The organism is Paracidovorax avenae ATCC 19860, from assembly GCF_000176855.2.
In the GTDB taxonomy this organism is placed as follows: domain Bacteria; phylum Pseudomonadota; class Gammaproteobacteria; order Burkholderiales; family Burkholderiaceae_C; genus Paracidovorax; species Paracidovorax avenae.
In genome coordinates this window covers 4421274-4646485 of the sequence record NC_015138.1, presented here as the reverse complement: position 1 = coordinate 4646485, position 225212 = coordinate 4421274, and the positions used below count along the sequence as shown (strand labels likewise).

Sequence of the window (225212 nt, the reverse complement as noted above, 5' to 3'; positions counted from 1 at the left end):
CGGTGCCGGTGCCCCTCAGGCCGCCACGGCCTCGCGCTCGTCCGCGGCGAACTCGGGCTGTCCGCGCAGGCGCTCGTACACCGGCCCGAAATCCGGCTCCGTCATCGCGAACAGCTGCTCGAAGCTGTCGATCACGAAATACGTTTGCTGGTATGTGTCGATCTTGTAGCGCGTGCGCATCGTGCGCTCCAGCTGCAGCGGCAGGCGTTGCGGCCCGGGGCTGTTCACCGAATATTCCAGCTCGCCGGAAGAACTGAGGATGCCCGCCCCGTAGGCGCGCAGCGCGCCGCGCTCGCGGATGAGGCCGAACTCGATCGTGTACCAGTACAGGCGCGACAGCATCTCGCAGGCACCCAGCCCGTGCGCCTTCAGGCCTCCCTGGCCGTAGCGCTGCACGTAGTCCGCGAACACCGGGTTGAACAGCAGCGGCACGTGCCCGAACAGGTCATGGAAGATGTCCGGCTCCACGATGTAGTCGAACTCCTCGGGCGTGCGGATCCAGTCCGTCACCGGGAACTTGCGGTTCGCCAGCAGCGTGAAGAAGGGCACTTCGGGAATCAGGCCCGGAACGCCCACGATCTCCCAGCCCGTGGCGCGCTGCAGCCGCTCGTTGATCTCGTCGAAGCGCGGGATGCGGTCGCTCGCGCCCAGCGATGGCAGGGCGGCGATGAAGGCCTCGCTCGCGCGGCCGGGCAGCAGGGCAGACTGGCGGGCGTACAGCCGCCGGTAGGTGTCGTGGTCCTGCGGTGTATAGGCCGCATAGTCCTGCGCGCAGGTGTAGTCGCTGCCGGCGCGGGCGTAGTCGCCGCGCGGGGGGCGGTCGGATTGGCCGTAAACGACGGGGGCTTGTCCCATGGCATGTCTCCTCGTTATGCAATGCACGGGAGTGCCCATGCCAGGGCGCCCCGCGCTGTCAGTCCATCTTGATCTTCGCGGCCTTGATGAGGAAGCCGTACTTCGCGTGCTCCGCGCGCACGAACTGGCCGAAGGGCTCCAGCGTCAGGTCCTCGGCGTCGATGCCCATCTTCTTGAGCTTCTGCTCGCTGGCAGGCACCTTCATCGCCGCGGTGATGGCCGCCGCATAGCGGCGGGCATCCGCGTCGGGCAGCGAGGCGGGGGCGAACAGGCCGAACCACGTCACCACGTTGAATCCCGGCACCTCGTCGTTGATGCTGCGCACGTCCGGCAGCTCGTCGTCCCGGCCCAGACTGGTCACGCCCAGGGCCTTGAGCTTGCCGGCCTTGATCAGCGGCAGCGACGAGGCAAGGTTGTCGAACACGAACGCGACCTCTCCCGACTGCAGTGCCTTGAGCGCCGGCGCGGACCCCTGGAAGGGCACGTGCGCCACGCGCGTGTTGGTGAGCGACTTGAACATCTCGGCCGCGATATGGCCGATGCTGCCGTTGCCGCCCGATCCGTAGCGCACCTGGTCGGGGTTCTTCTTGAGGTACTGCACCAGTTCCCCGGTCGTGCGGATGCCCAGCGACTTGGCATGCTCCGCGTCCATGACGAGCACGTTGGGCGTGCGCGCCACGAGCGCGATCGGCTTGAAGTCCTTCAGCGGGTCGTACGGGAAAGCCTTCTGCAGCCACGGATTCACCGCGTGCGTCGCCACCGCGCCCATCACCAGCCAATTGGCGTCCTTCGGGGCCTTGGCCACCAGCGCCACGCCCGTCGTGCCGCCAGCCCCCGGCTTGTTCTGCACCTCCACCGGGCCCAGCGTGCCGCGCACGCCTTCCGCCACGATGCGGGCGGACGCGTCCACCGGCCCGCCGGCCGGGTACGGAACAACGATGGTCAGCGGTGCCGAGGCGTTCTGGGCCTGGACGCTCCAGGCCCCTCCCGCCAGCAGGACGGCCAAAAGGTAACTGCGACGCAACATGGGTGTCTCTCTCTCCGTGCTCATTGGGAGGGCGCAGTATAGAGACGGGTGCCATGCCGATGCAGTTGGTTACGTCAATCGGCTTGCAGAAGGTTTTAGGCGTTCTTTCAAGCGCCCTGCAGCACCCCGCGGCGCATCTGGTCGAGTTCGATGCTCTCGAACAACGCCTTGAAGTTGCCGTTGCCGAAGCCGTCGTCGCCCTTGCGCTGGATGAACTCGAAGAAGATCGGGCCCAGCTGGTTCTCGCTGAAAATCTGCAGCAGGATCGCGTCCTTCTTGCCGTCGATCAGGATCTTGCGCTTGTGCAGCTCTTCCACGCTTTCGCCGTGGCCGGGAATGCGCTTGTCCACCAGCTCGTAGTAGGTGTCAATGGTGTCCAGCAGGCGCACGCCGGAGCCGCGCAGCGCGTCCACCGTGGCGTAGAGGTCGTCCGAGCCCATGGCGATGTGCTGGATGCCCTCGCCGTTGTACATGTCCAGGTATTCCTGGATCTGGCCGGCCTTTTCCTTGCCCTCTTCATTGATCGGGATGCGGATCTTGCCGCAGGGGCTGGTCATGGCCTTGCTCTTCACGCCGGTCACCTGGCCTTCGATGTCGAAGTAGCGGATCTCGCGGAAATTGAACAGGCGCTCGTAGAAGTTCGCCCATTCGATCATGCGGCCCCGGTGCACGTTGTGCGTCAGGTGGTCGATGTAGGTCAGGCCGTGGCCCCTGGGGTTGAGGGCCTCCTCGGCGGTCACGCCCGGCAGCGGCTCGAAATCGACGTCGAAGAAGCCGATGTTGCCGATGTCGCCCGGCTGCGCGCCGTTCTTGCCGCGCCAGCGGTCCACCAGATAGATCAGGCTGTCGCCGATGCCCTTGATGGCGGGGATGTTCAGCTCGCCCGGGCCGGCCTGTCCGGCATAGCCCCAGGCGCCCAGGTTCAGCGCGCGCTCGTAGGCAGCCTTGGCATCGTGCACGCGGAAGGCGATGGCGCACACGCTCGGGCCGTGCAGCCGCGCGAAGCGCTGCGCGAAGCTGTCGGGCTCGGCATTGATGATGAAGTTGATCTCGCCCTGGCGGTAGAGCGTCACGTTCTTGTGGCGGTGGCGTGCCACGGGCTTGAAGCCCATGCCCTCGAACACCCGGCCCATGGCCTGCGGATCGGGAGCGGCATATTCGATGAATTCGAAGCCGTCGGTACCCATCGGGTTCTCCCAGGCTGCGGTGTCCTGGACGGCGGGGTGGGGCAGTGGGGTGTTCATGCGTTGTCTCCGGGGTTGGCGCGTTGATCTGCGTCATGCTACTGTAGGCGCACGCAAGCTCATGTTTCTGGCGTAAACATCGCGGAGATCTCAGGCCCGTGCAGGAAAACTGCGCCGCGCCGGCGTGGGGCGCAACCTGTGGCCGATCCTGCCGGCTATGGAGCCGGCGCTCAGCCCCCGCCCGCTGTGCCGGGGCGCGTGGAACGCAGCGCCAGGGCCCCTTCCACGCGCAGCCGCTCCTCGGGCGTGAACAACTGCTCGCGCAGCTTCTGCAGCGCCGGGCCGTCGCCCTGCGTGGCCCGGGCCTGCTGGTACTGGTCCAGCCGCTGCTGCCACTGCCGCTCCTCGCCATCCAGGCGTGCCAGGGCGTCGGCAGCCGCCGCGCCGTAACGGGCGCTGCGCTCCGCATGGCGCGTCGCGTCGTCGGCCTGGCGGGCATCCAGCGCGGCCGTCTGCTCCGCCACCGCCTGCGGGGTGGCGTAGGCCTGCCGCGCAGCGCGCAATTCGGCGGGCAGCGCGTTCTCTGCGTCCTGGAGCGCCCGGGCCTTCTCCTGCGGGGAGCGATTGGTGTCCTGCAGGATCTCCAGCCGCGCGAGCGTGTGGCGGTCCAGCGCTGCTTCGCCCCCGAACAGTGCAGTGGCTTCGCCAGGCTCGAAGAAACGCTCGCGCAGCCGGTCGCGCTCCTCCATGGAGGCCCGCAGCGCCTTCGGGTCGGACAGGTCGGCGGGCGGCGCCACCGTGCCGAGCGCGGCGCGGTAATCCACATAGCGGCCGGCCAGCGCCAGGGCACGCTCACGCACCGCCTCCGGGAAATGGCGGTCCACCAGGCCCGCCAGCCGCCGCTTGAGCGTGGCCGCGTCGGTGGTCGGCCCGGCGTCCAGCGCTTCCTCCAGCAAGGTTTCGAGCGTGTCGCGCAGGCCCGCGCCCAGCAGCGGATCGGTCTGGAGCACCTCCAGCTCGGCCGCGGAGCGCGGCGCCAGGAACCGCGGATCGGGCCCGCCGGGCGGCCGGCGCGCGGATGCGGAGGCGTCCGCCGCCAGGCCGGATGCAGGGCGCGCCACAGCCTCGCCCGCACCGTCTGCCGTGGCGCGCTGCGTCCACCAGCCGGCCAGGCCCAGTGCCGCAGCCGCCAGCAGCGCGGCCGCCATCCGCCCGCGTGCCGCCGCCATCGGTCAGAGCCCCTGCTGCTTCAGCCGGTTGGCGTGCTGGCGGTAGAGCGTCACCGGGTCGGGAGAGAACAGGTCCCGCAGCCCCACCAGCTGGTTGATCTCATCCAGGTGGTTCTGGCGGTAATCCCCCAGGTGCCGGCCCAGCCGCGAGGAGCATGCGGACACCAGCCCGTCGTTCGCCTCGCCGTGCACCGGCGCCAGCAGGGCCAGGCCTGCATCGCTCGGGTCGAGCACGTTCGTGACCGGCTGCGTGCCCGTCCAGGAGTAGTAGCGCACGCCGTTCACCACGTCGGCGCCGTTCCCGCAACCGCTGGCCAGCCCCTGCGGAAAGCGGCGGTTGAAGTCCGCCGCGCCGGCCGTGGTGAGCGAGTCCAGCGCTGCCGTCGGCTTCTGCGGCAGGCCGGAGCCGCCCGATGCTGCGCTGATCACCTGCGCGAGTGCACCGGCCGCGGCGCTCGCCACCGATTCGGACACCGAGCCCGGAGGCGCCACGCCGCGCACCACATCCGCCACGCGGGAGCCCTTGTTCACCCCGCCGATCGACGTGACCGATGCCACGAGCTGTGGCGCCACGCCGGCGACGTAACGGATGGTCGGGCCGCCGTGGGAATGCCCGACCAGGTTCACCTTCGCCGCACCCGTGACCGCCAGCACCTGCTTGACCTGGGCGAGCAACTGCTCGCCGCGCACCTCGGTGCTGTTGGTGGCCGACACCTGGGCCACGAACACCTGCGCGCCATCCCTGCGCAGCGCATCGGGGATGCCGTAGAAGTAATCCACGCCCAGGGCCGAATCGAACCCGAACAGGCCGTGCACCAGCACGATGGGGTAGCGCGTCTGCGTGTAGCCGCTTTGCGCATGGACGGCCGGCGCAGTGAATGCGCAGCCCAGGGATAAGGCGAGGGCGGCGCGCGCCGCCAGCGCCCTGAAGCGGCCGAGGCCGCGAAGGGTTCCGTTCATAGTTGCTTGTCTCCGTCGTTGTAGTGATGCGCACAAAAAAGAACGACCGTTCTTTTTTGTGGATTCCATTATTCGCCGCCCATGGCCGCGTTCCACCCGGACAAACCCGGGGAGATGCCGGCGGGCCGTGCCTGCACGCGCGGGGCTTCGTAGAATCCTGTGCCATGAGCGCTTCCCACGCACTGGACCGGCTTGATCGGGCGATCCTGCGCTGCCTTCAGGACAACGGCCGCGAAACCTACGACGTCATCGGCGAGCAGGTGGGCCTGTCGCCCAGCGCGGTGCTGCGCCGCGCCAAGCGCCTGGAAGATGCCGGCGTGATCGACCGCTATGTGGCCCTGGTGCGTCCGGAGGCCGTGGGCCTGGGCCTCACGGCTTACCTCAACGTCCGGCTGGAAAAGCACACCGAAAGCCACAAGCGCAATCCCATGGACCTGTTCCGTGCCAGCGTCCAGACCTGGCCCGAGGTGGTGGAATGCTCCGCGCTCACCGGCGAGATGGACTACCTGCTGCGTGTGGTCGTGGCCGACATGGCCCACTACAGCCGCTTCATCATGGACACGCTGCTCAAGCACCCCAGCGTGCAGGACTGCAAGACCAGCTTCGTGCTCGACCGCGTGAAGAGCACGACCGCGGTGCCGGTCTGACACATTGGCGACAGGTATTTGCTATTGAATAAGTAGCAAAAAAACATTGAAGGCAGGGCATCTGGAACGGTCCTGTACCTGGAAGCTCGCAAGGCCGGCGTTTGCGTGGTTTCCAGGCCACGGCATGCCATGTGCTAGGGGAAAACCCTAAAATTCGCGCCATGCCTGCGCCTGCCACCGACACCCACCCCCCGCGACCCGCGCGGCGCGGTGCGCCGGTCGTGGTGCCCATCCGCTCGCTGGGCCCCGAGCACCGCGGTCGCATCGCCGTCCACCTGCTGCGCCTGGAGCCCGGCGACCGCTACCTGCGCTTCGGCTATGCCGCGTCGGATGAACAGGTGCTGCGCTACGTGCAGCAGCTCGACTTCGTGCGCGACGAGGTCTTCGGCATCTACAACCGCCGGCTCGAACTCATTGCCGTCGCCCACCTGGCCTACGGCGACGCGGCCGAGCACCGCAGTTGCGCCGAGTTCGGCGTCTCCGTGCTCGCCCAGGCCCGGGGCCGCGGCTTCGGCGCCCGGCTCTTCGAGCGCGCCGTCATGCATGCGCGCAACCGGGACGTGCGCATGGTGTTCATCCACGCGCTCAGCGAAAACACCGCCATGCTGCGCATCGCCCGCAAGGCCGGCGCCGTCGTGCGCCGCGACGGTTCGGAATCGGAGGCCTACCTCGAGATTGCCCCCGCGGGCCTGCAGTCACGCATGGCGCAGAAGGTGGTGCACCGGCTGGCCGAGATGGACTACCAGCTCAAGCGCCAGGCCCGGCAGTTCCGGGCATTTCTGGCGGGGATGCAGGCAGCGCGGAGTGGGACGCCGCCGGGGGCGTGATGTGGAATGGTTCGGCCTTCAAGAGGAGGCTGGATGGCGCTGACTTCCGTCAATTTGTACGTGGTATGGCGATGCAATGATCCTGATGAATGAGTCATTGCCGGGGATGTAGTATTCCTCGAGCCCGAGCCTTTGCTTCGGGTCGTAGGTTTTCAATTTCCCTGCGTGTCTGGATTATAATTTTTCTATTACGTAGACATTGTCTATGGGGCAATCAAAATACCCCCATTTACTCCAGTTGGATATCAACCAGTCTTTGTCTATTGCGTATCCCTCTTCGTTTGATGGCTGGGAGTCTTTCGGTAGGAGAGCGTAAATAAGACCTGCTTTATAACCTGTCAGGTTGAGCAAGGCATAGCATTGCTCGTCTTTTTGATTGGGCTCAATTACCATGAGATCTAGACGATCTTCATTGGGAGTGTAGCAGCGAATTATTTTGCCTCTTTCTATATTGTTGGTATATTCGAGGAGCCTGTTTCGGCTGTCCATGGTCATGACCGTCATATCTCTCTGCCAGTCTGGGGGGGTAAAATCTATTATTGGTCTAGATTAAATAATATTTCCTTGAAGTGCTCAAAATATTCATCGCTCCATCTTGAATAAATTTCTTCGTTCAGATTTTTTTATTTTATATAGATCATTTTTGTTGAAATGTGAAGTGAAGCACCTCATGGTATTCAAGATGATCCATTTCATTGATTTTGATTGAGTAATATCTCGTGAATTCGCCGCGACAAGCTTCATGTCTAGTATTAGTTCCTGAAGCAGCTTCTCATTGAAGGTGCCTAGTTCAAAGAGTTCGTGGCAGAAAGTTTCTTCTAATGCGTCATTTTGATTGTTCTTGAGGTTCTGCTTTGCGGTTTCTATATCCGGGCCCTTCTCTATTTGTTGTTTTGATGCTTTTTGATTCATTTTTCTAAGCCGGGCTTAAGTGAAAGTCATTTACTAGCGTGTTTTTTATGTTGTTCAGAACTTTTTTGTGGACGAAGTAAATTCCATCCAAATCAGAGGCATCATGATCGTTGCTTCTGAGGGTGTACCAGAAATATTGAAAATATTCGGATATGTTTTTTTTGTCGGTTTCAGTTACGTTGGGTGCGCTAATCAGATAGCGGATGGCGTCCACCTCGACATATTTTTGCAAAAAAACAATATCCGAATTTTTTCCGCTGGCATCCTTGATTTTTGGTAATGCTGGCCTTGGTTTGTTTTTCTCTATTATTTCAATCCATATTGAAGGGTCTTTTTGCGACCATAAGAATGGAGTTGAGAGAAAAAAGTCGCAGCAAAAAGAATCGTGATAATTCGCAAGTATGAATAAGCTGAAGTTAACAAAAGAGACGCGCTCCAGTTCACTTCTGAATTGAGCAAAAAATTCTATCCCGGAACGCGCTTCGTCCCAGTACGTTTTGCTTATTAACTCCGCGAGTGGTGTTATTTCTTCTTGCACGATTTAGAGCATTGTTGGTGGCAGCGGCCTGGGAGGCAGGACATGATTGCCCGAAGGCGTCGGAGAAATGGAGTAGGGCTGCAGTGTCGCGCCCTTGGTGCTGAATCCTGCATTGTTGATGGCTGAAGGAAAGCCTGCCGCCTGTGCTGGCGTTGGCTGGTAATGTCCAGAGAGATTATCAATTTCCAGAATTTTTCCGCCCTTCAAACGCATGCTGCCAGCAGCTTGGACATCTGCCCCGCCGGAAAGAGTCACATGGCGTTTCCCAAGAATGAGTTGATTGTCTTGTGTGACAACGAAGTCGAAAGTTCCACGCAGCGGTCCCTTTCCGGGAATGGTGACCAGTCCCTTATTGGAAACGGCTGTTCCAAGGATTTTTCCATCTGCTGGCGGCCCTTCATTGGGGAATTTGTTTTTGATTTTCTCGCCACACAAACCCCATGGGTCAATCCAGGCCAGGGGATTGATCGCATACCGTTGCAGATTGAGCCCACCCGCCAGCCCGATCGGATCCGGACTGATGAACCGCCCCATATCCGGGTCGTAGTACCGGAAGGTGTTGTAGTGCAGCCCCGTCTCGCGGTCCAGGTACTGGCCCTGCAGGCGCAGGTTCTGCTCCAGCGTGTCCTCGTCCCGGTGCCGCTGCTGCACCGCAGGAATGGCGCTGCCGTCGATGCGCACGGCCTCCCAGCGCTCCTCCAGCGCGCTGCCCCAGGTGCGCCAGCTCGCGCGCCAGCGCACCTCGCCGGCTTCGTCCGTCACCTCTTCCGGCAGGCCCGAGGGGTCGTTGTGGAAGTAGCTCACCTGGGCGCTGGCACGCAGGCGGGATTCGGACGGAGTCTGGGCTTGGGCATGGGCGTGTGCCGGTCCTTGGGCTGAAGCGGAAGCGGCATGCGCTGCCGCGCTGCTGCCGGGCGCGGCCATCGGGTTCAGCGCGGCGTAGCGGCTGCTTTGGCTGCCTGGAGGGCCTTGGGTGCCTGCCGGGCCTGCAGCATCCGCTCCTGCGCTGCCCACCAGCCCGCCGTGCCCGCTGCCCTCCAGCCGCTGCCCATCCGCATCGATGCGCGCCAGCGGCACGTAACTGCCCGGCTCGTACACGTAGCTCACCACCTTCGAGCCGCGCCGCTCCTCGATCAGCCGCATGCCCTCCCAGATGAACTCCGTGCGCCCGAACGCATCCTGCTTGGCGATGCGCCGGCCCAGCGCGTCGTAGCGGAACTCCACCCGCTGGCGCGTGGCCTGGGCCGTGCCCGGGTGGCGCGTGGTCTCCACCGCTACCAACTGGTCTTCATCGTCCCACTCGAAGCGCTGCACCGTGTGCCGCCCGATGCGCTTCTCGCGCAGCCGCGCGAAGCCGTCGTAGGCGAAGCGCTTGTCCTCATACACCCGCACCAGGTTGTCGCGCAGGTAGCCCGTGGAGCCCGTGCCGGAGCCTCCAGGGCCTCCATCGTTGGCCGCCATGCGCGACGCGAGGCTCGCATCCAGCAGGTTGCCCGCCGGGTCGTAGCGGAACACCTCTTCCGAGCGGCCCTGCACGCCCGCGCCCGGCTGCGCCCCGGGGCCTGCGCGCAGCGCCTGCTCCACCCGCCCCGTGGCGTCATAGCGCCAGCTTGTGCGCCCCTTGTGGCTGTGCACGCTCTCGCGCAGCTCGCCCACCGCGTCGTAGCGGTACTGCTTGAGCAGCCCCACGGCCGCCGAGGGGCCGCGCTGGGCGAGCGCCTCCACCTGCTGCTGCCACGCCCCGCGCCAGTCCTCGCCCGCCGCGTCCTGCAGCCCCAGCCCCGAGCGCGTCCAGCTGCCCGTGCGCCGTCCCAGCGCATCCAGTGCGTAGCGCGTGGACAGCGTGCCCTGCGTGCGCAGCACCTCCCGGTGCAGCGCGTCGCGCTCGATGTCGGCGATGAGCCGGTGCACCTCGCGCACCGGTTCGGGCAGCACGCCGTCCGGGCCCCCGCCCAGCACGCTGGCCTGCAGCGTTTCACCCGGCAGCGACTCCTGCAGTGCTTCCGGCGATGCCTCCTGCGCCCATTCCTCGGCCAGCCCCAGGTTGATCTGGTGCAGGTGCCCCGAGCCGTAGTGCAGGTAGTTCAGGCTGCGCCGCAGCACCGCTTGGCCCGTCTGTCCCGATCGGCCGGCGCCCACGGCCGGCAGCTGCGTGCGCGTGCGGTTGCCCAGTGCGTCGTGCTCGTGCCGCAGCGTGTGCACCTGCCCGCTCGCCGCATCCTGCGCGTGCTCGGCCACGATGCGGCCCAGCGCGTCGTATTCGAAACGCGTCGTGTGCTGCAGCTCCAGGGGGGCGTTGTCCGTTTCGGCTTCAGCGCCGGCTGGGGTTTCGGCCTGCTCCCCGGCCTGGCGCCGCCAGCGCGATGCCTCCACCAGCCGACCGCCCGCGTCGTAGCGGTAGCGCAGCACGCTGGCGCCCACCCGCTTTTGCACCAGCCGCCCCAGCGCGTCGCGCTGCAGCTCCGTGCGCCGCGGCACCTGCGCGTTTCGGGCTGCCGGGCCTTCCCGCAGCGTGCCGTCCTGCGCCTGGGTCTCCAGTTCATGGAACACGTCGTCGCCCCGCGCCGGGTGGTGCACCACCGCCACCACGTGCCCGTCCGCGTCGTATTCCAGCCCCACCCGCGTGCCGTCCAGGCGCTCTTCCTCCACCAGCCGGTCCGCATCGTCGTAGCGGAACCGGTACACGCCACCGTTTTCCGTGGCGAGTGCCGAGAGCCGGTGTGCGCCATCGTGCGCCGCGCCGATCTCCCGGCCCTGCGCGTCGCGCCGCCACAGCAGCTGCCCGCGCGCGTTGTATCCGTAGCGCGTGCCCCGCGAGAGCGCGTCCGTGTGCTCCACCAGCCGTCCGCCCGCGTCGTACTCGAACCCCTGGCTGCTGCCGTCGGGCAGCCGCAGCGAGCGCAGCAGCCCGCGCGCATCCACCACGCCCTGCGTCTGCTGGCCCAGCGCGTCGGTCACCGATTGCAGCTGGCCCCAGCCGTCCCAGCCGTAGCGCGTCGTGCGCCCCGAGCAGTCGGTGTACCGCGCCAGCAGGCCCCGCTCGTTCCACTGCAAGGTCCTGGCCCCACCCAGTGCGTCCTCGATCTGCACCACCTGGCCCTGCGCGTCGTAGGCGTAGCGCGTCACCCCCCCATCGGGCGCCGTCTCCTGCACCAGCAGGCCCTGGCGGTCGTATTCGTAGCGCCACGTGGCGCCATCCGGGCCCGTGGTGCGCAGCGGCTCGAACCACCGGCTGTCCCAGAGCGTGCGCGTGAGCCGCCCCAGCGGGTCCACCACGCCCGTCTGCATGCCGTTGTCGTCGTACTGGAAGGTGGTGCTCGCCCCCGAGGGCCGGGTGCACGACAGCAACTCGCGCCGCTCGTTCCACACGAGCCGCCACGTGGCGCCCAGCGCGTTGGTGTAGGCCGTGAGGTTGTGCCAGCGGTCCCACTGCCAGCGCTCCTCGCGCCCGAGCTGGTCGGTTGCGCTTGTCCAGCCACCGGCCTCGCTGGCGGGCCCGCTATCGAAGCCGCCATCGAAGCCATAGGCGATGGCGTAGTTCTCGCCGTCCTCCGTCCAGTGCCGCACCACCCGGCGGTCGCGCAGGGGCCGGCCATCGGGCCCGCGCGCACCGTCCTGCCGCTCGGGGCCGCTGGCCTGCGCCGCATCCTCCCAGGCGTAGTGGCACGCGAAGCCGGCCGCGTCCTCCTGGCGCACCATCAGGCCTTCGGCGTAGGCGAAGCGCCGCACGGTCGCGCGCGTGCGGTCCTGCACTTGCGTGAGCTGGCCGCCCGCGTCGTAACGGTAGGTCGCCAGCAGGCCCAGCTGCTCGCCCGGCGCGGCCTGCACGAGGTGGATCGCCACCACCCGCCGGCTGCCCGGCTCATAGTCCAGCCGCAACAACCGGCCCAGGTGGTCCGCGATGCCCGCCAGGCGCCGCTCGCCGTCGTAGCGCAACCCCACCCAGTGCCCGAACCGGTCCCGGATGCGCAGCAGTTTCAGCACATGCGTGCCCGCCTCCTGCGGCGCCGGGCCGAACTGGTAGGCCACGTGGTCGAGCTCGCCCACTTCGTAGTGGCCGCCCGCCGTGCAGCCCAGGGTGAAGCCTTCCCCGACGTTGAAGAGCGCCGTGCCCGGCTCGACATCCGGCAGCCCGATGTGCCGCCCTTGCGGGTTGACGTAGGTGATGCGCGAAGGCGGCGCACCGGCGGCCGGCCGCTCGACGTGCAGCTCGATCTCGTAGGGCACGCTCCAGCCCGCGCCGTGCAGGCTGCCCTCCCGGTGGTCGTGGCTGCTGTAGAAGCGCCGCCAGGCAATGCCCAGCGGCCCGGGCAGCACGAAGTCCGTGTCCTGGCTGCCGTCCAGCACCTTGCCGCCCGTGGCCGGGTGCACCGGGTAGCCGATCAGCGCCCGGAAGCCCCGCCCCAGCGCGTCGCCCGCCATGCCCACCACCGCCCCCAGCGCCAGGCACCCCACCTTGCCCAGGAAGTTGCCCCGGCCCATCGCCAGGCCCACCCCGATCTCCAGCGCCGTCTCCCACCACGCCCGGTCGTCGGCGATCTCCAGGTATGCCGTCTTGTTGCCCCCCACCAGCACGTCGTCCGAGCCGCTGGCGATCTGCGCCGCGCACATCATCTTGTCGCCCTTGCGTGCGGCCGGGTAGGTTTCGATGAAGACCGAGTCCGAGCCCTCGGCGATGAAGTTGGGGTTCGGCTGGCCATGGTCGCGGCACACGGCCGCATCCGCCACCGCACGCATCGCCGCGCGCCCGTTGATGCGCACCGTCGCCGCCCCGCGGATGCCCAGCGTGCCCGTGATGTCCAGCTCCCCGATGTCCTCGGTCATCTCCTGGATCTTTTTTTCCTTGTAGTCGCTCCAGCCCGTCGCTCCCCCGATGAACCCCGCCAGCAGACCGCACGCCAGGATCGCACCGCACCCCATCGTCGCCACCGACACCCCCGCCGCCAGCGCCACCACCCCCGCCACCAGCAGCGTCTCCACCATCCCCGACGCCAGCCTCAACCCCACACGCGCCAGCCTCGCCCACACCGACACGTGTCCTATCTCGTCCGCCTGCCTCGCCGCCGCCATGCCTCCCATGCTGGTGTTCTCCTGTCGTATTGCCTGTGCACAGGGGCTGCCGGCTGCCGCCGCACATGGCGCCGGCGCCGCCCCGGAAGGCGGCATGATAGGAAGCGGCAGCCCGCAGCGGCCGGGCTGCGCCGGGCGAATTTGTGTCAGGGTGTGAGGGCCGGCCCGCGGCACGCCAGCGGAGGGTGTCGCGGGCATCCGCTATCCTTGGAGGCCTGACAACCACCGCACGTCCTGCACACCGAGACCGTGTCCGACCCCCACCCCGCGCGCCCCTCCGACCGCGAAGACAAGCGCACGCTCCTGCAGCGCCTCATCGAATTCATCCATCCCGGCCCCGATTCCAAGGATGAACTGATCGCCACCCTGGCCGAGGCGGAGGACAACGACGTCATCAATGCCGATGCGCGCGTGATGCTCGAACGCGTCCTGCGCATGGCCGAGATGACGGCCAGCGACGTGATGGTGCCTGCGCCGCGCATGGACCTGATCGACATCGACCAGCCGTTCGAGGCGCTGCTGCACCAGGTGATCGACACCGCCCATTCGCGGTTCCCGGTGTACCAGGGGGAGCGCGACAACATCATCGGCATCCTCATGGCGAAGGACCTGCTCAAGCTGCAGCGGGCGCCCGAGCTGAACCTCCGGGCGCTGCTGCGCTCCGTGGTGTACGTGCCCGAGAGCAAGGGCCTGAACGACCTGCTGCGCGAGTTCCGTGCCAACCGCATCCACATGGCGGTGGTGATCGACGAGTTCGGCCGGGTGGCCGGGCTGGTCACCATCGAGGACGTGCTCGAGCAGATCGTCGGCGAGATCGAGGACGAATTCGACATTCCCGAGGACGAGGGCGACATCTTCGCCCTGGCGGACCGGACCTACCGCGTGAGCGGCGACACGCCCGTGGAGCGCGTGGCCGAGGCGTTCGACCTGCCAGCCCTCGAGGGCTCCGACCGGGACGAGGAGTTCGAGACCATCGGGGGCCTGATCGCGCACGAACTGGGCCATGCGCCCCGCCGCGGCGAATCGCTGGACCTCGGCGGCCTGCGCTTCGTGGTGCTGCACACCAAGGGCGGCGCGGTGCGCTGGTTCAAGGTGTCGCCGCAGCCCCCGGGCGCCGAACCGGACGCCGGCTGACCATGCTCCTGCAAGCCCATGGCACCGGGCGCCCGCGCGCGCCCGCGGCGCTCCTGTGGACGGCTGCCGTGCTGGCCGGGCTGGCGCAGGCGGCTTCCATCGCCTGGCCCTGGGGCGGCGAGCCGCTCTGGTGGCTGCAGATCGCCTCCCTGGCGGCTTTCGCGCGCGTCCTGCTGTCGGCACGCGGGGCAGGGCAGGGGGCCGGTCTCGGCGCCGCCTTCGCCACGGCCTGGCTCGCGGGCACCTTCTGGTGGCTGTTCATTTCCATGCACACCTACGGCGGCCTGGCGGCGCCGCTGGCGGCACTGGCGGTGCTGGCGCTGGCGGCCTTCCTGGGCAGCTACTACGCGGCCGCGTCGGCGGTGTTCGTGCATCTGCGCGAACGCCTTCCGCGCCGCAGGGGCTGGCAGGCCGCCGCCTTCGCCGCGCTCTGGCTGCTGGCCGAACTGGCGCGCGGCGTGTGGTGGACCGGCTTCCCCTGGGGCGCCGGCGGCTATGCGCACGTCGAGGGCCCCTTGCGGGTGCTTGCCCGCTGGGTGGGGGTGTATGGCATCGGCGCCATGGCCGCCTTGCTGGCGATGCTGGCCGTTCAACTGCGGGTGGCGGACCTGCGCCGTCCCCGGTGCTGGGCCGCGGCCGTGGCGCTGGCATGCGCCTGGGCGGGATTGGCCGCGCAGCGCCACTGCGCGGTGGACCGCTGCGGTGGCCAGGTGGCCGAAGCCCCCTCCCTGCTGTCCGTTGCGCTGCTGCAGGGCAATATCCCGCAGGACGAGAAATTCCAGGCCGGCAGCGGCGTGCCCATGGCGCTGCGCTGGTACGGCGACGCGTTGCGCGAAGCGGATGCCGCCCTGGTCGTGGCGCCGGAGACCGCCATCCCGTTGCTGCCCCAGCAACTGGTGCCGGGCTACCTGGAGTCCATCGCGGAGCGTTTCACCCGCAGCGGGCCGCAGGGCGGCCGGGCCGCGCTGATCGGCATCCCGCTGGGCGACCCGGAGCGTGGCTATACGAATTCCGTCATCGGTTACGCGCCGGGCCAGCCGGCGACCTACCAGTACGACAAGCACCACCTCGTGCCGTTCGGGGAGTTCGTCCCGCCGTTCTTCCGGTGGTTCACCGAACTGATGAACATCCCGCTGGGCGATTTCAACCGGGGCGGCATGGTCCAGGCACCCTTCGCCTGGGCCGGGCAGCGCCTGGCACCGAACATCTGCTACGAGGATCTGTTCGGCGAAGAGCTGGCCGCGCGCTTCGCGGACCGCGCCGGGGCCCCGACGGTGTTCGTCAACGTGAGCAACATCGCCTGGTTCGGTGATTCCGTGGCCATCGACCAGCACCTGGCGATCAGCCGCATGCGGGCGCTGGAGTTCGAGCGACCGATGGTGCGCGCCACCAACACCGGGGCCACCGCGCTGATCGACCACCGCGGCGTGGTGGCCGCGCGGCTGCCGTCGGTGCAGCGCGGCATCCTGCGCGGCGAGGTAGAGGGGCGGGACGGGCCGCCCACGCCCTTCGCCTGGTGGGCGGGGCGGGCCGGATTGTGGCCGCTGTGGCTGCTGGGCGCACTGGTGGTGGCCGCGGCCTTCGCGGCGCGCTCCCGCGGACGCTGATACCGCCGCCCCGGGTCAGCTGCCGGATGTCACCGGCTGCTCCGCCGAGGGCGCGCGCCCCAGCACCGCGTGCAGCAACCCCGGCAGCCTCGACAGCATCCGGGCCGCGTGCCGGTCCGGCGGGCGGTGCTCTGCATGGTAGGCATGCAGAGGAATGGGCGGGAGGTGGCGCAGTGGTACCGCCACCACCGTGGCCGGGTCCAGGTTGCCGGCCGTGAGGAAATCCACCACCGTCCAGCCCAGTCCGCGCCGCACCAGTTCCACCGCCAGTTGCGAGGTCTGCACCTGGATGCCCAGTTCGGTATGCACTCCCAGGTCCCGCGCCAGTTCGGCCATGGGACCGCGCATGGGGTCGTCGCCCAGCAGCTGGATCATCGGGGTGTTGGACAGGAACGAGATCGGGTCGTTGCGGCTCACGCGCACGGCCCGCTGCCATATGTCGCGGCCTACCGCGATCGAGAGCGGGCCGCTGACCAGGATGGCGCTGCACACCTGCGGGTGCGGGTGTGGATAGAAGCCCAGGGCGAAATCCACCGCCCGGGTCAGCAGCGCCTGGGCCATCTGGTCGGGGTGCAGGGTGCGAACTTCCACCTTCACGCGGGGGGACTCGCGCACGTGCAGCTCCAGCACCGTGGGCAGGAAGGTGTGCGTGACCGAGGGAATCGCGCCCAGGCGCACCTGGCCGCCCTCGGGCTGGCGCAGGTTGACGGCGGTGCGGCGCAGCTCGTCGAGTTGGCGGTGGATCTGGACCGATGCCGCGAACAAGGCCTGCGCCTCGGGCGTGGGCACCAGGGCTCCGCGGACGCGGTTGAACAGCGGATAGCCGAGCTGCAGTTCGGCATGGGCGATGGTCTTGCTCACGGCCGACGGGGTGATGCTGACGAGCCGGGCGGCGGCGCTCATGTTGCCCGTCTGCATGACGGCCTGGAAGACTTCGAGTTGCCGGAGATTCATGGGCATGGGCGCGGATCGGAGGGGGTATGAATTTCATTCATACCAAGCCGCGGATTATTCCCCACTGCCGTGTTGTGGCCTTCCTACCATACGGCACCCGTACAACGGGCTTGTAACAATTACTCAAAGGAGATGAGCGAGTCATGTTCCCGCAAATGAATATCAAGCGCCTTCTGGCTGGCGCAGCCTTCGCTGCCTGGGGCCTCGTGGCCGGTGCGCAGACGCAGTCCGCAGCGCCCATGCAGCCGGCTGCCAAGCCCAACGTCGTGGTGCTGGCCACCGGCGGAACCATCGCCGGCGCAGGCGCCACGGCCGCCAACAGCGCTTCCTATGCCGCGGCCAAGGTGCCGGTGGACAAGCTGCTGGCAGGGCTGCCGGAGCTGTCCAACGTGGCTGCCGTGAAGGGCGAGCAGGTCTTCCAGATCGCTTCCGAGAGCTTCACCAACGACCAGCTGCTGCAGTTGGGCAAGCGTGTCTCCGCGCTGTCCAAGCAGTCCGACGTGGACGGCATCGTCATCACCCACGGCACCGACACGCTGGAAGAGACCGCCTACTTCCTGAACCTGGTCGTCCACACCAACAAGCCCATCGTCGTCGTCGGCTCCATGCGCCCGGGCACCGCCCTGTCCGCGGACGGCGCCCTGAACCTGCTGGAGGCCGTCACGGTGGCCGCCAGCAAGGAGTCGGCCGGCAAGGGCGTGCTCGTCACCATGAGCGACGAGATCCAGAGCGGCCGCGACGTGACCAAGGGCGTCAACATCAAGACCCAGGCGTTCCGCAGCCAGTGGGGCCCGCTGGGCATGGTGGTGGAAGGCAAGACCTACTGGTTCCGCGCCCCCGTCAAGCGCCACACGATGCAGTCGGAGTTCAACATCGACGACATCACCACCCTGGCGCCCGTGGACATCGTCTATGGCTATGGCAACGTGCCGCGCTCGACCATCGATGCCGTGGGCAACACGGGCGTGAAGGCCCTGATCCACGCCGGCACGGGCAACGGCTCCGTGGCCGACCGCGTGGTGCCTGCCCTGCAGGAGTTGCGCGGCAAGGGCGTGCAGATCGTGCGCTCCTCGCGCGTGGCCGACGGTTTCGTGCTGCGCAACGCCGAACAGCCCGATGACAAGTACGACTGGGTCGTCGCGCACGACCTGAATCCCCAGAAGGCCCGCATCCTGGCGGCCGTGGCCCTGACCAAGCCCCAGACCAGCCAGGAACTGCAGCGCATCTTCTGGCAATACTGAGCGGCTCGGCCGCACGGTCCTGGGGCACACCTGCCTCCGGCCGGATCTCCCGAAGGGCCGCCGCGTGCGGCCCTTTTTATTGCGCGGCGTCAAGCGGGTGCGGCATTCCCGCATGGGGTCTGTCGCCCCCGCGCGGTGGGCGCGGCCGCCGCAGACTGGATAATGCGCATCCGCGGCCCTCGGCGATGCCAGGGCTGCGCACACGAAACGCGGCGCTGCGCGCCGACCTGGAGCACGACTGACAATGGCTGAATCCTTTTCCTATGAACAACTGATCGCCTCGGGCGAAGGCAGGCTGTTCACCCCTGACAGCGGACGACTCCCGCTGCCGCCCATGCTGATGTTCGACCGCATCACGCACATCGACGCCGACGGCGGCGCGCACGGGCTGGGGAGGATTCGCGCCGAACTGGACGTGCGGCCGGATCTCTGGTTCTTCGACTGCCACTTCCAGGGCGATCCGGTCATGCCGGGCTGCCTGGGCCTGGACGCGATGTGGCAGCTCATCGGTTTCTACCTGACCTGGCTGCAACTGCCGGGCCGGGGACGCGCACTGGGGGCGGGCGAGGTCAAGTTCACCGGCGAGGTGGGCCCCAACGTCAAGCTCGTCACCTACGAGATCGACATCAAGCGCGTCATCAAGCGCAAGCTGGTCATGGCGATCGGCGATGCGCGCCTCCTGGCCGACGGCCAGGAAATCTACGTGGCCTCCGACCTGCGCGTGGGCCTGTTCAAGAAGGAAGACGCCGCGGCGGCTGCGCCGGCGCGGGAGGAGGCGGGGGCATGAGCATGAGAAAGCGTGTCGTCATCACCGGCGCGGGCATCGTTTCCTGCATCGGCAACGACCTCGCCACCGTGGAGGCCTCGCTGCGCGAGAGCCGCCCGGGCATCCGTGCCATGCCGAAGTTCGCCGAGCTGGGCATGCGCAGCCAGGTGGCGGGCGTGCCCGACATCGACCTGGAAGCGCGCATCGACCGCAAGCAGCTGCGCTTCATGGGCGATGCCGCGGCCTATGCCCATGTCGCCCTGGAGGACGCCATCGCCCAGGCGGGCCTGGCACCGGACCAGGTCTCGCACCCGCGCACCGGCCTCATCATGGGTTCGGGCGGAGGCTCGCCCGAGAACCAGATCGAGTCCGCGGACATCCTGCGCTCCAAGGGCATCCGCCGCGTGGGGCCCTACCAGGTCACGCGCTGCATGAGCTCGACCGTCTCGGCCTGCCTTTCGACGAATTTCGGCATCAAGGGCATCAACTATTCGATCACGTCCGCCTGCAGCACGTCCGCGCACTGCATCGGCGCGGCGGCCCAGCAGATCGCCTGGGGCATGCAGGACGTGATGTTCGCCGGCGGCGGCGAAGAGGTCACCTGGGGCATGGGACTGCTGTTCGACGCCATGGGCGCGATGTCCAGCAAGTACAACGACACGCCCGAGAAAGCCTCCCGCGCCTACGATGCGAACCGCGACGGCTTCGTGCTGTCGGGCGGCGGCGGCGCCGTGGTGCTCGAAAGCCTGGAGCATGCCCAGGCGCGCGGCGCCACCATCCTCGGCGAGGTGATCGGCTTCGGTGCCACGTCCGACGGCGCAGACATGGTCGCGCCTTCGGGCGACGGCGCCATCGCGTGCATGCGCCAGGCCATCGAGGGCCTGGACCTGCCCATCGACTACATCAATACCCACGGCACCTCCACCCCCGTGGGCGACGTGCCGGAACTGCGCGCCATCCGCGCGGTCTTCGGCGACGCGGTGCCGCCGTTCTCCTCCACCAAGTCGCTCACCGGCCACTCGCTGGGCGCCACCGGGGTGCAGGAGGCGATCTACTGCCTGATCATGCTGCAGAAGGGCTTCATCGCCGGCTCCGCCAATGTCGAGACGCCCGACCCCGCCGTGGAAGGCATGCCCCTGGTGACCGCCACGCGCGAGGCGCCGCTGCGCACCGCGCTGTCCAACAGCTTCGGCTTCGGCGGCACCAATGCCAGCCTGGTGCTGCGGCGCTGGGACGGTCAGTAGTTCTCGTTGACGTCGCGGAACGGGCCGAACTTCGCCCGGCGGTAGGCCTGGGGCTGGCCGGGGAAATGCTCCGGTATCGCGAAGCCCTGCGGCCGCAGGGCCGGGTCCGGATAGAGGCGCAGCCGGTTCGGGCTCTGCAGGCGGGGCGTGGCGTCGTCGTTCAGGAAGGCCGCGATGTCGAGCGCCTGCCCGGGTGTGAGCCGCGGCCGATCGTAGGAGGTGCCTGAAGGCATCGACGCGCGGATGTAGCGCGCGAGCAGCGGCACCGCGAACATGTGGCCCGCGTTGTCGTACGTGTCCGTGCCGGCGATCGGCGGAAACAGGTAGCCGCCGCCCTGGGCGAAGTCCGGGCGCCGCTGGCCGGTGGCGTCCACGCCATGGCAGGCGCTGCACAGCGAGGCGAACAGCCGCGCGCCACGCTGCGGGTCGGCCGCCCGCGCGACGGGCGGCATGGGCAGCAGCCCCGTTCGCTCCATGGCGGAATGCGGCACCGTCCCCTGCGCCAGCCAGCGCAGGTAGGCCATGATGGACCGCAGTTCGGGCGTGTCCGGCCCGACCGGCACGCTGCCCGGGCCGAACATGCCGATGACGCGCTGCTCCAGCGAGATGATCTTCCCGGACTTGATGTCGAACTTCGGATAGTCGTTGACGGCATTCACGAGAGGCAGCGCATAGGGCTTGGTGCCCGGCAGGCCCGACGGGCCGGCCTGGTGGCAATGCACGCAGTTCAGGCTGTTCCAGGACAGGCGCTTCGATGCGTCCGGTGCCAGCCGGCCGACGCGCGAGGACGTGTTGCGCAGGAGGTCGATGCCCTCGCGGACCGCGTCGCCCTCCGGCCCGGCAGGGATACGGTGGGCGTCCGGCTCGCGCCAGGGCTGTGGCGGCCGGGCGGCATGGCGTGCCAGCATGGCCCGGGCCTGTTCGGTAGGAAGGGTGTCGCCCACGTGGTGCGGAGCGATATCGAAGGCGCCGGCGGCCCATGGAAGGGCTGCCAGGGCGAGGGCCAGTGCCTGCAGGCCTGTGCGTTTCACGGTCATCGTGGGGGCTGCCACGGGTGACTGCACCTCGGGGCGGGAAAGTCGTTGTGCATGGATGGGGCGAGGAAAGTGCGGGCACCGCAGCCTCCGCAGGAATTCGGGGTGGACCGAGGCAATATCTTGCAGACACCTGCATTGAATTCCGTTGTGCGGAATATATCCGCATGGCCTTGTGCTGTAAATGCCAGGCCGCCGGCATCCCGTGGGTGCGCACTGCCGTCCATGCTGGCGAAGGCGGCGCCGGCCGGGGTGGAGGCGCGGCAGCCCGGCCCCGTAGAATCCCCGGTTCCGCGCGCTGCGCGACCATCCTCCAAGACCGCGCGCCCGGGCAGACGGCTTGCAGCCGCCCGGCCGCCAGGACACACACGCATGTTGACCTTCCAGCAAATCATCCTGAAGCTGCAGTCGTACTGGGACGCCCAGGGCTGCGCGCTCCTGCAGCCCTACGACATGGAAGTGGGTGCGGGCACCTCGCACACCGCGACCTTCCTGCGCGCTTTAGGCCCGGAGCCCTGGAAGGCCGCCTACGTGCAGCCCAGCCGCCGGCCCAAGGACGGCCGCTACGGAGAGAACCCGAACCGCCTGCAGCACTACTACCAGTACCAGGTGGTGCTCAAGCCCGCGCCGGACAACATCCTGGAGCTGTACCTGGGCTCGCTCGAGGCGCTGGGCTTCGACCTGAAGAAGAACGACATCCGCTTCGTGGAAGACGACTGGGAGAACCCCACGCTCGGCGCCTGGGGCCTGGGGTGGGAGGTCTGGCTCAATGGCATGGAGGTGACGCAGTTCACCTACTTCCAGCAGGTCGGCGGCATCGACTGCAAGCCCGCGACGGGCGAGATCACCTATGGCCTGGAGCGCCTGGCCATGTACCTGCAGGGCGTGGACAACGTCTACAACCTCGCCTGGACCGATACGCTCAAGTACGGCGACGTCTATCACCAGAACGAGGTGGAGCAGTCCACCTACAACTTCGAGCATTCCGACGCCGACTTCCTCTTCACCGCCTTCGCGGCGCACGAGAAGCAGGCCCAGTACCTCATGGAGCAGCAACTGGCGCTGCCCGCCTACGAGCAGGTGCTCAAGGCCGCGCACAGCTTCAACCTGCTGGACGCGCGCGGCGCCATTTCCGTGACCGAGCGTGCCGCCTACATCGGCCGCATCCGCAACCTGGCCCGGGCCGTGGCCCGCAGCTACCTGGACAGCCGCGCGCGCCTGGGCTTCCCCATGGCGCCCCGTGCCTGGGCCGACGAAGTGCTGGCCGACATCGCCAAGGCCGGCCAGCAACAGCAGCAGAAGAAGGACGCCGCCTGAGGGCGCCGGCACCGCGGACCGAGAGACACCACCATGACCCATCCGAATCTTCTCGTTGAACTGTTCGTCGAAGAGCTGCCCCCGAAGGCCCTGCAGAAGCTCGGCGACGCCTTCGCCGGCGTGCTGCTCGCGCAACTGCAGGCCCAGGGCCTCGCCTCCGCCGCATCGCGCGTGACGGCCTATGCCTCGCCCCGGCGCCTGGCCGCCCACATCACCGAGGTCGCGCCCCAGGCGGCCGACAAGGCCGTCTCGCAGAAGCTCATGCCTGTCACGGTGGGCCTGGACGCGTCCGGCCATGCCACGCCCGCGCTGCTCAAGAAGCTCGCCGCCCTGGGCGCCGACGCGTCCGCCGTGCCCGGGCTGCGCCGTGCGCCCGACGGCAAGGCCGAGGCCCTGTTCCTGGACAGCACCGTGCGCGGCGCGACCCTGTCCGAAGGTCTGCAGAAGGCCCTGCAGGAATCCGTGGCGAAACTGCCCATCCCCAAGGTGATGCGCTACCAGCTCTCCTCGGGTTGCGAACAGCCGGGCTGGACCAGCGTGAGTTTCGTGCGCCCCGCGCACGGCCTCGTGGCGCTGCACGGCACCGAGGTGCTGCTGTCCGTCTCGGTGCTGGGCCTCACGGCCGGCAATGCCACCCACGGCCACCGCTTCGAGGCGGACGTGGACCCGGTGGTCATCCGCAGCGCCGACACCTACGCGCAGCAACTGGCCGAGGAAGGCGCCGTCATCGCCGCATTCGCCGATCGCCGCGCCGAGATTGCCCGCCAGCTGCAGGCGGCCGCCGAGCGCGTGGGCGGCGGAGTGCGGCCCATCGAGGACGATGCGCTGCTCGACGAGGTCACGGCACTGGTCGAACGGCCCAATGTGCTGGTGTGCGAGTTTGAGAAGCAGTTCCTCGACGTGCCGCAGGAATGCCTCATCCTCACGATGAAAGCCAACCAGAAATACTTCCCGCTGCTCGATGCCGAAGGCCGTCTCACGCACCGCTTCCTGGTGGTGAGCAACATCCGCCCCGACGACGCGAGCGCCGTGGTCGGCGGCAACGAGCGCGTGGTGCGCCCGCGCCTGGCCGATGCCAAATTCTTCTTCGACCAGGACCGCAAGAAGACGCTCGAATCCCGCGTGGCTTCGCTGTCCAGGGTGGTCTATCACAACCAGCTGGGCACCCAGGGCGAGCGCGTGGAGCGCGTGCGCGCCATTGCCCGGGCCATCGCCCAGCAGATCGGCGATGTGGAGCTGGCCCGCCATGCCGACCAGGCCGCGCAGCTCGCCAAGGCCGACCTCGTCACCGACATGGTGGGCGAATTCCCCGAACTGCAGGGCACCATGGGCCGCTACTACGCCCAGGCCGACGGCCTTCCCGCCGAAGTGGCCGATGCCATCGAAGACCACTACAAGCCCCGCTTCGCGGGCGACACGCTGCCGCGCGGCGATGCCGGTGTAGTGGTGGCGCTGGCCGACAAGCTCGAGACCCTGGTCGGCATGTTCGGTATCGGCAACCTGCCCACCGGCGACCGCGACCCGTTCGCGCTGCGCCGCCACGCACTGGGCGTGATCCGCATGCTGGTCGAGAAAGAGCTCCCGCTCGACCTGGAAACCCTGCTGCACAGCGCGCTGCCCGCCTTTGGCGACAAGATCCAGGACCCGACCGCGCCGCTGGCCGACTTCATCTACGACCGCCTCGCCGGCAGCCTGCGCGAGCAGGGCTACAGCGCCCAGGAAGTCGATGCCGTGCTGGCCCTGCGCCCGCAGCGCCTGGCCCTGGTGGCGAAGCAGCTCGCCGCCGTGCGCGCCTTCGCTGCGCTGCCCGAGGCCCCGGCGCTGGCCGCGGCCAACAAGCGCGTCACCAACATCCTGAAGAAGGCCGGCGACGTGGATGCGCACGTCAATCCCGACCTGCTGCGGGAGCAGGCCGAGAAGGACCTGTATGCGGCCCTGCAGCGCTTCGTGCCCGAGGCCGATGCGCTCTTCGCCGCGGGCGACTACACGGCCAGCCTGCAGACCCTGGCCGTGCTGCGAGCGCCCGTGGATGCGTTCTTCGACGACGTGATGGTCAACGCCGAGGAGCTGGACCTGCGCCTGAACCGCCAGGGCCTGCTGCAGAGCCTGCACGTGGCGATGAACCGCGTGGCCGATCTCTCCCGCCTGGCCGCGGCCTGATCCCGTATGGGCGAGCCGGCCATGCCTGTGCGCGGCGCTGCCGATGGCGCCACCCGCACCGCGTGGTGGCTGTTCGCACCGCCCGCGGCGCTCGTCGGGCTGCGCTGGCTGCTGCAATGGCACGACGACCGCTGGCCCGGGCCGGCCGTCTGGGCGCTGGCGCCGTTCGACGGCACGCGGGCGCCCGGCGCCGGCCTGGCCTTTCTCGGCATGGGGGCCGCGGCCGTGGCCGTCGCCGGGGTGCTGCTGCGCTGGATGGCCCGGCGGTGGGGCCGGCAGGCCGCACGGCGTGCCGCCATCGGCGCATGGGTGCTGGCCTGCGCCGGAGGGGCCGTGGCCCTGGCGCTGCGGCACTGGGACGCCCGGCTGCTGCAGCCCCTGCCGGATGCCAGCGTGGTCGTGGCGGGCAGCCGGCCGCAGCCGGCCAGCCTGCGCGGCCCGGGCGGAACGCAGGTCGTGCTGCGCTGGCAGCCGGAGACCGGTGGCGCCGCAGGCCCCCTGTTGCGGCAGGCCACCTTGCCCGATGACCCCGCCGCTGCCTGGAAACCGGGGCAGGCGGTGCGCCTGCGCTGGGCGCGGGGGCGGTTCGGCGGCCTCTATGCCACCGGCTGGGATGTGCCGCCGACCGGCGGCACGGTGCCCGGCGCGCCGCATCTTCCATAATCGCGCGCATGAAACTCGCCATTCTCGACCGCGACGGCACGCTCAATGCGTCCGGCGAGGAATTCATCTCCGTGCCAGAGGAATGGGTGCCCGTGCCGGGCGTGCCCGAGGCCGTGGCGCGCCTCACCCACGCGGGGTGGCGCCTGGCCGTGGCCACCAACCAGCCCGGGTTGGGGCGCGGCCTCTTCGACGTGCTGGCGCTCAATGCCATCCATGCGCGCATGCACCGGGTGCTGGCCGCCGCTGGCGGCCGCATCGAGGCGGTGTTCTACTGCCCCCACGCGCCCGACGAGGGATGTGCCTGCCGAAAGCCGGCGCCTGGGCTGATGGAGCAGATCCGCGAGCGGTACGGCGTGGAGGGCGGCGAGATCCTCGTGGTGGGCAACTGCCCGGAGCACCTGTGGGCCGGCGCCGCCATTGGCGCACGGCTCCATGCGGTGGGCGCGCCGCCCGAAGGCAGCCGACCCTGGCCGCCCGGCGTGCAACACCATGCCAGCCTGGCGGAGTTCGCGGACCAGCTCCTGGCCGCGGGCGAGCGGCCTCCACCAGCCGGCGACTGACAAGCCCCCGCGGCGTTGCGCACCGGACCGCCCCCAGCCGCCCCTCCCGCTGAATTTTTCCTTTCCTTCTTCCCATCCATCGCATGGCCTTCATCCGCTCCGTTCTCCATCTGCTCTGGATGGCCTTCACCGTGGTGCCCTACACCCTCGCCATCCTGGTGGCCCGGCTGTTCGGCGCGCCCACCCGGGTGCGCTACCGCATCGCGCGTGCCTGGCTCAAGCTCAGCACCGATGCAGCCCGCGTGATCATGGGCATCCGCACCCGCATCACCGGCATGGAGCACCTGCCGAAGGACCCGGGGCAGGGCGTGGTGCTGCTGGTCAAGCACCAGTCCACCTACGAAACCTTCCTGATGCCGGCGATCATGCCGCGCCCCCTGGCCTACGTGTTCAAGAAGGAACTGCTGCAGATCCCGTTCTTCGGCTGGTCCATCGGCAGCCTGGACATGATCCACATCGACCGCAACCAGCGTGCGCGTGCCTTCGTCAAGGTGCTGCAGCAGGGCCGGGCCCTGCTGGCTCGCGGCACATGGGTCATCATGTTCCCGGAGGGCACGCGCATCGACCGCGGCCGGAAGGGCGACTACAAGAGCGGCGGCACGCGCCTTGCCATCGAGGCCGGCGTGCCCGTGGTGCCGGTGGCCGTGACCTCGGCCAAGGTCTGGCCCCGCAAGGCCTTCGTCAAGCGGCCCGGCACGGTGGATGTCTCCATCGGCCGCCCCATTTCCTCCGTCGGGCGCAAGCCCGACGAACTGATGGCCGAGGTCGAAGCCTGGATCGAAGGCGAGATGCGGCGCCTGGATCCGGACGCCTACGGAGCCTCCGGCACGGACCGGTGATGCAGCGGCTGGTGCAGCTCGCACTGGATTTCTTCGGCGGCGATGCTGGCAGCGCTCCGCCGGTTTCGCCGCGCGGCGTTCCCTCCAATGCCGCTCCCCTGGGCGCAGGCGATCCGGCAGAAGCGGGCGGGCGCGACAACGTGCTGCGCGGGCCCATGGAGTTCCGCCACCCCGGGGCGAACCGCGAACTGCTGCTGGGCGACGTGCTGGTCGCCTACGCGCTGCAGCGTTCCCGCAGGCGCACCATCGGTTTCACCGTGGGCGCGGATGGGCTGTCCGTGCGCGCGCCTGGATGGGTTTCGCTGGCCAACGTGGATGCGTCCGTGCGGGAGAAGTCCGCCTGGATCCTGCGCAAGCTCGGCGAAGCCCAGGAGCGCCAGCGGCGCCAGGCAGATGCGCGCATCGCCTGGGGCGACGGGGCCGTGCTGCCCTACATGGGTGAGCCGATCGCCATCGTGCTCGATCCGGCGCACGGCTTCCGGGGGCAGGGCGGGGCGCTGGTGCCCGGTCCGGACGGTGCCCTGGCCCTCCATGTGGGCCTGCCCCGCGCGGCCACCCCGGAGCAGGTGCGCGACGCCGTTCAGGCATGGCTCATGCGCGACGCGCGCCGCCATTTCACGGCCCGGCTGGACCATTTCGCCCCGCTCCTGGGCGTGCAATGGCGCACGCTGCGGCTGTCGAGCGCCCACACCCGCTGGGGCAGCGCGCGCGCCGACGGCTCCATCCGGCTGAACTGGCGCCTGCTGCACTACCGGCCGGCCATCATCGACTACGTGGTCGCCCACGAACTCTCGCACCTGCGCCACATGGACCACAGCCCCCGCTTCTGGGACACGGTGGCGACCGTGGTGCCCGACTATGCGGCGCTGCGCGACCGGCTGCGCGACGATCCCGCTCCGCAGTGGGACTGAAGGCACCGCGTTGCCTCTGCCCGGCCGGCTGGCACAGAATGCGGCCATGACCACTTCCTCTCCTTCCTCTTCATCCCCCGCCGCCGAGGTCTTCCCTGCCGAAGGCTACGCGGGCGATGTCTCTCCCCGGACCGCATGGCAGTGGGTGCAGGGCGGCCGGGCCGTGCTGGTGGACGTGCGCACCGATGCGGAGCGCGACTGGGTGGGCTTCGTGCCGGGGGCCGTGGCCATTCCCTGGAAGGTCTATCCAGGCATGGCGCCCAACCCCGGCTTCGACGAAGCCCTGCGTGCCGCCGTGCCCCCGGGCGGGCAGGCCGTACTGCTGTGCCGCAGCGGCGTGCGCTCCGTGGCGGCGGCCCGCCGCGCGGCCGAGCTGGGGCTCACGGCCTACAACATCCTCGAAGGCTTCGAAGGCGATGCGGACGCCGAGGGCCACCGCAACCGCACGGGCGGCTGGCGCTTCCGCGGCCTGCCCTGGCGGCAGGGCTGACCTTTCTCAGAGCGGTCCGCGCGTTGGCGATGCCGCCTGCATGGCATCGGCCAGCGCCTCCTGCCCGCGGTCGCGCAGCGCCTGCACCGCTCCGGCGAAATCGCGGTCGTCGCGGTTCTGGCCGAGCTTGCGCTTGCCCTCCATGCGGGTGATGGCGATCTCGATGCCCACGATCTGCCGCACCATCGCATCCAGGTAGTCCGCGGGCGCATCCCCCATCTTCCAGGGGCGCTCCATGGCGGCTTCGTGTTTGCGCGTGAGCCGTGCGACCACCCCGCGCACGAATGCCTCGTCGTCACGCACGGCCATGCAGCCATGGACATGGACGGCTTCGTAGTTCCAGGTGGGCACGTGCCGATGGTGCTCGGCCTTGCCGGGATACCACTGCGGCGAGATGTACCCCTCGGCGCCGCGGAACACCACCAGTACCTCGCTCCCGTCCGCCACATCCGTCCATACCGGATTGGCGCGCGCCACATGGCCCGACAGCGTGCCGAGCGGCCCTTTGCCGGCATCGAGCAGGAACGGAAGATGGTTGGCATCCAGGCCCTGCGCACCCTGGGTGACCAGCATCCCCAGCGGATGGCTTTCGATGAGGCGGTGCTGTTCGGACGTCCGGGTTTCGGCGAAGGCGGCGGGCAGGTACATGGTCGAAAGCGAGGGCAGATGGGCGGCAGCGGCTGGAAGGAGGCGCCGGACTGCCTGCGACTGTGCCCCATCGGTGGCATGATGGAAACGGCCACTTTGGCATGATTCACGCAGACCAGTCGGGAGACCCATGACCGCTGCGCATTCCGGCCGCCGCAAGGGCCGGGACCTCCAGGCCGAACTCAAGGCGCGGATTCTCGACGGGACCTACCCCGCCGGTGCCTGCCTGCCATCCACGCGCAGCCTCGCCGCGGAGCGGGGGCTGGCGCGCAGTACCGTGTCCACGGTCTATGAGCAACTGGCGGCCGAAGGATTCATCGATTCACGACCCGGCGCCGCCAGCCGGGTGGCTCAGGGCGCGGCGCCTCTGGCTGGCGGAGGGCTCGAAGCCGGGGCGGGCGGCGCGTCCCGGGTGGATGGCGAGGTACGGCTGTCCGCGCTGGGCGAGCGTGTCCGGCAGCTGCAGCCCCCGGGCGTCTCCACGCCGGCGGTCGTGCCGGAGGATCCAGCCGTCGTCGATTTCGTCTATGGCCCGCTCGCAGGGCGCGATTTCCCCACGTCTGCCTGGGAGCGGGCCGTGCGGCAGGCCGGGCGCGAACGCCCGGAGCGGCTGGCCTACGGAGATCCCCGTGGAGACCCTGGCCTGCGCGCGGCCTTGCAGTCGCACCTGAGCCGCACCCGCGGGCTGGCCTGCCATCCCGACCAGTTGATGATCGTCAATGGTTCGCAGCAGGCGCTGGACCTGTGCGCCAGGCTGCTGGTGGATCCCGGCGACACCGTCGCGGTGGAAAACCCCGGATACCGCATGGCCCACCAGGTGTTCGAGGCCGCGGGAGCGCACCTCGCCGGGGTGGAGGTGGACGCGCAGGGCCTGCGCACCGACCGCCTTCCCTGCGGGGCGGGCGTGCGCCTGGCCTGCGTCACGCCCACCCACCAGTTCCCCCTGGGCAGTTTCCTGTCCGTGCCCCGGCGGCATGCATTGCTGGCATGGGCGCAGCGGCAGGGCGCCTGGATCGTGGAGGACGACTACGACAGCGAATACCGCCACGCGCTGCGGGCAGACGCGACGCTCCATACGCTGGACGCGCACCAATCCGTCATCTACGTGGGAACCTTCTCCAAGACGCTCTCGCCCCAGCTGCGGCTGGGCTACATGGTGCTGCCCCGCGCGCTCGCGGACGTGTTCGCAGCCGCGCGCCGGCTGGGTGACCGGCATGCGCCGTTCGGCACGCAGCGGGCTCTCGCCGCGATGATGGAAAGCGGCAGCTACGACCGCCACGTACGCCGCATCCGGCGCCTGCAGGACGCCCGGCGCACTGCGCTCCTGGAGTCCATCGGACAGTATTTCGGGGACCGTGTGGTGGTGGAGGGGGCCTCCGGTGGCCTGCATGTGGTCGTGCGGCTGCCCGGTGTGCCGTGCAGCCTGGAGCCGGACCTGGCAGCCCGGGCATTGCGCCACGGCGTGCGCATCTATCCGCTGGGCCCGTTTCACCTGCCTTCACAGGCCGATGTGCCGGACCGTCCGGCGGGCTTCGTGATGGGCTATGCCCTGCTGGAACCGGCACAGGTGCAGGAGGGCGTGCGCCGCCTGGCGGCGGCTTTTCCCGGGGTATGAGCGCGCGGCCGGACCGATGCAGCGTCCAGTCTGGCCGCGGCGCGCGTCACAGGGGCGGAATGCGCAGCTTCTGGCCCGGGTAGATCTTGTCCGGGTGCGTCAGCATGGGCTGGTTGGCTTCGAAGATGCGCGGGTACTTGTTGGCATCGCCGTAGTACTTCTTGGCGATCGCCGACAGCGTGTCGCCGCGCACCACGTCATGGTATTGCGCCTCGGGCTCCGACGCCTGCACGGCCATCTGGTTGTCCACGCTCGTCACGCCGGACACGTTGCCGCAGCACAGCGTGACCTTCTCCTTGGCGGCCTGGGTCGGCGCCTCGCCTTGCACGGTCACCTTGCCTTCCGGGCCCGCGAATGTCACCCGCACATCGCGCACGCCCAGGTTCTGGGAGGCGATGTAGGTCTCGATCGCCTTGCCGGCAGTGGCGTTGAGTTCCTCCTGGCTCGGTGCGGCGGGCGCAGCGGCCGGTGCGGCATGTGCCTCCTTGCCCCCGAACAGCTTTTCCCCGGCTTCCTTGACGAAGCTGAAAAGTCCCATGGCATTGCTCCTTTTTTCTGGATAAAGAACGGCCGGCGGGTGCCGGCCCGGAACACTTTAGCGCCTGGTGACGCGCCCGACCTGTCGGACATCGGCCCGAGCCCGGCCGTGGGTCCGGGCCGGGGTGTGCCGCACGGAACAGTCGTGTTGGTAAAACTCGTGATAATCCGCCGCATGACTTTTCTGGCCATCGACGTCGGCAACACCCGCCTGAAATGGGCGATGTATGATGCCCCCAAGCCGGGCGCCGCCGTGCTGGCCCACGGCGCCGAGTTCCTCGACCACATCGAGCGGCTCGCGGACAGCGCCTGGGCGGGGCTGCCCGCGCCCACGCGCATGCTCGGCTGCGTGGTGGCCGGCGATGCCGTGCGCCGGCGCGTCATGGAGCAGATGGAGTGGTGGGACGTGCCGTCCCACTGGGTCGTTCCTTCCGCGCAGGAAGCAGGGCTCGTCAACGGGTACGACCATCCCACGCGCCTGGGCTCGGACCGATGGGTGGCCATGATCGGCGCGCGCCACCGGCTGCTGAGGCAGGGCACTGCGCGTCCCCTGGTGGTGGTGATGGTCGGAACGGCGGTGACCGTGGAAGCCATCGATGCCGAAGGCCGCTTCCTGGGGGGGCTCATCCTTCCGGGGCACGGCATCATGCTGAGAGCCCTGGAGTCCGGCACCGCGGGGCTGCACGTTCCCACGGGCGAAGTGAAGCTGTTTCCCACCAATACCAGCGATGCGCTCACCAGTGGCGGCACCTACGCCATCGCCGGTGCCGTGGAGCGGATGGTGCAGCACGTGATCCAGCACTGCGGCGAAGAGCCGGCCTGCATGATGACCGGGGGGGCCGGCTGGAAAATGGCGCCCAGCATGACCCGTCCGTTCGATCTCATCGAGAACCTGATCTTCGAGGGACTGCTCGCCATCGCGGCGGAGCGGTTCCCCGGGTCCTAGCCTTCGGCGAGTTCCAGCCGGGCCAGTTCCACGGCCAGGCGTTCCGCCGCGTCGGCGGCTTCGGCGCCCGCCGCCTCCTCGTAGAGCTGGGCGGCCATGTCCTCGTACTGCTCCCCGTTCAGCATCAGGAGTGCATGGGCATGCTCGATGCGTCCGATCACGGAGTGGGGGTTCAGGGCAAAGGACTCCGCGAAGAGGCGCAGGCTTTCCTCGCGGCGCGCGCCGTGGGTGATGCTGCCCACCATTTCACCGACCTTGTCGATCACCTCGGCATGGAACACGGCCAGTGCCAGCCGCGCGTCGGCATGGCGTTCGCTGAGCGCGATCGTGCGGTCCAGCGCTGTCCGCACCTGGCGCGTGAGGCCCAGCGCCAGCGCCTTGGCCACGCTGATGCCCTGGCTGTAGCGCCCGAGGGCGTAGGCGTGCCAGAACCAGGCGTTCGGGTTGCCGGGCTCCGCATCGGTCTGCGCCCGCGCACGCTGCGCCGCCGCGCCGAGCAGCTCGAGCCGGCGGCTTTCGCTGGGCTCCAGGTAGATCGCGTGCACGATCGTCGCCTTGTTGGCCGCGGTGATGCCCGCCCCGCCGGCCGCCAGCCCGACCCGGGCGGCTTCCTCGAACCTGCCGCTGTGGAACAGTGTCCAGGCCTCGAGCGCCGCGGGGTCCCGGGGGACGGGCTCCGCATCGCCCCGGTGCAGCCGCTCCCATTCGCGCAGCACATCGCCGGTGGTGAAGGCGTACTCGCCGGCATAGGGGAAGGGGGTCCAGGATGGCATGGCGTGTCCTGCGTTCGTCAGGAAAAAGGGGCGTATCATGTGGCGTCGGCCGGCTCGTGGCTGTCGTCCAAAGCCTGGAGATGCAGGCGCTGGCCGTCGGCGAGGTAGGGCCCCAGCAGTCCCAGCACATGCTGGGCCCCGCGCAGCAGCATGGTCCGTGCATTGGAAGGCTCCAGCGCGTGCCGCGGATCGCGGACGTATTCGAAGCTCAGCCAGTACGTGACGGCCACCATGAGATTGTCGGCCACGGTATCGAGTTCCCTCGGCCCGAACCGCAGCGATCCTGCCTGCTCCATGCCCCGCAGCATGGCACGCACGGCGCCGGCCTTGCGCGCCAGCAACTCCCGGAAATGCGTCTCCACATGCCGGTTGCGCGACATCAGGTCGTTGAGGTCCCGGTAGAGGAAGCGGTACTGCCAGATGCGCTCGAGCACTGCATGCAGCAACAGCCGGGCATCCTCCACATCGCGCACCCCGGCGGCCGACTCCAGCAGCTCGGATAACTCCGCTTCATAGCGTGCATAGAGCGCCGTGACCAGTTCGTCCTTGGCCGGATAGTGGTAGTAGAGGTTGCCCGGGCTGATGCGCAACTCCGCCGAAATGGCCGTGGTGGACACATTGGGCTCACCGAAGCGGTTGAACAGCTCCAGCGTTGTCTCCAGGATGCGCTCCGCGGTACGCCGCGGCGCTTTTTTTGCCATCGGTGCCTCCCTTGTGCCTTCGGCGGGGGATAGTTGTTGAAGTGCTCTTGCCGGCCCGCGTGTGGCGGATCCGGTCCATGTTCCCCGCTCCTTGCCGGCCCACTCTAACCTGCCGCAGCCTCCGCGTCCTGTTGCAGTGCATCATGCGGGGTCTTGATGAAGGCCATCCTCCAGCCCGGCTGCGTTTCTCGTGCGCTTCGTTACGGCCGTTTGTAACGCGATGGGATAATCCCGCGTTCGGCCGCAAGGCGTCTTTGCTCAAACGATCCATGATTCTGGTCACCGGCGGCGCGGGTTTCATCGGCGCCAACTTCGTCCTCGACTGGCTGGCCTGCGGCGATGAGCCCCTCGTCAACCTCGACAAGCTCACCTACGCAGGCAACCTGCAGAACCTCGCGTCGCTGCAGGGCGATGCGCGCCATTTGTTCGTCCAGGGGGACATCGGCGACCGGGAGCTTCTCTCCCGGCTGCTGGCCGAGCACCGGCCGCGGGCCATCGTGAATTTCGCGGCCGAATCGCATGTGGACCGCTCGATCCACGGCCCGGAAGACTTCATCCAGACCAACGTGGTCGGCACGTTCCGCCTGCTCGAAGGCGTCCGCGAGTACTGGCAGTCCCTGCCCGGTGATGAGCGCGCCGCGTTCCGGTTCCTGCACGTCTCCACCGACGAGGTCTACGGCACCCTGGCGCCCGAGGCCCCGGCCTTCGCCGAAACCCATTCCTACGAGCCCAACAGCCCGTACTCCGCCAGCAAGGCCGCCAGCGACCACCTCGTCCGGGCCTGGCACCACACCTACGGGCTGCCGGTGCTGACCACCAACTGCAGCAACAACTACGGCCCCTTCCACTTCCCCGAGAAGCTGATCCCGCTGATGATCGTCAACGCGCTGGCCGGCAAGCCGCTGCCCGTGTATGGCGATGGCATGCAGATCCGCGACTGGCTCTACGTGCGCGACCACTGCAGCGCCATCCGCCGCGTGCTGCAGGCCGGCCGCCCCGGGGAGACCTACAACGTGGGCGGCTGGAACGAGAAGCCCAACATCGAGATCGTGAAGACCATCTGCGCCCTGCTCGACGAGCTGCGCCCGCGTGCCGATGGCGAGCGCTATGAAAGCCAGATCGCCTACGTGAAGGACCGCCCGGGCCACGACCGCCGCTATGCCATCGACGCCCGCAAGATCGAGCGTGAACTGGGATGGAAGCCCGCCGAGACCTTCGAGACCGGGATCCGCAAGACCGTGGAGTGGTACCTCGCGCATGGCGAATGGGTGGATGCCGTGACCAGCGGCGCCTACCGCGAGTGGATCGACCGCCAGTACCGCAAGCCCACCGTGCAGGACACCGCTACCGCATGAATATCCTTCTCTTCGGCAAGGGCGGGCAGGTCGGCTGGGAACTGCAGCGCAGCCTTTCCGTCCTGGGCACGGTCACGGCCCTGGATTTCGACAGTACCTCGCACTGCGGGGATTTCTCCCGGCCCCACGACATCGCCGGCACCGTGCGCGCCCTGCGGCCCGACGTCATCGTCAATGCCGCGGCCCACACCGCGGTGGACAAGGCCGAAAGCGAGCCGGACCTGGCCCGCACCCTCAACGCGACCACGCCAGGCGTGCTGGCGGAGGAGGCCGCCCGCCTGGGGGCATGGCTGGTGCACTACAGCACCGACTACGTGTTCGACGGCAGCGGCGCCCGTCCCTGGACGGAAGACGATGTTCCTGCGCCGCTGTCGGTCTATGGCCGCACCAAGCTCGAAGGCGAGCAACGGATCCAGGCGAGCGGCGCGCGGCACCTCATCCTGCGCACGAGCTGGGTCTATGGCGCCCGCGGCGGCAATTTCGCCAAGACCATGCTGCGGCTGGCACAGGAGCGCGAGCGGCTGACCGTCATCGACGACCAGTGGGGCGCACCCACGGGCGCCGACCTGCTGGCCGACGCCACGGCCCATGCGATCCGCCACCTGCAGCAGCGGCCTGCCGACGCGGGTCTCTACCACCTGGTGGCCGCAGGGGAAACCCACTGGCATGCCTATGCCTGCTACGTGCTCGAGCAGGCGCAGCGCATCCAGCCTGCGCTGAAGATCGCCGCGCGCGACGTGGTCGCCGTACCCACCAGCGCATTTCCCACGCCCGCCGTCCGGCCGCACAACTCGCGGCTCGACACGCGCAGGTTCCAGGCCACCTTCGGCCTGGCCCTGCCGCACTGGCAGGCGGGCATCGCGCGGATGCTCACGGAAATCCTCTGAGAACCCCATAAAAACTTCCCGCACACATCATGACCGCACGCAAGGGCATCATCCTGGCCGGAGGGTCGGGCACCCGCCTGCACCCCGCCACGCTCGCCATCAGCAAGCAACTGCTTCCGGTGTACGACAAGCCGATGATCTACTACCCGCTGAGCACCCTGATGCTGGCGGGCATCCGCGACATCCTCGTCATCAGCACGCCGCAGGACACTCCACGGTTCGAGCAATTGCTGGGTGATGGAAGCCAGTGGGGCATCCGCCTGAGCTATGCCGTGCAGCCCAGCCCCGACGGCCTGGCGCAGGCCTTCCTGATCGGGGAGAAATTCCTGGATGGCCAGCCCAGCGCGCTCGTGCTGGGTGACAACATCTTCCACGGCCATGATTTCGAGGATCTGCTGCGCAGCGCCATGGGGCGCGAGGAGGGCGCCAGCGTGTTCGCCTACCACGTGCAGGATCCCGAACGCTACGGAGTGGCCGAGTTCGACGCCACGGGCAAGGTGCTTTCCATCGAGGAAAAGCCCAAGGCCCCGAAGTCCAGCTATGCCGTCACCGGCCTCTACTTCTACGACCGGCACGTGGTCGAGCGCGCCGCCAGCCTGAAGCCCTCCGCGCGCGGCGAACTGGAAATCACCGACCTCAACCGCCTCTACCTCGAGCACGAAGCCCTGCACGTAGAGATCATGGGCCGCGGGTATGCCTGGCTCGATACCGGAACGCACGAAAGCCTGCTCGAGGCCGGACAGTTCATCGCGACTCTGGAGCATCGGCAGGGGCTCAAGATCGCCTGTCCGGAGGAGATCGCCTGGCGGCATCGCCTCATCGACGACGACCAGCTCGAGCGCCTCGCCAGGCCGCTCGCCAAGAGCGGCTACGGCGCCTACCTCCTCAGGCTGCTGGCCGGCTGATCGGCACCCATAACGCTTCCTGACCGCGCCATCGATCCAACGCTTGCCCATGAACGTCCTTCCCACGCGCATTCCTGACGTCGTCGTCCTCGAACCCAAGGTGTTCGGCGACGCCCGCGGTTTCTTCTTCGAGAGTTTCAACCAGCGCGCCTTCGACGAAGCCACCGGCAGCCGCCACGCCTTCGTGCAGGACAACCACAGCCGCAGTGCGCGCGGCGTCCTGCGCGGCCTGCATTACCAGATCCGCCAGCCCCAGGGGAAACTCGTGCGTGTCGTGCGCGGCACCGTCTTCGACGTCGCCGTGGACCTGCGCAGGAGTTCGCCCACCTTCGGGCAATGGGTCGGCGAGGAACTGAGCGAAGAGAACCAGCGCCAGATGTGGGTGCCCCCGGGCTTCGCCCACGGATTCGTCGTGCTCAGCGAGAGCGCGGACTTCCTCTACAAGACCACCGACTACTACGCGCCCGAGCACGAGCGCTGCATCGCCTGGAACGACCCCGGGATCGGCATCGACTGGCGTTTTGCCGGGGAGCCCAGCCTGTCCGCCAAGGACGCCAAAGGCACATCCCTGCGCGAGGCGGAAGTCTTTCCCTGAAGCTTCCGTGCCCGCCCGCTCACGGTCGGGCCGTGGGAGCGAGGGCCCCGCGCACGGCCTCGTAAAGCCGGTCCGAGGCGAACTGCTTGTTGTCCGGGTCGAAGGAAAAGATGTTGTGCCCGCGCGGCACCAGTTCGCCATTCCAGCGCGGCTCCAGGAAGAAGGACAGGAACTCCGCCCCGTGGGCCGCATGGGCCTGCAGGACGCGCCGCATCTCCGTGGCATCCATGGCCTTGAGCGGATGGAATTCGGTGACGCCGTAATGGGCCGTGCCGCTGGCGGCGAGCCAGTCGAAATACGGCCGGCCGTACGTCGGCTCCCCGTACAGGCTCACCCCCAGGCGGATGCCGGTCCGCGCAGGATGCAGCGAGTCCTGGATCGCGAACTTGTTGGCATCCCAGCCGGGATTGGTGAACGGGATGATCTGGTGGGTATAGCGCGGCACGTCCGACAGGCATGACTGCTTCACGATTCCGTCGAAGTAGCGCAGGTAGTCCACGACCTGGCGGGCGCGGAATGCATGCCAGAGCGGGACCAGCGGGTTGTAGTAGTACGACGATGCCTGCGCGGGGAAGTCGATGCTTGCCTGCACCCGTGCGTCCGGCGGCGGGACCGCGGGCGGCAGGGCGTGCTGCGGCATCGGCTTCGGCGTGGACTGCGAGCGGTCCATGATGGCGATCTCGCGCGTTCCCAGGTGCGTCAGCTGGCCAGGGCGGGCTTCCAGGAATATGTCCAGTCGGTGCATGCCGGGCGGGATCCGCCGGAAGTCCAGGTCCAGGCGCCAGCCGGTGTTCGCGTCGCCGAATTCCGGCTTGGCCGCGAGCACGTCCTGCCGTCCCCAATGCACGGTGGTCTGCCCCACCAGTTCTCCATTGCGGTACACATGTATGCGGGCGGGATGCTCCGGCGTGCTGCCAGGCACATACGCCCAGCCGGCCACCGGCAGCGTGCCCTGGGCGAATCCGTCGATGTGTTCCGTGAAGCGGCGCAGGGGCTCCGACCGGATGTCGCGCGACGGGGGAACCACCTCGTCGAACGAGGCGTAGTCGGCGCCGACCACCCGGTTGAATTGCGCGATGCTCCTGAATTCGGCGCGCAGGTAGCGGCGGAAGCCCTCGACGGAAGCCGGGCTGTAATCGGTGATCCGGTAGCTGCCGCCGAATCCCATCCCGGCCTGAAAATTCGGAAACAAATGGTGCAGCTCGCCCAGGAGCGTGATGCCGCGGATTTTCGCGCGGTCTTTCTCGGGAAGCCGGCACGCCGCATCCACCACGGCCCGGACCGCCTCGACCCTGCGCTCGGTCAGCGCATTGCGCGTGGTCGCGAAGGACCAGTTGAAGACCTTCGAATCGTAGTAGTCGTCCATGCCCAGCGGGCCGTCGCGCGTCTGCCCCATGTTCGAAGGATCGGCCGCCAGGACCGGCTCGATGGGGGCCTCGGAAGAGAAGTGCGTCGAGAACAGATACAGGATGGCCGGACGGGGGGTGTCCCGGAGGGTCCGCACCAGGCGGTCCACGATCGCCTGGTCGATCTGCCAGCCACCACCCTGCGCTGGCTGGAACAGCTTGAGCAGGGGTACCGGCAGCGTATAGCCCAGGTCCACGGGGCCGGCCGCTTGCGGCGCGGGTTGCAATGTCCGCAAAGTGGATTCCACCAGCGCAGCCGCCGAGCCCTCCGCGCTGCGACACTGGTCCTGCATCTCGGCGAACCGGCCGGACAGGGGCGGGGAGCCCCAGATGCATGGCTCCAGCACTCCGATCATCGGCGCCAGCAGCATGCGCGCCGCATGCGGCGATGGCGCCTCGGGTTGCATGCGGTGCAGGAGGCGGACCCCCGCTGCCCCGGCCAGGAGCACGGCGGCGGCGGATGCGGCCATCGCGGCGCGCGGCAGGATCGATCGGGACGGTCGGGGCGGGTGCTGGGGCTGCATGCGTTCAGGGTGTGGGCGCGTGGCCTGCGACTGTAAGCCACCGCGGCAGGAGGCGCGCGGCATGCCCGACCCGGCCGGCTACACTTGAGGGCTTCGATCCCGGTTGCCCTGCCTTGCCGGGATCTGCCCCGCATCGAGGGCGTCTTCCTCACGTTCATGACCACCACCATCCTTCCCGACCGTACAGAGCCGACCGTCGATGCCATCGCCGTGCAGCGCCCCCTGCTGGGCGAGTTGCTGGTGCAGTCGGGCAAGCTGAGTGCGCGGGATCTCGAACGCGCCCTTTCGGCGCAGCAGGAAATGGGCGGGCTGCTGGGCCGCGTACTCGTGCGGCTCGGCCTGGTGTCCGAAATCGATGTGATCCAGGCGCTGTCGCGCCAGCTGGACATTCCACTCATCGCCGCCAACGACTTCCCGTCCATGATGCCGGAAGTGGAAGGCCTGCTGCCGGAATTCCTGCACGCGAACAGCGTGTACCCGCTGTCGGTCGAAGACGGTCGCCTGCACGTGGCCATGGCCGTGCCGCAGGATGCCTTCGTCGTGAAGGCGCTGCACCTGGCGACCGGCCTGGCCGTGGTGCCGCGCCTGGCGCTCGAAAGCGATATCGAGAAGGCGCTGGCCGAACCGGTGGAGCAGGCGGACGAAGAGGCGGGCGACGACGGGTTCGGCGATGGTGCCGATGGCGGCGATTTCGTCGAGCACCTCAAGGATCTCGCCAGCGAGGCTCCCGTCATCCGCCTGGTCAATGCCATCATCGGCCGCGTCATCGACCTGCGCGCTTCGGACATCCACCTGGAGCCCTTCGACGACGGCCTGCACGTGCGCTACCGGGTGGATGGCGTCATCCAGCTCGGCGAACTGGTGCCCCCGCGCCTGAGCGCCGCGGTCAGCTCGCGCGTCAAGCTGCTGGCCCATCTCGACATCGCCGAGCGGCGCCTGCCCCAGGACGGGCGCATCAAGACGCGCGTCAAGGGCCGCGAGCTCGACCTGCGCGTTTCCACCGTGCCCACCGTGCACGGGGAAAGCGTGGTCATGCGGGTGCTGGACCGTGCAAGCGTGCGCCTGCAACTGGAGACCATGGGTTTCGAGAAGGACACGCTAGAGCGCTTCAACATGCTGCTGGCCAAGCCGCACGGCATCCTGCTGGTCACCGGGCCCACGGGCTCCGGCAAGACCACCACGCTGTATGCGGCCCTGTCCAAGATCGACGCGGAATCCAACAAGATCATCACCGTGGAAGACCCGGTGGAATACCAGCTGGAAGGCATCAACCAGATCCAGGTCCATCCGCAGATCAACCTGACCTTCGCCAACGCGCTGCGCTCCATCCTGCGCCAGGATCCTGACATCATCATGATCGGCGAAATGCGGGACGGCGAAACCGCGCAGATCGCCGTGCAGTCCGCTCTCACGGGCCACCTGGTGCTCTCCACCCTGCACACGAACACGGCAGCGGGCGCGGTCATCCGGATGAAGGACATGGGCGTGGAGGGGTACCTGATCACCTCCTCCGTCAACGGCGTGCTGGCCCAGCGGCTGGTGCGCTCGCTCTGCAGCCACTGCAAGGAGCCCTATGAGCCCGGCGACGAGGTGCGGCGCAGCACCGGCCTGGGGCGGTTCAGCAGCTTCGGCCAGGCGATCTACCGCGCCGTCGGCTGCGAGCACTGCCGCGGCTCGGGCTACCGCGGGCGTACGGGCATCCACGAACTCTTCGTGCTCGACGAGCCCATGCGCCGCGCGATCATCGACGGCAAGGATGCCAATGCCCTCAACGCGCTTGCGGCGCAGGGCGGCATGCTCAACCTCTACGAGGACGGCCTGCGCAAGGTCGCTGCCGGCGTGACCTCGCTGGACGAGCTGAGCCGCGTGACGCAGGACCAGGGCGATGCCTGATTACGCCTGGCGCGCCGTCGCCGCATCCGGCAAGGTCGTCGAGGGCCGGCAGACCGCGCCGAGCGAGGCGCAGGTTCTCAAGCAATTGCGCGAGCAGGGTCTCACGCCTCTGGGCATCAGCGATGCCGCCGGGGCGCCTCCGGTCGCTGCGGCCTCCACGCGCGGCGCGGTCAAAGGCGTCGCCGCAACCGCTGCTGCCGCGGGCGTGGTCCCTGCGCCCCGCGGGCGCGGCAGCAAGGGCCCCGTCAAGCAGGCGGACGTGCTCGCGCTCACGTCGGAACTCTCCATCATGCTGCGCGCCGGCCTGGCGCTCGACAACGCGCTGCGCGTGCTCATCGACATGAGCCACAAGCCCAGCATGGCCGTCCTGCTGCAGGGCGTGCTCGATGCGGTCAAGGGCGGCACGCCCCTCAGCCGCGCACTTTCGCAGCACCGGGACCTGTTCGGCGACTTCTACATCAACATGATCCGCTCGGGCGAAGCGAGCGGCCAGATGTCCGCCGTGCTCGAACGACTCGTCGCCCACATGGAGCGCCAGCGCGCCCTGCGGGACAGCGTCATCTCGGCCACCATCTATCCGGCCATCCTGTTGGGCGTGGCCGTGCTGTCGCTGATCGCCATGCTGGGCTTCGTCGTGCCGCAGTTCGAGAAGCTTTTCACCGACATGGGCGACGCTCTTCCCTTGCCAACCCAGCTGGTGATGGCCCTGGGCCATGCATTCACCCGCTACGGTCTCCTGATCGGCATCGCGGTGCTGGGGCTCGGACTGCTCGTGCGCCGCTGGGTCACTTCTCCAGCCGGCCGGATGTGGTGGCAGTCTCGCCTGCTGAAGATGCCCCTCATGGGGCCGCTGGCCCTGAAGTACCAGCTGACGCTGTTCTCCCGTTCCCTGGGCACGCTGCTCGGCAACGGTGTGCCGATGCTCACGGCCCTGCACATCGCCACCGAGACGGTGAACAACGCCGTGCTCCAGCAGGCGCTCTCGAAGGTGGCGCCCATCGTGAAGGAGGGAGGCAAGGTGGTGCAGGCCATCACCGCCACCGGCATCTTCGAGCCCATCGCGATCAACCTGATACGGGTGGGTGAGGAGACGGGACGCGTCGGCCAGATGATGCTCGAGCTGTCCAACATATTGAACCGCGAGGTCGAAACCGGTATCAAACGCCTTCTCACCCTGGTCGAGCCCGTGCTCATCCTGGTGCTCGGCGTGCTGATCGCCGCCATCATCGTGTCCATCCTTCTCGGGATCCTGTCCATCAATGACCTCGCCGTATAATTTTCGTTTGTCCAAGGAGTCCTCTTCCATGGCGCACATCCTTGACCGCCGCTCCTGTGGCTCGCCCATGCAACGCAAATCATCCCGCGGCTTCACCCTGATCGAACTGCTGGTCGTGCTGGCCATCCTGACGCTGCTCGCCGGCCTGGTTGGCCCGCGCGTGCTGGGCCAGCTCGGAGGCGCCAAGGCCAAGACGGCCGCCGTGCAGATCGCCGACCTGGACAAGTCGCTGGAACTCTTCAAGCTCGACGTCGGCCGCTATCCCACCACGGAAGAAGGCCTGAATGCCCTGGTCACGCGCCCTGGCTCCGTGAACGGTTGGGCTGGTCCCTACCTCAAGGGCGGCGTACCCACGGACCCGTGGGGCCACCCGTACCGCTACGCCAGTCCCGGTCCCAACGGCGGCATCGAGATCCTCTCGCTGGGCGCGGACGGCGCGCCGGGCGGAGAAGGCGAAGCGGCCGACATCCGCAACAAGCCCTGACGTTTCCGGCTTCCTGCCGTTTGGCCATGCGGCGCGAGCGCGGCTTCACGCTGGTTGAGTTGCTGGTCGTGTTCGCCATCATGGCGCTCGTGGTGGGCCTCACGCCGTTCGCCTTCGAACGCCTGCGCGAAGCTTCGTCCTACCGCGACGCGGTCCGCACCATGTCCAGCCAGATGCGTTCCGCCCGCTTCCAGGCGATGGCCGAAGGCCGCGAGGTGCGCTTTTCGGTCGATCTCCGCAACCGCCTCTACGGAGTGGGCGCCGCCATGAGGCCCTTGCCCGAGCCGCTGCAGCTGCGTGCCATCGTGGCCAACTCCGAGCTGGATCCGCAAAACCGGGCATCCATCCGCTTCCTACCCAGCGGAGGTGCCACGGGCGGCAGCATCGAGATCCTCCGGGCGCCCGGTGTGGGCACGCGCCTGCGGGTGGACTGGCTTTCCGGCCGGGTGACGCAAGAGGCGCTGACCCGATGACCGGGCCCAGGCGCCGTGGCCAGCAGGGTCTCACCCTGCTGGAGTTGCTGGTGGCGTTCGCCATCATGGCGCTTGCCATGGGCATGCTCTATCGCGCCATGGGCGGCTCGGCCCGCAGCGTCGCGGACGTGGACCGCTACCAGCGTGCCGTGGTCCTGGCCCAGTCGCTCCTGGCCCTGCGCGATGCCGTGCCGGAGCAGGGCTGGAACCAGTCCGGCGAATCGGCCGGATACCAGTGGCGCATCGCCAGCGCACCCTATCCCACCGACGTCAAGGGGCCGAACATCCCTCCTTTGCACGAGGTGAGTATCCTCATCTCCTGGTCGGACGGTACCCGCACCCGTACGTTTGAACTCAGCACCCTGCGCCCGCAACGCAGGCTGCCCGAACCGGGGCGCGGCTGATGGAACGGATCTGCCGACGCCGCGAGCGGGGCCGGGGGTTCACTCTCGTGGAACTGCTCGTCGTCATCTCCCTGCTGTCGCTGGTCATGCTGGCCATGGCCTCCGCCCTGCGCACCACGGCGCAGACGGAAGAGCGCGTGGACGCCCGCCTGCGCAAGGTGGACGACCTGCGGACCACCGATGGTTTCCTGCGCTCGGTGCTCGGGCGGGTATCCCTGCGCAAGCGTCCGGGGATCACCAACCTCAATGAAAGCCCGTACTATTTCTTCGGCGGGCCGCAGGAAATGGCATGGGTCGGTGTCATGCCCGCCCGCTATGGCGTGGGAGGGCGTTTCTTCTTGCGTTTGGGGCTGGAGGATGGACCTGCCGGCCAGTCGCTGGTGCTCCGATACCTTCCCTTCGTGGATTCGCCCGTCTTGCCCGATTGGGGGCGGGCCGAGAGCTATGTGCTGGTGCCTGCCATCTCCGGATTCGAACTCCGCTACGAGGATGCGTCGCCGGAGCCGCCACAGTGGGGCGCTCCCTGGACGATCGCCGACCGCCTTCCCCAGCGTGTGTCGGTGCTGATCCGCACCGCCACCGATGCGTGGCCTGAGATCGTGGTACCCATGCGGACGCTGCCCGGCAGCGACCCTTCCATTGGTGGCGCGGTGTTCGGAGGCAGCCGGTGAACCGTGCGCTCCGCTACCGTTCCCGGCGACCTTCCGGCGGCATGGCCCTGATCGCGGTGCTGTGGATCGTCGCGTCCCTCAGCATCATTGTTACCGGAGTTACGCGGACCATTCGCGAAGAGGCCCGCATGATGGCGCTGGCCCGGCAGAACGTCCAGGCACAGGCCCTGGGCGATGCGGCCATCCAGCTGGCCCTGCAGGCCATCGTCGCCAACAACGCGCCCATCAATCGCATGCTGCAGTCGGAAATCCGGTACGGAGGCGTCGCGATGCAGGTGCGGGCCATGCCGCTGAACGGGCTCATCGACATCAACGGTGCTCCGGTGCCTCTGCTGGCCAGGATGTATGCCATCGCGGGTGGGGTGCCTGCCGGGCAGGCGGATGCACTGGCGCAGGCCACCGTGCAAGTCCGCGAGCAGCGCGCCCCATCAGGGCTGCAGGAGCGCTTCGAGGCCGAGGAAGACCTGCTCAAGGTCCCCGGGATCGACTATGGCCTCTATGCTAGACTTTTTCCCCTCGTCACTGCTGACCTGCGAGGCCGTGGGCTGGTGAACCCCTTGGCTGCTCCCGTCGAAGTCCTGACGGTGCTGGCCGGCGGAAACGCAGCCGCAGCCAGTACCATCGCCGCCAAGCGCGACGCGGGTGAGCCGGGGGTGGACACGAGTGCGCTCGACAGCGCTTTCCTCGATAGTTCCTCGGTCCGGCGAATCCGCATGGAGGCCCGGGTTCCCATGCCGGACGGCACATGGCTGCGCGTGTCGCGCAGCGTCGATCTGACCGCACGCGCCCGTGATGGAGCTCCGTGGTATTCCTTCCGCACCGGCTCCAGCGTGGAGCCGGTAGTCCGCAATCCCTGAAAAGCGATGCCCTCTTTTTCTTCTGAAGCCCGTTTTCTGGGAGTCGATCTGCGCGTGCTGTGGCGTGACATCCGCCAGCCCTGGTCGCACATGCACGACTGGCCTGTTTTCGCATGGCTCACTCCCGAGGCGCCGGTGCGTGTCATCCATCCCGATGGCCGGCAGTCCGTCTGGACGGGGCAGGGGCGCTCCAGCGATCGCACGGGTACTGCCAAGCCGCCCTTTACTGCACTGGAGTTGCCTGAGGATCTGGTGCTGCGCCGCTCGCTGGCCCTGCCCCCGATGACGGCCACCGACGTGGCCCATGCATCTTCGCTGGAAGCCCGCTCCATCAGCCCGTTCCCTGCAGGCGATCTGGCCTGGGGCCACTGCGCCCACTGGCTACCTGCCGGGAACGTGCGTGTGGACCTGGTGCTCGTGTCTCGCAGGCAGATTGCGCAGTACATGGCGGACCGGACCGATGTGCTGGCCGGCGCGGAGCCGGAGGTTTGGGTGCGTGCCGCGGATGGAGAGCCCATCGTGCTGGAGGGCTATGGCGAGGGGTTGCGCAAGGCCCATGCAATGCGTTGGCGGCGAACCGGTCTTGCACTGCTGGGCACGATCGGATTGCTGCTGCTGCTCATCGCCGTCACGCCCAGCCTCCAGTTGAGGGAGCGTGCACTCGAAGCTGCCCAGTCGTATGGCGAAGTCGCGCAGCGGGTGGCTCCCGTCGTTCAGCAGCGTGAAGCGCTCATGCAGTCCGCCGAGAAGCTGAACCAGTTGTCCGAACTGGTTTCCAGCCGGATCGAACCCTTGAAGGTGCTCGACCGGTTGACCCAGCTTTTGCCGGACGATACCGCTCTCCAGAGCTTCCGGCTGCAGGGTGCCAAAGTCACGATCGTCGGCATGACGGCCAATGCGTCTGCCCTCATGCAGATCCTGGGCAATGAGGCAGGTTTCAAGGAAGTCCGGGCGCCCTCCGCGGCGACCCGGATGGGCAACTCGGGCAAGGAGTCCTTCGCGATCGAATTCATGCTCGATCCGCAAGTGTTCGGTGCGCCGACCAGCACGCCCGCCAGAGCCGCCGCGTCTTCCTCCGCGGCCCTCCTGCCTGCAGCAGTGCCCGCGTCCGCTCCGGGTTCTGCCGCTTCCATGCCTTTGCAGGCCACCCCGGCTGCCAGTGTCTCCGGCACCGCGCCGGCGGCGGCAGCTCCGCCAGTGGGTGCGTCGGCGCCCCAGGCCAGCTTTGGCGGCGTGGCGACCTTCGGCGGTACCGTGCCCCGGCCGGCAGCGGCGCCTGCGCCGGGCGCCTCTTCTCCTACCGCTGCAGCGACGCGCAACAAACCATGAAACGCATGCCTTCCCGAGAGCGGCTGATGCTGGCCGCCACCCTGCTGCTTGCCCTCGTACCCCTGGTATTGATCGGCTGGTACGTTGCACAGCGCCACATGGATGCGCAAGAGCGGCTGGATGCGCTGGAGCCCCGCCATGCACGCCTGCTGGGCCTGGAGGCCCAGAAGGCTGAAATTGCCGCCGCCCTCGAGAAGGCGGGCGAGGCGCGTGCGCAATACATCTATCCCGCCGGCCAGGACGCGAGCCTGACCGGCAATGCAGCCCAGCAGAAGGTACGGGACATCTTCGGTGCTGCAGGGCTCCAGGTGAGCAGCAGCCAGGTCCTTCCGGCGAAGGAGGACAAGGGCTTCGATCGCATTCCTCTGAACGTGCGAGCCGAGGGAGACCTGCTTTCCGTCCAGAGTGCACTGGCGGTGCTCAACAGCCAGTTGCCCCTGGTTCTCATCGACGACCTCGAAATCCAGGTGAATGCGGGATTCGGCAACGTGGATCCGAAGAACGCGCCGCGGTTGTCCGTTGCGTTCGGCCTGAGCGTACTGAGGGAGCGGTCATGAAGCGCTACTCCCTGCACCTGCTGCTCTGCGTGAATGCCATCCTGGCGCTGGTGCTCCTGTGGATGTGGATCTCTCCGGACGGAACATTGCGCAATGTCCGCTGGCAGCCCCCGGAACCGCGCAAGTCGGACGTCGCAGGCCTGCTGCCCGTGCTGCCTGCCGTCGGCACGGCCGATACCCGCGCCTTCATTGCCATGCTGGAAAGGCCGCTCTTTTCGGCCACCCGTCGTCCGCCGCCACCGCCTCCTCCTCCGTCGGCCAGCGAGCCTCCCCAAGACAACCTTTCCTCGGCTCGCCTGTCGGGCGTTTATTCAGGAGGCGGTGAGGGCGGCGTCATCATCCTGGTGGCGGGCAAGCAGCGGCGCCTGCGCATGAACGACAACATCGACGGCTGGGTACTGAAATCCATCCAAGATCGTGTGGTTTCCTTCAGCCGTGGTGGCGAGACGCGCACGCTGCTGTTGCCCAGGGCTGCCGTGACGGTGTATTCCGGTGCGCCACTTCCTTCCCCGGCCTCCAACGCCGGCCAACCGCCGGCGACGCCTCCTTCCGCGGGCAATCCGCCCCGCCGCGCCGTCTGGGGCGGCACCCGGGCTCCCTGAATTCCAGCGCAGGTGCGCTTTCCCATCTTCTGGGTACGTAAGTCATGATTTCTTATCGATACGCTCTGACCTCCATCGCCATGGCCGTATGCCAGCTGGCGACCGCACAGACCTCCGTGCCCGGTGGCGCGCCTGCCACCAACGTCGTGACCGATCCGGCCGGTGTGCCTGCAACTGTCGGATCGAGTGTCTCCGCCGATGGTGCGGCCTCCGGCAAGCCGGGCAGTGCCTCTGCCACAAGCGAGGACCAGGGCAGCCAGCCCCGCATCATGAAGGGCACCGACAAGGTGCTGGCCGATCCCAAGCCCGTTCCTGCCTTGACCGGGGCGCCCATGACCTTCAGCTTCGAGGAAGCCCCGGTGGCGGAGGTGGTCCGCACGATGCTGGGTGACATCGCGAAGGCGAATTACGTCCTGCACCCTCCGCTGAACGGCACGGTCACGCTGTCCACCCGCAATCCCATTCCTCCCGACCAGGCCATGTTCCTGCTGGAAAGCGCATTGCAGGCCAACGGCCTGGCGATGATCCGGGACGCCCGCGGTACCTACCACGTCGGCCGTCCGGATGCCCTGCGCGCCATCGGCGGAACGCTGCGCCAGTTCCGCAGCGGCGAGCCCCTGCCGCCCGGCAATGGGGCCGTCGTCATCCCGCTGCAGTACATCGGCGCGGCCGAGATGGCCGCCATCCTGCGGCCCATGGTGACGCCCGACGCGATCATCCGGGTGGACAACCTGCGCAACCTGCTGGTGATGTCGGGAACGCGCACCCAGGCGGAGGCCTGGATGGACCTGGTGAATACTTTCGACGTGGACCTGCTCAAGGGCATGTCCGTCGGTGTCTTCCCGCTCAAGTACGCCTCGGTGAAGGAGGTCGAAGCCGCGCTGCGCGTGGTGAGTGGCGGCGGTAGCGCGCCCGGGGCTGTTCCTGGCACGCCCGCAGGTGCTGCCGCGGCGGCAACCGCCGCTGCTGGTGCGAACCAGGCCAATGCCGCTCCCGTGACGCTGGGTGAGGGCAATCCATTGTTCGGCGCGCTGCGCATCATGCCGATCGAGCGCATCAACAGCATACTCGTGGTCACGCCCCGCGCAGCCTACCTGGAAGAGGCCCGCCGCTGGATCGAGAAGCTCGACCAGCCCAGCGACAATGGTGCGGAGCCGCAACTGTTCATCTACCACGTGCAGAACGGCAACGCGAAGCACCTGGCAGGCGTGCTGAGCGGCATCTTCGGCGGCCAGTCCGGAGGCAGCGTCGCGAACAGCGGGGTGGCGCCCGGTCTCGGGGGCATGTCGTCCAATTCGTATAACTCCTCGGGCTTTGGCAATTCGTCCTTCAACAATGGCTTCGGCTCGTCAGGGTTCGGCAACTCGTCCCTCGGCGGAGGCTTCGGCAGCAGCGGAGGCTTCGGCAGCAGCGGCGGTTTCGGTGGTGGCTTCAGCAGCGGTAGCGGCTTCGGGTCGTTCCAGGGTAACCGCGGCAACCAGAACCAGGCGGGCGCCCAGCAGGGCGCGGTCAGCGCTAACCTCGGCGGAGTCCGCCTGATGGCCGACGAGCTCAACAATTCGGTGCTGGTCTGGGGAACGAAGTCCAACTACATGAAAATCGAGGCGACTTTGAAGCGGCTCGACCTGCCTCCGACGCAGGTGCTGATCGAGGCATCCATCGTGGAAGTCACCCTGGACGACTCGCTCCAGTATGGCTTGCAATGGGCCTTCAGCAACAGTGGACCCTCGAACCTCAACGGGGCCGGCCAGTTGCTGACCAACGCTCCTGGCAGTAATTCGTCCATCGGTGCTTCCATACCCACGCCGACCACCTCCGGTTTCTCGTACGCGCTGTCCAATTCACTGGGCAATGTCCGGGTGGTGCTCAATGCACTGGCTACCAAGCGGCTGCTGAAAGTGATCTCCAGTCCGTCGTTGATGGTGCTGGACAACCATACGGCCATGATGAGCGTAGGCAACCAGCAGCCGGTGAAGACGGGAACGCTGACCAGTGCTATCAGTGGAGGCACTTCCGTGGCCGACACGATCCAGTATCGGGACACCGGGGTGAGCCTGGCGGTGACTCCTTCGGTCAATGCCGGCAACCTGGTCACCATGCAGATCGACCAAGCCGTGACGGATGCCGTGGCGGACAATTCGGGTAACGTTTCCCTGCAGCCTGTGTTCCAGCAGCGCCAGATCACGAGCAAGGTGGCCGTGCGCTCGGGTGAAGCCATCGTGCTGGGTGGCCTGATTCGCGATACCAACAATTCGTCCAAATCCGGCATTCCACTGCTTCAGGACATTCCCGTTGTCGGAAGCCTTTTCAGCAACAACGGCAAGACGGGTACTCGTACGGAACTGCTGGTGGTGATCACGCCCAAAGTGGTGCGGACCGACATCGACATCCGCGAGGTCAGCGATGAACTGCGCGACCGCCTGAAGGGGTTGCAGATCATCGAGTTGAAGGAGAACGGACGCACCCCTGCGCCGTCGGGTACGTCTACAACGATCCAGCCATTGCCTCCGCAGTGATGGATTCACTTATCATTTTTTCCTATGAACTTTAAAACTCTCATTCTCAAGTCGGGTTCGGCATGCGTGGTCGCGGGTGCGATGGCGTTGGCGGGGTGCGCGGCCCTGGCGCCTGCCACCCCCGAGCAGGCGGTGAAGGAGCGGGCTGAGGCCTATTGGAAGGCCCGCATGGCAGGGCAGTACGAGAAGACCTATGCGCTGACGCCTCCTTCCTACAGGGCGGCCGTCACCAAGGAGCAGTTCGCGCGGCAGTTCGGCAATGCTGCCTCGGTCACTGCGGCCGAGGTCACGAACGTGGAGTGCCAGCCGGAAAAGTGCGTCGCGAAGATCAAGCTCACCGCCAAGCCGATGATCATCGGCGTCAAGCTCAACAGCATCGATACCTATCTCGATGAAACCTGGGTGCAGGAGGATGGACAATGGTGGAGGTTCCAGGACCTCTGATACGTCTGCAGGCCTGGAGGCATCCATGGAGGTGACGGCCTGTTGACTGAGCATCCAGGCAACAACGCCCGGTCGCGAATGCGCCGGGCGTTGTTGCATTCTGGCGGGCGCATTACGGGGGTGGAGTGCCTGGAGACCGTTTGAGTGCCCCTGATGTGGTCGGGGCGTCGCGACTGCCCTGATCGCTCCAGCGAAATGTGTGTGAATTTGGGTTTTTTTGCTTGGGAATGCAGGGTTCTTTTGGTATTGTTCGCCCCCAAGGTTTGTAGAGGTCGGAGAGGCAGACCCGCTGGGCATCCGCAAGGGTGCTTTGCGCAGGCTCTTCCGCGTCTGCAAGCCCTACCCCAAAGAATGGCCGGGCTCACCACCTGCCGTGCTCGGGTGGGCCTCGTGCGGTGCGTCTCCAGGTACTGTTGCATTTCATCAACAGGCGAAGGATTGGCAGAGGTTCCGCAGTACAGGCCGTGAATGCGCTGTGCTACTATTCTTTGGCGTAATCAATCGTGGTAGTTGCGCTTACCAACTTTTTAACTGGAGTTCTCGATATGAAGAAAAATGTTCTGGCCCTGAGCATTGCTGCCATGATTGGTGGCCTGGGCTTCGCTGGCGCCGCATCCGCTGATGTGGTCGTCGGCCAGGCTCCGCTGACGGCAACGACCGCTACGACGCTGTCGTTCGCCGAAGGCGGCGTGGGCCATGCACTGCTGGTGCCTTACTTCAACGCGCAAAACGGCAACATGACCGTTCTGCACGTGGTGAACACCGACACCTCCCGCGGCAAGGCCGTGAAGGTCCGTTTCCGTGGCGCCCTGAACTCCGACGACATTCTGGACTTCCAAGTCTTCATGTCGCCTGGCGACGTGTGGACGGCTGCTGTGACGGCTGGCTCCGATGGCGTGGCTCAACTGCAGACGGCTGACGGCACCTGCACGCTGCCCGCTCTGACGAAGAACGTTCCCCAGCGCTTCGTGACCGACCGCCTGAACACGGGCCTCGTGGCTGCCGACCTGGCCAACCAGACCCGTGAAGGCTATGTTGAAATCTTCAACATGGCTGACATTCCGGCAACGATCCCCGGCTCGACGACGGTCAACCCCCTGTACACGGCCATCAAGCACGTGAACGGCGTGGCGCCTTGCACGTCTTCCGTCCTGAACGGCACGCTGCAGAACTTCACGACCCCTGCCGCCGTGGCTGCTGCTGGTTTCGACACGCCTACCACCGGCCTGGTCGGTGACTGGTACATCATCAACGTGGCGCAAACCACGACGTTCGCTGGCGGCGCTACGGCCATCCGTGCTGAAAACGGTGGTCTGCCTGCCGTCGGTAACTTCGTGCACTTCCCGCAGAACGCGAACACTAACGGCTCGCCGGATTCCTACACGGCCGACCCGCTGTTCCGTACCCTGAACGTGCTCAACGCTGCCGGCGCTGCCCCGGGCAACCTGCCGAAGATCGCTGCTGCGAACTACGACCTGCCCGACATGTCCACGCCTTACACCGTGACGGGTGCAAACAGCACCACGGCTGTGTCTCCGCTGGTGCAAGCCACGAACCTGACGAACGCCCTGGCTGTGACCTCCATCACCAACCAGTACGCTACGGATGCTTCCATCTCCGCCAAGACGGACTGGCTGTTCTCCATGCCCACCCGTCGGTACAACGTGGCTGCGAACTACGCTGCGGCTAACCAAAGCCCCGCCGACACCACCAATATCCGCCTGTTCACTGACCTGAGCGGTAACGGTAACCTGACCGACGAGCGCTTCAACCCCGGTAACACCTCGCTGCAAGCTGTGGGCGGTGCGATCTGCGTGAACTCCACCGGCCAAGCTTTCTACGACCGCGAAGAAAGCACGCAAACTGCCGGCGCCGTGTTCTCGCCTGGTTCCGTGGCACAAACCCGCTTCTGCGGCGAAACCAGCGTGCTGAGCTTCTCTTCGGGTTCCGTGCTGGGTGCGTCGGTTGCAGCCCAACAGCTGACGACCGGTGCTTACACGAACGGCTGGAGCCGCGTGGACGTGACGAACAACAACCGTGGTCTGCCGATCATCGGTGCTTCGTTCATCAAGCTCACCAACCCGCTGGCATCGGCTGGCACGTCTGGTACCTACGGTATCACGTGGCCCCACCGCTTCACGTTCCCGGCTGCACAGTAATTCACTGCTGCTACGGCACTTTTCACAGCAATGTGATCCAAAAAAAGGCGGGGGTCTCCCCCGCCTTTTTTCATTTCTCACTGATGGTTGACTCATACATGAAACGTTCCGCTTTCCGCCTCTGCGCCGGTGCCCTGCTCTCCGCAATGATGTTGTCCGCCCATGCCCAGGAAACCGTGCTGATCCAGGGCCCGCATATCGCGATCGACAGCAGCGATATGCGAGCCGATGCATTGCGCATGCCTCCGGAAATGCGCGATACCGTGTTGTCCCGTCCGCAGACAGTGACCCAGATTGCTTCCAACCTCTATGCACGCCGTGCCATGGCGCAACGCGCCGAAGCCGCGGGGCTGGAGAAGGATCCGGAAGTAGCCGCCGCCTTGCGCGTGGCTCGGGACAAGGTGCTGTCCGACGCCTATCTGGCCAAGGTGGACAAGGACAACATGCCCTCGGATGCAGTTGCCGAGGGGTTGGCCCGCAACATCTACAAGGCCAAGCCGGAGCGTTTCAAGGTGCCCGAGCAAGTGCAGGTGCGGCACATTCTGATTGCAGGCACTGGGGCGGATTCCCGGGCGCAGATCGAGAAGATCGAGCAGGAACTCAAGGGCGGCGCAGACTTCGCGCAGTTGGCCAAGGAGCGTTCTGCAGACAAGGGCAGCGCCGCAAAGGGCGGTGACCTGGGCTTCTTCGAAGCAGGAAAGATGGTGCCAGAGTTCGACAAGGCTGCGTTCGCACTGACCAAGCCGGGCCAGTTGAGCGGCATCGTGGAGAGCAAGTTCGGCTACCACATCCTGCAACTGGAAGGTCGGCATGCTGCGAGAACGCGCAGCTTCGATGAGGTGCGCAGCGAACTGATGCAGGAAGTCCGTGCGAACGTGCAGCAGGAAGCGCGCGTCGCCGACGCGCAGGCTTTGCAGCAGGAAGCAAAAATCAACAAGGAAGCCATCGAAGCTTTTGCAGCTGGCTACAACCCGCAACCGGTGAAGACGGCGCCGTAACGCGTAAGCTCTGCGGGTGTGATCGAGGCACAGGCTTTCAGGGCCTGTGCCGTTATTTGGCGGGTAGCGCCCCGCCTTTGATGGTTTTTTCATGCAGACTTTGCGGAACGAGTGGCGTGCCGTCTGGAGCGCCCGCTCCCTGGTATGGGTGTTGACCCGGCGCGAGGTGGCGGCGCGCCACGCAGGCACGGCCGTTGGCATCCTGTGGCCTTACCTGCAGCCCTTGCTGACTGTCGCGGCCTATTACCTCGTTTTCGATGTCGTGTTCTCCATGCGGCTTGGCAATGGAGCCCCCACGCATGCCGTAGGCACGTTCCTGGTCGTGGGCGCGCTGCCATGGATGGCGTTCTGCGATGCCGTGTCCCGCGGCATGAACAGCTTGATCGAGGCGGGGGGAACCTTGCAGAAGAACCCGTTGCCGCCCGTGCTCTTCACGACGCGGGCCGTGCTGGCCAGCGGCGTGATCTTCGGGCCGCTGCTTTTGCTGGTGGCCTTGGTCTATACCCCTCTGCATGGAGTGCGTCCGGCCCTGCTGGCGATGGTGCCGTTGCTGGCGCTGCAATTGCTCCTCTGCCTGCTCATCGGGTACCTGCTTGCGATTCTTGCCGCAGCCCTGCGCGACACGGTGCAGATCGTGGGCTTTCTTCTTTCCGTGGGGATCTACCTCACGCCGATCCTTTTCCCCCTGACCATGTTCCCGGAGAACTGGCGCTGGGTGCTGTGGCTCAATCCCATGACGGCCCTGGTCATCGGGTACCAGCAGGTGCTGCTGCTGGGGGACTGGCCTCCTTCCAGCGTATGGCTGGCCGGTGGGGCGTGGCTGCTGGTCGTCGCCATGGCATTGAACGTCGTTGTCCGGCGCAGCCGTGACCAACTGGTGGATTGGCTATGACCGCGCTGCAACCCTTGTCCGAGACGGTCCTCCAGGTGAAAAACCTGGGCAAGGAGTACCGCATCTACGCGTCTCCCCGCCAGCGGCTCAGGTCGCTCATTACCGGCCGCTCCCACCATCGCAGCCACTGGGCCCTGAAGGACGTGTCTTTCGAATTGCGCCGCGGCCAGTGCATCGGGGTGATCGGTGACAACGGTGCCGGCAAGAGTTCGCTGCTGAAACTGCTTGCCGGAACGCTTCAGCCATCGAGCGGCTCGATCGAGCGGGTGGGACGGGTGACGGCCATTCTGGAGCTTGGAGCCGGCTTCCATCCGGATTTCAGCGGGCGGGACAATCTGTACTTCGGCGGCAGCCTGATCGGTATCGACCGGGAGACGATGCAGCGCCTGGAGCCTGAGATTGTCGAGTTCAGCGAGCTCGGGCATGCGCTGGACCGGCCCGTGAAGACCTATTCCTCCGGCATGGCGGTGCGTCTGGCTTTTGCCCTGGTCACCGCGGTGCAGCCCGACGTGCTCATCATCGACGAGGCACTGGCGGTGGGGGACCAGCATTTCCAGAAAAAGTGCGTGGACCGGATCATGGCTTTCCGGGATGCGGGCTGCACCATCCTGTTCTGTTCCCATAGCCCCTATCACATACGCCATCTGTGCGATGTGGCCTTGTGGCTGAAGGATGGGTGCGTGGAGCAGTTCGGGCCGACGGAGCCTGTGCTGGCGGCCTACGATCTGCATACCCGTTTGCGCGACGGCGCATCCCAGGGGGAGGTTCCTCACGTTGCCGGCGCACTGCCTCCGGCAGACCTGGTTGCAGGGGGGGGCGCTGCCGTGGAAGGCCCTGACCGGAATCGTGTCGCTGTGGGGGATGCCGGCAGTGCCTGCATTGTTTCCGTGGACGTCCAGGACCTTGCCGAGCCGGAGGGGGACCGTCCCGGCACGCTGCAGAGCAAGGATCTGGTGGTCTCCATCGTAGTGCGTGGCCGCGGGGACGAGCGTCCGAACATCGGATTCATGATCGAGCAATCACGCGGAGTGGGCATTACTTCGCTCGGGACCCATGAAGAAGGAGCGGAGCCGGTACGGCTCGAGGACGGCTCGTGGCGTTCGGTCCTGACATTCCCCGAGCTGCCTCTGCACACGGGTGATTACGTGATCAGCGTCTATCTCTTCGACGAGACGGGGCTGGTCGTTTATGACGAATGGTTTCAGTTCCTGCATTTCCATTTTTCCTTTCCGAAGCCCATGCCAGGCCTGGTCCGCCTGCCGCACCGCTGGGAATGAATCGGTGATGACGCGTTGGGGCCGTGCCTGGTCGCGGTGTAAGAGGGAAAGCCGGGATCTGCTGGAAGTGGTGGTGCTGCCCGGTCTGGCGGCCGTGCTGCCATGGACCGTGTGCTTCCGCCTGTTCCGCCGCATGGCGCACTGGCGATGGCTCTACCGTGACGCCTGCGAGGCGGCGCTGGAGCAGGCCAGTTCGCGTGGGTGGGTACACGGCCTTGCCGAAGAATGGCTTGCGGAACGCAGGTTGGTGACCTTGCTGGACCACGCGGACCATTATCTCTTCCGGACACGGTCTGCGGCCTGGATGCGGCGCCATGTCGAAGTGGACGGTGCATGGAGCGGTGCCGGAAAGGCGGGGCTCTTGTTCACTTTCCACTGGGGCGCCGGTATGTGGGCGCTCTGCCACGCATCCACGGCAGGAATGCGGGGCAACATGGTGCTGGCGGCACCCGGCGGGCGGGATTTCGTCGGGCGATGGGTGTTCGGGCGGTATGTGCGTGCCCGCATGCGTTCGGTGGAGATGGCACTGCATCGCCCGGTGGTCTTCGTGCCTGGGGGCATGGAGGGCGTGCGGCAGGCGCTTCGGCGTGACGAGCAGGTGGTGGTGGTCATCGATGTGCCGGAAGACCAGGTCAACGTCACGCGGACCGCGACCATCCTGGGGCAACCTGTCAGCGTGCCTGCCGTTCTGCCGCAGATGGCGGTGGACCGTTCATTGCCGGCCACGGTGTTCTACATGGGTATCGATTTGCAATCGGGCCGCAGGACACTGCGGATCGCGCCGCTCGGCACGTTCAGTGATCCCCAGGAGTTGACCGACAGGGTGTTTGATCATTTTGACGGGCTGCTCAGGCAGCGGCCTGCTGCATGGCATTTATGGACGGAGGCGCCGCGTTTTTTCCGGGCGCGTGCCGATGTCAGGCGCAATCCAATGGAGGAGAAGGCGGTGAACCCATGAACTGGATGAGTCGGTGGCAGGAACGCCTTTGGGGAGTGGCTGCCTGGGATGAGGGGCGGATTTCGGACGAATGGTTCCGCGCGCACTTCGGCTATGCTGCCGACGTCGTCAACGACTGGGTCGGCGGAGCACTGGATCTGCGCACGTCCCGGCTGCTGAATTTCGGATGCGGAGACGGCATCACGGACCTGGCGCTGGTGCTCAAGCATGGCGCCACGGGCATCCATGGCGTGGATATCCGCCAGGAATACCGGAAGCTGCCGCGTATCGCTCGCGAGCAACTGGGGATGTCGCGCATTCCCTCGGCGCTGACATTCGAAACCATCCAGCCCGGTGCACCGCTGGCAGGCCGGCAGGCCCCCGTGGACGGGATCATGAGCTGGTCCACCTTCGAGCATGTCGATCGCGGCCAGCTGCTGCCGATCCTGAAGGACCTGCATGCCTGCCTTCGGCCAGGGGGATTCTTCTTCATCCAGATCGAGCCGCTGTTCTATTCCCCGTATGGATCGCATCTGCGCCGCTATGACGAGGTGCCATGGCACCATCTGCTGGTGAGCGAAGAGGCGCTGTGGGAGATCATTCGCGCACACGAAGGGCCCATCGATGCCGCGGAGACCGATTTCGGTTTTGCGGATTTCGGTCCGGAAGGCTACAAGCGCTTCGTCTTCAATGAGTACCGGGCCTTGAACCGTCTCACGGCGGACGAACTGGTCGGCCTGACGGCGGAGGCCGGTTTCCACGTGGTCCGGCAGGAACGCCGGAGCCTGCAGATGGAGATTCCGGAGGAGTTGCGCGGCAGGTATTCGCCGGAGTGGCTGCTCAACAACGAAATCTTCCTGCTGCTGGGGCGCTGAGGCCTGCCAGCCCGTGGCGGTGGGTGGCGCCAGGCCGGGCGGGCCTGGCTCGCCTCGGCCTGCCGTTCAGTTCATGCCTGCAGCCAGTTTTTCACGCGGCGCTGCCAATGGGATGGGATGCGCCGCGCCACGCCGCGCAGGACCGGCAGCGAGCGAAGGTACACGACTGCCGAGAGCAGGCCCGATTTCGCGGCCGCGGCAGGGGTCGCCTGGGGCTGGAGGCGCTGCAGTTCTTCCAGGGAAAGCGGTTGCGACGGCTCCATGGGCCTGATGCCGGACAGGTAATCGGTTTCATAACGGAAGCCGGCCTGCGCCGCCTGGCCGTCCATGCCGTCGGGCAGGGGCACGGGCTGCGGCAAGGCAGGCGCTTCGCCGGTCGCGAAGTGCATGCTGCGGATCTCGTCGAACCATGCCAGCCATTGGGAAGCCGTGGCATCCCAGGGACACACCCAGCTCCAGGGCCGGCCGACGACCCGCTCGTGGAATGCGCCGATGTCCGGAACGGCCACGGGCAGTCCCGCGAGGAGTGCGGCACTGAGCGTGTAGCTGTAGGTTTCGGGCCACTGGGCCGGGAACCACACGATGTCCGGCTGCAGCCACTGCAGCAGTTGCGGAAGGTCTTTTTCGGCGTATTCACCGTGCACGGTGAGGTGCGCCCGGGGCTGGGTCTGCAGGCTGCGGTAGCCGTAGCCGATGAGATGGAAATCCACGGGCGCATTGCGGCGAGCGGCTTCGATGGCGACGGCCTCCAGAAGGTCCGCACCCTTGATGGCACTGAGCGCGCCGATGACCGCCACCTTCAGCCTGCGGCCTTCCGGCAGCGGGCGGGGCGCTGGTACCGGCAGGGCTGAGGCCTCGGGCATGTCGGTATGCGGCACGGCAAGCACCCGCGCATTGGGTGCGAACGCCGCGATGCGGCGAGCCGTGTCCTGGCTCGGGGCGAGCACGTGGCGCGCGGCTTCCAGCAGGCGGGCGTTGGCCTGGCGCCACTGGGCCACGGTGCCTCCCATCGGTGCCTGCATGTCTGCCGGGCAGCACTGGCACTGGCCCGGCCCTGTCTCTCCCACATACCGGTGGCCGGTGCCGGTCATGGAAATGTGGGTGCAGTAACTGTAATAGTCGTGCGCCGTGAAGTCGTAGGCAACGCCGAGCAGGTGGGGCAGATTGCGCACTTCCTGGCCATGGCCCAGCAGGTGGTGGTAATGCACGTGGCTCACCCCCAGGCGGCGCAGCACGTCGAGCAGTTCGTCGTACTGGTCGTTCAGCCGGAATGCCAGTTCGAATCCTTCTTCCTCCCCTGCCATGCGCAGCTTGACGCTGTGGCCATGTGCGGGCGTCAGCGTGAGGAACAGCGCCTGTCCGTCCAGGTGGTGTGCCAGTTCGCGGACATGGCGCACCGTGCCGCCCGCACGATCGTGAAGCACCGCCAGCACCAGCGGCTTGCCGGCCTCCGTGATGCGTGCCGCATCGAGCGCCAGCCGGTAGGGGGCCGCGGGGTCGGCACGCACGAAGGCATGCACGTCGCGGTCGTAGTTCGGGTGCAGGCGGCGCAGGATTTCCATGGCGGCCAGTTCGCGGGGACTCTTGCTGTCGCCGAAGCTCACGCCGCCGGTGTGCAGCACGAAGGTGTCCAGCAGGTGCAGGTTGCGCCAGCCGGCAGCCTGGGCACGCTGGCAGAAATCGTTCTCTTCGCCGTAGCCCTTGCCGAAATGTTCGGTGTCGAAAAGGCCGACCTGCTGGAGGCAGTCCCGCCGGATGTACATGCAGAACCCCACGCCCGTCGGCACATCCACCACGGCTCCTGGATTCGTCCTGGCGCACAGGGCGTCCAGGCGCGCCGTGTCATAGCCCGCGGGGAGGTCATTGTCCTTGCAGAAGCGCGGGTAGCTGCAGATCGTCGCGTTGTTGGAGAACGGCGTGACGGACGCGACTTTCGCGTCCGCGTAGGCAGCTTGGCGGATGCGGTCGAGCCAGTCGTTGGCGACCTCCGTGTCGCTGTTGAGCAGCAGTACGTCGTTGCTGCCACTCAGCGCCATGCCGCGGTTGACCGTACCCACGAAACCGAGGTTTTCCTCGTTCTCGAGCAGCAGGATGCGGTCGTCCCCGGCCGCACGTTCGCGCAGCCAGGCAGTGACTTCGGGCTCGGGGCTGCAGTCGTTGATGACTACGAGGCGATAGGGCGTGCGGCAGTTGCTGGCGAGGACCGATTCCACGCACAGCCGTGTGTCGGCCAGTCCGCGGTAGACCGGCACGATGACATCGACAGGATGCGCGGGAGGCGCGACGGGAATGGGGTTGTGGCGGACTGGTTCCACGGCGCGCGGCGCCCGGCCCAGGATTTTGTCGAGGCGCATCTTGGCGTGGACGATGGGGCGCGTGGCGCGGAACACGGTGGAGTTTTCGATGGAATGCAGGTGGCTGGAGAGCGAATTGAAGTCCCGGCGCGCACATCCCAGTTCGTGCTGCAGCCGCGTGATGTCGCGCAGGGACTGGGAAGCCTGCTGCTGCAGTTCGTTGCGTTGCTGCAGTACCTTGGTGTGCGCCTGCTGGAGGGCGCTGCGTTCCGATTCCAGGGTCTGGTTCCAGCCTTCCATTGCCTGGCGCTCTTCCGCCCAGATGTTGCGCGCAGCTTCCAGCTCGGCATTCATCCTGACCTGCGTGGCATGGTGCTCGTCCCGCAACTGGGCAATCTGGTCCTGCAATGGGCGGACCGCACCCGAAAGCGCCAGATAGTCGGCAGACATGGGCCAGCCGAGCTCCACTTCCAGGAAGGCGTTGCCCGGGAGCGCGCTCGCGGTAGCCAGCGCTTCCGGCGGAACCGGCAACTGCATCCATGGGTCGTCCCCGGTCAGCAGCACCAGGCTGGCTGCCGCTGCGGCAGGCAGTGTCTGGAGGTTCCAGGCCATCTGTTGCTGCGGCTGTTTCTCCATCGCGGCGCGCGAGGCGGTGTCGGCCTGCCACGCCCAGGCGGGGCTGCCGTCCGGCGCGCGCAGCGTGATCCCGTGCAAATGCAGGAAGCCGGGTCGGTCAGCCGGGTCGAGGCGCAACTGGGTGATGGGCTCGCTCGAGGACGGAAGGTCGAAGCGCAGGGTCTGGTGGTGCTCGCCGATCGTTCCACGGGCGGTGAGCTTCTGGTCCTCGGCGAATCCGTGGCGGGTGCCCCAATAGAGCTGGGCGGTGAAAAGCGCCCGCGCCGGCTCCATGTCGTGGTCCGTACCTGCCGCGTCGTTGGTCACCGATTCCGCTGCCGGGCGGGCCCTCGCGATGAACTGGTAGGCCATGGCGTCCGGCGTGGCGAGCAGGTGCCGGGCCACTGCGGGTGGCAGCTTGTCGAATGCGGCGTCGAACTCGGATTCCGGTACTTCCCGACGGATGGTGTCGATGTCTTCCAGGCCCCAGGCTTGTTCCCCCAGGAACCTTGCGAGCGATATCCGGGTGAAGAAGCGCAGGTGAGTGCGGTCCAGCAGGCCTTCTTCCCGGTAGCGGAACTCGCCCTGCAGCAACTCTGCCACGAGGCCGCAGTAGCCGGCATTGGGCACGGAAATCAGCACGCGCCCCTCAGGCGCCAGAAGGTGTCGGCATTGCTGCAACACCTGCTCCGGACGTCGCAGGTGTTCCAGTACGTCGGCACAGACGATATAGTCATAGCGCTGGCCGGTAAAAACGGTAACGAGGTCGCATGTTTCGAGATCATCGACCACGACGCGGCGGTAGTGCGGACGTGCGTGGCCGGCTTCGGCCTCGCTCCAGGTCACGCCGTCGCTCACGGCATTGCGGGTTTGCGCAAGGTACTGGCCCAGTGCGCCGCTGCCGCACCCCAGGTCCAGCACCGTTGCGCCGGGGTGGATCTGCTCTGCCAGCACCGAAAGGGAGGTGCGCTCGTCGGGGCGGATGCTGCGGAGATAGACGTGCAAATCCTCGATTGTTTGGGTCATCCCGGGATTATGACGGCCCCCTGATGGGCTGTTGCCCCGGGCCGCGTGAGTAGTCTCCTACAGGGCTGTCGGTCCGGGGAGACGACAATACGCAGTTCATGACAACACTATCCCCTCCTGGCGGCTTGGCTGTATCGGTCGTCAGCCATGGCCACGGCCCCCTTTTGCACGCCATGCTGCACGGCATGGCCCGCTGGTGCGCAGGGAGCGTGACGCGGGTCGTGTTGACTCTCAACATACCGGAGCCATCCCCGCCCACCCCGCCGGGACGCACGGACTGGCCGTTCGCGCTGGATATCCGCCGCAACGCCCGGCCCCTGGGTTTCGGCGCCAATCACAACATGGCATTGAGCGGCGCCATGGAGCCATTCGTGGGCGTGATCAATCCCGATGTCGCCTTTCTCGACGCCGATCCGTTCGAGCGGTTGCGCCAGGCCGCATCCGAGCCGGGCGTCGGTTGCGCCTATCCGGAGCAGGTGGACCTGTGCGGAAAGCTGCAGGATTCCGAACGGGAGTTGCCGACGCCGGGTGCCCTCTGGCGCCGGCGAATCCTCCGGCAGCCCGATCGCCGCACGGACTGGGTGAACGCCGCGTTCCTCGTGTTTCCTGCTGCCGCATGGAAGGGGGTGGGCGGATTCGACGAACGCTATTTCATGTACTGCGAAGACGTGGATCTCTGCCTGCGCCTGCGCCTGAAGGGCTGGCGGCTGGCCAGGGCACCGGTGCGCGTGGGCCATGTCGGCCAACGCGCCAGCCGGCGCCGCATGGCCCATCTGGGATGGCATGTCCGCAGCCTTCTGCGGCTGTGGACATCGCCTGTGTATCACCAGGCGCGATCTTTGTTGCGTGCGGATACCGCCGAAGCGCGTAGGATCGGCGCCCCATGATCTGGTTGTCTCTGGTCAGCTTCCTGGCGACGGCCCTCGCTGCCGCCTGTATCGTCCGTTGGGGGCGAGACCACGCCGCGAACTACGGCGAAGCCATGCCGCAGCGCTTCCACCTGGGTGACGTGCCCCGCCTGGGAGGCGCAGCGCTGCTGGTCGGGATGGCCATCAGCTGGTCGCTGGGGGCCTTGCAGTCGATCTTGTGGGGGGATCCGGGCTCTCTGCGCCTCGGCTCCTGGGTCGGCTGGTGGATGGCCAGCCTGCTGCCGGCGGCCATCGGCGGCATGGCGGAGGACATGACTCAGCGCCTGCCCGTGCGCTACAGGCTGCTGCTCACCGCGCTCTCCGGCGGGATCGCATTGATGGTGCTCAACATGAACGTGCCCAGGCTGGGATTGCCCTGGCTGGATGCGCACCTGGTGGAGATTCCGTGGCTGGGCATGTGCATCGTGGTGCTGGCGGTCGCGGGCCTGCCGCATGCCTTCAACATCATCGACGGCTACAACGGCTTGGCTGGCATGGTGGCGCTGATCATCTGCCTCGCGCTGGCGCATGTGAGCCTGCAGGTGGGCGACCGCGCCCTGGCTTCCCTGCTGATCTGCACCGCGGCGGCCACCGTGGGCTTCCTGGTCTGGAATTACCCGCGGGGCATGCTGTTCGCGGGCGACAGTGGTGCCTACATCTGGGGGGTGATGATCGCGCTCAGCAGCATCGCGCTGGTGCAGCGCAATCGCGACGTCTCTCCCTGGTTTCCCATGCTGCTGCTGATGTATCCCGTGTGGGAGACGCTGTTTTCCAGCTACCGCAAGCTGGCGCGGGGCGTGTCGCCGGGGGTGGCCGATGCACTGCATTTCCACCAGCTCATCTACCGGCGCATCGTGCGCGGGGTGTTCCACGACGATGAGTCGCGGCGGGTGCTCATGCGCAACAACCGCACGTCGCCCTATCTCTGGGGCTTCACGATGCTCACCGTGGTGCCGGCCGTTCTGTTCTGGAGCAACACGCCGGTCCTGATGGTGTTCTGCGGGCTGTTCGGGCTGACCTATGTGACGGCCTACTTGGCCATCGTGCGGTTCAAGGTGCCCGTCTGGCTGAGGCACTGAAGCGGCCTGCACCGGGCATGGCCCCCGGTGCGCCGCAAGGCGCGGCGGAGCGGGCACAATGCGCACTTCTCCACTGGCTGCTGCCCTGTTTTTACACGTCGAGCATTCCATGACCGATCTGCAATCCATCGCCCCCCGGGACAAGGCCGAGATCCTGGCTCAGGCGCTGCCCTACATCCGCAAGTTCCACGGCAAGACCATCGTCATCAAGTACGGCGGCAATGCCATGACCGATCCGGCGCTGCAGGCCGACTTCGCGGAAGACGTGGTCCTGCTCAAGCTCGTCGGCATGAATCCGGTGGTGGTGCATGGCGGCGGTCCCCAGATCGAGACGGCGCTCAAGCGCCTGGGCAAGCAGGGCCAGTTCATCCAGGGCATGCGGGTGACCGATGCCGAGACCATGGAGGTGGTCGAATGGGTGCTGGCCGGTGAAGTGCAGCAGGACATCGTGGGCCTGATCAACCAGGCCGGAGGCAAGGCCGTGGGCCTGACGGGCCGCGACGGCGGCCTGATCCGGGCCCGCAAGCTGAAGATGCTGGACAAGGACGATCCCAGCAAGGAGCACGACATCGGGCAGGTGGGAGACATCGTGTCCATCGATCCCAGCGTGGTCAAGGCCCTGCAGGACGACGCCTTCATCCCGGTGATCAGCCCGCTCGGTTTCGGCGAGGAAAACGAGAGCTACAACATCAACGCCGATGTGGTCGCCAGCAAGCTGGCCACCGTGCTCAAGGCCGAGAAGCTGATGATGCTCACCAACATCCCCGGCGTGCTGAACAAGGCCGGCGAGCTCATCACCGAGCTCACGGCCCGCGAGATCGACGAACTCGTGGTGGACGGCACGATTTCCGGAGGCATGCTGCCCAAGATCGCGGGCGCCATCGATGCGGCCAAGAGCGGCGTCAATGCGGTGCACATCGTGGATGGCCGCGTTCCCCACGCGATGCTGCTGGAGATCCTGACCGAGCAGGCCTACGGCACCATGATCCGCAGCCACTGAGCGCGGCGGGCGGCCTGCTCTCCTGCCATGCGCCTGTTGCTCGTCGAGGACGACGTGATGCTGGCCAGCGGCATCAAGCTGGGCCTGACCGATGCGGGCTACGCGGTGGACTGGGTGGGCAGCGGGGAGCGGGCGGAAGAGGTGCTGCGCGGCGAGTCTTTCGATGCCGCCATCATCGATATCGGGCTGCCGGGCATGGACGGCCTGGAGCTGACGCGCCGCCTGCGCGAGCCGGAGATGGCCAGCCCGTCGATGCCGGTGCTCATCCTCACGGCCCGCGATGCCCTGCACGACCGGGTCCAGGGCCTGGACCTCGGGGCGGACGATTACATGGTCAAGCCCTATGAACTGCCCGAACTGCTCGCACGCCTGCGCGCGCTGCTGCGCCGCTCGCATGCGGCCACCACCGCGGTGCTGAGCTTCGGGCCGCTGGAGCTGGACACGGCAGGCCGGCACGCGAGCCTGCGCTTCCCGGCCGCCGATGGCGGATTGGCCGTGCGCCAGCCCATCGAGCTCGGACCACGGGAGTGGACGGTGCTGGAATACCTGCTGATCCACGCGCCCAAGCCGGCCAGCAAGGAAAAGCTGGTCCAGGCGCTGACCGGCTGGGACAAGGAGATCACCCCCAATGCCGTGGAGGTGTATGTGTCCCGCCTGCGGAGCAAGCTGGAGCCCGGCGGCGTGGCGCTGCGGTCCATCCGGGGCTTCGGCTACCGGCTGGAGTTGCTGGCGCGCGGGCAGGGTTGACGGCCGCGTCCGGCACGATGACGTCGGTCCTGCGCAACCGCCTGCTGTTCTTTCTGGTGCTGCCGCTGTGTGTGCTCGCGTTGGCGGGCGCATGGCTCGACTACCGTTCCGCGGACGCTGCCGCCAGCCGGCACGACCAGCGCCTCGTGCGGTTGCTGCCAGCGCTCGCCGATTCGCTGGCCGGGCCGTCCCGGCGGGACGGGGAACCCCCCGTGCTGCTGCTGGCGCCTCCGGTCGAGGAGTTCCTCCGCCAGAACGCCGGTTATGCAGGCTACAGCGTGCAGGACCTGTCGGGGCGCATCCTGCTCGGCGACCACTGGGTGTACAGCGCCGTGCCGCTCACGCATGAGCCGGAGTTCCACAGCGTGGAGCACGACAGCGTGGTCTATCGCGTCGCCGTGCAGCGGACCCGTACCGGGGCGGGGGAACTGGTGGTTTCGCTGGCCGACGGGTCCGACCCGCGCCAGCAGTGGGGACAGCAGATGCTGCTGAGGGTTCTGCTGCCCAATCTCGTGCTGGTCGCGGCAGCAGGGCTGGCGATCCATTGGGCGGTCCGCCAGGCATTCAAGCCACTGGTGGATCTGGCCGAGGCCGTCGAGCACCGTTCGCCGCGCGACCTGAGTCCCATCCCGGAAGAGGCCTCGCCTGCCGAAGTGCGCCCGCTGGTACGGTCGCTCAATCGCCTTTTCGTCCTGGTGAATGCGCAGACGGAGGGCCAGCGCCGTTTCGTCGCAGATGCGGCCCACCAGTTGCGGACACCGCTGGCGGGCCTGCAGGCGCAGGTGGAGGCATGGGCGCTGGCTGCCCGGGGGGCGGACCATGGCCGGGTCGGGGGGGATGGCCCCGTCCAGGAGGGCATTGTTCTGGACGTGCAGGACATTGAGGCGCTGCGCCGGGCGGCGCGCCGCACTTCCAAACTGGTGCATCAGTTGCTGGCCCTGTCCCGGGCCGATGCGGGCAGCGTGGATGCCCAGCCCAAGCAGCGGGTGGACCTCAAGGCGCTGTGCGAAAGCCTGCTGGAGGATTTTCTGGATGTGGCCACCGCCCGCGGGCTGGACCTGGGGCTGGAGGTGGAGCCGGCCCAGGTATCCGGCCATGGGTGGCTGCTGCGCGAGTTGCTTTCCAATCTCGTGGACAACGCCATCCGGTACACGCCGGAGGGCGGCAGCGTCACCTTGCGCTGCGGTATGCGGGCTGGCGGCAGCGGGCCGTGCTGCGCGGTGCTGGAGGTGGAGGACGACGGCCCCGGCATTGCGGAATCCGAGCGCGGCAAGGTACTGCAGCGGTTCTATCGGGTGCCGGGTGCCGTGGGTGAGGGCACCGGCCTGGGGCTGGCGATCGCCGATGAGATCGCCCGCGGGCACGGGGGCACGCTGCAGTTGCGGACGGGCCGCCTGGGCCGCGGGCTGCGGGCCAGCGTGGCCATTCCGGCAGAGACGGATCCGGGCGCGGGCTAGCGGTCATCGTGCGGCAGGGGTGGTATGCGAGAATCAATTGCATACATTTGCGGCCATGGCTGAATCCTTTCCCCTCACATCCAACGACGGCACGGAGCCCGAGGCTGCGCCACCGCCGCCCACTGCCCGCCGGCGGCCCAGGCCGGGCGAGCGGCGGGAGCAGATCCTGCAGACCCTGGCGGCCATGCTGGAGCAGCCTGGCGGCGAGCGGATCACGACGGCCGCCCTGGCTGCGCGGCTGGAGGTGAGCGAGGCGGCCCTGTACCGGCACTTCGCCAGCAAGGCGCAGATGTTCGAAGGCCTCATCGATTTCATCGAGCAATCGGTGTTCGCGCTCGTCGCCCAGATCGTGGATCGCGACATGCCGGAGGCATCCCGGGTGGACGGAGCGCGCCGCGCTGCCCGCGTGGTGGCCATGGTCCTGCAGTTCGGCGAGCGCAACCCCGGCATGGTGCGCGTGATGGTGGGGGATGCCCTCGTCTTCGAGAACGAGCGGCTGCAGCAGCGCATGGGCCAGTTCTTCGACCGGATCGAATCGACGCTGCGCCAGTGCCTGCGGGGCGCTGCCGAAGCGGCCGGATCCGCCACCCCGACGGTCGATGCGCAGGTCCGCGCCGCGGCGCTGTGCGACCTTGTGCGCGGCAGGCTGCAGCGCTATGCGCGCAGCGGGCTGCGCCGCCCGCCGACCGAGCACCTCGACGCGACACTCGCGTTGCTGCTGCACTGAGCGTCAGGCCCGCAGATGCGGGTCTCGGTGTTTACCCTTAATTGCTTGCGGCCGCCGGGCCGGGGCTGGCTGCCGCCATCCTTTTGCTGCAAAATAGCACGATCGTTCGTTTTATTTCGTGCTGCCGTGCCGTCCACCGTCTCCCCCAAAACCCAGCGCCCTGCCGCCACGCGGGAGGGCCGCGCGCTGCAGAAAGGCCAGCAGACCAAGGCGGCCATCGTCGATGCGGCGCTGGGGCTGGCCACGCACATCGGGCTGGAGGGCTTGTCCATCGGCGCCCTCGCCGACGTGACGGGCATGAGCAAATCGGGGGTCTTCGCACACTTCGGCTCGCGCGAGGAGCTGCAGATATCCGTTGTCCGCGAGTACCACGTGCGGTTCGAGCACGAGGTGTTCTACCCCGCCATGTCGGCGCCCCGCGGGCTGCCCCGCCTGCGCGCCCTGTTCGACAACTGGATGAAGCGCACCTCCATCGAGATCGACTCGGGCTGCATCTACATCAGCGGGGCCGTCGAGTTCGACGACCGGACGGGGCCGGTGCGCGATGCGCTCGCGAATTCGGTCCTTACCTGGCACGCCGCCATGAAGCGGGCGATCGACCAGTGCAAGGAACTGGGCGAGGTGGGCGCCGACGTGGAGTCCGAGCAGATGCTGTTCGAGATACACGGCCTCATCCTCGCGCTGCACTACGAGGCGCGTTTCCTGCAGACGCCCGGCTCCCTGGGCCGGGCCACGGCCGGCTTCGACAACATCCTCGCCCGCTATGCCGCCAGGCCGGCGGGTTGAACGTTTTTCCGTCTTTTTCCGCCTACGCATTCCACCCATCCAACGCACCGAACAAGGAGTCCCTTCATGCCGACCTATACGCCCCCCCTGCGCGACATGCAATTCGTCCTCCACGAGGTTTTCCGGGTCACGGAGGAGTTCAAGGCGATCCCGCGCCATGCGGAGGTGGATGCCGACACCGTGAATGCCGTGCTGGAAGAAGCCGGCAAGTTCGCCGCGGGCGTGGCGTTCCCGCTCAACATGAGCGGTGACGAGGAGGGCTGCACGCTGGACAAGGCCACGCACGAAGTGGCCACGCCCAAGGGCTTCAAGGATGCCTACGCGCAGTATGTGGAAGGCGGCTGGGCGGCATTGTCGTGCGATCCGGAATACGGAGGCCAGGGCCTGCCGTTCGTCGTGAACCAGTGCCTCTATGAAATGCTCAACAGCGCCAACCAGGCCTGGACCATGTACCCGGGGCTGTCGCACGGCGCCTACGAGGCGCTGCATGCGCACGGCACCGAAGAGCAGAAGAAGCTCTACCTGCCCAAGCTCACCAGCGGCGAGTGGACCGGCACGATGTGCCTGACCGAGCCCCACTGCGGCACCGACCTGGGCCTGCTGCGCACCAAGGCCGAGCCCGTGGCCGGCGCGCCCGAGGGCACGTACAAGATCACCGGCAACAAGATCTTCATCAGCGCCGGCGAACATGATTTCACCGAGAACATCGTGCACCTGGTGCTCGCCCGCCTGCCGGATGCGCCGAAGGGCAGCAAGGGCATCAGCCTGTTCGTGGTGCCCAAGTACCAGGTGAACGCCGACGGCTCGATCGGGGAGCGCAACCCGATCTACTGCACGGGCCTGGAGCACAAGATGGGCATCCATGGCAATGCCACCGCCCAGATCTCCATCGACGGCGCCATCGGCACGCTGGTGGGGCAGCCGCACAAGGGCCTGCAGGCCATGTTCGTGATGATGAACGCCGCACGCCTGGGCGTGGGCAACCAGTCGCTGGGCCTGACGGAGGTGGCCTTCCAGAACGCGCTGGCCTATGCCAAGGACCGCATCCAGATGCGCAGCCTGTCGGGCACCAAGGCCAAGGACAAGGAGGCCGATCCGATCATCGTGCACCCTGACGTGCGCAAGATGCTGCTGACGGCCAAGGCCTACGCCGAAGGTGCCCGCGCGCTGCAGATCTACTGCACGCTGCTGCTGGACAAGGCGCACAGCCATCCCGACGAGAAGGTGCGCAAGGATAGCGACGAGCTCGTCGCGCTGCTCACGCCTATCGTGAAGGCCTTCATCACCGACAACGGCCACATCGCCACCAACGCGTGCATGCAGGTCTTCGGCGGCCATGGCTTCATCAAGGAGTGGGGCATGGAGCAGTTCGTGCGCGACAACCGCATCAACATGATCTACGAAGGCACGAACACCGTGCAGTCGCTGGACCTGCTGGGCCGCAAGATCCTGGGCAACAACGGCGCCACGCTGAAGAAGTTCGGCAAGCTCGTGGGCAAGCTGGTCGAGGAAGAGGGCGTGAACGAGAAGATGGCCGAGTTCATCAACCCCATCGCCTACCTCGGCGACCAGATGACCAAATTCACCACCGAGATCGGCTTCAAGGGCTTCCAGAACCCCGACGAGGTGGGCGCCGCCGCGGTGGACTACCTGCGCGTGGCGGGACACCTGGTGTTCGGCTACATGTTCGCCCGCATGGCCCAGGTGGCACTGCGAGAGATCGCTGCCGGCAATACCGACCCGTTCTACCAGGCCAAGCTGCAGACGGCACGTTTCTACTTCGCCAAGCTGTTCCCCGAGACGGCGACCCTGATGCGCACCGCGCGCACCGGTGCCAAACCGCTGATGGACACGGACGCCGCCCTGGCCTGACCCCCGTCGCCACGGCCTTCATTTCAACCAGACCACAGGGATGCCGCTATGAGAACCACTTTGTTGGCTATTGCCTTGGCAGCCGCCGCGCTGCCGTCCTGGGCCCAGATGTCTCCGGTGGGGACGTGGCGCAGCATCGATGACAAGACTGGCGAGGCGAAGGCCGAGATCCGTATCACCGAGGCGGATGGTGCGCTGTCGGGCCGCATCGAGAAGTCGCTGAAGAAAGACACCAAGCCCGACGCCACCTGCCTCGAGTGCAGCGATGACCGCAAGGGCCAGCCCATCGCCGGCCTGGAGATCATCCGCGGCGGCAAGAAGGCCGAAGGCAAGGACCTGTGGGAAGGGGGCAGGATCCTCGACCCCGAGAACGGCAAGGAATACCGCGCCAGCTTCACGCCCATCGACGGCGGCGCGAAGCTGGAGGTGCGCGGCTACCTGGGGCCGTTCTGGCGCACCCAAGTCTGGCAGCGCGTGCAGTAACCCATTCGACAAGAAACCACCATGTCCCGATTCCAAGTGAAGAAAGTCGCCGTGCTCGGCGCGGGCGTGATGGGCGCGCAGATCGCCGCCCACCTCGCCAACGTGAAGGTGCCCGTGGTGCTGTTCGACCTGCCTGCCAAGGAAGGCCCGAAGAACGGCATCGTCACCAAGGCCATCGAGGGCCTGAAGAAGCTCAAGCCTTCGCCGCTGGGCGTGGCGGACGATGCCGCGCTGATCGGCCAGGCCAACTACGAAGAGCATCTGGAGCAACTGCGCGGCTGCGACCTCATCATCGAGGCGATCGCCGAGCGCATGGACTGGAAGCTCGACCTCTACAGGAAGATCGCGCCCTTCGTCGCGCCGAGCGCCATCGTGGCGTCGAACACCTCGGGCCTGTCGATCACGAAGCTCTCCGAGGCGCTGCCCGATGCGATCAAGCCGCGCTTCTGCGGCATCCACTTCTTCAACCCTCCGCGCTACATGACGCTCGTGGAGCTGATCGACACGCCCACCACCCGGCCTGAAGTGCTGGATCAGCTCGAGGCCTTCGTCACGAGCGGCCTGGGCAAGGGCGTGGTGCGCGCGCACGACACGCCCAACTTCATCGCCAACCGCGTCGGCATCGCCGGCATGCTGGCGACGATGAAGGAGGTGGAGAACTTCGGCCTCACCTACGACGTGGTGGACGACCTCACGGGCAAGAAGCTGGGGCGCGCCTCCAGCGGCACCTTCCGCACCGCCGATGTGGTGGGCCTGGACACGATGGCCCACGTCATCAAGACGCTGCAGGACAACCTGAGCGAGGAGACTGACCCCTTCTACGGCAGCTTCGGCACGCCCGAGGTGCTGAACAAACTCATCGAGATGAAGCACCTGGGCCAGAAGTCCAAGGCCGGCTTCTACAAGAAGGTGGGCCGCGACATCCTGCGCTTCGACCTGGCCGAAGGCGACTACGTGCCCGGCGGCCAGAAGGCCGACGAGGTGTACGGCCGCATGCTGAAGAAGCCCGCCGCCGAGCGCCTGAAGCTGCTGCGCAACGCCGAGGGCGCGCAGGGGCGCTTCCTCTGGGCCATCCTGCGCAACAGCTTCCACTACGCTGCCGTGCACCTGGCCACCATCGCGGACAACGCGCGCGACGTGGACCAGGCCATGCGCTGGGGCTTCGGCATGAAGCAGGGCCCCTTCGAACTCTGGCAGGAAGCCGGCTGGCTCGATGTGGCGAAGATGATCCAGGAGGACATCGACGCGGGCAAGGCGCTGTCCAAGGCGCCGCTGCCCGAGTGGGTGTTCAAGGGCCCGGTGGCCGAGGCAGGCGGCGTGCACACCGCCGAAGGCTCGTGGAGCGCATCGAAGCAGAAGTTCGTGCCGCGCCGCCAGCTGCCGGTCTATGAGCGCCAGCACTTCCCCGAGCCGCTGCTGGGCGAGAAGAACCTGACCGACTGGCGCACGGCGGGCACCACGGTGGCTGAGTCCGACGCGCTGCGCACCTGGACTCTGGATGGCAAGGTACTCATCGCCAGCATCAAGAGCAAGATGCATGCGATCAGCCCCGACGTGATGGAAGGGCTGATGGAAGCCATCGACACCGCCGAGCGCGACTACGACGGCCTGGTGATCTGGTCCGGCGACGCACCCTTCAGCGTGGGTGCCGACCTGCAGGCCACCATGCCGGCTTTCGTCGTGGCCGGCATCTCGGCGATTGAAGGCGTGGAGCAGGAGTTGCAGAACCTGATGCTGCGCCTGCGCTACGCCCAGGTGCCGGTGGTATCCGCCATCCACGGCATGGCGCTGGGCGGCGGCTGCGAGCTGGCCGTCTATTCGTCGCGCCGGGTGGCTCACATGGAGAGCTACATCGGCCTCGTCGAAGTGGGCGTGGGCCTGGTGCCGGGCGCGGGCGGCCTGACCTACATCGCGCGCCGCGCGGCCGAGAACGCCGCGGCTTCCACGGGCAAGGACCTGCTGCCCTTCCTCACGGAAGGCTTCACCGCCGCCGCCATGGCCAAGGTGGGCACCAGCGCGCTGGAGTCGCGCAAGCTCGGCTACCTGCTGGACAGCGACATCGTCGTGCCGCACAAGGACGAGGTGCTGTTCGTGGCGCTGAACGAGGCGAAGGCCATGGCCGCCAGCGGCTGGCGCGCGCCGAACAGGCGCCTCTTCCCGGTGGCCGGACGCAGCGGCATCGCTACGATCCGTGGCTCGCTGGTGAACATGCGCGACGGTGGCTTCATCAGCGACCATGACCAGCACATCGCCACGCTGATCGCCGAAATTGTCTGTGGCGGCGACGTGGATGCGGGCACGCTGGTGAGCGAGGAGTACCTGATGGCGCTGGAGCGCAAGGCGTTCTGCGCGTTGATCCAGCATCCGAAGACGCAGGAGCGCATCCTGGGCATGCTGAGCACCGGCAAGCCGGTGCGCAATTGACCGCTAGCATGGCCGCCCCCCCTGCCGCATCCGCGGACTCCCGTGCGCCCAACCGCCTGCAACTGCAGCTGGAACAGGTGGATGAGTTCCCGAGGTTCCTGCGCCCGTGGGTGCGCAACCTGGTGCTGCGCCGCGCCGTGCCGTTCACGAAAACGGCACGCGTGGAGTTCATCGAGATGTCGCCCCACCGCGTGGAAGTGCGCCTGCGCAACGAACCCCGCGTGCGCAACCACATCGGCGGCATCCATGCCTCGGCGATGAACCTGCTGGCCGAGACGGCCACCGGCATGGCCGTGGGGCTGAACGTGCGCGACGACTGCATTCCACTCGCCAAGGACATGAAGATGGCCTTCCGCCAGCGCGCCAACGGTGCACTGCGCGCGGTGGCGGTGCTCACCGACGCGCAGCGGCAAGCGATGCAGGACGCCGACAAGGGCGAGTTGCAGGTGCCGGTGACGGTGACGGACGAATCCGGCGCCGAGCCGGTGCAATGCGAATTCACGTGGGCCTGGGTTCCCTCCAGCCGCCCCGCCAGATAAATGATTGACTGACCGATCGACGGATCGATTGAAGGAGCCTTCTCCATGGCAAAACAAATGCAGGACGCCTACATCGTCGCCGCCACGCGTACGCCCATCGGCAAGTCGCACCGCGGCTACTTCCGCAACACCCGCCCCGACGACCTGCTGGCCACGACGCTGAAGGCCGCGCTGGCCCAGGTGCCGGGGCTGGACCCGGCCGCCATCGAGGACATCATCTGCGGCTGCGCGATTCCCGAGGGCGCGCAGGGCCTGAACGTGGCACGTATCGGTGCAGTGCTGGCGGGCCTGCCCACCAGCGTGGGCGGCATCACCGTCAACCGCTTCTGCGCCTCGGGCCTCTCGGCCGTGCAGATGGCGGCCGACCGCATCCGCGTGGGCGAGGCCGAGGTGATGATCGCCGCCGGTGTCGAGAGCATGAGCATGGTGCCGATGATGGGCAACACGCCATCCCTTTCGCCCAGCATCTTCGCGAAGGACGGCGACGTGGGCATCGCCTACGGCATGGGCCTGACGGCCGAGAAGGTCGCCCAGCAGTGGAAGGTGTCGCGCGAGGACCAGGACGCCTTTGCTCTGCAGTCGCACCAGCGGGCGCTGGCCGCGCAGCAGGCGGGCGAATTCACGGACGAGATCACGCCCATCGAAGTGACGGACCGCACCGCGGACCTGGAGTCTGGCGAGATCATCGCGAAGACCCGCACGGTGACGCTGGACGAGGGTGCCCGGCCCGACACCAGCCTGGAGGGCCTGGCCAGGCTCAAGACGGTGTTCGCCGCACGCGGCTCGGTCACGGCCGGCAACAGCTCGCAGACCAGCGACGGCGCGGGCGCACTGATCCTCGCGAGCGAATCGGCCGTGAAGCGCTTCGGTCTCACCCCGCTGGCGCGTTTCGTCAGCTTCGCCAGCAAGGGCGTGCCGCCGAGCATCATGGGCATCGGTCCGATCGAGGCCATTCCCGCCGCGCTGCGCTACGCCGGCCTGAATCACCAGGACATCGACTGGTTCGAGCTGAACGAGGCTTTCGCCGCGCAGTCGCTCGCCGTGCTGCGCCAGCTGGGCCTGGACCCGGCCAAGGTGAACCCCATGGGAGGCGCCATCGCGCTGGGCCATCCGCTGGGTGCTACGGGCGCCATCCGCTCGGCCACGGTCGTGCATGCGCTGCGCCGCAAGAACCTGAAGTACGGCATGGTCACGATGTGCGTGGGCATGGGGCAGGGCGCCGCCGGCATCTTCGAAAGGGTGTGATACATCCCCCTGAGTGGCTGCGCGCGGGAAGGGGGGCAACGCCAGTGGCCGGGCGAAGCCCGTTCCACGGCGTCTGCTGGCAGGAGCCGTTGGCGCTCTGTCTTGTCCAGTCACCGGTACGACGGCCAACCGTTTGCAACCACGGCACACTCGCTTCCCATGAACCCTGCACTCCATCCCCTGGACGACGCGCTGGCGCTCACGGAGGCCGGGCCCGGCCGCTACACGGCGCGCACGTCGCCCGCCTACTGGAACATGGTCGGGCCGTTCGGCGGCATCACGGCCGCAGTGCTGCTGCAGGCCGTGATGCAGCATCCGGAGCGGCTGGGCGATCCGCTGTCGCTTACCGTGAACTATGCGGGCGCCATCGGCGAGGGTGAGTTCACGGTGCAGGCCGTGCCCGTGCGCACCAACCGTTCCACGCAGCACTGGACGCTGTCGGTGCTGCAGCCCGGGGCCGACGGCGGGCCGGTGGTGACCACCACCGCCACGGTCGTCACCGCGGTGCGGCGCGAGACCTGGAGCCTGCCCGACACCCCCATGCCCGAGGTGGCGGGCCCCGAGGGCCTGGAGCGCGTGCTGCGCGGCATGCCCGTGAAGTGGCTCGATCGCTACGACCTGCGGCCGGTGGCCGGCGCCCTGCCGTCACGGTGGGACGGCGGCGGCGACAGCAGCCTGAGCCAGCTGTGGATGCGCGACGAGCCCGCCCGGCCGCTCGATTTCTGTGCGCTCGCCGCGCTGGCCGATGTATTCTTTCCCCGCGTGTGGCTGCGCCGAGCGCGCCAGGTGCCGGCCGGGACCGTGTCGCTCACCGTGTACTTCCACGCGAGCCGCGAGCAACTGACGGACACGGGAAGCGGCTACCTGCTCGGGCAGGCGCGTGCCCAGGAGTTCCGCAACGGCTTTTTCGACCAGACGGTGCAGCTCTGGAACCAGGGCGGCACCATGCTCGCGAGCAGCCACCAGATCGTCTATTACAAAGAATGAAGCGCAGGAGCATCCGATGAGCGAACCCCAGGACATCCTCACACATACCGAAGCCGGTGTGATGACCATCACCTTCAACCGGGTGGAGAAGAAGAACTCCATCACGCGGGTCATGTACGCCGCGCTGGCGGATGCCTTCGATGCCGCAGCCGAGGATGCCGCCGTGCGCGTGGTGGTGCTGCAGGGCGATGTGGCCATCTTCAGTGCAGGCAACGACATCGGGGATTTCCTCAACAGCCCTCCATCCACGCAGGAATCCCCGGTGTTCCGGTTCCTGCGGGCGATCGCCACGTTCCCGAAGCCGGTGGTGGCGGCCGTGTGCGGCCCGGCGGTGGGCATCGGCACCACCATGCTGCTGCACTGCGACCTGGTCTATGCGGGGGACAACGCGGCGTTTTCCATGCCGTTCGTGAACCTGGGCCTGTGTCCCGAGGCCGGCTCCAGCCTGCTGGTGCCCCGCATGATGGGATACCACCGCGCCGCCGAAGCGCTGTTGCTGGGCGAGCCCTTCATGGCCGAGGCCGCTCTCGAGGTGGGCCTGGTGAACCGCGTCGTTCCTCCGACGGAATGCAACATGGTGGCCCAGACGCAGGCGCGCAAGCTCGCGGCCAAGCCGCTGTCATCCCTGATCGAGACCAAGCGCCTCATGAAGAGGGACCAGACGGCGCCCCTGCTCGAGCGGATTGCCGAGGAGGGAGCCGTTTTCGGCCGCATGCTGCAGGAACCGGCGGCCCGCGAAGCCTTCACGGCGTTCATGCAGAAGCGCCGGCCCGACTTCAGCGCCAGCTGACCACGGTGGGGCGCCCGCTCCGGCGGACGCTGGTGTATTCCCGGGGCAACGATACCTGCCGAAGTCGGCTGGTCGGCGCTACATTCGGCAACATCTCCTTGGACGGATGCTGCCGGCATGACTCGTACGTTCCGTACTTCTTCCGCTAACTCCCTGGCCCTTGATCGCCGTACATGGCTTTGCCGAGGCCTCGTGGCAGGAACCTCGGCCGTGGCGTGGGTGGCGGCATGGTCCCAGGCCCCGGGAGGGCCCCTGGAAGGGGGCGCGCTGAGGCTGGTGGTGCCGTATCCGCCCGGGGGCTCTTCCGACCGCGCGGCCCGGCTGCTGGCTGATGCCCTCGTGCCCCGCCTCGGCGTGCCGGTGGCCGTGGACAACCGCGCTGGCGCCGGAGGCCGGCTCGCATTGCAGCAACTGCACCGCGAGAATACCGGCCAGAACGTGGCGGTGCTCGCCAATCCGGCCACCATGCTGGTCGCTCCGCTGGTCTTCAAGGACAACGGCTACGATCCTGCCAAGGACTATGTGGCGCTCGCGCAGATCACCCGCTATGCGTTCGGCGTGGCCGTAGGGACGGGCGTTCCGGTGCGCGATTTCTCCCACCTGCATGCCTGGATGCTGGCCCACCGCGACAAGCTGTCCGCCGGTATCCCGGCCACCGGCAGCCTGCCCCATTTCTTCGCGCTCATGCTGGCCGAGCAGCTCGGCCTGACGCTGCCCGTGGTGGGCTACGGAGGCTCCGGCCCGCTGCTCGACGACCTGATGGATGGCCATGTTCCGATGGCCATCGATACGCTGGACGCGCTGGAGCCACTGCACCAGGCGGGCAAGCTGCGCATACTGGCGATGTCCGACGACCAGCGCGCGCCGACGCTGCCCACCGTGCCCACCTTCAAGGAGGCCGGCCTCGCGTTGTCCGCCCAGGGCTGGAATGCGCTCTACGCGCCCGCATGGCTGCCGGCGACGCGCGCACGGCGGATTGCCGATGCGGTTTTCCAGGCCATGGGGGACAAGGCCGTACAGGCGCGGTTCATCGGCGCGGACATGGTGCCCGTGGCCCTGTCCCGCGAGCAGACGTTGCAGATGCTCGCGGCCTACAGGGCGCAGTGGGTGCCCGTGGTGCGCCGATCGGGCCTCCAGCGCTGAGCCGGGCGGCGCGAGCACGCCGGCTGCAGTCCGACGCATGGGAGCGATTCCTGCCTACGCAGCGGCGCGGTGCTGTATGACGCTGCAAGCCCTGCAAGTGCATGCAACGATCGAAGGGTTTGGTTACCGTTCTTGCGTAACGCGTGGATTTTTGCCGGGGGAGGCCTCCTAGCATCGGACAGACTTTTTCCAAGGAGATCTGATGGCCGTGCAAAACCCCTTCTTCGGCAAGCGTGAAACCGAGTCCTTCCAGCCCCGCCCACCCTCTTCGGTGCTCGGCGGTTCCGGCAGCGCGGTGAACAGTGCCGCATCCGCAGCCACCACCGCCCAGCCCGCGGCCCAGAAGCCCGCGGCCAGCGTGCCCTCGGAAGGCGCGGGCAGCAAGCTCACCGTCGGCCCGAACATCAAGCTCAAGGGCGTGGAGATCACCGACTGCGACACGCTCGTCGTCGAGGGAACGGTAGAGGCCACCATGGATTCCCGGGTGATCCAGATCGCGGAGCAGGGTGCCTTCCGGGGTTCGGCCGAGATCGACATTGCCGAAATCCACGGGGAGTTCGACGGCACGCTCACCGTCCGGCAGAAGCTCGTCATCTACAGCACCGGCAAGGTCAACGGCAAGATCCGCTACGGCAAGGTGGTGATCGAGGAGGGCGGCCAGCTGGCGGGCGAGATCGAAGCCGGCACGGTGGGCTCGGTGCGGTCCCAGAATCACGCCGCGGCGAATGTTTCCCGCAGCGAGGCCCAGCAGCTGGCAGCCTGAGCCTTCTCGCAGCGGCTCCCGGCCAAGGGCCGCCGCCGCCCGCATGGGGCACCGCCGCTGCGGGGCACGGCCCGCAGCATGGCGCGTCCCGGCAGTTCAGCGGGCTCCGGTCGCGGCATCCGCTGCGGTGCCGGCATCGCCTGCCTCTTCTCCCGCAGGCCGCGGCACGGGCCGCGGCTTGCCTGACGCATCGATGGCGACGTAGGTGAGCCGCGCCTCCGTCACCTTCACGTAGCGGCCCTGCGCCGCGAAGCGCTCGGCATACACCTCCACCTCCACGGTTACCGACGTGCGGCCGATCCGCGTGATGGAGGAAAAGAACGAGAGGATGTCTCCCACCCGCACGGGCTGCTTGAAGACGAACTCGTTGACCGCCACGGTCGCCATGCGCCCTTGCACGTGGCGCGCGGGCAGCACGGAGCCCGCCAGGTCCACCTGGGCCATCACCCATCCGCCGAAGATATCCCCGTTGGCATTGCAATCCGCGGGCATGGGGATCACTTTCAGCACCAGCTCCTTGTCGGTGGGCAGGGCGCTTTGCGGGGGCAGGGTGGAGGTCATGGGCACAATCCGGGTAAGAACAAACAACGACCGGGATTGTCCCCCATGCGCCCCCACGGCGACCCATCCACTGCCTCCCCCCCTCCTGCGGCCGCTCCCGCAGCCGCCCGCAGCGACCGCGCCACGATCGCCCGCCTGATCCCCTACCTGCTGCACTACCGCTGGCGGGTGATGGCCGCGCTCGTGTTCGTCATCGGCGCCAAACTCGCGAACGTCGGCGTGCCGCTGCTGCTCAAGCGCATCGTGGACGCCATGGCTCCCGTGCCGGGTTCCGCCGCCGCGCTGGTGGTGGTTCCCGCAGGGCTGCTGGCGGCCTACGGGCTGCTGCGGCTGAGCACCTCGGTCTTCACCGAGCTGCGCGAACTCGTCTTTGCCAAGGCCACGCAGGGCGCTGCGCGCCGCATCGCGTTGCAGACCTTCGAGCACCTGCACGCGCTCAGCCTGCGCTTCCACCTGGAGCGGCAGACCGGGGGGATGACGCGCGACATCGAGCGCGGGGTGCGGGGCATCGAATCGCTGATCTCCTTCACGCTCTTCAATATCGGGGCCACGCTGATCGAGGTGTTCCTGGTCCTGGCGGTGCTCGGGGGAAAGTTCGATCCGGCCTTTGCCTGGATCACGCTGGCCGCGCTGGCCTGCTACATCCTGTTCACCGTGATGCTCACCGAGTGGCGCACGCGCTTTCGCCGCGAGGCGAACGCCTTCGACTCCGCGGCCCACACCAAGGCCGTGGATTCGCTGCTGAACTATGAGACCGTCAAGTACTTCAACAACGAGCCTTTCGAAGTGCGCCGCTACGACGAGAGCCTGGAGCAACTGCGGCACGCGCGCCTGAAGAGCCAGACGTCGCTGTCGCTGCTCAACGCGGGGCAGCAGCTCATCATCGCCACGGCCCTGGTCGCCATGCTGTGGCGCGCTGCGCAGGGCGTGGCCGACGGACGCATGACGCTGGGGGACCTGGTGATGGTGAACGCCTTCATGATCCAGCTCTACGTTCCCCTCAACTTCCTGGGCGTGATCTACCGCGAGATCAAGCAGAGCCTGACCGATCTGGACAAGATGTTCACGCTCATGGACCGGGAGCAGGAAGTGCGGGACGCGCCGCAGGCGCTGCCGCTGTCACTGGGCGGCTCTGCGCCGTCGGTGCGGTTCGAAGGCGTGCATTTCGCCTATGAGCCTGCGCGCACCATTCTGCATGGGGTCGATTTCGAGATCCCTCCCGGCCGCACGGTGGCGGTGGTCGGGCCCTCGGGATCGGGCAAGTCCACGCTCGCACGGCTGCTGTTCCGGTTCTACGACGTGCAGGCCGGGCGCATCACGATCGACGGGCAGGACATCCGGGAGGTCACGCAGGACAGCCTGCGGCGCGCCGTGGGGGCCGTGCCGCAGGACACGGTGCTGTTCAACGAAACCATCGCCTACAACATCGCCTACGGCAGGCCGGGGGCCTCGCAGGCGGAGATCGAGGCCGCGGCGCGCGCCGCACGCATCCACGATTTCATCGCGGGGCTGCCGGCGGGCTACGGCACGCAGGTGGGCGAGCGGGGGCTGAAGCTGTCCGGGGGCGAAAAGCAGCGCGTGGCCATTGCCCGTACGCTGCTCAAGAACCCGCCCATCCTCGTGTTCGACGAGGCCACCTCTGCGCTCGATACGGCCAACGAGCGGGCGATACAGGCCGAACTGCGCAGCGCCGCCCAGGGCAAGACGGTGCTGCTTGTCGCCCACCGCCTCTCGACCGTGGTGGATGCGCACGAGATCCTGGTCATGGATGCGGGCCGGATCGTCGAGCGCGGCACGCATATGCAACTGCTGGCGCTCGGGGGACGCTACGCGGACATGTGGCGCCAGCAGTCGCGCGAAGAGTGACGCCTTCCGGGAAGCGCTACTTCTTCGCCACCGCCTTTTCCGCCGCGTTCACGAGGTCCGCGCCGATCTGCCCCTTCCACTTGTCAAAGACCGGGCGGGTGGCCTGCACGAAGGCCTGCCGCTCCTCCGGCGTGAGCTGCGTGACGGTGACACCGTGGCCGGCGATCTCCTTGAGCAGGGGCTTGTCGGCCTCGACCATGCCCTTGCGCGCGATGGCGATCTGTTCCTTCCCGGCGTCGATGGCGGCCTGGCGAACGATCTCGCGGTCCGCGGATGTCCAGGAGTTCCAGATGTCCTTGTTCACCACGAAGATGAGCGGGTCGTTCATGTAGCCCCACATGGTGACGTACTTCTGCGCCACGGTGTAGAGCTTGGCCGCCATGTACACCGACACGGGATTCTCCTGCCCGTCCACGGCACCGCTCGCCATGGCGGGCTGCGCGTCGGCCCAGCTCATCTGGGTGGGATTGGCGCCCAGCGCGGTGAAGGTGTCGAGAAACAGCGGGGATCCGACCACGCGGATCTTCAGTCCCTTGAGGTCGGCGGGCGACTTGATGGGGCGCTTGGAGTTGGAGATCTCGCGGTAGCCGTTCTCGCCCCAGGCAAGCGGCACCACGCCGGCCTTGTCGAGCGTCTGGAACAGGCTCTTGCCGACCTCGCCCTGCGTGACTGCGTCCACCGAGGCGTAGTCGGGGAAGAGGAAGGGCAGGGAGAAGAGGTTGAGCGCCTTGACCTGCGGCGACCAGTTGATGGTGGAGCCCACGGCCATGTCGATCACGCCCTGGCGCAGCGCGCTGAACTCGCGGGTCTGGTCGCCCTGGATGAGAGAGACGCCCGGATAGAGCTTGATGTTGATGCGGCCCTGCGTGCGCTCGCGCACCTTGTTCGCCCAGATCTCGCCACCCTTGCCCCATGGGAAGGCGGTGCCCAGTACCAGCGACATGCGGTATTCGCTCTTGTAGTTCTGCGCGGCGGCCGGTGCCGCGCTGAACGCGAGGGCGGCTGCGGCGGCCACGGCAGTGGCGAGGAAGGTGCGCAGTTGCATGGATCGTCTCCTGTGGGTCGTTGGTTTCAAAAGAGGGAAAAGCGCGCGCCTCAGTAGCCCAGGCGCGCCGGCAGCCAGAGGGCCAGTTGCGGGAAGGCGATGACGGCCACCATCACGAGGAACATGGCCAGCAGCATGGGGCCCACCCAGCGGACGGTGGACTCCATGCGCACGCCCGCGATGCGGCACGACACCATGAGATTCACGGCCAGCGGCGGCGTGAACTGGCCGAGCGCCACCTTGAGTGTGAGGATCACGCCGAACCACACCGGATCCCACTGGTAGTGCTGCATGATGGGCAGCAGCAGCGGCACGAAGATCAGGAAGATCGAGATGCCGTCCAGGAACATGCCCACGGTGATCAGCAGCAGGATCAGCAGTGCGAGCACGCCGTACTCGCCCAATCCTGAATGCACGATGGCGTTGGCGATCGGATCGATCACACCGAGCGTGGAGAGCGAGAACGCGAAGATGCCCGCAAGCGACACCACCAGCAGGATCACGGCAGAGAGCTCGCCTGCCTCGCGCAGGATGGGGTACAGGTCCCGGAACCGGATGGTGCGGTGGATGCACATGCCCACGAAGAGGCCGTAGAACACGGCCACCACGGCGGCTTCGGTAGGCGTGAACCAGCCGGCGCGCATGCCGCCCAGGATCAGCACCGGCGCGGCCAGGCCCCAGGAGGCCTCGCGCAGGCTCTTCCAGAAGGGCGGGCGGGGCATCGAGGCTTCCAGCGCGCCCATCTTGTGGCGGCGCGCAAGCCACACGGCGGGCACGATCAACGCGATGCCGGCCAGCACGCCGGGCACCATGCCGGCCGCGAACAGTGCGGGCACCGAGGCGCCCGGCACCAGTACCGAATAGATGATGAAGGCGACCGACGGCGGGATCAGGATGTCGGTGGCCGCGGCCGCGCCGACCACGCTGGCCGAGAACGAGCCGGGGTAGCCCGCGCGCGACATGGCGGCGATCATCACCCCGCCCACGGCGGCCGCGTTGGCGGGGCCCGAGCCGGAAATGCCGCCCAGGAACATGGCCACGGCGATGGCCACCAGCGGCAGCATGCCCGGGCCGCGCCCGACGATGGCCACCGCGAAATTCACGAGCCGCAGCGCCACCCCGGAGCGGTCGAAGATCGAGCCGACCAGCACGAACATGGGAATCGCGAGCAGCGGGTACTTGCCGAGCCCGGCATAGAAGTTCTGCGGCACCGCCAGCAGCCCGAACCAGGGCGTCCCGGCATTCGCGATCGCGATGGCGGCCGTGCCGGCCAGGCCGAGCGCGGCGCCGATCGGCACGCCGACGGCCATCATGCCCAGGAAGACAGCGAAAAGAAGCGCCGCGATCATGGCCGATCACCCGTGGCACCGGCTGCCGCGCCCTGGCGGCGGAAGAGGCCGATGGCGCGCAGCGTGATCAGTGCCGACAGCAGCGGCAGCCAGATGGAGTACCACCACTGCGGCACCCCGATGCCCGGCGATGTCTCGCCGAATCGCCAGTCGTCCCATGTCACCCGGGCGCTGAGCACGGCGATGACCGCGAACAGGACGGCGACCGAGAGGGCTCCGAAACGGGCGAGGCGCCGCCGGCGCGCCGCGGAGCCGCCTTCGGCGAAGTATTCGATGCGGATGTGCAGGTCCCGCGCCACCGCGGCCGAGCCCGCCACCAGCGCCAGCACGATCATCAGGAAGACGGAAATCTCCTCGGTCCATGCGAAGGAGGAATTGGTGAAATAGCGTACGAGCACGTTGGCGAACGTGATGAGCGCGAGCAGGGCCATGATGGCCACGGTCAGGCAGTCTTCGAAGCGCAGGGAGCGCTCGGTGGCGGCGGGCGTGGACGCAGGAGATGCGGCGGAAGCGTCTGCTTCTGCGCCGGGGGGCAGGGAGGCTGGCATGGGAGTCGGCGGACGGACGGGGGACGGCTGCGGTCCGGTGTCCGCGGCGTGGTGGGCCCCGGGCTGGACGGTCTTTGGCGCCGGGTGGGCGCAGGGGAGCATTGTGCAACCGGATGTGTGCGAAGCCGCTGCAGGATTTCCCGAAGTAGGCTCGACCTTGAGGGCGCTGCGGAGCCGATAATGGCGCCCCATGGAAACCAAGTGGCTCGAGGACTTTGTCAGCCTCGCGGAGACACGCAGCTTCAGCCGGTCGGCGCAGCTGCGGCACGTAACCCAGCCCGCATTCTCGCGGCGCATCCAGGCCCTGGAGGCCTGGGCAGGAACCGATCTGGTGGATCGCAGTTCCTACCCCACCCGGCTCACTCCGGCGGGCAAGACCCTGTACGAGGAGGCGCTGGACATGCTGCAGTCGCTGCAGAACACCCGCGCGATGCTGAGGGCGCACACCAGCGCCGACAAGGACATGGTCGAGTTCGCCGTGCCCCACACCCTGGCCTTCACCTTCTTCCCTGCCTGGCTTTCCGGGCTGCGCGACCGGTTCGGGCCGGTGAAGAGCCGGCTGATCGCCCTGAACGTGCACGACGCGGTGCTGCGGCTGGTGGAAGGGGGCTGCGACCTGCTGATCGCCTACCACCACCCCTCGCAGCCGCTGCAGCTGGATTCCGACCGGTACGAGATGCTCACGCTGGGGCAGGAGATCCTGTCCCCGTATGCCCGGGCGGACGCCGATGGCCGGCCGCTCTACGCGCTGCCCGGCGAGCCGGGCCATCCGCTGCCCTATCTGGGCTATGCGCCCGGGGCCTACCTGGGCCGGGTGACGGAACTCATCCTCAAGCAGTCCGGCATCCCCATCCACCTGGACCGCGTGTACGAGACCGACATGGCCGAAGGCCTGAAGGCCATGGCGCTGGAAGGTCACGGCGTGGCCTTCCTGCCCCACAGCGCGGTGAAGAAGGAACTGCGCTCGCGCCGGCTGGCGAGCGCGGTGCGCGAGGGCGTGCCGGACATGCAGATGGCGATGGAAGTGCGGGCCTACCGGCAGAAGTCCTCGGGCAAGGAGCGCGCCAAGGGAACGGTGGAGTCCCTGTGGGCCTACCTGCAGGCCCATGGCACCGACAAGCCGTTGTAGAGCATGTGCTGGCTTGGTTATGTCTTGATTGCATGATGTAATCCCGCAATCGGCATTGGAAAGCGGTGGGGACAGGACTTACAGTCCCGACCGGCTCCAGGCTGCAGTTACTGAACTGCAGTCAAAAGAGATGCCCGGCTGGCGCGGTTTTTGCGTCGGTTCGTATTCCATGCCGAGACAAACCATGAATCCTGTTCGCCCGTGGCACACCCTCCTGGGGGTGGCCTCACTCTGCTGTGCCGTGGCCTCCCATGCGGGAGTCCTGGACCGCATCGCTTCGGGCGGCAAGCTGGTCGTGGCCTACCGTGACGCGGCTTCTCCCTTCGCCTTCAAGGATGCTGGCGGGCGCCCCGCCGGCTATGCCGTGGAGCTGTGCCAGCGCATTGCGGATGCCGTGCGCCGCAAGACCGGCCGCAAGGACATGGAGGTCGCCTACCTCCCGGTGGACCTCGATAACCGGATGGAAGCCATCACCCAGGGGCGCGCCGACCTCGAATGCGGCTCCACCACGAACAACGCCGAGCGCCGGCAGATCGTCGCGTTCACCATTCCCCACTTCATCACGGGCACCCGCCTGCTGGTCAAGGCGTCGAGCCCGATCGACCGCATCGAGGACATGGGCGGCCACAAGCTGGTTTCCACCCGCGGCACGACCGCGCTGCGGGCCGTGCAGCAGCTCAACCGCGAGCGTGCCCTGCAGATCAACGTGATCGAGGCACCGGACGACCAGCGGGCCGTGGACATGGTGGAAAAGGGCGAGGCCGACGCCTTCGCGATGGACGACGTCCTGCTCTACGCATTCGCCGCGGGCCGCCCGGATCCGAAGGCGCTGAAGGTGGTCGGCAAGTTCGTCACGGCCGAAGCGCTGGCGATCATGCTGCCCAAGGGCGATCCGGAGTTCAAGAAGGTGGTGGACGACGAGATGCGCCGGCTCATCACCACCCGCGAGATCCATCCCATCTACGACAAGTGGTTCCTCCAGCCCGTCCCTCCCACGAACCGGGCATTGAACTTGCCTGTCAGCTATCTGCTGCGTGAGTTCTGGAAATACCCCTCGGACCAGGTTCCGTTCTGACGCGTGCCCCGGCACGCGTGTTTCCCCCATTCGGGATATTCCCTGCAACGGCGAGTGCCTTGCATGCGTCTATCTAGAATGCCTCTTCCCTTGTATCCATAAGCTAAGGAGATCGTGATGAAGAAACAATTGTTGGCAGTTGCTGTGATGGCGCTCGCTGCGGGCGGCGCGTTCGCGCAGTCGAACGACACGCTGGCCAAGATCAAGGCCTCCGGCACCATCACCGAAGGCGTGCGCGAGTCTTCCGGTCTCTCCTACACCCTGGGCGATGGCAAGTACACCGGCTTCCATTACGACGTGTGCGCACGCGTGATCGCCGACGTGCAGAAGCAGCTCGGCCTGGCCAAGCTGGAAACCAAGTACCAGCCCGTGACCTCGCAGAACCGCATCCCGCTGGTGCAGAACGGCACGGTGGACATCGAGTGCGGCTCGACCACCAACAACCAGGCGCGCCAGAAGGATGTGGCCTTCGCGGTCACCACCTACGTCGAGGAAGTGCGCATCGCCGTCAAGGCCAATTCGGGCATTTCCGGCATCAAGGACCTGAACGGCAAGACCATCGCCACCACGACGGGCACCACCTCGGTGCAGACCCTGCGCAAGAACAAGCGCGCCGACGGCCTGACGTTCAAGGAAGTGTTCGGCAAGGACCACTCCGACAGCTTCCTGCTGCTGGAGTCGGGCCGTGCCGACGCCTTCATCATGGACGGCTCCATCCTGGCCTCCAACATCGCCAAGTCCAAGGCTCCCAACGACTTCAAGATCGTCGGCGAAACGCTGAGCGTGGAACCCATCGCGATCATGATCCGCAAGGATGATCCGGCCTTCAAGAAGGCCGTGGACGACAGCCTGAAGGGCATGATGAAGTCGGGCGAGATGGCCAAGCTCTACGACAAGTGGTTCATGCAGCCCATCCCGCCGAACAACGTGAAGATCGGCCTGCCGGCGAGCGAAGCCACCAAGGCCGCATGGGCGAACCCCAACGACAAGCCCATGGAAGAGTACACGCTGAAGGATTGATGCGTACGGACGTGTCCGACCCCGCAAACGCCCACCTTGCCGGTGGGCGTTTGTTTGTCGCCCCGCAAGGGTGGGCGGACCGCCGCAGGATTTCAGGACGTAAGACGATTTGAGAAGGAATTCCCATGGGATCGAATTGGGATTGGCAGGTCTTCCTGCAGGACCCGGGGGGCGAATACCCGACCTACCTCCAGTGGATGCTCTCGGCCTGGGGCTGGACCGTGTCGGTGGCCCTGCTGGCTCTGGTGATCGCGCTGGTCGCGGGGTCGGTCATCGGGACGATCCGCACGCTGCCGGACAACAAGTTTCTGGTCGGCTTCGGCAATGCATGGGTGGAGCTGTTCCGCAACATCCCGCTGCTGGTGCAGATCTTCCTGTGGTACCACGTGGTGCCCGCCATCTTTCCGGTGATGAAGAGCGTTTCCGGCTTCATCCTCGTGGTGCTGGCGCTGGGATTCTTCACATCCGCACGGATCGCCGAGCAGGTGCGCTCGGGCATCCAGGCCCTGCCGCGCGGCCAGCGCTACGCGGGCATGGCGCTGGGCTTCACCACGGCGCAGTACTACCGCTACGTGCTGCTGCCCATGGCATTCCGCATCATCATTCCACCGCTTACCAGCGAGACGATGAACATCTTCAAGAACTCGTCGGTGGCCTTCGCGGTGTCGGTGACCGAGCTGACCATGTTCGCCATGCAGGCACAGGAGGAAACTTCGCGCGGCATCGAAATCTACCTGGCGGTGACGGGCCTGTACGTGATCTCGGCATTCGCCATCAACCGCATCATGGCCTTCATCGAAAAGCGTGCGCGTGTCCCGGGCTTCATCGTCGCGGGCGGCACGGGGGGAGGCCACTGACATGATGAATCTCGACTTTTCCTTCTACAGCTGGGACATCATCAGCAAGTTCGTCCTCAAGGGCTTCTATTTCAGCATCGTGCTGACCGTGGTGGCCACGATCGGCGGCGTGCTGTTCGGGACGCTGCTGGCGCTGATGCGTCTGTCGGGCAAGAAATGGCTCGACGTGCCGGCCACCATCTACGTCAACGGCATGCGCAGCATCCCGCTGGTGATGGTGATCCTGTGGTTCTTCCTGCTGGTGCCGTTCCTCGTGGGCCGGCCCATCGGGGCCGAGATGTCGGCCGTGATCACGTTCATCGCCTTCGAGGCCGCGTACTTCAGCGAGATCATGCGGGCCGGCATCCAGTCCATCCCGCGCGGCCAGGTGTTCGCGGGCCAGGCGCTGGGCATGACCTACGGGCAGAACATGAAGCTCGTGATCCTGCCGCAGGCGTTCCGCAACATGCTGCCGGTGCTGCTGACCCAGACCATCATCCTGTTCCAGGATACGTCGCTCGTGTACGCCATCGGCGCCTACGACATGCTCAAGGGCTTCGAGACCGCGGGCAAGAACTACGGTCGCCCGATCGAGGCCTACCTGCTGGCCGCGGTCGTGTACTTCATCATGTGCTTCGCGCTCTCGTCGGCGGTGAAGCGCCTGCACCGCAAGATCGCCATCATCCGCTGACCCCGTGCGGCAAGTGAGTGAGGAATAAAGCAAATGATTGAACTCAAGAACGTTTCCAAGTGGTACGGCAGCTTCCAGGTGCTGAACGACTGCTCCACCACCATCCGCAAGGGCGAAGTGGTGGTCGTGTGCGGCCCGTCGGGCTCGGGCAAATCCACGCTGATCAAGACGATCAACGCACTGGAGCCCATCCAGAAGGGCGAGATCTACGTCAACGGCGTGGCCATCCACGACCCGAAGACCAACCTGCCCAAGCTGCGCAGCCAGGTCGGGATGGTGTTCCAGCACTTCGAGCTGTTCCCGCACCTGTCGGTGACGGAGAACCTCACGATCGCGCAGATCAAGGTGCTCGGCCGCCGCGCCGACGAGGCGAAGCAGCGTGGCCTCAAGATGCTCGACCGCGTGGGCCTGTCGGCGCACAAGGACAAGTTCCCGGGCCAGCTGTCTGGCGGCCAGCAGCAGCGCGTGGCCATCGCGCGCGCGCTGTCGATGGACCCCATCGTGATGCTGTTCGACGAGCCCACCTCGGCCCTCGACCCCGAAATGGTCGGCGAGGTGCTGGACGTGATGGTGAGCCTGGCCAACGAAGGCATGACCATGATGTGCGTGACCCATGAAATGGGCTTCGCGCGCAAGGTCGGCCACCGCGTGATCTTCATGGACGTGGGCGGCAAGATCCTGGAGGACTGCACGAAGGAGGATTTCTTCGGCAATCCCGATGCGCGGCAGCCCCGCACGAAGGACTTCCTCAACAAGATCCTTCAGCATTGATGCGTGCGCGGCGAAGGCCGCGCTGCGCACCGCGGGCGGGGAAGTATTCCTGCCCGCGGCCCAAGGCGCCCTCCGGGCGCCTTTTTGCTTTGGTGGGGCCTGCGGGGGTGATCGCCCGGGCCCGGGCGCGGCGAACAGCCCTGCTTGCCCTCTGCCGCCGGTCACGGGATGATGGAGATCCTGGAGTGCCTCCTGCCGATCCCCATCCCGTTCCTGCCCACGACCCCCGGCCCCCGGCCATGACGCCCCGAGATCCATCGTCCTCCGATGCCCCCGCCCCTCCTGCCGGTGGGGCTGCCGATGGCGTCGCAGCCTCCGGTCAGGTGGTGTTCTGGCACCGCGACGCTCCACCCCAGCCGGCCTTCGGCGCGCCCTGCAATGGCTGCGGGTTGTGCTGCCTGGCGGAGCCGTGCCCGCTGGGCATGGTGGTTTCACGCCGCCGCAGCGGGCCGTGCGCGGCATTGCGCTGGATCCCGGCCGATATTCCGGGCAGCCCCGGCCGCTATGTCTGCGGCATGGTGGCGGATCCAGCCGCAGTCACCGGCTGGCGCCGTGCCTGGGCGCTGCGCTGGATGGCCCGGCTGGCGCGGCGTTGGATCGCGGCCGGGCAGGGATGCGACGCCCCGCCGCTGCACGTGGCCCCCGTGCCCGCACATCGGACGGAACGCGACCGTTGAACCGGCCTCGGGCGTGCTCCAGGGCATTGAGGGCGGGCCGTGGCATGACGCGCGGGTGACAGTGCCTCAGGGTTTGCGGTGTTGGCGCGGCGGGCCGGCCGCGCTGCAATGTCCTGATCCACCTTTCTTTCCGTTTTTCTTGAGGAGTTTCCGTACATGCAGCGACGTCGTTGGATCCAGTGGGGTGCCGCAGCAGCCCTCGCGCCCGCCCTGTCGGCACGGGCCCAGGGCTTTCCCGCACGCCCCGTCAAGCTGGTCGTCGCCTTCCCCGCGGGCGGCCCCACCGACATCACGATGCGTGTGCTTGCGGAGAATGCGTCCAAGGTGCTGGGCCAGCCGGTCATCATCGACAACAAGCCCGGTGCCGGGGGCACGCTGCCCGCCCAGATGCTGCAGTCCTCGCCGGCCGATGGCTACACGGTCGCGCAGATCCCGCTCGGGGTCTTCCGCATGCCCTACACCACGAAGATCAACTGGGACCCCGTCAAGGACATCAGCTATGTGATCAACGTGACGGGCTATGCGTTCGGCGTGGTCGTTCCGGCCGATTCCCCCTTCAAGACCTGGGCGGATTTCGTGGCCTATGCCAAGGCGAATCCCGGCAAGCTCAGCTACGGCTCCACCGGTGCGCTGACGAGCCCGCACCTGACCATGGAGCGGGTGGCGCAGCAACTGGGGCTGCAACTGTTGCACGTGCCCTACAAGGGCAGTGCGGACCTCATGCAGGGCATCCTGGGCGGGCAACTGATGGCCGCTGCAGACTCCACGGGCTTCGCGCCGCAGGTGGAGGCCGGCAAGCTGCGGGTGCTCAACACCTGGGGTGCGGAGCGTCTGGCCAAGTTCCCGGATGCGCCCACGCTGAAGGAGCTGGGCATCGACATCGTGCAGAACTCCCCCTTCGGCATCGGCGCTCCGAAGGGAACGCCCCCGGACGTGGTCCGCCGGCTGCACGATGCCTTCAAGGCCGCCATGGACCAGGAAAACTACCGCAGCGCCCTGGCGCGCTACGACATGGTGCCCATCTACATGGACACGGCGGCGTACCGCCAGTTCGCGCAGGACACCTACTCGCGGGAGAAGGCCATCATCGAGCGGCTGGGGCTGGCCAAGCCTGCATGATCCGCCGCGGCCCCGGTACGGGCCGGTCGGCAAGTGCTCAGGCAGGCGAGCGGCCGGGCTGCAGGATCGCGCGCACCACTTCGGCGAAGCCGGCGCCGCGCTCCGCGCGCGTGACGTACCGCGGCCGGTGCACCAGCTGCGGCACGAAACGGGCGACATTGGCCACGCCCACGCTGTGGTGGAAGGCCTCGAACATCTTCTGGTCGTTGGTGGAGTCGCCCACGTACACCCAGCGGCCGATCTCCTCGTCCAGCGGGCGCCCGAAGAGTTCACGCACGATCCAGCGTGCGCCCGCGAGCTTGTCGTGGTCGCCGTACCAGCCGTTGATGTGGATGCTGCTCACCGTGGCATGCATGCCTTCGGCGCGCATGCGCTGCACGACGGCGTCGATGGCGGCCTGGGGCAGGTGGGTGAATTCGCTGTGGTCGATGGCGATGTCGCACTCCCGCCCCGCGGAGTCCGTGGCGCGGCGGGCGCCGGGCACTTCGCCCTCGATCCGCTCCAGCACCTGCTGCATGCGCGCGTATTGCACAGCGCGCGTGGCCGCATCCTGCTGGTAGAGCTTGCGCAATACTGGCGTGCCAGGACCGCCTGCCAGCACCATGGCTACCGCTCCGTTCTCTGCCACGATCGCATGGACCGGCCAGGAGAGGGCGAAGGGCTCGCTCCAGCCTGCAGGGCGGCCGGTGACCGGAATGACCGCGAGCCCGGCATCCCGCAGTGCCTGCAGCGCGTCCAGCGCGTCGGCGGTGATGGCGCCGTCGGTGGTCAGCGTGTCGTCGATGTCGGTGAAGACGCCGAGCAGGTCTCGGGGGGGCTGCCAGAGGGACAGGGGCAGAAGGTCTGCAGCAGCAGGGGCGGGCACGTCGAAGGAGGACATCTGCAGGGCGCCCTCCGCGGGCGCCGGGCCCACGGAAGACATGCGTATCACGGAGCCTCCGGGCGGCGGGCGATGCCCGGATCGAATTCGTCGGACAGTTGCGGGCTCAGCGGTTCCGTCGGCACGCTGCTCACGTCGTGGTGCAGGAAGGCCACGAGGAACTGGATGCCCACCATGACGGGAAGCGCGGCCAGCATGACGGTGCCACTGGTGGCCGGCTGGTCTCCCATGGCGCTGTGGATCCATTGCCGTGCGCCGAAAATGCTGCCCCAGGCCAGCAGCAGCAGGCCGAAGATGCTGTAGATCGATCCCGCGTTGAAGTCGCGCACGAAATAGCTGTAGCCATAGCGGCGCAGGAAACGGGATGCGTGCTTCTTCAGGAATTCCGGCAGGACCTTGCCGATCTTCAGGTTGGATTCCTCATCCGCATACACGGAGTCCATCGGCACGTCGCGCACGACGGCACGCAGGGTGTTGAGGCGGAACAGCATGTCCGTCTCGAAGAAGTAGCGCCGCTCGAGCTTGTCGAGCGGCAATTCGCGGAGCACGCTGGTGTGCACGGCGGTGTACCCGTTGGTCGGGTCCATGAGGGTCCAGTACCCGCAGCTCAGCTTGGTCATGAACGACAGCACGGCGTTGCCGAAGAGCCGCACCGGGGGCATGCCGCGCACCGATTCCGGCCGGAAGAAGCGGTTGCCCTTGGTGTAGTCGGCACGGCCCGCCAGGATCGGGCGCACGAAGTGCGGCAACAGCGCCGGATCCATCTGCCCGTCGCCGTCGATCTTCACCACGATGTCCATGCCGTCGGCGATCGCCTGGTGGTAGGCCGTCACGACCGCTCCGCCGACACCGCGGTTTTCCGGATTGAAGAGCACCTGTACGCGGGGATCGGTGCAGTTCGCCTCGATGAAGGCGCCGCTTCCGTCGGGGCAGGCATCGTCCACTGCGTAGATGCGCTCCACGGATGCCGGTATCGCGCTGATCACCCCCAGCACATGCTGGGTGACCTTGTAGCAGGGAATCGCCACCGCGATGGACATCATGCTGCGGGCCGGCATCATGCCCCGGCCCTCCCGGCCACGGCGATGCCCACGAGAATCAGCGCGCCGCCGATGAAGGTCTGCAGGTGCAGCGGCTCTCCCAGGAAAAGCCAGCCCATGGTCGGAACGATGAGGAAGGCAAGGCCCATGAAGGGATAGGCCAGATGCAGGGGCGCGCTGCGCAGCACCCAGATCCAGAGCAGCGTCGTGAGGCCGTACAGCGCCAGGGCCACGATGAGCCAGCCGTTGAACAGCCAATCCGTGATCGCGGGTTGCGGCGGCAGCAGCATGGCGGCCTTCTTGAACAGAAGTTGCCCGACGGAGATGCCGAGGACGCACAGAAGCGTCAGGGAGGTCAGTAACAGCGACATAGAACGGTGGGGTTGAAGGAAGATGTCCGCACGAGGCGGTCGTCCGGGCGCTTCAATGCGCTGCGCCCCTGCCGCGGTGGGCCAGCAATATGGGCAGGAGCGGCATGGCGATCATGAAGAACGGAAGGATGTACCGGTACTCGCCGGCAATGGAGAAGATGAAAATGGCCCCCAGCTGCACGACCATAGGGGTGGCTGCCAGCAGCAGGGCGGCGTCCCGCTGCAGCGCTCCCCGGATGAATGCGCAGAACACCAGGAAGATGCCCAGGAAGGGCGTCCAGAGGAGCCAGCGGTATTTGAAGCTGAACTCGAAGATCTTGTCCGCGATCTTCTCTGCGCCGGTCCACTGGAAGAGCCGGTAGGTCGATTGGGTGTTCAGCTGGCGCAGGATGACTTCTGCATACTTCGGCCCCGGGAAGCCTCCCATGGCGAAGGCGGACACGAAGAAGATGTTCACCCGGCTGCCGAGGAACTTCGGCATGTTGTGCCACAGGTTGTATTTGAAGAACTGCTTCACGACCGCTTTGCTGTCTGCATCCGTCAGGCTCGAGACCCTGGGGCCCTTGGGAAAGAATTGAAGCGGATCCCAGTAGTCCGGGTCGTAGTGGCTCAGGTAGACGTCCAGGGAGTTGTACTTCTTCAGCAGTTCGACCGTTTCCGGCATGACCCTCGGCTGTGCAGTCCAGAGGTTCATCGGGCGGGGCTGCAGGAAGTTGACGGTCTCGTAGATCGCCAGCGGATAGAGCACGCCATGGCCTCTGCTCTTGTGTGCATGCGATGCTGCCACCAGCAATCCGCACCACACGATCAGGATGGCGCCGAGCCAGCGGCGGCCGGCTTTGTCCACCATCAAGGCCAGCAGGGCCGCCGGCAGCAGGAAGATGATGCCGTTCGGCCTGGCGAATGCAGCGAACGGCAGGGTCAGCGCGATCATCGCCACGGAAGCGCGGCTCAGGCCACGGCGCCGGGCGCTCAGCCATATTTCAAAGGTCAGTCCCGCCACGGCGACGGAGTAGATGCCGTCCGGATACAGCGTTTCGATGAAATAGACGGTGTGCGGGGCCAGCGCGATGAACACGAGCAGGAAGATCGTCGTCTTCCGAAAGCCCTGCGTCCAGGACCAGGAGAGAATGCGCGAGAAGACGATTGCGCAGATCATCATGAGCACCGCGATCGGCACTTCCACCCTGTGGGCGGGTTCATAGAAGATCTTGACGAAGTAGTACCAGAAGACGGGTTTGCCGGACCGGTTCGTGACCGGATCCTGGACTTCCAGCAAGACCCCCAGGCTGTCTTCGCCCAGTACCCCCGGCCAGAACACCATCAGCCACAGGACGTAGACGGTCGTCAATATGGCCAGGCAGACCACGAACGGGCGCCAGTCCGAGGTCGAGCGCCAGTCGGATGTCGAGCCGTTGGTCGCGCCCCTGGTGAGCGGCATGGTGTATGTGTTAGGCATTGGTCTGCAGTGCAAGTCCCGCGTGTTCACGCAGCGGATGGAAATGGATCTTCGGGAACCGTTCCTGCGCCAGCCGGACGTCGTAGGGGCTGGTGCACAGGTAGGCCAGGGTGTCGGCCGCATCGTGGGCCATGCGCATCGGGTAGGCGTCCGTGAAGGACCGCAATTCCGCCGGCGTGTCCGCAGTGATCCAGCGCGCGCCCGTGTACTGGCAGTTTTCCAGGCGCACGTCGCAGTCGTATTCGGTCTTGAGGCGGTGCTGCACCACCTCGAACTGCAGCTGGCCGACGGCGCCCAGCAGCATGTTGCCGCCCGCATCGGGCTTGAAGACCTGGATGGCACCTTCCTCGCCCAGCTGGGCCAGGCCCTGCTGCAGTTGCTTGGTGCGCAGCGGGTTCTTCAGCACCACCGTCATGAACATCTCGGGCGCGAAGAAGGGCAGGCCGGTGAACTGCAGGCTGGCGCCATCGGTGATGGTGTCGCCCAGCTGCACGCCGCCGTGCGTCGTGAAGCCGATGATGTCGCCCGCATAGGCCTCTTCCACGGCTTCGCGCCGCTGGCTCATGAAGGTCACCACGCTGGTGGGGCGCAACTCCTTGGCGGTGCGCTGCACCTTGAGCTTCATGCCCGGGGTGTACCTGCCGGAGGCCACGCGCACGAACGCGATGCGGTCGCGGTGGTTGGCGTCCATGTTGGCCTGCACCTTGAACACCACGCCGGAAAAGCTCTGCTCCTCGGGCATCACCGTTTTCTCGACGGGTTGCCTGTTGACCACGAGGCTGCTGGTGCGCGGACGCGGGGCGGGCGCCAGGTCCACGAGGGCATCGAGCACTTCCATCACCCCGAAATTGTTCACGCCGGAGCCGAAGAACACGGGCGTCTGCCTGCCGGCGAGGAAGGCCTCGTGGTCCCAGGCCGGGGACGCGCCCACGGCCAGTTCCATGCTTTCGATCGCCTCGTCGAAAGTGGACCCGAAGCGCGCGCGCAGGGTGTCCGCGTCGCTGAGAGGAATGGTCTCGAAATCCTGCGGCCGGCGCTCGCTGCCGGACTCGAACACCGTCATGGCCTGCGTGCGCAGGTTGATGATGCCGCCGAAGCTCTTGCCCTGTCCCACCGGCCAGGTCATGGGCACGCAGGGCATTCCGAGCTCGCGCTCGACCTCGTCGAGGATGTCCAGGGGCTCGCGCACCTCGCGGTCCATCTTGTTGACGAAGGTGATGATGGGAGTGTCGCGCTGCCGGCAGACCTCGATCAGCCGCCGCGTCTGCGATTCGACGCCGTTCGCCGCGTCGATCACCATGAGCGCGGAATCCACGGCGGTGAGCACGCGGTAGGTGTCTTCCGAGAAGTCCTTGTGGCCGGGCGTGTCCAGCAGGTTCACCACGTGGTCGCGGTAGGCCATCTGCATGACCGACGAGGCCACCGAGATGCCGCGCTGCTTCTCGATTTCCATCCAGTCCGACGTGGCGTGGCGGCTCGCCTTGCGGCCTTTCACGGCACCCGCGATCTGGATCGCACCCGAGAAAAGCAGCAGCTTTTCCGTGAGCGTGGTCTTGCCAGCGTCAGGGTGGGAAATGATGGCGAACGTGCGGCGGCGCCGGGTTTCGGAAGCGTAGGACACAGTGTTTCTGGTGAAGGCGCGGCGCGGCGCGGCGTAGGGTCGAATGACGGGCGCTGCGGCTGTGCGCCAATGCACCGCCGCAAGGGGAAGGCAGCCGGGGGAAGTGGCGATATTCTAGCGGCGCCCCTTGAGCCGGGCTGCGCCCGGCATGCCGGGCCGCCGTCGCGCCGCCGGCCCCTTCAGGCGGGACCCGGGAGCCGTGCTCCCATCCTTGGAGAAAATCGCTTGAAACGCAAGGCGGGCGATTCCACCCAATGCCATGAAGCGTATCCGGCCACTGCCGCCAGGGCGATCGACAGCAGCAGGCTTGGAATGAAAGGCATGTCCGGGAAGACGGCATACACCGACTGCTGCACCGGGCAGCCGTAAAGATAGATGCCGTATGACGGATCGCCGCCGCGCTGCAGGAATGCCAGGGAGGGGACGTTCAACGAGCCCAGGAAAATCAGCAGCGGCGGCAGCAGCAGCAGTCCGGCCGAATGCTCCAGGTGCAGGCCGAAGAAGAGCAGCGCGGCCAGGGGGGCGAGCACGAGGAGGAGCCTGCCGGCGCAGGCATGGAATTCCTGGCGGAAGACGGCGATGAGTGCGCCGTAGGTGAAATAGGCCGGGTATTCGAACCAGTGCCGCATCTCGCCGGTCAGGTCCGCGTTACGGGCCGTGAGAAAAAAGGCGATGTAGGCCAGGCCCGCAACGCATGCAATCGCACGCGACCTGAACACACCCAGCAACCCCACGCCTGCCAGTACGAGGTAGCACAGGCTTTCCATCGGGATGGTCCACAAGGGGCCGTTCATCAGATGCTTGAGCGGGTTGTTTTCAAAGACACCGGGCAGGTTGGGGTAGTCCTTGATCAGCAGCAGGTTGCGGAAATAGCCCAGCGTTTCCGGGTGGACCAGGAAATCCGCAGCAGGCAGCGAAGTGAAGACGACACCGAAGAGGAACACGTTGCTGAGCACCGCGACCAGCACCCCGGGCCAGATCCGCAGGAATCGCTTGAAGAGAAACGGCATGACCTGCGGCTGCCGCAGCCAGCTCTGGGTGACCAGATAGCCGCTGATCGTGAAGAAGGTCATCACCGCCACCCCGCCGACCATGTTGGAGTGCAGCCAGGAGGGTGGGGACGTGCGCGTGATATGGAAGTGATGGCTGAAGATCACGGCGCTCGCCGCGGCGATGCGCAGCAGGTCGAACAGGTTGCTCCTGTGCGGTGTGGACATGGGCGCTGGTTCCTTTGTCGGCCCTTTCCGGGGCATATCGTTGGCGATGAGGGAGCGGCGAGCCGCCCGGGCCCGATCTCCTTATAATCCTGGTCTTCCGAGGAGCGTTGCAGCGTCCTACATCCCGGTGCCCGGGTATTGCAGGGACGCGAGGCTCGGATCATCATTTTGCAACGACGCTCGCCCACGCTTTTGTGCGGTGAGTGATCCATTCCCCCGGCATTGCGTGGTTTCCACCTTCTTCAACGGAGAAAAACCATGAGCGCAGTTCTCAAGCCCCAGGCCGACCTGGCCATCGCCGACATTTCCCTGGCCGACTGGGGCCGCAAGGAAATCAAGATCGCCGAGACCGAAATGCCCGGCCTGATGGCCATCCGCGAGGAATTCGCGGCCGCGCAGCCCCTGAAGGGCGCGCGCATCACCGGTTCGCTGCACATGACCATCCAGACGGCCGTGCTGATCGAGACGCTGAAGGCCCTGGGTGCCGACGTGCGCTGGGCTTCGTGCAACATCTTCTCCACGCAGGACCACGCCGCTGCCGCCATCGCCGCGGGCGGCACGCCGGTGTTCGCCATCAAGGGCGAGTCGCTGGAAGACTACTGGGACTACACCCACCGCATCTTCGATTTCGGCGCCAAGGGCACGCCGGGCGAAGGCCCGAACATGATCCTGGACGACGGCGGCGACGCCACGCTGCTGATGCACCTGGGCCAGCGCGCCGAGAAGGACCTGTCCGTCGTGGCCAACCCCACTAGTGAAGAGGAGCGCATCCTGTTCGCCGCCATCAAGGCCAAGATCGGCCAGGACCCGACCTGGTACACCCGCAAGTCGGCCGAGATCATCGGCGTGACGGAAGAGACGACGACCGGCGTGCACCGCCTGAACGAGATGTCCGCCAAGGGCACGCTGCTGTTCCGCGCGATCAACGTGAACGACTCGGTCACGAAATCGAAGTTCGACAACCTCTACGGCTGCCGCGAGTCGCTGGTGGACGGCATCAAGCGCGCCACCGACGTGATGATCGCCGGCAAGGTGGCCCTGGTGGCCGGCTACGGTGACGTGGGCAAGGGCTGTGCCCAGGCCCTGGCCGCCCTGCGCGCCCAGGTGTGGGTGACCGAGATCGACCCGATCAACGCCCTGCAGGCCGCGATGGAAGGCTACAAGGTCGTGACCATGGAGTACGCCGCCGACAAGGCCGACATCTTCGTGACCACCACCGGCAACAAGGACGTGATCCGCCACGAGCACATGGTGGCCATGAAGAACGAGGCCATCGTCTGCAACATCGGCCACTTCGACAACGAGATCGACGTCGCATCGATCGAGAAGTACCAGTGGGAAGAGGTCAAGCCCCAGGTGGACCATGTGATCTTCCCGGACGGCAAGCGCATCACGCTGCTGGCCAAGGGCCGCCTGGTGAACCTGGGCTGCGCCACGGGCCACCCCAGCTTCGTGATGTCCTCCTCCTTCGCCAACCAGACCATCGCGCAGATCGAACTGTTCACCAAGCCCGACGCCTACCAGGCCGGCAAGGTGTACGTGCTGCCCAAGGTGCTGGACGAGAAGGTTGCACGCCTGCACCTGAAGAAGGTCGGCGCCCAGCTCACCGAGCTGACCGACGCGCAGGCTGCCTACATCGGCGTGAAGAAGGAAGGCCCGTACAAGGCCGATACGTACCGGTACTGAGCACCCCCCTGAGGCGCTGCGCGCCTTCCCCCCTCTCTGGCGGCGCTTCGCGCCTGGGAGGGGGAACGCAGCCGGTGCGGCGGGGCGGCCCTTGCACGGCTGCTGCTGGCCTGGGGGCGTGCGGGTGCCCTGGTGGTGGGCTGACCGCGGGGGTGTGCCGCGACGCTGCCATACGTGTGCCGTGCGGGAGGGCGCAGCGGTGATGCCGGCACGATCCCGTCAGCGCCCTGCAATCGATTGGAATGTGGTGGGTCGCGTGTGCGGCCCGCTTCTGTTGGAGAGGAAGGCGCATGCGCGCGGATGTGTTTTTGGTGGAGCGCGGCCATGCCGCTACCCGGTCGCAGGCCCAGCGGTTGATCGCGGCCGGTGTGCAGTGGCGGCTGGCGGCCAGCCTGCCGTGGACGAAGGTGGCGAAGAACGGCGACGACATTCCGGCGATCGCCGAGGTCGAGTTGCTGGACGGCGCGGAGGCGCGGTACCTGTCGCGCGGCGGCCTGAAGCTGGAGGGCGCGCTGCGCACCACCGGCCTGCAGGTGGCCGGGCTGCGCTGCCTCGACGTGGGGCAGAGCACCGGCGGCTTCACCGACTGCCTGCTGCAGCACGGTGCGGCGCAGGTGATCGGCGTGGACGTGGGCCATGGCCAGTTGCACGAGCGGCTGCGGGACGACCCGCGCGTGGTGGGGGTGGAGGGGCTGAATGCCCGTTCCGTGACCGCCGAATCGCTGCGGGATGCGTGCGAAGAAGCCCTGTCCGAGCGCGTGGAGCGCGATCCGGAAGACAACGAAACCCAGCCCGAGGCGCCCTATGCCTGGATGCGCAACGGCGGCCAGGTGGACGACGAATACGACGACAGCGACGACGCCAAGGAGCACGAGGTGGAGGCCTTCAAGGCCGAGCGCGAGGCCCGGGCGCGCGCACGTGCCGAGGGTGCGCTGCCCACCGTTCTGCGCCGCCGTGCGGGGCGCGAGGACGTGGACATCACGCCTGAATTCGACCTCGTCACCGGCGATGTGTCCTTCATCTCGCTCACGCTGATCCTGCCGGCGGTGGTGCCGCTGCTGAAGGCGGGCGGCGAGTTGCTGATGCTGGTCAAGCCGCAGTTCGAGCTGCAGCCGGGGCAGGTGGGCAAGGGCGGCATCGTGCGCGACCCGGCCCTGTATGCCCAGGTGGAGCAGCGCCTGCGCGACTGCTGTGCCGCGCTGGCCCTGGACGTGGCCGGCTGGCACGACAGCCCGATCGACGGCGGTGATGGCAACCGCGAATTCTTCATCCACGCAAGGAGGAAGGCATGAGCCTTTCCACGCACAGGGCGGCCCTTCCGGTCAGCTTCGAGTTCTTTCCTCCCAAGACGCCCGAGGGCGCGGACAAGCTGCGCGCCGTGCGCCAGCAACTCTATGCCCGCCGTCCCGAGTTCTGCTCCGTCACCTACGGCGCGGGAGGCTCCACCCAGGAAGGCACCTTCGGCACGGTGCGCGAAATCCTCTCCGAAGGCGTGCAGGCGGCCTCGCATTTCTCGTGCATCGGAGCGACCCGCGAGGGCGTGCGCGAGCAGCTCGCCCAGCTCAAGGCCATGGGCGTGTCCCGGCTGGTGGCGCTGCGCGGCGACCTGCCCAGCGGCTACGGCGCCGGCGGCGAGTTCCATTACGCCAGCGACCTCGTGGCCTTCATCCGCGCCGAGGCGGGCGACGATTTCCACATCGAGGTGGCTGCCTATCCGGAAGTCCACCCGCAGGCCCGCTCCCCCGAGGCCGACCTGCAGGCGTTCGCCACCAAGGTGCGTGCCGGGGCGCATTCGGCCATCACGCAGTACTTCTTCAATGCCGACGCCTACTGGCGCTTCGTGGACGACGTGCGCGCCCTGGGGCTCGACGTGCCGGTGGTGCCGGGCATCATGCCCATCATGGGATCGACCCAGCTCATGCGCTTTTCCGACGCGTGCGGCGCGGAAATCCCCCGCTGGATCCGGCTGCGGCTGCAGGGCTTCGGCGATGACTCGGCCAGCATCCGCGCCTTCGGGCTGGACGTGGTGACCGAACTGTGCGAGCGCCTGCGTGCCGGCGGGGTGCCTGCGCTGCACTTCTACACCATGAACCAGAGCGCCGCGACGCTGGAGATCTGCCGGCGCCTGGGCCTCTGATCTTTCGCCGGAGGCCGGGGGCGTACTCGGCCGTGTTGGGTAATATGGCGCCTCCCCGCGCGACCCTGACATGACGCCCGCTCTCGCTTCCCCCCTGATGGCAGCCCTGCTGTGGGCCCTGCTGCCCCTTTCTGCCTCGGCCCAGTTGCGCTATAGCTGCCGCGACAGCATGGGCAATGTCTTCTCTCTCTCTCGGCCCTGCCCGGCGGGTACGGTGACCACCGCCGCCGCGGCCGGGCCCCTGGAGCCCGCCGTGGCCCCCGGGCCGTCATCGCGGTACGAGCCGCCGTCGCCTCCGCCGCTGCGCACTTTCCCGGAGGCGAACGAGTACCGGAAGTACATGAGCGCCCAGTGCCGCACGCTCCAGGACGCGGTGCGCTCGGGGCCTGCGCGCGGCCTGCAGTCCGATGTGCTGCACGGCCTGCGCCGGGAATACGAAAGAGACTGCAGGGAAGAGGAGCAGGAGGCATCCGCGCGGTTCTACCGCGAACAGCGTGAAGTCCGCCAGCAGCGCCGCGAGGAACTCCGGCAGGCCGAAGCGGCCGAACTGGCGGCCCGTGCGGAAACCACCCGGCGGGCCGAGCAGTGCGCCGAGTCGCGCCGCATCCTGGCGGCGAAGCGGGCGCGCACCGATCTCACCGATGGCGAACAGAAGGACTTGAAGCGTTTTGAAGAGGTTTTTGCATCGCGCTGCCAGCGCTGACTGGTGCCGCCCCGCAGGCCGGCTGGCCATATCGGGGCTGTGCGCCCTGGTGGCCGCCTGCGCGGTCGCGCCCGCTCCGGGGGACTCCTCCGCTCCTGCCGCGCCCGTGCCCGCTCCGGCCCCTTCCGCGCAGGACAAGGCCACCGCGGAGCGGCCTGCCAGGCCGGCGAAGCGTCCTTCCCGGAGCCCGGCTCCGGCGCCCGCGCCTGCCCAGGACGCCGTTGCCCCGGAGCGCGTGCCGGCCGACAGGCCCCGTGAACCGCAGGTGCCGGAAGACGAACGTTCTTCTGGAACGGGGCTCGACCTGAACGGCGAACTGGCCGGCTTCGGCGAGGAGGGCATGGCCTCGTGGTACGGCGCCCGTTTCCACAGCCGCCGTACCGCCAGCGGCGAGCGGTTCGACATGAACGACTTCACGGCAGCGCACCGCACGCTGCCCTTCGGCACGCGCGTCTGCGTCCGCAGCCTGGTGACGGGGCGCTCGGTGCAGGTGCGCATCAACGACCGGGGGCCACACTCGCCCGGCCGCATCGTCGATCTGAGCCGTGCGGCCGCGCAATCCCTCGGCCTGCTGGGGCTGGGCATCAAGCCGGTGGCGATCAGCCTGGCGCCCGCGGATCCGGACGCGCCGTGTCCCGGCTCCCGGGACGACCCGGTGGCACCGTGACCGGTCTCAGCCGCCCGATTCGAGGCTGTGGGCGGCGTGCTGCGGGTCCTGGGCCAGCAACTGCGCCATCTGGGGCAGGGCAGGCTGCAGCGCCGCCTTGAGCGTGTAGGGCGGGTTCACGACGAACATGCCGCTCGCGGGCAGGCCGGGGCGCCGCTGCGTTCCGTCCGCGTCCGAGGTCATCCTGCTGGATTTCACGGTCAGGGTGGCATGCAGCCAGGGCTTGCCCGCGCGGGTGGCGAGCGTCTTCATCCGCCGCGGCAGGTCGTGGGCCTCGGGCCGCGGAATGATGGGGTACCAGATGGCATAGGTGCCCGTGGCGAAGCGCTTGAGCGCTTCGGCCACCATGTCCAGCGCTTTGCCATAGTCGCTCTTGATTTCATAGCTGGGATCGCAGAGCACGAAACCCCGCCGGGAAGGCGGGGGCAGGAACTTGCGGATGCCCTCGAAGCCGTCTTCGTGCAGTACCGCCACCTGCCGCCCGGCGTCGAGCTGAGCGACGTTGCCCGCGAGGGAGCGCATGTCCGTGGGATGCAGTTCGAACAGCTTCAGCCGGTCCTGCGGGCGCAGCAGCCGGTGGGCGATGAAGGGCGAGCCCGGATAGACTTTCGCCGCCGGGCCGGTATTGAACTCCTGGACCAGGTCCACGTAGGCCTGGAGTGCCGGGGCGAGCTTGGTGCCCTGGGGCAGCGCCGTGGGCAGGAGGCGGAGAATGCCGTCGGCCGCCTCGCCGCTCGTGGCCGCGTAATCGCCGTCCAGCCGGAAGAGGCCCGCGCCGGCATGGGTATCCAGCACGGCGAGCGCGGCGTCCTTCTGGGTGAGGTGTTGCAGGGTGGCGATCAATACCGTGTGCTTGAGCACGTCGGCATGGTTGCCTGCATGGAAGGCGTGGCGATAGCTGAACATAGGCCCCGATGGTAACCAGCCCCGCCTGCGTCCGCCGAGGCGGCGGGGCCTGGTGGCGAGGCGGTTTCCGGGGCCGGGAACGCGCTTTGTTGCCCGTCAGCCGTCCGGTTGCTGCATGATGGCGGCCATCGGCCGCTCCGGCAGACACCGCCGTACCGTGCCGGCCCCCAGGATTTTTGCTTTTTCCCCTATGTCCGCTCCCACCCTCGTCACCGAACCCCAGAGCGAAGCCCACCACGTGGACGCCTTGCCCGCGGGATCCCGCCTCGGAGAATTCGAGGTGGTCTCGCTGCTGGGCGTCGGGGGCTTCGGCATGGTCTACAAGGCGTTCGACCATTCGCTGCTCCGGTTCGTGGCCATCAAGGAGTACATGCCCACGGCGCTGGCCGCCCGTGCGCAGGGGCAGTCGCTCTGGGTGCGCTCCTCCTCGCACGAACAGTCGTTCCAGGCGGGGCTCGCGTCCTTCGTGGCCGAGGCCCGGCTGCTCGCGCAGTTCGACCATCCCTCGCTGGTGAAGGTCTTCCGCTTCTGGGAGGCCAACCAGACCGCCTACATGGTGATGCCGCTGTACGAGGGAATGACGCTCAAGCAGGCGCGCGCCCACATGCGCACGCCGCCGCCCGAGGCCTGGCTGCGCAAGGTGCTCTGGTCCGTGCTGGGGGCGCTGCGGGTGCTGCACGAAGGCCAGACCCTGCACCGCGACATCTCGCCCGACAACATCTTCCTGCAGGACTCGGGGCTGCCGGTGCTGCTGGACCTCGGCGCGGCCCGGCATGCCATCACCGACCATTCCCACCGGCTCACGGCGGTGCTCAAGGTCAACTACGCGCCGATCGAGCAGTACAACGACGAGGGCAACGACCTGCGCCAGGGGCCCTGGAGCGATCTGTATTCCGTGGGGGCCGTCGTGCACGGCTGCCTGTGCAACGACACGCCTCTGCCTGCGACCCTGCGCGCGATCCGCGACCGGATGGTGCCGTTCTCCCGTGTCGCGAAGACCGTGAAGCGCCAGTTCGGCGTCGAGTATTCGCCGCCCTTCGTCGCCGCGATCTCGCAGGCGCTCGCGCTGCAGCCGCAGGACCGGCCGCAGAGCATCGACGAGTTCCTGCGCACCCTCGAGATGGCGGCCCCCCCGGAAGGCATGGAGCAATTCGACTTCCGCGCCGAACTCGGCGACATCTGGGTCGAGCCGGCCGATCGCCGCGCCGCGGGGGTGGCCGTGCCGATGATCGACATCACGTCCGTGCCGGCACCGATGTCGGGCCTGCCGGTGCCCGAACCCATGGCCGCGCCCGTGCTCGTTCCCGACACGGCCGCTGTCACCACGGTGCTGCGCCGCAGTCCTGCCCCGGCTGCCGGGCCGGAGCGCGCGCCACGTGCGGCGGCCGCGGCGGTTGCTGGAGGCGATACAGTCTTCCTCGACAGCACCGCCGATGCCGGAGACTCCTGGTTCGGACCCGCGGGCGCGCACGGGCCGGGCGGCGCGGCGATGCCCGGGCCGGCAGGCGCGGCCGTGGCTGCGCCTGCTGCGAGCCGGAAGCCACGCATGTGGGCCCTGGCGGCAGTGGCCGTGGTGGCGCTGGGCGCGTCGGCGGCCGGCGGTGCGTGGTGGGCCGCGCGTTCGGCCGACGGCCAGCCGGCGGCGGCTGCCACCGTGGCGGCTTCGACGACCGTGCCGAGGACGCCCGAAGAGGAAATCATCACGGAAACGGTGGAGCCTCCGCCCGCGGCGGTCGCTGCGGTTCCGGCGGCGTCCTCCGCCCCGGCAGCGCCGGAGCCCGCGCAGCATGGGGCGTCCCAGGCGGGCCCCCGGCCCGCGACGGCCTCGGTACCGGCTGCGGCCGCGTCTTCCGCGCGCAACCGCCCGCCCGTCCGCAAGGCCGCGGAGCCCGCCGTGGTGGCCGCACCCGCCGCGCCCGCCGCGTCCCTGGCGGTGGCCGTGCCCGCGGCGCCTCCGAAGCCCGCGCCGCGCGTGATCGGCCCGGACGAGGCGTGCGCGGACGCCGGCTTCCTGGCGCGGCCGATGTGCATCCACCAGGAATGCCAGCGTCCCGCGGTGGCGAACCACCCGCTGTGCGTGGAGAACCGGCGCCGCCTGGAGGCAGAGGAGCGCCGCCGGCTGATGCAGCCCCAGTGAGCCGTACGGCGCCCGGGCCCGGCTGCGCTGCTGCACGGGATTCAGGGGATTTGCGGTACCGCCCGGGTATTTCGTATAATGGCGGGCTTCGCAGCGAATTCCCAGGTCCCGCGGCGAGGTGCAAGACACCACCTAAGAGGCTTCCGTACAGAGAAGCACCGACCGTGGAAAAGGACCGCCAAACCCTCTTACATGCAAGAGAAACTCATGTCCACTTTCAGCGCAAAGCCCGCTGAGGTCGTGCACGAGTGGTTTGTGATTGACGCGACCGACAAGGTCCTCGGACGAGTAGCCAGCGAAGTTGCTCTCCGTCTGCGCGGCAAACACAAGGCCATTTACACGCCTCACGTCGATACCGGCGATTTCATCGTCATCATCAACGCCTCCAAGCTCAAGGTCACCGGCACCAAGTCCCTGGACAAGGTGTACTACCGCCACTCCGGCTATCCCGGTGGCATCACGGCGACGAACTTCCGCGACCTGCAGGCCAAGCACCCCGGCCGCGCACTCGAGAAGGCCGTCAAGGGCATGCTGCCCAAGGGCCCCCTGGGCTACGCCATGATCAAGAAGCTCAAGGTCTACGGCGGCGCGGAACATCCGCACACCGCTCAGCAGCCCAAGGCGCTGGAAATCTAAGGAGCCGACATGATTGGTGAATGGAACAATGGCACCGGCCGTCGCAAGTCCAGCGTCGCCCGCGTGTTTCTGAAGAAGGGTTCCGGCAAGATCACTGTGAATGGCAAAGACATTCAGCAGTATTTCGGCCGCGAAACCTCCATCATGATCGCCAAGCAGCCGCTCGTGCTGACCAACCATGTCGAGACCTTCGACATCCAGGTCAACGTGCACGGCGGCGGTGAGTCCGGCCAGGCCGGCGCCACCCGCCACGGCATCACCCGCGCCCTGATCGACTACGACGCAGCGCTGAAGCCCGCACTGAGCCAGGCCGGCTTCGTGACGCGCGACGCCCGTGAAGTCGAGCGTAAGAAGGTCGGTCTGCACTCCGCACGCCGCGCCAAGCAGTTCTCGAAGCGTTAATCCGCTTTTCGCTGCACCCGGCCGGACGTTCTCCCAGAAGGAGTGCTTCCGCCACGAAAAACCGCCATCATTGGCGGTTTTTTACTTTGGGCGAACGCTTTTTGAAGGAGGGTTGACGCATGCGACTCAAGCTGCTGCGGCGCAGGCTGACCGTGAGCGCTCCGCGCGTGGCGATCCGCAACGCCATGCCCTGGCCCCTGCGCTGGATCCTGCTGGCCGTGTTCTTCGGCCTGTGCGGGGCCATCGCCCTGTGGGCCTTCGAGTTCGGCAAGAGCATCGCCGGGCTGGATTCGCGCTCGCGGGACGAACTGGTGCGGCTGCGCGAGGAGGTGTCGCGGCTGCGCGAGGAGACCCGTGCGCGCGACGAGGCCACCAGCGCCGAGGGCTCCCTGCTCACCGCCGAGCGCGCGGCGCTGGAGCGCGTGATGGCGCGCATGCGGCAGCTGGAAGCCGACAACCGCACGCTGCGTGACGACCTCGGGTTCTTCGAGAAGCTCATCCCCGCAGGCAGGGCCGATGGCGTGAGCATCCGGGGCCTGCAGGCCGAGGCCATGGGCGCGGGCCAGCTGCGCTGGCAGGTGCTGGTGATCCAGCCCGTGCGCAATGCGCCCGCCTTCAAGGGACGCCTGGAACTGCTGGTGGAGGGGGTGCGGGATGGCAAGCCCTGGACGCAGCCGCTGCCCGGTGGCTCCCAGGCGCTGCAGTTCGAGCATTACCGCCGCGTGGAGGGGGTGTCCGAAATTCCATCCGGTGCCGTGGTAAAAACCGTGACCGCGCGGGTCCTGGAGGGCAGTGCGGTCCGGGCCGCCCACCAGTTCTCGATGCAGTGACCGCCGGCGCGCGGCCGTCCCGCCAAGGAGGTTTCACCATGTTTTCCCGCAAGAAGCAGCCCCCCATCAAGAGCCTCATCGCCCATGGCACCCGCATCAACGGCGAGGTCGTGTTCGCCGAAGGCCTGCGCATCGACGGCGAGGTGGCGGGCGACGTGCGCGCGCAGGATGGCGAGCACGCCACCATCCTGGTGGTGTCGGAATCGGCCCGCGTGGAAGGGGCCGTCCATGCCGCCCACGTGATCATCAACGGCACGGTGGTCGGGCCGGTGCATGCGGCCGAGCTGCTCGAGCTGCAGCCCAAGGCGCGCATCACCGGCAACGTGCACTACAAGGCGCTGGAAATGCACCAGGGCGCCACCATCTCCGGGCAGATGAGCCCGACCACGGTGCTCATCGAGGAAAAGCCCACACTCAAATTGGCGTCAAAAGCGGGCTGAGCGTCGCGAAAACGCCATTGCAGTACCATCGGAGACCATTCCTCCCCTCAGCCGGAGACACCCCATGAGCGCAGTAGCCGAGAACATCCAGACCGAAATGCCCGCCCCCATCGTCTTCACCGACAGCGCAGCCGCCAAGGTGGCCGACCTGATCGCCGAAGAGGGCAACCCCGACCTGAAGCTGCGTGTCTTCGTGCAGGGTGGCGGCTGCTCGGGCTTCCAGTACGGCTTCACGTTCGACGAGATCACGAACGAGGACGACACCACCATGACGAAGAATGGGGTCTCGCTGCTGATCGATGCCATGAGCTACCAGTACCTCGTGGGCGCCGAGATCGACTACAAGGAAGACCTGCAGGGCGCCCAGTTCGTCATCAAGAACCCGAACGCCACCACCACCTGCGGATGCGGATCGAGCTTCTCGGTCTGATTCCATCCCGGTGACAGCAAGCCGCCCCAGGGCGGCTTTTTTGTTCCTGCCTGTTCTCTCCCGCCAGACGCCTGCCCCCCATGTCCCCCAGCGCCGCATCCGAACCGTCCCTGCCGCCAGGCCCTTCACCAGACCGCCGCATCCTGCTGTGGATCGTGGCGGTGGGTTTCTTCATGCAGACGCTGGACGCGACCATCGTCAACACGGCCCTGCCGGCGATGGCGGCGAGCCTCGGCGAGAGCCCGTTGCGGATGCAGTCGGTGATCGTCGCGTATTCGCTGACCATGGCCATGCTGATCCCGGCCTCGGGCTGGCTCGCGGACCGGTTCGGCACCCGCACGGTGTTCCTGTTCGCCATTGCCGTCTTCTCGCTCGGCTCGCTGGCCTGCGCGGCATCGCGCCACCTGGGGGAACTGGTGGCGTCGCGCGTGCTGCAGGGGCTCGGCGGCGCACTGTTGCTGCCCGTGGGGCGCCTGGCGGTGCTGCGCACGTTTCCCCGCGGGGAGTTCCTGGAGGCGATGAGCTTCGTCGCCATTCCCGGGCTCATCGGGCCACTGCTGGGGCCCACGCTGGGCGGCTGGCTGGTGCAGAGCGCGTCGTGGCACTGGGTGTTCCTCATCAACCTGCCGGTGGGCCTGATCGGCCTGCTGGCTGCAGCCCGGTTCATGCCCGTGCTGCGGGCGGAGCGGCCCGATCCCTTCGACATGGCGGGCTATGTGCTGCTGGCCTTCGGCATGGTGTCCATCTCGCTGTCCATCGAGGCAGCGGGCGTGGTGGGGCGTGGTGGGGCGGCGGCGCTGGGCGTGGGCGGCCTGGTGGCGCTGGTCGTGTACTGGCTGCATGCCGCGCGGCACGAGCGGCCGCTTTATTCGCCGCACCTGTTCCGTGTGCGGACGCTGTCGGTCGGGCTGCTGGGCAACCTGTTCTGCCGGCTCGGCAGCGGGGCCATGCCGTTCCTGATTCCGGTGTCGCTGCAGCTGCTGCTGGGCTACTCGCCCATGCACGCCGGCATGATGATGCTGCCCGCAGCCCTCGCGGGCATGGCCATCAAGCGGGTGGCGACGCCCTTGATCCGCCGGTGCGGCTACCGGAACATCCTGGTCGCCAACACCGCGCTGCTGGGGGTGCTGATGGCCAGCTTCGCCCTGCGCGAGCCCGGCTGGCCGCTGGCGTGGCAGGTGCTGCAGCTGGCGGCCTTCGGTGCCGTGAACTCGCTGCAGTTCTCGGCGATGAACACCATCACCCTCAAGGACCTGGACGGCGCCAGTGCCAGCAGCGGCAACGGCCTGCTGTCGATGGTGCAGATGCTGGCGATGAGCCTGGGCGTGGCGGTGGCGGGTGCCGTTCTTTCGGAATGGAGCCAGGCGTACGGCGGCGCCGAGGTGCCCGGCGCGGTGCTGCACGCCTTCCAGTCCACTTTCCTGACGGTGGGCTTCATCACCGTCGTTTCGGCGGCCGTGTTCTGGCAACTGCCACGGGAGGCGCGCACACCGCCCCGCGAGGGACCCGAGGTGTCGGGCCAGGGTTGAAGGCAGGAGCCTGAGCGGGAGGCTCAGGCGGGGTAGAGGGCGCCGAGCACGCGCGGGCCGGTGGCCCCCGTCACCTGGGGCAGGTTGCCGGGCAGGCGGTGCAGGGCGCGGTGGGCCAGCCAGGCGAAGGCGGCGGCTTCGACCTGCTGTGGCGGCAGGCCGAAGGCGTCCGTCGTCTGCACCTCGACCCCGGGCAGCAGTGCGGCCAGCCGGCGCATCAACAAGCCGTTGCGGGCGCCGCCGCCGCACACGGCGAGCAGCCGTCCGCCCCGGCCATGGCTTTCCATGGCCATCGCGCAGGCGCGGGCCGTCAGTTCGGTGAGCGTGGCCTGCACATCCGGGGGCGCCAGGGGGGGCAGATCCTGGAGGTGGGACTGCAGCCAGGCCGCGTTGAACAGGTCGCGGCCCGTGCTCTTGGGCGGCGGCTGGTGCAGGTAGGGTTCCGACAGCAGGCGTTCCAGCAATGCAGGCTGTACGCTGCCCTGTGCGGCCCAGGCGCCGCCGGCATCGTAGGGCTGGCCGGTGTGGAGGCCGCACCAGTGGTCCATCAGCGCGTTGCCCGGTCCGCAGTCGAAACCCAGGACCCCGCCCTGCGCGCCGAGGACGCTGAGGTTGGCGATGCCGCCGATGTTCAGCACGCACACGGTGGTGCCCGGCCGGCCGAACACGGCCTGATGGAAGGCCGGCACCAGCGGCGCGCCCTGGCCGCCCGCGGCCACGTCGCGGCTGCGGAAATCGGCCACCACGGCGATGCCGGTGCGCTCGGCGAGCAGGGCCGGGCTGTTGAGCTGCAGGGTGTAGCCGGTGCCGTCGAAGAGACCAGGGCGGTGCCGCACGGTCTGGCCATGCGCGCCGATGGCCTGCACATCGGCCGGACCGAGTCGTGCGGCCTGCAGCAGTCCCTGGACCACCTCGGCATAGATGCCCGCCAGCGCATTGGCCGCCAGGGCGGCGCGGTGCAACTCGTCCGCGCCGCTGGCGTTGAGCGCCAGCAGCTCGGCCTTGAGCGCATCGGGCAGCGGCGCCGACGCAAACCCCGCGACCCGCAGCGGCATTCCCTCCTCGAATTCGACCAGCGCCCCATCCACCCCGTCGAGCGAAGTGCCCGACATGAGTCCGATATAGCGTTCAGTCGTCGTGGGAGATGTCATGGGGCTGGCCGGGATAGACGGGAAACTTGACGCGGCTTTCACGCCGGCGCGGCCTGAGACCAGCAGACGCCACGGAACCGGCTTTGCCGGGCCGTCGGCGTCGTCCCCCTTCCCGGCGAAGCCGAGAGAAGGGGGAAGCGGCGCAGCCGCTCGGGGGGATGCACCCTGCTATTGCGCGCTGGCCTGCTGCACCTGCGCAGCCGAGGCCAGTTGCACGCGCATGTTCGAGGCCAGGCGGTCGAACGCGGCGCGCGAGGCGGCCGAGACGGGCTGGGCCGCCGCGCTCTGCTGCGCGAGCACCATCGGATCCTGGTGCTGGCCGTTCACGCGCGACTCGAAGTGGAGGTGGGGCCCGGTCGCCCAGCCCGTCGCGCCGACGGCACCGATGGTCTGGCCCTGCTCCACGGCCTGGCCCTTGCGCACGTCGATGCGGCTCAGGTGTGCATACACCGTCACGTGCTGGTTGTTGTGCTTGATGTAGATGACGTTCCCGTAGCCGTTCTGCACGCCGGCGAAGTCCACCGTGCCGTCGCCGACGGTGCGCACGGCCGTGCCGGTGGGCGCGGCGAAATCCGTGCCCAGGTGGGCGCGCCACTTCTGCAGGATGGGATGGAAGCGCATCTTGAAGCCGCTGGTCACGCGCGAGAACTCCACCGGCGAGGCGAGGTAGGCGCGGCGCATGCTCTCGCCTTCCAGCGTGTAGTACGAGCCCTTGGCCGCACCCGGCTCCTGGAACCAGACGGCATCGTAGGTCTTGCCGTTGTTGTGGAACTCGGCGCTGAGCACGCGCCCGCTGCGCAGCGGTTCGCCGTCGGCCTCGAGCGTCTCGTAGACCACCGAGAAGCGGTCTTCCTTGCGCAGCGCCCGGTGGAAGTCGATGTTGCTGGAGAAGACTTCCGCCAGCTGGATGGCCACGCCGTCCGGGATGTTGGAGGCATCGGTGGCCGCGAAGAGCGAACTGCGGATGATGCCGCCGGCCAGGCGGTTGCCCACGGTGAGGGGCGCCGTCTCGATGCGCGAGGCGAACGTGTTGCCCTGGCGCTCGACCACGAGGCGGCGGAAGTTGCCGCTGTCGTCCTGTACCCAGCGCGCCGTGAGCTTGACGAGCCGGTGGTCCTCGGTGGTTTCGGCGGAGACCGAACGGCCGCCGCGGCCCAGCAGGGTCTGGCGCACCTGGCCGTCGCTGCGCAGGAACGCGGCGGCCTCGGGGTCGGCCACGCCCAGGCGCTGCAGGATGGCCTCGGCCGTGTCGCTGCTGCGGGTCTGGTCGGTGCGGTAGAGGGAGTAGCTGGGAATGTCCACCAGCGCGGACAGTGGCCGGTCGCCCGCGAGGGACTCGACCGGATACTCGACGGTGGTGCGGGGCAGGTCGCCCGGATCGGGAGCGAACGACGCCACGGCGAAGGCGCCACCTCCGCCGGTGAGCAGGACGGCCGCGACCGCGGCGGTGATGCGTTTGGGATGGGTCTGGGCAAAGCGCGAGAGCCGATCCAGCAATGCAAGGCCGGCGGATGTCAAGCCGTTGTTCAAGAGTCTGTACCCCAGGGTGAAGCGCATGCGGGCCCATGAAGGCGGCATGCGAGGAATGTCCGTGGTTGCAGCGGCAGTCACCGGGCCGGAAGGCGTAACCGGCGGGCGCACTAGAATTCGCCGCTGCAAAGGTGGCAGGAAGTATAGCCACCGACCTACCCGCCGAACCCGATAAAACCCTTATGAATCAATCCGCTGTTACAACATTCCCGGTCACCGATGGTGTAGGACGGGCGCTGGAGGTGTCGTTGCGCGGGACCGACGAACTGCTGCCCCGGGAGGAGTGGACGCGCAAGCTCGCGCGCTCCGAGGCGACGGGTGTCCCGCTGCGCATCAAGCTGGGCCTGGACCCCACGGCGCCGGACATCCACATCGGCCACACGGTGGTGCTCAACAAGATGCGCCAGCTGCAGGACCTGGGGCACCAGGTGATCTTCCTGATCGGCGACTTCACCACGCTGATCGGCGACCCCTCCGGCCGCAACACCACGCGCCCGCCGCTCACCCCCGAGCAGATCAAGATCAACGCCGAGACCTACTACACCCAGGCCGCCAAGGTGCTGGACCCGGCGCGCACCGAGATCCGCTACAACAGCGAATGGAGCGAGCCCCTGGGCGCCGCGGGCATGATCCAGCTGGCCGCCAAGTACACGGTGGCACGGATGATGGAGCGCAACGACTTCCACCAGCGCTTCACCGACGGCAGCTCGATCAGCCTGCACGAATTCCTCTACCCGCTGCTGCAAGGCTATGACTCCGTCGCGCTCAAGAGCGACCTGGAGCTGGGCGGCACCGACCAGAAGTTCAACCTGCTGATGGGGCGCCACCTGCAGCAGGAGTACGGGCAGGAGCCGCAGTGCATCCTGACGATGCCGCTGCTGGTGGGGCTGGACGGCGTGGACAAGATGTCCAAGTCCAAGAACAACTACATCGGCATCACCGAAGACGCCAACACCATGTTCGCCAAGGTGCTGTCCATCTCGGACGACCTGATGTGGGACTGGTACACGCTGCTGTCGTTCAAGTCGCTGGCGGAGATCGCCGCGCTGCGCCAGGAGGTCGAGGGCGGGCGCAATCCCAAGGACGCCAAGGTGATGCTGGCCAGGGAAATCACCACGCGCTTCCACAGCGCCGCCGCGGCCGATGCGGCCGAGGCCGATTTCGCCAACCGCAGCAAGGGCGGCGTGCCGGACGAGATCCCCGAGGTGTCGCTGGGTGGCGCGCCCCTGGGCATCGGGGCGCTGCTCAAGCAGGCCAACCTCGCCCCCTCGACCAGCGAGGCCAACCGCCTGATCGACGGCGGCGGCGTGCGGGTGGATGGCGCCGTGGTCAGCGACAGGGGCCTGAAGCTGGACGCAGGTACCTACGTCCTGCAGGTGGGGAAGCGCAAGTTCGCCCGGGTTGCGCTGGGCGCCTGAGCACGGAAGGGGCGGGGGCCGTTCAGTCCACGGCGATCGCGCTGGCGGCAGCGATGCGCCGTTGCTGCCACACGCGCAGCAGTTCGGCCGAATCCATCACCAGGCCCAGGTGCAGCGACACCATGGCCAGCGCGGCGCCCTCCAGGTGGTCGTCGGTGCCGCGCACCAGGTCGCGCAGCACGACCACGCGGTAGTTGTGGTTGTTGGCATCGAAGGCGGTATTCAGCACGCAGCAGTCCGTGAACCCCCCATCGAGCACCACCGTCGTGATGCGCTGGTTGCGCAGCAGGAAGTCCAGGTCCGTGGGGTAGAAGGCCGAGAGGCGGCGCTTGTTCTCCACGCGCAGGTCGCCGGGCTCCACGCGGGTGACCCATTCGGTCCAGCGGCTGCCTTCGAGTGCATGCGCGCCGGCATTGGGAATGTCGCCCACGTGGAGCGGAAAGGTGCGGCGCCAGGCGGCGGGAATGCCGTGCAGGTCGTCCTCGCCGCCGGGCCGCAGCACCGACTTGACGTGCACGATGCGCACGCCGGATGCGCGGGCCTGGTCGTGGAAGGCATCGATGGGTGCCACCACGTCGCGGGCCCTCGGGGCGGGGCAGGGGCAGTCCGGGCCGTCTTCCAGGTGCCCCCGGTGCATGTCGATGGAAACCACCGCGGTGGTCGCCGGATCCAGGTAGTCGGCGAAATGCCCGCCGTCCAGCTCGCGCTCTTTGCCGTAGATCCAGGCTTTCATCGTCGTTCCTCTCTCACGTAAGGCTCTCCGAGGGCTCCGGGCTCGCCGTCGATGCGGCTGCGGCCGAGCGCCACCCAGACCATCACGGCCAGCGTGACGGCGTAGGGGGTCATCAGCACGAAGTACTGCGGCAGGCGCACGCCCGCGGCCGCCAGCTGCGGTATCAAGGCCTCGATGCAGCCGAACAGCAGTGCGCCGCCCAGCGCTTTCCAGGGCGACCAGCGCGCGAAGATCACCAGGCCCACCGCGATCCAGCCGCGCCCGCCGGTCATGCCGGCGATCCAGAGCTTGGTCGAGAGCAGGGACAGGTAGGCGCCTGCCAGGCCCACCAGGGCCGCGCCCGCCACCACCGCCGCGAAGCGGTAGGCCGCGACCGGAATGCCGGCCGCATCGGCGGCCTGGGGGTTCTCGCCCACGGCGCGCAGGCGCAGGCCCGAGGTGGTGTGCTGCAGGTAGTACACCGCGGCCCAGAAGACCAGCGGCGTGAGGTAGGCCACCGCGTTCTGCGACAGCAGCCGGCCCAGCACGGGCAACTGCGCGAGCGGGCCCAGGGGAACGGGGCCTGCGGAGGTCACCGGCTGGTTGGTCCAGCCCATCAGCGTGCCCACGAGGCTGGTGAGGCCCTGGCAGAAGAACACCAGCGCCAGGCCGGCGATGACCTGGTTGATGCGCAGCCACACCACCATCACCGCGAACAGCACCGACACCAGGGCCGCCGCCATCATGGCCAGCACCAGCGAAACGCCCGTGGCCCCGAACGCGAGCTGCGCTCCGATCGCGGAGAGCGCGCCGACCAGCATCAGGCCCTCCGCTCCCAGCGAGAGCACGCCCGCGCGTTCCGCGATGATCAGGCCCAGTGCGGCCAGGGCATAGGGCACCGCGAAATCGGGGATGCTGCCGATCCAGTGCGTGAACAGGTCCATGGCGGATTCCCGGCGGTCAGGACGATGCCACGCGGCGCAGCCGGTGGCGGATGAAGAAATCGGACGACGCCACGCTGACCACGATGATGGCCTGGATCAGCTGCACCATCGAGAACGGGATCTGGTAGAAGACCTGCAGGTTGCGCCCCGCCACGAAGAGCGTGGCCACGAGCACGGCGACGACGGCGGCGGCCACGGGATGGTTGCGTGCCAGGAACGCGATCAGGATGCCCGAGAAGCCGTAGCCCTGGTAGAAGGACTGGGTGAGCCGTCCCTCCTGCCCGGCCGCCACCAGGAAGCCGCCCAGCCCGGCCAGCGCGCCCGATCCGAGCACCGTGCCGAGGATGACGGTGCGCACCGGAACCCCCACGGCCTGCGCCATGCGGGGATTCGCATCGACGAAGCGCAGGTACAGGCCCGCGCGGCTGGCCTGCACGAACCACCATGCCAGCGCCATCGCCAGCAGCGACAGCAGGACGGCCACGCCCGAGGGCCCGAGGAATTCGGGCAGGCGTTCGAAGCTGCGGAACTGCGGCGAGTAGGGAAAGGAGTCCTTAGGATCCTTCCATGCGCCGTACACCAGGTGCAGCAGGAAATTGCCGGCGATGTAGTTGAGCATGAGCGTGGAGATGATCTCGTTGACCCTGAGGCGCAGCTTGAGCAGCGCGGGCCCTGCGGCCCAGAGCAGGCCGCCGGCGAGTGCGGCCAGGGCCATGAGCGGCAGGCGCAGCGCGGGCGGGCCGATGTCGTACAGCGAGAGGGAGGTCGCGGCGATCGCGCCCCAGACCATCTGCCCCTCGAGCCCCAGGTTCCAGAACCGCGCCCGGAAGGCGATCGATGCGGCCAGGCCGATCATGATCATCGGGGCCGCCTGGAACAGCACGGCCTGCAGGCTCTGCAGGTCGAACAGCGTGCTCACGATGAACTCGTTGAACAGCTCGCGCGCGGGAACGCCGGCGGCCACCAGGATCAGCCCGGACAGGGCCAGTCCGGCGAACACGGCCATCGCCAGGACCAGGGCCTGCCTCGGCAGCGGCATCTGCTGGCGGATCTCGAGCGTGTAGCGGCGGCTCGCCAGCGGTTGCGGGCGCCCGGCGGCAGGAGGGGAGAGTGCGACTTCAGTCATGGTGCACCATGGCCCGGCCGATGGCCTGGCGGTCCGCGGCGGGATCGAATTCGGCCACGATGCGTCCGCCGGCCATCACGCCGATGCGGTCGGACAGGGACATCACCTCGTCCAGGTCTTCGCTGATGAGCAGCACCGCGGCGCCGGCATCGCGCGCCGCCCGCAGCCGCTCGTGCACCTGGGCGGCCGCACGCACGTCCAGGCCCCGGCTGGGGCTGTGCGCCAGGATGAAGCGGGGCTGCTTGCTGAACTCGCGCGCGATCACCAGCTTCTGCGCATTGCCTCCCGAGAGCAGTGCGGCCTTCTGCGAGAGGGAGCGCACCCCCTGCACGTCGAAGGCGGCGACCGCTTCGCGGGCCTCCTGGTCGATCGTGCCGCGGCGCACCCACCAGGGCGTGCCGTACCGTCCGTTGTGGACCTGGCCGATGGCGAAGTTCTCCGCGATCGAGAGGCCGCCTGCCAGCGCGTGGCTGTAGCGGTCGGCCGGGATGCAGGCCAGCCCCGCGGCCCGGCGTGCCGTGGCTGTCTTCTTGCGCAGGTCGCCGAACCCGGCGAGGGCGATGTCGCCCGAGGTCTCGATGGGCAGGCCCATGATGGCGCCGGCCAGTTCGCCCTGGCCATTGCCCCCCACGCCGGCAATGCCGTAGATCTCGCCCGCATGCACATCCAGCGTCACGCCGGCGAGTGCCTGCCGGCCGCCCCGCACAGGCGTGGAGAGGGCGCGCAGCGACAGGCACGCCGCACCCGGGGCGCTGCGCGTGCGGGCCTCGCGCGGGGGCGCTGCGCCCACCGTCATGCGCACGAGTTCCTCGGCCGAGGTGGTGCGCGGATCCACGGTGGCCACCGTCCGCCCGCCGCGCATGACGGTCACGCGGTCGGCGTAGGCCTTCACGTCGGCCATGCGGTGCGTGACCAGCACCACCGCGCAGCCCTGCGATGCCAGCTCGCGCATGGTGCCCAGCAGGCGCGCGGCCTCCTGGTCGGTGAGCACGGCGGTGGGCTCGTCCAGGATCAGGATGCGCGCGCCCGCCAGCAGCACTTTGAGGATCTCCACGCGCTGCTGTTCGGCGATGGACAGGCTGTCCACGCGCTGGCGGGGATCGATGTCGAAGCCCAGTGCCCCGGCCTGGATGCGGATGCGTTCTTCCAGCGCGGCCAGCTGCTGCCGGTGGCCGAGTTCCTCGGCAGGCAGTCCGAGGAGAATGTTCTGCGCCGCGGTGAAGGGGCGCACGAGCTTGAAGTGCTGGTGCACCATGCCGATGCGGTGCCGCGCCGCGTCCCGCGGGCCGGCCAGCCGCACGGCGTTGTCGTCCACCAGCATATCGCCCTGCTCGGGGGCATAGAGCCCGGCGGCGATGTTCATCAGCGAGGACTTGCCCGCGCCGTTTTCGCCCAGCAGGGCATGCACTTCTCCCCAGCGTGCATGGAAGTGCGCGTCGTCCAGTGCGACGAAGCCGTCGAAACTCTTGCGGATGCTCCGCAGCTCGAGTGCGCTGGCCATGGTCACTTCTGCGTGACCACGCCCTTGACGAACCAGTCCATCTTCCAGAGATCGGCATCCGGCAGCACTGCGCCCGCGGCGACGCGCTCCTTGCCGTCGCGGTCCTTCAGGGGGCCCGCGAAGATCTGCTTGCCCTTGAGCAGGGCGTCGCGCTCGGCCAGGATCACCTTGACCTTGTCGGGCGGCACCGCCGGGCCGAATCCGGCGATGTCGGTGCCGCCGCCGCTCATCGGGATGAAGGCGCCATAGGGCGCGGGCTTCCAGCCGCCGGCGATGATCTTCCGGATCTCGGGGATCAGGAACTTGTCCCACACCCACACGGAGGAGCACAGCGTGGCCTTGGGCGCGAACTGCCGCAGGTCGCGGTGGTGGCCCGTTCCGTGGACGCCGCGCTCCTGGGCGACGATCTGGGGCGTGGGGCTGTCCACGTGCTGTCCGATCACGTCGGCCCCCTGGTCGATGAGCGCCGAGGCCGCGGCGCGCTCCTTCACGGGATCGTTCCAGCTCCCGGTGTAGATCACGTTGACCGTGGCGTTCGGGTTCATCTTCTGCGCGCCCAGCGCGTAGGCGTTGATGGTCCAGTTCACCACGCCGAAGGGGTTGGCCGCCACGAAGCCGAGCTTGCCCGTCTTGCTGGCCGCGCCGGCGGCCATGCCGCACAGGTACTGGCTTTCATAGGTGCGGCCGTAGAAGGACTCGAGGTTGGGCCCGTTGGTGGTGCCCGAGGCATTGAGGAAGGCCACGTCCGGGTGCCTGGCGGCCAGGTCCTTGAACGAGTCGGAGTGGCCGAATGCGGTGCCGATCACGATGTTGGCGCCGCGCGATATGAAGCGCTCGGCGGCCGGCTTGATCACCGAGGCGTCCTCGGAGATGTTCTCGACGAACTGCACTTTCAGCCCGAGCGCGGCTTCGATCTTCACGCGGGCTTCGTCGAGGGCCTGCGTCCAGCCGCCGTCGTTCCTGGGGCCGTAATACAGCATCGCGATCACCGGCTTGCCCTTGAGGGTGAAGCCTCCATCCGGCTGCTGTGCCTGGGCTGCGGTGGCGGCAGCAATCGCGGTGCAGGCGATCGCGGCCAGGGCGGAGAAGCGCGTCAGGGAGCGTGGCATTCGGGACCTTTCTTGCGAAGGCGGTGGGGCGTGGGGGGCGGGCCTGGAAGCTGTGGCGGCGCGGGCCGTCACAGCATGAAATTGATGCGGAACACATTGCCCTCGGGATCGAGCAGGACGGCCTGGTACCAGTGGTAGTAGGTCTCGTAGGGCGGCTTGACCAGCGTCGCGCCTGCCGCGACGGCGACGGGCACCGTGCGGTCCACGGCGTCGCGGCTATCGACATCGATGTTGAGCAGGAACTTCACGCCCCGCGTGTCCGAATGGTCGGACAGCCCCAGCAGACCGTAGGCATCCAGCGCATTGAAGCCCAGGCTGCTGCGCCCGGTATCCAGCCCGCGGAAGATGGGCGAGCGGATCGCTTCGATTTCTGGAAAGCCGAACACGTGCTGGTAGAAGCCGCTGAGGGCGACCACGTCCCGCGCGAAGACGTTGACATAGGAAAGGTGCGCCATGCCGGGTGCCCGCGCCATCAGGCCGCGGCCTTGGTGCCGCCGAACGTGGTCTGCTTGACGAACTTGGACGTGAGGTGGTCGCCGGACGTGACGGGGGCGTGGCGTGGCTTCTCGCCCGGGCCGAGGCAGCTGGGCAGGCACTCGATCATGGCGTCGTAGTTCGGCTGGTGGAAGAACACGAGCGATTGGCGCCGCGTATTGCGCAGCGCGTCGTCGAACGGCGGATTGGCGACCCGGTGCAGGGTGGAAATCCACGTGTCGTTGGTCCACTGCATCATCAGGTCGGCGATGTTGATCACGAAGCTGCCTTCCACCATCGGCACATCGACCCACTGGCCTGCCTTGTTGAACACCTGCAGTCCCGGGCCGTCGGGGCGCACGATGGTCAGGCTGCCGTAGTCGCTGTGGGCGCCGGCACGCATCTGTCCGGGCAGGGGCGCTTCCTTCTGGGGCGGATAGCTCAGCACCCGGAACATGCTGATGTGCCGGTCGATCTTGTCGTCGAAGAAGTCCTCGGGCAGGCGCAGCGCCGTGGCGAAGATGCACATCAGCGTGCGCGCCAGGCCGCTCATGGCATCGAAGTACGCGGTGTAGGCCTCGCGGAAGCCCGGCACGTCGGGCCACGGGTTGGGTTCGAAGTGCGCGCCCGCGGCCGGTCCCCGGTGGTAGTCGTCCTGGGGAACGTCCGTGGGGCCGATCGAGAACGATTCTTTGAGGTCGCCGGGAGCGGCTTCCTCGAGGCTGTAGGACAGCCCTTCCTCGCCCACGGCGCTGTAGCCCCGCACGGCATCCTCGCGAGGGCGGTCCACGCGGCGCTTGGTCTCCAGGGGCAGTGCGAAGAATTCGCGCGATGCGTGCGATACCCGTTCGATGAGTTCCGCCGGGATCTGGTGGTTCGTGACGACCAGGAAGCCGATGTCGCGGCAGGCGCCGTCCACCTGGGCAGCGAGGCGCAGCCTGTCCTCTCGCGAGCCGTCGAACCAGGGTTGCAGGTCGATCACGGGAACGTCCAGGGCAGGCATGGCTATCTCCGGCAGGAGGGTGGCAATGGCCGAGTTCAAAGCAATCGCCATGCCACTGGCCTCTGCAGAGAGCAGGCCTGCCCCGGCGCTTCGCGGCGAGCGCGGAGGGCGCGCTGTTCGGGTGCGCGGCGCCACCAGCTTGGCGCACGGGCCATGCCGGATGCACTGCCATGGCACATCTGCGTGCCGCGCCGCGCGCTGGCGGTGCGGCGGCCGCAAGCAGGCCGTGTCAGCCCAGGTCGTCGTTCAGGTCCGGATCGGGGACTTCGCCCACGGCTTCGCGGGTGAGCTGCGCCTCGCGCAGCAGCCAGGAGCAGAACGCCTTGATCTCGGGACGCTGCCCGCTGCGCGGCCCTACCAGCATCCAGTACACCAGCGGCGAATCGAGCCGGTAGCCGGGCAGCACCTCGACGAGGTCGCCGGACGCGAGGCTGTCCGCGATGAGCGGCATCCGCGCGAGCGCAAGGCCCTGGCCGGTGAGTGCGGCCTGCACGATCTGGTGGGCGTAGTTGAAGTAGAGCCAGCGCTTGGGCTGCAGCTTGGACTGGCCGTTCTGCTCGAACCAGCGCCGCCACGTCAGCCATTCCAGGTAGGCCGTGCGGTGGGCGTCGCCGGCCTCGATCAGCGTGAACTGGGCGACGTCCGCGGGCTTGCGGATGGGCGGGCCGCTCTTGAGCAGCCACGGGCTGGCCACCACGGCAAGCTGCTCCCCGAACAGCCGTTGCGCGCCCTGCAGTTGCGAGCCCGGCACGGCGTAGCGCAGTGCGAGATCGACATCCGCGGTTTCCAGGTCCACGGACACGTCGCTCGCATCGATGCGGATGTCGATGTCAGGGTTGTCGCGCTGGAATTCCTCCATGCGCGGAATCAGCCACATGGATGCGAAGCTGGCCCAGGTCGTGATCGCGACGCTCTTGCGCCCGGCCGTCTGCCGCACGAGCCGCACGCTGGCATCGAGCCGCTCCAGCGCAGGCGCCACGGCGCGCTGCAGCTGCGCCCCCGCGCTGGTGAGCTCCACCGCGCGCGTGTGCCGCAGGAAGAGCGGCACGCCTACTTCGTCTTCCAGCGCCTGGATCTGGCGGCTCACCGCCGATTGCGTGAGGGACAGCTCTTCGGCGGCGGCGCGGAAATTCAGGTGGCGGGCCACGGCGAGGAAGGCGCGCCAGTGGCCGACTGCCACGGGCCGCGTGCGCAGATGTGCGACAGGGGCGGGAAGGGTCATGGTGTTTGCAATGCGGGGGCGTCGGCCTGGATTGATGATCCAGTGGCATGAAATTATGGCCGCGTTTTCATTGGACCGGAATGGCCGCTGCAAAAGAAACTCCTTGCCAGGCAACAGCTTGAATGCAATGGGGAACCGGCCATGGATGTATCCAACTTTCCAGATTCGCAACAATGGTGCGCTCCCGCGGGTGCGTGGAGGCTGGCCTGCGGCCAGGCCATGGGGCTGCGGCCACGGCGTCCCGGGACGCTGGAAATCGTCCAGGGCGGTGTCTGGCTGACGGTATCGGGCCGCGCGGCCAGCGAAGAGGATGTTTTCCTGCGCAGGGGCGACACGCTCCGGATCGCGGCGGGGCAGCACGCCGTGCTGGAACCCTGGCCGGCTCCGGGCAGGACGGGCGGCGTGTCGTTTCTGTGGACGGAGGAAGGCTCGCAGGGCGTACCGGTGGCATCGGCCTGGAGTGCCGTGGCCTGCGCCCTGGGTGACATGTTCCGTGCCCAGGCGGCCCTGGGGCGCGCGCTGCTGGCACTGGGCCGGGCCGTGGGGCATGCGGCCATCGGCCGTCGGCCGGAGGGCCGGGGCAGTGCGCAGATGCCCTCCGCCATGGCGCTGCGGGGCCGCCATTGATGCGTTGGGCGCATTGAAACGGCCGTGTTTGCGCATTGATGCGAAAAGCTCATGGTTCCCCTCGGCGCATTTCATTGGACGATCCCAGGGGTCCAGAGGAAAAATCAGGAAAAAACCAGGGTTTACCAGGAGAAAGCAATGTCTGCTTCACATGTTCTGAATTTTCAACAATCCACCTCCCGTGACCGTTCCTCCGGCCTCGATGTCTATCGACTGGCCCCGGGCCAGGCCCACAGCCTGCGCCCGCGCGTGCCGATGGCGCTGCGCATCGCATCGGGCCGGGCGTGGGTGACCATCGACGACGGCGCGCCGGGCGAGTCCGACCCGGCCGCGGGCGATATCGTCCTGCACGCCGGCCAGACGCTCTGGATCGCCGCCGGCCAGCATGCCGTCATCGAACCGCTGGGCAAGGACGTGGTGCAGTACCGCTTCGACATCTCGCGCGTGGTGAAGAGCGAAGCGGCCGGCCAGGGCGTGGTGTCCGCCCGCACCCCGGCCTGCGCCTGAGCACGGCCTGCGGAGGCAGGCCCGGCGACCATGCCGGGCCCGGGCGCCAGTCGGCGCTCACAGTTCCAGATCGATGGCCAGCGCCTCGAAGGCCGCCATGGCCTCGTTGCCCGCCAGCGACTCCATGCGGGGCAGCGCATCCTCGTCTTCCAGCGTACTGAAGGCGAGGCTGAACCGCTGGAACCGGCGCTGCATCAGGGGGGCCTGGTGCAGCACTTCCATCGCGGTATGGCGCACATCGGCGCGGATGCGCTCCAGCAGGGAGGCCAGGGTGGCCGGGGGACCTTCCAGTTGCTGGCAGAAACGCTGGCCGTCGAACACCAGCAGGCCCGTGATGCCGTCCCGGACATTGGACAACCGGGCCTTGGCGGCGATGGTGGCCACGATGCCAACGGGCTGGCCGGGGGCCAGCGTGCTGACATAGAGCACTTCCAGGAGCGGTGCAGTCAGCGGAGGAGGGAAAAGCGTCATGGACTTTCCACTCTAGAGAACACGGCGGCAGGCCGCAATGTCAAAAGACATAGCCTGCAGGCACGCCGATTGCCTAGAATCGCCGCCGCGTTCGTGTTCCGCACCCTTTTCCATTTCCTCCGCAGGCGCTGGCAGTATGAGTACCGATGTCGTTTCCGCTGGGCCTTTACCGGAGGTCCCGCGCCATTGCGGCGCCTGCCGGCTGCGCCAGCGTACCCAGGCTTTCACCCCGGCGACGGGCGAAGAATTGTCCTTCATCGAGTCCTACCGCTGCGGCGTGGAGATGGTGAAGGCGGGCGGCACGCTGATTCGCGAACGCCAGTCCGGCGGGCGGCTCTATACGCTCTACAGCGGATGGGCCTTCCGCTACAAGACCCTGTCGGACGGACGCCGGCAGATCCTGAATTTCCTGCTTCCGGGCGACCTGGTCGGGCTGCAGCAGGAGTTTTCCGACGCCGCGCTGCATGGCGTGGAAGCCGTGACGGACTGCGCCTTCTGCGCGTTCGATGCCGATGGCCTGTGGACGATGTTCCGCGAACACGCACGACTGGCCTACGGGGTCACGTGGCTGGCGGCACGCGGCGAGGGCATGGTGGACGACAACCTGCTCACGGCCGGCCGGCGCTCCGCGATCGAGCGGGTGGCGGTGCTGCTGGTGCACCTGTACCGCCGCCTGGACCGCCTGGGCCTGGCGGAGGGCGGGGCCGTGGATTTCCCGATCAACCAGCAGCACATCGCGGATGCGCTGGGGTTGTCGCTGGTGCACACCAACAAGACGCTGCGGCGCCTGTCCGAAATGGGCATGCACGAAATCTCGGGGGGCCGCCTGCGGCTGCTCAATCCGCGGGCGCTGGCGCGCATCGCGGAATACTACGACGCCATTCCCCGGCCCGTGCCCCTGCTGTGACCGCCCCCGGGGGGGGCTGGCGGGCCGCCGCGGGGCGGGGGGGGCAGCGGGGCGGATAATCGGCCATCCCCATCCCATCCCCATCCATATTCCATGAGCGCACTGGACGTCATCATCATGGCCGCGGGCAAAGGCACGCGCATGAAAAGCCGCATTCCCAAGGTCCTGCAGCGCCTCGCGGGGCGACCCCTGCTGGGGCACGTGCTCGACCAGGCGCGCGGCCTGCAGGCGCGGCGCGCCGTCGTCGTGACGGGCCATGGCGCGGCCGAGGTGGAACCTTTCATCGACCGCGCGGCGGACGGGCTGGATGTGCGCTGCGTGCGGCAGGAGCCGCAGCTGGGCACCGGCCACGCCGTGCAGCAGGCGGTGCCTGCGCTGCAGGGCGACGGGACGGTGGTCGTGCTGTCCGGCGACGTGCCGCTCACCCGCGCGGACACCCTGCGCGCGCTGGTGGCGGCGGGCGGGGGCGGGCAACTGGCCCTGCTCACCGTGACCCTGCCGGATCCGTCGGGCTACGGGCGCATCGTGCGTGGCGATGACGGCGCGGTGCGCGGCATCGTCGAGCACAAGGACGCCACCGAAGCGCAGCGCGCCATCGACGAGGTGTACAGCGGCATCATGGCCGTGCCCGCAGGGCTGCTGGCCGGCTGGCTGGCGCGGCTGACCAACGACAACGCCCAGGGCGAGTACTACCTGACCGACATCGTGGCCATGGCCGTGGCCGACGGCGTGCCCGTGGTGGCGCACCGCATCGCCGACGCGCTGCAGGTGGCCGGCGTGAACAGCCCGCTGCAGCTGGCCGAGCTGGAGCGCGCCCACCAGCTTGCACAGGCGCGCGCGCTGATGGAGCAGGGCGTGCGCCTGGCCGATCCCGCACGCTTCGACCTGCGCGATGACCCGCGCACCGGCGCGCGTGGCGAACTGGTCTGCGGGCAGGATGTTGAAATCGACGTGAACTGCATCTTTTCCGGCCGCGTGGAACTGGGCGAGGGTGTGCGCATCGGCGCGCACTGCTGCATCGCCAATGCGCGCATCGCCGCGGGCGCGGTGGTCCACCCCTATACCCACATCGACGGCGAGCAGCCCGCGGGCGTGCAGGTGGGCGAGGGCGCGCTGGTCGGGCCGTTCGCGCGGCTGCGGCCCGGCGCGCAACTGGGGCGCGAAGTGCACATCGGCAACTTCGTGGAAGTGAAGAATTCGAGCCTGGCCGACGGTGCCAAGGCCAACCACCTCGCCTACCTGGGCGACGCCACGGTGGGCGAGCGCGTGAACTATGGCGCCGGCAGCATCACCGCCAACTACGACGGCGCGAACAAGCACCGCACGGTGATCGAGGCCGATGCGCACATCGGCAGCAACTGCGTGCTGGTGGCGCCCGTGACCATCGGCGCGGGCGGTACCGTGGGCGGCGGCTCGACCATCACCAGGAACACGCCGCCGGGCGTGCTCAGCGTCTCGCGCGGACGGCAGGTGAGCATCGAGCACTGGAAGCGGCCCGTGAAGGGCCCGCGGGCTCCGGGTTGACGGGCGCCGCCGCGATGGGCGAAGCCGGTTCCACCGACCCCGGTGCGGAGCGCGACCGGCTGCAGGCCGAACTGCAGGCGCTGCGGCAGGAGCAGGAGGCCTTCCTGCGTGCGGTGTCGCACGACCTGCGCGCGCCGCTGCGCCACATACTGGCCTACGGGCGGCTGGTGCGCGAACTGGTGGAAGAAAGCAACGCCGATCCGGAGGCGCTGCAGTTCCTGGACACCATGGCCCATTCCGGCCTGCAACTGGGCGAGATGATCGACGGCCTGATCCAGCTGGGGCGTGCGGGGCTCGCACCCGTGCAGCCGCAGGCCGTCGCGGTGGGCGAGGCCCTGCGTGCCGCGGCCGAGGCTGCGCTGGCAGCGGCTGCGGGGCCCGGTGCTTCTTCCGCATGGCCGGCCACCGTGCAGTGGCAGTGGCCGGACTGCGGCGGCATGGCGGTGCGGGCCGATGCGGCGCTGCTGCACGAGGTACTGCTGGCGGTGCTGGACAACGCGCTCAAGTTCTCGCGGCCCGTGGCGCAGCCCTGCATCGCGCTGCAGGCGCAGCCGCTGCCGGACGGCCGGGTGGAAATCGGCGTGCGCGACAACGGTGTTGGATTCGTGCCGGGGCGCGCGCAGCAGCTGTTCGGCGTGTTCCAGCGGCTGCATCCGGTGAGCCAGTTTCCGGGCCTGGGCCTCGGGCTGGCGCGGGCGAAGCGCTTCGTGGAGCGCATGGATGGCGAGATCGGCATCGATGCCGTGCCTGCGCCGCCGGGCGGGTCCGCCGAGGGGCAGGGGTGCCGCGTGCGCATCGTGCTGCCTGCGGCCGGTGCCTGAAGCGCCGCGGTTCAGCCCTTGCGCCCGAGCGCCACGATCGCGGCCAGGACCACGGCGCCGCCGGCCAGTTGCAGGGGCTGCAGCGTCTGGTCCAGGATCCACCACCCGAGCAGCAGCGTGGCCACGGGCTCGGCGTTCATCACGGGGGCGTTGCGCGCCATGTCCAGGCGGGGCAGGCTGACGAACATGGCCGTGAAGGCCGTGCCGTAGAGCACCACCAGCGCCGCGAGGCCCCACCAGCCCGGCGCGGCGTCGGGCCAGCGCATGCCGCCCGGCACCAGGCCGCTGGCACCGGCCGCCACCATCAGCGCGAACACGCTGCCCACGGTCATCAGGCTGCGCCACATGCCGGGCATTGCCTTGAGACGGTGGTCGGTGATCCACAGTGCGAGCGCGAACACGCAGGCGGCCGTGAAGGCGAAGGCGATGCCGGTCATCCATGCGCCGCCATCGTCCCGGCCCAGCTCCGCCATGCGCGCGGGCACGTCCAGCGCCAGCAGCAGCCCGCCCAGGGCCACGGCCATGACCACCGCCGCGCGGCGCGTGGGGCGCGGGCCGCCCAATCCCCAGGTGAGCAGCGCGAGCAGCACCGGGCAAACGTTCGACACCAGCAGGGCCAGCGCCACGGGGATGCGCGCGACGGCGGAGTACAGGCACAGGCTCTGCGTGGCTACCAGCGCGCCCAGCAGCAACTGCCAGCGCAGCATGCCGGGCGGCATGGAGAGCGCGGGGCGCTGCCATGCCACGAGCGCGGCCAGCACCAGCGCGGTGGCGCCGCTGCGGCACAGCACTGCCAGCAGCAGGCCGGTGCCATGGTCGAAGGCCAGGCGCGCCGCCACGTGGTTGGCGGCGAAAGTGCAACTGATCAATGCGATCAGGCCGATGGCGAGGCGGCGGGGCAGCGGGGCGGGAGAGGTCATTGCGGACTTCTGCATGGCCTCAACCCGGCCTGCGCTGCGTGGACGCAGGCGGGCCTTCGGCGGCGCCCTTGCGGCAGGGCAGGCGCGGCTCGAACTTGCTGCGCTTGATGCTGAAGAAGGCCTTCACGTTGCGCACGTTGCCGTCGCTGGTGAAGAGCCGCTGCGCGAGCGCCAGGTAGCCCGGCATGTCGGGCGCATGCACCACCAGGATGAAATCCGGCCCGGGCGAGACCCGGTAGCACTGCTGCACGGCCGCGTCTTCGGTGGCGCGGGCCTCGAAGGCTTCCATGCGCTCCGCATCCTGCCGGTCCAGCACCACCTCCACGATGGCCGTGAGGCCGTGCCCGAGGTGGCGGGCCAGCACGTCCGGCTGCACGAGCGCCACCTCGCGCTCGATCAGTCCGGCTTCGTGCAGCCGCTTCACACGGCGCAGGCAGGTGGGGGGAGACACATGCACCAGTGCCGCCAAGGCCTGGTTGCTCAGCGAGGCATCGCGCTGCAGGGCTTCGAGCAGCTGCAGGTCCGTGTCATCAGGGAATTTTTCTTCCATGATTGTTGATTTTATGAAAGAAAATTCAGAATTGCATTTTGTTGGAAATTTTCATTCATAAGGCGTGTAAAGAATGATCAGAAATTTCTTTTCACTCTGCCTAATATCGCGGCAGCTCCGGCCTGCAAGCCGGTTCGCCTCCCCCTCGTTTCGCCTATCGTTCCTCAGGAGTTCAGGCCATGTGCGGTATCGTCGGCGCGGTTTCCACGCGCAACATCGTTCCCATCCTCGTCCAGGGCCTGCAGCGCCTGGAGTACCGGGGCTATGACTCGTGCGGCGTCGCCATCCACGACGCGAGCCTGGACGCCACCCGCACGGGCGGCCTGCGGCGCGCGCGCAGCACGGCGCGCGTGGCGGAGCTGCTGGAGCAGGTGCGCACCGAGCACGTGGAAGGCGCCACCGGCATCGCCCACACGCGCTGGGCCACGCACGGCGCGCCGGCCGTGCACAACGCGCATCCCCATTTCAGCCACGGCTCCGGCCCGGACGAGCCGCTGCGCCTGGGCCGCGTGGCGCTGGTGCACAACGGCATCATCGAGAACCACGAGGCCCTGCGTGCATCGCTGCAGGCCCGCGGCTACGTGTTCACCAGCCAGACGGACACCGAGGTGATCGCCCACCTCGTGGACAGCCACTACAGCGGTGACCTGTTCCAGGCCGTGCGCGCCGCGGTGGCCGAACTGCATGGCGCCTATGCCATCGCCGTGATCCACAAGGACGAGCCCCACCGCGTCGTGGGTGCGCGCGCCGGCTCCCCGCTGATCCTGGGCGTGGGGGAGGGCGAGCACTTCCTGGCGAGCGACGCCATGGCCCTGGCCGGTGTCACCGACCAGATCGTGTACCTGGAAGAAGGCGACCTGGTGGACCTGCAACTGGGCCGCTACTGGATCGCCGGCAAGGACGGCCAGCCCCTGGACACCGCGAGCCGCCCCGTGCGCACCGTGCTCGCCCACAGCGGCGCCGCCGAACTGGGCCCGTACCGCCACTACATGCAGAAGGAAATCTTCGAGCAGCCGCGCGCCATCGGCGACACGCTGGAAGGCGTGCGCGGCGTGGCGCCCGAGCTGTTCGACGGCGCCGACGGCACCGCCGCCTGGCGCGTGTTCAAGGAAGTGGATTCCGTCCTGATCCTGGCCTGCGGCACCAGCTACTACAGCGGCTGCACCGCCAAGTACTGGCTCGAATCCATCGCCGGCATTCCCACGCAGGTGGAGGTGGCGAGCGAGTACCGCTACCGCACCAGCGTGCCCAACCCGCGCGCCCTGGTGGTGACCATCAGCCAGTCCGGCGAGACCGCCGACACCCTGGCCGCGCTGCGCCATGCCCAGGGCCTGGGCATGCAGCACACGCTGACCATCTGCAACGTGTCCACCAGCGCCATGGTGCGCGAATGCAAGCTGGCCTACATCACCCGCGCGGGCGTGGAGATCGGCGTGGCCTCCACCAAGGCCTTCACCACCCAGCTCGCGGGCCTGTTCCTGCTCACGCTGGCACTGGCGCAGGCGCGAGGCCGCCTGAACGAAGAGCAGGAGGCCCGCCACCTGCAGGCCATGCGCCACCTGCCCGTGGCGCTGCAGGGCGTGCTCGCGCTCGAACCCCAGATCATCAGCTGGGCCGAGGACTTCGCGAAGATGGAGAACGCCCTGTTCCTGGGCCGCGGCGTGCACTACCCCATCGCCCTGGAAGGCGCGCTCAAGCTCAAGGAAATCAGCTACATCCACGCCGAGGCCTACCCGGCCGGCGAGCTCAAGCACGGCCCCCTGGCCCTGGTAACGAGCAGCATGCCCGTGGTCACCGTCGCGCCCAACGACGAACTGCTGGAAAAGCTCAAGAGCAACCTGCAGGAAGTGCGTGCCCGCGGCGGCGTGCTCTACGTGCTGGCCGACGCGAAGACCAACATCGAGACCTCCGAAGGCATGCACGTGATCCGCATGCCCGAGAACTACGGCGCGCTCAGCCCGATCCTGCACGTGGTGCCGCTGCAGCTGCTGGCCTACCACACGGCCTGCGCGCGCGGGACGGACGTGGACAAGCCGCGGAACCTGGCGAAGAGCGTGACGGTGGAGTGAGCAGGCACCTGCTACCGGCTGGAAAAACCGGCAGCGCCCCGTTGGCTGCTCCCGGCATGGAAAGAACGGCGACGCGAAGCTTCAGGGCCAGCCGTCATCGTTTCACGACTGCGGCGAGATGGTCGAGGGCGCCCAGTTGCTTCAGCCAGACGGACAGCTGGTTGTAGCAATGGAACGCCTCCACCTTGCCGTCCCGGAGGCGGAACACGTCGCAGCAGGGTACGTCGAAGGTGCGGCCCGTTGCCGGCAGGACGCCTTCACTGGTCATGAAATCACCTTGGTGCGTGCCTTGCAGCTTGAGTTCGACGATCACCGCGTCGCCTGCCGTATAGAACCGCAGCAGTTCGCGGTGCATGTCGGGGAAGGCTGCCGAGATGGCATGGATCAGCTGGGCCACATCCCGACCGTACAGCCGCATTCCGGAGGATTCGTCCTGAAAGAAGCCGTCGGCATGGAACAGGTCGGCGAATTTTTCTGCGTCGCGGCCAGTGCCTTCCGCCAGCGCATAGAGTTGCCTGATGATGTCTTCGTTGGTTGCCATATGGATGTCGTACAGGAGGTTGCTACGGCATGCCGGCCCGGGATGTCTCGGCATTCCCGCGCCCGGATGCGTCGGTGAGCGAATGACGTGAGGGGAATTTTGCATTTCTCACCCCTTCGGTTTGTGAGAGCGATTCACAAGAAGGTGCCCGAAAAAAGCGGTGCCTTCGCCAGATTCCGAATGCTTGCCGTGGTGGCCCGGTCCGCAGGCCACCTACCGGATGAGGGGGCTCTCCGCTGCGTCACGCCCCCAGCAGCTTCTCCAGCGCCTCCACCCGGTGCCGCCGCGGGACCGTGATGGCATAGAAGCTCTCGGTCAGTTCGCTCGACTGGCCGGCGATCACCAGCAGCCCGCTTTTCAGCTCGTCCTGCACCACCACCTCGGACAGCAGTGACAGCCAGCCGCTGTCGCGGGCGATCAGGCGCAGCAGGGCCATGTCGTCCACTTCGGCGCGCAGGCGCGGCGCCACGCCGGCCGAAGCGCACAGCGCATCGAAGGGCCCGCGCACGGCATGGCGGGGGCCGGGCAGGGCGATGTCCATGCCATGCAGGTCCTGCGGCACACGCAGGCCTCCGGCCGGCCAGCGGTGGGCCGGGCCCACGATCGAGATGGCCTGGCTGGCCAGGAAGCGGCAGTGCAGCGGCCGGCCCGGATCGGCCGGCACGCTCTGGTTGGTCAGCACGACATCCAACTGGTGCTCGAGCAGCCTTTGCAGCAGGTCGTCCAGCAGGCCCGATTCGAGGGTCAGCACCACGTCGGGGTCGGCCAGCAGGGGGCGCAGCAGGTTCTCCTGGTAGTTGCGCGACATGGTGGCGACCGCGCCCACGCGCAGCCGGGTCATCCCCTGGCTGCGGCCCTGCAGCCGCCCCAGCAGCTCCTGGCCCAGGCCGAAGATGTCCTCGGCATACGACAGCACCACCTGCCCCGCCTCGGTCAGCACCATGCGCCGGTTCTCGCGCGTGAAGAGCTGCTCGCCCAGCCGCTCTTCCAACTGGCGGATCTGCGCGGAGAGCGCCGACTGCGAGGCATGCACCTCCTCGGCCGCCCGCGTCAGGTGGCCCAGCTTGGCCACCCGCCAGAAGTAGAAGAGGTGGTGAAAGTTGAGCTGCTCCAGGCGCATTGTTCTGTTTAAAAGATCAATATGTTTCTTTTAATGAATTTTACAGAACATGTGCGGATGGCCACCATGGCGATCCATGCAATACCTCGACTTTTTCCTCTCCACCGCCGCGCTGCTGCCCGCGGCGCTGATGCTGTGCGCCGCGGCCGGGCTGTCGCTTCACCGGGGTGCGGTGCGCCCTGCCTGGGTTGCGCTGCATGCGGCGTCTGCACTGGGCTTGGTGGCCGCGGTGGCCGGCTTGATCTCCGGAGCCTCTGCACCGCTCGCCCCCTGGCTGCGCCCGACGCTGCCGGGCATTGCCGTCGCGGTGCTGGTGCAGGCGCTGGGCGGGGTGGTGGGCGTGTTCTCGGCCCGCTACCTGGACGGCGAGCCGCGCCAGGTCCGCTACGCCGCTGCCCTGGCCGCGGTACTGGGTGGCGTGCAGGTGCTGCTGCTGGCCGACCACTGGGCCGTGCTGATAGCCGCCTGGGCCGGCATCGGCCTGGCGCTGGAGCGGCTGCTGTGCTTCTACGCCGACCGCCCGTTCGCACTGCTGGCCGCGCACAAGAAGCGGGTGGCTGACCGGGCGGCCGATGGGCTGCTGGTCGCTGCCGCGGCGCTGAGCTGGCATGCGGTGGGCAGCGGCTCGCTGAGTGACTTGGCGGCCCATGTGCAGGCCGCGGGCCTGTCCGTCCCGCTGCAGGTGGCCGCCGTGCTGCTGGTGGCCGCCGTCGTGCTGCGCACCGCGCTGATGCCGGTGCACGGCTGGCTGATCCAGGTGATGGAGGCGCCCACGCCGGTGTCGGCACTGCTGCATGCGGGTGTCGTGAACCTGGGGGGCGTGGTGCTGATCCGCTGCGCGCCGCTGCTGGAACACGCCATGCCGGCGCGCACCATCCTCGTCGCGCTGGGCCTGCTGACGGCCCTGGGCGCCGGCCTGGTGATGCTGACCCGCATCAGCATCAAGGTGCGGCTGGCCTGGAGCACCGTGGCGCAGATGGGCTTCATGCTGGTGGAGTGCGGCCTGGGCCTCTACACCCTCGCTGCGCTGCACCTGCTGGGCCATTCCATCTACAAGGCGCATGCCTTCCTGGCCGCGTCCGACGTGGTGCGGCAGACCCGGGCGCGTGCGCTGCGGCCGCCGCAGTTGCCGGCCCGCGCCAGCCTGCTGACCGCACCGCTGCTGGCCGGTGCGGTCGTGGCGGCGGTGGGCGGCGGCTGGCCGCTGTGGTGGACGGGCGTGATGGCGCTGGCCTGGGCGCCGCTGCTGTGGGCATCGGGGCCGCGGCAGTTGCTTACCGGCCTGGCCGCCACGGCGGTGCTGACGGCCGTGGCCCGCGCGGCCCACGCGCTGCCGCTGGGCCTGCACGACGCGCCGCAGGGCGCACTGGGATGCCTGGCGCTGGCCGGCATGGCCGCGCTCTACGCCGTGCTCGTCGCGCTGCAGATGCACCCGCAGGCACTGCTCACCGCGCGCCGCTGGAGCTACGCCGGCTTCTATCTCGACGAGTTCTACACCCGCTGGAGCCTGCGCCTGTGGCCGCGCCGCTGGACGCCCACGCCGGCCACACCGCCTGCATCCCGCCCCGCCACGATCTGACAGAGAAAGAAAAAGACCATGCACGCCGACACCCTCGAACACGACGCCCTGGCCCGGGCCGCGGCGCCCACCCGCATCCAGGCCGCCTGCGCCCGGGCCTGCAGCGCGATCGCCCCCGCCTGGCCGCTGGACCGCGCCATCGCCGTCAACCCGCACTGGCAGCGCACGGGCCAGCCGCTGCGCCGCGTCGCCGCGCGCATGGCGCTGCTGGGCGGCATCCAGGTGTTCCCGCCGCGCGAGCGCCAGGCAGAGGCCTGGTACGGTGGCCGTATCTCTCCGGAGGATCTGGCCCTGGCGTTGCAGCAGCTGCCGGATGCGCTGGGTCTGGGCGCAGATGATTGCGTCGCCGCGCTGGACCGCTCCGACGGGCTGCAGCCCCTGCCGCTGCTGATCGACGTGCTGGACAACGATCCCGCCCGCGATGCGCGCCTGACCTGGCGCCAGGCCATCACCCACCAGGTCAGCCAGACCTGTGCCGCTTTCTTCGACCGGGCCCAGGCCGACTGGCAGCCCGAGCGCGGGCCGGGTCTCTACGCCTTCTGGCGCGACACGCTGACGCATGACCACGGCATCGGCACGCTGATGGGGCTGCCCGGCCTGCACCGCGGCCTGCAGGCCCTGCCGGCGACGCGCGAGGACGCCGAGGCCTGGGCGATGCACCACCTGCAACTGCCCGATGGCGCCTGGGCCGACTACCTGGAGGCGGTGCTGCTCACCGTCAACGGCTGGGCCTCGTGGTGCGCGTACCTGGCCTGGCAGGCGCCCGAAGGTGCGCCGGAGCGCGGGCACCTGCGCGACCTGCTGGCCATCCGGCTGGCATGGGGCGCCGTGCTGCTGGAGTGCAAGGACGACGCCGCCGCGCGCCAGGCCTTCGCCGCACTCCAGGCCGAGTGGCGCCGCGCTCCCGAGCGGCTGCGGCAGGCCGAGCAGGCGCTGGTCGTCGACGAGGCCTGGCAGCTCGCGCTGGAGCTGGGCTACCAGCGCGAACTGGCCGGGCGGCTGGCCCGGGCGCCCGGGTTCCGGCCTGCCGAGCCGGAGGCGCAGGCCGTGTTCTGCATCGACGTGCGCAGCGAACCGCTGCGCCGCGCGCTGGAAGCCACCGCACCGACGCTGCAGACGCTGGGCTTCGCGGGGTTTTTCGGGGTGCCGGCGGCTTACACGCCGCTGGGCACCACGGCGCGCCGGCCCCAGCTGCCGGGTCTGCTGCCGCCTGCGATGGAGGTGACCGACCAGCTGCCCGACCCCGGCGCCGCCGTCACCGCCCGCCACCGCCGCCTGGCCTGGGCGGCGCAGTGGGAATCCACCACGCGCTGGCCCGGCGCGGCCTTCTCCTTTGTCGAGGCGCTGGGGGCCGGCTACCTCGGCAAGCTGGGCGGCTGGCTGTGGCCGCGCGAGCAGGCCCGCGACAGCGGCGACCAGGAGGGCCTGCCGGCGCGCTACCGCCCCGTCTGCCGGCCCATGCTGAGCGGCCTGTCGCTGCAGGAGCGCGCTGCGCTTGCCGCGCGTGTGCTCAAGGGTCTTGGCCTGGCTCGCGGCGCTGCACCGCTGGTGATGCTGGTGGGCCATGGCAGCCAGTCGGCCAACAACGCCCAGGCCGCCGCGCTGGACTGCGGCGCCTGCTGCGGCCAGACCGGCGAGGTCAATGCGCGTGCCCTGGCGCTGCTGCTGAACGATGCCGGGGTGCGCGCCGCGCTGCCGGGGCTGGGCATCGCGCTGCCCGAGGCCACGCGCTTCGTCGCCGCGCTGCACAACACGACGACCGACGAGATCGAGGGCTTCGACCTCGACCTGTTGCCGCCCGAGGCGCGTGCGCGCTGGGAGCGCTGGCAGCCGGTGTTCGCCACCGCGGGCGACCGCGTGCGCCGCGAACGCGCCCCCTCGCTGGCCATGGATCCGCATGCCGCGGCCGGCGAGCTGCTGTCCGCGCTGCGCCGCCGCGCCAACGACGGCGCCCAGACCCGGCCCGAATGGGGCCTGGCCGGCAATGCCGCCTTCGTCATCGCGCCGCGCTCGCGAACCTGGGGAACGGACCTGGGCGGACGTGCCTTCCTGCACGACTACGACCCGGCCCAGGACGCCGACGGCAGCCTGCTGGAACAGCTGATGACGGCGCCCATGCTCGTCACGCACTGGATCAACTGGCAGTACCACGCCTCCACCTGCGACCCCGGGCGCCTGGGCAGTGGCAACAAGCTGCTGCACAACGTGGTGGGCGGGCACATCGGCGTGTTCGAGGGCAACGGCGGCGACCTGCGCATCGGCCTGTCGCGCCAGTCGCTGCACGACGGGCAGCGCTGGGTGCACGAGCCGCTGCGGCTGACGGTGGTCATCGACGCGCCCGCGGCGGCCATCGAGTCGGTCATCGCCCGGCATGCGGTGTTGCAGCAGTTGCTGGGCAACGGGTGGCTGCACCTGTGGCGCTTCGGGGAGGCGGGGCTGGAGCGGCGCGAGGGAGGCGACTGGTTCGCCGTGGGCATGGGGCCGTCCGGGGCGTGAGCCGGGATTGCCGAGCGCGGCAGGCGGCGGCGGATGACACGCCATGGGACGGCTCCGGTGGACAATGGCGCCCATCCATGCTCACCATCCACGCCGACACCTCGCACGTCATCCAGCTCGCGGTGGGGCCTGCCTTCATGCTGGCCGCCATCGGCAGCACGCTGACCGTGCTCACCAACCGCCTGGCCCGCATCAATGACCGCACCATCAAGCGCCGGGACGACCAGGAGCATGCGCCCACCGAGGCCAGCCCGGCGCTGCAGCAGGAGCTGCAGGCGCTCAACCGCCGCGCGAAGGTGGTGAATGCCGCCATCACGGTCGCTGCGGCCTGCGCGATCCTGGTGTGCTTCCTGATCGTATCGCTGTTCGTGGGCAACGAACTGGGCATCGCGTTCGACCGGCCGGTGGCCGGCCTGTTCGTGCTGGCCATGCTGGGGCTGGTGGCCACCTATACGCTCATGCTGGTGGAGATCTACCTGGCGCAGCACAGCATCAACCCGACCTGACGATGCAGGTCCCTCATTCCCGGGAGCCCGGATGTCCAGGCTGATGACTTTCCTCTCCGTGGCCGGCGTGCTGGCCGCGCTGTACTTCGCCTACCGGTACGGCGCCTTCTGACCGGCAGGCAGTGCGTCAGGCCGCGTGCGCGCGCAGCCAGGCGACGATATCGGCGGTCACTTCGTCGCGGTTGGTTTCGTTCAGGAGTTCATGGCGGCCGGCCGGGTAGAGCTTCACGGTCACGTCGGCGATGCCCGCGTCCCGGTAGCGCTGGCCCAGGATCTTCAGCCGCTCGCCGCCGCCAGCGAGCGGATCCGCGTCGCCGGACGCGATGAGGATGGGCAGGTCGCCGCGAATGCCTGCCAGACGGGCCGGATCGGCGAGACTTGAGGCCGGCGCCATCAAGGCCGGGAACACGTCGGGGGGAACGTCCCATCCGCACCAGGGGTTGGCGACATAGGCATCCACCTCGGCGGCATCGCGCGACAGCCATTCGTAACCCGTGCGGTGCGCGAAGCCCGCATTCAGCGCCGCCAGGCCTGCGGGGGCGCCCGGCGGCGGATTCGCCAGGTCGGCGGCGAACAGGTCCAGCGCGGTCGATCCGGACAGGACCACGCCGGACCACGTCGCTGAATGGTCGAGGAGGGCTGCCTGCGCGGCGAAGGAGCCCATCGAGTGGGCGAAGAGGAAGAGCGGAAGCTGCCCGTGCCGGGCCCGCAGCAGGGCGCCGAACTGGGCCACGTCGGCGATCAGGCCGCCAAAGCCCGCCTTGCCGAAATCGCCCATGCGCCCATCCGCGGTGCGCCCGTGGCCGCGGTGGTCTACCGCGTGGACCAGGAACCCGGCAGCGTTCAGCGCCCTGGCGAAGCGGTCGTAGCGCTCGCCGTGCTCGGCGAGCCCGTGGGCGATCTGCACCACGCCCGTGGGTGTGCCGGGCACGTCGGCCCAGGTGTACGTCGCGACGGGGGTGCCGTCCGCATCGGAAGGGAAGGATGAGGGGGTCGTGCTCATCGTTTCATTCTCACATGGCGGTGGCCTGCCTTGCAGTCGCCAGCGCGATCTGCGGTCCGGCGCCATACCCGTGGGCCGCGAGGCCTGTACCGGTGTCCAGCCGGAAGACGCCGGCCATCCCGGCCAGTGCCACGGCGTCGTCCTTCATGGCCGATGCGGCAGCGGCGGCTTCCTCGACCAGGGCGGCATTCTTCTGCGTCACGCCGTCGATCGACTGGATGGAGGCGCTCACCTGGAGCATGCCCGTGGCCTGTTGCTCGGTGGATGCGCCGATGTCGGCGATGAGGCGCGCCACGGTCTCGACGCTGCCGACGACCTGGCCGATGGTGCCGCCGGCCTCCTGTACCAACGCAGTGCCCAGCGCGACCTTGTCCACGGAGTCCGTGATGAGGGCCTTGATCTCGCGCGAGGCGCCGGCCGAGCGCTGGGCGAGGTTGCGCACCTCCGCCGCGACGACGGCGAACCCCCGGCCCTGTTCCCCTGCGCGCGCCGCCTCGACGGCAGCGTTGAGTGCCAGGATGTTCGTCTGGAAGGCGATGCCGTCGATGACACCGATGATGCTGGCGATGCGCTGCGAGGCGCCGTGGATCGCCTCCATGGTTTCGATGACACGGGACACGGCCTGCCCGCTGCGGGCTGCGATGCCGCTCGCGGAGGCTGCCGCGCGGGTGGCCTCGCGGGCGCTGTCGGCATTGCGCTGGATGGTGGCGGAGATCTGTTCGGCTGCCGCGGCCGTCTCCTCCACCGAGGCAGCCTGCCGCTCCGTGCGGACCGACAGGTCCGAATTGCCGGAGGCGATTTCGGAGGACGCCTGGGAGATGCCGCGGGCGCTCGACTGGATGCCGGCGATCAACCGGCGCAGGTTGGCGTTCATCTGGCCCAGCGAGGACACGAGCCGGCCGACCTCGTCCCGGGATGTCGGCTCGATCGTGCCGGTGAGGTCGCCCCGTGCCACGCGCTCGGCCACGCCGAGGGCCTGGTTCAGGGGCCGGACGATGGAGCGGGTGAGCAGTCCGGCCACGAGGACTGCGAACACCATGGCAGCGGCTTCCAGCGCGAGCAGCAGCCGCATGCTGCGCCGTGTGGTGCTTTCGATGCCGGCCTGTATCGCGTCGATCTGCGCGCGCTGGACCGCCACCAGTTCCTGCATCAGCGCCTGGAAGGTCCGGGAAATGGGCAGGTACTCCTCCTGCAGCAGGCGCAGGGCTTCGTCGGCGCGGCCCCGGACCTTCAGTTCGTTCACGCGGTCCCGCGACTGCAGGTAGCGCACGCGCTGGAGATCGATCTTCTCGAAGAGCGCACGTTCCTCCGGCGTTTCCAGCAGGGAGCGGATTTTTTCCTGCAGGTCCCCCGAGCGCCTGGGGCCGTCGGTGGCGAGGAAGGCGGCCAGCGCGGGATCGCTGCTGCGTGCGATGGCCGTCGTGCGCATGATGCCGGAGTCGATGGCGCGGTACCAGTCGCTGCAGAGGCGCTCCTTCATGAGGGGTTTCTGCATCATGGCGGCCGAGGCGTCGCTCAGGGTCTTGAGGTTCCACAGCGAGATTCCCACGATGAGGCAGGACAGGGCGATGACGGTCGCGAAACCCAGTCGAAGGCGGCTGCCGATATTGAAGCGTGCAAACATGTGTCGATCCTCTGGAAAGGGGCGCGGGCCTAGCGCCGCAGTTTTCCGTGCTGGCCCACCACGGCGATGTCCACGTAGCTGGAGCCGGAGTGGCTGGTGGGAGAGAACGCGATGGCGAAGCCCCCGAGATCGGTGTCCCCGAGGTTTTCCAGCGCACGGCGCAGCCGTGCAGGCGTGGGATCCGGGCCGGCGCGGGCCAGGCCTTCCACGAGCACCCGGGCGGCGATGCAGCCTTCGACCATGTCGGCGTTCAGCGGTGGTGCAGCGTCGCCGCGCTGGCGCAGGCTATCCTGCAGGTCGCGCACCAGGCGCGAGGTCCTGCGGGCCGGGTCCGGCACGACCTGGGCGATGCCCAGGCCATGGGCCTGCGGGGCGCCGATGCGCCGCACGACGGCCTCCGCGTCGGCCACGGACAGCGCGATGACGAAAGCCGGGCTTCCGGCCTGCCGCATACGCCGGTAGAACTCCGCGGTGGCGTCGCTGGTGGCCACGGCGATGACCGCATCGGGAGCGGCCCGGGAGAGCACGGAGACCGCTTCCTGCACATCGGTGGTGCCGTACGCATAGTCCGCCGAGCCGGCGAGGCGCAGCCCGTGGGCCTGGATTTCCTCACGGGCCCGGGCCATGCCTTCCGCTCCGAAGGCGCTGCGCTCATGGAAGACGGCGACGGACCGCCTGCCCACGGTGGCGAGATGGTCGCAGATGCGCTTCATTTCCCGGGCGTAGCTGGCGCGCGTGTGGAAGATCCACGGGTTGACGGACTGGTGGAGCGAAGCCGCCCCGGTACGCGCTCCCACCAGGGGGATGCCGGCCTTGCCGAGCACATCCGCCCGGACCAGGGCCTCCAGCGGAGCCGTGCCGCTGATGCCCACCAGCGCCGTGGGGCGGTATTCCTCGATGGCTTCGCGGGTCCGGCGGACCGTGTCGGGGCCGTCGGGGCCCCGGTCTTTCAGGACGAGCCGCAGCCGCGCTCCCAGTACGCCGCCGCGGGCATTCACTTCGTCGAGGCAGATCCGCACTCCCGCCTGGATCTGGCTGGCCGTGGAGTGCGGGTCCCTGAACTGGCCGACGCCCGCGACGACGATGTCGTTCGGCCCCGCGCCGGCCGCGGAGGCCGGCATCGCCGGGAGCGCGGCCATCGCCAGGATCGCCGCTGCGTGGATGAAAGGGTTTGCCATGCTGACCTGCCCGGAGCACCGTTGTCAGAAGTTGTGCTGGATGCCGATGCCCAGGGCACGCACCACGTCGTTGGGGGCGCGGTTGTTCGGGTCGGTCCGGTCGAGGAAGGCATACAGGCTGGTGCGCTTGCTCAGGTTGTGCAGGTAGCCCACCTGGAACCGGCGCAGCTGCGCATCGCGGTCCGTCTGCACGTCTTTGGTCATGTAGTTGCCGACGATCTTTCCGCTGCCCACGTCCCAGGAGGCGCCGACGTAGCGGACATCGGTCTTGCTGCGGGACGTGGGGCCGCCCTGGGTGTTGTCCCGGTTGAACAGCACCCATGCGCGGACGGCGCCGAAATCGTAGGAGGCGACGGCCATCCATTTGTCCTTGACGTCGTTCACCGCCGCTCCGCCGCGCTTGCGGTTCTGCCCGTAGCCCAGGCCCAGGCCCAGCGGGCCGCTGCCCTCGCCATAGCTGAGCGATACATCGGCCTGCCGGTAGTCGCTTTCGAAGCGCACGGGGCCGCTGGCGGTTTCCGCGAGGCCGTCGCCATTGAGGTAATAGCCGGCGCGGAAGACGAAGTTGTTGACGATCGGACTGGCGTAGCCGATGGCGTTCGATTCGCGCGTGCGGGCGTTGAGGATCGATGTGCCGACGGCGGTGGCCCCCGCATCGTGGATGACGAACTCGGTGTGCCGCGTGACCAGCGCGTAGAGCGGCGTCCGGGTGGGAGCCGCGGAGTCGAGGCGCCCCATAGCGACCGTGCCGAAAGAGCCGCCCAGGCCCACGTAGGAGTTGCGGAAGGCGGGGGAGGAGAGGCCTCCCGTATCCGAGGAGACCCCCAGTTCCAGGCCGAAGAGCGCCTTCAGCCCGTCGCCGAGGTCTTCCGAACCGCGCAGGCCCAGGCGCGACGCGTTGCTGGTCATCTGGGTCGTTGAGGTCGGGCCGGTCTTGACGCTGTCGATGCTGGTGTCGATCCTGCCGTAGATCGTCACTGCCGATTGCGCTCCTGCCGTGAGTGGAAGCGCTGCGCAGGCGGCCAGGGCCGCCAGGTATGCCGAGGTTCGTTTCATGAGGTGTCGCTCCTGTGGGGTGGAAAAATGGGTGGGGAAATGGGCGCAGGCGGTCCCTGCCGCCCGCGCTCCGGGCGCGGGCGGTCAATTGCTGGAAAGGGAAGGGGAAGGGGCGGTGTGCTCAGCCGCTCGGCGGGGTCGGCGCGAGCAGCGGCTCCAGGGCCTGCGGATCCGCCACGTACAGCGTCACGCTGGAAGGGTGGGACGGCGACAGGTGCAGGGTGTTGAGGGCCACGCGCTTTTCGCGGGCTTCGGCGGCGGATTCACCGCTGTTGGGATTGACGTCGTACTTGGGGAAGTTGCTGCTGGCGATGTCGAGCCGGATGCGGTGCCCCTTGCGGAAGAGGTTGCCGGTGGCGAACGGCTCGATGGTGATCCCATACACCTTGTGCGGCTCGAGCGGGCTGGGCCGTTCCCAGGACGCGTGGAAACGGCAGCGGAAGATGCCGTCCGTGAGGTTCAGGGCATAGCCTTCGGGGTAGTCGGCATTGGCCGGGTGCACGTCGATCAGCTTCGCGGTGAAGTCGGTGTCGGGGCAGTCGGACGAGATGAACAGCCGCACGGTCACCGGTCCGATGACGGCGAGGTCCTGTTCCAGCGGCGGGGTCTGGAACACCACCACGTCATCGCGCGAGGCCAGTGGCAGGCCCGGCTCCTGCACGCCGAAGAAGCGAGGATCCTCGCGCTGGTCGAAACCGCCGCCCGAGAACACGGGCTGGCCTGAAGTCAGTGATCCTCCGATGGTGGGCACGGGCCGGCGCGGGTCCGACTGGTAGCGCACGCATGCTCCCTCCGTGGTGGGCGGCTCCCGGTCGAGGCGGCCGTCGGCATGCAGGTAGTAGGCGGTGGCCTGCGCCTGCGGCACCGGCCAGGCGTCCGCGCGCACCCAGGCGCCGCCGTGATCGATGCGGCCGTGGGCATCGCGCCTTCCGCTGCCGCCGCCCATCAGGAAGAGCCGCGCGGCCGGGTCCTGGCGGCCCTCCTGCGGCAGGTCCTGCAGCCAGTGCTGGAACCATTGCAGGCGGAACGCCAGCCAGTCGGTGGCGACGTTGCCGTCCAGGGCGGCACGCGGGCCGAATTCCGCGTCGCCGCTGTGCGTGGTGTTGCGGTCCCCGTGCAGCCAGGGGCCGAGGATCAGATGCACCGGTGACCGGCGGCCGGTGGCGAGGCCCGCATGGTTTTCCAGCGTGGTGCGCACGTAGGCGTCGTACCAGCTGGACATGAGCACCACGGGGATGTCCGGGATGGCGTCGTAGTAGCCCTTGGCATAGATGCCCAGGCGGCGCCAGGAGGCATCGAAGGTGTCCGCGCGCCATTGCTCGAACAGGTAGTCCTCGTACTCGGGCACGGCGGACAGCGGCGAGTGTCCCGGCCGCCAGGGCATGCGGGCGAACCACTGGCGGATGTCCTGGGCCTCCAGCGCTGCGCGCACCACCGGGTCCTGCTGCGCGGCCGGGCTCAGCTTGGCCTGCTTGAAGGCCCATGTGGCCTGCTTGAGCTCGAAGGCCCCGGACTGCCGGATGCCGCACTGGTAGCCGTCGGAGAACCCGCCCGAATCCAGCACCATGCAGGCCAGGCCCGGCGGATTCATGCAGGCGAGCGCCATCTGCGTGTGGGCGGCATAGGACAGGCCCATGGTCCCGACCCTGCCGTTGCACCAGGGCTGCGCCAGGATCCAGGCGAGCGTGTCGAAGCCGTCCGGGCCTTCGGCGAGGTACTTGGTGAACTGGCCTTCGGAGGCGTAGCGGCCGCGGCAGTCCTGGTAGACCACGGCGAACCCGTGGCCGGCGAAGTAGCGGGCCACTTCGGGGCGGGGAACGCCGGTGCGGTCGCCGATCTTCTCCGCGCGGGAGATGCCCGACTTGTCGTAGGGTGTGCGCTCCAGGATGACGGGCAGCGGCGCATCGATGCCGGGACGGTATCCGGCGGGCAGGTGCACGTCCGTGGCCAGGCGGACTCCGTCGCGCATGGGCACCATCCGGTCCTGCAGAACGTCGGCGGGGCGCACGGGGGCCGCCGTGGTGTCGGGCTGGTTCATGGGGTTTCCTGGATGTAGGGCATGGAGGTGCGCTCGGCCTTGTTGGCGCGGATGGAGATGCCGTCGCGCGCGGCCCAGAAGACCACGGGGAAATACAGCGGCACGATGCCCACGTCGTTGAAGCCGGCTTCGGCGGCCTCGCGCAGCAGCGCGTCCCGCCGGCCCGGATCGAATTCGACGGCGGCCTGGGCCAGCAGGCGGTCCAGGGCAGGGTTGGAATAGCGCGACCGGTTGAAGGCGCCGGTGCCCGCTGCCTTGTCGTAGCTCGCCAGCACGTTCAAGAGCCCGTTGGCCGAGTCGCCGGTGGTGTTGCCGTAGGAAAAGACGAAGGCGCTGTACTGCTGCCTGGCGCTGGCCCCGGCATACACGTTGTAGGGCTGGGTGACCACGCCATTGATGCGCAGTCCGCCGCGCGCCATCATCTGGGCCAGGGCCTGGGCGAGGTCGCTGTCGCTGGCGAACCGATCGTTGGATGAATGGATGGTGAGCCCGAACCCCTGCGGATAGCCCGCCTCGGCCAGCAAGGCCCGCGCACCGGGCAGGTCGTAGGCGGGCGCCGGCAGCGCGGGCGTGTACCCGCCCAGGCCCTCGGGCACCATCTGGCCGGCAGGCACGCCGGCGCCGCTGAGCAGGCGCGCGGTGATCGGCTCGCGCATGAACATCTTCGAGATGGCCCGCCGAACGCGCACGTCCTTGAGTGGATTGGCGTCCATCGGGCGGCCGTGCGCGTCGGTGACGTAGGGGCTGGCATCGCGTGCGGAATCCAGCGCCAGGTAGATCAGGCGCGCCGACGGCGAGCTGAAGAGGCTGATCCCGGGCCGGCTCCGGAGGCTCTTCGCGTCGGTAGGAGGTACGCTGTCGATCAGGTCCACGGAGCCCGAAAGCAGGGCCGAGATGCGTGCCGCATCGTTGGAGATGTAGCGGATCAGCACGCGGTCGAAATCCGGACGCCGGCCCCAGTAGTGCGCATTGCGCTCGAGTTCCAGGCTGTCGCCGGGCTGCCAGCGCTTGAAGCGATAGGGACCGGTGCCGACCGTGGCCGCGCCGGAATTAAAATCCTCCGAGCGCTTTCCCTGGGCCGCATGGCGCGAGACGATGTAGACCAGGCCGATCTGCTCCATCAGGTCGGGCGTGGGGGCCTTGGTGCGGATGCGCAGCGTGAGCGCGTCCACGGCCTGGATGCTGGCGATGGAGCGCACGGCACCGGTAAAGGGCGCCGGGCTGTTGGGCACCCGGGGAGCGCGTTCCAGCGAGAAGACCACGTCATCGGCGGTGAAGGGTGTGCCATCGTGGAACTGCACGCCGGGCCGCAGCCGGATTTCCCAGAGCGTGGGTTCCAGCACGCGCCAGGAGACCGCCAGGCCGGGGCGGGACTGCATGTTCTCGTCGCTGGAGACCAGGCGCTCGAAGATGTTCTCGGCCGCGGCCTGGTTGTTGCCGGTGCGGGAGAACAGCGGGTCCATGGACGAGGGTTCGCTCGAATGTCCGATGGTCAGCAGCGGCCGCGCGAAGGCGGCGGGCACCGGCAGCAGGGCCAGTGCCAGGGCGGCGGCCAGCGTGCGGCGCGTCAGGAAGAAGAGGGATCGCATGGTCGGCGGGCTCAGGCAGTTGCGCTCGGTGTCGCGGGGTCGAGCAGGTGGCAGGCGGCCTGGAGGCCGTCGCCCGTCGCCCGCAGCAGCGGCTGATCGGTGCGGCAGCGCGGCATGGCGTGCGTGCAGCGCGGATGGAAGTGGCAGCCCGGGGGCGGTGCCAGCGGCGACGGGATCTCGCCCGTGATGGCATGGAAGCTCCGCTTGCGATGGGACAGCCGCGGCACCTCGGCCAGCAGGGCCTGGGTGTAGGGATGGCGGGGTGCCCGGAACACTTCGGCGGTGGGGCCCGATTCGACGATGCGGCCCAGGTACATGATCACGGTGCGGTCGCTGATGCGCTGCACCACGCCCAGGTCGTGGCTGATGAACAGGTAGGTCAGCCCCAGGTCCTCGCGCAGGTCCATGAACAGGTTCAGGATCTGGGCCTGGATCGAGACGTCCAGCGCCGCGATCGATTCATCGCAGATCAGGAAGCGGGGACGCACGGCCAGTGCACGGCCGATGCCCACGCGCTGGCGCTGTCCGCCGGAGAACTGGTGCGGGAAGCGGTGGCGGAAGTCCGGATTGAGCCCGACCCGCTTCATGACATCGACCACGTAATCGTCGCCGTCGCGGCGATCCACGAGGCCGTGGGCCAGGGGGGCCTCGCCGATGATGTCGCGCACCCGCTTGCGTGGATTGAGCGAGGACATCGGGTCCTGGAAGATCATCTGGGTGGCCAGGCGCTGCGCGCGCGCCTCGCGGCCGGCCAGCTGCGAGAGGTCGCCGGCCGGCGTGCGGACCGTGCCGGACGTAGGCGGCAGGATGCCGGCCAGCACCCGGCCCAGGGTGGACTTGCCGCAGCCGGATTCCCCGACCAGGCCCACGACCTCGCCCTGGTGGATGGTCAGATCGACGCGGTCCACCGCATGCACGGTCTGCGTGGCGACGCGTGCGCCCAGCAGTCCGGCCAGGCGCTCGGCGTAGTCGGGGCGCTTGACGAACAGGCGCGATACCTGTTCGGCCTGCATCAGGATCGGCGTGTTCACAGTGGGGCTCCTGTCTGGGGATGGAAGCAGCGGTGGCTGCGGGCGCCGGCCGTCTCCAGGGGCGGCTGCTCCGCGCGGCAGCGCTCCGAGGCGTGCCCGCAGCGCGGGTTGAAGGCGCAGCCCGGCGGCAGGGCGAAGGGCGAGGGCGCCATGCCGGGGATCTGGTAGAGCCGCCGGCCGGCGCGGGCATTGCTCGGCACCGAGCCGATCAGGCCGACGGTGTAGGGATGGCGCGGATGGTCCAGGATGTCCGCGGTGGCGCCGGACTCGACGATGCGCCCGGCATACATCACGCAGACGCGGTCGGCCAGGCCGGCCACCACCGCCAGGTCGTGGCTGACCCACACCATGGCGGTGCCGGTCTCGGCGCACAGCTTCTGCATCTCCGCGAGGATCTGGGCCTGGATGGTCACGTCCAGGGCCGTGGTGGGCTCGTCGGCGATGATCAGGTCCGGCTTGTGCAGCATGGCGATGGCGATCGCCACGCGCTGCCGCATGCCGCCGGACAGCTGGTGGGGGTAGGCCTTCATGCGCTCGGCGGGCGAGGGGATGCCCACCGCGGCCAGCGTGTCGCGCGCCCGGTCCCAGGCCGCCTTGCGGCTGCAGCGCTCATGGCCCAGCACGGTCTCGACCATCTGGCTCTCGATGCGGAAGACCGGGTTGAGGGTCATCATCGGATCCTGGAAGACCATCGCGATGCGGTTGCCGCGCAACTGCCGCAGTTCCTCCTTCGACAGCGTCGCCAGGTCGGTTCCCTTGAACAGGATCTGGCCGCCATCGATGCGGCCCGGAGGATCGATCAGGCCCAGGACCGAAAAGCCGGTGATGGATTTTCCCGAGCCCGATTCGCCGACCAGGCCGAGGATCTCCCCGGGGTGTACGTCGAAGCTCACGTCGTCCACGGCGCGCACGAGTCCGGCGCGCGTGTGGAACCAGGTGCGCAGGTTGCGCACGGAAAGCGTGGGGGTGTGGGTGGGTGGCATCGGGTTTCTCACTTCTGCAGGCGCGGATTGAGGGCTTCGCGCACCCGGTCGCCCACGATGTTCATGGTGAAGACGACGGCCAGCAGCAGCACGCCGGGGAACACGCTGATCCAGTACAGGCCCGCGAGCATCTGCTGGTAGCCGTTGGCGATCAGCAGGCCCAGCGAGGGCTCGGTCACCGGCAGGCCGATGCCCAGGAAGCTCAGCGTGGCTTCGGCGGCGATGGCGTTGGCGGTCTGGATCATCGCGATGACGATGATGGGCGGAATGCAGTTCGGCAGCAGCTGCGAGAACAGCGCGCGCCGGTGGCTCAGGCCCAGGCACAGCGCGGCTTCCATGTATTCCTTGCGGCGTTCGACCACGGCGGTGGCGCGCACCGCCCGTGCGAAGTAGGCCCACTGCACCACCACCAGCGCGAGGACCACCTTGTCCACGCCCTGGCCGAGGATGGCCAGCATCATCAGCGCCACCAGGATGGTGGGGAAGCCGAGCATCAGGTCCACCAGCCGCATGACCAGTGCATCGGTGCGGCCGCCGAAGTAGGCCGCCGCCAGGCCCAGTACGGTGCCCACGGCCATGGCGAAGAGGCCGCTGAGCACGCCGACGCCGAGGCTGGTGCGCAGGCCGTACATCATGGCCGACAGCATGTCGCGGCCCTGGGCGTCGGTGCCGGCCCAGTAGATGTCGCCATAGACGCCGCGGCTGCCGGGCGGCAACCGGCCGTCGAGGATGGTGATGGCGGAGAGGTCGTACGGGTTCTGCGGCGCGATCCAGGGCGCGAGCAGGGCCGCGAGGACCAGCAGCAGGAACACGGCCGCGGCCGCGGTGGCGGGGCGGCTGTCCAGCACGCCGTGCAGCGCCTGGCCGAGCGTGGTGTCGCGGCCCGGCAGCCACTTCTTGGGGGCAGGGGAGATCATTCGGAAGCTCCCACGCGCACACGGGGATCGAGGACGGAGTAGAGGATGTCCACCAGCAGGTTCAGCACGATGAACATGGCGACGACGATCAGCAGGTAGGCCACGACCACCGGCCGGTCCAGCTTCATGATGCTGTCGATGATGAGCTTGCCCACGCCGGGCCAGGCGAAGATGGTCTCGGTGACCGTGGCGAACGCGATGAGCGAGCCGAACTCCATGCCCACGACCGTGACGATCGGGATCATGATGTTCTTGAGCACGTGCACGTAGATCACGCGCGATTCGCGCAGTCCCTTGGCCCGCGCGAACTTCACGTAGTCCAGCGGCATGGTCTCGCGCACGCCGCTGCGTGTCAGGCGCACGATGAGCGCGGTCTTGAAGAGCGCGAGGTTGAGGGCCGGCAGGATCAGGTGGCGGATGCCGTCCCACGATGCCAGGCTGGTGTGCACGCCCAGGATCTCGCCCGTGGGGCCGCGCCCGGTGGAGGGCAGCCAGCCCAGCGTGACCGAGAAGATCAGCACCAGCATGATCCCCTGCCAGAAATTCGGCAGGCTGAAGCCCAGGATGGAACCGGCCATGATGCCGCGGTCCAGCGCCGAATCGGGCTTCAGGCCGGCCACCAGGCCCAGCGGAAGGCCCACCGCCAGGGCCAGCAGCAGTGCCACGAAGGCGAGCTCCAGCGTGGCCGGCAGGCGCTGCAGGATCAGCTGGATGGCCGGCTGGTTGAAGACGAAGGAGTTGCCCAGGTCGCCCTGCAGCGCCTTGCCCACGAACTTGAGGTACTGCTGGTGCAGCGGGAGATCCAGGCCCAGCGACTGGACGGCCTGGTCGATCTCGGCCTGCGAGGCATCGCCGGGAACCAGGATCTCGATCGGATCGCCGATCGCATAGACGCCGGCGAAGACGATCAGCGAGGTGAGCACCAGCACCACGAGGCTCTGGCACAGCCTGCGGATGATGAACGCGGTCATGGCGCGCCGCGGTGGTCTGGGATGTGTATGGCGCGCATCTTGCTCTCCTTGCCGGTGCGGGGCCGGCGTTGCGGGTGGGTGGGGGCCGTCGGGAATTCGCCGGATGGGCAGGGCCCGGACGAAGCGAATAATCCCGGGATGGCGCGCAGCAGGCAACGTTATGCGCAGCCGGTATCTGGCTATGCGGTTCTCCGCAGAATGCGTGTTAACCCTGATCGATCCGCCTGGCTGCGTTGCAGGACGACCTATGAATTTCAAACAGCTCGAGGCGTTCATCGCCTTCATGAACACCGGTTCGACCATCGAGGCGGCGCAGCGCCTGGGCACGTCGCAGCCGGCCGTCAGCCGCCTGCTCAGCCAGTTCGAGGACGACCTGGGCGTGCCGCTGTTCCTGCGCCGCAAGGGCAGGCTGCACCCCACCCACGAGGCGGAAGTGCTGCTGCCCGACGTGCAGAACATGCTGTCGGGGGCTGCTTCCCTGCACCGGCACGTGAACCAGCTGAGGCTGGGAGGGCGCCGGCGCGCGCTGCTGCGGGTGCAGGTGCCCGGCACGGTGGCGCAGACCGTGATGTCCGGCGTGGCCGAGTCCTTCCTGGACGACCACCCCGGGGTGGCGCTGGAGGTGCTGGCCGGCACCTACGAGAGCGGCGAGGTCGCCCTGCTGGGGCGCGAGGTGGACCTGGCGCTGGTGCGGTCGCCGCCGCTGAACACGGGGCTGGCCATGGTGAGCGAACTGGTCACCGAGGCGGTCTGCGTCATGCCCGCGGGGCATCCGCTGCAGTCCCTGGAGACGGTGGGCAGCGCCGACCTGGTGGATGTGGACCTGGTGCTGCTCGGGCGCCAGCGCTCGCTGCGCCAGCAGATCGACCAGGCCTTCCGCCAGGGACGGATGCTGCCGCAGATACGCGCCGAAGTGCATTCCGTCGAGATGGCCTGCCGGTTCGTTGCCCAGGGGCTGGGCGTTTCCATCGTCAACGGGCTGTTCGCGCACCTGTGTCGGGACATGGGCGTGGTCTGCCGGCCCTTCCGCCCACTCATCGACTACCGCCTCGGCATGGCGACACTTGCCGGGCAGGCTCCGGAGCCGCTCGCGCTGGAAATGGCCGACCGCATCATGGGCGCCATGGCGCATCGCGCGGGGCCTGCCGCCTTCACGGTGGTGGATGGCGAACGTGCGGGCGCGCGCCTGCCCGCGGGCGCTGCCGCCTGAGAGACGGGGCGGGAAGAAGCGGCGGCCCGCCTACCGGAAGCCGCCCTTGCGCACCTCCGGCCCCTCCGTCAACCGCCGCAGCGCGCGCTCGCACTCCGTCAGCAGCGGCTCGCGCCGTGCCGCCAGCCAGCCGACCGCGAACCAGGCCTTGGGGTGCTTTGCCGCAAGCTGGCGGTACCGCGCTTGCGCCACCTGCTCGTCGTTGAGGCGGCCCAGCGCGTCCTGCGCGGGCTCCAGGTCGCGCAGGAAATCCTTGCCACTGCCCTTGAGCGCCGGCGCGAGGAACTCGGCCAGGTAGCGCAGGCGCTTGATGCGCTTGCGCACGCCGTGGCGGCGTTCGGCCGGCAGGCTGGCGAACGAGGCCGCATCTTCGGCGATGCCGCGGTGCAGCTTGCGCAGGGCCTTGCGCAGCGCGCGCCGGGTGGCGTCCGCGTCCAGCCCGCGCTCCTCGGCGCCAAGTGCCTGCGGCGGTCGGCCCGGCGTGGCCGCGAACCCCATCAGCGCGATCAGGGTGGACTGGAAAGCGGCATCGGCCACGATGTGCTGCGGGGATTCGGATGGCGCGCCGCCGGTGTCCACGGCGGGCGCCCCGGCCTGGCGCAGCGCCTCGCCGATCTGCTCCAGCACGTGTCCGCCGTCCCGCAGGTCGCCCAGGCGACGGAAGGCGGCGCGCAGCGGCCCCTGCCACGCAGGATCGAAGCGGCCGGGCGCCACGCGGTCGAGTTCGCGCAGGGCGGTGCGCAGGCGCCGCAGGCCCACCCGCAGCTGGTGGATGTGCCTTTCATCGGCGTGGCCGTGCGCGATCTCGCTCGCGTTGGCCAGGGCCTGCTCCAGGCAGTGGGCGACGACGGTCCGCTGCAGGTCCTGCCCTGACGGGAGGTGCCCCTTCGGTGCGCGCACCGCGCCAGCCTTGACTGCGGGCCCGGCGGCCTGCCCGGCCCGCAGGCGCTCGCCCCGCTCGGCCTTGGAGAGGGTGCTCAGCACCAGGCCATGCGTGCGGGCCCACTGGGTGGCGGCCGCCACGAGGGCGGGCACGGAGCCCTGCTTCAGCTCCAGTTCCAGCTCGCAGAGGGGTTCGGACACCTCGTCCGCACTGCCGCGGCGGGCCACCACGCGGCCGACATCCAGCGCCACTTCCATCGCGCCGCCGGGCAGGGGGATGTCGCGCGCCACGCGCTCGAATTCGGTGCCGTAGGTGGCAACGGGCGCGTCCCGGGCGCCCGCCAGCACCTTGGCGAGCTGCTTGCCCGCGGCAGAGCCGGCGTGCAGTGCGGGATCGGGGCGGGGAATGCCGGCCGGCTCGGCGGGGCGCGGCACGGGCGCGTTGTGCTCCCCGCGCGCCAGCGGCCCGTCGCCCAGCGTTTTCACGGTCTGTACCCAGGTCCCGCCTTCGTTGCGCACGCGCCATGCGATGCCGTGGCGGGCGAGGTCGCCCCCGGGCGTGTCGAAGTAATGCGCTTCCATGCGGCGTGCGGTGAAGGGACCTTGCTGCAACGCGGCCTCCACGCCTTCGAGGCGGTGCGCGGGGATCAGGAACTTGAATTCGATTTCCATGGGAGTCTCCTGAAAACGTGCGGATGTCCGCCGAGGGCGGGGACGCGGGATTGTCGGACCTGCGCCCGGGCCTCGCCGATCCCGTTCCGGTCAGGCCGGGCGTGTGCCGTCCGTGCAATGCGCCGGCAACGGCCCGGCCGCCGCGGGCGAGGCGGGCGGGGCGGGGGCCGCGGCCTGGCGAGCGCCTTCGGCCTGGCGCCATTCCCGCGGCCCCAGGCCGCAGTGTGCCTTGAAGGCCCGGGAGAGCGCCGCTTCGCTGCCATAACCCACATCCACGGCGATGGCCTTCAACTGCCGCCCCTGCAGCAGGGCCTGCTGCGCCAGCCGGATACGCCAGCCCTGCAGATACTGCCCCGGCGTGCATCCCATGGCCTGGCGGAACGTGCCGGCGAACGCCGTGCGCGACATGCCCGCCATCGCTGCGAGGGCATCCAGCGGCCATTCCTGCGCAGGCCGGTCGTGCAGGGCCACGATCGCCTTGCGCAGGCGGGGGTGCGATAGCCCGGCGAGCAATCCGCCTTCGATCTGCCGTGTTTCCATGAGATGCCTCAGCACCTGGATCAGCACCACGCCGAACAGCCGGTCGATCAGCGCGCTGCGGCCGCAGTTGTTGCCGAACGCTTCGGAGAAGAGCAGCGACAGCACGTCGCCCGCACCGTCGATGGCCTGGAGTGGCAGGCAGATTTCGTCCGGCAGGGCGCGCACGAGCGGGTTCGCCGGCCCGCCCTCGAAGTCCAGTTCGGCGCAGACCAGCTGGGCGCCGGGTTCCGCGCCGGCGATGAATTGCCGGGGCAGGGGGCGCGGATAGAGCAGGAGGCTGGGCACCTCCACCTGCAGCGGAGGGCGCCCCGGCCGTACCACCTCGACAGGCCCGGAGCGGACCAGGTGCATCTGGCCGCCTCCGTCCGGTGCCAGGACGTGCGTGACGCCGCACAGGGCGCCCGCGTGGAACATGCGCGTGCGCACCGGGAAATGGTGGAGCAGCGCTTCGAGCCGGTCGGTACAGGAAGCAGTCATCCGTACTTTGTATCAAGTTTTCTGGATTTTCTGTTGCCTATCGTGCAATGCGCGGGCCTAAAGTGGACTACGCCATCGGTTTCATCCCATCCACCCCGTTGCCAGGAGATGCCATGCCGCCCGATCCCATTCTCTACAGATCCCATGCCACCCTGGCCCATGGCGCAGTCCTGGGCGCGGCCTCGCTCGGGGATGTGTTGATAGCTATGCCCCCGGCCTGCCTGGCCGAACCGCCGTTCGTGCGGGGTTACTCGGACTGCTTCCTCGGCGCATTGCAGTTCGTCGCCGCGCAGGAGCGGCTGCGCCTGCCGGACGCCACCGTGGTCACCGAGACGGTGGCCGTCGGCGCCACGGCATCGGGCCTGGGCATCCAGGTCGAACTCGCGGTCAGCGTGCCCGGCATGGCCTGGGGCCAGGCCCGCGAACTGATCGACAAGGCCCACACCGTCTGCCCGTATTCCAGGGCCATGCGCCACACCTTGGATGTGCGCCTGACCCTGGCCTGAATGTCCCGTCCCCCTTTCCACTCACCCACCACAGAGGATCCCGCCATGCCCTTCACCCGCCGACTCGTCGCCACCGCCGCCCTGGCGCTCACATCCACCCTGTCTTTCGCCGCTGGCAGCCCCGGCATGGAACGCCACACCCAGGCCTTCCTGGACGCCCTCGCCCAGGGCGGCGGCCAGCCGCTGGAGACCCTCTCGCCCGCCGATGCCCGGCAAGTGCTGGTCAACGCCCAGAAAGGCGCGAAGCTGCCGCCCGCCGACGTGAGCGAGAAAACCATCACCGTGGATGGCAAGCCGCTGGTGCTGAACATCGTGCGGCCCGCGGGTGCGCGCGGCGTGCTGCCTGCCTTCGTGTTCGTGCACGGCGGCGGCTGGATCCTGGGCGACTTTCCCACGCACGAGCGCTTCGTGCGCGACCTGGTGGCGGGCTCGGGGGCAGTGGCCGTGTTCGTGAACTACACCCCCTCGCCCGAGGCGCGCTACCCCGTGGCCATCCAGGAAATCTACGGCGCCACGCAATGGGTGGCCGAGCATGGCGCGGAGATCGGCGTGGACGGCAAGCGGCTGGCCATCGCGGGCAACAGCGTGGGCGGCAACATGGCGACCGTGGTCGCGCTGATGGCCAGGGAGCGGGGCACGCCCGCGCTGCGGTCGCAGGTACTGTTCTGGCCGGTGACGAACGCGAGCTTCGAGAATGCTTCCTACGACCAATACGCCGAAGGCCACTTCCTGACGAAGGGCATGATGCAGTGGTTCTGGAATGCCTACACCACCGATCCGGCGCAGCGCCAGGACATTCACGCCTCACCGCTGCGGGCCACGCCGGAGCAACTGAAGGGCCTGCCGCCCGCGCTGGTGCAGACGGCCGAGAAGGACGTGCTGCGCGACGAGGGCGAGGCCTATGCGCGCAAGCTGGACGCCGCGGGCGTGCCGGTGGTCTCCGTGCGCTACAACGGCATGATCCACGACTTCGGGCTGCTCAACGCGCTGGCGGACGTGCCGGCCACGCGCGCGGCACTGCACCAGGCCAGCGAGGAACTCAAGGCACGCCTGCGCTGAGCGCCCGGCGGGAGGTTGCCAATCCGGCAGAAAGCGAAGGGGCTTTGCCCATGGTGGCCCCTGCCTGCCTACACTCTGCCCATGACCGCCCTTCCGTCCCGCGCCATGACCGTGCCGCTGCAAGCAGCGGCGCGAGCGCGGACGGCTGCACGGCGCGGACGCCGTCCGCTCACGCCTGCACATTCCTGAGCCCGGCGGCCCCCTTCTTCCTCCCCTTCCTTTCAGCGCAACCTTCCACCGCCGGGCCTGTCTTCCGCGCGCCTGCGGCTGCCTGCCTGATTGCTCCTGCGGCGGCCGCTCCCATCCCGATGGAGTGTTTCCGCATGCTGATGCCTTTGCCCCACCCCGAGCGCGTGCTCACCGATCTCGATTTCGCGCGGCTTTCGAAACTCGCCGCGCGGCAGTTGCCGCCTGCGTCGCTCGCGGACCTGCTGGCGACGGCGGACGTCACGGGCTCCCGTGCCGTGGATGCGGACGTGGTCACCATGAACTCGCGCGTGGAACTGGAAGGCAGCGGCACGGACGGGGCGGATGGCGCCCGGCAGGTGCTGACGCTGTGCTATCCGCAGGATGCCGACGCGGCGGCAGGCCGCGTGTCCGTGCTGTCGCCGGTGGGTTGCAGCCTGCTGGGCCTGCGGGTGGGCGATGTGGCCGCGTGGCGCACGCCGCAGGGCGAGGACTGCCGGGCCACGGTGGCGGCCATCCTGCACCAGCCCGAGGCCGCGGGCGACTACCTCACCTGAACACGCGCGGCCTCAGGCGGACCAGGCGAACACCAGCAGGGCGATGAACACGGTTTCGCCCAGCAGCATCGCGACGGGCCGCCAGCCCAGCTTCATCAGGTCGGCGAAGTGGGTCTTGATGCCCGATGCACCGATGGCGGCCACCAGCAGCCAGCGGGAGGCGTCGTTCGCGGCCGCGGCGGTCCGGCTGCCGATCACGCCCAGTGACGTGAGGGCCACGAAGAACAGGAACCACAGCAGGAACGGGGGAACGGCCGGGATGCGCGAGCCCACCGGCGCGCCCGACCGGCCGCGGTAGAGCAGGGCGATGACGGCCACGATGGGCACCAGCATCGCGATGCGGAACAGCTTCACGATGGTGGCGGTCTCCCCGGCCTGGGGGCCGAGGATCAGCCCGGCGGCCACCACCTGGGCGATGTCGTGGATGGTGCCGCCCAGGAAGATGCCGGCCACCCGGGGCGAGGCATGCATGGCGTTGAGCAGCAGTGGATACACCACCATGGCGATGGTGGACAGCAGCGTGACGCCCACCACGGCGAGCAGGGTGAAGCGCTCGTTCTCTTTCGTGGGGGGCAGGGCGGCCGCCACCGCGAGCGCGGCCGAGGCGCCGCAGATGCCGACGGAGCAGCCGGAGATCACGCCCTCTTCGCGCGGGCGCTGCATGACGGCGGCCAGGAACACCCCGAACAGAATCGTCGCCACCACCGAGCAGGCAATGCCGATGCCCGTGGCGGCTCCCAGGCTGGCTACCTGGTCCACCGTGATGCGAGCGCCGAGCAGTGCGACGCCGCAGCGCAGCCCCGTGCGGGCGCAGACTGCCACCCCCGCCGCCACGCGTGGTACCCCTGCCAGGAAGTTGCAGGCCAGCCCGATGAGCAATGCGTAGAGCAATTGCGGGCCGCCCTGGTGCTCCGCGATGAACGTGGCGGCGAGCGCGATGACCGCGCAGACGAGCAGGCCCGGCCACAGCGCGGCGGCCCGCGCCGCCGCGGGGCCGAGCCCGGACCACCGCCAGCGCGGGAAGAAACCGGAGGGGGAGGGCGTGCCATATGTCTTCATGGCGTATGAGCATATGTTTTTCGCATAAGGTGAAAAACAGATAATTCAGTTCATCATGAGCCAAAAATCAGGTCAATCGCCGGATCGTCTGCGCCTGACGCTGCGGCACCTGGAAGTGTTCCTGGCGACCGCGCACGACGGCTCCACGCGGGCCGCCGCGGAGCGCATCGCCCGGTCGCAATCGGCCGCCAGCAGCGCGCTGGTGGAGCTGGAGTCGCTGCTGGGCGCGGCGTTGTTCGACCGCGTGGGGCGTCGCCTGGTGCTCAACGAACACGGCCGCGCCTTCCTGCCCCGGGCCGCGTCCCTGGTGGAATCCGCCGGCGAACTGGAGCACCTCTTCCAGGGCCAGCATGCCGCCCCCCTGCGGGTGGCCGCCAGCATGACCATCGGCGAGCACATCCTGCCGCCCCTGCTGGCCCGCTGGAAGGTGTCGCACCCCCAGAGCGCGGTGCAGCTGCAGATCGCGAACACCACCGGCGTGCTGGCCGCCGTGGCGGCCTTCGACGCCGACATCGGCTTCATCGAGGGGCCGCAGACGCATGCCGACCTGGTGGTGCGCGAATGGATGGCCGACGAGATGGTGATCGTGGCGGCGCCGGGCCACCCTCTCGCGCACAAGCCGCCGGCCACCCGGGCCGCCCTGCGCGGCGCCCGCTGGGCCCTGCGCGAGCGCGGCTCCGGCACCCGCGAGGCCGCCGACCGCTGGCTGCTGGCGCAACTGGGGCAGGTGCGGATCGATTTCGAGCTGGGCACGCCCGAAGCGGTCAAGGCCCTGGTGGCCGCGGGGGATGCCCTGGCGCTGCTGCCGCGCCACAGCGTCGCCTCGGCCCTGGCGCGGGGCGAACTGGTGGAACTGCCGACCTCGCTGCCCCGCGCGACCCGCAGGCTGGCGGTGGTGACGCACCGGGAGCGGACGCTGGGGGCGGGGGGCGAGGCGTTTTTGCGGTATTGCTTTGATGCAGGCGCTTCAAAAAGTGGTGATGCGTAGCTCCCCGGCGCCGGTGGTTTTCCTACCTTGCTCCAGGTCCCTGAAACGTCTTCGTGCTGTACAACTCCCGCGGCAACCGCTTGAGCACCGGCAACCCCGTCGCCCCATCCTTCCCCTGCTTCTCGATGTAGCTGAAAAACACATCCGCATCCAGCACCCCGATATCCAGCCGCCGCGCCGCAGGCACGGCCGCCAGCGTCTTGTACCCATCGCCACCGGTGGCATTGAAGCTCAGCACGAACAGCTTGTACGTCTTCGTGGCATTCAGTGGCTCCCACGCGCCCGAGGCGGCATTGCGCACTTCGATGCCGGAGACTCGCTGGCCCGCCGCGGCGGCGGCGTTCACGTCGAAGCGCAAGCCGCCGGTGTAGGGGTACGGGCCGGTGGAGCCGCCGGTGCCGAAGACGGCTTCCATGCCGTCCTCCAGCATGGCTTTCACTTCCGTGCCGGTCACGTCGAGGCGGAAGAGCATGTTGCCGAAGGGCAGGACCTGGATGCCCTGGGCGGCCGAGACGGTGCCCTGCAGGGGGATGCGCACGCCGCCGCCGCTTTGCAGCGAGATGTCGGCGCCGCCGTAGCGGGCGTTGGCCACGTCGAGGTAGGCCTGGGCGACGAGTTGCTGGATGTCGCCGCCGCGCGCGCTCACGCTGCCTTCGGCGTTGCAGGCGGCGCTGGAGCGGCTGTAGTCGGTGGAGCCGGCGCCACCGGGCACGCGGCGGGAGCACAGTTCCTCGGGCGCCACGGCGACCTGGGTGCGGTTGAAGACGGCCACGCGGTCCTTGAAGGGCTGCAGGGTGGCGGTGGCCGCGGTGGAGGGCTGCGTCACGCGCAGGAAGCCGGTGGCGGCCACGCTGGCCTGCAGGGCTTTCGATTCCGCATCCGTCGGGGCCTTGCCGCCGATGGTGAAGTTGTCGCCGATGAGCACGTGCGGTGTGCCGGCGCACTGGGTGACGTTGCCGTCGGCGTCGAAGCTCACCTTCAGCTCGCCCACCACCTGGGCGTATTCCCAGGCCTGCACGATGCAGACGGTGCGGCCGTCCTTGTCGGTGGTGCGCGTCGGGTAGGCGCCGCCGGGCGTGCCCACGCCGGTGGCCTTGAGCGCGTCCGGGCCGAGCAGGGTGTGCGAATCGGCGCCCACCACCACGTCCACGCCCGAGAGCTTCGGCACGATCTGGCGGTCGGCGTCGTAGCCGATGTGGCTCATGAGCACGATCTTGTTGATGCCCTGGCCGCGCAGGCGGTCGATCTCGCGCTGGGCGGCGGTGGCTTCGTCCTCGAAGGTGGTGTCCGGATCGGGGCTGGAAGAGGCCTTGGTCTTGCCGGCGACGGTGAGGCCGACGATGCCGATCTTCTGGCCGGCGCGTTCCACGACGGTGGAGGCCTGAACGGCGCCCGGTGCCTTGGCGGCGTTGAGCGCGGAGCCGGCGCCGAAGCGCACGTTGGCGCTCAGCGCGGGCGTCTGGCAGGGGCCCTTGTGCAGCAGGTCGAGGAAGTTCTTCAGACCGGTGTCGCCCTTGTCGAACTCGTGGTTGCCGAGCGTGAAGGCATCGAAGCAGACGGTGTTCATCATTGCCGCATCGGCCTCGCCGTCGGCGCCCGCGCGGTTGAAGTACAGCGTGCCGGTGAGGGCGTCGCCCGCGTGCAGCTTGAGCACGTTGGCCGAGCGCCTGGAGAGTTCGTCCATGGCGGCGGTGACGCGCGGAAAGCCGCCTGCGTCCACGGCCACGGTGGCGGGCGTGGAGCCGCCCGTGGAGAGCTGAAGGGTCCGGGATCTGGACTCCAGCGTGGAGTGGTGGTCGTTGATGTGCAGGATGGTGAGCTCCATCGGCTCGCCCTGGAAGACTCCGCTACCCGATCCGCCTCCGCCGCAGGCCGCCATCAGGACCGCCACGGCCACCGCCGCGCTCCGCGCCAGGATACGGTGCCCCAGGATGCGGCGCAGCGCTTGCTGCTTGTGTTTCCCCACGTTGGCCATCATGGCGTTCTCCTTACTGCTTGTGACAAAGCCCGCATGCTTGCGGCGCGGCGTGACAGAACGATGAATGGGGGAGGGCGGAGAAAGCGATTGGGGGCACACTCCGGATCTGTTGCGATCCCTTCCTTCCTGTCCATCCATGGCCGCGCCTGCTCCCGTTCTTTCTCCCGTCGTTCCGGACCCCGGCTTTCCCGCCATCCTCTGCACGGTGGACGTGGTGCTGCTGACGCTGAAGGGCGGGGTGCTGCACGCCGTGCTGCTGCGGCGGGCCGACGGGCCGCACGCGGGCGGATGGGCGCTGCCGGGCGGCTTCATCCATGCGCAGGAGGACGCCACGGCGTGGGATGCGGCGGCCCGCGTGTTGCGCGAGAAGACGGGCATCGCCAGCCCCTACCTGGAGCAGCTGGCGACCTATTCCGGGGCGCGGCGCGATCCGCGCGGCTGGTCCGTCTCCATCGTCTATTGCGCGCTGGTGCCTGCGGAGCTGTTGCCGGAAGACAGCGAGCGGCTGCAGGTGGCACCCGTGGGCGCGCTGCCGGTGCTGGCCTTCGACCATGCGGACATGGTGGCCCTGGCGGTGTCGCGGGTGCGGTCCAAGAGCCAGTACTCGTCGCTGCCGGTGTATTTCTGCGGGGAGCGCATGACGCTGCCGCAGCTGCAGGCGGTGTACGAGGCGGTGCTGGGCGAGCCTGTGAACAAGGTGAGCTTTCGCCGCAAGATCGAGGAACTGGGCATGCTGGAGCCAATAGACGGGCTGATGGAGTCCGGCGCGGCGCACCGGCCGGCGCAGGTGTACCGGCTGCGGGAGGCCTTCCGCCGGTCCCTGTCCGTGGTGCCGCGGGGCCTGAATAGCTAGAGCCTGTCCAAGGTTTGCCCCCGGTGGCACGGGGGCACGCCGGCCTTCCTAGAATGCAGGCACGATGTCCGCCGGCATGTCCCCGTCCCCTTCCTCCGCGATGCCCTTCCCCGTGCCGGTGCGCACGGAGTGCCCGCCCGGCGCCTGCAATTGCGACCTGCAGGCGATGCTGGCGGCGCCGGATGCGGACCGCCGGGTGCTGCGTCTCACGCGCGACGAAGAGAAGCGCCTGGTGCAGCGCCTGGAGACCATCGAGAGCCTGGCGGACCTGCGCCGCATCGAGGGCCGGCTGGAAGAGCAACTGGGCATCCGGCTGAGCATCTCGCAGGGAGCGAACGAGGTGCGCACGCTGCGCGGCATCGCGATCCTGGTGCACGAGCAGCGCGGACTGTGCCGCAAGACGCGGCAGGCGATCGCCGCGGCCATCCGCCGGGGGATGGAGCGGCGGCCGGAGATCGCCTTCGCGCTGCTGGACGAGGGCGGGCTGTTCGGCTGAGGCTGGGCGGGGCGTGCCCGGTGGCGCGGCCTTGTACCACGGCGTGCAATTCCCCGTGCGAGCGCGGCTTGGCGGCCGCTTCTACACTCGGCCGTTCCTGAATCCTCAACCCCTACAACCAGGACCGACCCATGGAATTGCTCGATGTGCTGCAGTGGCGCTATGCCACGAAGAAGATGGACCCCGCCCGCGCCGTGCCGCAGGACAAGGTGGACCGCATCGTGGAGGCGGCCCGACTGGCGCCCACCTCCAGCGGCCTGCAACCCTTCGAGGTCATCGTGGTGACGAACCCCGACGTGCGCGCCCGCATCCGCGAGGTGGCGTGGAACCAGGCCCAGGTGACGGACGGCTCGCACCTGCTGGTGTTCGCGGCCTGGGACGACTACACGGCCGAGCGCATCAACGCGATGTTCGACTACACCAACGAGGTGCGGGGCTTCCGCAACGAAGGCTGGGAGAACTACCGCAACATGCTGCTGGGCTCGTACCCGCAGCGCGGCGCGGAGGTGAACTTCCAGCACGCCGCACGGCAGGCCTACATCGGCTTCGGCGCGGCGCTGATCGCCGCTGCCGCCGAGCAGGTGGACAGCACGCCGATGGAGGGCTTCCAGCCCGAGGCGGTGGACGAGATCCTGGGCCTGCGTGCGCGCGGGCTGCGCAGCGTCACCCTCCTGCCGCTGGGCTACCGCCAGCCCGAGGGTGACTGGCTGGTGAACCTGGAGAAGGTGCGCCGTCCGCGCGAGCAGTTCGTGACGGAAGTGCGCTGAACGGCGTGCGCGCCGTCAGAACAGGCGGCGCGCCAGCGCGATCAGTGCCAGCACCAGCCCGGCGAGCGCCGCCACGGCGCGCAGTGCGCGCTCGCGGTGCTCGCGCCAGTGCGCGTTCAATCCCATCTCGTGCAGCACCTGGGGCACGCGGCCATGCACGAGGTCGTGCACCAGGCCTTCCAGCACGTTGATGCGGTCGGCCAGCAGGAGCAGCAGCCAGTGGCGCACGTCGCTCTCGCTCAGGCGGAAGGCCAGCCGGCGCAGCATGCCGCTGGCGCCCGAGGGCGGTACGGTGGTGCCGAAGACCGGCGTGAGCCCTGGGCGTTCGATGGAATGCAGCACCTCCACCGTGGGAATCTGGGCCGCGGGCTTGTCCCAGGGCACGTCGATGCGCGGCGGGGTGCGCTCGCGCGGCACGGCGGGGCGGTCTTCGCGGCGCAGGTCGGCGCCCCAGCCGGGGATGTTCGCGGCATCGGCGCGGGCGCGCGGGCCCGGCGGGGTGGCATCGATGTGGATGGTGGCGGTGGCCATGGGGAAATCCTTTCTTTCCGTGCGTTGCGGGCGGGGGCGGCGGATCAGGCGGCAGGGGGCACGATCACCGGCTTGATGCAGCCGTCCAGCTTGCTGGAGAAGGTGTGGTACGCCTCGGCGATGTCTTCCAGCGCGAAGCGGTGGGTGATGATCTCGCGGGGCTTCAGGCGCCCGGCCTGGATGTGCTCGATGAGGCGGGGCAGGTGGCGCTTCACGCTGGCCTGGTTCATGCGCAGGGTCAGGCCCTTGTTCACGGCGTTGCCGATGGGCACGGCGTTGAAGGTGGGGCCGTACACGCCGACGATCGACACATTGCCGCCCTTGCGCACGGAATTGATGCACCAGTGCAGTACCGTGGCCGCGCCGCCCTGCAGCTTCAACCGCACGCCCGTGAGGGATTGCGCAAACGAGCCCGCGGCCTCGCAGCCCACGGCATCGATGCACACATCGGGCCCGAGGCCGTCGGTCATGTGCTTGAGGTGCACGGCCATGTCGCGCACGCTCTTGAAGTCCACCGTCTCGCAGGGGGCGTACTGGCGCACGAAGTCGAGCCGGTATTCGACGTGGTCCACTACGATCACGCGCCCTGCGCCGAGCAGCCAGGCGCTGCGCGCCGCGAAGATGCCCACGGGCCCGGCGCCGAACACCACGACGGTGTCGCCCTCCTGGATGTCGCCCATCTCCGCGGCCTGGTAGCCGGTGGGCAGGGCATCGGTGAGCAGCACGGCATCGTCCAGGTCGAGGTCGGAGGGGATGACCTGCGGGCCCACGTCGGCCAGCGGCACGCGCACGTACTCGGCCTGGCCGCCGTCATAACCGCCGGTGGTGTGCGAATAGCCGTAGATGCCGCCCACGGCCGTGGCCTCGGGGTTGGTGTTGTGGCAGTTGCCGTACAGCTCCTTCTGGCAGAAGTAGCAGGAGCCGCAGAAGATGTTGAAGGGCACCAGCACGTGGTCGCCGGGTTTCAGGTTGCGCACCGAAGGGCCCACGGCCTCGACCACGCCGGTGAATTCGTGGCCGAAGGTCGTGCCCACGCGCGTGTCGGGCACGAGGCCGTGGTAGAGGTGCAGGTCCGAGCCGCAGATGCATGCGCGCGTGACGCGCACGATGGCATCGTTGGGGTGTTCGATGTCGGGTTCGGCCTTGTGCGATGCGCGCACGCGGTAGGGGCCGCGGTAGTTCATTGCCAGCATGGAGGGTTCTGCCTTTCGCGAAGTCGGGGCGCGAAAAGCAAAACGCCCGCGCTCCGGTGCATCTTCCGGAGCGCCTGCGCGGCGGTAATGTAGGACGGGCGCACGCTTACGAAATCGTGCCATCGCGCACGCGCGCAGTCACCGGGGCGGGTGCATGGGCTCCGCACCGCCTGCCAGGTCGTCGGGCGTATCCACGTCGCGCAGGATGCCCCGGTCATCCACCGCGACAGTACGTGCCGCATCCCAGGCGATGCGGTGCGCGGCTGCCTGCGCGCCGCCGGCCTGTGCCAGGGATGCGAAATACCGCCGTGGAATGCCGCGCGGATTGCCTGGGCGGCCCTGCCATAGCGGCAGGACTGGCACACCAGGGTGCTGCAGCAGCGCGTCGCGCAGCGCCGCGAGCGTGTCGTCGCGCACCCAGGGCATGTCCGCCAGGCCCACCACCACGGCCTGCAGGCGGGGCTGTGCCAGCGCCCAGTGCATGGCCGCCGCGAGCGAGGTGCCCTGGCCTTCGCCGCAGCGCTCGTTCGGCACGGCGTCGAGCCCGAGGCGCGCGCAGAGCTCCAGGCCGAAGTCATCCTGGGGGGGCACGACCACGGAGGTCCGCGCGAAGACGCGCGCGAAAGACCCGGCCACGGCGGCGAGCAATGGCGTGCCATCCGGCAGCAGGGCGCGGCGCTTGTCGCTGCCGAAACGCGACGCTGCACCCGCCGCCAGGATGATGCCGGCCACCGCGGGTGCTGCCCGTGCATCTGGATGATCGGCGGAAACGACGGAGGCCGGTCGCAGGCCGGATGGAGGCACGGAAGACATGGCTGCAGCATACGGCGCTGCGCGGCCCTGCGCCACCCGGGCGGTTGACGCGGCCCGGCGAAGCGGTTCCGACGAGGCCCGCGCCGCAGGCGTTCGGTTCGCCTGGGGCCGCTCCAGGCCGACCATGGGCGCGCGATCTTCCTACAGGGTCCGCCGCACCTGCCGACGACACTGTTCCGTCCACCGGCCGTGAAGGAAGCGAGATGTCATCCAGCCACCCCATGTCGGTCGCCCGCGCCAGCGGTCCGGCCGACTCCGCCGTGTCGATCCACGCCGTACGCCTGCACGTGAACGGTACGCCACAGCACCTCGATATTCCCTGCTGGGTCACGCTGCTCGACACGCTGCGCGACCTGCTCCAGCTCACCGGCACCAAGAAGGGTTGCGACCACGGGCAGTGCGGTGCCTGCACGGTGCTGGTGGATGGGCAGCGCATCAACAGCTGCCTGACGCTGGCCGTGATGCACGACGGCGCGCACATCACCACCGTCGAAGGCCTGGCGGGCCTGCGGGACTGTGCCGATGCCGGTACTGCCTCCGCCGGTGCGCCGCGGGGCGGCGATGCGCTGCACCCGCTGCAGCAGGCCTTCATCGACCACGACGCGTTCCAGTGCGGCTACTGCACGCCGGGGCAGCTTTGCTCCGCCGTGGGCCTGCTGGGCGAAGGCGGCGTGCGCACGGCCGACGACATCCGCGAGCGCATGAGTGGCAACCTGTGCCGCTGCGGCGCGTATCCGCAGATTGTGCAGGCCGTCGCTGAGGTGGCGGGCGTGCCGCTGCGTGGGCCCATGCGGCCGTCCTCGCAGCCGTCGCAGCACATGCACCAGGCCCAGCCGGCGCAGGCCGGGGAGGGCGCGGCATGAGGGGCTTCGACTACGTGCCGGCGCTGGACGCCGAGATGGCGCTCGCCACTATGCCGCAGGGCATGCACCATGCGAGCGAGCGTGTGCTGCCCGCGAAGTTCATCGCCGGCGGCACCAACCTCATCGACCTGATGAAGGAGAGCGTGATGCGGCCGCGCCGCCTCGTGGACGTGGGCCGCCTGCCGTTCGCCGGCATCGAGGAGGCCGAGGGCGGCGGCGTGCGCCTGGGGGCGATGGCCCGCAACGCCGCCACCGCGAAGCATCCGCTGGTGCGCGAGCGCTATCCGCTGTTGGCGGCCGCCATCCTGGCCGGAGCCTCGCCGCAGATCCGCAACATGGCCACCAACGGCGGCAACTTGCTGCAGCGCACGCGGTGCCACTACTTCTACGACGTGGCCGTGCCGTGCAACAAGCGCGAGCCGGGCACGGGCTGCCCGGCACGCGACGGGCTGGCGCGGCAATTGGCCATCCTGGGCACGAGCGACCAGTGCATCGCCACGCACCCCTCAGACATGTGCGTGGCCCTGGCGGCGCTGGAGGCCGTGGTGCACGTGCGCTCCCCGCGCGGCGAGCGCACGATTGCCTTCGCGGACTTCCACCGGCTGCCCGGCAGCGAGCCCGACCGCGACACGGTGCTGGCGAGCGACGAACTCATCACCCACATCGCGCTGCCGGCGCAGGGTTTCGCGCAGCATGGCGCCTACCTGAAGGTGCGCGACCGTGCTTCATACGCGTTCGCGCTGGTGTCGATCGCGGCGGGGCTGGACCTGGGCGGGGACGGCCGCATCCGCACGGCCCGCGTCGCCGTGGGCGGCGTAGCCCACAAGCCCTGGCGTGTGCCGGAGGCCGAGGAAGCCCTGGCGGGCCGCGAGCCCACGGCCGAGGCGTTCGCGCAGGCCGCCGAGCGTGTGCTGCAGGGTGCGCGCGGCCACGGCGCGCCCGGTGGCCCGGGCGAAAACCGCTTCAAGATCGAACTGGCCCGGCGGGCCATCGTGCGCGCGCTGGAGATGGCGCGCGACGGCGAACTCACCAACACCGGCGAACTCGGCGCCGGCCACGACCAGGACGCGCAACCATGAACGCACCGATGCCGAACGACGCGGCGAGCCGCGCACAGGCGGGGCAGCAGCCCCGCGCCGATGCCGGCACCGGGCCGGTGAAACTGGGCATGCCCGTCTCGCGCGTGGACGGGCGCCTGAAGGTGACGGGCCAGGTGCGCTATGCGGCCGAGCACCATGCGGAGGGCATGGCCTATGGTGTGGTGGTCAACAGCAGCATCGCCCGGGGCCGCATCCTGCGCATGCGTCTCGAGCGTGCCCGCGCGGTGCCGGGCGTGCTGGACATCATCACGCACGAGAACCGCCCGAAGGTCCGCTCGATGGACCTGTTCTACAAGGACATGACGGCGCCCGGCGGATCGCCCTTCAAGCCGCTGCTGGACGACGTGGTGCGCTACAGCGGCCAGCCCGTCGCGCTGGTGGTGGCCTGCACGTTCGAGGCGGCGCGCTGCGCGGCGTCGCTGGTGGAGATCGACTACGAGGTGGAGCGCCACGAGACGCACCTGCTGCGCCATCTGGGCCGTGCGCGCGATCCCAGCCGCATGAAGGCCGGCTATTCACCGCCGCCGAAGCCGCGCGGCGATGCCGACGGCGCCTTCGAGCGCGCGCCCGTGAAGATCGAGGCCGAGTACTACAGCGGCGTGGAGCACCACAACCCGATGGAGATGCACGCCTCCACCGTGCTGCGCGCGGAGGATGGCCACCTCACCATCTACGACAAGACGCAGAGCCCGCAGAACAGCCGCTGGCTGGTCTCGCGCGTGTTCGGCCTGGGCGAGGACGAGGTCACGGTGCGCAACCCGTTCGTGGGCGGCGCTTTCGGATCGGGGCTGCGCCCGCAGTACCAGCTCGTGCTCGCGGTGATGGCGGCGCTGCACCTGCAGTGCTCGGTGCGCGTGGTGCTCACGCGCCAGCAGATGTTCACCTTCGGCCACCGGCCCGAGACCTGGCAGCGCCTGAAGCTCGCGGCCGACCGCGACGGCACGCTGCGCGCGATCGTGCACGAGGCCGTGGCCGAGACGTCGCGCATGGAGGACTACGTAGAGGTGGTGGTGAACTGGTCCGGCCAGCTCTACCGCTGCGACAACGTGCGGCTGGGCTACCGGCTGGTGCCGCTCGACCAGTACACGCCGCTGGACATGCGCGCGCCGGGCGCCGCGCACGGCGTGCACGCGCTCGAAGTGGCCATGGACGAGCTGGCCTACGAACTGCGCATGGACCCGCTCGCGCTGCGGTTGAAGAACTACGCCGACCGCGACGCATCGAAGGATCTGCCGTTCTCCACCAAGGAGCTGCGCGCCTGCTACGGCCTGGGCGCGGCGCGCTTCGGCTGGGACGGCCGGCCGGTCGAACCGCGCTCGATGCGCGAGGGCCGCGAACTCGTGGGCTGGGGCATGGCCACCGGCACCTGGGATGCGATGCAGATGTTCGCCAAGGTGCGCGCGGTGCTGCATGCCGACGGCCGCCTGGAGGTGAGCAGTGCGGCGTCGGACATCGGCACCGGCACGTACACGGTGATGTCGATGATCGCGGCCGAGGCGATGGGCCTGCCGCTCGAGCGCGTCACTTTCCGCCTGGGCGACTCCACGCTGCCTGTGGCGCCGATCGAGGGCGGTTCCTCCCACGTGGCCACCGTCGGCTCTGCGGTGGAGGGCGCCTGCGAGAAGCTGCGCCGCCTGCTGTGGGCGCTGGCGCAGCGCACTCGCGGCTCGGGCTTCGAGCGCACGCTGCTGCGCGACGTGGAGTTCGTGGACGGCCGGCTGCGCCGCCGCGGCGCGCCCGCGGAAGACCGCGGCATGGCCTTCACCGACATCCTCGCCGCGCAGGGGCGCTCGCAGGTGGAGGCCCGCTACCTGCTGCTGCCCAACGTGCTCAAGCAGAAGAACTACGTGCGCGCCACGCATTCAGCCGTGTTCTGCGAGGTGAAGGTGGACGAGGAACTGGGCACCGTGCGCGTGACCCGCGTGGTGAGTGCGATCGCGGCGGGCCGTATCCTGAGCGCCAGGACGGCGCACAGCCAGATCACCGGCGGAGTGGTCTGGGGCATCAGCCAGGCGCTGCACGAGGAAACGCAGACCGACCATGCGCTGGGCCGGTTCATGAACCACAACTACGCCGAATACCACGTCGCATCCAACGCCGACACGCCGCCGATCGACGTGATCTTCGTGCAGGAGGACGACCGCATCGTGAGCCGCCTGGGCGCCAAGGGCGTGGGCGAGATCGGCATCGTGGGCGTGGCCGCGGCCGTGTGCAACGCGATCTTCCATGCCACCGGCCGGCGCGTGCGCTCCACGCCGATGACGCCCGACAAGGTGATGCGGCCCGCGCCCGACGTGCCGCCCAAGCCCATGGAACACGTGCCCGCCGCGGTAGCGGCGCAGGCGATGGATGCACCGCTGTGATGCACGACACCGATCCCGAATTGCGCGTGGCCCGCGCGTTGCACGGCTGGCGCGCCGCCGGCCGCCACGCCGTGCTCGCCACCGTGCTGCGCACCTGGGGCTCGTCGCCCCGGCCTGTGGGCTCCTGGATGGCGCTGCGCGACGACGGCCTGATCGAAGGCTCGGTCTCCGGCGGCTGCATCGAAGACGACCTGCTGCGGCGCTGCCTGCCGGGTGCCGCGCAGTGGGCCGGGCGACCGCCCGAGCGCGTGCGCTACGGGCTCACTGCCGACGAGGCGCACCGCTTCGGCCTGCCGTGCGGCGGCACGCTGGAGCTGCTGCTCGAATACGACCCCGAACCGCTCTGGCTGCAGCGCCTCGTGCAGTGGCTGCAGGAGCGCCGCGTGGTGTGGCGGCACCTGCGCTGCGCGGACGGCGCGGTGACGCTCTCCACCGAAAACCTCGCCGCGCCCGTGCAGGGCGCGCCCTCCCTGCTCGACCATGGCGACACGCTGGCGCAGCGCCTCGGGCCCTCGCACCGCATGCTGCTGATCGGTGCGGGAGCCCTCACCGAATGCCTGGCCTCCATGGCCATGCCCTGCGGATTCGCGGTAGCCGTATGCGACCCGCGCGAGGAGCACCGGCTGGGCTGGAACCTGCCCGGCGCGAAACTCGTCGATGGCATGCCCGACGATGCCGTGCTGGCGATGGGCATGGATGCGCGCACCTGCGTGATCGCGCTCACCCACGATCCGAAGCTGGACGATCTCGCGCTGCTGGAAGCCCTTCAGGGCGACGCCTTCTACGTTGGGGCCATTGGTTCCGCCGCCACCACGGCAGCGCGGAGGCAGCGGCTGCGCGAGCATTTCGGGATCGGCGAGGATGCGCTTGCGCGCCTGCGCGGGCCGATCGGCCTCGCGATCGGCAGCCGCACGCCGCCGGAGATCGCCGTGAGCGTGCTGGCCGAGGTGATCGCCGCGAAGAACGGCGCCATGCTGCCGGATGCGTCGCGCATGACCGAAGCGGCGCTCATCCATGGCGATCCCGCCCTGGGCGCGGCCTGCGGCTGGACACTCCACGGTGGCGCAGCGGCCGCCTGACGCGTGCGCGGCGCATGCGCCGATGGGACCGTAGGAGCGGGCCGACCGGGAGGGGGGCCACGCACCGATGGAGTGCAGCCCCAGGGTGGGGAACCATGGGGCATATGCCATCCGGTACCCCATCATCATGAGAACCTCCACGCTGATCGCCCCCGCTCCCGACGCTGCAGACGACGACCGTCCCGCTCCCCGACGAACACCCGCGCACGCGCCCGTGCGTGCCCCGGAAGGGCCCTACCAGTCATTGCATACCGCGCTGCACCGCACGGCTCCCACGCCAGAGGCCAGGCGCCAGGGCGCCGCACTGCTGCGCGACACGCTGGCGCGCGCGGACCTGCCGCCGGCCACGCTGCCCGAACGACCCGATGACCTGCACGACTGGATGGCCGCGAGCCACGCCGCCGTGTCGGCGCAATATGGCGAATACCTTGCCGCACGGCGCGCGGGCGAAGGCCGGCGGTATTTCCGCAACCGGGCCCATGCGCTGCACTTCCTGCGGGCCGTGGCACCGACCAAGCTGGTGGATGGCAGCTGGCTCTACGGCGTGCTGCGCCACGCGCGCAACCCACGCATGGCCGAACTGGTGCGCACCTACCTGGAAGAACTCGGCGATGGCGCACCCGACAAGAACCACGTGCTGCTCTACCGCCAGCTGCTGTCGCGCTACGGTCTCTCGCAGGGCCCGGCGCTGCCCGATGCGCTCCATGAGCAGGGCGCGGTGCAGCTCGCGCTGGCCTGGAACGCGGAAGAGTTCCTGCCTGAAGTCATCGGCTTCAACCTGGGCTACGAGCAGTTGCCGCTGCACCTGCTGATCACCTCGTACGAGCTCAACGAATTGGGCATCGATCCGTACTACTTCCAGCTGCACGTCACGGTGGACAACGCCGACACGGGGCACGCCCGCCAGGCCTGCGATGCCGTGCTGGCGCTGCTGCCGCGCCATGGCGACCCAGAGGCCTTCTGGCAGCGGGTCCGCCAGGGCACCCGCCTGGGCGATGCGGGCCTCGGCACCACCCGCGTGATCGCGGACTTCGACATCCGCGCCGAAGTGGTGCGCATCTTCCAGGCCAAGTGCGGCGCCGGCCAGGGCATGCATTCGGACTACTGCAAGGTGGCCGGCCGCAGCGTGAACGACTGGCTGTCGGCGCCCGAAGGCATGGACGCCTTCCTGGACGCGCTCGTGCAGGCCCACTGGATCCAACCCGGCCGCCCCGTGGCGGAAAGCCGCTTCTGGGGCCTGCTGCAGGGGCCGCGTGCGGAGATGTTCGGCGTGTTCTCGCCCTATGAGCTGCAGGTGATCCACGACTGGATCCGCGGCGACGAGGCGAGCGCCGATGGCCAGGCATTCTTCGAACCCGCTGCCGCCAACGAGACGCGACGCCGCCCCACCTTCCGCGCCCTGCAGCGCGCCCGGCGCGCCGATGCCGGCGCAGCGGGCGCGGCCGATGTGCTCGACCCGGACCTGGTTGCCTTCAAGGAGCGCCTCGGCACGCTGGATGCCGATGCGCAGTTCGATGCCCTGGTGGATGCGATGTCGCCGTCGGAGCACTGGACGCCGGTGGGGCTGTATGCCACGCGCCGCTTCGTCGCGTCACATCCCTGAACCGACCGGCCCGGCCCGGCCTGTGCGGGCCGGATGCCGGAGCCACGTAGAAAAGCCGCCACGCGAGAGCATGGCGGCTTTTTCCATGGGCGTTGGCGGTTCAGGCGCTGCGCAGTGCCAGTGCCGGCTCCGCATTCGCCACGGCCACCGCGGCATCGTTGGCCGCGGGCCGGCGCCGGCGCGCCTTGCGCACGTACTCCGGATGGAAGCAGCGCTCGCTGCCGTCCGAGAAGGCCACGGTGATCGATTCCGACGCGATCGCGCTGACCGTGCCCTCCCCGTAGCGTTTCACGCGCACCGGCATGCCGAGTTCGAACGCAGGACGGGCAGGTGCCGCAGCACGCCCGGCGACCACGGCAGCTCCGGCCGGCGGCACGACGATGGCGGGCGCTGCCGATGGTTTTTCCGAGGACTTCTCTCGTATCGCCGCCCCCGTGGCAGACGACGCTGCGGCATTCGCGATGGCCTGCTGTGCATCGAGCGCGGCGATCCGCCGGCAGTTGTCGCAGGTGCCGCAGCGCTGCGCCGGTCGCGCATGCCCGAAGTAATCCAGCAGCAGTTCCCACCGGCAGCCGCCCGTCTGCGCATAGAACACCATGCGCTCGAGGCCGTCCTGGTCCTGCGTGCGCTTTTGTGCGTAGTCTTCGAGCAACGCGATCAGCGCCTCGCTGTCCATGCCCGCGCGGCGCAGCGAGAGGCGGCCGTCGGCCTTCTGCGTGACGATGCGGCGGCGGCGCAGCAGGCCCAGCGCCACCTGCAGCTTGGGGCGCGGCCGGTCCAGCGATTGCTGCAGCAGGTCCAGCGTCCAGCCGTCGTGCGCACCCGGCGGGGGTGACTGCAGCGCGGAGTAGAGCGCATCGAGGTCGTCGGGCGTCGGATAGCGGCCGGCGAGGAAGAATTGCTGCACCGCCTTGTCCTTGCGCAGGAAGAGCAGCGTGCATTCGGCCGGCTGCCCGTCCCGCCCGGCCCGGCCGGATTCCTGGTAGTACGCATCCAGCCCGCCGGGCATCTGGTAGTGCACCACGAAGCGCACGTCCTGCTTGTCGATGCCCAGGCCGAAGGCGTTGGTGGCCACCATCACCCGCAGGTCGCCCGCCATGAAACGGTCCTGCGCCTCGCCGCGCTCGGCGGCCGGCATGCGGCCGTGGTAGAGGCCCGCGGATTCGCCCGCGCCGGCCAGCAGCGCATGCACTTCCTCCGCGGCCTTCACCGTGGCGGTATAGACGATGCCGGAGCCTTCGGTACCCTTCACGGTGCGCAGCAGGCAGTCGCGCTTTTCCTTCTCGTCGGCGAGCTGCTCGGCGCGATAGTGCAGGTTGGGGCGGTAGGTGCCGGTATCGACCACGCCCGCGGCCGGAATGCCCAGTTGCCGGCGGATGTCCTGTGCCACGGGGCCTGCGGCGGTCGCGGTGAGCGCGAGCACCGTCGGGCGGCCCAGGCGCGGCACGGCATGGGCGATGTCGAGGAAGGCGGGACGGAAGTCGTGGCCCCATTGCGAGATGCAGTGCGCCTCGTCCACGGCCAGCAGGCCCACGGGCCCGCCGGCTTCGAGCAGCGCCTGGAAGCCGGCGTCCGCCAGGCGTTCGGGCGTGGTGAGCACGATGCGCGCGCTGCCGTCGGCCACGGCCGCCTCGGCCGCGCGCGTTTCCTCGGCGTCCAGCGCGCTGTGCAACTGCACGGCCGGCACGCCGCGCTCGCGCAGCGCATCGCACTGGTCGCGCATGAGCGCGATCAGCGGCGACACCACCACCGTGCGGCCCGCGAGCAGCAGCGCGGGCAACTGATAGCACAGCGACTTGCCGGCACCCGTGGGCATGATGGCCAGCGTGTTCTCGCCGCGCAGCACGCGGTCGATCACATCGCGCTGGCCCGGACGCAGGGCGCGCAGGCCGAAGGATTGCTTCAGGGCCGCCTGGATGCGGGCCTGGCTGGGAGGCCGCTGAAGAGCGGCCTGGGCGGTGGAGGAGGGCATGGCGGCGATCCGGTCGTTGCAGGGCCGTGCACCGGACGCCACGATGGCGTGCCGGCACGTGTACCTATGCTCGGGCCCGGGCCCGCTGCGGCGCGTGGGACGCCGCTTACCGCCCGTGTCATCCGGAAGCGTGCGCTGCCGTGACCGTTGCCGCCGCCATTCCCTCTTCCACGGCCAGGGCACCATCCTGCAGCCGCAGCGTCCGGGTGCCGATGGCCTGCGCGAGCGCATCGTCGTGGGTGACCAGCAGCAGGCAGGCGCCGGTCTCCTCCACCGCCTCGGTGAGCAGCGCCAGCGTGTCGCGCTGCGTGAGCGGATCCAGGCGCGAGGTCGGCTCGTCGGCGAAGAGCAGCGCGGGCCGGGCCAGCAGCACGCGCGCGAGCGCGATGCGCTGCAGTTCGCCGCCCGACACTTCGCCGGGGCGCCGCCGCAGCAACGCGGGGTCGAGCCCCAGGCGCTGCAGGCGCTCCTCCAGTGCCGTCCACGGCTGCGCATGGCGGCGTGCCACGTCGTGCAGGGAGGTGCCCAGGTCCGCCTGCGGTGCGAACGCACCCGCGGGATCCTGGTAGAGCTTCTGCAGGGCGGTCGGCGCGAGCGAGGGCGCACGCCGCACGGCGCCAGCGTCCGCGCGCACCAGGCCCAGGAGCACGTTGCCCAGGGTGCTCTTGCCGGATCCGCTGTCGCCACGCACCACGGTGCGCTCGCCGCGGCGCAGCGCCAGGTCCACGCCCTGGAAGAGCGGCCGGCCGCCGTACGCCTTGGTCAGCCCCGTGGCCTGCAGCACCACGTCGCCCACGGTGGGCATTGCGCGGCGTGGCCACGCGGACGGGTCCGCGTCCAGCAGCCGGCGGGTGAATGCATGCCGCGGCGTCGCCAGCACCTCCCGCGCGGGGCCCCCTTCCACGGCCTGGCCGCCCTGCAGCACCATGACGGCGCCGTCCAGCTGGCGCGCGAGGTCCAGGTCGTGCGTGATGACCACGGCGCAGCCGCCCTCCCGCAAAAGGGCCTGCAGGCCCTCCACCGCGTGCCGGCGCCATGCCGCATCGAGTCCCTTGGTGGGCTCGTCCGCCAGCAGGATGCGCGCCCCGCCCGCGAGCGCGATCGCCGCGGCGGCGCGCTGCGCCATGCCGCCCGAGAGCTGCCATGCGTGCTGGCGGGCTGCGGCGCCCAGGCCGGCGGCCTGCAGTTGCGCCTCCGCCGCCGCCTGCGCGCGGTCGGGCGGCAATCCACGCACCAGCGCATGCACTTCGGCAAGTTGCGGCGCTACGGGCATGGTCGGACTGAGCGCCTGCGCAGGCTCCTGCGGCAGCAGCGCGAGCGTGCGTCCCCAGAGCGGCCGGCGCGCGGGCCCGTCGGCGGCCCGGCTGGCATGGCCTGCGATGGCGACGCTGCCGCTGGCGCGCAGGGCCGGCGGCAGCTGGCCCATCACCGCCTGGGCCAGCAGGGATTTGCCGGCACCGCTTTCGCCGACGAGGCACAGCGCCTCGCCCGGATGCAGCCTGAACGAAATGCCCTGCAGCAGCGCGAGCGGTCCCGCATGCACGCTGAGGTCGTCCACCTGCAGGAGTGCGTTGGCCGCGCTCATGCCGGCTCCCCGGTGCGCACGACGAGCGCCATGCCCAGCACCAGCCAGGCCAGCAGTCCAACGGGAGCTGCGATCAACCAGGGGGCTTCTTCGTAGTGCGGCAGTGCCTCGGTCATCATCAGGCCCAGCTCGGCGGTCGGCGGCTGGATGCCCACGCCGATGAAGCCCAGCGCCGCAAGCGCCAGCACGGCCTGGGCAGCGGTGAAGGGCAGCAGCGTGCCCAGCACCGGCGCGAGCGCCGGCAGCACGTGGCGGCGCAGCAGGTAGAACGGACCGAAGCCGAGCAGCCGCGAGGCCTGCACCGCATCGCCGGCCAGCACCGGCCGGCTCGCGGCGCGGCTGACGCGGAAATACTCCACCCCCATCGAGAGCGACAGGCCCAGGTAGAGTGCCCAGTGCTGCCCTGGCGCGAGGGCGGCGAAAAGCAGCACCAGCAGCAGGCCTGGCACGGCCAGCACGGCGTCGGCGAGCAGCACCAGCCATCGGTCGAGCACGCCGCCGCGCCAGCTCGCCGCCACGCCCAGCAGCACCCCGGGAAGCGCCGCGCTCGCCGACGCTGCCAGCGCCAGCCCCAGGGAGAGCTGCGCCGCATGGGCGAGCCGGGCCAGCGTGCTGCGGCCGAACAGGTCCGTGCCCAGCCAGTGCGTGCGGCCGGGCGGCAGCAGGCTGTCGGCGAGCGACTGGCGCGCGGGATCGGTTCCGACCAGCGCGGGGCCCAGCGCCGCGAAGGCTGCGAGCAGACCGAGGATCACGAACCCCCAGCGGCGACCGGCGCGGGCGGGGAAATGTCCCGGCGCATGGGCGGCGGCACTGAAGGCGCCGTGCGGGGAAGAGGAATGCGACGGCACGGCGGTCATGCGCGGACCTCGGTGGAGCGCCGGGGATCGATCGCCACGCAGGCCGCATCCACCAGCAGGTTGAAGAAGACGAACAGCAGGCCCATGCACAGGGCCGCGCCCTGGATCATCGGCACGTCGCGCCCGAAGACGGCATGCACCAGCGCATGCCCGATGCCGGGCCACGCGAAGAGCGTTTCCACGACCACGGCCCCCTCGACCAGGAACACGCCCTGCACGCCGAGGTAGGCCATGACCGGCAGCGCGGCCTGCGGCAGCCCGTGGCGCCACAGCGCCTGCCCGTCGGTGAGGCCTTTGGAGCGCGCGAACGCCAGCGACGGCGATGCGGCGGCCTGCCGCATGGCGGCGCCGGACACCCGCGCCAGCCCCGCTGCGAGCACCAGGCCGAGCGTCAGCGCGGGCAGCAGCAGGCTGGCCGCATGGTCGTCGCCTGCCACGGGCAGCATGCCCAGGTGCACGGCCATCGCCAGCATGAGCAGCACGGCCAGCAGGAAGGGCGGCGTGGCCCGCAGCAGAACCGCCAGCGCGGCCATGGCGCGGTCGATGCGGCCGCCCGGGTGCAGGCCCGTCCAGATGCCGGCCGGCAGCCCCAGCGCCATGCCGGTGAGCAGTGCCGCGAGCGACAGTTCGACCGTGGCGGCCAGTGGGTGCGCGATCTCCCGCCACACCGGGTCGCCGCTGACATAGGAGGTGCCCAGGTCCAGCCGGGCGATGTCGCCCCACCAGGCCAGCAGCGCCTGCCAGACGGGCCGGTCCAGGCCCAGTTCGCCGCGCACCGCCGCGGCTGCGGCGTTCGAAACCAGGTCGTAGCCGTAGCGGCCGGCGGCGATGCGCGTGGCCATGTCGCCGGGCAGCAGGCGCGCCATCGCGAAGCACAGCGTGCCGACGATGAGCGCGAGCGCCACGGCCTGCAGCACCCGGCGCAGCAGCATGCGGGCCCAGATGCGTTCGGCGGTGGCGGTGCCGGTGGAGGATGTAGAGGAGGAGGTCATGGGAGACGTGCGGGTGGTCATGCGCGCCACTCCATCGCGGTGAGCCGGTAGGAGCGTTCCAGCGGATCCAGCCGGACCGGGCCGACGCGCGCGCTCACGGCCACGGTCTGCCGGTACCACGCCACCGGGATCACCGGCAGCGCGTCCTGCAGCGTCCGCACCACCTGCCGGCGCAGTGCCGCGGCGGGCTCCGCCGCGATGCCCCCGGCCTGCAATCGGGCCAGGGCGTCAGCCACGCCCGCGTCGGACCAGCCCATGGCGCCCCAGTCGCCGCCACTGCGCCCGAAGTCCTGTGCCAGCGTGCTGGTGGGATCGGGCGTGGTGGCGTAGTTGCGGGCGATCAGCGCAAGCTGCAGGCTGCCGTCGTGGTGGCCGAGGGGGATGTCGCCGGAGTTGCCCACGTCCACGCGCACCGCGATGCCGGCCTCGCGCCACTGGGCCTGCAGTGCGGTGGCGATCAGCGGCAGCTCGGGCCGGTCGGGGAAGGTGCGCAGCGCCAGCCGCAGCGGTTGCCCCTGCGCGTCGCGCAGACCGTCCGCGCCGCGGCGCCAGCCCGCCGCGGCCAGCAGCCGGGCTGCGGCCTCGAAATCGCAGGCGAGCGGCTCCAGTTCCTCCGCATGCCACGCCCCGAGCGTGGGCGGAAAGAGCTGAGTGGCCGCGAGCACGGGGTCGCGCAGCAGCGCGCGGGCGATGCCGGCCCGGTCGATGCACAGGCTGAGCGCCCGGCGCACGCGCACGTCCCGCAGTGCCGGCAACCCTGCGTTGACCTTGATCGCCACCGAGCGCGGCAGCGTCACCGATTCCACCCGCACGGTTCCACCGGCCGCGGCCCGGCGCCGCAGGCGCACGGTGCTGGCCGGGTCGAGCCCGTAGGCGAGATCCGCCTGGCCGGACTCGGCCATCAGGGCCCGTGTCTCGGAGCGCCCGGCCGAGAGATAGGCCACGCGCGCGATGGCGGGGCGCGCGCCACCGTGGCCGTCGAACGCCGCGGCCTCGACCCGCTGCGGCGCGGCGAGCGTGGTGACGCGGTAGGGCCCGCTGCCGACGATGGATTGCACCGTGCCGTCCGCGCCATAGCTCGCGGGTGCGAGCACCAGCGTGCTGCTGTGCGCCAGCAGTGCGGGCAGCGCGGCGTGCGGTGCGGCCAGGCGCACGCGCACGGTGGCTTCGTCCTCGGCCTCGACGGCCTGGATCGGGGCGCCACTCAGCAGCGACGGCGGCCGGCGCGCGGCCTCCAGGCAGCGGACCACCGCCGCGGCCCGCACCGGGGTGCCGTCGTGGAAGCGCGCACCGCGGCGCAGCACGAAGCGCCAGACGAGGCCGTCGACCGAGGCACTGAAACCTTCCGCCAGGCCGGGCAGCAGCGTGCCGTCGTCGTCGGCTTCCACCAGCGTCTCGGCGATCTGAAGGCGCGTGAACACGTAGCCACTGACCGCCGGGGCCAGGCCGGCGATCTCCCAGGGACCGACGATCTGCAGGCGTGCGGTTTCGCCGGCGGCCCGGGCCTGCAGGGCCGGTGCCAGCGCGCCCGCGGCGCCGGCCGCCAGCATCCGCAGGGTGCCGCGCCGCGTGGCACGAAGGGGGGCGGGATTCTTCATGGAGTGAAGCATGTCAGAACCGGGCCTGCAGGCCCACCGCCACGGTGCGCCCGCTGCCGGGTGTCACCCACAGCCGGCTCACCGATGTGGCGTAGTAGGTCTTGTCGAACACGTTGTCCACGTCCAGAGTGAGCCGCACCGTGGGCGTGAGGCGCCAGTACGCGACGATTTTCGCCGTGGTGTAGGCGGGCAGTTCGAAGGCGGGCGTGCCGGCCTGGGCTTCGGCCTGGGTGCGGGCCGCGCCCAGCCGCCTGCCCACGTGCGTGACGCCGCCGCCCACGCCGTAGCGCTGGCCGCTGGCGAGCGCGTCCTCGTACACCGCCAGCAGGCTGCCATTCACGCGCGGCACGTTGATGAGGCTGCCCCCGACCTCGAGCAGGTTGTCGCGCACCACGTCCACATCGTTCAGCACCAGGCTCGCGTTCAGTCGCCAGTGCGTGCTGAGCTGCCCCGCCAGGTCGAACTCCAGGCCGCGGCTGCGCACCTTGCCCGCCGTCACCTGGAAGCTGCTGTCCACCGGATCGGTGGTCAGCATGTTGCGCTTGGTGATGTCGAAGAGTGCGGCCGTGGCGCCCAGGCGCTGGTCCGCGCTCTCCCACTTCACGCCGAGTTCCAGTGCGCGGCCCTTCTCGGGTTCCAGCGCCAGGCCGCCGCGGCCCACGGCGGACGTGAAGCCGCTGTTCGGGCGGAACGACGTGCCCGCATTGGCGTACACCGTCCACTGCGCATCCGGCAGCCAGCTCACGCCCACGCGCGGGGAGACGGCCGTCGGGTCCTGCCCGTCGGTGGTGCCGGTGCGGTGGTTGTCGTAGGTCTGCCGGTAGCGGTCGAAGCGCGCGCCGGCCAGCACTCGCCATTGCGGCGCGATCTGGATCGCGTCCTGCACGTAGAGCGCCGTGTTGCGCTGGCGTTCGGTGAAGTCGGTGTTCGGGCCGGGCGTGGGCCGGGGCTGGCCGTACACCGGCCGGAAGATGTCGATCGCGTAGGGCGCGGCGGCCGTGGGGTTGATGCGCAGCATGCGCGCGTCCAGCGTGTAGCGGTAGCTCTCCACGCCCAGCAGCAGCTCGTGCGGCGTGCCGCCCCACTGCAGGTTGCCGATCAGCTCGCCCTGCAGGGCCGTGTCGTCGGACGAGAAATCGCGGTAGCGGCGCTGGCGGCGCAGCGTGCCGTCGGCTTGCAATGCCGAGGCCTCGGTGGAGAAGCCGTCCAGCCCGGTGGTGCGATAGGAGAGCGCGAAACGGCTGCGCCACCGGGCGTTCCATTCGTGCAGCAGCGACAGCTGGTGGGTGGTGTTGCGCACTGTCACGTCGCCGTCGCCCGGCTCGCCCAGGAAGCGGCTGCGCGGCACGTCGCCGAGCCGGTTGCCGACCGCCACCACGCCCCGGTCCAGCGGCGCGCGGTGCCGCAGGTATTCGCCGCTGTAGTCCAGCACGGTGCTGCCGCCGAGCTTCCAGGTGAAGGCCGGGGCCACCACCTGGCGCTGCGCGCTGACGAAGTCGCGGAAGCTGTCCCTGTCTTCCACCGCCACGTTGAGCCGGTAGGCCAGGTTCTCGCCGAGCGGGCCGGTGCTGTCGAGCGCGCCGCGGCGATACGCATGGCTGCCCGCATAGGCTTCCACCGCGTTGGCCGGCTTCCATTGCGGGCGCTTGGTGACGATGTTGAGGGTGCCGCCGGGTTCGCTGCTGCCGTAGAGCGCGGCGGCTGGCCCTTTGAGGAACTCGATGCGCTCCACGCCGGCCATGTCGCGCGGCGCATTGAAGCCCCGGTTGCCGGAAAAGCCGTTGAGCAGGGTGGCCGAGCCGGTGTTCTCGTTGCCGGGCAGGCCGCGGATGGCGACGTTGTCCCACAGGCCCCCGAAGTTGTTCTGGCGCGAGACCCCGCCCACGTAGTCGAGCACCTCGTCCAGGCGCGTGGCCCCGAGGTCGTCGATGGCCTGCCGGGTGATGACGCGCACGGACTGCGGCAGCTCGCGCAGCGGCAGGTCGGTCTTGGCGCCTGCCGCTTCCTGGGCCTGGTAGGTGCCGGAATCGGTGCGGCCGACGACATCGACGGTGGACAACTGGGCGTCGCCGGAAGGGGACGGGGTGGTGCCGGATTGCGCGCGTGCGCCGCCGGCCACGAGGGCTGCAGCGGCCATGGCCAGGGGCAGGGCCTTGAAAGAGGGATGACGGAAAAGGGAAGTCATGGAATCGAAGGGTGCAAAAGGGGACCGCAGCCCATGCCGGCATGCCGGGGTGCCATGCGGTAGCGCGCGGCACGGGGCATCCGCGTGTCCGTGGAGACGCGGTCCCGGGTCGGGAGGCTCAGAGGAAAAGGAAGGCGCGACCGGTGCAGGCCGCGGCGCGCTCAGGCCGGCCCTGCGGAGGGCACGGGCGCGATGGCGGCCCCTGCCGGTGGGCCGCGCGCCAGGAAAGGCTGGATGGTGCGGCGCCCGCGTGCCGTTTCGGCATGGGCTGGTGGGCTGGCGGGGGCGGCAGGCCCTTCCAGCCAGGACTGCTGCGCCGGCTGCGGTGCAGTGGCCTGCAGGTGGGCGAAGCCCAGGCAGACCGCGCATACCCCGTGCTGCGGTGTCGTGTCTTCGGATGGCGCTTCGGGCGCAGCGGCGGCGGACGGGCTTTCTTCCTCCCCCGCCGCGCCCACCGCCGCCACCGCGGCAGGCACTGCGGGCTGCAGGGCTTGCCGCAGGTGCGCCGCCTCATGCCACGACCAGCCCAGGCAGGCATTCAGCCACAGGGCCAGCAGCAGGAAGGGCGTGAAGCGGTGCAGTCGCATGGGAGTTTCCGGAGCGCGGGATGATAGCCGCGAGCCCGGCCGTGCGGCCTTTGTACTTGCCGGCCTGCCATGCAAGTCCGTGTTTTGCTGCGTCCTACGATGCACATACTGTGTAACACATCAGAGGTGCAATGATGTCTGATGCAACCTTCACCTTCAGGGTGGACGAGGCCCTGAAAACCGAGTTTCCTCTGCCGCGAAAGCCCATGATCGGACCGGCGCGCAGTTGCTGCGCGACTTCATGCGGGGCTACGTGAAGCAACAACAGGAAGCGGCGGAGTACGACGCATGGCTGCGCGGCAAGGTGCAGCGGTCGAAGGCCTCGGCCGACGCCGGCAATCTGGTGCCGGCCGCCGAAGTCGAAGCCCGGTTCGCGGCGCGCCGCGCTGCAACACGTCGCCGGCTTGACGGGTCGAACTGATGGAGCTGTTCTGGACGACAGAGGCCATACAGGACCTGGACCGCGACGTAGGGCGCGTGCTGAACGTTGTCCATGTCGCGCGACAATGGCCGCCAGCCCCGAAGAGAATTTGAGCAGTCCCCCGAGGCCGCGTCAGGCGGCGGGCGCCACGCAGACCCGGTCGCGCCCTTCCCCCTTGGCCTGGTAGAGGGCCTTGTCGGCCCGTTCGAGGATGGACGCCAGCGGCTCGCCCCCTCCATGGCAGAAGGCCAGGCCGATACTGACCGTCAGGTGGCCCACGCCGGGAAAGGGCGTATGGCCCACGGCCAGGCGGATCTTTTCCGCCACGAGCCGGCCTTCCTCGCGGTCGCGGGGTTCGGGCATCAGCACGACGAATTCCTCGCCACCGAACCGGGCGACGAAATCCGTGGAGCGCATGCAGCCGGTGATGACGCCCGCCAGGTGCCGCAGCACCGCGTCGCCCGTCTGGTGGCCGTGTGTGTCGTTGACGCGCTTGAAATGGTCTGCATCCACGATCATCAGCGCGAACCGGTGGCCGAGTTCGCGGCACCGCGCCGAATACGCCTGCAGCGCTTCGTCGAACCGGCGGCGGTTGTAGAGTCCGGTGAGCGGATCGCGCACCGCCAGGTTCTCGAGTTCCTGGTTGGCCTGGTGCAGGGCCAGCGTGCGTTCGCGGACCTGGTTCTCCAGGGAGGTATTGAGGCGCGACAGCTCCTGCTCGCGCTCCAGCAGCGAGGCCGTCATGGACTGGAAGGAGCGGTTCAGCTGGGCGACTTCGAGGGTGTCGGTGCCGTCGGGGTAGCGGGGCTCCCCCTCGCGGCGCTCGATGGCCCGCGCCGCGCGCGCCAGCAGTTCCAGCGGCCGGCTGAACCGTGCCGCGAGCCGGTAGGCCACCAGGCCGCAGAGCAGTGCGGCGGCCAGCCCCAGCAAGGCGAGCTGCCGGCCCAGCGCGCGTGCCGGCGCCAGCGCTTCATCCGCGGGCTGCCGCACGACGATGCGCCAGCCGAGGTCCGCGCCCGCCACGGACGGCAGCGCGACCGTGCTGCTCAGGTACTCCGTCCCGTCGGCCCACGTGAGGCGCTCGTAGCGCGCGGACGGTCCGGCCCGGTCCGGCAGGCGGGTCTGGCCTGCGAGCCGGAAGGGGTAGAGCACATTGCCCGAGCGGTCGGCGATGAGCACCTCGATGCCGTGCCCCGCTGCGCGGTCCACGGCCACTGCCTCCACGGTCTCGGTCACCCAGTACCAGTGGGCATGGGCGCCGATCACGCCGCGCAGCGTGCCATTGGCGTCCACGATGGGCGCGGCGAAATCGATGAAGCGCAGCGGCTGGTCCAGGCGCCGCTCCGGCAGGCGCTTGGCCAGCAGCACGGCGTCGTGCACGTCGCCCACGAAAAGATGGGTGCTGGCCTCGCGGAACCAGGGGCGCTGGTCCACCTTCTCTCCGACGAGGATGCCGCCCGTGGCCTGCAGCACCTGGCCTTCCGGGGAGCTGATGCCGATCCATGCGTACTCGCTGTGCGCGTCCTTGCGCTGGTCGAGCGCCCGGCGCATGGCATCGCCGCCCAGGTCGCCCTGGGTGAACAGCGGCAGCTTGCGCAGCAGGTCGATCTCGAGCGCGCGCTCGCGCAGGTTGGTGGCGAGCAGGTCGGTGGCCGAGCGGGCCGTGGTGTGCAGCAGGTCCCCCGCGAAGCGCGCGAGATCCCGCGTGGCGATGCGTCCCAGGTAGAAGCCCACGCCCAGCACGCTCGCGAGCGTGAGCGCACCGAACCAGAGGGTGAGTTGTCCCCGCAGGCTGGGGGGGCGCAGGGATGGCCGGGACGGCTTGGCAATCGGATGCATGGCGCATTGTCGGTCCGCCCGGCAGGCGCGGCGGCCGCCGCCCTGCGGAATTTCCCGAAGACGCGCATTCACTACAATGCCGCCCCTTTTGCGGCCCGCGCGAATCCCCACCATGCCCATCATCGTCAACGAAGAACTCAAGGCCTACATCGATCCGCTCACGCCCGAGGAGCATGCCGCCCTGGAGCGCAGCCTGCTCGCCGAAGGCTGCCGCGATGCGCTCGTGCTCTGGGGCGACGTGCTCGTGGATGGCCACAACCGCTATGGCATCTGCCAGAAGCACGGACTGCCGTTCAACACTGTCCAGCACCCGCATTTCCGCTCCATGGAGGATGTGCACCTCTGGATGATCGACCAGCACCTGGGGCGCCGCAGCGTCTCGGACTTCCAGCGTGGCGTGCTGGCACTGCGCAAGCGGGAGATCCTGGCGCAACGCGTGGCGGCCACCGCCCCTGCCGCGGCGCAGGACCCCGAAGCGGCAGAGGCCCCGGACGGCTCCGCGCCGTGGGAAGGGCCGGCCGATGCCGCATCCGCCGCACCGCAGGACGCCGTGGCGGCGGTACCGGAGGCCGAGCCGCTGAAGAGCCGCGAAGCCATCGCCCGGGCGGCACGGCTGAGCAGCAGCCAGGTGGTGATGATCGAGAAGATCCAGAAGCAGGCGGCGCCCGAACTGGTGGCTGCCGTGCGCTCGGGCGCCATCTCCATCAACACCGCGGCCGCCGTGGCGACCTTGCCGGAGGAAGAGCAGCGCGCGGCAGCGGTGGCGGGCAAGGATGAGCTGCGCCAGGCCGCGAAGCGCGCGCGCGACGCACGGCGCAAGCCGCGTGCGGAAATTCCGCAGGACGGATCCGCGCCGGAGGGCTCGGCCGGGGGGAGCGAGCCCTCCGTGCCCCAGGACGACATCGAGGCCCTGCGCCGCCGCGTGGCGGAGCTTTCGGCCGAGAACGAGGCCCTGCGCGGGGAAGTGGCTCGACTGCAGGCACTGGTGGGAGCGTAAGGCGCCGCGCGGGACGGTTGCTCCTTCTTTTGCAGGATATGGCCTACGTGCGCGGCGGTGCCCGCACCCTATGATCCGGTGCTCCCCGCACCGCACCCCCATGCCCTCCCAACCCATCCCGAACGACAAGATCCGCCACAGCATGCCGCTGCGGATGCTGCTGGGCTTCGTGCTCGCGGCCCTGGCGACCACCGTCATCGCCGTCTTCACCTACCAGTCGCAGCAGGACCGTGGCGAGGCGGTGCGGCGCATCAATGCCGCCGTCGAGTCGATCGTGCAGATCCAGTACGTGCTGTCGATCCTCAAGGACGCAGAAACCGGCCAGCGCGGCTACCTGCTGGCCGGCGAGCCCCGCTACCTCGGCCCCTACGAGACCGCCGAGGCTTCGCTCACGACCGAACTGGAGCGGCTGCGCGGGCTGGTGGGCGATTCGCCGCGGCAACTGCGCCGCTTCGAGCAGCTCGCACCCCTCGCGCGCCAGAAGATGTCCGAACTGCACGAGACCATCCAGCTGCGCCTTTCCGGCCAGGCGGACGCTGCACTGGCCGTGGTGCGCACGGACCGTGGCCGGGCCACCATGGACGCCATCCGCTCGCTGGTGCGCGAGATGATCGCCGCCGAGCGCGAAGAGCTGGAAGAACGCCGCGCGATGTGGGAAGACTCGGCCCGCTTCGCGGCGTACTTCACCTGGGGCAGCTCGCTGCTGCTGCTGGTGTTCATCCTGGGCGTGGCCGCCATGACGGCCGCGGACCACCGCACCAAGGCCCGCGAGGCCTGGGTGCGCAGCGGCCTGATGGGCCTGTCCGACGAAATCCGGGGCGACCTGCGGCTGGACGAGCTCGGTCCGCGCGTGCTGGCCTACCTGGCGCGCCGGCTGGGCGCGCGCGTGGGTGCGGCCTATGTTTCCGATGGGCACGGCACGTTCCGCCGCTTCGGCGCGTACGCGCTCTCCGGCTCCGGCCCCGAGCGCATCGCCACGGGCGAGGGGCTGGTGGGGCAGGTGGCCCAGACGCTGCAGCCGGTGCATGCGCGGCATGTTCCCGCTTCGCACCTGGAGGTGCAGTCCGGCGTGGGGCACAGCACGCCCGCGGAACTCGTGGTGCTGCCGGCCGTGCACAACGGCGTGGTGCAGGCCGTCATCGAGCTGGGCTTTTTCCGGCCCGTGCAGCCCATCGACATGGACATGCTCTCGCGCGCCTCCGAGCAGCTCGCCATCGCCGTACGTTCCGCCATCGACCGTACCCAGCTCGAGGCCCTGCTGGACGAGACGCAGCGGCAGGCGGAAGAGCTGCAGGCCCAGCAGGAAGAGCTGCGCGTGAGCAACGAGGAGCTGGAGCAGCAGAGCCGCGTCCTGCAGGAGTCGCAGGCGCAGATGGAGGCCCAGCAGACCGAGCTCGAGCAGAGCAATGCCCAGCTGGAGGAGCAGACCCAGCAGCTGGAATACCAGAAGCAGCAACTGCTGCGCGCGCAGGATGCGCTGTCCGACAAGGCCCGCGACCTGGAGCAGGCGAGCCAGTACAAGAGCGAGTTCCTGGCCAACATGAGCCACGAGCTGCGCACGCCGCTCAACTCCAGCCTGATCCTTGCCAAGCTGCTGGCCGACAACAAGGGCGGCAACCTCACGGATGAGCAGGTGCGCTATGCCGAGACCATCCACGGCGCCGGCAATGACCTGCTCACGCTCATCAACGACATCCTCGATCTCGCGAAGATCGAGGCCGGCCAGGCCACGGTGGACATCGAGCCCGTGAACGTGGCGCGCGCGGTGCAGTCCATCGTGGAGCCGCTGCGGCCGCTGGCCCGCGAGAAGAACCTGGCGTTCAGCGCCGTGGTCGAGCCGGGCGTGCCGGACGTGCTGCGCACCGATGCCCAGCGGCTGGGCCAGATCCTGAAGAACCTGCTGTCCAACGCGATCAAGTTCACCGAGCGCGGCGAGGTCGCGCTGCGCGTGGCGGCCCAGCCCGACGGCCGGGTGGCGTTCTCGGTGCGCGACACGGGCATCGGCATCCCCGATCACCAGCAGAAGCTGATCTTCGAGGCGTTCCGCCAGGCCGACGGCAGCACCCACCGCAAGTACGGCGGAACGGGGCTGGGGCTGTCGATCTCGCGCGATCTCGCGCAATTGCTGGGCGGCAGCGTCTCGGTGCAGAGCACCTCGGGCCAGGGCAGCGTGTTCACGCTGGTGCTGCCGTTGCAGCCCCCGGAGGGCGCCCAGGCGGCCGGGCAGGCCGCGGCCCCCGTGCCGCCGCAGCGCGCGGTGGCCACGGCCAGCGCCACGCCCGTCTCCGCCCTGCCGGCGGAAGTGGCCGAGCAGCCGGCCCTGGCCCCCATGCCGGCCCCGCCGCGGCGCCCGGCATCGGCGGTGGCCGACGACCGCGATGCCCTGCAGGCCGGCAAGCGCACCATTCTGGTCGTGGAGGACGACACGCGCTTCGCACGCATCCTCTACGACCTGGCCCACGAGATGGGTTTCCAGTGCATCGTCACGCACAGCGGCGGCGAGGGCCTGGCGGCCGCCACCGACTACATGCCCAGCGCCGTGGTGCTGGACATGAACCTGCCCGATTTCTCGGGGCTGGGCGTGCTCGACCAGCTCAAGCGCAACCCCGCGACGCGGCACATCCCGGTGCACGTCGTGTCGGTGGCCGACTATTCGCAGGAGGCCCTGGGCCTGGGCGCCATGGGCTACGCGCTCAAGCCGGTCAAGCGCGACGAACTCGTGCAGGCGCTGCAGCGCATGGAGGCCAAGTTCACCCAGGCGCTGCGCCGCGTGCTGGTGGTGGAGGACGACGACCGCCAGCGCGAGAGCATGCGCCACCTGCTGGCCAACGGCGACGTGGAGATCGTCGGCGCGGAAACCGCGCAGCGCGCACTGCAGCTGCTGCGCGAGAGCACCTTCGACTGCATGGTCATGGACCTGAACCTGCCGGACCTGAGCGGCTACGAACTGCTCGAGCAGATGGCCGGGCAGGAGGAAGTCGCCTTCCCGCCGGTGATCGTCTATACGGGACGGTCGCTCTCGCGCGACGAGGAGCAGCGGCTGCGGCGCTTTTCGAAGTCGATCATCATCAAGGACGCCCGTTCGCCCGAGCGCCTGCTCGACGAGGTCACCCTGTTCCTGCACCAGGTGGAATCCAGCCTGCCGGCGGAGCGCCAGCAGATGCTGCGCCTGGCGCGCGACCGCGAGGCGACCTTCGAGGGACGCAGCATCCTGGTGGTGGAAGACGACGTGCGCAACATCTTCGCGCTCTCCAGCGTGCTCGAGCCGACCGGCGCGAAGGTGCAGATCGCGCGCAACGGCCGGGAAGCGCTGGAGGCGCTGGAGCGCTCCCAGTCCGGCGATGCGCCCCAGGTGGACCTGGTGCTGATGGACATCATGATGCCCGAGATGGACGGGTTCACCGCCATGCGCGAGATCCGCAAGCGCCAGGAGTGGCGGCGCCTGCCCATCATCGCCCTCACGGCCAAGGCCATGAAGGACGACCAGGAGAAATGCCTCGCGGCCGGTGCCAACGACTACATCGCCAAGCCGCTGGATGTCGAGAAGCTGCTGTCCCTGGTGCGCGTGTGGATGCCCAAGTGAACCCCGAAGACGAAGCCCGGGCGGCGCTGCGCCGCAAGACCTTCGACATCGAGCAGCACCTGCTCGTGGAGGCCATCTACCGCCGCTACCACTACGACTTCCGCGGCTACGCGCAGGCGTCGCTCAAGCGCCGCCTGCAGGCAGCGCTCACGCGTTTTTCCTGCCGCACGCTCTCGCAGCTGCAGGACCTGGTGCTGCACGATCCGGAGGTGTTCCCGGCCATGCTCGAGTACCTCACCGTGCAGGTGAGCGAGATGTTCCGCGACCCCACCTATTTCCGCGCGCTGCGCGAGACGGTGGTGCCGGTGCTGCGCACGTACCCCTCGCTCAAGATCTGGGTGGCCGGCTGCAGCACCGGGGAAGAGGTGTATTCGCTCGCCATCCTGCTGCGCGAGGAGGGCCTGCTGGAGCGCACGCTGATCTACGCCACCGACATCAACGCCAATGCCCTGCAGAAGGCCGAGGCCGGCGTGTACGCGATCGACCGCGTGCCGTCGTTCACCGAGAACCATGCCCGCTCCGGCGGCAAGGGATCGCTGTCGGAGCACTACACGGCCGCCTATGGCCGCGTGGTGTTCGACAAGAGCCTGCGCCGGCACATCGTGTTTTCCGACCACAGCCTGGCCACCGACAGCGTGTTCGCCGAGGTGCATCTCGTCTCCTGCCGCAACGTGCTCATCTACTTCGACCGCGAACTGCAGGACCGGGCGCTGGGCCTCTTCAGCGAGGCGCTGTGCCGCAAGGGTTTCCTCGGCCTGGGCTCGAAGGAATCGCTGCGCTTCTCCTCGCACGCGCAGGCGTTCGACGAACTGGTCCCGCCCGAGCGCATCTACCAGAAGCGGGGGGGCGCATGATCCGTCCCACCGCCGCCCCGCAGGTGCCTGCCCGGCCGTTCGAGGCGATCGTCATCGGCGGCTCCGCCGGCAGCATCGAGGCGCTGTCCGTGCTGCTGCCCGCGCTCGGGCCCGCGCAGCGCGCCGCGGTATTCGTGGTGCTGCACCTGCCGCGCGACCGGCGCAGCCTGCTGTGCGAGATCTTCCAGCCGCGCTGCGCACTGCCGCTGCGCGAGGCGCAGGACAAGGAGCCGGTGGAAGCGGGCACCGTCTATTTCGCGCCGCCCGACTACCACCTGCTCATCGACGCCGGGCCGTCGCTGGCCCTGTCGGTCGATGATCCCGTGCACTTCTCGCGCCCGTCCATCGACGTTCTTTTCGAGTCCGCCGCGGACGCCTATGCCGGGCGGCTGCTGGCCATCCTGCTCTCCGGCGCCAACCACGACGGGGCCCAGGGCATCGCGGCCGTGCAGGCCGCGGGCGGCACGACCATCGTGCAAGATCCCGAAAGCGCTCCCATGAGTTCCATGCCCGAAGCGGCGCTGCAGCTGTGTACGCCGGCCCATGTCCTTTCGCCGCAGCGCATCGCCGACTGGCTGGCCGCACTGCCGCCAGGAGGGCGCGCATGATCGCGCCGCCGCGCATGCCCCCCGCCGCGCCCGCGCCGCAGCGCCACGCCGTCCCGGTGAAGTGCCTGCTGGTGGACGACGTGCCGGAGAACCTGATCGCGCTCGAGGCCCTGCTGCGCCGCGACGACGTGCACATCCTGAAGGCGGCCTCGGGCCCCGAGGCACTGGAGCTGCTGCTGGCCCACACCGACGTGGCGCTGGCGATGCTCGACGTGCAGATGCCCGAGATGAACGGCTTCGAGCTGGCCGAGCTGATCCGGGGCAGCGAGCGCACGCGCCACATCCCGCTCATCTTCATGACGGCGGGTTCGCGGGACCAGAACTGGCAGTTCAAGGGCTACGAGAACGGCGCCGTCGATTTCCTCTACAAGCCCATCGATCCGCACATGCTGGTCAACAAGGCCAACGTATTCTTCGAGCTGCACCGGCAGAAGGTGGCGCTGGCCTGCGAACTGCAGGACCGCACCCACGCGCTCAAGCTCAGCGAGATGTTCATGGCCGTGCTCAGCCACGACCTGCGCGGCCCGCTGAGCGCGATCCTCGCCAGCGCTGCCGTGCTGCGCAAGACGCAGGAGCCCGACAAGGTGCTGGCCATGGCCGACAAGGTGCAGACCAGTGCCCAGCGCATGGGCCGCATGATCGAGGACCTGCTGGACGTGACGCGGGCGCGCCAGTTCGGCGGGCTGCCGGTGCGGGCGGCGCCGGCTGATCTTGGCGAACTCGTGCAGCGCACGGCGGCCGAGTGGCGCACCAGCCATCCGGAGCGCGTGATCGAGGTGCTGCAGGAAGGAGACCTCGGCGGCCAGTGGGATGCCGAACGGCTGTGCCAGGTCGTGTCGAACCTGCTGGGCAATGCCATCCACCACGGCGACCCGCAGCAGCCCGTCCAGGCCTCGCTGGACGGCAGCGCGCCGCACAGTGTCGTGATGACGGTCCGCAACGGCGGAGAGATCCCCCAGGCGCTGATCCCGCAACTCTTCGACCCATTCCGCGGGCGAGAGCGCGAGCCCGGCCGCCACCAGGGGCTGGGGCTGGGCCTCTACATCGTCCACCAGATCGTGCAAGGGCACGGAGGCACGATCAGCGTTTGCTCGCGCGATGGGCGCACCATCTTCCGCGTCGAGCTGCCGCGCGAGGCGCCGCCCTGCGCGCTGTCCGGGATGGATTGACGGCCAGGACGGTCGAGGCCGGGGGAGTCGCGACCCCGCGCATGGCGGCGGCCCCAGCTGCGGCTGCACGCAGGGCGCCCCGCCGGCGGCCCCGGGCTCAGGCCGTGCCGGGCCTCAGCGCGCTGCGGATCGATTCCATCAGCGCTTCCAGGTCTTCCAGTTCGAAGGGCTTGAGCAGTGCCCGCACGTTCGGGCCGAGGGTATCCAGCCCGTGGCCGAACTGGTAGCCCGAGCACAGCACGATCCAGCGCTGGGGATCGACCTGCAGCAGCTTGCGGCAGAGGTCCGTGCCGGACATGCCCGGCAGGCTCACGTCGGTCACCACGATGTCGAAGGGCTGCGGCCCGTCCAGCTTCAGGGCTTCTTCCGCCGTGGCGCAGGACGTGACTTCGCGGTCGTCGCCTTCCAGCAGCATGCCGATGGTTTCGCGGAGTTCGGCGTTGTCTTCCACGTACAGGATACGCAGGGGGGTCATGGAGTGGTCTGTCCCTTGCAAGGGTTCGAGGGTGGAAGGTCGGAGGGAGTCGGTGGCGTGAGCCGGCGCGGGGAACTGGATCATGCCAGCATCCGCACCTTGGGCTCACGCTCCCACTGGCGTGTCGCCGCCGCCTTGATGAAGGCGGAGACATCGTCCGGAGCCAGCACGCCGGCGTCCGGCTCGATGCCGGCGGCCGCCAGGATGGGCTGGGAGCCCTTGCAGGCAGCGATCGCCTTGAGGTGGCCGTAGGCGTCGCGGAACCAGTCCACCGCCGCGGCCTGGCGGGCGAGCTGCGCGCCGGCCTGGGGCGCGAGCACGGAGGCCACTGCATCGAACACCACCGACGGCGTGCCTGCGAGCTGGCCGTCGGCCGGCAGCCGCGAGCCGTCGGACAGCACCGCGCCGCCGACCTTGGGCGCCACGATCTTCACCTGCGCGCCGGCCTTCTCGGCCGCCTTGCGCAGCGCGGCGATCGGCTCCGGCGCCGATCCGTCGGCCACCAGGATGCCGATGCAGCGGCCCTGCAGCGTGGGCTTCATGCGGTCGATGATGCGCAGCGCGGGCGACAGCGGCAGGTCCTGCGCGGGCGCCGCGGCCGGGAAGGGCGCGGGCAGGTCGGGCAGGCCGAGGCCGTCCGCGACGCGCTGGGCCAGGCCCTCGTCCACGTTCAGCAGCTGGGCGACGACGGCGACGCGCACGCGCTCGGTCTCCACCTTCGACAGCTCGAACACCAGCGCGGAGGCCATGTGCGCCTGCTCGATGGCGCTCTGGCTGCGGTAGAACAGGCGGGCCTGGCTGTAGTGGTCGGCGAAGCTTTCGGGCCGCAGGCGGCCCTTGGCGCCATCATCGCCGGCCAGGCGCTCGGCGAAATGCCGGAACCCCTGGGCCACGGAGGCGCGCGGCGTGTCCTGCTGCAGGCTGCTCGGCTCATAGGCCACGCGGCCCTTGGGCACCTGCATCTGCATGTGGCCGTCGCGCTGCATGTTGTGGAACGGGCACTTGGGCGCGTTGATCGGGATCTGCACGAAGTTCGGGCTGCCCAGGCGGGAGAGCTGCGTGTCCAGGTACGAGAAGAGGCGTCCCTGCAGCAGCGGGTCGTTCGAGAAGTCGATGCCCGGCGGCACGTTGGCGGGGCAGAAGGCCACCTGCTCGGTCTCGGCGAAGAAGTTGTCGGGCCAGCGGTTCAGGGTCATCCGGCCGATGGTCTTCAGGGGCACCAGTTCTTCCGGCACCAGCTTGGTCGGGTCGAGGTGGTCGAACGGAAAGCGCGCGGCCTCTTCCTCGGTGAAGAGCTGCACGGCCAGGTCCCATTCGGGGAAGTCGCCTGCCTGGATCGCCTCGAACAGGTCGCGCCGGTGGAAGTCATTGTCGGCGCTCTGCAGCTTCACCGCCTCGTCCCACACGGTGGACTGGATGCCCAGGCGCGGGCGCCAGTGGAACTTCACGAACGTGCTCTCGCCCTTCGCGTTCAGCAGGCGGAAGGAGTGCACGCCGAAGCCTTCGATCGTGCGCAGGCTGCGCGGGATGGTGCGGTCGCTCATCGCCCACATGATCATGTGCAGGCTCTCGGGCATGAGCGAGATGAAGTCCCAGAACGTGTCGTGCGCGCTGGCTGCCTGCGGGAAGGCGCGGTCGGGCTCCATCTTCACGGCGTGGACGAGGTCAGGGAACTTCATCGCGTCCTGGATGAAGAACACGGGAATGTTGTTACCCACCAGGTCCCAGTTGCCTTCGTCGGTGTAGAACTTCACGGCGAAGCCGCGCACGTCGCGCGGCGTGTCCACCGAGCCCGCGCCGCCCGCCACCGTGGAGAAGCGGCAGAACACGGGCGTCTGCCTGCCGACCTCGGTGAGGATGCGCGCGGTGGTGTACTTGTCCAGGCTTTCCGTGAGCTCGAACACGCCGTGCGCTGCACTGCCGCGCGCATGCACGATGCGCTCGGGAATGCGCTCGTGGTCGAAATGCGTGATCTTCTCGCGCAGGATGAAATCCTCGAGCAGCGTGGGCCCCCGCGGTGTGGGGCGCAGCGAGTTCTGGTTGTCCGCGACGGGAATGCCCTGCTGCGTGGTGAGTACCGGATGGCCGCCGCCGGCCTGCTGCTGCAGTTCCCCGCCCTGGCCGCGCGCGGTGTCGCCGGGGGCCGCTGCGGGGGCGGCTTTCGCCTTCCGGGGCGCTTTCGTGCCGGCGGGGTCGCTCGGGGAGGGTGTGTTCTTGGGCATGGGGCGTTCCTTGTGGGAAGGTGGGCCGCGGGGGGCGGAAGACGGCATCTTTTTCCGCCATGGGGTACGGGGCTGTAGGACAACCGCGCTTTGGCCTGGGGGGCTCTGGCGCAGCGACGCGCCTTCTTCCGACACGCTGCCGGCCGTCGGCTCCCGATACTGGTCGCAGGCGCCGAAACGATGGTGGCCGCGTCGCATGCCATGCGAATGCGCTGTGTCGTCCGTCGTGCGTCCCGATGTCCCCTTTTTCCCCGAGAAAACACATGATCCGAATCAAGCTCCAGGTGGAACTGGAGTACTGCGTTGCAGACGGTCCCGGCGCGGACTTCGTCTTCAACATCCATGCCGCGCAGACGGGGGGCCAGAAGGTTCTGGACGAGACCCTGGAGATCAGCCAGCCGGATGCCGTCCCGCTGCTGCACACCGATCCCGCCACCGGCACGCGTTGCATGCGCCTGCATGCGGGGCCCGGTCCGCTGACCGTGGCCTACGCAGCCACGGTGGACATGCACCACCATGCCGCCGATCCGGCGCACATCCCCGAAGTGCCCGTGCGCGACCTGCCGCCCGAGGCCGTGGGGTACATCCTGCCCAGCCGCTACTGCCAGTCCGACCGGCTCGTCACGCTGGCCATGCGCGAGTTCGGCCACCTGTGGCAGGGCTACAGCCGCGTGCAGGCCATCTGCGACTGGGTGCGTGGCCATGTCGCCTTCCGCTCCAACACCTCCAACTCCACCACGTCGGCCATCGACACCTTCGTGGAGCGGGTGGGCGTATGCCGCGATTTCGCGCACCTGATGATCGCGCTGTGCCGGGCCCTGAACATTCCCGCACGCATCGCGACCGGCACCGACTACGGTGCTGACCCGGCGCTGGGACCGCCCGATTTCCATGCCTATGTGGAAGTCTTCCTGGGCGACCGCTGGTATGTGTTCGATCCCTCCGGCACTGCCATCCCCATGGGCATGGTGCGGCTGGCCACCGGCCGCGATGCCGCCGACGTGGCCTTTGCCACGATCTTCGGCAGCGTGCAGTCGTCCGCCCCCAAGATCCGTGCCTGGGCAGTGCAGGACCCGGCCCGCGGCTTCGAGCTGCCCCACCATTCCTCGCTGGCACTGTCCACCGACTTCCCTGACGGCCACGGCGAACCACGCGCTCCGGCACGCCAGGGCCGCAGGGGGCATGTGGGCGCGCGGCGTACCTCCGCGCTGGAGGCGGCCGGCGCCTGAGGCGTTTACCCTGGGCGCCGCCGCCGGGGTGACAGGGTTCGCGCACGCAATGGCCGCTTCGCGTGCCGGGCACCCCGTGGCCGGCCGGGCCGCTTCAATGCATCCCATGGGATGTCCGCATCCCGTCCGCAGGGCCGGGCGCTGCGCTCCGTGCCCGCCTTCGACCACCGCATTGCGCTGCCTGTCCGCTGGCCGGCGCCTGCTCCGATGCCTTCCACCCCGCCTGCCACATCGCCGCGATCGTCCCGCCGCCACGCCGCGCCTTCCCACCCCGAGCCTGTCGATGCGCGGGAGCAGGAGGCTGGGCCGCGGCGGCTCACCCATGCGGGCCCGCTGCTGCCGCGCGCCCATTCCCTGCCCGCGCACGCGGGACTGCCCGGAAACGCCGGCCGTCCTCCACGCGCCGCCGGTGCGTCTTCCTCCGGTGTCGCACCCCGTGCGGATTCTTCGCCGCAGCCTGCGGCGCCGGAGGGCCTGCGGGACTCCAGGGGACCGGTCCCCGCCCTGCAGCCCCTGTGGCGCAGCATGGTGCGCCAGGCAGCGCGGTTGACCGAGGAGATGCGCGCCCATCCCGTATGGACCGCCGTCGTCCTGGACACCCTGCGGCAACCGGAACTGGTCGTTGCCATGGCCGCGCAGCTGGCCACGGCCGCACAGTGGTTTTCCGCCGGTGCGGCCGCGCTGCCACGGCAGTTGGCGGAACGCGGCGACCAGGAAACGGCCTGGCGCATCGCGCAGGCCCTGGTGCAGCTCGATGGCCCGCAATTGGCCGAGGACCTGATCGGCGAAGCGGTGTACGGCACGCTCCGGCATCTGCCGGATCGCCAACTGGCGGGCCTGCAACTGCTCGCCGGTCTCGGCATGCTGCTGGCCTACTGGCAGAGGATGGCTCGCCAGCGCGATGCCCTGGCCGCGGCGCAGGCGCAGGCGCAGCCACCGGCGCAGGCTCGCACGCCGGGGCCGGCCGCGGGCGCCCTCCGGCGATCCATGAGCGGGAACCGCGCCGCGCTGTCGCACAGCGTGGCAGGCGCGGTGACGCAGGCCGCCCAGGGCGTGATGGACGGCGAATATGCGGCGGGCGTGGCCCAGTGGATGGCGGACGAGGCCCGCCGGGCGGCCAGCCGCTGGTTCGGACGCAGCCGGAGTTTCAGCTAGCCTTTGCCATTCAGCCCGCTTTGCGGAAGGTGAGGTTCACCCGCTCCGCACCCCATTCGGGGTGCAGGCCATCCTTCACCGGCTGCACGCCGTGGAAGCGCAGGCGGTCCGGCCCGCCCCACACCACCACGTCGCCATGCTGCAGCGGCACGCGCGCCACCGGGCCGGTGCGCGCGAAGCCGCCCCACAGGAACACCGCGGGGAGCCCGAGCGACACCGACACGATGGGCGCCTGCAGGTCGTGCTCGTCCCGGTCCTGGTGCAGCGACAGGCGCGCGCCGGGGGCGTAGCGGTTGACCAGGCAGCTGTCGGGCTCGAAATCCGGGAACCCGGCGTACTCGGCTGCCTCCCGGGCCAGGCGCCGGAAGGTGTCCGGCATGGCAGGCCAGGCCGTGCCGGAGCCGGGGTCGAGCGGGGCATAGCGGTAGCCGCGGCGGTCGCTCACCCAGCCCAGGCGGCCGCAGGACGTGGTGGCGACCGACATCGACCGCCCGCCCGGTGTTTCCATGTGCCGCCAGGCAGCGGAGCGGGCCACGGCCCGCACTCCTTCGCGCAGCACCGGCGCCACCGGCAGCGCGAACCCGCGCAGCAGCGCCGCGCCCGGTCCCAGCGGGATGGCAGGGGCTCCGGCGGTGTCGCCGTCGAAGAGGTCGGGTGTCGTGGCGGCTGATCCGGGCATGGCACAGGCCACATGGCGCCTTTGCCGCAGTTCTGCAAGGGCTCTCGCGTCCTGCCATGCTCCCGTGCATCCCACGTTTTCCCCAAGGAGATCCCTCCATGTCCGCCGTGCCCCCGACATCTTCCTCCGCCACCCCGCTGCGCATCGATTTCGTCTCCGACATCTCCTGCCCCTGGTGCGCCATCGGCCTGCAGTCGCTCGGCCGGGCGCTGGACGCGCTCCAGGGCTCCGTCCAGGCAGAGCTGCATTTCCAGCCGTTCGAGCTCAATCCGCAGATGCCGGCCGGCGGGCAGGACATCGGCGAACACCTGGCAGAGAAGTACGGGGCCTCCCCCGAGCAGACCGCGCAGACGCAGCGCGCCATTGCGGAGCGGGGCGCGGCGCTCGGCTTCGAGTTCCGCATGGACCGCCGCAGCCGCATCTACAACACCTTCGATGCGCACCAGCTGCTGCACTGGGCGCACGAGACGGCTGGCCCGCAGGCCCAGGAGGCGCTCAAGCGGGCGCTTTTCCATGCCTACTTCACGGAAGGCCGCGACCCCGGCGACCGGGCACTGCTCGTGCAACTGGCCGCCGGCACGGGCCTGGACGCGGCGCGCGCGCAGCAGGTGCTGGAGTCCGGCGAGTATGCCGACGCGGTGCGCGAGCGCGAAGCCTTCTACCAGCAGCACGGCATCCATTCCGTGCCGGCCGTCATCGTGAACGGGCGGCACCTGATCCAGGGCGGCCAGCCGCCGGAGGTGTTCGAGCAGGCCCTGCGGCAGATCGCCGCGCAGGGGTGAGCCCGACGGCCCCGCGCTAGAACTTCCACCATTTCTTGCTCTTTTTCGCCGGCCTCTCGTGCATGCGGGATGCCGCGGGGGCGGCTTCTGCGGCCCGGGCTGCACTGGCGTTGGCGATCGTGTCGGCGATAAGGCCACGGTCCGTCTCGATGCCGCTCAGGTCCATGGTGTGCGGCTGGCCGAACGTGCCGTTGACCACGCTGTGGGCCAGTATGTCCATGGCCTGCAGCACATGGTCGCCACAGGAGTGCCCGTCCCGCTGGCGCGCGATGGGCCTGCCACGGACAGGTGTGTATACATCCATTGCCCGTGCTGCGTCTCTGGCCAGCTCGTACTGCTTGGTATCGACCGCTTGCGCAGCGTCCTGGGGGCGGACCAGGGAGTCGTAGTGAAAGGCATCGCCATTGCGCTGGTCGATGACGAGCAGCGACCAGTGGGAGTTCGGGTCGTTCACCGGCAGGAAGATGATGGGGCCGCCCCTGGCCATGATCTGGTGCATGGCGTTCTGCCGCTGCGAGCGGTCTCCCTGGATCAGCTGGCCCACCAGCAGCGGGTTGGCGAAATTGAGCAGTTCCGCGTTGGGCTGGCCTTCCAACCGTTCCGCAATCGTGCCCATATAGGCGATCAAGTGCTCGTCCCCCAGCCACTCCGTCTCGGAAGGGCCCGATGGCCGGGCTGCCGGGGTGGATGGCTCCTGCGGCGACGGCAGGGCATCCACGTCGATCCGTTCGGGGCTGGTCGCTGGCGTGACGCCGTAATAGCCATCGCCGAGCCATGGCTGTGTAACCTCTGACGGTGTATTGAGGTCGAAATCACGGGCCGAATATGCGCCTTCATTCAGCGATGAAAGATCGAAGGTGGAGGTGGAAATCTGCGGGTACTGGGGTGTGGCGGGTTCCGGATGATAGCCCCTGCGCTGCAATTCGCCGGAGAATCCTGAGAAAATCGATTCACCGGGTGGAACATAGTGCTGCCCATAGTAGGGTGCCTGGTATGGCACCAAATCGCTGAAAGTGGGGGTGGCTGGCGGATACTGGGGTGTGGCGGGGGCTTGGGGGTACTTGCGCTGCAATTCATCGGAAAAACCCGAGAAAAAGGAGTCACTGGGCGGAAGATAGTGCTGTCCGTAATAAGGGTGTTGATAGGGGGCCAAGCCAGGATACGGATTTTCAGATGGATAGGGGGAGATTTCCGGTGCAGGCGCTTCGTATGCAGACGGCGAAGCGTTCTGGAACCGGAGCTTGAAATTGGCGCGGATCGCTGCCTGTATGTGTGGCTCGGCGTTTGAGATGACCAACTCTCCAGTTTCAGTCAGGTCGCCATTGAGCCGGTCGAATAATTTCTCAAGACTTTCTTGGGTGAGGAACTTGCCGCAAACTTCCTCTGCAGATTTCCGGGGGTCGCTGAATCTTTGCGATATTTCCAGGAGTATATGGGGATTGTTTTTTATGGTCGCGAGGATTCCGTTCAATTTCTTGCGGCGGTTGGGTTTGCTGGCTTGCGGGGGGGGCTCTTTGCGGATTGAGGGGGTGTAAGCCTGGGATTTGGCACGGTTTTCAAACGCACGGTCGATGCGTTCTTTTTCACGGGGTGTGAGGTGTTTGATGAATTCTGAGGATTTTTTGGTGTATCCATCCCCTTTGATGTATGAATTGATGTTGGGGATGGTGTCGCTGAGGGATTTCATTGCCTCCCCGGCCTCGAACCGGTCAATGATTTCCAGAAAATCCTCTATGATTTTTCTGAAAAACTCCCTTTCGCTTTTCAGCGTTGCTCCCAGTTTTTCTTCTTGTATGGCTGCTTGGTGTTGGGTTTTTTCCCGGATTTTTTCATTGGAGAATGCGTCTTCAAGGTATTCAATCGCCAAATCACGGTCCTTGCCTGAGTAAAGGGTTTCTATCCGTTTTGTTGCCTGGTTTTTCAGATGGTGGCGCTCTGCGGAATTCAGATGCGCCACCACTGTTGTAGAGGTGTGATCGGTGATTCCGTAAGGGGTAAGATATTTGCCAATGCCCGGAAATTTCTGCTGAAGTGTTTGCCAGTTCTCGCCGTTGCCGTAGTGGGGCAAGGCTTCGAATAAAATGGGATGATTTTCCAGTCTTGTCGATTGGGGCGCGGGAGCACGCATCCGATGCACCGAACTTTGAATAGGGCTGTGAGCGATTTCCAGGGAAGGAAGAGCGTCGCGCAACGGGTGCATGTGAAAGCGCTGGGTGCGATCTCCATCATTCCTTGGGGATGGGGGCGACGCATTCGGCTCATCCATGGCCGCCGTCATGCGGCGATAGCTGTTGATGTCGAAATTGAAAAAATTATCCATTTTTATGTGTATGGATCACGATATCTCCTGGACGCCCTGAAATGTCCTGTGGCATGCAGGCATTCGTTATATGGGTTTGACAGAAAATATTTTGTGATCTCTGGCAGGCTATAAAGGGGCGAAAATATATCCCCATGGAGCACATCTGTTTTTGCGAAAGCGAAATACTCGCAGCACAAGCGAAAGTGGTGGGGGAGAAGCCCTGTGGGCAGGCACTCCGGCACGGGAAGGGGATACAGAGGGCGAGGCTCTGTTCGCGGGAGTGGCTACCCAGGCCATCTTCCGAGGGCGAAGGACATCCGGTGCGTCACTGCCTGCCCCGGGGAGCGCGCCTTTCGTCTTTCTTAAGACTGGCCTAAGTCAAGCAGGGCACATTAGAGGTTCGGCAGCCGCTGTCTCTTCTCCCTCCCTCCTTACTCAGGCTGCTGTTTACCCGCTTCGGCGGGTATTTTTTTGCCCGCGCGGCCATGAAAAAGCCCCGGCGGGTGCCGGGGTTGGGCTGCGGGGGAAGGGCGGTGCCGCGCCCTTCTTCTCTTTACTTGCGCAGCGGTATCGGCGTGGCCCGGTTCACCGGCACGGCCGTCACCGCGTTCTGCGGCGACCCTTCGATGAGCTTGTCGGAGTAGGTGAGATACACCAGCGTGTTGCGCTGCGCATCCACCATGCGCACGATGCGCAGCCGCTTGAAGAGGATGGACATGCGCTCGCTGAACACCTCTTCCTGGGCCTTGAGCGGCTGCGGGAAGGCAATGGGGCCGACCTGGCGGCAGGCGATGGAGGCCTCCGCCCTGTCTTCCGCCAGGCCCAGCGTGCCCTTGATGCCGCCCTTGCGCGCGCGCGAGACGTAGCAGGTCACGCCCTGCACGGCGGGGTCGTCGTAGGCTTCCACGAGGATGTCGTGGTCGCGGCCGATCCACTGGAAGGCCGTATCGACGGAGCCGATCTTCTGCCCGTCCGCGGCGGCGACCAGCGCCGTGCCGGCGAGGGCGCAGGCCAGCGCGGGCCGGGCGAGCCGGCGCAGGACAGCGTGCGCGGCGCTCATGCTCCGGCTCCGCCGCCCTCGGCGCAGCGCCGGGCAAGGTGGGCGAGCGCTTCTTCCACTTGGTCCACCAGCACCAGGCACAGGTCGCCCGGCTGCAGCCGCGCGAGCGCGGCATCGATGGCCGCGAACTCGCCGCGGATCTCGTCGATGTACTTCGTGCGGGAGGCGTTGGCCAGGCCCTCGCGCAGCAGCGCCATCACCTCGCCGTCGGCCCGGCCCCGCTGGGCGGCGTCCTGGTAGAGGATGACATCGTCGAAGGCTGCGCCCAGGATCTCGGTCTGCCCGCGGATGTCCTCGTCGCGCCGGTCGCCCGCGCCGCTGATCACCACGCTGCGGCGGTTGCCGGGCAGGGCGTCCACGGCCGACACCAGGGCGCGCATGGCGTCGGGGTTGTGGCCGTAGTCGGCGATCACGGTCGCGCCGCGGAAGTCCATGACATTGAAGCGGCCGGGGGCGTTGTCGCTGTCGTTGACGAAGCCGGCCAGGCCGCGGCGGATGGTGTCCCACGGCAGGCCGATGCCCCAGGCCGCGGCGATGGAGGCCATCGCGTTCTCGACCTGGAAGCCGATCGCGCCATTGCGCGTGAGCGGGATGTCGCGCAGTGCGATCTGCTCCCTCCAGGAATCCTCGGCCGCCACGATGTGGTCGCCGTCCACGTACACCACGCGCTGCCCCCGGGCGCGGTGCGTGGCCATGACCGGATGGTGGCGGTCCAGCGCGAAGAAGATGACCTTGCCCGGGCTGCTCGGCGCCATGGCGGCCACGTGCGGGTCGGCGGCGTTGAGCACGGCATAGCCGTCCGCGGCCACGTTCTGCACGACCACGCGCTTGAGGATGGCCACATCCTGCACGGTATGGATGAAATTCATGCCCAGGTGGTCGCCTTCCCCCACGTTGGTGACCACGGCCACCTGGCAGCGGTCGAAGCCCAGGCCCTCGCGCAGCAGGCCGCCGCGCGCGCATTCGAGAACCGCAGCGTCGGTTTCGGGGTGGGCGAGCGCATTGCGCGCGCTCCTGGGGCCCGAGCAATCGCCGCTGTCGATCTGCCGGCCGTTCACGTACACGCCGTCCGTGTTGGTCATCGCGGTGCGCCAGCCATGGGCCGTGAACAGGTGCGCGATCAGCCGCGTGGTAGTGGTCTTGCCGTTGGTGCCGGTCACCGCCACCAGCGGCACGCGGCCGTTCTCTCCGGGCGGGAACAGGGCATCGACCATGGGCACGCTCACGTTGCGCGGGCGGCCGAAGGACGGCGCCAGGTGCATGCGCAGGCCGGGAGCGGCGTTGACTTCGACGATGCCCCCGTTCTGCTCTTCCAGCGGGCGCAGCATGGTCTCGCACACCACGTCCACGCCGCAGATGTGCAGGCCGATGGTCTGCGCGGCCTCCACGGCGCGTGCGGCGACTTCGGGGTGCACGTCGTCCGTCACGTCGGTGGCGCTGCCGCCCGTGGACAGGTTGGCGTTGTTGCGCAGCACCACGCGCTGGCCCTGGGCCGGCACGGACTCGGGCGTGAGTCCTTCCGAGGCGATGCGGGCGATGGCGATGTCGTCCAGGCGCACCTTGGTCAGCGCCGTGCCGTGACCGCTGCCGCGGCGCGGATCCTGGTTGACGATCTCCACCAGCTCGCGGATGGTGTGGTGGCCGTCGCCCAGCACCTGCGGCGGCTCGCGCCGGGCGGCGGCCACCAGCTGGTTGCCCACCACCAGCAGGCGGAAGTCGTGGCCGGGCAGGAAGCGCTCGACCATCACCTCGTCGCTGAAGGCCTGCGCGGTGGCATAGGCAGCTTCCAGCTGGGCGCGGGTGGTGATGTTCACCGTCACTCCCTTGCCCTGGTTGCCGTCCTGGGGCTTGACGACCACGGGCAGGCCGACTTCCTCGGCCACTTTCCAGGCGTCTTCCAGGTCGGCCACGGGCCGGCCCAGCGGCACGGGCACGCCGGCCGCGTGCAGCAGGCGCTTCGTGAGGTCCTTGTCCTGCGCGATGGATTCGGCCACGGCGCTGGTCATGTCCAGTTCCGCGGCCTGGATGCGCCGGGCCCGGGAGCCCCAGCCCAGTTGCACCAGCGACCCGCTGGTCAGCCGGCGGAAAGGAATGCCCCGGGCCACGGCGGCGTCCACGATGGAGCCGGTGGAGGGGCCGATGCGCTCGTCCTCGTCCAGGTCGCGCAACTGGCCCACGGCGGCATCCGCGTCGAAGGGAGTGTCGGCCAGTGCGGCCTGCACCAGCCGGTCGGCCAGTTCCATGGCCAGGCGGCCGACGGCTTCCTCGGTGTACTCGACGACCACCTGGTAGGTGCCTTCTTCCACGGTGGCATGCGTGCGGCTGAACGTGATGGGGCAGCCGGCCAGGGACTGCAGCGAGTGCGCGGCGGCCTCGACGACCTCGGCCAGCGAGACCGGCACCTCTGCGCCTTCGGGACGCAGCGTGCCGATGCGGGGGAAGCGCGCCCGCAGGCGGTCTTCCAGGCCGGGCAGCCGGGTGATGTCGCGCTCGGCGGCGTCGCAGTGGACGACGGCCTCCATGGCGGTGCTGCGGGTCCAGACGTTGGGGCCGCGCAGGGCGCGGATTCGGGAGATCTGCATGGAAGTAGTGCTCTCGGGGGCGAATCAGTGCGTGTACTCGAAGGTCTTGATGCCGGCGGCGATCAGGTCGGGCGTGATGTCCAGGGCCCAGGCCGTGGCGACCGATGCCAGCAGGGCCGCGGTGTCGGGCTGTACGCCGCCGGCCAGCCCCAGGCTGGCCAGCGTGCCCAGCACCCGTTCCTTCGTCCCGGTGGCCAGCACCACGTTGCCGCCCTGCACGAACACGGCGCGGCCGTCCCCGTCGGCGCGGTGCGCAGCCACCACGGGGTTGTCGGCATTCAGCGCGTAGAACAGCACCTCTCCGTCGCACAGGCGGGCGAGATCGGCCACCTGGGCGTCATCGGCATTGAGCACGCCGGCGCCTTCGTCGAGCACCAGGTCGATCTGCGTGCGCATCACCCGGGTCATCTGCGCGGGCTCGAGCACGTCGTGGTCGGAGAGCTGTTCCCAGCCCTGCATGTCGGTGACCACGCCGACCAGGCAGCGGTCGTAGGCCAGGCCCTCTTCCAGGATGGAGCGGGCCGTGGTCTGCACCACCGCGGCCTCGGCCAGGCGGTTGGTCAGCAGGCGGTGGGCGCCGGCCCAGTTCGCCGTGTCGGTCTTCTGCGTACGGCGGTTGGCCAGGAACATGCCTTCGCTGCTGGCCACGCCGGTGAGCTTGCCCGACAGCTGCAGCAGCCAGCCCACGAGGCGGGCGATGAAGGCGTTGCCCTGCGTGCCGGCGATGCCCACCAGCGGGATGCGCCCCGCGCCCGTGCCTTCTTCGGTGCGCGGGAACAGGTGGTCCACGATGGCCATGCCCACGGGGCGGGGCGTGCCGCTGGTGGGCTTGAGGTGCATCAACAGGCCGGGGCCGGCGTTCACCTCGAGGATGGCGCCGCCCTGTTCCTTCATGGGGCGGGAGACGTCCTGCAGGATCATGTCCATGCCCGCGATGTCCAGGCCCACGATCCGGGCGGCCAGCTGGGCGTAATAGGCGACGTCGGGGTGCACCTCGTCCGTGCAGTCGATGGCCATGTTGCCGTTGCGCTGCAGCAGGATGTTCTGGCCCTGCGCGGGCACGGTCTCGGGCGTGACGCCCTGGCGCTGCAGCTCCAGCTGCACCGCCGGAGCCTCCAGCTTGATCCAGTCGAGCGGGTACTCCTGCTCGGGGCCGCGGCGCGGATCCTGGTTGACCACGTCCACCAGCTCGCGCAGGGTGGAGCGGCCGTTGCCCGAGACGCTCACCATCTCGCCGCGGCAGGCCGCCACCACCTTGCCGCCCACCACCAGCAGGCGGTGCTCGGTGCCCTCGATGAAGCGCTCGACGATCACCGCCGAGCCCTCGGGCTCGGCCAGGGCGAAGGCGGCCTTGATCTCGTCCTCGCCGTACAGCTCCAGCGTCACGCCGCGCGCGTGGTTGCCGTCGGACGGCTTGACGGTGACGGGAAACCCGATGTCCTGCGCCACGTCCCAGGCTTCCTGGGCGTTGGCGACCACGCGGCCTTCGGGCACCGGCACGCCGCAGGTGGCCAGCAGCCGCTTGGTGAAGTCCTTGTCCTGGGCGATGCCCTCGGCGATGGCGCTGGTCTGGTCGGTCTCGGCCGTCCAGATGCGGCGCTGCGCCGCGCCGTAGCCCAATTGCACCAGGTTGCCGTCGTTCAGGCGTATGTGGGGAATGCGGCGCTCGCCGGCCGCATCGACGATGCTGCCGGTGCTGGGGCCGAGGTAGCTGTCGTTGATGCTGGTCTTGATGGCCTGGATGGCGGGCTTGACGTCGAACGGCCGGTCGTTGATGGCCGCCATCAGCAACTGGTGGCCCCAGGAGAGGGCGGTGCGCGCCACATCCTCCTCGGGGCAGCGGAAGACCATGCGGTACACCCCGCGCCGGGAAACCTCGCGGGTCTGGCCGAACTCGGCCGGCATGCCCGCCAGGTTGAGCAGCTCGATCACGACGTGCTCCAGCACGTGGCCCATCCAGGTGCCGCCTTCCAGGCGCTGGATGAACCCGCCGCGCTCTCCCACGCCGCAGTGGTGCTCGATCAGGGCCGGCAGCCAGGTGGTCAGGCGTTCGTTGAGGCCGGGGATCTTGTCCGATGGCCAGTCTTCCAGTTCGCCCAGGTCCAGCCAGACCTCGAGGATGGGACGGTAGGTCCAGACGCTGGGGCCGCGCAGGTAGGTGATGCGCAGCAGTTGGATGTCATTGAAAGTCGCCATGGAGTGCAGCGTAAAGGAATCTGCGGCCGCGGGGGACCGGGAATGCGAAGGAAGCCTGTTGCGATTGTGCGCTGAAGTCATGGGGGGGAGCGTGCGCGCTGTCAGCGCAGGGGGGCGGGCGCGCGTTACATGGCGATGCCGCTGCCGCCCCCGGGCCATCGGAGAGAAAATGCATCCCAGCACACAGGCCCGGCGCTCGGCCCGGCCTGGTGTGAGTACCCACCAACATGCAACATCACCATCCTGCGGACGCCTCGGGTGTCTTGACGGGCCCCGTGTGGGCCGAAATGCGAGCCAGGCTCGCGCCCACAGAAAACGTGCTGACCACACTGGAGGTTGACCTGAGCGCCGCGCTGCGCTTCGCCCCCGGCCTGCTGATGCTGACCACGCAGCGCCTGCTGGTGCAGGAGCCGGGCGGCGGCGTGGGCGAATGGCCCCTCGCGCCCGGACTGTCGGTGCGCCTGATCGAGCATGGCGGTGTCGGCACGCTGGAGCTGCACGACGATGCGCGGCGCCTGGCGCTGTGGCGCTTCACGCTGGGGCACCATCCCCAGGCGCTGCTGCTGCAGCAGAAGTTCGAGCAGCAGGTGGGCCATCTCTCTGCCCCCGGGGGCCGGCCGCCGCAGTCCGAGCCGGACGACGAGGCGCACTGCGAGGCCTGCGGCGCGGTGCTGCCGCCCGATGCGGAGGAGTGCCCCGCGTGCGCCCGCCAGCAGGCGCCCCAGACATCCACCTGGGTGCTGCTGCGGCTCTGGCGCTTCGCGCACCCCTACCGGCACCAGCTGCTGCTGGGCTTCCTGCTGACGCTGGCTTCCACGGGCGCCACCCTGGTCGCGCCCTACCTGACGATCCCCATCGTGGACAAGATCCTGATCCCCTTCCAGAACGGGCAGCGGATCGACGCGGGCCTCGTGGGCTTCTATCTCGGGGGGCTGCTGCTGTCGGCCCTGGTGGCCTGGAGCCTGGGCTGGGCGCGCACCTTCGTGCTGGCCAAGGTGTCCGAGCGCATCGGCTCCGACCTGCGCACCACCACCTACAAGCACCTGCTGACGCTCTCGCTCGACTACTACGGCAGCAAGCGCACCGGCGACCTGATGGCACGCATCGGCGCGGAGACGGACCGCATCAACCTCTTCCTGTCGCTCAACGCGCTCGACTTCGCCACCGACGTGCTGATGATCGCGATGACCTCGGTCATCCTGTTCTCCATCAATCCCTGGCTGGCGCTGGTCACCCTGGTGCCGCTGCCCTTCATCGCCTGGATGATCCACCTGGTGCGCGACCGCCTGCGCACGGGCTTCGAGAAAATCGACCGCGTCTGGTCCGAAGTGACCAACGTGCTGGCCGACACCATCCCGGGCATCCGCGTGGTCAAGGCCTTCGCCCAGGAAAAGCGCGAGTCCGACCGTTTCGCCCAGGCCAACCTCGTCAACCTGCAGGCCAACGACCGCGTGAACAAGACCTGGTCGCTGTTCACGCCCACGGTGACGCTGCTGACCGAGATCGGCCTGCTGATCGTGTGGGGCTTCGGCATCTGGCTGGTGGCCGGCGGCCAGATCACCGTCGGTATCCTCACGGCCTTCATCGCCTACATCGGCCGTTTCTATAGCCGGCTCGACTCGATGAGCCGCATCGTGTCGGTCACGCAGAAGGCGGCCGCCGGCGCCAAGCGCATCTTCGACATTCTGGACCATGTCAGCAGCGTGCCCGACCCGGTGAATCCCGCCCAGCTGCAGCACGTGCAGGGCCGCATCACGCTGGACAACGTCAACTTCCGCTACGGCAGCCGTTCCGTCATCAGGAACCTCGACCTGCAGATACGCCCGGGCGAGATGATCGGCCTCGTGGGCCACAGCGGCTCGGGCAAGAGCACCCTGGTCAACCTCATCAGCCGCTTCTACGACGTCTCCGAGGGATCCATCCAGGTGGACGGGGTGGACGTGCGCCGCCTGCGCGTGGCCGATTACCGCCGCCACATCGGCCTGGTGCTGCAGGAGCCCTTCCTGTTCTTCGGCACGATCGCCGAGAACATCGCCTACGGCAAGCCCCATGCCTCGCGCGAGGAGATCGTCGCGGCGGCCCGCGCGGCCCATGCCCACGAGTTCATCCTGCGCCTGCCGCACGGCTACGACTCGCTGGTGGGCGAGCGGGGGCAGGGCCTGTCGGGTGGCGAACGCCAGCGCATCAGCATCGCGCGCGCCCTGCTCATCGACCCGCGCATCCTCATCCTGGACGAGGCGACCTCGGCCGTCGATACCGAGACCGAGGAAGAGATCCAGAAAGCCCTGGACAACCTCGTGCAGGGCCGCACCACCATCGCCATCGCCCACCGGCTCTCCACGCTGCGCAAGGCCGACCGCCTCGTGGTGATGGACCGCGGCGAGATCGTCGAGGTCGGACCGCACGACGAGCTCATGGAAAAGCAGGGTGCCTACTGGCGCCTCTACGAAGCCCAGGCGCGCCGCGTCGAGGAAGACGCGCAGGCCCCGGGCCTCGTGGAGGTGGACAGCGCGATGCTCCACTCGGCCCACCCCGCGGGAACGCCATGATGGCGGCCACCGCATCCCACCCATCTCCCAGTTCCGCCACGATGAACGCTTCCCACGCTTTACCCGCCTTCGGCCTGCAGCGCGACGCCCATGGCCGGCTGGTGCTCACGCTGGCCGACGGCACTGTGCACGAGGCCGTCACTCCGGTGCGGGCCTTCCCCATCGCCGCGCCGGACGAGGGCCTGTCGCTGGTGGGCCAGGACGGCCACGAGGCCCTCTGGATCGACCGGCTCGACCGCGTGGATGCGGCCGCCCGCGGCCTCATCGAGGAAGAGCTGGCGGTACGTGAGTTCATGCCCACTATCACGCGGATCACGGCCGTCTCGAGCTTTTCCACCCCGAGCACCTGGGATGTGGAAACCGACCGGGGCAGGGCCCAACTGATCCTGAAGGGCGAGGAAGACATCCGGCGCCTGGGCAGCCGCAACGCGCTGCTGATCGCCGCGGCCGACGGCGTGCAGTTCCGCGTGCCCGACGTGGCCGCGCTGGACAAGGCTTCGCGGCGCCTGCTGGAACGCTTCCTGTAGCCGGTGGAGGCCGCTGGCAGGTGGCAAAACTAGGGGAAAACCCTTAAATTACGCCGAAAGGTGAAAAAAGGCCTTAATCCCCCCTTTTTTTTGCCGTTATGGATGTACGAGACGGGGTTAGCTCCCCCCGGACGTTTCTCGCCAACCAACGGAAGCCTGCCATGCAAATGCCACCTGTCGATCGATCGCCGCTCTGGCGTCCTCAGGGCGCTGATTTGTATTCCACCGGCGCTTCGGGCGCGGTGCCGGTCAGGCCCGTCAATGGCGTGACCCCGGTGGAGTCCACCGACCGCCTGGGCGAGGGCACCTCCATCCGCGAGCCCGACAAGCCTTCGGACAAGGACCCGTCCAACCGCGACTGGACCGAGGTCAAGAAGAAAGAGAAGGAAGAGGCCGAGAAGGCCAAGGACCCGCCGCCCGAGCCCATCTACAAGCAGTTGCTGGAGTTCATCCAGTCGATGTGGCGCGCGAGCGGCTCGGCCGTGGAAATGGCGCAGGAACTGAACAAGGGCAGCCTGCAGGACCGCCTGTCCCAGGAGGCCAAGAACCAGCCGCTGACCTACGCCGACCCCAAGGTCAAGCGCACGGGCAATTCCTGATCCGGGGGGCGGCGGTGCTGGCAGGCCTACTTCCGGGCCGCAGGCGCGGACGCCGCCGGAGCCGGTGAACCGGTGGCAGATGCGGCAGTTGCCGCAGCCGCGGCGGCCTTCGCCCGGTCGCGCTCCGCGCGGTACTTCACCGTATAGGCGCGCACCTCGTCCAGGGTCACGTAGCCGTCGTGGTTGGTGTCGGCATCGTCGAAGGCGGCTGCCAGGCGGGGAATGATCGCCACCTCCTTGCGGCTGAGCTTACCATCGCCGTTGAAATCCAGCATGTGGAACTCGCGGATCGCCTTGATTTCGCCCTTGCTGAGCGGCTGGCTGGCCGTGGACTGGGCCGGTTCGGCCGCTGCGGCGGATGCGTGCGGGGCCTTGGCGGTGGCCTTCGATGGTGCGTCGGCGGCGGAGGCGGGAGCGGCGGCGAGGGTCGCCGCCACGCCCAGCGCCAGGGCGGCCAGGGGATGGTGCAGTCGGTTTCGGAGTCGCATCATGGTGGGAGCACGGCATCCGCCCGAGGTTCCTCGCGCACGAGGTTGGTGATGCCGGCGCTCACGTGCCCGGCCGGCACGTGCCGCGCCGCGGAGGCCACGTGGCTGCGCTGGTCGTCGAAGAAGAAGTCCGGCTCGAATTCCCGCAGGAAGGGGCCTTTTTCCAGCCCGCCCAGGAACATCGCCTCGTCCACGGTGATGCCCCAGTCCAGCAGCGTGCGCACGGCGCGCTCGTGGGCCGGTGCGCTGCGCGCCGTCACCAGCGCGGTGCGGATGCGCATGGTCTCCGAGGCATCGGCCTGCTGCTGCAGCTGGTGCAGCGCGGCCAGCAGTGGCTTGAACGGGCCGCCGGCCAGCGGCAGCGCCGCCTTGCTCACCTCGTGCTCGTGGAAGGCCGGCAGGCCGCCCTGCTGGTAGATGCGCTCGGCCTCGTCGGAGAACAGCACCGCGTCGCCGTCGAAGGCGATGCGCACCTCGTGCGGGTAGCGGTCACCCGCGGGCGTGGAGTCGGTCATCACGCGTGCCGCGGGGAAGCCCATGTTCAGCGCCTGCTGCACGTCCTTCTCGTTGGCCGAGAGGAACAGGTGCGCGCCCAGCGGCCGCAGGTAGGCGAACGGGTCGCGCCCGCGCGTGAACACCCCGCGCTCGATGTGCATGCCCGAGGCGTGCGCCGAGGCGAACACGCGCATGCCGCTGGCCGGGTCGTTGCGCGACAGCACCACCACCTCCACGCGCTGCGCCTGGGCGGTGTTGAAGCCGAGCAGCTTGCGCACCAGCGGGAAGGCGATGCCCGCGCGCGCGGGCTGCTGCACCAGCTCCAGCTGGCGGCGCATGTAGGCGGCCTCGTCGCCGGCCTCGAACAGGCGGTTCTCTTCCTCGAAATCGAACAGCGCGCGGGAAGAAATGGCGACGACGAGCTTGTCGTCCAGTGTCAGGGCCATGGCGGGGCTATTTCACGAACTGGTTGAGCTGGATGATGGGCATGAGCACCGCCAGCACGATGAGCATCACGATCACGCCCATCGCCACGATGAGCAGGGGCTCCAGGATGGTGGCCAGCTGCATCGCGCGGCGCTGCACCTCGGCCGACAGCTGCGCGGCCGCGCGCTGCAGCATCAGCGGCAACTGCCCCGTCTGCTCGCCCAGCCGGGCGAACATCGACACCAGGCCGGGGAACCGTTTTTTCTGCGCCAGCGCGGAGGCCAGGGGCGCGCCCTCGCGCACCAGCACCAGTGCATCGAGCGCGTCCGCGCGCATGGCGGTGTTGCCCAGTGTCTCGGCGGCGGCCTGCAGGGCCTTCAGGATGGGCACGCCCGCGCCGGCCAGCATCGACAGCGTGCCCGTGAAGCGCGCCGCGTTGTAGCCGCGCGAGAGCCGGCCCACTACCGGCAGGCCCAGCCAAGCGGCATCGAAGCGTTCGCGCACGCGGGGCTGCGCCAGCGCGGAGCGGGCGGCCAGCGCCAGCACCATCAGCACCCCCAGGGCTGCCCAGCCGTAGCTGCGCACCGCGTCGGAGAGGGCCATCATCGCCACCGTGAGGAAGGGCAGGGCGCGCTTGCTGCCCGCGAACACCGCGGCCACCTGCGGCACGACGTAGCCCACGAGGAACAGCACGATCACGATGGCGATCACCGTCACGATCGCCGGGTAGAGGGAGGCGCCGATGAGCTTGGCCTTGAGCGCCTGCCGCTCCTCGAGGTCGTCCGCCAGGCGCTCCAGCACCAGGCCCAGGTGGCCGCTGGATTCGCCGGCGCCGATCACCGCGCAATAGATGGAAGAGAATTCCCGCGGGTGCGCCGTGAGCGCCCGCGCGAAGGTGGAGCCGGCATTCACCTCGGCCCGCAGCGTGGCCACCAGGTGGCGCTGCCGGTCGTCGTCCGACTCGTCGGCCAGCGCCGTGAGCGCCCGCTCCAGCGGCAGCCCCGAAGACACGAGCCCTGCGAGCTGGCGCGTCCATACCGCCAGGCCCGTGGCGCCGAATACCGGCCGCGTGAACAGCCGCTGCCCGAGCGAGACGCTGCCGTCCCCGCCTGCGCCCTGGCCGGTGGCGAGTGCCTCCACGGCCAGCGGCACCAGGGCCTGGGCGCGCAGCAGGCTGCGTGCCGCCTTGGCGTTGTCGGCTTCGAGGGTGCCTTTGCGGGTCTGCCCCTGGGCATCGAGGGCTTCGAAAGAAAACGCGGGCATGCGGACAGGAAATTCGGGGAGGGCGGTCGGACCGGAAGCGGTGCGCCAGCGGCGCGACGGACGGAGATGGTAGCCGCTGCCGGCGACAGGCCCGCGCCCCGGTGTGTCAGGCCGTGTGCGCGGCCTCCACCGCGGCGTTCGCCTGCGCGGTGATCTCCAGCGAGCGCAGCCGCAGCGCCGGGTCGTACACATCGCTCACCAGCATGAACTCGTCGGCGCGCGTGGCCTCGGCCAGCGCCCGCAGGCCGGCCCGCACCGTCGCCGGCCCGCCGACCACGCCCGCCGCCAGGAAGTCGCCGATCGCCGCGCGCTCCTGCGGCGACAACTGGGCCGCGTAATCCCGCACCGGCGGCTGCAGCAGGCCGCGCCGGCCGGTCAGGATGCCCAGCACCCGCTGGTAGGTGCTGCTGGCGAGGTAATCGGCCTCTTCGTCGGTATCGGCCGCGATCACCGGCACGCCGATCGCCACGTAAGGCTTCTGCAGCGTGGCGGAGGGGCGGAACAGCCGGCGGTACAGGTCCAGCGCCTGGTGCAGCAGCCGTGGCGCGAAATGCGAGGCGAAGGCGTACGGCAGCCCCCGCTCGGCCGCGAGCTGCGCTGAGAACAGGCTGGAGCCCAGCAGCCAGATGGGCACCTCGGTGCCCGCCCCGGGCACGGCCGTGATGCGCTGGCCCGGCTGGGCGGGGGCCAGCAGGCGCTGCAGCTCGGCCACGTCGCGCGGGAAGTCTTCTTCGGTCTCGACGCGGTCGCGGCGCAGCGCGCGCATCGTCGGCCCGTCGGTGCCGGGCGCGCGGCCCAGGCCCAGGTCGATGCGGCCGGGGTACAGCTCGGCCAGCGTGCCGAAGGCCTCGGCCACCACCAGCGGCGCATGGTTGGGCAGCATGATGCCGCCCGAGCCCACGCGGATCGAGCGTGTGCCGCCCGCGATGTGGCCCACCAGCACGGCCGTGGCGGAACTGGCGATGCCCGGCATGTTGTGGTGCTCCGCCAGCCAGTAGCGCCGGAAACCCAGCGACTCCGCATGCTGCGCGGTGCGCAGCGCCAGGGCCAGCGCATCGGCCACGCTGCCGCCCTCGCGCACCGCCACCAGGTCCAGCATCGAGAGTGCGGGGCGATGGCCGCCCCCGGGAGCGGCGGAAGACGGGGCCGTGGAGGAAGGGGTCGAAAGCGTCGTGGTCGTCATGCGGACCATTGTGCGGCGGCCCCCAAAACCGCTGTGGCCATGCGGGCAACCAGGAGGCAGGAATCTGAAAATTGATTGAATCTATCGTTTGTAACAAATCGATTACTTCAATTAAAATACGCGCCACCATGGGATTCTTCAGCCGACTGTTCCCGCCCCGCGCCGACGGCCGTCCCGTGCCCGATGACTGGACCTCGCTGCCCGACAGCCAGGCCAGCGAACTGGTGCTGATGGGCGACGAGGCCGCCAAGCTGCTGGCCGAGATCGACATCGACGCCGCCATCGCGGCCCAGGAGCGCTGGGTGCCCTGGCTGGAGCAGGTGCTGCTGCGCGGCGCGCGCGACGAACGCCTGCGCCCCGAGGCCATCCGCGACGACACCCGCTCCGAACTCGGCCAGTGGCTGCGCGGCCCCGGCCGCATCGCCCTGGGGCATTTCCCGGCCTTCGACATGATGGCCCGCCGCCACCGCTACTTCCACCAGCAGGCCGCCGACGTGGTGCTGCACGCCGAAGCCGGCGACGAGCGCCAGGCCCGGCAGGCCTTCAAGAGCTGCCACCATGCCTCGCGGCAGGTGGTGATGCTGCTGCAGGAACTGAAGCGGGGCCTGGCCCGGGCGGCGCGCTAGCGGCTAGCGGAGGGGCGCCAGGCGGTGCCTGCTCACAGGTCCACCTTGACGGTGGCCTTGACCGTGCGCGGCGCGCCGGTGGCCAGGCGGGTGCCGGCCGCGGCCCAGTACTGCTTGCCCCCCGCGTTCTCCACGTTCAGCTGCAGCAGCGTGCGCTTGCCGAGCAGCGAGGTGGCGTAGCCCACGCCGGCGGAATAGATCGTGTAGCCGCCCAGGAAGGCCTGGTTCAGGTCGTTGACCGGGCGGCGGCCCGTGAAGTACGCGCCCCCGTTCACGTTCAGGCCGGGCACCGCGGCGATGTCGTAGGACAGGAAGGCGCTGGCCGTCTTCCTGGCGGTGTTCTCCGGCAGCTTGCCGTCGTAGGCCGGGCCGATGTCCTCGAACTTCGCGTCGATCAGCTGCGCCGAGACCTGCCACGCGAGCTGGCGCGTCAGCCGGCCCTGCGCGGAGGCTTCGATGCCCTGGTACCTCTGCCGGCCGTCCGCGGTGAAGAGGTTGCCGGTATTGGTGTAGTAGCCCGGGCGGTCGATGTCGAACACCGCGGTGGACAGCAGCGTCCCGCCGACGCTCCATCGCAGGCCCAGTTCCTTCTGCTTGCTCACGCCGGGGGGCAGGCGGGTGCCCACGTTGGCCGAGCCGGTGGGCGCCGTCTCGCCTTCCTCCAGCCCCTGCGAATACGAGCCGTACACCGAGAGATCCGGACTGAACTTGTGGATCACCGCCGCCATCGGGCTGGTCTTGGTGGCCGCATAGTTGAGCGCGCCCTGGTTGCTGCCGTAGTCGGTGTAGCGCACGCCGGCGATCACCTGCCAGCGCGGCGACAGCTCGATGCGGTCCACTGCATAGATGCCCTTTTCCTCCGTTTCGTAGCCGGCCGTGGTCGGCGACGAAGGTGCCGCGCCGTAGGTCACGCTGGTGATCGGGACCGGGTCGTAGAGATTCTGCGTGGCGCTGTAGTTGCGCTGGTAGATCGGGTCCTGCGTCTTGTTCGTCCGCGCGGCGCCCAGCGTGAGTTCGTTCCGGTAGCCGGCGACGCTGAAGGTGCCGAACGCCTCGGCCCGCAGCATGTCGGACTCCACCACCTGGCGCTGCATGTTGCCGCGGATCGTGCCGGCGCCGGTGGCGGCGTTGTTCAGCGTGAAGATCGACAGGCGGCGGTCACGGTCCGTTCTGGAGCGGCCGGCTTCCAGCGTCAGCGCCCAGTCGTCGCCCAGCGAATAGTCCGCGCGCACCTGGGCATTCGTCGTCTCGGCATCGAACACCGCCATGTTGGGCGCGATGAGGGCACGGGCATCCGGCACGCGCGGCAGCGTGATCCGGCCGTTGACGGCCGCGGGCAGCGCGATGCCCGCCTGCTCCACGAGCTTCCTGCGGTCGTATTCGAAGTCGGCCCGCAGCGACAGGCGGCTGTCCACGCGCCAGTCGAACGCCGCCGACAGGAAGCGCCGGCTGCCGTCGTCGGCGCCGCGCATGGAGTTGCCCAGCGTGCCCCCGGCGGCATTGATGCGCAGGCCGTATTGCTGCGCATCGCCGAACCGGCGGCCCACGTCCGCCGTGCCCAGCACCGTGCCGTAGTTGTCGAACACCGTGCCGAGCGTCGCCACGGGCGTGGCGCCCGCGCGCTTGGTCACGAAATTCACCACCCCCGACGGCGCGGTGAAGCCGTAGTAGATGGCCGACGTGCCCTTGAGCACTTCCACCCGCTCCTTGTCCTCCATCGGCACCTGCGAGAAATTCATGATCGGCAGCGAGCCGTTCAGCCGGTAGTTGGTGCGGTTCTCCACCGTGATGCCGCGGATCACCAACTGGTCCCAACTGTCGCCGCCGTTCTGCTGGCGCGTCACGCCCGCGGTGTTGCGCACCGCGTCGTACAGTCCGCCGGCCGCCTGCCGGTCCAGCACCTCGCGCGTGATCACGTTCACCGTGGCCGGCACATCCATGATGGACGCCCCGCGGAACGTGCCTGCCTCCACGGTGTTGGGAACGAAGCCGTTGGACCGCTCGTCGCGGACGGTCAACGTGTCGAGCGGCTTGTCGGAAGACCCCTTGTCAGTGCCCTGGGCGTGGAGGGTGGGCGCGCAGGCGAGCATGGCCGCGGCGGCCAGCGAAGACGGCAGGAACTTCATGAAAAATCGCTATGGCAGAAATTAGAAGATACATATGATAACAATTCTCATTTGTGTAAATCTGATTCCTGCCCTGATGAATTCCTCGGCCTGCACGCCGCCACTGTTCAGCGCCGCTGGCGCATCGGCATGCGGTCGATCTCCGCGAAGACGGCCTGCAGATCCACCTCCGGGCCTTCCTTCATCTTCACGCCGCCATCCTTGCCCACGAGGATGAACGTGGCCGGCCCCATCGCGTCCAGGTCCAGCGCCTTCAGCAGCGCCGCAGTGCGCGCGGCCCCCAGCGCCTGCCCATTGCGGCGCCCCTGGCCGGCCACCACGGTGAACAGCACCATGTCGCGCTCGCGGAAACCTTCGCGCAGGGCCGGTTCCTGCAGGGCGGCGCGCACCTTGGCGAGGAGGGGGACGTTTTCCTGAGGGACGACCACCACGACGGGGCGGGTTTGCCAGCGCTCGGCGATGAGGGGGTTGGCGTTGCCCTCTGGATTGTCGTTCTGGCTGCCGCTGCCGCTGGCCCAGGCGGTGCGGAGCGTGGCTGCCAAGCCCAGGGCGAGGACGGCAGCGCGGTAGAGGGTGCGGCGGTGCAGTGGCATGGGGGCAGTGTCAGCGGAGGAGGGCTGGGTGGATGTCGGACTGAGGCGATAGGCGGGAGCGTGGGATTCCAGTATGGGTTTCCAACTCCTGTGCCGCTGATGTCGAGTTTCAATCCAGGCGCCCACGCGGGGCGCGACTCTGCCCGAGGCCGGCCAAGGCAGCCAAAAGAAAGTTTCAACCCATGCGCCCACGCGGGGCGCGACCGGTGGAAGGCAGCTCTGAGCAGGACGCCGAAAGAGTTTCAATCCACGCGCCCACGCGGGGCGCGACGCCTTGGCCTTGTCGCCGACCTTGGCCTCGATGTCGTTTCAACCCACGCGCCCACGCGGGGCGCGACGAGGCCATCGAGCAAGCCACCGGCGCCAAGCGAGGTTTCAACCCACGCGCCCACGCGGGGCGCGACCTACTAGCTCGGTAGAGGCCGTGCGCCAGTAGTTGTTTCAACCCACGCGCCCACGCGGGGCGCGACACACCGCCGAGAGCGATCGCGTCCATCATGGCCGAGTTTCAACCCACGCGCCCACGCGGGGCGCGACCCAGCCAAGCCCCAGGGCTTCCCGTCCGCACGGCGGTTTCAACCCACGCGCCCACGCGGGGCGCGACCCTTCGCTACGGGCGCTTCCAAACCTTCGAGCTGGTTTCAACCCACGCGCCCACGCGGGGCGCGACTCCAGATCGAGGTGACGCGCTTGACGGCCGAAGCGTTTCAACCCACGCGCCCACGCGGGGCGCGACCGGCTTTCGCGGCTGCGTCGCAGCCCGATGTCACGGTTTCAACCCACGCGCCCACGCGGGGCGCGACGCGGCGGCCGTTTCAGGTTGCTGGCAGTGGCTGGGGTTTCAACCCACGCGCCCACGCGGGGCGCGACTAGTCGTCCTTGTGCGCGGGGCCGATGTCGGGGGCGTTTCAACCCACGCGCCCACGCGGGGCGCGACGGCATGCTCGACCCGTAGGCATAGGCCTCGGAATTGTTTCAACCCACGCGCCCACGCGGGGCGCGACCCCTTGGGACTGCATCAGCGACCAGCCCCACACCATGTTTCAACCCACGCGCCCACGCGGGGCGCGACCAGCATGCCGGCAGTGGTGGCCGCCATCCTGGCGATGTTTCAACCCACGCGCCCACGCGGGGCGCGACGCGGGGGGTTGCCAGGCTCCGTACCTTTAGGTACGGTTTCAACCCACGCGCCCACGCGCCCACGCGGGGCGCGACGGTCATGGCGCTTGGGTTGCAGGCGGATCCCATCGGGTTTCAACCCACGCGCCCACGCGGGGCGCGACGCCGGCGTACCCCGGCAATTCAAGGTGCAAAAATGTTTCAACCCACGCGCCCACGCGGGGCGCGACTACCGCCAGGTCCGGTACTCGCTCGTCGTCAACGGGTTTCAACCCACGCGCCCACGCGGGGCGCGACCGTCGAGTCTCTACACGTTCCCCCCTTGTGGAGGTTTCAACCCACGCGCCCACGCGGGGCGCGACAGAGCAAACCATGGCCCGCGGGGCCGAGGAGAACGTTTCAACCCACGCGCCCACGCGGGGCGCGACGCAGCTTTTCCTCGCGCAGGAAGCGCTCCAGGAAGTTTCAACCCACGCGCCCACGCGGAGCGCGACCAGTGAGGACGGATGGATCACCGCACGGATCTGGTTTCAACCCACGCGCCCACGCGGGGCGCGACCGGTATTTCTTCGCAGCGCCCACTCGCGATCAGGTGTTTCAACCCACGCGCCCACGCGGGGCGCGACACACGCCTGGGGCGCTGGGCTGGTGGTCGTGGATGTTTCAACCCACGCGCCCACGCGGGGCGCGACTCGCATTCCGAAGATTAACCGCCTCGTATAAGGAGTTTCAACCCACGCGCCCACGCGGGGCGCGACGCAGGCCCAGGGCGGCGGTGATGGTGATGACCAGTTTCAACCCACGCGCCCACGCGGGGCGCGACCTTTTGCAGCACCGGCCCATGACGCGCCAATGGTGTTTCAACCCACGCGCCCACGCGGGGCGCGACCTGGTGGGGCGCGAGGACGGCGGCCGGCAGACCAAGTTTCAACCCACGCGCCCACGCGGGGCGCGACCCGGGTACTGGCAGTTTCGGCCCATCGTGGAATGGTTTCAACCCACGCGCCCACGCGGGGCGCGACGGCCTCCGGATTCAGCGCCATGAGGTACACGGCATCGTTTCAACCCACGCGCCCACGCGGGGCGCGACGGGCCGCACGGGCCTGGGCGGTGCGGCACCGTGACGGTTTCAACCCACGCGCCCACGCGGGGCGCGACGGGCAGGTCGGGGTTGTCCAGGTCAATGAAGGCGCGTTTCAACCCACGCGCCCACGCGGGGCGCGACCCAGCAGGCGCAGCAGCTTCTGGCCAAGATCGAAGCGTTTCAACCCACGCGCCCACGCGGGGCGCGACCCTCCCCGGCAGCGCGCAGCGCCGCCACCTCCTGCCGTTTCAACCCACGCGCCCACGCGGGGCGCGACCTGCGCTCCCTCCACTGGGCGCGGCTGCGCCACGTCGTTTCAACCCACGCGCCCACGCGGGGCGCGACCAGCGAAGACGGATGGGTCACTGCGCGGGTCTGGGTTTCAACCCACGCGCCCACGCGGGGCGCGACGATTTCAAAGGTCATGGGTTGCTTTCAGTGGATTGTTTCAACCCACGCGCCCACGCGGGGCGCGACCGCTGGCCGGCGTGCTCAAGCTCAACGACGGAATGTTTCAACCCACGCGCCCACGCGGGGCGCGACTGCGCGAGATCAAGGGACGCGTGGACGATCTCCAGTTTCAACCCACGCGCCCACGCGGGGCGCGACAGCTTCGCCGGGTTGGATGCGGACGGAATCAGCAAGTTTCAACCCACGCGCCCACGCGGGGCGCGACCTACCGACGCGCGGGCGCAGTACCGGAAGCTGGTGGTTTCAACCCACGCGCCCACGCGGGGCGCGACACGGCCGGCGCCAGCTCTGCGCACGGCACCACCACGGTTTCAACCCACGCGCCCACGCGGGGCGCGACCCTCGGTGCCGCTGTCGTTCATCACAGCGCGCAGGTTTCAACCCACGCGCCCACGCGGGGCGCGACTGGGAGGCGGCGACGGGCATATGGACATCGCCACGGTTTCAACCCACGCGCCCACGCGGGGCGCGACCGCACGTCTTTTCGAACTGCGGCAGGTTCGGCGCGTTTCAACCCACGCGCCCACGCGGGGCGCGACCCTTGCCGAGGATGGGGACGCCTGCGCCACTGGGCGTTTCAACCCACGCGCCCACGCGGGGCGCGACCCTTGCCGAGGATGGGGACGCCTGCGCCACTGGGCGTTTCAACCCACGCGCCCACGCGGGGCGCGACGGCTACTGCATTTCGCTGGCGATCAAGAGCGTATCGTTTCAACCCACGCGCCCACGCGGGGCGCGACGCCGCATGGCCCGCCAGCTCGGGCAACTGGTGAGGTTTCAACCCACGCGCCCACGCGGGGCGCGACTCAAGGGCCGATTTGGCAAGCGACAAACACTGCTCGTTTCAACCCACGCGCCCACGCGGGGCGCGACGACGGCGTCTTTATAACCCCGCGCCATTCCTCCACTTTTCCGCCAACGCGCGCGAACCTGCCCATAGAGCAGGGCTTTCGCCGGGCAAAGCCGCTCACGGTCCCACAATCCCCTTGCACATCAATCACTTGCCACGCTGCGAACCTCCCCTGGGCGCAGGCAGTCGCTTCCGGTTCGCGCCGGATGGTTGCAGGAATGAAGAGGAGGGGGAACGAGAGGCGCTACAGCACCAGCGGCCCGTTCAAATCCAGTACCGGCTTGGCGCCCACGTGCTCCACCTTGCGCTGCCAGTCATTGCCCAGGTAGTAGAACCGCAGGCTGTCCTGCGCGGGGTCGATGGTCTGCTGCAGCCGGGCCTTCAGGGCGGTCCACTGGGCGGCATCCACTTCGATCTCGAACACCGAGAACTGCACGCGCTGGCCAAAATCCAGGCAGGCCTTGGCGATGTGGCGCAGCCGGCGGGCGCCGGCCTTGTCCTGGGAGCGGACATCGTAGCTGACGAGGACCATCATGGTGCGAGGTGTCCTGATGGTGCGTGGTGGCGGGCTGCGGAGCGCATGGCTGTCATTTCCACAGGAAGGGCGGATAGGCGTCTAGGTCACCGCGCAGGTGCCGGGCCAGCAACTGGGCCTGGATGAAAGGGAACAGGCCGATGGCCGCCTTCTCTTCCAGGAAGACATGGCGCAGTTCTTCGCGCTTGCGCTCCTGGTAGGCGGTGAGCACGGTCTTGCGCGATTCCTCGCGCAGCAGCACGGCGCCGTTGTCCAGGGTCTGGAAGTCGCGCTCGCCGATCTGCCGCAGGTTGATGAGCGACAGGGCCAGGCGGTGGGCCATCAGCGGGCGGAACTCCTCCAGCAGGTCCAGCGCCAGGCTGGGCCGGCCCGGGCGGTCGCGGTGCAGGAAGCCGACGGCGGGGTCCAGCCCCACGCTTTCCAGCGCGGAGCGGCAGTCGTGGGTGACCAGGGTGTACAGGAACGACAGCAGTGCGTTGACGGCATCCATCGGCGGCCTGCGGCTGCGGCCCGTGAAGCGCATGGCCGGCTCCTGCACGCGCACCAGGTGGTCGAACACGCTGAAATACGACTGCGCCGCCTCGCCTTCGTAGCCGCGCAGCAGGTCCACCGGTTGCTCGGGCGACAGCTGCCGCGCGATGCGCTCCAGGCGGGTGTGGGCGTGCTGCAGCGCGGCCTCGTGTTCGCCCGCCAGCTTGCCGCCGTGGTCGCGCAGTGCCCGCCCCAGCACGGCGCGCTGGTTGTGCAGCTTGCCCTGCAGCAGGTTGCAGACGATGGCGGAGCACCGGGCCGGGTCGTCGCTGGCGCGGTACTGCTGCCGACGCAGCAGCACGTTGCCGGAGATGGGGCCTTCCACACGGGCCAGGAACTTGCCGTTCGGCGTCAGAAAGCAGGTGGTGATGCCCTGCTCCGCACAGTAGCCCAGCAGGGGCGGCGACACCAGCACGCGGCCGAAGCACACCAGGCTTTCCAGCATGTGGACGGGCAGGCGGGCGCGCACCTGCTGCTCCACCTCCATCACGATGTTGGCGCCGTCCTTGTGCAGCCATGCGCCTTCGGTGGTGACGTAGAGCGTGTTCAGTTGCCGCCGCATGCTTGGGCCCCTCCGCCGTCTTCGTGGTCGTCGTTGATGCCTTCGTCGCGATCGACCTTCAACTGGCGCGCCAGCCAGGCATTGACGCTGGTGCGGCGCTGCAGCAGCCGGGGGCCGCACAGGTCGATGAGCGAGCAGGCGTCGCAACGCCGGGGGCTGTAGTCGGCCGTCGGGGTGATGCCGGCATCCAGCATGGCCCGCGTGGCCGCGATGGTGTCTTGCGTCAGGCGGCGCAGTTCGGCGTCGAAGGCCACGTCGGTGCGGCGGCGGGTGGCGCCGTAGAACAGCGCGCCGTGCGGCACGGCCTGGTCCAGCATGTCTTCCAGGCACAGCGCCTGGGCGCACAGCTGCACCTCGTCGGCCCGGTGGGCTTTGGGCCGGCCGCGCTTGTATTCCACGGGGAAAGCCTGCTCGCCGTGGGGCGTTTCATGGAACTCCACTACGTCGGCAATGCCGCTGATGTGCAGCCCGGCATGCACCAGGGGCAGGGCGGTGGCGGTGCGCACGCCGCGGCGGCGTTCGCCGCGCGGCTTGTCTGCCTGCTCGTGCAGCAGCCGGCCTTCCGCGGTGTGGCGGCTTTCCGCCCAGAGCTGCTCGACGTGGATCAGCGCGCACTGGCGCGGGCAGTACAGGTAGTGCTGCAGGGCGGACAGCGGGATGAATTCGTCCGATTCCATCGCTGCTGCCTCTGCCGCCGCTCCGTGGCCTCAGATCAGCTCGCGGACGGTGACGCCCTGGGGCACTGCGGCGTGGTCCACCTCCACCCGGTAATCGGCAAAGCGCCGTGGGGCGGCGTCGGCATCGGGCCGGGCGCGCGCGACCTTCACCGCATCGAACAGCACGTGCGCCGGGGCGTTGCCCATGGCGCTTTCGTGCTCGAAGACGATGAGCTTGCGTGCCGCCATCTCGCCGCGTGCGGCGGAGCGGTCGTGCTCGAACATGTTGATGAGTGCGCGCCAGAACAACTCCAGGTCGGCATCGGAAAACCCCGTGCGCTCGGCCAGTTTGGCGGAGACGAAGCCGTGCGCGCGATAGAGGCCGTAGGGAATGATGTGCTTGCGGCCCATGGTGCGGTTGTCTCCGCTTTGCGCTTCGGCCTCTTTCTCGGTGGTGACGGCCATGCGGGTGATGGAGATTTCCAGCGGCACCACCGGGTCGATGGAGGTGGCGAAGGCCATCTGCACGGGGCCGCGCACCTGGCCGGCGTTCACGCCCGTGGTCATGACTGCGCCGAAGGTGCGGACGTCGAAGAAGTTGGCGCACATCCAGGCCGTGATCTCGCGCGCCTTGGCTTCTTCCTTGGGCAGTTTCTTGAACTGCTCCTTGGCGTCGGGCGGAATGCCGAGCGCTTCCCAGGCCTTTTGGTGCTGCTGGTTCAGCACGGCCTTCTCCTGCATGTAGATGGCGTGGCCGGGCGTGTCTTCCTTGTCCAGGGTCACGAAGTTGCGGATCTTGCGCTTGAGGCACACATCCGTCACCAGCCCGCGGTTGGTTTCCGGGTCCAGTCGCGGCAGGTTGCCCGCGTCCGGGTCACCGTTGGGATTGCCATTGGTGATGTCGAACAGGTAGACGAACTCGTAGCGGTGGGCGATGGCGGTCATGCGGGGGCTCCCTCGGTGGTGTCTGCGTTGGAATCGTGGTCGTTGCTGTCCTGTGCGGCGCTGCCGTCGCCCTTCACGAACCGGGTTTGCGACTGGTGGTAGTAGCCGATGGCGAAGCGGCCCTGGTCTTCGATGCGCAGGCTGCGGGGGAAATGCTCCGGCAATCCATCGACGATCTCGCGGATGTCCTTTTCCAGGTTGACGGCCAGGCCCGGCTTCTCCTTGCGCAGCTTGCCCAGGTGGTTCTGCGTGTTGCGCAGCAGCACCGGGAACACGGACGCGGGCGTGGCCGACGCAGCGCCGTAGTAGCGGTCGCGGATGGTGGCGTTGACCTGGCCGCCGAGCGCGCTGCGCTGCACGGCCTCCAGCACGGCGAAAAGGCGCCCGAGCCGGTAGCCGGGATTGAGGGATGCGGTATCGAGACTCACGGGAACCTCCTCTGTGTCGTTGTTCGTTGCGTTGCTTGCGGCAAGACGCCGGGTACGCGCCAGGACGGCCTTGCAGATCGCCACACGCACGTCCGAAAGATCGCCATCGGTGCGCATGCGCATCAGCGTATTGGCCAGCAGGCTGCCGGGATAGCGGTGGCCCTGCAGGATGGAGCGCATCAGTTCGCCGGCCAGTTGCGGTGGCACGTCTTCGGCTTTGGCGCGGCCTTCCCGCGAAGGGGCCGTAGCCAGCACCAGGCGCCACAGCGATGGCATGACTTTCCATCGTGCAGGCTTGATGCTCAGGTCGCGTGCATGCCATGCCACGTTCTGCGCCAGCGCCCCCAGCGTGTTCACCGTCCAGAATCGGATGGAGAGGCGCGACGCATTGGGTGCGAGGCCCAGCACGTAGATGCGCGTGGTTTCGCTGAGGCGCGGATCGATCTCCGTCAGTGGCCGGCCCTGGACTAGTTTTTCGAGTGCGATGCGCAGCGCCCCGGAATCCTGGGCGTCCGTGGGTGATTCGTCCAATTCCCAGGTGCTGGCCAGAAGGAGTTCGGCGGCCTGCGCCGCGTCCTCGCTGGCGGCCTCGGCCCAGAACACCACTGTGGCGTCACCCACCTGGAGCCGTTGGCGGTTGTGCTCACCGCGGCGCAGGAGGTGGTTGAGCACCGTGGTGTATGCGAACGCCGCCTGTTCGGAGATAGGGGCGTTCTCTCCCTGGCTTTTTCCATAGGACGTGAAGGACTCGAGGTTGAACGACACGAGCGAAGCGCCCGAGCTTTGCGCACCGTTCACTCCCTTGATCGCCGGATGCAACCGCGCCACGGGCATGCGTTCGCCGGTCACGAGGCAATGCGCCAGCGTGGATGCACTGTCGTCGTCAACCGACAGCAGCCGTGCGCGTGCGGCCTGCGCTGCGGGGCGTTCATGCAGGTGGGCCGCTTCGCCATCCAGCCGGAAGACGACATTCGCGTCCAGCATCTCTTCCTTGAATGGCTCGGTCCGAAAGTGATCAGGGTTCCAACCGGAAAGAAAGGCGCTGAGCGCTTTGAGTCCTGCGTCGTCCGTGCCCGCCAAGCTTTGCTGGTGCAGCGCCTTGAAGGCTTCATGTTCCTTGTCCGCACGCTTGCTGGTGGCGCTGACGCCCAGCACATAGCTGGTCTTGTCCCAGAGGAAGTTGGACTTGATGCCCACCGTGCGCTTTTCCGGCTGTGGCACGTTCATCACGCGCGGCACGGGCTTCTTGCCCGACGGGTCGCGGATGTCGTTCACCTGCACCACGCGGCCATCCGGCGCCAGCAGGATTTCGTAGCTGATCTTCTCGGGGCTGTAGCCAAAAGGGGAGAGCCCTTTTTCGCCACGCGCCAGCAGGCGCTGGTAGTAGGTGGCCAGTGCCTGCAGGATCATGACTTCACCCCTTCGCTCTGCCAGGGCGGCACCTCGATCACGCCGCCCACCATCTGCGCCCGGAAGAAGCGCGGCGCCATGCCGCGGTCGAAGTCGATGTCGTGCAGCGTCCAGCCCAGGTCGCGCGGCGCGATCAGGCTTTCATGCACGGGCGGGATCGGAGCGCCATCCTCCAGCAGTTCGAAGCTGGCCGGAAACTCCCGCACGCCCATGCAGGGCTGCTGGAAGCATTGCCCCTTGCGCGCACGGCGGTTGAAGATGTCCAGGTGCTTGCCCACCGAATCGTCGGGGCCGGCCTTGGCTGTCAGGTCGAAGTGCGCCTCGATCACGTAGGCCACGTCGCGCAGGATGGTCGCGGCCCGCTGCTGCCGGTCTTCATCGACATAGGTCGCCAAGCCGTCGGGCGTACCGGCCTTCATGGCCTTGGTCACGCTGGCCGGCGAGATCTTGCCGCCC

At 68.8% G+C, this 225212-nt stretch carries 196 protein-coding genes, 1 pseudogene, 2 CRISPR repeat arrays and 1 riboswitch (1 of these 200 only partly in view); of the genes and pseudogenes, 111 read left to right on the top strand and 86 right to left on the bottom strand.

The window, feature by feature from the left end:
* Positions 1–15: 15 nt before the first annotated feature.
* From phhA to ACAV_RS20135, 5 genes are all read right to left on the bottom strand, one after another.
* A complete protein-coding gene (gene phhA / locus ACAV_RS20155; protein WP_013596427.1) occupies positions 16–855 on the bottom strand; it encodes a phenylalanine 4-monooxygenase in 840 nt (279 codons plus the stop codon).
* Positions 856–913: 58 nt separating this feature from the next.
* Entirely contained in the window at positions 914–1882 is a 969-nt protein-coding gene (locus ACAV_RS20150; RefSeq protein WP_013596426.1) for a Bug family tripartite tricarboxylate transporter substrate binding protein, read from the bottom strand.
* Positions 1883–1989: 107 nt separating this feature from the next.
* A complete protein-coding gene (gene hppD / locus ACAV_RS20145; RefSeq protein WP_013596425.1) occupies positions 1990–3126 on the bottom strand; it encodes a 4-hydroxyphenylpyruvate dioxygenase in 1137 nt (378 codons plus the stop codon).
* A gap of 170 nt (positions 3127–3296) precedes the next feature.
* Positions 3297–4295, bottom strand: a complete 999-nt coding sequence (locus ACAV_RS20140) for a lipase chaperone family protein (RefSeq protein WP_013596424.1) — start codon at positions 4293–4295, stop codon at positions 3297–3299.
* Positions 4296–4298: 3 nt separating this feature from the next.
* Positions 4299–5255 carry an esterase/lipase family protein gene (locus ACAV_RS20135; protein WP_013596423.1) on the bottom strand — a complete coding sequence of 319 codons (957 nt, stop codon included), beginning with the start codon at positions 5253–5255 and terminating at the stop codon, positions 4299–4301.
* Between the two features lie 164 nt (positions 5256–5419).
* Here ACAV_RS20135 and ACAV_RS20130 point away from each other — a divergent pair, with 164 nt between their 5' ends.
* Together ACAV_RS20130 and ACAV_RS20125 are read left to right on the top strand one after the other, a co-directional pair.
* On the top strand, positions 5420–5902 hold the full coding sequence (locus ACAV_RS20130; protein WP_013596422.1) for an Lrp/AsnC family transcriptional regulator: 483 nt from the start codon (positions 5420–5422) through the stop codon (positions 5900–5902).
* A gap of 161 nt (positions 5903–6063) precedes the next feature.
* Positions 6064–6729 (top strand): GNAT family N-acetyltransferase, encoded by a 666-nt coding sequence (locus tag ACAV_RS20125; protein ID WP_013596421.1) that lies wholly within the window; start codon positions 6064–6066, stop codon positions 6727–6729.
* Between the two features lie 174 nt (positions 6730–6903).
* On the opposite strand, the gene imm45 is transcribed toward ACAV_RS20125, so the two are convergent.
* The 3 genes from imm45 to ACAV_RS20120 all read right to left on the bottom strand — a co-directional run bounded on the left by imm45 (position 6904) and on the right by ACAV_RS20120 (position 13258).
* On the bottom strand, positions 6904–7233 hold the full coding sequence (gene imm45, locus ACAV_RS24760) for an Imm45 family immunity protein (RefSeq protein ID WP_157768797.1): 330 nt from the start codon (positions 7231–7233) through the stop codon (positions 6904–6906).
* Positions 7234–7645: 412 nt separating this feature from the next.
* Complete coding sequence (locus ACAV_RS24755; protein WP_157768796.1) at positions 7646–8179, bottom strand: hypothetical protein; 534 nt, start codon at positions 8177–8179, stop codon at positions 7646–7648.
* A gap of 3 nt (positions 8180–8182) precedes the next feature.
* Positions 8183–13258, bottom strand: coding sequence for an RHS repeat-associated core domain-containing protein (locus tag ACAV_RS20120; RefSeq protein WP_013596420.1), 5076 nt, complete (start codon positions 13256–13258; stop codon positions 8183–8185).
* A gap of 240 nt (positions 13259–13498) precedes the next feature.
* On the opposite strand from ACAV_RS20120, the gene ACAV_RS20115 reads away from it, so the two are divergent.
* Both ACAV_RS20115 and lnt read left to right on the top strand, forming a co-directional pair.
* Positions 13499–14383 (top strand): CorC family transporter, encoded by an 885-nt coding sequence (locus tag ACAV_RS20115; protein ID WP_013596419.1) that lies wholly within the window; start codon positions 13499–13501, stop codon positions 14381–14383.
* A gap of 2 nt (positions 14384–14385) precedes the next feature.
* A complete protein-coding gene (lnt, locus tag ACAV_RS20110; RefSeq protein WP_013596418.1) occupies positions 14386–15990 on the top strand; it encodes an apolipoprotein N-acyltransferase in 1605 nt (534 codons plus the stop codon).
* A gap of 15 nt (positions 15991–16005) precedes the next feature.
* Here lnt and ACAV_RS20105 read toward each other — a convergent pair whose 3' ends face one another.
* Entirely contained in the window at positions 16006–16944 is a 939-nt protein-coding gene (locus ACAV_RS20105; RefSeq protein WP_041829384.1) for a LysR family transcriptional regulator, read from the bottom strand.
* 143 nt (positions 16945–17087) lie between these two features.
* On the opposite strand from ACAV_RS20105, the gene ACAV_RS20100 reads away from it, so the two are divergent.
* From ACAV_RS20100 to fabB, 3 genes are all read left to right on the top strand, one after another.
* On the top strand, positions 17088–18185 hold the full coding sequence (locus tag ACAV_RS20100) for a type II asparaginase (RefSeq protein WP_013596416.1): 1098 nt from the start codon (positions 17088–17090) through the stop codon (positions 18183–18185).
* Between the two features lie 244 nt (positions 18186–18429).
* The gene (gene fabA / locus ACAV_RS20095) at positions 18430–18972 is read left to right on the top strand and encodes a 3-hydroxyacyl-[acyl-carrier-protein] dehydratase FabA (protein WP_013596415.1); all 543 of its coding nucleotides are present in this window, start codon (positions 18430–18432) and stop codon (positions 18970–18972) included.
* Positions 18969–20195, top strand: a complete 1227-nt coding sequence (fabB, locus tag ACAV_RS20090) for a beta-ketoacyl-ACP synthase I (RefSeq protein WP_013596414.1) — start codon at positions 18969–18971, stop codon at positions 20193–20195. Before fabA ends, fabB begins: the two co-directional genes overlap by 4 nt.
* Here the strand turns inward: fabB and ACAV_RS20085 are convergent.
* Positions 20189–21232: a c-type cytochrome gene (locus ACAV_RS20085; protein WP_013596413.1), complete on the bottom strand. Its 1044-nt coding sequence runs from the start codon at positions 21230–21232 to the stop codon at positions 20189–20191. The genes fabB and ACAV_RS20085 overlap by 7 nt on opposite strands.
* Positions 21233–21601: 369 nt before the next feature.
* Between ACAV_RS20085 and glyQ the strand changes: the two genes are divergently transcribed.
* The 7 genes from glyQ (at position 21602) to ACAV_RS20050 (ending at position 28169) form a co-directional block, all read left to right on the top strand.
* Entirely contained in the window at positions 21602–22546 is a 945-nt protein-coding gene (gene glyQ, locus ACAV_RS20080; RefSeq protein ID WP_013596412.1) for a glycine--tRNA ligase subunit alpha, read from the top strand.
* Positions 22547–22579: 33 nt separating this feature from the next.
* The gene (gene glyS, locus ACAV_RS20075; protein ID WP_013596411.1) at positions 22580–24706 is read left to right on the top strand and encodes a glycine--tRNA ligase subunit beta; all 2127 of its coding nucleotides are present in this window, start codon (positions 22580–22582) and stop codon (positions 24704–24706) included.
* Positions 24707–24727: 21 nt separating this feature from the next.
* Positions 24728–25369, top strand: a complete 642-nt coding sequence (locus ACAV_RS20070; RefSeq protein WP_013596410.1) for a hypothetical protein — start codon at positions 24728–24730, stop codon at positions 25367–25369.
* Between the two features lie 8 nt (positions 25370–25377).
* Entirely contained in the window at positions 25378–25929 is a 552-nt protein-coding gene (locus ACAV_RS20065) for a D-glycero-alpha-D-manno-heptose-1,7-bisphosphate 7-phosphatase (RefSeq protein WP_013596409.1), read from the top strand.
* Between the two features lie 83 nt (positions 25930–26012).
* The gene (locus tag ACAV_RS20060) at positions 26013–26768 is read left to right on the top strand and encodes a lysophospholipid acyltransferase family protein (RefSeq protein ID WP_013596408.1); all 756 of its coding nucleotides are present in this window, start codon (positions 26013–26015) and stop codon (positions 26766–26768) included.
* Complete coding sequence (locus ACAV_RS20055; protein WP_013596407.1) at positions 26768–27679, top strand: M48 family metallopeptidase; 912 nt, start codon at positions 26768–26770, stop codon at positions 27677–27679. The genes ACAV_RS20060 and ACAV_RS20055 overlap by 1 nt, the downstream gene beginning before the upstream one ends.
* Before the next feature lie 46 nt (positions 27680–27725).
* A complete protein-coding gene (locus ACAV_RS20050) occupies positions 27726–28169 on the top strand; it encodes a rhodanese-like domain-containing protein (protein WP_049791153.1) in 444 nt (147 codons plus the stop codon).
* Between the two features lie 6 nt (positions 28170–28175).
* Here ACAV_RS20050 and ACAV_RS20045 read toward each other — a convergent pair whose 3' ends face one another.
* Positions 28176–28817 carry an FMN-binding negative transcriptional regulator gene (locus ACAV_RS20045; RefSeq protein ID WP_013596405.1) on the bottom strand — a complete coding sequence of 214 codons (642 nt, stop codon included), beginning with the start codon at positions 28815–28817 and terminating at the stop codon, positions 28176–28178.
* Positions 28818–28947: 130 nt separating this feature from the next.
* Between ACAV_RS20045 and pdxR the strand changes: the two genes are divergently transcribed.
* The gene (pdxR, locus tag ACAV_RS20040; protein ID WP_013596404.1) at positions 28948–30432 is read left to right on the top strand and encodes a MocR-like pyridoxine biosynthesis transcription factor PdxR; all 1485 of its coding nucleotides are present in this window, start codon (positions 28948–28950) and stop codon (positions 30430–30432) included.
* A gap of 46 nt (positions 30433–30478) precedes the next feature.
* Here the strand turns inward: pdxR and lysM are convergent, their stop codons facing one another.
* Entirely contained in the window at positions 30479–30970 is a 492-nt protein-coding gene (gene lysM / locus ACAV_RS20035) for a peptidoglycan-binding protein LysM (protein WP_013596403.1), read from the bottom strand.
* Positions 30971–31144: 174 nt separating this feature from the next.
* Here lysM and ACAV_RS20030 point away from each other — a divergent pair, with 174 nt between their 5' ends.
* Positions 31145–31915 (top strand): type III pantothenate kinase, encoded by a 771-nt coding sequence (locus ACAV_RS20030; RefSeq protein WP_013596402.1) that lies wholly within the window; start codon positions 31145–31147, stop codon positions 31913–31915.
* On the opposite strand, the gene ACAV_RS20025 is transcribed toward ACAV_RS20030, so the two are convergent.
* Together ACAV_RS20025 and ACAV_RS20020 are read right to left on the bottom strand one after the other, a co-directional pair.
* Positions 31912–32688, bottom strand: a complete 777-nt coding sequence (locus tag ACAV_RS20025; RefSeq protein ID WP_013596401.1) for a hypothetical protein — start codon at positions 32686–32688, stop codon at positions 31912–31914. The genes ACAV_RS20030 and ACAV_RS20025 overlap by 4 nt on opposite strands.
* 35 nt (positions 32689–32723) lie before the next feature.
* Positions 32724–33389: a TetR/AcrR family transcriptional regulator gene (locus ACAV_RS20020; protein ID WP_013596400.1), complete on the bottom strand. Its 666-nt coding sequence runs from the start codon at positions 33387–33389 to the stop codon at positions 32724–32726.
* 269 nt (positions 33390–33658) lie between these two features.
* Here ACAV_RS20020 and rfbB point away from each other — a divergent pair, with 269 nt between their 5' ends.
* From rfbB to rfbC, 4 genes are read left to right on the top strand one after another with little or no spacing between them, the layout of a single operon-like run.
* Positions 33659–34744 (top strand): dTDP-glucose 4,6-dehydratase, encoded by a 1086-nt coding sequence (gene rfbB, locus ACAV_RS20015; RefSeq protein ID WP_013596399.1) that lies wholly within the window; start codon positions 33659–33661, stop codon positions 34742–34744.
* On the top strand, positions 34741–35631 hold the full coding sequence (gene rfbD / locus ACAV_RS20010; RefSeq protein WP_013596398.1) for a dTDP-4-dehydrorhamnose reductase: 891 nt from the start codon (positions 34741–34743) through the stop codon (positions 35629–35631). Before rfbB ends, rfbD begins: the two co-directional genes overlap by 4 nt.
* 29 nt (positions 35632–35660) lie before the next feature.
* Positions 35661–36536 carry a glucose-1-phosphate thymidylyltransferase RfbA gene (gene rfbA, locus ACAV_RS20005; protein WP_013596397.1) on the top strand — a complete coding sequence of 292 codons (876 nt, stop codon included), beginning with the start codon at positions 35661–35663 and terminating at the stop codon, positions 36534–36536.
* A 49-nt stretch (positions 36537–36585) separates the two neighbouring features.
* Complete coding sequence (rfbC, locus tag ACAV_RS20000; protein ID WP_013596396.1) at positions 36586–37131, top strand: dTDP-4-dehydrorhamnose 3,5-epimerase; 546 nt, start codon at positions 36586–36588, stop codon at positions 37129–37131.
* 19 nt (positions 37132–37150) lie between these two features.
* Here rfbC and ACAV_RS19995 read toward each other — a convergent pair whose 3' ends face one another.
* Positions 37151–39061, bottom strand: a complete 1911-nt coding sequence (locus ACAV_RS19995) for a hypothetical protein (RefSeq protein WP_244875492.1) — start codon at positions 39059–39061, stop codon at positions 37151–37153.
* A gap of 156 nt (positions 39062–39217) precedes the next feature.
* Here ACAV_RS19995 and gspE point away from each other — a divergent pair, with 156 nt between their 5' ends.
* From gspE to ACAV_RS19905, 18 genes are all read left to right on the top strand, one after another.
* A complete protein-coding gene (gspE, locus tag ACAV_RS19990) occupies positions 39218–40954 on the top strand; it encodes a type II secretion system ATPase GspE (protein WP_013596394.1) in 1737 nt (578 codons plus the stop codon).
* The gene (locus tag ACAV_RS19985; RefSeq protein WP_013596393.1) at positions 40947–42230 is read left to right on the top strand and encodes a type II secretion system F family protein; all 1284 of its coding nucleotides are present in this window, start codon (positions 40947–40949) and stop codon (positions 42228–42230) included. Before gspE ends, ACAV_RS19985 begins: the two co-directional genes overlap by 8 nt.
* A 28-nt stretch (positions 42231–42258) precedes the next feature.
* A complete protein-coding gene (gspG, locus tag ACAV_RS19980) occupies positions 42259–42714 on the top strand; it encodes a type II secretion system major pseudopilin GspG (RefSeq protein ID WP_013596392.1) in 456 nt (151 codons plus the stop codon).
* Positions 42715–42740: 26 nt separating this feature from the next.
* Positions 42741–43187, top strand: a complete 447-nt coding sequence (locus ACAV_RS19975; protein ID WP_013596391.1) for a type II secretion system protein — start codon at positions 42741–42743, stop codon at positions 43185–43187.
* Complete coding sequence (locus tag ACAV_RS19970) at positions 43184–43591, top strand: PulJ/GspJ family protein (RefSeq protein WP_013596390.1); 408 nt, start codon at positions 43184–43186, stop codon at positions 43589–43591. The genes ACAV_RS19975 and ACAV_RS19970 overlap by 4 nt, the downstream gene beginning before the upstream one ends.
* On the top strand, positions 43591–44262 hold the full coding sequence (locus ACAV_RS19965; protein ID WP_013596389.1) for a prepilin-type N-terminal cleavage/methylation domain-containing protein: 672 nt from the start codon (positions 43591–43593) through the stop codon (positions 44260–44262). Before ACAV_RS19970 ends, ACAV_RS19965 begins: the two co-directional genes overlap by 1 nt.
* Before the next feature lie 41 nt (positions 44263–44303).
* On the top strand, positions 44304–45119 hold the full coding sequence (locus ACAV_RS19960) for a general secretion pathway protein GspK (protein ID WP_049791151.1): 816 nt from the start codon (positions 44304–44306) through the stop codon (positions 45117–45119).
* Positions 45120–45125: 6 nt separating this feature from the next.
* Positions 45126–46448 carry a PilN domain-containing protein gene (locus ACAV_RS19955; protein ID WP_244875491.1) on the top strand — a complete coding sequence of 441 codons (1323 nt, stop codon included), beginning with the start codon at positions 45126–45128 and terminating at the stop codon, positions 46446–46448.
* 26 nt (positions 46449–46474) lie between these two features.
* Positions 46475–47005 carry a type II secretion system protein GspM gene (gene gspM, locus ACAV_RS19950; RefSeq protein WP_244875490.1) on the top strand — a complete coding sequence of 177 codons (531 nt, stop codon included), beginning with the start codon at positions 46475–46477 and terminating at the stop codon, positions 47003–47005.
* Positions 47002–47607 carry a type II secretion system protein N gene (locus ACAV_RS19945; protein WP_013596385.1) on the top strand — a complete coding sequence of 202 codons (606 nt, stop codon included), beginning with the start codon at positions 47002–47004 and terminating at the stop codon, positions 47605–47607. The genes gspM and ACAV_RS19945 overlap by 4 nt, the downstream gene beginning before the upstream one ends.
* A gap of 44 nt (positions 47608–47651) precedes the next feature.
* Positions 47652–50123 (top strand): type II secretion system secretin GspD, encoded by a 2472-nt coding sequence (gspD, locus tag ACAV_RS19940; protein ID WP_013596384.1) that lies wholly within the window; start codon positions 47652–47654, stop codon positions 50121–50123.
* A 24-nt stretch (positions 50124–50147) separates the two neighbouring features.
* Positions 50148–50567, top strand: coding sequence for a hypothetical protein (locus tag ACAV_RS19935; protein WP_013596383.1), 420 nt, complete (start codon positions 50148–50150; stop codon positions 50565–50567).
* Between the two features lie 545 nt (positions 50568–51112).
* Entirely contained in the window at positions 51113–52726 is a 1614-nt protein-coding gene (locus ACAV_RS19930; RefSeq protein ID WP_013596382.1) for a hypothetical protein, read from the top strand.
* A gap of 98 nt (positions 52727–52824) precedes the next feature.
* Entirely contained in the window at positions 52825–53724 is a 900-nt protein-coding gene (locus ACAV_RS19925) for a peptidylprolyl isomerase (protein WP_013596381.1), read from the top strand.
* 91 nt (positions 53725–53815) lie between these two features.
* Complete coding sequence (locus ACAV_RS19920) at positions 53816–54616, top strand: ABC transporter permease (protein WP_013596380.1); 801 nt, start codon at positions 53816–53818, stop codon at positions 54614–54616.
* Positions 54613–55893 (top strand): ABC transporter ATP-binding protein, encoded by a 1281-nt coding sequence (locus tag ACAV_RS19915; RefSeq protein ID WP_013596379.1) that lies wholly within the window; start codon positions 54613–54615, stop codon positions 55891–55893. The genes ACAV_RS19920 and ACAV_RS19915 overlap by 4 nt, the downstream gene beginning before the upstream one ends.
* Positions 55894–55900: 7 nt before the next feature.
* Positions 55901–56851: a hypothetical protein gene (locus ACAV_RS19910; protein ID WP_013596378.1), complete on the top strand. Its 951-nt coding sequence runs from the start codon at positions 55901–55903 to the stop codon at positions 56849–56851.
* Positions 56848–57705 carry a class I SAM-dependent methyltransferase gene (locus tag ACAV_RS19905; RefSeq protein ID WP_013596377.1) on the top strand — a complete coding sequence of 286 codons (858 nt, stop codon included), beginning with the start codon at positions 56848–56850 and terminating at the stop codon, positions 57703–57705. The genes ACAV_RS19910 and ACAV_RS19905 overlap by 4 nt, the downstream gene beginning before the upstream one ends.
* Positions 57706–57776: 71 nt before the next feature.
* On the opposite strand, the gene ACAV_RS19900 is transcribed toward ACAV_RS19905, so the two are convergent.
* A complete protein-coding gene (locus tag ACAV_RS19900) occupies positions 57777–61640 on the bottom strand; it encodes a methyltransferase domain-containing protein (protein ID WP_013596376.1) in 3864 nt (1287 codons plus the stop codon).
* Positions 61641–61813: 173 nt separating this feature from the next.
* Here ACAV_RS19900 and ACAV_RS19895 point away from each other — a divergent pair, with 173 nt between their 5' ends.
* From ACAV_RS19895 to ACAV_RS19820, 16 genes are all read left to right on the top strand, one after another.
* Positions 61814–62527, top strand: coding sequence for a glycosyltransferase family protein (locus ACAV_RS19895; RefSeq protein WP_013596375.1), 714 nt, complete (start codon positions 61814–61816; stop codon positions 62525–62527).
* Complete coding sequence (locus ACAV_RS19890; RefSeq protein ID WP_013596374.1) at positions 62524–63627, top strand: MraY family glycosyltransferase; 1104 nt, start codon at positions 62524–62526, stop codon at positions 63625–63627. The genes ACAV_RS19895 and ACAV_RS19890 overlap by 4 nt, the downstream gene beginning before the upstream one ends.
* 109 nt (positions 63628–63736) lie before the next feature.
* Positions 63737–64627, top strand: coding sequence for an acetylglutamate kinase (gene argB / locus ACAV_RS19885; protein ID WP_013596373.1), 891 nt, complete (start codon positions 63737–63739; stop codon positions 64625–64627).
* Between the two features lie 27 nt (positions 64628–64654).
* Positions 64655–65374, top strand: coding sequence for a response regulator (locus ACAV_RS19880; protein ID WP_013596372.1), 720 nt, complete (start codon positions 64655–64657; stop codon positions 65372–65374).
* A gap of 17 nt (positions 65375–65391) precedes the next feature.
* A complete protein-coding gene (locus ACAV_RS19875; RefSeq protein ID WP_013596371.1) occupies positions 65392–66831 on the top strand; it encodes a sensor histidine kinase in 1440 nt (479 codons plus the stop codon).
* Between the two features lie 55 nt (positions 66832–66886).
* Positions 66887–67558 (top strand): nucleoid occlusion factor SlmA, encoded by a 672-nt coding sequence (gene slmA / locus ACAV_RS19870; RefSeq protein ID WP_013596370.1) that lies wholly within the window; start codon positions 66887–66889, stop codon positions 67556–67558.
* A gap of 126 nt (positions 67559–67684) precedes the next feature.
* The gene (locus ACAV_RS19865; protein WP_041828829.1) at positions 67685–68344 is read left to right on the top strand and encodes a TetR/AcrR family transcriptional regulator; all 660 of its coding nucleotides are present in this window, start codon (positions 67685–67687) and stop codon (positions 68342–68344) included.
* Between the two features lie 66 nt (positions 68345–68410).
* Positions 68411–70216: an acyl-CoA dehydrogenase C-terminal domain-containing protein gene (locus ACAV_RS19860; RefSeq protein WP_013596368.1), complete on the top strand. Its 1806-nt coding sequence runs from the start codon at positions 68411–68413 to the stop codon at positions 70214–70216.
* Between the two features lie 48 nt (positions 70217–70264).
* Complete coding sequence (locus ACAV_RS19855) at positions 70265–70699, top strand: DUF2147 domain-containing protein (protein WP_013596367.1); 435 nt, start codon at positions 70265–70267, stop codon at positions 70697–70699.
* Positions 70700–70720: 21 nt separating this feature from the next.
* Positions 70721–73123 carry a 3-hydroxyacyl-CoA dehydrogenase/enoyl-CoA hydratase family protein gene (locus tag ACAV_RS19850; protein WP_013596366.1) on the top strand — a complete coding sequence of 801 codons (2403 nt, stop codon included), beginning with the start codon at positions 70721–70723 and terminating at the stop codon, positions 73121–73123.
* Between the two features lie 8 nt (positions 73124–73131).
* On the top strand, positions 73132–73662 hold the full coding sequence (locus ACAV_RS19845) for a DUF4442 domain-containing protein (RefSeq protein ID WP_013596365.1): 531 nt from the start codon (positions 73132–73134) through the stop codon (positions 73660–73662).
* A gap of 45 nt (positions 73663–73707) precedes the next feature.
* Positions 73708–74907: an acetyl-CoA C-acyltransferase gene (locus tag ACAV_RS19840; protein ID WP_013596364.1), complete on the top strand. Its 1200-nt coding sequence runs from the start codon at positions 73708–73710 to the stop codon at positions 74905–74907.
* A gap of 159 nt (positions 74908–75066) precedes the next feature.
* Positions 75067–75894: an acyl-CoA thioesterase gene (locus ACAV_RS19835; RefSeq protein ID WP_013596363.1), complete on the top strand. Its 828-nt coding sequence runs from the start codon at positions 75067–75069 to the stop codon at positions 75892–75894.
* Positions 75895–75910: 16 nt separating this feature from the next.
* Positions 75911–76684 carry an enoyl-CoA hydratase gene (locus tag ACAV_RS19830; protein ID WP_013596362.1) on the top strand — a complete coding sequence of 258 codons (774 nt, stop codon included), beginning with the start codon at positions 75911–75913 and terminating at the stop codon, positions 76682–76684.
* 210 nt (positions 76685–76894) lie between these two features.
* The gene (locus ACAV_RS19825; RefSeq protein WP_013596361.1) at positions 76895–77827 is read left to right on the top strand and encodes a tripartite tricarboxylate transporter substrate-binding protein; all 933 of its coding nucleotides are present in this window, start codon (positions 76895–76897) and stop codon (positions 77825–77827) included.
* Between the two features lie 202 nt (positions 77828–78029).
* Positions 78030–78590 (top strand): bactofilin family protein, encoded by a 561-nt coding sequence (locus tag ACAV_RS19820; RefSeq protein WP_013596360.1) that lies wholly within the window; start codon positions 78030–78032, stop codon positions 78588–78590.
* 96 nt (positions 78591–78686) lie between these two features.
* Here the strand turns inward: ACAV_RS19820 and ACAV_RS19815 are convergent, their stop codons facing one another.
* Entirely contained in the window at positions 78687–79151 is a 465-nt protein-coding gene (locus ACAV_RS19815) for an acyl-CoA thioesterase (protein WP_013596359.1), read from the bottom strand.
* A gap of 45 nt (positions 79152–79196) precedes the next feature.
* Here ACAV_RS19815 and ACAV_RS19810 point away from each other — a divergent pair, with 45 nt between their 5' ends.
* Entirely contained in the window at positions 79197–81017 is a 1821-nt protein-coding gene (locus tag ACAV_RS19810) for an ABCB family ABC transporter ATP-binding protein/permease (RefSeq protein WP_013596358.1), read from the top strand.
* A 16-nt stretch (positions 81018–81033) separates the two neighbouring features.
* Here ACAV_RS19810 and ACAV_RS19805 read toward each other — a convergent pair whose 3' ends face one another.
* The 3 genes from ACAV_RS19805 to ACAV_RS19795 are packed head-to-tail and all read right to left on the bottom strand — an operon-like array spanning position 81034 to position 83959.
* Positions 81034–82062, bottom strand: coding sequence for a DctP family TRAP transporter solute-binding subunit (locus ACAV_RS19805; RefSeq protein ID WP_013596357.1), 1029 nt, complete (start codon positions 82060–82062; stop codon positions 81034–81036).
* 50 nt (positions 82063–82112) lie between these two features.
* Positions 82113–83411: a TRAP transporter large permease gene (locus ACAV_RS19800; protein WP_013596356.1), complete on the bottom strand. Its 1299-nt coding sequence runs from the start codon at positions 83409–83411 to the stop codon at positions 82113–82115.
* Complete coding sequence (locus ACAV_RS19795; RefSeq protein WP_013596355.1) at positions 83408–83959, bottom strand: TRAP transporter small permease; 552 nt, start codon at positions 83957–83959, stop codon at positions 83408–83410. The genes ACAV_RS19800 and ACAV_RS19795 overlap by 4 nt, the downstream gene beginning before the upstream one ends.
* Positions 83960–84149: 190 nt before the next feature.
* Between ACAV_RS19795 and ACAV_RS19790 the strand changes: the two genes are divergently transcribed.
* From ACAV_RS19790 to ACAV_RS19755, 8 genes are all read left to right on the top strand, one after another.
* Positions 84150–85088 carry a LysR substrate-binding domain-containing protein gene (locus ACAV_RS19790; protein ID WP_013596354.1) on the top strand — a complete coding sequence of 313 codons (939 nt, stop codon included), beginning with the start codon at positions 84150–84152 and terminating at the stop codon, positions 85086–85088.
* A gap of 184 nt (positions 85089–85272) precedes the next feature.
* Positions 85273–86163 carry an amino acid ABC transporter substrate-binding protein gene (locus ACAV_RS19785; RefSeq protein ID WP_013596353.1) on the top strand — a complete coding sequence of 297 codons (891 nt, stop codon included), beginning with the start codon at positions 85273–85275 and terminating at the stop codon, positions 86161–86163.
* Between the two features lie 117 nt (positions 86164–86280).
* On the top strand, positions 86281–87183 hold the full coding sequence (locus ACAV_RS19780) for an amino acid ABC transporter substrate-binding protein (RefSeq protein WP_013596352.1): 903 nt from the start codon (positions 86281–86283) through the stop codon (positions 87181–87183).
* 125 nt (positions 87184–87308) lie between these two features.
* Positions 87309–88040: an amino acid ABC transporter permease gene (locus ACAV_RS19775; protein WP_013596351.1), complete on the top strand. Its 732-nt coding sequence runs from the start codon at positions 87309–87311 to the stop codon at positions 88038–88040.
* Between the two features lies 1 nt (position 88041).
* A complete protein-coding gene (locus tag ACAV_RS19770; protein WP_013596350.1) occupies positions 88042–88710 on the top strand; it encodes an amino acid ABC transporter permease in 669 nt (222 codons plus the stop codon).
* 33 nt (positions 88711–88743) lie between these two features.
* Complete coding sequence (locus tag ACAV_RS19765; RefSeq protein ID WP_013596349.1) at positions 88744–89481, top strand: amino acid ABC transporter ATP-binding protein; 738 nt, start codon at positions 88744–88746, stop codon at positions 89479–89481.
* Between the two features lie 239 nt (positions 89482–89720).
* Positions 89721–90158, top strand: a complete 438-nt coding sequence (locus tag ACAV_RS19760) for a hypothetical protein (protein ID WP_353611303.1) — start codon at positions 89721–89723, stop codon at positions 90156–90158.
* 156 nt (positions 90159–90314) lie between these two features.
* Positions 90315–91277, top strand: a complete 963-nt coding sequence (locus ACAV_RS19755) for a tripartite tricarboxylate transporter substrate binding protein (RefSeq protein WP_013596347.1) — start codon at positions 90315–90317, stop codon at positions 91275–91277.
* A gap of 37 nt (positions 91278–91314) precedes the next feature.
* Here the strand turns inward: ACAV_RS19755 and ACAV_RS19750 are convergent, their stop codons facing one another.
* The 6 genes from ACAV_RS19750 to ACAV_RS19725 form a co-directional block, all read right to left on the bottom strand.
* The gene (locus ACAV_RS19750) at positions 91315–92157 is read right to left on the bottom strand and encodes an HAD-IIB family hydrolase (protein WP_049791277.1); all 843 of its coding nucleotides are present in this window, start codon (positions 92155–92157) and stop codon (positions 91315–91317) included.
* A gap of 47 nt (positions 92158–92204) precedes the next feature.
* Positions 92205–93218: a glycosyltransferase family 2 protein gene (locus ACAV_RS19745; protein ID WP_013596345.1), complete on the bottom strand. Its 1014-nt coding sequence runs from the start codon at positions 93216–93218 to the stop codon at positions 92205–92207.
* The gene (locus ACAV_RS19740) at positions 93215–93568 is read right to left on the bottom strand and encodes a DMT family transporter (protein WP_013596344.1); all 354 of its coding nucleotides are present in this window, start codon (positions 93566–93568) and stop codon (positions 93215–93217) included. The genes ACAV_RS19745 and ACAV_RS19740 overlap by 4 nt, the downstream gene beginning before the upstream one ends.
* A gap of 52 nt (positions 93569–93620) precedes the next feature.
* The gene (locus tag ACAV_RS19735) at positions 93621–95009 is read right to left on the bottom strand and encodes a hypothetical protein (protein ID WP_013596343.1); all 1389 of its coding nucleotides are present in this window, start codon (positions 95007–95009) and stop codon (positions 93621–93623) included.
* 10 nt (positions 95010–95019) lie between these two features.
* The gene (locus ACAV_RS19730) at positions 95020–96648 is read right to left on the bottom strand and encodes a peptide chain release factor 3 (RefSeq protein ID WP_013596342.1); all 1629 of its coding nucleotides are present in this window, start codon (positions 96646–96648) and stop codon (positions 95020–95022) included.
* A 179-nt stretch (positions 96649–96827) separates the two neighbouring features.
* On the bottom strand, positions 96828–97865 hold the full coding sequence (locus tag ACAV_RS19725; RefSeq protein WP_013596341.1) for an acyltransferase family protein: 1038 nt from the start codon (positions 97863–97865) through the stop codon (positions 96828–96830).
* 93 nt (positions 97866–97958) lie between these two features.
* Positions 97959–98054, top strand: a riboswitch (S-adenosyl-L-homocysteine riboswitch).
* 69 nt (positions 98055–98123) lie between these two features.
* Between ACAV_RS19725 and ahcY the strand changes: the two genes are divergently transcribed.
* The 5 genes from ahcY (at position 98124) to ACAV_RS19700 (ending at position 103058) form a co-directional block, all read left to right on the top strand.
* Positions 98124–99551: an adenosylhomocysteinase gene (gene ahcY, locus ACAV_RS19720; RefSeq protein WP_013596340.1), complete on the top strand. Its 1428-nt coding sequence runs from the start codon at positions 98124–98126 to the stop codon at positions 99549–99551.
* A 290-nt stretch (positions 99552–99841) separates the two neighbouring features.
* Positions 99842–100843: a TlyA family RNA methyltransferase gene (locus ACAV_RS19715; protein ID WP_013596339.1), complete on the top strand. Its 1002-nt coding sequence runs from the start codon at positions 99842–99844 to the stop codon at positions 100841–100843.
* On the top strand, positions 100840–101688 hold the full coding sequence (gene metF / locus ACAV_RS19710; RefSeq protein WP_013596338.1) for a methylenetetrahydrofolate reductase [NAD(P)H]: 849 nt from the start codon (positions 100840–100842) through the stop codon (positions 101686–101688). Before ACAV_RS19715 ends, metF begins: the two co-directional genes overlap by 4 nt.
* Before the next feature lie 70 nt (positions 101689–101758).
* Positions 101759–102391, top strand: coding sequence for a hypothetical protein (locus ACAV_RS19705; protein WP_013596337.1), 633 nt, complete (start codon positions 101759–101761; stop codon positions 102389–102391).
* A gap of 106 nt (positions 102392–102497) precedes the next feature.
* Positions 102498–103058, top strand: coding sequence for a septal ring lytic transglycosylase RlpA family protein (locus ACAV_RS19700; RefSeq protein ID WP_225981675.1), 561 nt, complete (start codon positions 102498–102500; stop codon positions 103056–103058).
* Positions 103059–103064: 6 nt separating this feature from the next.
* On the opposite strand, the gene ACAV_RS19695 is transcribed toward ACAV_RS19700, so the two are convergent.
* Positions 103065–103964, bottom strand: coding sequence for a 23S rRNA (adenine(2030)-N(6))-methyltransferase RlmJ (locus ACAV_RS19695; RefSeq protein ID WP_013596335.1), 900 nt, complete (start codon positions 103962–103964; stop codon positions 103065–103067).
* Positions 103965–104154: 190 nt separating this feature from the next.
* Between ACAV_RS19695 and ACAV_RS19690 the strand changes: the two genes are divergently transcribed.
* The 7 genes from ACAV_RS19690 (at position 104155) to mdtD (ending at position 110368) form a co-directional block, all read left to right on the top strand.
* The gene (locus ACAV_RS19690; protein ID WP_013596334.1) at positions 104155–106101 is read left to right on the top strand and encodes a serine/threonine protein kinase; all 1947 of its coding nucleotides are present in this window, start codon (positions 104155–104157) and stop codon (positions 106099–106101) included.
* A gap of 207 nt (positions 106102–106308) precedes the next feature.
* Positions 106309–106737: a 50S ribosomal protein L13 gene (gene rplM / locus ACAV_RS19685; protein ID WP_011797080.1), complete on the top strand. Its 429-nt coding sequence runs from the start codon at positions 106309–106311 to the stop codon at positions 106735–106737.
* A 9-nt stretch (positions 106738–106746) separates the two neighbouring features.
* The gene (rpsI, locus tag ACAV_RS19680) at positions 106747–107139 is read left to right on the top strand and encodes a 30S ribosomal protein S9 (protein WP_013596333.1); all 393 of its coding nucleotides are present in this window, start codon (positions 106747–106749) and stop codon (positions 107137–107139) included.
* Positions 107140–107258: 119 nt separating this feature from the next.
* Positions 107259–107969, top strand: coding sequence for a DUF6776 family protein (locus tag ACAV_RS19675; protein ID WP_013596332.1), 711 nt, complete (start codon positions 107259–107261; stop codon positions 107967–107969).
* A 38-nt stretch (positions 107970–108007) separates the two neighbouring features.
* A complete protein-coding gene (locus ACAV_RS19670; protein WP_013596331.1) occupies positions 108008–108409 on the top strand; it encodes a bactofilin family protein in 402 nt (133 codons plus the stop codon).
* Positions 108410–108473: 64 nt separating this feature from the next.
* Positions 108474–108839, top strand: coding sequence for an iron-sulfur cluster insertion protein ErpA (erpA, locus tag ACAV_RS19665; protein ID WP_011797076.1), 366 nt, complete (start codon positions 108474–108476; stop codon positions 108837–108839).
* Between the two features lie 80 nt (positions 108840–108919).
* Positions 108920–110368, top strand: coding sequence for a multidrug transporter subunit MdtD (gene mdtD / locus ACAV_RS19660; protein ID WP_013596330.1), 1449 nt, complete (start codon positions 108920–108922; stop codon positions 110366–110368).
* Between the two features lie 23 nt (positions 110369–110391).
* Here the strand turns inward: mdtD and ACAV_RS19655 are convergent, their stop codons facing one another.
* Both ACAV_RS19655 and ACAV_RS19650 read right to left on the bottom strand, forming a co-directional pair.
* Entirely contained in the window at positions 110392–111519 is a 1128-nt protein-coding gene (locus ACAV_RS19655; RefSeq protein WP_013596329.1) for an anhydro-N-acetylmuramic acid kinase, read from the bottom strand.
* A gap of 168 nt (positions 111520–111687) precedes the next feature.
* On the bottom strand, positions 111688–113049 hold the full coding sequence (locus tag ACAV_RS19650) for a M23 family metallopeptidase (RefSeq protein WP_041829380.1): 1362 nt from the start codon (positions 113047–113049) through the stop codon (positions 111688–111690).
* A 182-nt stretch (positions 113050–113231) separates the two neighbouring features.
* Here ACAV_RS19650 and tyrS point away from each other — a divergent pair, with 182 nt between their 5' ends.
* Entirely contained in the window at positions 113232–114467 is a 1236-nt protein-coding gene (tyrS, locus tag ACAV_RS19645; protein ID WP_013596327.1) for a tyrosine--tRNA ligase, read from the top strand.
* A 22-nt stretch (positions 114468–114489) separates the two neighbouring features.
* Here tyrS and ACAV_RS19640 read toward each other — a convergent pair whose 3' ends face one another.
* From ACAV_RS19640 to ACAV_RS19605, 8 genes are all read right to left on the bottom strand, one after another.
* Entirely contained in the window at positions 114490–115200 is a 711-nt protein-coding gene (locus tag ACAV_RS19640) for a cysteine hydrolase family protein (protein WP_013596326.1), read from the bottom strand.
* Positions 115197–116123 carry an ABC transporter permease gene (locus ACAV_RS19635; protein ID WP_013596325.1) on the bottom strand — a complete coding sequence of 309 codons (927 nt, stop codon included), beginning with the start codon at positions 116121–116123 and terminating at the stop codon, positions 115197–115199. The genes ACAV_RS19640 and ACAV_RS19635 overlap by 4 nt, the downstream gene beginning before the upstream one ends.
* Positions 116124–116139: 16 nt before the next feature.
* Entirely contained in the window at positions 116140–117249 is a 1110-nt protein-coding gene (locus tag ACAV_RS19630) for an ABC transporter permease (RefSeq protein ID WP_013596324.1), read from the bottom strand.
* Positions 117242–118750 (bottom strand): ABC transporter ATP-binding protein, encoded by a 1509-nt coding sequence (locus ACAV_RS19625; protein ID WP_013596323.1) that lies wholly within the window; start codon positions 118748–118750, stop codon positions 117242–117244. The genes ACAV_RS19630 and ACAV_RS19625 overlap by 8 nt, the downstream gene beginning before the upstream one ends.
* A gap of 2 nt (positions 118751–118752) precedes the next feature.
* Positions 118753–119859 carry a BMP family ABC transporter substrate-binding protein gene (locus ACAV_RS19620; RefSeq protein ID WP_013596322.1) on the bottom strand — a complete coding sequence of 369 codons (1107 nt, stop codon included), beginning with the start codon at positions 119857–119859 and terminating at the stop codon, positions 118753–118755.
* 68 nt (positions 119860–119927) lie between these two features.
* On the bottom strand, positions 119928–120314 hold the full coding sequence (locus ACAV_RS19615; protein WP_041829379.1) for a VOC family protein: 387 nt from the start codon (positions 120312–120314) through the stop codon (positions 119928–119930).
* 17 nt (positions 120315–120331) lie between these two features.
* A complete protein-coding gene (locus ACAV_RS19610; RefSeq protein ID WP_041828827.1) occupies positions 120332–121336 on the bottom strand; it encodes an isopenicillin N synthase family dioxygenase in 1005 nt (334 codons plus the stop codon).
* A gap of 229 nt (positions 121337–121565) precedes the next feature.
* Positions 121566–122558 (bottom strand): LysR substrate-binding domain-containing protein, encoded by a 993-nt coding sequence (locus ACAV_RS19605; protein WP_013596319.1) that lies wholly within the window; start codon positions 122556–122558, stop codon positions 121566–121568.
* A gap of 141 nt (positions 122559–122699) precedes the next feature.
* On the opposite strand from ACAV_RS19605, the gene ACAV_RS19600 reads away from it, so the two are divergent.
* Positions 122700–123185, top strand: coding sequence for a DUF2917 domain-containing protein (locus ACAV_RS19600; protein ID WP_013596318.1), 486 nt, complete (start codon positions 122700–122702; stop codon positions 123183–123185).
* A 138-nt stretch (positions 123186–123323) separates the two neighbouring features.
* Positions 123324–123692 (top strand): DUF2917 domain-containing protein, encoded by a 369-nt coding sequence (locus ACAV_RS19595; protein ID WP_013596317.1) that lies wholly within the window; start codon positions 123324–123326, stop codon positions 123690–123692.
* A 57-nt stretch (positions 123693–123749) separates the two neighbouring features.
* Here the strand turns inward: ACAV_RS19595 and ACAV_RS19590 are convergent, their stop codons facing one another.
* Positions 123750–124163 carry a BLUF domain-containing protein gene (locus ACAV_RS19590; protein ID WP_013596316.1) on the bottom strand — a complete coding sequence of 138 codons (414 nt, stop codon included), beginning with the start codon at positions 124161–124163 and terminating at the stop codon, positions 123750–123752.
* A 136-nt stretch (positions 124164–124299) separates the two neighbouring features.
* On the opposite strand from ACAV_RS19590, the gene ACAV_RS19585 reads away from it, so the two are divergent.
* From ACAV_RS19585 to ACAV_RS19575, 3 genes are all read left to right on the top strand, one after another.
* A complete protein-coding gene (locus tag ACAV_RS19585; protein ID WP_013596315.1) occupies positions 124300–125070 on the top strand; it encodes a Crp/Fnr family transcriptional regulator in 771 nt (256 codons plus the stop codon).
* A 93-nt stretch (positions 125071–125163) separates the two neighbouring features.
* On the top strand, positions 125164–126594 hold the full coding sequence (gene glmU / locus ACAV_RS19580; RefSeq protein ID WP_013596314.1) for a bifunctional UDP-N-acetylglucosamine diphosphorylase/glucosamine-1-phosphate N-acetyltransferase GlmU: 1431 nt from the start codon (positions 125164–125166) through the stop codon (positions 126592–126594).
* Positions 126591–127415, top strand: a complete 825-nt coding sequence (locus ACAV_RS19575) for a sensor histidine kinase (protein ID WP_244875489.1) — start codon at positions 126591–126593, stop codon at positions 127413–127415. The genes glmU and ACAV_RS19575 overlap by 4 nt, the downstream gene beginning before the upstream one ends.
* An 11-nt stretch (positions 127416–127426) precedes the next feature.
* Here ACAV_RS19575 and ACAV_RS19570 read toward each other — a convergent pair whose 3' ends face one another.
* A complete protein-coding gene (locus ACAV_RS19570; protein ID WP_041828826.1) occupies positions 127427–128335 on the bottom strand; it encodes an EamA family transporter in 909 nt (302 codons plus the stop codon).
* Positions 128336–128354: 19 nt separating this feature from the next.
* Entirely contained in the window at positions 128355–128885 is a 531-nt protein-coding gene (locus tag ACAV_RS19565) for an Lrp/AsnC family transcriptional regulator (RefSeq protein WP_013596311.1), read from the bottom strand.
* Positions 128886–129064: 179 nt separating this feature from the next.
* Between ACAV_RS19565 and glmS the strand changes: the two genes are divergently transcribed.
* Entirely contained in the window at positions 129065–130954 is a 1890-nt protein-coding gene (glmS, locus tag ACAV_RS19560) for a glutamine--fructose-6-phosphate transaminase (isomerizing) (protein WP_013596310.1), read from the top strand.
* Positions 130955–131048: 94 nt separating this feature from the next.
* Here the strand turns inward: glmS and ACAV_RS19555 are convergent, their stop codons facing one another.
* Complete coding sequence (locus tag ACAV_RS19555) at positions 131049–131495, bottom strand: ester cyclase (RefSeq protein ID WP_013596309.1); 447 nt, start codon at positions 131493–131495, stop codon at positions 131049–131051.
* Between the two features lie 241 nt (positions 131496–131736).
* On the bottom strand, positions 131737–132615 hold the full coding sequence (locus ACAV_RS19550) for a LysR family transcriptional regulator (protein ID WP_013596308.1): 879 nt from the start codon (positions 132613–132615) through the stop codon (positions 131737–131739).
* A gap of 76 nt (positions 132616–132691) precedes the next feature.
* Between ACAV_RS19550 and ACAV_RS19545 the strand changes: the two genes are divergently transcribed.
* The 3 genes from ACAV_RS19545 (at position 132692) to ACAV_RS19535 (ending at position 137196) form a co-directional block, all read left to right on the top strand.
* Positions 132692–134194: an NADH-quinone oxidoreductase subunit L gene (locus ACAV_RS19545; protein ID WP_013596307.1), complete on the top strand. Its 1503-nt coding sequence runs from the start codon at positions 132692–132694 to the stop codon at positions 134192–134194.
* An 18-nt stretch (positions 134195–134212) separates the two neighbouring features.
* A complete protein-coding gene (locus ACAV_RS19540; RefSeq protein WP_013596306.1) occupies positions 134213–136690 on the top strand; it encodes a YbcC family protein in 2478 nt (825 codons plus the stop codon).
* A 77-nt stretch (positions 136691–136767) separates the two neighbouring features.
* Positions 136768–137196, top strand: coding sequence for a DUF2721 domain-containing protein (locus tag ACAV_RS19535; RefSeq protein WP_013596305.1), 429 nt, complete (start codon positions 136768–136770; stop codon positions 137194–137196).
* A gap of 127 nt (positions 137197–137323) precedes the next feature.
* Here the strand turns inward: ACAV_RS19535 and ACAV_RS19530 are convergent, their stop codons facing one another.
* From ACAV_RS19530 to ACAV_RS19485, 10 genes are all read right to left on the bottom strand, one after another.
* Positions 137324–138199: an alpha/beta fold hydrolase gene (locus ACAV_RS19530; RefSeq protein ID WP_013596304.1), complete on the bottom strand. Its 876-nt coding sequence runs from the start codon at positions 138197–138199 to the stop codon at positions 137324–137326.
* A gap of 10 nt (positions 138200–138209) precedes the next feature.
* Complete coding sequence (locus ACAV_RS19525; protein ID WP_013596303.1) at positions 138210–139823, bottom strand: methyl-accepting chemotaxis protein; 1614 nt, start codon at positions 139821–139823, stop codon at positions 138210–138212.
* 29 nt (positions 139824–139852) lie between these two features.
* Complete coding sequence (locus tag ACAV_RS19520; protein WP_013596302.1) at positions 139853–141001, bottom strand: ABC transporter substrate-binding protein; 1149 nt, start codon at positions 140999–141001, stop codon at positions 139853–139855.
* Positions 141002–141025: 24 nt separating this feature from the next.
* On the bottom strand, positions 141026–142057 hold the full coding sequence (locus ACAV_RS19515) for a porin (protein WP_013596301.1): 1032 nt from the start codon (positions 142055–142057) through the stop codon (positions 141026–141028).
* Positions 142058–142178: 121 nt separating this feature from the next.
* Complete coding sequence (locus ACAV_RS19510; RefSeq protein WP_013596300.1) at positions 142179–144095, bottom strand: CocE/NonD family hydrolase; 1917 nt, start codon at positions 144093–144095, stop codon at positions 142179–142181.
* Complete coding sequence (locus tag ACAV_RS19505) at positions 144092–145684, bottom strand: ABC transporter substrate-binding protein (protein WP_013596299.1); 1593 nt, start codon at positions 145682–145684, stop codon at positions 144092–144094. The genes ACAV_RS19510 and ACAV_RS19505 overlap by 4 nt, the downstream gene beginning before the upstream one ends.
* An 11-nt stretch (positions 145685–145695) precedes the next feature.
* Positions 145696–146697 carry an ABC transporter ATP-binding protein gene (locus ACAV_RS19500; RefSeq protein ID WP_041829378.1) on the bottom strand — a complete coding sequence of 334 codons (1002 nt, stop codon included), beginning with the start codon at positions 146695–146697 and terminating at the stop codon, positions 145696–145698.
* Positions 146698–146711: 14 nt separating this feature from the next.
* Entirely contained in the window at positions 146712–147698 is a 987-nt protein-coding gene (locus ACAV_RS19495) for an ABC transporter ATP-binding protein (RefSeq protein ID WP_013596297.1), read from the bottom strand.
* Between the two features lie 8 nt (positions 147699–147706).
* Positions 147707–148615: an ABC transporter permease gene (locus ACAV_RS19490; protein WP_013596296.1), complete on the bottom strand. Its 909-nt coding sequence runs from the start codon at positions 148613–148615 to the stop codon at positions 147707–147709.
* On the bottom strand, positions 148612–149586 hold the full coding sequence (locus ACAV_RS19485; protein ID WP_013596295.1) for an ABC transporter permease: 975 nt from the start codon (positions 149584–149586) through the stop codon (positions 148612–148614). Before ACAV_RS19485 ends, ACAV_RS19490 begins: the two co-directional genes overlap by 4 nt.
* Positions 149587–149833: 247 nt before the next feature.
* Between ACAV_RS19485 and ACAV_RS19480 the strand changes: the two genes are divergently transcribed.
* Positions 149834–150796: a LysR family transcriptional regulator gene (locus tag ACAV_RS19480; protein WP_013596294.1), complete on the top strand. Its 963-nt coding sequence runs from the start codon at positions 149834–149836 to the stop codon at positions 150794–150796.
* Positions 150797–150826: 30 nt separating this feature from the next.
* On the opposite strand, the gene ACAV_RS19475 is transcribed toward ACAV_RS19480, so the two are convergent.
* Both ACAV_RS19475 and ACAV_RS19470 read right to left on the bottom strand, forming a co-directional pair.
* A complete protein-coding gene (locus ACAV_RS19475) occupies positions 150827–152350 on the bottom strand; it encodes a CYTH and CHAD domain-containing protein (protein ID WP_013596293.1) in 1524 nt (507 codons plus the stop codon).
* A gap of 90 nt (positions 152351–152440) precedes the next feature.
* The gene (locus tag ACAV_RS19470; protein WP_013596292.1) at positions 152441–153367 is read right to left on the bottom strand and encodes an AraC family transcriptional regulator; all 927 of its coding nucleotides are present in this window, start codon (positions 153365–153367) and stop codon (positions 152441–152443) included.
* Positions 153368–153480: 113 nt separating this feature from the next.
* Between ACAV_RS19470 and ACAV_RS19465 the strand changes: the two genes are divergently transcribed.
* From ACAV_RS19465 to ACAV_RS19455, 3 genes are all read left to right on the top strand, one after another.
* Complete coding sequence (locus ACAV_RS19465; RefSeq protein ID WP_013596291.1) at positions 153481–153873, top strand: OsmC family protein; 393 nt, start codon at positions 153481–153483, stop codon at positions 153871–153873.
* Positions 153874–153918: 45 nt separating this feature from the next.
* A complete protein-coding gene (locus tag ACAV_RS19460; protein ID WP_013596290.1) occupies positions 153919–154932 on the top strand; it encodes an alpha/beta hydrolase in 1014 nt (337 codons plus the stop codon).
* A gap of 323 nt (positions 154933–155255) precedes the next feature.
* Positions 155256–155675, top strand: a complete 420-nt coding sequence (locus tag ACAV_RS19455) for a GreA/GreB family elongation factor (protein WP_013596289.1) — start codon at positions 155256–155258, stop codon at positions 155673–155675.
* A gap of 12 nt (positions 155676–155687) precedes the next feature.
* Here ACAV_RS19455 and ACAV_RS19450 read toward each other — a convergent pair whose 3' ends face one another.
* Positions 155688–156734 carry a YeiH family protein gene (locus ACAV_RS19450; protein ID WP_013596288.1) on the bottom strand — a complete coding sequence of 349 codons (1047 nt, stop codon included), beginning with the start codon at positions 156732–156734 and terminating at the stop codon, positions 155688–155690.
* 55 nt (positions 156735–156789) lie between these two features.
* Between ACAV_RS19450 and ACAV_RS19445 the strand changes: the two genes are divergently transcribed.
* On the top strand, positions 156790–157722 hold the full coding sequence (locus ACAV_RS19445) for a LysR family transcriptional regulator (protein ID WP_013596287.1): 933 nt from the start codon (positions 156790–156792) through the stop codon (positions 157720–157722).
* Between the two features lie 22 nt (positions 157723–157744).
* Here ACAV_RS19445 and ACAV_RS19440 read toward each other — a convergent pair whose 3' ends face one another.
* Complete coding sequence (locus ACAV_RS19440) at positions 157745–159700, bottom strand: bifunctional metallophosphatase/5'-nucleotidase (RefSeq protein WP_013596286.1); 1956 nt, start codon at positions 159698–159700, stop codon at positions 157745–157747.
* A gap of 136 nt (positions 159701–159836) precedes the next feature.
* Here ACAV_RS19440 and ACAV_RS19435 point away from each other — a divergent pair, with 136 nt between their 5' ends.
* The 3 genes from ACAV_RS19435 to ACAV_RS19425 all read left to right on the top strand — a co-directional run bounded on the left by ACAV_RS19435 (position 159837) and on the right by ACAV_RS19425 (position 161816).
* Positions 159837–160553 carry an NUDIX hydrolase gene (locus ACAV_RS19435; RefSeq protein WP_013596285.1) on the top strand — a complete coding sequence of 239 codons (717 nt, stop codon included), beginning with the start codon at positions 159837–159839 and terminating at the stop codon, positions 160551–160553.
* 64 nt (positions 160554–160617) lie between these two features.
* Entirely contained in the window at positions 160618–161049 is a 432-nt protein-coding gene (locus tag ACAV_RS19430) for a hypothetical protein (RefSeq protein ID WP_013596284.1), read from the top strand.
* 131 nt (positions 161050–161180) lie between these two features.
* Positions 161181–161816 (top strand): NAD(P)H-dependent oxidoreductase, encoded by a 636-nt coding sequence (locus ACAV_RS19425; RefSeq protein ID WP_013596283.1) that lies wholly within the window; start codon positions 161181–161183, stop codon positions 161814–161816.
* A 15-nt stretch (positions 161817–161831) separates the two neighbouring features.
* Here the strand turns inward: ACAV_RS19425 and ACAV_RS19420 are convergent, their stop codons facing one another.
* From ACAV_RS19420 to ACAV_RS19410, 3 genes are all read right to left on the bottom strand, one after another.
* Entirely contained in the window at positions 161832–162347 is a 516-nt protein-coding gene (locus tag ACAV_RS19420; RefSeq protein WP_013596282.1) for a hypothetical protein, read from the bottom strand.
* A gap of 44 nt (positions 162348–162391) precedes the next feature.
* Positions 162392–163540: a zinc-dependent alcohol dehydrogenase gene (locus tag ACAV_RS19415; protein WP_013596281.1), complete on the bottom strand. Its 1149-nt coding sequence runs from the start codon at positions 163538–163540 to the stop codon at positions 162392–162394.
* A gap of 138 nt (positions 163541–163678) precedes the next feature.
* A complete protein-coding gene (locus ACAV_RS19410; protein WP_013596280.1) occupies positions 163679–164353 on the bottom strand; it encodes a nucleotidyltransferase family protein in 675 nt (224 codons plus the stop codon).
* A 203-nt stretch (positions 164354–164556) separates the two neighbouring features.
* Here ACAV_RS19410 and ACAV_RS19405 point away from each other — a divergent pair, with 203 nt between their 5' ends.
* The 5 genes from ACAV_RS19405 to ACAV_RS19385 all read left to right on the top strand — a co-directional run bounded on the left by ACAV_RS19405 (position 164557) and on the right by ACAV_RS19385 (position 171361).
* A complete protein-coding gene (locus ACAV_RS19405) occupies positions 164557–165216 on the top strand; it encodes an aldehyde dehydrogenase iron-sulfur subunit (RefSeq protein WP_013596279.1) in 660 nt (219 codons plus the stop codon).
* On the top strand, positions 165213–166295 hold the full coding sequence (locus tag ACAV_RS19400; protein ID WP_013596278.1) for an FAD binding domain-containing protein: 1083 nt from the start codon (positions 165213–165215) through the stop codon (positions 166293–166295). The genes ACAV_RS19405 and ACAV_RS19400 overlap by 4 nt, the downstream gene beginning before the upstream one ends.
* A complete protein-coding gene (locus tag ACAV_RS19395; protein WP_013596277.1) occupies positions 166292–168679 on the top strand; it encodes a xanthine dehydrogenase family protein molybdopterin-binding subunit in 2388 nt (795 codons plus the stop codon). Before ACAV_RS19400 ends, ACAV_RS19395 begins: the two co-directional genes overlap by 4 nt.
* A complete protein-coding gene (locus tag ACAV_RS19390; protein WP_013596276.1) occupies positions 168679–169758 on the top strand; it encodes an XdhC family protein in 1080 nt (359 codons plus the stop codon). Before ACAV_RS19395 ends, ACAV_RS19390 begins: the two co-directional genes overlap by 1 nt.
* 127 nt (positions 169759–169885) lie before the next feature.
* Positions 169886–171361: an iron-containing redox enzyme family protein gene (locus ACAV_RS19385; protein WP_218918153.1), complete on the top strand. Its 1476-nt coding sequence runs from the start codon at positions 169886–169888 to the stop codon at positions 171359–171361.
* Positions 171362–171461: 100 nt separating this feature from the next.
* Here ACAV_RS19385 and ACAV_RS19380 read toward each other — a convergent pair whose 3' ends face one another.
* From ACAV_RS19380 to ACAV_RS19350, 7 genes are all read right to left on the bottom strand, one after another.
* Positions 171462–173333, bottom strand: a complete 1872-nt coding sequence (locus tag ACAV_RS19380) for a RecQ family ATP-dependent DNA helicase (RefSeq protein WP_013596274.1) — start codon at positions 173331–173333, stop codon at positions 171462–171464.
* A gap of 118 nt (positions 173334–173451) precedes the next feature.
* Positions 173452–174918: an ABC transporter ATP-binding protein gene (locus ACAV_RS19375; RefSeq protein WP_013596273.1), complete on the bottom strand. Its 1467-nt coding sequence runs from the start codon at positions 174916–174918 to the stop codon at positions 173452–173454.
* Complete coding sequence (locus tag ACAV_RS19370) at positions 174915–175775, bottom strand: ABC transporter permease (RefSeq protein WP_013596272.1); 861 nt, start codon at positions 175773–175775, stop codon at positions 174915–174917. Before ACAV_RS19370 ends, ACAV_RS19375 begins: the two co-directional genes overlap by 4 nt.
* Positions 175772–176788 carry an ABC transporter permease gene (locus tag ACAV_RS19365; RefSeq protein WP_013596271.1) on the bottom strand — a complete coding sequence of 339 codons (1017 nt, stop codon included), beginning with the start codon at positions 176786–176788 and terminating at the stop codon, positions 175772–175774. The genes ACAV_RS19370 and ACAV_RS19365 overlap by 4 nt, the downstream gene beginning before the upstream one ends.
* Positions 176785–178365 carry an ABC transporter substrate-binding protein gene (locus tag ACAV_RS19360; RefSeq protein ID WP_013596270.1) on the bottom strand — a complete coding sequence of 527 codons (1581 nt, stop codon included), beginning with the start codon at positions 178363–178365 and terminating at the stop codon, positions 176785–176787. The genes ACAV_RS19365 and ACAV_RS19360 overlap by 4 nt, the downstream gene beginning before the upstream one ends.
* A gap of 13 nt (positions 178366–178378) precedes the next feature.
* Positions 178379–180550: a TonB-dependent siderophore receptor gene (locus ACAV_RS19355; RefSeq protein WP_013596269.1), complete on the bottom strand. Its 2172-nt coding sequence runs from the start codon at positions 180548–180550 to the stop codon at positions 178379–178381.
* A 161-nt stretch (positions 180551–180711) separates the two neighbouring features.
* Positions 180712–181137: a hypothetical protein gene (locus ACAV_RS19350; protein ID WP_013596268.1), complete on the bottom strand. Its 426-nt coding sequence runs from the start codon at positions 181135–181137 to the stop codon at positions 180712–180714.
* A gap of 134 nt (positions 181138–181271) precedes the next feature.
* On the opposite strand from ACAV_RS19350, the pseudogene ACAV_RS19345 reads away from it, so the two are divergent.
* Positions 181272–181558, top strand: a pseudogene (locus ACAV_RS19345) (CopG family ribbon-helix-helix protein).
* 132 nt (positions 181559–181690) lie between these two features.
* Here the strand turns inward: ACAV_RS19345 and ACAV_RS19340 are convergent.
* The gene (locus ACAV_RS19340) at positions 181691–183397 is read right to left on the bottom strand and encodes a sensor domain-containing diguanylate cyclase (RefSeq protein WP_013596267.1); all 1707 of its coding nucleotides are present in this window, start codon (positions 183395–183397) and stop codon (positions 181691–181693) included.
* Positions 183398–183509: 112 nt separating this feature from the next.
* Here ACAV_RS19340 and ACAV_RS19335 point away from each other — a divergent pair, with 112 nt between their 5' ends.
* The 5 genes from ACAV_RS19335 to ACAV_RS19315 all read left to right on the top strand — a co-directional run bounded on the left by ACAV_RS19335 (position 183510) and on the right by ACAV_RS19315 (position 190608).
* Entirely contained in the window at positions 183510–184394 is an 885-nt protein-coding gene (locus tag ACAV_RS19335; RefSeq protein WP_013596266.1) for a hypothetical protein, read from the top strand.
* A gap of 100 nt (positions 184395–184494) precedes the next feature.
* The gene (locus ACAV_RS19330; protein WP_013596265.1) at positions 184495–187977 is read left to right on the top strand and encodes a response regulator; all 3483 of its coding nucleotides are present in this window, start codon (positions 184495–184497) and stop codon (positions 187975–187977) included.
* A complete protein-coding gene (locus tag ACAV_RS19325) occupies positions 187962–188831 on the top strand; it encodes a CheR family methyltransferase (protein ID WP_434799801.1) in 870 nt (289 codons plus the stop codon). Before ACAV_RS19330 ends, ACAV_RS19325 begins: the two co-directional genes overlap by 16 nt.
* Entirely contained in the window at positions 188828–189439 is a 612-nt protein-coding gene (locus ACAV_RS19320; protein WP_013596263.1) for a chemotaxis protein CheB, read from the top strand. The genes ACAV_RS19325 and ACAV_RS19320 overlap by 4 nt, the downstream gene beginning before the upstream one ends.
* The gene (locus ACAV_RS19315) at positions 189436–190608 is read left to right on the top strand and encodes a hybrid sensor histidine kinase/response regulator (RefSeq protein WP_013596262.1); all 1173 of its coding nucleotides are present in this window, start codon (positions 189436–189438) and stop codon (positions 190606–190608) included. The genes ACAV_RS19320 and ACAV_RS19315 overlap by 4 nt, the downstream gene beginning before the upstream one ends.
* A gap of 97 nt (positions 190609–190705) precedes the next feature.
* Here the strand turns inward: ACAV_RS19315 and ACAV_RS19310 are convergent, their stop codons facing one another.
* A complete protein-coding gene (locus ACAV_RS19310) occupies positions 190706–191074 on the bottom strand; it encodes a response regulator (protein WP_041829364.1) in 369 nt (122 codons plus the stop codon).
* A gap of 89 nt (positions 191075–191163) precedes the next feature.
* On the bottom strand, positions 191164–193305 hold the full coding sequence (locus tag ACAV_RS19305) for a catalase (protein ID WP_013596260.1): 2142 nt from the start codon (positions 193303–193305) through the stop codon (positions 191164–191166).
* 263 nt (positions 193306–193568) lie between these two features.
* On the opposite strand from ACAV_RS19305, the gene ACAV_RS19300 reads away from it, so the two are divergent.
* Together ACAV_RS19300 and ACAV_RS19295 are read left to right on the top strand one after the other, a co-directional pair.
* Positions 193569–194534, top strand: coding sequence for a transglutaminase-like domain-containing protein (locus ACAV_RS19300; protein WP_013596259.1), 966 nt, complete (start codon positions 193569–193571; stop codon positions 194532–194534).
* Between the two features lie 111 nt (positions 194535–194645).
* Positions 194646–195689, top strand: coding sequence for a hypothetical protein (locus ACAV_RS19295; protein WP_041828824.1), 1044 nt, complete (start codon positions 194646–194648; stop codon positions 195687–195689).
* 10 nt (positions 195690–195699) lie between these two features.
* On the opposite strand, the gene alkB is transcribed toward ACAV_RS19295, so the two are convergent.
* On the bottom strand, positions 195700–196368 hold the full coding sequence (gene alkB / locus ACAV_RS19290; protein ID WP_013596257.1) for a DNA oxidative demethylase AlkB: 669 nt from the start codon (positions 196366–196368) through the stop codon (positions 195700–195702).
* A 98-nt stretch (positions 196369–196466) separates the two neighbouring features.
* Here alkB and ACAV_RS19285 point away from each other — a divergent pair, with 98 nt between their 5' ends.
* On the top strand, positions 196467–197150 hold the full coding sequence (locus tag ACAV_RS19285; protein ID WP_013596256.1) for a DsbA family oxidoreductase: 684 nt from the start codon (positions 196467–196469) through the stop codon (positions 197148–197150).
* 16 nt (positions 197151–197166) lie between these two features.
* Here the strand turns inward: ACAV_RS19285 and xopD are convergent, their stop codons facing one another.
* From xopD to ACAV_RS19265, 4 genes are all read right to left on the bottom strand, one after another.
* Positions 197167–199470 (bottom strand): Ulp1 family type III secretion system effector isopeptidase XopD, encoded by a 2304-nt coding sequence (gene xopD / locus ACAV_RS24235; RefSeq protein ID WP_081463141.1) that lies wholly within the window; start codon positions 199468–199470, stop codon positions 197167–197169.
* A 535-nt stretch (positions 199471–200005) separates the two neighbouring features.
* Positions 200006–200512: a CreA family protein gene (locus ACAV_RS19275; protein WP_013596254.1), complete on the bottom strand. Its 507-nt coding sequence runs from the start codon at positions 200510–200512 to the stop codon at positions 200006–200008.
* Positions 200509–203094 (bottom strand): cyanophycin synthetase, encoded by a 2586-nt coding sequence (cphA, locus tag ACAV_RS19270; protein WP_013596253.1) that lies wholly within the window; start codon positions 203092–203094, stop codon positions 200509–200511. The genes ACAV_RS19275 and cphA overlap by 4 nt, the downstream gene beginning before the upstream one ends.
* 24 nt (positions 203095–203118) lie before the next feature.
* A complete protein-coding gene (locus ACAV_RS19265) occupies positions 203119–205290 on the bottom strand; it encodes a cyanophycin synthetase (RefSeq protein ID WP_013596252.1) in 2172 nt (723 codons plus the stop codon).
* A gap of 227 nt (positions 205291–205517) precedes the next feature.
* Here ACAV_RS19265 and ACAV_RS19260 point away from each other — a divergent pair, with 227 nt between their 5' ends.
* The 3 genes from ACAV_RS19260 (at position 205518) to ACAV_RS19250 (ending at position 208965) form a co-directional block, all read left to right on the top strand.
* A complete protein-coding gene (locus ACAV_RS19260; RefSeq protein WP_013596251.1) occupies positions 205518–207839 on the top strand; it encodes a cyanophycin metabolism-associated ABC transporter in 2322 nt (773 codons plus the stop codon).
* Positions 207840–207880: 41 nt separating this feature from the next.
* Positions 207881–208366, top strand: a complete 486-nt coding sequence (locus ACAV_RS19255) for a cyanophycin metabolism-associated DUF1854 family protein (protein ID WP_128099380.1) — start codon at positions 207881–207883, stop codon at positions 208364–208366.
* Positions 208367–208527: 161 nt separating this feature from the next.
* Entirely contained in the window at positions 208528–208965 is a 438-nt protein-coding gene (locus ACAV_RS19250; RefSeq protein WP_013596249.1) for a hypothetical protein, read from the top strand.
* 26 nt (positions 208966–208991) lie between these two features.
* On the opposite strand, the gene ACAV_RS19245 is transcribed toward ACAV_RS19250, so the two are convergent.
* The 4 genes from ACAV_RS19245 to ACAV_RS19230 form a co-directional block, all read right to left on the bottom strand.
* Complete coding sequence (locus ACAV_RS19245; protein WP_013596248.1) at positions 208992–209456, bottom strand: EF-hand domain-containing protein; 465 nt, start codon at positions 209454–209456, stop codon at positions 208992–208994.
* Positions 209453–210394, bottom strand: a complete 942-nt coding sequence (locus ACAV_RS19240) for a 5'-nucleotidase (protein ID WP_013596247.1) — start codon at positions 210392–210394, stop codon at positions 209453–209455. Before ACAV_RS19240 ends, ACAV_RS19245 begins: the two co-directional genes overlap by 4 nt.
* Positions 210395–210401: 7 nt before the next feature.
* Positions 210402–211637, bottom strand: coding sequence for a type II secretion system inner membrane protein GspF (gene gspF / locus ACAV_RS19235; RefSeq protein WP_013596246.1), 1236 nt, complete (start codon positions 211635–211637; stop codon positions 210402–210404).
* 106 nt (positions 211638–211743) lie between these two features.
* Positions 211744–212736 (bottom strand): LLM class flavin-dependent oxidoreductase, encoded by a 993-nt coding sequence (locus ACAV_RS19230; RefSeq protein WP_041828823.1) that lies wholly within the window; start codon positions 212734–212736, stop codon positions 211744–211746.
* A gap of 212 nt (positions 212737–212948) precedes the next feature.
* Between ACAV_RS19230 and ACAV_RS19225 the strand changes: the two genes are divergently transcribed.
* Positions 212949–213446 carry a CZB domain-containing protein gene (locus ACAV_RS19225; RefSeq protein ID WP_013596244.1) on the top strand — a complete coding sequence of 166 codons (498 nt, stop codon included), beginning with the start codon at positions 212949–212951 and terminating at the stop codon, positions 213444–213446.
* A gap of 32 nt (positions 213447–213478) precedes the next feature.
* On the opposite strand, the gene ACAV_RS19220 is transcribed toward ACAV_RS19225, so the two are convergent.
* The 8 genes from ACAV_RS19220 to cas5c form a co-directional block, all read right to left on the bottom strand.
* On the bottom strand, positions 213479–215572 hold the full coding sequence (locus tag ACAV_RS19220) for a TonB-dependent siderophore receptor (RefSeq protein ID WP_013596243.1): 2094 nt from the start codon (positions 215570–215572) through the stop codon (positions 213479–213481).
* 107 nt (positions 215573–215679) lie between these two features.
* The gene (locus tag ACAV_RS19215) at positions 215680–216165 is read right to left on the bottom strand and encodes a DUF4174 domain-containing protein (RefSeq protein WP_013596242.1); all 486 of its coding nucleotides are present in this window, start codon (positions 216163–216165) and stop codon (positions 215680–215682) included.
* Between the two features lie 106 nt (positions 216166–216271).
* A CRISPR array of direct repeats spans positions 216272–217305; the repeat unit is 32 nt; unit sequence GTTTCAACCCACGCGCCCACGCGGGGCGCGAC.
* Between the two features lie 110 nt (positions 217306–217415).
* Positions 217416–219712: a CRISPR direct-repeat array (repeat unit 32 nt; unit sequence GTTTCAACCCACGCGCCCACGCGGGGCGCGAC).
* Between the two features lie 221 nt (positions 219713–219933).
* Positions 219934–220224 carry a CRISPR-associated endonuclease Cas2 gene (gene cas2, locus ACAV_RS19210; RefSeq protein WP_013596241.1) on the bottom strand — a complete coding sequence of 97 codons (291 nt, stop codon included), beginning with the start codon at positions 220222–220224 and terminating at the stop codon, positions 219934–219936.
* A gap of 52 nt (positions 220225–220276) precedes the next feature.
* The gene (gene cas1c, locus ACAV_RS19205) at positions 220277–221317 is read right to left on the bottom strand and encodes a type I-C CRISPR-associated endonuclease Cas1c (protein ID WP_013596240.1); all 1041 of its coding nucleotides are present in this window, start codon (positions 221315–221317) and stop codon (positions 220277–220279) included.
* Positions 221302–221994: a CRISPR-associated protein Cas4 gene (gene cas4, locus ACAV_RS19200; protein WP_013596239.1), complete on the bottom strand. Its 693-nt coding sequence runs from the start codon at positions 221992–221994 to the stop codon at positions 221302–221304. Before cas4 ends, cas1c begins: the two co-directional genes overlap by 16 nt.
* A gap of 30 nt (positions 221995–222024) precedes the next feature.
* A complete protein-coding gene (gene cas7c, locus ACAV_RS19195) occupies positions 222025–222918 on the bottom strand; it encodes a type I-C CRISPR-associated protein Cas7/Csd2 (protein ID WP_013596238.1) in 894 nt (297 codons plus the stop codon).
* Positions 222915–224756 (bottom strand): type I-C CRISPR-associated protein Cas8c/Csd1, encoded by a 1842-nt coding sequence (gene cas8c / locus ACAV_RS19190; protein ID WP_013596237.1) that lies wholly within the window; start codon positions 224754–224756, stop codon positions 222915–222917. Before cas8c ends, cas7c begins: the two co-directional genes overlap by 4 nt.
* Positions 224753–225212, bottom strand: the 3' portion of a protein-coding gene (gene cas5c / locus ACAV_RS19185; RefSeq protein WP_013596236.1) for a type I-C CRISPR-associated protein Cas5c. 215 nt of this gene lie beyond the right edge of the window; 460 of the gene's 675 nt are visible here — the last part of the coding sequence; its start codon lies beyond the right edge, outside the window; its stop codon occupies positions 224753–224755. The genes cas8c and cas5c overlap by 4 nt, the downstream gene beginning before the upstream one ends.

What these genes read in the sequence shown, in the direction of transcription:
- ACAV_RS19855 (WP_013596367.1), top strand. Translation starts at nt 70,265, where the DNA reads ATGAGAACCACTTTGTTGGCTATTGCCTTGGCAGCCGCCGCGCTGCCG.
- ACAV_RS19365 (WP_013596271.1), bottom strand. Translation starts at nt 176,788, where the DNA reads ATGACCACCCGCACGTCTCCCATGACCTCCTCCTCTACATCCTCCACC.
- gspD (WP_013596384.1), top strand. Translation starts at nt 47,652, where the DNA reads ATGATTTCTTATCGATACGCTCTGACCTCCATCGCCATGGCCGTATGC.
- ACAV_RS19695 (WP_013596335.1), bottom strand. Translation starts at nt 103,964, where the DNA reads ATGTTCAGCTATCGCCACGCCTTCCATGCAGGCAACCATGCCGACGTG.
- ACAV_RS20125 (WP_013596421.1), top strand. Translation starts at nt 6,064, where the DNA reads ATGCCTGCGCCTGCCACCGACACCCACCCCCCGCGACCCGCGCGGCGC.
- ACAV_RS19260 (WP_013596251.1), top strand. Translation starts at nt 205,518, where the DNA reads ATGCAACATCACCATCCTGCGGACGCCTCGGGTGTCTTGACGGGCCCC.
- ACAV_RS19970 (WP_013596390.1), top strand. Translation starts at nt 43,184, where the DNA reads ATGACCGGGCCCAGGCGCCGTGGCCAGCAGGGTCTCACCCTGCTGGAG.
- ACAV_RS19655 (WP_013596329.1), bottom strand. Translation starts at nt 111,519, where the DNA reads ATGACATCTCCCACGACGACTGAACGCTATATCGGACTCATGTCGGGC.
- gspF (WP_013596246.1), bottom strand. Translation starts at nt 211,637, where the DNA reads ATGCCCGCGTTTTCTTTCGAAGCCCTCGATGCCCAGGGGCAGACCCGC.
- ACAV_RS19450 (WP_013596288.1), bottom strand. Translation starts at nt 156,734, where the DNA reads ATGAAGACATATGGCACGCCCTCCCCCTCCGGTTTCTTCCCGCGCTGG.
- ACAV_RS19295 (WP_041828824.1), top strand. Translation starts at nt 194,646, where the DNA reads ATGTCCGCATCCCGTCCGCAGGGCCGGGCGCTGCGCTCCGTGCCCGCC.
- cas1c (WP_013596240.1), bottom strand. Translation starts at nt 221,317, where the DNA reads ATGCGGCGGCAACTGAACACGCTCTACGTCACCACCGAAGGCGCATGG.
- ACAV_RS19850 (WP_013596366.1), top strand. Translation starts at nt 70,721, where the DNA reads ATGTCCCGATTCCAAGTGAAGAAAGTCGCCGTGCTCGGCGCGGGCGTG.
- ACAV_RS19690 (WP_013596334.1), top strand. Translation starts at nt 104,155, where the DNA reads ATGTCCGCTCCCACCCTCGTCACCGAACCCCAGAGCGAAGCCCACCAC.
- ACAV_RS19300 (WP_013596259.1), top strand. Translation starts at nt 193,569, where the DNA reads ATGATCCGAATCAAGCTCCAGGTGGAACTGGAGTACTGCGTTGCAGAC.
- ACAV_RS19830 (WP_013596362.1), top strand. Translation starts at nt 75,911, where the DNA reads ATGAGCGAACCCCAGGACATCCTCACACATACCGAAGCCGGTGTGATG.
- ACAV_RS19590 (WP_013596316.1), bottom strand. Translation starts at nt 124,163, where the DNA reads ATGACGCTTTTCCCTCCTCCGCTGACTGCACCGCTCCTGGAAGTGCTC.
- ACAV_RS19610 (WP_041828827.1), bottom strand. Translation starts at nt 121,336, where the DNA reads ATGCCTGCCCTGGACGTTCCCGTGATCGACCTGCAACCCTGGTTCGAC.
- ACAV_RS19460 (WP_013596290.1), top strand. Translation starts at nt 153,919, where the DNA reads ATGCCCTTCACCCGCCGACTCGTCGCCACCGCCGCCCTGGCGCTCACA.
- ACAV_RS19630 (WP_013596324.1), bottom strand. Translation starts at nt 117,249, where the DNA reads ATGACTGAAGTCGCACTCTCCCCTCCTGCCGCCGGGCGCCCGCAACCG.
- glyS (WP_013596411.1), top strand. Translation starts at nt 22,580, where the DNA reads ATGACCCATCCGAATCTTCTCGTTGAACTGTTCGTCGAAGAGCTGCCC.
- ACAV_RS19600 (WP_013596318.1), top strand. Translation starts at nt 122,700, where the DNA reads ATGGATGTATCCAACTTTCCAGATTCGCAACAATGGTGCGCTCCCGCG.
- ACAV_RS20070 (WP_013596410.1), top strand. Translation starts at nt 24,728, where the DNA reads ATGCCTGTGCGCGGCGCTGCCGATGGCGCCACCCGCACCGCGTGGTGG.
- ACAV_RS19945 (WP_013596385.1), top strand. Translation starts at nt 47,002, where the DNA reads ATGAAGCGCTACTCCCTGCACCTGCTGCTCTGCGTGAATGCCATCCTG.
- ACAV_RS19405 (WP_013596279.1), top strand. Translation starts at nt 164,557, where the DNA reads ATGTCATCCAGCCACCCCATGTCGGTCGCCCGCGCCAGCGGTCCGGCC.
- ACAV_RS19815 (WP_013596359.1), bottom strand. Translation starts at nt 79,151, where the DNA reads ATGACCTCCACCCTGCCCCCGCAAAGCGCCCTGCCCACCGACAAGGAG.
- ACAV_RS19915 (WP_013596379.1), top strand. Translation starts at nt 54,613, where the DNA reads ATGACCGCGCTGCAACCCTTGTCCGAGACGGTCCTCCAGGTGAAAAAC.
- ACAV_RS19675 (WP_013596332.1), top strand. Translation starts at nt 107,259, where the DNA reads ATGCGACTCAAGCTGCTGCGGCGCAGGCTGACCGTGAGCGCTCCGCGC.
- ACAV_RS19315 (WP_013596262.1), top strand. Translation starts at nt 189,436, where the DNA reads ATGATCGCGCCGCCGCGCATGCCCCCCGCCGCGCCCGCGCCGCAGCGC.
- ACAV_RS19750 (WP_049791277.1), bottom strand. Translation starts at nt 92,157, where the DNA reads ATGTCCTCCTTCGACGTGCCCGCCCCTGCTGCTGCAGACCTTCTGCCC.
- ACAV_RS19625 (WP_013596323.1), bottom strand. Translation starts at nt 118,750, where the DNA reads ATGGCCAGCGCACTCGAGCTGCGGAGCATCCGCAAGAGTTTCGACGGC.
- metF (WP_013596338.1), top strand. Translation starts at nt 100,840, where the DNA reads ATGAGCCTTTCCACGCACAGGGCGGCCCTTCCGGTCAGCTTCGAGTTC.
- ACAV_RS19250 (WP_013596249.1), top strand. Translation starts at nt 208,528, where the DNA reads ATGCAAATGCCACCTGTCGATCGATCGCCGCTCTGGCGTCCTCAGGGC.
- ACAV_RS20140 (WP_013596424.1), bottom strand. Translation starts at nt 4,295, where the DNA reads ATGGCGGCGGCACGCGGGCGGATGGCGGCCGCGCTGCTGGCGGCTGCG.
- ACAV_RS19395 (WP_013596277.1), top strand. Translation starts at nt 166,292, where the DNA reads ATGAACGCACCGATGCCGAACGACGCGGCGAGCCGCGCACAGGCGGGG.
- ACAV_RS19255 (WP_128099380.1), top strand. Translation starts at nt 207,881, where the DNA reads ATGAACGCTTCCCACGCTTTACCCGCCTTCGGCCTGCAGCGCGACGCC.
- ACAV_RS20020 (WP_013596400.1), bottom strand. Translation starts at nt 33,389, where the DNA reads ATGGCAAAAAAAGCGCCGCGGCGTACCGCGGAGCGCATCCTGGAGACA.
- ACAV_RS19465 (WP_013596291.1), top strand. Translation starts at nt 153,481, where the DNA reads ATGCCGCCCGATCCCATTCTCTACAGATCCCATGCCACCCTGGCCCAT.
- ACAV_RS19445 (WP_013596287.1), top strand. Translation starts at nt 156,790, where the DNA reads ATGAGCCAAAAATCAGGTCAATCGCCGGATCGTCTGCGCCTGACGCTG.
- ACAV_RS19875 (WP_013596371.1), top strand. Translation starts at nt 65,392, where the DNA reads ATGACGTCGGTCCTGCGCAACCGCCTGCTGTTCTTTCTGGTGCTGCCG.
- ACAV_RS19430 (WP_013596284.1), top strand. Translation starts at nt 160,618, where the DNA reads ATGTCCGCCGGCATGTCCCCGTCCCCTTCCTCCGCGATGCCCTTCCCC.
- ACAV_RS19230 (WP_041828823.1), bottom strand. Translation starts at nt 212,736, where the DNA reads ATGCTGGACCTGGTGGCGGTGCGCGAGGGCGGCAGCGTGGCCGATGCG.
- ACAV_RS19925 (WP_013596381.1), top strand. Translation starts at nt 52,825, where the DNA reads ATGAAACGTTCCGCTTTCCGCCTCTGCGCCGGTGCCCTGCTCTCCGCA.
- gspE (WP_013596394.1), top strand. Translation starts at nt 39,218, where the DNA reads ATGACCACCACCATCCTTCCCGACCGTACAGAGCCGACCGTCGATGCC.
- ACAV_RS19795 (WP_013596355.1), bottom strand. Translation starts at nt 83,959, where the DNA reads ATGCCAGCCTCCCTGCCCCCCGGCGCAGAAGCAGACGCTTCCGCCGCA.
- ACAV_RS19330 (WP_013596265.1), top strand. Translation starts at nt 184,495, where the DNA reads ATGCCCTCCCAACCCATCCCGAACGACAAGATCCGCCACAGCATGCCG.
- ACAV_RS19805 (WP_013596357.1), bottom strand. Translation starts at nt 82,062, where the DNA reads ATGCAACTGCGCACCTTCCTCGCCACTGCCGTGGCCGCCGCAGCCGCC.
- ACAV_RS19480 (WP_013596294.1), top strand. Translation starts at nt 149,834, where the DNA reads ATGAATTTCAAACAGCTCGAGGCGTTCATCGCCTTCATGAACACCGGT.
- ACAV_RS19525 (WP_013596303.1), bottom strand. Translation starts at nt 139,823, where the DNA reads ATGTTTGCACGCTTCAATATCGGCAGCCGCCTTCGACTGGGTTTCGCG.
- ACAV_RS19920 (WP_013596380.1), top strand. Translation starts at nt 53,816, where the DNA reads ATGCAGACTTTGCGGAACGAGTGGCGTGCCGTCTGGAGCGCCCGCTCC.
- ACAV_RS19615 (WP_041829379.1), bottom strand. Translation starts at nt 120,314, where the DNA reads ATGGCGCACCTTTCCTATGTCAACGTCTTCGCGCGGGACGTGGTCGCC.
- ACAV_RS20050 (WP_049791153.1), top strand. Translation starts at nt 27,726, where the DNA reads ATGACCACTTCCTCTCCTTCCTCTTCATCCCCCGCCGCCGAGGTCTTC.
- ACAV_RS19960 (WP_049791151.1), top strand. Translation starts at nt 44,304, where the DNA reads ATGGCCCTGATCGCGGTGCTGTGGATCGTCGCGTCCCTCAGCATCATT.
- ACAV_RS19440 (WP_013596286.1), bottom strand. Translation starts at nt 159,700, where the DNA reads ATGATGGCCAACGTGGGGAAACACAAGCAGCAAGCGCTGCGCCGCATC.
- ACAV_RS19845 (WP_013596365.1), top strand. Translation starts at nt 73,132, where the DNA reads ATGGCCGCCCCCCCTGCCGCATCCGCGGACTCCCGTGCGCCCAACCGC.
- ACAV_RS19220 (WP_013596243.1), bottom strand. Translation starts at nt 215,572, where the DNA reads ATGAAGTTCCTGCCGTCTTCGCTGGCCGCCGCGGCCATGCTCGCCTGC.
- ACAV_RS19705 (WP_013596337.1), top strand. Translation starts at nt 101,759, where the DNA reads ATGACGCCCGCTCTCGCTTCCCCCCTGATGGCAGCCCTGCTGTGGGCC.
- ACAV_RS19800 (WP_013596356.1), bottom strand. Translation starts at nt 83,411, where the DNA reads ATGATCGCGGCGCTTCTTTTCGCTGTCTTCCTGGGCATGATGGCCGTC.
- ACAV_RS19570 (WP_041828826.1), bottom strand. Translation starts at nt 128,335, where the DNA reads ATGACCTCTCCCGCCCCGCTGCCCCGCCGCCTCGCCATCGGCCTGATC.
- ACAV_RS20120 (WP_013596420.1), bottom strand. Translation starts at nt 13,258, where the DNA reads ATGGGAGGCATGGCGGCGGCGAGGCAGGCGGACGAGATAGGACACGTG.
- ACAV_RS19425 (WP_013596283.1), top strand. Translation starts at nt 161,181, where the DNA reads ATGGAATTGCTCGATGTGCTGCAGTGGCGCTATGCCACGAAGAAGATG.
- ACAV_RS19340 (WP_013596267.1), bottom strand. Translation starts at nt 183,397, where the DNA reads ATGCATCCGATTGCCAAGCCGTCCCGGCCATCCCTGCGCCCCCCCAGC.
- ACAV_RS19380 (WP_013596274.1), bottom strand. Translation starts at nt 173,333, where the DNA reads ATGCCCTCCTCCACCGCCCAGGCCGCTCTTCAGCGGCCTCCCAGCCAG.
- cas8c (WP_013596237.1), bottom strand. Translation starts at nt 224,756, where the DNA reads ATGATCCTGCAGGCACTGGCCACCTACTACCAGCGCCTGCTGGCGCGT.
- ACAV_RS19320 (WP_013596263.1), top strand. Translation starts at nt 188,828, where the DNA reads ATGATCCGTCCCACCGCCGCCCCGCAGGTGCCTGCCCGGCCGTTCGAG.
- gspG (WP_013596392.1), top strand. Translation starts at nt 42,259, where the DNA reads ATGGCGCACATCCTTGACCGCCGCTCCTGTGGCTCGCCCATGCAACGC.
- ACAV_RS19595 (WP_013596317.1), top strand. Translation starts at nt 123,324, where the DNA reads ATGTCTGCTTCACATGTTCTGAATTTTCAACAATCCACCTCCCGTGAC.
- rfbD (WP_013596398.1), top strand. Translation starts at nt 34,741, where the DNA reads ATGAATATCCTTCTCTTCGGCAAGGGCGGGCAGGTCGGCTGGGAACTG.
- ACAV_RS19490 (WP_013596296.1), bottom strand. Translation starts at nt 148,615, where the DNA reads ATGATCTCCCCTGCCCCCAAGAAGTGGCTGCCGGGCCGCGACACCACG.
- lysM (WP_013596403.1), bottom strand. Translation starts at nt 30,970, where the DNA reads ATGGGACTTTTCAGCTTCGTCAAGGAAGCCGGGGAAAAGCTGTTCGGG.
- ACAV_RS19835 (WP_013596363.1), top strand. Translation starts at nt 75,067, where the DNA reads ATGAACCCTGCACTCCATCCCCTGGACGACGCGCTGGCGCTCACGGAG.
- ACAV_RS20055 (WP_013596407.1), top strand. Translation starts at nt 26,768, where the DNA reads ATGCAGCGGCTGGTGCAGCTCGCACTGGATTTCTTCGGCGGCGATGCT.
- glmS (WP_013596310.1), top strand. Translation starts at nt 129,065, where the DNA reads ATGTGCGGTATCGTCGGCGCGGTTTCCACGCGCAACATCGTTCCCATC.
- ACAV_RS19955 (WP_244875491.1), top strand. Translation starts at nt 45,126, where the DNA reads ATGCCCTCTTTTTCTTCTGAAGCCCGTTTTCTGGGAGTCGATCTGCGC.
- imm45 (WP_157768797.1), bottom strand. Translation starts at nt 7,233, where the DNA reads ATGACGGTCATGACCATGGACAGCCGAAACAGGCTCCTCGAATATACC.
- mdtD (WP_013596330.1), top strand. Translation starts at nt 108,920, where the DNA reads ATGTCCCCCAGCGCCGCATCCGAACCGTCCCTGCCGCCAGGCCCTTCA.
- tyrS (WP_013596327.1), top strand. Translation starts at nt 113,232, where the DNA reads ATGAATCAATCCGCTGTTACAACATTCCCGGTCACCGATGGTGTAGGA.
- ACAV_RS19965 (WP_013596389.1), top strand. Translation starts at nt 43,591, where the DNA reads ATGGAACGGATCTGCCGACGCCGCGAGCGGGGCCGGGGGTTCACTCTC.
- ACAV_RS19785 (WP_013596353.1), top strand. Translation starts at nt 85,273, where the DNA reads ATGAATCCTGTTCGCCCGTGGCACACCCTCCTGGGGGTGGCCTCACTC.
- ACAV_RS19780 (WP_013596352.1), top strand. Translation starts at nt 86,281, where the DNA reads ATGAAGAAACAATTGTTGGCAGTTGCTGTGATGGCGCTCGCTGCGGGC.
- gspM (WP_244875490.1), top strand. Translation starts at nt 46,475, where the DNA reads ATGCTGGCCGCCACCCTGCTGCTTGCCCTCGTACCCCTGGTATTGATC.
- ACAV_RS20105 (WP_041829384.1), bottom strand. Translation starts at nt 16,944, where the DNA reads ATGAATCTCCGGCAACTCGAAGTCTTCCAGGCCGTCATGCAGACGGGC.
- ACAV_RS19435 (WP_013596285.1), top strand. Translation starts at nt 159,837, where the DNA reads ATGGCCGCGCCTGCTCCCGTTCTTTCTCCCGTCGTTCCGGACCCCGGC.
- ACAV_RS19225 (WP_013596244.1), top strand. Translation starts at nt 212,949, where the DNA reads ATGGGATTCTTCAGCCGACTGTTCCCGCCCCGCGCCGACGGCCGTCCC.
- ACAV_RS19755 (WP_013596347.1), top strand. Translation starts at nt 90,315, where the DNA reads ATGCAGCGACGTCGTTGGATCCAGTGGGGTGCCGCAGCAGCCCTCGCG.
- cas7c (WP_013596238.1), bottom strand. Translation starts at nt 222,918, where the DNA reads ATGACCGCCATCGCCCACCGCTACGAGTTCGTCTACCTGTTCGACATC.
- ACAV_RS19770 (WP_013596350.1), top strand. Translation starts at nt 88,042, where the DNA reads ATGATGAATCTCGACTTTTCCTTCTACAGCTGGGACATCATCAGCAAG.
- ACAV_RS19520 (WP_013596302.1), bottom strand. Translation starts at nt 141,001, where the DNA reads ATGGCAAACCCTTTCATCCACGCAGCGGCGATCCTGGCGATGGCCGCG.
- ACAV_RS19285 (WP_013596256.1), top strand. Translation starts at nt 196,467, where the DNA reads ATGTCCGCCGTGCCCCCGACATCTTCCTCCGCCACCCCGCTGCGCATC.
- ACAV_RS19975 (WP_013596391.1), top strand. Translation starts at nt 42,741, where the DNA reads ATGCGGCGCGAGCGCGGCTTCACGCTGGTTGAGTTGCTGGTCGTGTTC.
- ACAV_RS19640 (WP_013596326.1), bottom strand. Translation starts at nt 115,200, where the DNA reads ATGAAAGCCTGGATCTACGGCAAAGAGCGCGAGCTGGACGGCGGGCAT.
- alkB (WP_013596257.1), bottom strand. Translation starts at nt 196,368, where the DNA reads ATGCCCGGATCAGCCGCCACGACACCCGACCTCTTCGACGGCGACACC.
- ACAV_RS19245 (WP_013596248.1), bottom strand. Translation starts at nt 209,456, where the DNA reads ATGATGCGACTCCGAAACCGACTGCACCATCCCCTGGCCGCCCTGGCG.
- ACAV_RS19475 (WP_013596293.1), bottom strand. Translation starts at nt 152,350, where the DNA reads ATGGAAATCGAATTCAAGTTCCTGATCCCCGCGCACCGCCTCGAAGGC.
- ACAV_RS19485 (WP_013596295.1), bottom strand. Translation starts at nt 149,586, where the DNA reads ATGACCGCGTTCATCATCCGCAGGCTGTGCCAGAGCCTCGTGGTGCTG.
- ACAV_RS19810 (WP_013596358.1), top strand. Translation starts at nt 79,197, where the DNA reads ATGCGCCCCCACGGCGACCCATCCACTGCCTCCCCCCCTCCTGCGGCC.
- ACAV_RS19735 (WP_013596343.1), bottom strand. Translation starts at nt 95,009, where the DNA reads ATGCCGCTCACCAGGGGCGCGACCAACGGCTCGACATCCGACTGGCGC.
- ACAV_RS19905 (WP_013596377.1), top strand. Translation starts at nt 56,848, where the DNA reads ATGAACTGGATGAGTCGGTGGCAGGAACGCCTTTGGGGAGTGGCTGCC.
- ACAV_RS19385 (WP_218918153.1), top strand. Translation starts at nt 169,886, where the DNA reads ATGAGAACCTCCACGCTGATCGCCCCCGCTCCCGACGCTGCAGACGAC.
- lnt (WP_013596418.1), top strand. Translation starts at nt 14,386, where the DNA reads ATGCTCCTGCAAGCCCATGGCACCGGGCGCCCGCGCGCGCCCGCGGCG.
- ACAV_RS19555 (WP_013596309.1), bottom strand. Translation starts at nt 131,495, where the DNA reads ATGGCAACCAACGAAGACATCATCAGGCAACTCTATGCGCTGGCGGAA.
- ACAV_RS19550 (WP_013596308.1), bottom strand. Translation starts at nt 132,615, where the DNA reads ATGCGCCTGGAGCAGCTCAACTTTCACCACCTCTTCTACTTCTGGCGG.
- ACAV_RS20030 (WP_013596402.1), top strand. Translation starts at nt 31,145, where the DNA reads ATGACTTTTCTGGCCATCGACGTCGGCAACACCCGCCTGAAATGGGCG.
- ACAV_RS19415 (WP_013596281.1), bottom strand. Translation starts at nt 163,540, where the DNA reads ATGCTGGCAATGAACTACCGCGGCCCCTACCGCGTGCGCGCATCGCAC.
- ACAV_RS19740 (WP_013596344.1), bottom strand. Translation starts at nt 93,568, where the DNA reads ATGTCGCTGTTACTGACCTCCCTGACGCTTCTGTGCGTCCTCGGCATC.
- cas2 (WP_013596241.1), bottom strand. Translation starts at nt 220,224, where the DNA reads ATGATGGTCCTCGTCAGCTACGATGTCCGCTCCCAGGACAAGGCCGGC.
- ACAV_RS19370 (WP_013596272.1), bottom strand. Translation starts at nt 175,775, where the DNA reads ATGACCGCCGTGCCGTCGCATTCCTCTTCCCCGCACGGCGCCTTCAGT.
- rplM (WP_011797080.1), top strand. Translation starts at nt 106,309, where the DNA reads ATGTCCACTTTCAGCGCAAAGCCCGCTGAGGTCGTGCACGAGTGGTTT.
- hppD (WP_013596425.1), bottom strand. Translation starts at nt 3,126, where the DNA reads ATGAACACCCCACTGCCCCACCCCGCCGTCCAGGACACCGCAGCCTGG.
- argB (WP_013596373.1), top strand. Translation starts at nt 63,737, where the DNA reads ATGACCGATCTGCAATCCATCGCCCCCCGGGACAAGGCCGAGATCCTG.
- ACAV_RS19500 (WP_041829378.1), bottom strand. Translation starts at nt 146,697, where the DNA reads ATGCAGGCCGAACAGGTATCGCGCCTGTTCGTCAAGCGCCCCGACTAC.
- ACAV_RS19890 (WP_013596374.1), top strand. Translation starts at nt 62,524, where the DNA reads ATGATCTGGTTGTCTCTGGTCAGCTTCCTGGCGACGGCCCTCGCTGCC.
- ACAV_RS19820 (WP_013596360.1), top strand. Translation starts at nt 78,030, where the DNA reads ATGGCCGTGCAAAACCCCTTCTTCGGCAAGCGTGAAACCGAGTCCTTC.
- phhA (WP_013596427.1), bottom strand. Translation starts at nt 855, where the DNA reads ATGGGACAAGCCCCCGTCGTTTACGGCCAATCCGACCGCCCCCCGCGC.
- ACAV_RS19505 (WP_013596299.1), bottom strand. Translation starts at nt 145,684, where the DNA reads ATGCGATCCCTCTTCTTCCTGACGCGCCGCACGCTGGCCGCCGCCCTG.
- rfbC (WP_013596396.1), top strand. Translation starts at nt 36,586, where the DNA reads ATGAACGTCCTTCCCACGCGCATTCCTGACGTCGTCGTCCTCGAACCC.
- ACAV_RS19840 (WP_013596364.1), top strand. Translation starts at nt 73,708, where the DNA reads ATGGCAAAACAAATGCAGGACGCCTACATCGTCGCCGCCACGCGTACG.
- ACAV_RS19455 (WP_013596289.1), top strand. Translation starts at nt 155,256, where the DNA reads ATGCTGATGCCTTTGCCCCACCCCGAGCGCGTGCTCACCGATCTCGAT.
- ACAV_RS19605 (WP_013596319.1), bottom strand. Translation starts at nt 122,558, where the DNA reads ATGACCCTTCCCGCCCCTGTCGCACATCTGCGCACGCGGCCCGTGGCA.
- fabA (WP_013596415.1), top strand. Translation starts at nt 18,430, where the DNA reads ATGGCTGAATCCTTTTCCTATGAACAACTGATCGCCTCGGGCGAAGGC.
- ACAV_RS19305 (WP_013596260.1), bottom strand. Translation starts at nt 193,305, where the DNA reads ATGCCCAAGAACACACCCTCCCCGAGCGACCCCGCCGGCACGAAAGCG.
- ACAV_RS20065 (WP_013596409.1), top strand. Translation starts at nt 25,378, where the DNA reads ATGAAACTCGCCATTCTCGACCGCGACGGCACGCTCAATGCGTCCGGC.
- ACAV_RS19670 (WP_013596331.1), top strand. Translation starts at nt 108,008, where the DNA reads ATGTTTTCCCGCAAGAAGCAGCCCCCCATCAAGAGCCTCATCGCCCAT.
- ACAV_RS19895 (WP_013596375.1), top strand. Translation starts at nt 61,814, where the DNA reads ATGCTGCACGGCATGGCCCGCTGGTGCGCAGGGAGCGTGACGCGGGTC.
- ACAV_RS19715 (WP_013596339.1), top strand. Translation starts at nt 99,842, where the DNA reads ATGCGCGCGGATGTGTTTTTGGTGGAGCGCGGCCATGCCGCTACCCGG.
- ACAV_RS19540 (WP_013596306.1), top strand. Translation starts at nt 134,213, where the DNA reads ATGCACGCCGACACCCTCGAACACGACGCCCTGGCCCGGGCCGCGGCG.
- ACAV_RS19350 (WP_013596268.1), bottom strand. Translation starts at nt 181,137, where the DNA reads ATGCGACTGCACCGCTTCACGCCCTTCCTGCTGCTGGCCCTGTGGCTG.
- rfbB (WP_013596399.1), top strand. Translation starts at nt 33,659, where the DNA reads ATGATTCTGGTCACCGGCGGCGCGGGTTTCATCGGCGCCAACTTCGTC.
- ACAV_RS20135 (WP_013596423.1), bottom strand. Translation starts at nt 5,255, where the DNA reads ATGAACGGAACCCTTCGCGGCCTCGGCCGCTTCAGGGCGCTGGCGGCG.
- ACAV_RS19470 (WP_013596292.1), bottom strand. Translation starts at nt 153,367, where the DNA reads ATGACTGCTTCCTGTACCGACCGGCTCGAAGCGCTGCTCCACCATTTC.
- ACAV_RS19790 (WP_013596354.1), top strand. Translation starts at nt 84,150, where the DNA reads ATGGAAACCAAGTGGCTCGAGGACTTTGTCAGCCTCGCGGAGACACGC.
- slmA (WP_013596370.1), top strand. Translation starts at nt 66,887, where the DNA reads ATGGCTGAATCCTTTCCCCTCACATCCAACGACGGCACGGAGCCCGAG.
- xopD (WP_081463141.1), bottom strand. Translation starts at nt 199,470, where the DNA reads ATGGATAATTTTTTCAATTTCGACATCAACAGCTATCGCCGCATGACG.
- cas4 (WP_013596239.1), bottom strand. Translation starts at nt 221,994, where the DNA reads ATGGAATCGGACGAATTCATCCCGCTGTCCGCCCTGCAGCACTACCTG.
- ACAV_RS20060 (WP_013596408.1), top strand. Translation starts at nt 26,013, where the DNA reads ATGGCCTTCATCCGCTCCGTTCTCCATCTGCTCTGGATGGCCTTCACC.
- ACAV_RS19275 (WP_013596254.1), bottom strand. Translation starts at nt 200,512, where the DNA reads ATGAGCGCCGCGCACGCTGTCCTGCGCCGGCTCGCCCGGCCCGCGCTG.
- ACAV_RS20130 (WP_013596422.1), top strand. Translation starts at nt 5,420, where the DNA reads ATGAGCGCTTCCCACGCACTGGACCGGCTTGATCGGGCGATCCTGCGC.
- ACAV_RS19265 (WP_013596252.1), bottom strand. Translation starts at nt 205,290, where the DNA reads ATGGCGACTTTCAATGACATCCAACTGCTGCGCATCACCTACCTGCGC.
- ACAV_RS19355 (WP_013596269.1), bottom strand. Translation starts at nt 180,550, where the DNA reads ATGACTTCCCTTTTCCGTCATCCCTCTTTCAAGGCCCTGCCCCTGGCC.
- ACAV_RS19745 (WP_013596345.1), bottom strand. Translation starts at nt 93,218, where the DNA reads ATGATGCCGGCCCGCAGCATGATGTCCATCGCGGTGGCGATTCCCTGC.
- pdxR (WP_013596404.1), top strand. Translation starts at nt 28,948, where the DNA reads ATGACCGCTGCGCATTCCGGCCGCCGCAAGGGCCGGGACCTCCAGGCC.
- fabB (WP_013596414.1), top strand. Translation starts at nt 18,969, where the DNA reads ATGAGCATGAGAAAGCGTGTCGTCATCACCGGCGCGGGCATCGTTTCC.
- ACAV_RS19880 (WP_013596372.1), top strand. Translation starts at nt 64,655, where the DNA reads ATGCGCCTGTTGCTCGTCGAGGACGACGTGATGCTGGCCAGCGGCATC.
- ACAV_RS20045 (WP_013596405.1), bottom strand. Translation starts at nt 28,817, where the DNA reads ATGTACCTGCCCGCCGCCTTCGCCGAAACCCGGACGTCCGAACAGCAC.
- cphA (WP_013596253.1), bottom strand. Translation starts at nt 203,094, where the DNA reads ATGCAGATCTCCCGAATCCGCGCCCTGCGCGGCCCCAACGTCTGGACC.
- ACAV_RS19545 (WP_013596307.1), top strand. Translation starts at nt 132,692, where the DNA reads ATGCAATACCTCGACTTTTTCCTCTCCACCGCCGCGCTGCTGCCCGCG.
- ACAV_RS19535 (WP_013596305.1), top strand. Translation starts at nt 136,768, where the DNA reads ATGCTCACCATCCACGCCGACACCTCGCACGTCATCCAGCTCGCGGTG.
- ACAV_RS19985 (WP_013596393.1), top strand. Translation starts at nt 40,947, where the DNA reads ATGCCTGATTACGCCTGGCGCGCCGTCGCCGCATCCGGCAAGGTCGTC.
- ACAV_RS19775 (WP_013596351.1), top strand. Translation starts at nt 87,309, where the DNA reads ATGGGATCGAATTGGGATTGGCAGGTCTTCCTGCAGGACCCGGGGGGC.
- ACAV_RS19860 (WP_013596368.1), top strand. Translation starts at nt 68,411, where the DNA reads ATGCCGACCTATACGCCCCCCCTGCGCGACATGCAATTCGTCCTCCAC.
- ACAV_RS20085 (WP_013596413.1), bottom strand. Translation starts at nt 21,232, where the DNA reads ATGACCGTGAAACGCACAGGCCTGCAGGCACTGGCCCTCGCCCTGGCA.
- ACAV_RS19215 (WP_013596242.1), bottom strand. Translation starts at nt 216,165, where the DNA reads ATGCCACTGCACCGCCGCACCCTCTACCGCGCTGCCGTCCTCGCCCTG.
- ACAV_RS19390 (WP_013596276.1), top strand. Translation starts at nt 168,679, where the DNA reads ATGCACGACACCGATCCCGAATTGCGCGTGGCCCGCGCGTTGCACGGC.
- ACAV_RS19515 (WP_013596301.1), bottom strand. Translation starts at nt 142,057, where the DNA reads ATGAAACGAACCTCGGCATACCTGGCGGCCCTGGCCGCCTGCGCAGCG.
- ACAV_RS19910 (WP_013596378.1), top strand. Translation starts at nt 55,901, where the DNA reads ATGACGCGTTGGGGCCGTGCCTGGTCGCGGTGTAAGAGGGAAAGCCGG.
- ACAV_RS19530 (WP_013596304.1), bottom strand. Translation starts at nt 138,199, where the DNA reads ATGAGCACGACCCCCTCATCCTTCCCTTCCGATGCGGACGGCACCCCC.
- ACAV_RS19240 (WP_013596247.1), bottom strand. Translation starts at nt 210,394, where the DNA reads ATGGCCCTGACACTGGACGACAAGCTCGTCGTCGCCATTTCTTCCCGC.
- glmU (WP_013596314.1), top strand. Translation starts at nt 125,164, where the DNA reads ATGAGCGCACTGGACGTCATCATCATGGCCGCGGGCAAAGGCACGCGC.
- ACAV_RS20025 (WP_013596401.1), bottom strand. Translation starts at nt 32,688, where the DNA reads ATGCCATCCTGGACCCCCTTCCCCTATGCCGGCGAGTACGCCTTCACC.
- ACAV_RS19565 (WP_013596311.1), bottom strand. Translation starts at nt 128,885, where the DNA reads ATGGAAGAAAAATTCCCTGATGACACGGACCTGCAGCTGCTCGAAGCC.
- ACAV_RS19765 (WP_013596349.1), top strand. Translation starts at nt 88,744, where the DNA reads ATGATTGAACTCAAGAACGTTTCCAAGTGGTACGGCAGCTTCCAGGTG.
- ACAV_RS19400 (WP_013596278.1), top strand. Translation starts at nt 165,213, where the DNA reads ATGAGGGGCTTCGACTACGTGCCGGCGCTGGACGCCGAGATGGCGCTC.
- ACAV_RS19510 (WP_013596300.1), bottom strand. Translation starts at nt 144,095, where the DNA reads ATGAACCAGCCCGACACCACGGCGGCCCCCGTGCGCCCCGCCGACGTT.
- ACAV_RS20100 (WP_013596416.1), top strand. Translation starts at nt 17,088, where the DNA reads ATGTTCCCGCAAATGAATATCAAGCGCCTTCTGGCTGGCGCAGCCTTC.
- ACAV_RS19585 (WP_013596315.1), top strand. Translation starts at nt 124,300, where the DNA reads ATGAGTACCGATGTCGTTTCCGCTGGGCCTTTACCGGAGGTCCCGCGC.
- ACAV_RS19375 (WP_013596273.1), bottom strand. Translation starts at nt 174,918, where the DNA reads ATGAGCGCGGCCAACGCACTCCTGCAGGTGGACGACCTCAGCGTGCAT.
- glyQ (WP_013596412.1), top strand. Translation starts at nt 21,602, where the DNA reads ATGTTGACCTTCCAGCAAATCATCCTGAAGCTGCAGTCGTACTGGGAC.
- ACAV_RS19635 (WP_013596325.1), bottom strand. Translation starts at nt 116,123, where the DNA reads ATGGACCTGTTCACGCACTGGATCGGCAGCATCCCCGATTTCGCGGTG.
- ACAV_RS19335 (WP_013596266.1), top strand. Translation starts at nt 183,510, where the DNA reads ATGCCCATCATCGTCAACGAAGAACTCAAGGCCTACATCGATCCGCTC.
- ACAV_RS19410 (WP_013596280.1), bottom strand. Translation starts at nt 164,353, where the DNA reads ATGTCTTCCGTGCCTCCATCCGGCCTGCGACCGGCCTCCGTCGTTTCC.
- ACAV_RS19935 (WP_013596383.1), top strand. Translation starts at nt 50,148, where the DNA reads ATGAACTTTAAAACTCTCATTCTCAAGTCGGGTTCGGCATGCGTGGTC.
- ACAV_RS19930 (WP_013596382.1), top strand. Translation starts at nt 51,113, where the DNA reads ATGAAGAAAAATGTTCTGGCCCTGAGCATTGCTGCCATGATTGGTGGC.
- ACAV_RS19420 (WP_013596282.1), bottom strand. Translation starts at nt 162,347, where the DNA reads ATGGCCACCGCCACCATCCACATCGATGCCACCCCGCCGGGCCCGCGC.
- ACAV_RS19620 (WP_013596322.1), bottom strand. Translation starts at nt 119,859, where the DNA reads ATGCCACGCTCCCTGACGCGCTTCTCCGCCCTGGCCGCGATCGCCTGC.
- ACAV_RS19725 (WP_013596341.1), bottom strand. Translation starts at nt 97,865, where the DNA reads ATGTCCACACCGCACAGGAGCAACCTGTTCGACCTGCTGCGCATCGCC.
- ACAV_RS19900 (WP_013596376.1), bottom strand. Translation starts at nt 61,640, where the DNA reads ATGACCCAAACAATCGAGGATTTGCACGTCTATCTCCGCAGCATCCGC.
- ahcY (WP_013596340.1), top strand. Translation starts at nt 98,124, where the DNA reads ATGAGCGCAGTTCTCAAGCCCCAGGCCGACCTGGCCATCGCCGACATT.
- ACAV_RS19360 (WP_013596270.1), bottom strand. Translation starts at nt 178,365, where the DNA reads ATGAAGAATCCCGCCCCCCTTCGTGCCACGCGGCGCGGCACCCTGCGG.
- ACAV_RS19495 (WP_013596297.1), bottom strand. Translation starts at nt 147,698, where the DNA reads ATGCCACCCACCCACACCCCCACGCTTTCCGTGCGCAACCTGCGCACC.
- ACAV_RS19995 (WP_244875492.1), bottom strand. Translation starts at nt 39,061, where the DNA reads ATGCAGCCCCAGCACCCGCCCCGACCGTCCCGATCGATCCTGCCGCGC.
- ACAV_RS19760 (WP_353611303.1), top strand. Translation starts at nt 89,721, where the DNA reads ATGACGCCCCGAGATCCATCGTCCTCCGATGCCCCCGCCCCTCCTGCC.
- ACAV_RS20150 (WP_013596426.1), bottom strand. Translation starts at nt 1,882, where the DNA reads ATGTTGCGTCGCAGTTACCTTTTGGCCGTCCTGCTGGCGGGAGGGGCC.
- rpsI (WP_013596333.1), top strand. Translation starts at nt 106,747, where the DNA reads ATGATTGGTGAATGGAACAATGGCACCGGCCGTCGCAAGTCCAGCGTC.
- rfbA (WP_013596397.1), top strand. Translation starts at nt 35,661, where the DNA reads ATGACCGCACGCAAGGGCATCATCCTGGCCGGAGGGTCGGGCACCCGC.
- erpA (WP_011797076.1), top strand. Translation starts at nt 108,474, where the DNA reads ATGAGCGCAGTAGCCGAGAACATCCAGACCGAAATGCCCGCCCCCATC.